199 protein-coding genes, 5 tRNA genes and 1 riboswitch (2 of these 205 cut by a window edge) are annotated in these 227,555 nt (G+C 71.9%); of the genes, 58 read left to right on the top strand and 146 right to left on the bottom strand.

What is annotated here, in order from left to right; translation table 11 throughout:
- Positions 1-1,607: the 3' portion of an AAA family ATPase gene (locus ACIRS4_RS17240; protein WP_404196160.1), read on the top strand. Its footprint begins 1,363 nt before the window's first position; only the last 1,607 of its 2,970 coding nucleotides appear in the window; the start codon falls outside the window, past its left edge; it ends in the stop codon at positions 1,605-1,607.
- Positions 1,608-1,755: 148 nt separating this feature from the next.
- Here ACIRS4_RS17240 and ACIRS4_RS17235 read toward each other — a convergent pair whose 3' ends face one another.
- From ACIRS4_RS17235 to rimP, 9 genes are all read right to left on the bottom strand, one after another.
- A complete protein-coding gene (locus tag ACIRS4_RS17235; RefSeq protein ID WP_404196077.1) occupies positions 1,756-2,703 on the bottom strand; it encodes a bifunctional riboflavin kinase/FAD synthetase in 948 nt (315 codons plus the stop codon).
- A gap of 92 nt (positions 2,704-2,795) precedes the next feature.
- On the bottom strand, positions 2,796-5,816 hold the full coding sequence (locus tag ACIRS4_RS17230; protein ID WP_404196074.1) for a trypsin-like peptidase domain-containing protein: 3,021 nt from the start codon (positions 5,814-5,816) through the stop codon (positions 2,796-2,798).
- Between the two features lie 280 nt (positions 5,817-6,096).
- The gene (gene truB / locus ACIRS4_RS17225; protein ID WP_404196071.1) at positions 6,097-7,002 is read right to left on the bottom strand and encodes a tRNA pseudouridine(55) synthase TruB; all 906 of its coding nucleotides are present in this window, start codon (positions 7,000-7,002) and stop codon (positions 6,097-6,099) included.
- Complete coding sequence (rbfA, locus tag ACIRS4_RS17220) at positions 6,999-7,448, bottom strand: 30S ribosome-binding factor RbfA (protein WP_403814178.1); 450 nt, start codon at positions 7,446-7,448, stop codon at positions 6,999-7,001. Before rbfA ends, truB begins: the two co-directional genes overlap by 4 nt.
- 53 nt (positions 7,449-7,501) lie before the next feature.
- Complete coding sequence (locus ACIRS4_RS17215; protein WP_404196068.1) at positions 7,502-7,795, bottom strand: DUF503 domain-containing protein; 294 nt, start codon at positions 7,793-7,795, stop codon at positions 7,502-7,504.
- Between the two features lie 207 nt (positions 7,796-8,002).
- Entirely contained in the window at positions 8,003-11,086 is a 3,084-nt protein-coding gene (gene infB, locus ACIRS4_RS17210; protein WP_404196065.1) for a translation initiation factor IF-2, read from the bottom strand.
- A 148-nt stretch (positions 11,087-11,234) separates the two neighbouring features.
- On the bottom strand, positions 11,235-11,531 hold the full coding sequence (locus ACIRS4_RS17205) for a YlxR family protein (RefSeq protein WP_404196062.1): 297 nt from the start codon (positions 11,529-11,531) through the stop codon (positions 11,235-11,237).
- Between the two features lie 102 nt (positions 11,532-11,633).
- Positions 11,634-12,620 (bottom strand): transcription termination factor NusA, encoded by a 987-nt coding sequence (nusA, locus tag ACIRS4_RS17200; RefSeq protein WP_130444844.1) that lies wholly within the window; start codon positions 12,618-12,620, stop codon positions 11,634-11,636.
- 2 nt (positions 12,621-12,622) lie between these two features.
- Positions 12,623-13,150 carry a ribosome maturation factor RimP gene (gene rimP / locus ACIRS4_RS17195; RefSeq protein ID WP_404196060.1) on the bottom strand — a complete coding sequence of 176 codons (528 nt, stop codon included), beginning with the start codon at positions 13,148-13,150 and terminating at the stop codon, positions 12,623-12,625.
- Between the two features lie 205 nt (positions 13,151-13,355).
- Here rimP and ACIRS4_RS17190 point away from each other — a divergent pair, with 205 nt between their 5' ends.
- The 3 genes from ACIRS4_RS17190 to ACIRS4_RS17180 all read left to right on the top strand — a co-directional run bounded on the left by ACIRS4_RS17190 (position 13,356) and on the right by ACIRS4_RS17180 (position 15,551).
- Entirely contained in the window at positions 13,356-14,000 is a 645-nt protein-coding gene (locus ACIRS4_RS17190; RefSeq protein ID WP_404196058.1) for a hypothetical protein, read from the top strand.
- Positions 13,997-14,512: a ferritin-like domain-containing protein gene (locus ACIRS4_RS17185; protein ID WP_404196055.1), complete on the top strand. Its 516-nt coding sequence runs from the start codon at positions 13,997-13,999 to the stop codon at positions 14,510-14,512. Before ACIRS4_RS17190 ends, ACIRS4_RS17185 begins: the two co-directional genes overlap by 4 nt.
- A gap of 142 nt (positions 14,513-14,654) precedes the next feature.
- Positions 14,655-15,551 (top strand): aminoglycoside phosphotransferase family protein, encoded by an 897-nt coding sequence (locus tag ACIRS4_RS17180; RefSeq protein WP_404196053.1) that lies wholly within the window; start codon positions 14,655-14,657, stop codon positions 15,549-15,551.
- Positions 15,552-15,646: 95 nt separating this feature from the next.
- Here ACIRS4_RS17180 and ACIRS4_RS17175 read toward each other — a convergent pair whose 3' ends face one another.
- The 3 genes from ACIRS4_RS17175 to ACIRS4_RS17165 form a co-directional block, all read right to left on the bottom strand.
- Entirely contained in the window at positions 15,647-17,350 is a 1,704-nt protein-coding gene (locus ACIRS4_RS17175; RefSeq protein WP_404196050.1) for a proline--tRNA ligase, read from the bottom strand.
- 74 nt (positions 17,351-17,424) lie between these two features.
- The gene (locus ACIRS4_RS17170; protein ID WP_404196047.1) at positions 17,425-17,958 is read right to left on the bottom strand and encodes a GNAT family N-acetyltransferase; all 534 of its coding nucleotides are present in this window, start codon (positions 17,956-17,958) and stop codon (positions 17,425-17,427) included.
- 116 nt (positions 17,959-18,074) lie between these two features.
- Positions 18,075-18,923, bottom strand: a complete 849-nt coding sequence (locus ACIRS4_RS17165; RefSeq protein ID WP_404196044.1) for a GNAT family N-acetyltransferase — start codon at positions 18,921-18,923, stop codon at positions 18,075-18,077.
- A 147-nt stretch (positions 18,924-19,070) separates the two neighbouring features.
- On the opposite strand from ACIRS4_RS17165, the gene ACIRS4_RS17160 reads away from it, so the two are divergent.
- The gene (locus ACIRS4_RS17160; protein ID WP_404196041.1) at positions 19,071-19,808 is read left to right on the top strand and encodes a GNAT family N-acetyltransferase; all 738 of its coding nucleotides are present in this window, start codon (positions 19,071-19,073) and stop codon (positions 19,806-19,808) included.
- 149 nt (positions 19,809-19,957) lie between these two features.
- On the opposite strand, the gene ispG is transcribed toward ACIRS4_RS17160, so the two are convergent.
- The 4 genes from ispG to ACIRS4_RS17140 all read right to left on the bottom strand — a co-directional run bounded on the left by ispG (position 19,958) and on the right by ACIRS4_RS17140 (position 26,067).
- On the bottom strand, positions 19,958-21,115 hold the full coding sequence (ispG, locus tag ACIRS4_RS17155; protein WP_404196038.1) for a flavodoxin-dependent (E)-4-hydroxy-3-methylbut-2-enyl-diphosphate synthase: 1,158 nt from the start codon (positions 21,113-21,115) through the stop codon (positions 19,958-19,960).
- A gap of 210 nt (positions 21,116-21,325) precedes the next feature.
- Positions 21,326-22,618 (bottom strand): M50 family metallopeptidase, encoded by a 1,293-nt coding sequence (locus tag ACIRS4_RS17150; RefSeq protein ID WP_404196158.1) that lies wholly within the window; start codon positions 22,616-22,618, stop codon positions 21,326-21,328.
- Positions 22,619-22,664: 46 nt separating this feature from the next.
- A complete protein-coding gene (gene dxr / locus ACIRS4_RS17145) occupies positions 22,665-24,026 on the bottom strand; it encodes a 1-deoxy-D-xylulose-5-phosphate reductoisomerase (RefSeq protein WP_404196035.1) in 1,362 nt (453 codons plus the stop codon).
- 94 nt (positions 24,027-24,120) lie between these two features.
- Complete coding sequence (locus tag ACIRS4_RS17140) at positions 24,121-26,067, bottom strand: acyl-CoA dehydrogenase family protein (RefSeq protein WP_404196033.1); 1,947 nt, start codon at positions 26,065-26,067, stop codon at positions 24,121-24,123.
- A gap of 400 nt (positions 26,068-26,467) precedes the next feature.
- On the opposite strand from ACIRS4_RS17140, the gene ACIRS4_RS17135 reads away from it, so the two are divergent.
- Both ACIRS4_RS17135 and ACIRS4_RS17130 read left to right on the top strand, forming a co-directional pair.
- Entirely contained in the window at positions 26,468-27,481 is a 1,014-nt protein-coding gene (locus ACIRS4_RS17135) for a LacI family DNA-binding transcriptional regulator (protein WP_404196030.1), read from the top strand.
- A 168-nt stretch (positions 27,482-27,649) separates the two neighbouring features.
- Positions 27,650-29,692 (top strand): TIM-barrel domain-containing protein, encoded by a 2,043-nt coding sequence (locus ACIRS4_RS17130; RefSeq protein WP_404196027.1) that lies wholly within the window; start codon positions 27,650-27,652, stop codon positions 29,690-29,692.
- Positions 29,693-29,756: 64 nt separating this feature from the next.
- Here the strand turns inward: ACIRS4_RS17130 and ACIRS4_RS17125 are convergent, their stop codons facing one another.
- The 5 genes from ACIRS4_RS17125 to ACIRS4_RS17105 all read right to left on the bottom strand — a co-directional run bounded on the left by ACIRS4_RS17125 (position 29,757) and on the right by ACIRS4_RS17105 (position 36,485).
- Positions 29,757-30,470, bottom strand: a complete 714-nt coding sequence (locus ACIRS4_RS17125) for a hypothetical protein (RefSeq protein ID WP_404196025.1) — start codon at positions 30,468-30,470, stop codon at positions 29,757-29,759.
- A 135-nt stretch (positions 30,471-30,605) separates the two neighbouring features.
- Complete coding sequence (locus ACIRS4_RS17120) at positions 30,606-32,588, bottom strand: beta-galactosidase (protein ID WP_404196023.1); 1,983 nt, start codon at positions 32,586-32,588, stop codon at positions 30,606-30,608.
- A gap of 175 nt (positions 32,589-32,763) precedes the next feature.
- The gene (locus ACIRS4_RS17115) at positions 32,764-33,714 is read right to left on the bottom strand and encodes a carbohydrate ABC transporter permease (RefSeq protein ID WP_404196020.1); all 951 of its coding nucleotides are present in this window, start codon (positions 33,712-33,714) and stop codon (positions 32,764-32,766) included.
- Between the two features lie 5 nt (positions 33,715-33,719).
- Positions 33,720-34,754 carry an ABC transporter permease gene (locus ACIRS4_RS17110; RefSeq protein ID WP_404196017.1) on the bottom strand — a complete coding sequence of 345 codons (1,035 nt, stop codon included), beginning with the start codon at positions 34,752-34,754 and terminating at the stop codon, positions 33,720-33,722.
- Positions 34,755-34,781: 27 nt separating this feature from the next.
- Entirely contained in the window at positions 34,782-36,485 is a 1,704-nt protein-coding gene (locus ACIRS4_RS17105) for an extracellular solute-binding protein (RefSeq protein WP_404196014.1), read from the bottom strand.
- A gap of 384 nt (positions 36,486-36,869) precedes the next feature.
- Here ACIRS4_RS17105 and ACIRS4_RS17100 point away from each other — a divergent pair, with 384 nt between their 5' ends.
- Complete coding sequence (locus ACIRS4_RS17100) at positions 36,870-39,743, top strand: glycoside hydrolase family 3 C-terminal domain-containing protein (protein WP_404196011.1); 2,874 nt, start codon at positions 36,870-36,872, stop codon at positions 39,741-39,743.
- A gap of 112 nt (positions 39,744-39,855) precedes the next feature.
- Here ACIRS4_RS17100 and ACIRS4_RS17095 read toward each other — a convergent pair whose 3' ends face one another.
- From ACIRS4_RS17095 to gabT, 3 genes are all read right to left on the bottom strand, one after another.
- Positions 39,856-41,301, bottom strand: a complete 1,446-nt coding sequence (locus ACIRS4_RS17095) for an aldehyde dehydrogenase family protein (RefSeq protein WP_404196008.1) — start codon at positions 41,299-41,301, stop codon at positions 39,856-39,858.
- Between the two features lie 196 nt (positions 41,302-41,497).
- Positions 41,498-42,190 carry a phosphatase PAP2 family protein gene (locus ACIRS4_RS17090; RefSeq protein WP_404196006.1) on the bottom strand — a complete coding sequence of 231 codons (693 nt, stop codon included), beginning with the start codon at positions 42,188-42,190 and terminating at the stop codon, positions 41,498-41,500.
- Positions 42,191-42,672: 482 nt separating this feature from the next.
- Positions 42,673-44,007: a 4-aminobutyrate--2-oxoglutarate transaminase gene (gabT, locus tag ACIRS4_RS17085; protein ID WP_404196003.1), complete on the bottom strand. Its 1,335-nt coding sequence runs from the start codon at positions 44,005-44,007 to the stop codon at positions 42,673-42,675.
- A gap of 357 nt (positions 44,008-44,364) precedes the next feature.
- Between gabT and ACIRS4_RS17080 the strand changes: the two genes are divergently transcribed.
- Together ACIRS4_RS17080 and ACIRS4_RS17075 are read left to right on the top strand one after the other, a co-directional pair.
- On the top strand, positions 44,365-46,815 hold the full coding sequence (locus ACIRS4_RS17080) for an ATP/GTP-binding protein (protein ID WP_404196000.1): 2,451 nt from the start codon (positions 44,365-44,367) through the stop codon (positions 46,813-46,815).
- A 119-nt stretch (positions 46,816-46,934) separates the two neighbouring features.
- Complete coding sequence (locus ACIRS4_RS17075; protein ID WP_404195998.1) at positions 46,935-48,587, top strand: PucR family transcriptional regulator; 1,653 nt, start codon at positions 46,935-46,937, stop codon at positions 48,585-48,587.
- Between the two features lie 40 nt (positions 48,588-48,627).
- Here ACIRS4_RS17075 and ACIRS4_RS17070 read toward each other — a convergent pair whose 3' ends face one another.
- The 7 genes from ACIRS4_RS17070 to ACIRS4_RS17040 all read right to left on the bottom strand — a co-directional run bounded on the left by ACIRS4_RS17070 (position 48,628) and on the right by ACIRS4_RS17040 (position 56,458).
- A complete protein-coding gene (locus ACIRS4_RS17070) occupies positions 48,628-49,071 on the bottom strand; it encodes a hypothetical protein (protein ID WP_404195996.1) in 444 nt (147 codons plus the stop codon).
- Between the two features lie 150 nt (positions 49,072-49,221).
- Positions 49,222-50,667 (bottom strand): NAD(P)/FAD-dependent oxidoreductase, encoded by a 1,446-nt coding sequence (locus tag ACIRS4_RS17065; protein ID WP_404195993.1) that lies wholly within the window; start codon positions 50,665-50,667, stop codon positions 49,222-49,224.
- 35 nt (positions 50,668-50,702) lie between these two features.
- A complete protein-coding gene (locus ACIRS4_RS17060) occupies positions 50,703-51,503 on the bottom strand; it encodes an ABC transporter permease (RefSeq protein ID WP_404195990.1) in 801 nt (266 codons plus the stop codon).
- A complete protein-coding gene (locus tag ACIRS4_RS17055) occupies positions 51,503-52,432 on the bottom strand; it encodes an ABC transporter permease (protein ID WP_404195987.1) in 930 nt (309 codons plus the stop codon). The genes ACIRS4_RS17060 and ACIRS4_RS17055 overlap by 1 nt, the downstream gene beginning before the upstream one ends.
- A complete protein-coding gene (locus ACIRS4_RS17050; RefSeq protein ID WP_404195985.1) occupies positions 52,432-53,580 on the bottom strand; it encodes an ABC transporter ATP-binding protein in 1,149 nt (382 codons plus the stop codon). The genes ACIRS4_RS17055 and ACIRS4_RS17050 overlap by 1 nt, the downstream gene beginning before the upstream one ends.
- 5 nt (positions 53,581-53,585) lie before the next feature.
- Entirely contained in the window at positions 53,586-54,833 is a 1,248-nt protein-coding gene (locus tag ACIRS4_RS17045; RefSeq protein ID WP_404195982.1) for a spermidine/putrescine ABC transporter substrate-binding protein, read from the bottom strand.
- Positions 54,834-54,910: 77 nt separating this feature from the next.
- Positions 54,911-56,458 (bottom strand): gamma-aminobutyraldehyde dehydrogenase, encoded by a 1,548-nt coding sequence (locus ACIRS4_RS17040; RefSeq protein WP_404195980.1) that lies wholly within the window; start codon positions 56,456-56,458, stop codon positions 54,911-54,913.
- A gap of 211 nt (positions 56,459-56,669) precedes the next feature.
- Here ACIRS4_RS17040 and ACIRS4_RS17035 point away from each other — a divergent pair, with 211 nt between their 5' ends.
- Positions 56,670-57,224: an NADAR family protein gene (locus ACIRS4_RS17035; RefSeq protein WP_404195977.1), complete on the top strand. Its 555-nt coding sequence runs from the start codon at positions 56,670-56,672 to the stop codon at positions 57,222-57,224.
- 75 nt (positions 57,225-57,299) lie between these two features.
- On the opposite strand, the gene ACIRS4_RS17030 is transcribed toward ACIRS4_RS17035, so the two are convergent.
- Positions 57,300-58,481 (bottom strand): DUF4190 domain-containing protein, encoded by a 1,182-nt coding sequence (locus ACIRS4_RS17030; RefSeq protein WP_404195974.1) that lies wholly within the window; start codon positions 58,479-58,481, stop codon positions 57,300-57,302.
- Between the two features lie 118 nt (positions 58,482-58,599).
- Between ACIRS4_RS17030 and ACIRS4_RS17025 the strand changes: the two genes are divergently transcribed.
- Together ACIRS4_RS17025 and ACIRS4_RS17020 are read left to right on the top strand one after the other, a co-directional pair.
- Positions 58,600-59,778 carry an adenosine deaminase gene (locus ACIRS4_RS17025; RefSeq protein ID WP_404196155.1) on the top strand — a complete coding sequence of 393 codons (1,179 nt, stop codon included), beginning with the start codon at positions 58,600-58,602 and terminating at the stop codon, positions 59,776-59,778.
- Between the two features lie 37 nt (positions 59,779-59,815).
- Positions 59,816-60,502 carry a glycerophosphodiester phosphodiesterase gene (locus tag ACIRS4_RS17020; protein WP_404195971.1) on the top strand — a complete coding sequence of 229 codons (687 nt, stop codon included), beginning with the start codon at positions 59,816-59,818 and terminating at the stop codon, positions 60,500-60,502.
- Positions 60,503-60,523: 21 nt separating this feature from the next.
- On the opposite strand, the gene ACIRS4_RS17015 is transcribed toward ACIRS4_RS17020, so the two are convergent.
- The 5 genes from ACIRS4_RS17015 to ACIRS4_RS16995 all read right to left on the bottom strand — a co-directional run bounded on the left by ACIRS4_RS17015 (position 60,524) and on the right by ACIRS4_RS16995 (position 63,254).
- Positions 60,524-61,045, bottom strand: coding sequence for a hypothetical protein (locus tag ACIRS4_RS17015; protein ID WP_404195968.1), 522 nt, complete (start codon positions 61,043-61,045; stop codon positions 60,524-60,526).
- Between the two features lie 110 nt (positions 61,046-61,155).
- The gene (locus tag ACIRS4_RS17010) at positions 61,156-61,704 is read right to left on the bottom strand and encodes a hypothetical protein (protein ID WP_404195966.1); all 549 of its coding nucleotides are present in this window, start codon (positions 61,702-61,704) and stop codon (positions 61,156-61,158) included.
- The gene (locus tag ACIRS4_RS17005) at positions 61,688-62,179 is read right to left on the bottom strand and encodes an RNA polymerase sigma factor (protein ID WP_130444748.1); all 492 of its coding nucleotides are present in this window, start codon (positions 62,177-62,179) and stop codon (positions 61,688-61,690) included. Before ACIRS4_RS17005 ends, ACIRS4_RS17010 begins: the two co-directional genes overlap by 17 nt.
- A complete protein-coding gene (locus ACIRS4_RS17000) occupies positions 62,176-62,907 on the bottom strand; it encodes a class F sortase (protein ID WP_404195963.1) in 732 nt (243 codons plus the stop codon). The genes ACIRS4_RS17005 and ACIRS4_RS17000 overlap by 4 nt, the downstream gene beginning before the upstream one ends.
- On the bottom strand, positions 62,904-63,254 hold the full coding sequence (locus ACIRS4_RS16995; RefSeq protein WP_404195960.1) for a sortase-dependent protein: 351 nt from the start codon (positions 63,252-63,254) through the stop codon (positions 62,904-62,906). Before ACIRS4_RS16995 ends, ACIRS4_RS17000 begins: the two co-directional genes overlap by 4 nt.
- A 219-nt stretch (positions 63,255-63,473) precedes the next feature.
- Here ACIRS4_RS16995 and ACIRS4_RS16990 point away from each other — a divergent pair, with 219 nt between their 5' ends.
- On the top strand, positions 63,474-64,127 hold the full coding sequence (locus ACIRS4_RS16990) for a YceI family protein (RefSeq protein ID WP_404195959.1): 654 nt from the start codon (positions 63,474-63,476) through the stop codon (positions 64,125-64,127).
- Between the two features lie 121 nt (positions 64,128-64,248).
- Here ACIRS4_RS16990 and ACIRS4_RS16985 read toward each other — a convergent pair whose 3' ends face one another.
- Entirely contained in the window at positions 64,249-65,688 is a 1,440-nt protein-coding gene (locus ACIRS4_RS16985; RefSeq protein ID WP_404195957.1) for a gamma-aminobutyraldehyde dehydrogenase, read from the bottom strand.
- 166 nt (positions 65,689-65,854) lie between these two features.
- Here ACIRS4_RS16985 and ACIRS4_RS16980 point away from each other — a divergent pair, with 166 nt between their 5' ends.
- From ACIRS4_RS16980 to ACIRS4_RS16955, 6 genes are all read left to right on the top strand, one after another.
- The gene (locus ACIRS4_RS16980; RefSeq protein ID WP_403814062.1) at positions 65,855-66,370 is read left to right on the top strand and encodes an Lrp/AsnC family transcriptional regulator; all 516 of its coding nucleotides are present in this window, start codon (positions 65,855-65,857) and stop codon (positions 66,368-66,370) included.
- A 19-nt stretch (positions 66,371-66,389) separates the two neighbouring features.
- Complete coding sequence (locus ACIRS4_RS16975) at positions 66,390-67,754, top strand: aspartate aminotransferase family protein (protein ID WP_404195953.1); 1,365 nt, start codon at positions 66,390-66,392, stop codon at positions 67,752-67,754.
- Positions 67,755-67,955: 201 nt separating this feature from the next.
- Positions 67,956-68,696, top strand: coding sequence for an ABC transporter ATP-binding protein (locus ACIRS4_RS16970; RefSeq protein ID WP_404195950.1), 741 nt, complete (start codon positions 67,956-67,958; stop codon positions 68,694-68,696).
- Positions 68,678-70,177 (top strand): hypothetical protein, encoded by a 1,500-nt coding sequence (locus ACIRS4_RS16965; protein ID WP_404195947.1) that lies wholly within the window; start codon positions 68,678-68,680, stop codon positions 70,175-70,177. Before ACIRS4_RS16970 ends, ACIRS4_RS16965 begins: the two co-directional genes overlap by 19 nt.
- Positions 70,178-70,346: 169 nt before the next feature.
- The gene (locus ACIRS4_RS16960) at positions 70,347-70,766 is read left to right on the top strand and encodes a VOC family protein (protein ID WP_404195944.1); all 420 of its coding nucleotides are present in this window, start codon (positions 70,347-70,349) and stop codon (positions 70,764-70,766) included.
- Positions 70,767-71,070: 304 nt separating this feature from the next.
- A complete protein-coding gene (locus ACIRS4_RS16955; RefSeq protein WP_404195942.1) occupies positions 71,071-71,853 on the top strand; it encodes an LAETG motif-containing sortase-dependent surface protein in 783 nt (260 codons plus the stop codon).
- A gap of 74 nt (positions 71,854-71,927) precedes the next feature.
- On the opposite strand, the gene ACIRS4_RS16950 is transcribed toward ACIRS4_RS16955, so the two are convergent.
- The 4 genes from ACIRS4_RS16950 to rlmN all read right to left on the bottom strand — a co-directional run bounded on the left by ACIRS4_RS16950 (position 71,928) and on the right by rlmN (position 77,013).
- Positions 71,928-72,947 (bottom strand): ABC transporter ATP-binding protein, encoded by a 1,020-nt coding sequence (locus ACIRS4_RS16950; protein ID WP_404195939.1) that lies wholly within the window; start codon positions 72,945-72,947, stop codon positions 71,928-71,930.
- Positions 72,947-74,548, bottom strand: a complete 1,602-nt coding sequence (locus tag ACIRS4_RS16945) for an ABC transporter permease (RefSeq protein ID WP_404195936.1) — start codon at positions 74,546-74,548, stop codon at positions 72,947-72,949. Before ACIRS4_RS16945 ends, ACIRS4_RS16950 begins: the two co-directional genes overlap by 1 nt.
- A 44-nt stretch (positions 74,549-74,592) precedes the next feature.
- Positions 74,593-75,693 (bottom strand): thiamine ABC transporter substrate binding subunit, encoded by a 1,101-nt coding sequence (locus tag ACIRS4_RS16940; RefSeq protein WP_404195933.1) that lies wholly within the window; start codon positions 75,691-75,693, stop codon positions 74,593-74,595.
- 80 nt (positions 75,694-75,773) lie between these two features.
- A riboswitch (TPP riboswitch) is annotated at positions 75,774-75,879 on the bottom strand.
- A 27-nt stretch (positions 75,880-75,906) separates the two neighbouring features.
- Positions 75,907-77,013 carry a 23S rRNA (adenine(2503)-C(2))-methyltransferase RlmN gene (gene rlmN, locus ACIRS4_RS16935; protein WP_404195930.1) on the bottom strand — a complete coding sequence of 369 codons (1,107 nt, stop codon included), beginning with the start codon at positions 77,011-77,013 and terminating at the stop codon, positions 75,907-75,909.
- Between the two features lie 358 nt (positions 77,014-77,371).
- Between rlmN and ACIRS4_RS16930 the strand changes: the two genes are divergently transcribed.
- Positions 77,372-78,181 (top strand): hypothetical protein, encoded by an 810-nt coding sequence (locus ACIRS4_RS16930; RefSeq protein ID WP_404195927.1) that lies wholly within the window; start codon positions 77,372-77,374, stop codon positions 78,179-78,181.
- Positions 78,182-78,473: 292 nt separating this feature from the next.
- Here ACIRS4_RS16930 and ACIRS4_RS16925 read toward each other — a convergent pair whose 3' ends face one another.
- Positions 78,474-78,854, bottom strand: a complete 381-nt coding sequence (locus tag ACIRS4_RS16925; protein ID WP_404195924.1) for a hypothetical protein — start codon at positions 78,852-78,854, stop codon at positions 78,474-78,476.
- A gap of 134 nt (positions 78,855-78,988) precedes the next feature.
- Between ACIRS4_RS16925 and ACIRS4_RS16920 the strand changes: the two genes are divergently transcribed.
- Together ACIRS4_RS16920 and ACIRS4_RS16915 are read left to right on the top strand one after the other, a co-directional pair.
- The gene (locus tag ACIRS4_RS16920; protein ID WP_404195921.1) at positions 78,989-79,243 is read left to right on the top strand and encodes a hypothetical protein; all 255 of its coding nucleotides are present in this window, start codon (positions 78,989-78,991) and stop codon (positions 79,241-79,243) included.
- Positions 79,240-79,368: a hypothetical protein gene (locus tag ACIRS4_RS16915; RefSeq protein ID WP_404195918.1), complete on the top strand. Its 129-nt coding sequence runs from the start codon at positions 79,240-79,242 to the stop codon at positions 79,366-79,368. The genes ACIRS4_RS16920 and ACIRS4_RS16915 overlap by 4 nt, the downstream gene beginning before the upstream one ends.
- Before the next feature lie 153 nt (positions 79,369-79,521).
- Here ACIRS4_RS16915 and ACIRS4_RS16910 read toward each other — a convergent pair whose 3' ends face one another.
- The 5 genes from ACIRS4_RS16910 to rpsB all read right to left on the bottom strand — a co-directional run bounded on the left by ACIRS4_RS16910 (position 79,522) and on the right by rpsB (position 84,408).
- The gene (locus tag ACIRS4_RS16910) at positions 79,522-80,775 is read right to left on the bottom strand and encodes a phosphatidate cytidylyltransferase (protein ID WP_404195916.1); all 1,254 of its coding nucleotides are present in this window, start codon (positions 80,773-80,775) and stop codon (positions 79,522-79,524) included.
- Positions 80,775-81,332, bottom strand: coding sequence for a ribosome recycling factor (gene frr / locus ACIRS4_RS16905; protein WP_404195913.1), 558 nt, complete (start codon positions 81,330-81,332; stop codon positions 80,775-80,777). Before frr ends, ACIRS4_RS16910 begins: the two co-directional genes overlap by 1 nt.
- A 172-nt stretch (positions 81,333-81,504) precedes the next feature.
- Entirely contained in the window at positions 81,505-82,263 is a 759-nt protein-coding gene (gene pyrH / locus ACIRS4_RS16900) for a UMP kinase (protein ID WP_404195910.1), read from the bottom strand.
- 188 nt (positions 82,264-82,451) lie between these two features.
- A complete protein-coding gene (tsf, locus tag ACIRS4_RS16895) occupies positions 82,452-83,288 on the bottom strand; it encodes a translation elongation factor Ts (RefSeq protein ID WP_404195907.1) in 837 nt (278 codons plus the stop codon).
- A 157-nt stretch (positions 83,289-83,445) separates the two neighbouring features.
- A complete protein-coding gene (gene rpsB / locus ACIRS4_RS16890; protein WP_404195904.1) occupies positions 83,446-84,408 on the bottom strand; it encodes a 30S ribosomal protein S2 in 963 nt (320 codons plus the stop codon).
- A gap of 271 nt (positions 84,409-84,679) precedes the next feature.
- On the opposite strand from rpsB, the gene ACIRS4_RS16885 reads away from it, so the two are divergent.
- Positions 84,680-85,297: a murein hydrolase activator EnvC family protein gene (locus ACIRS4_RS16885; protein WP_404195901.1), complete on the top strand. Its 618-nt coding sequence runs from the start codon at positions 84,680-84,682 to the stop codon at positions 85,295-85,297.
- Positions 85,298-85,418: 121 nt separating this feature from the next.
- On the opposite strand, the gene ACIRS4_RS16880 is transcribed toward ACIRS4_RS16885, so the two are convergent.
- The 17 genes from ACIRS4_RS16880 to ACIRS4_RS16800 form a co-directional block, all read right to left on the bottom strand.
- Positions 85,419-85,973, bottom strand: a complete 555-nt coding sequence (locus ACIRS4_RS16880; protein WP_404196153.1) for a TetR/AcrR family transcriptional regulator — start codon at positions 85,971-85,973, stop codon at positions 85,419-85,421.
- A gap of 118 nt (positions 85,974-86,091) precedes the next feature.
- A complete protein-coding gene (gene whiG / locus ACIRS4_RS16875; RefSeq protein WP_130444707.1) occupies positions 86,092-86,934 on the bottom strand; it encodes an RNA polymerase sigma factor WhiG in 843 nt (280 codons plus the stop codon).
- A gap of 304 nt (positions 86,935-87,238) precedes the next feature.
- Positions 87,239-88,501, bottom strand: coding sequence for a DNA-processing protein DprA (gene dprA, locus ACIRS4_RS16870; RefSeq protein WP_404195898.1), 1,263 nt, complete (start codon positions 88,499-88,501; stop codon positions 87,239-87,241).
- Positions 88,498-90,123, bottom strand: coding sequence for a YifB family Mg chelatase-like AAA ATPase (locus ACIRS4_RS16865; RefSeq protein WP_404195895.1), 1,626 nt, complete (start codon positions 90,121-90,123; stop codon positions 88,498-88,500). The genes dprA and ACIRS4_RS16865 overlap by 4 nt, the downstream gene beginning before the upstream one ends.
- Before the next feature lies 1 nt (position 90,124).
- On the bottom strand, positions 90,125-90,568 hold the full coding sequence (locus ACIRS4_RS16860) for a YraN family protein (RefSeq protein WP_404195892.1): 444 nt from the start codon (positions 90,566-90,568) through the stop codon (positions 90,125-90,127).
- Between the two features lie 77 nt (positions 90,569-90,645).
- A complete protein-coding gene (locus tag ACIRS4_RS16855) occupies positions 90,646-90,954 on the bottom strand; it encodes a DUF2469 domain-containing protein (protein WP_003965949.1) in 309 nt (102 codons plus the stop codon).
- 56 nt (positions 90,955-91,010) lie between these two features.
- Positions 91,011-91,565: an NUDIX hydrolase gene (locus ACIRS4_RS16850; RefSeq protein ID WP_404195889.1), complete on the bottom strand. Its 555-nt coding sequence runs from the start codon at positions 91,563-91,565 to the stop codon at positions 91,011-91,013.
- A complete protein-coding gene (gene lepB, locus ACIRS4_RS16845) occupies positions 91,555-92,334 on the bottom strand; it encodes a signal peptidase I (protein ID WP_404195886.1) in 780 nt (259 codons plus the stop codon). The genes ACIRS4_RS16850 and lepB (ACIRS4_RS16845) overlap by 11 nt, the downstream gene beginning before the upstream one ends.
- Positions 92,335-92,460: 126 nt before the next feature.
- Positions 92,461-93,474 (bottom strand): signal peptidase I, encoded by a 1,014-nt coding sequence (lepB, locus tag ACIRS4_RS16840; RefSeq protein ID WP_404195884.1) that lies wholly within the window; start codon positions 93,472-93,474, stop codon positions 92,461-92,463.
- Positions 93,362-94,459 (bottom strand): signal peptidase I, encoded by a 1,098-nt coding sequence (gene lepB, locus ACIRS4_RS16835; RefSeq protein ID WP_404195881.1) that lies wholly within the window; start codon positions 94,457-94,459, stop codon positions 93,362-93,364. The genes lepB (ACIRS4_RS16840) and lepB (ACIRS4_RS16835) overlap by 113 nt, the downstream gene beginning before the upstream one ends.
- Positions 94,452-95,168, bottom strand: a complete 717-nt coding sequence (gene lepB, locus ACIRS4_RS16830) for a signal peptidase I (RefSeq protein ID WP_404195878.1) — start codon at positions 95,166-95,168, stop codon at positions 94,452-94,454. Before lepB (ACIRS4_RS16830) ends, lepB (ACIRS4_RS16835) begins: the two co-directional genes overlap by 8 nt.
- A gap of 45 nt (positions 95,169-95,213) precedes the next feature.
- The gene (gene rplS / locus ACIRS4_RS16825; protein ID WP_030041016.1) at positions 95,214-95,564 is read right to left on the bottom strand and encodes a 50S ribosomal protein L19; all 351 of its coding nucleotides are present in this window, start codon (positions 95,562-95,564) and stop codon (positions 95,214-95,216) included.
- 135 nt (positions 95,565-95,699) lie between these two features.
- Positions 95,700-96,533, bottom strand: a complete 834-nt coding sequence (gene trmD / locus ACIRS4_RS16820; RefSeq protein WP_404195875.1) for a tRNA (guanosine(37)-N1)-methyltransferase TrmD — start codon at positions 96,531-96,533, stop codon at positions 95,700-95,702.
- The gene (rimM, locus tag ACIRS4_RS16815) at positions 96,533-97,075 is read right to left on the bottom strand and encodes a ribosome maturation factor RimM (RefSeq protein ID WP_404195872.1); all 543 of its coding nucleotides are present in this window, start codon (positions 97,073-97,075) and stop codon (positions 96,533-96,535) included. Before rimM ends, trmD begins: the two co-directional genes overlap by 1 nt.
- Before the next feature lie 83 nt (positions 97,076-97,158).
- Positions 97,159-97,398 (bottom strand): RNA-binding protein, encoded by a 240-nt coding sequence (locus ACIRS4_RS16810; protein WP_005479813.1) that lies wholly within the window; start codon positions 97,396-97,398, stop codon positions 97,159-97,161.
- A 5-nt stretch (positions 97,399-97,403) separates the two neighbouring features.
- Complete coding sequence (rpsP, locus tag ACIRS4_RS16805) at positions 97,404-97,826, bottom strand: 30S ribosomal protein S16 (RefSeq protein WP_130444691.1); 423 nt, start codon at positions 97,824-97,826, stop codon at positions 97,404-97,406.
- 294 nt (positions 97,827-98,120) lie between these two features.
- The gene (locus ACIRS4_RS16800; protein WP_404195869.1) at positions 98,121-98,717 is read right to left on the bottom strand and encodes a hypothetical protein; all 597 of its coding nucleotides are present in this window, start codon (positions 98,715-98,717) and stop codon (positions 98,121-98,123) included.
- A gap of 630 nt (positions 98,718-99,347) precedes the next feature.
- Between ACIRS4_RS16800 and ACIRS4_RS16795 the strand changes: the two genes are divergently transcribed.
- Positions 99,348-100,262, top strand: coding sequence for an SAM-dependent methyltransferase (locus ACIRS4_RS16795; RefSeq protein WP_404195866.1), 915 nt, complete (start codon positions 99,348-99,350; stop codon positions 100,260-100,262).
- Between the two features lie 47 nt (positions 100,263-100,309).
- On the opposite strand, the gene ftsH is transcribed toward ACIRS4_RS16795, so the two are convergent.
- From ftsH to ACIRS4_RS16765, 6 genes are all read right to left on the bottom strand, one after another.
- The gene (ftsH, locus tag ACIRS4_RS16790; protein ID WP_404195863.1) at positions 100,310-102,244 is read right to left on the bottom strand and encodes an ATP-dependent zinc metalloprotease FtsH; all 1,935 of its coding nucleotides are present in this window, start codon (positions 102,242-102,244) and stop codon (positions 100,310-100,312) included.
- A 128-nt stretch (positions 102,245-102,372) separates the two neighbouring features.
- Entirely contained in the window at positions 102,373-103,923 is a 1,551-nt protein-coding gene (gene ffh, locus ACIRS4_RS16785; RefSeq protein WP_404195860.1) for a signal recognition particle protein, read from the bottom strand.
- Positions 103,924-104,058: 135 nt separating this feature from the next.
- The gene (locus ACIRS4_RS16780) at positions 104,059-106,515 is read right to left on the bottom strand and encodes a [protein-PII] uridylyltransferase (RefSeq protein ID WP_404195857.1); all 2,457 of its coding nucleotides are present in this window, start codon (positions 106,513-106,515) and stop codon (positions 104,059-104,061) included.
- 26 nt (positions 106,516-106,541) lie between these two features.
- Positions 106,542-106,880, bottom strand: coding sequence for a P-II family nitrogen regulator (locus ACIRS4_RS16775; RefSeq protein ID WP_009190863.1), 339 nt, complete (start codon positions 106,878-106,880; stop codon positions 106,542-106,544).
- Positions 106,877-108,217, bottom strand: a complete 1,341-nt coding sequence (locus ACIRS4_RS16770) for an ammonium transporter (protein ID WP_404195855.1) — start codon at positions 108,215-108,217, stop codon at positions 106,877-106,879. The genes ACIRS4_RS16775 and ACIRS4_RS16770 overlap by 4 nt, the downstream gene beginning before the upstream one ends.
- Before the next feature lie 349 nt (positions 108,218-108,566).
- Positions 108,567-110,057, bottom strand: a complete 1,491-nt coding sequence (locus ACIRS4_RS16765; protein WP_404195852.1) for a hypothetical protein — start codon at positions 110,055-110,057, stop codon at positions 108,567-108,569.
- Between the two features lie 447 nt (positions 110,058-110,504).
- Here ACIRS4_RS16765 and ACIRS4_RS16760 point away from each other — a divergent pair, with 447 nt between their 5' ends.
- Positions 110,505-111,161, top strand: a complete 657-nt coding sequence (locus tag ACIRS4_RS16760; RefSeq protein ID WP_404195849.1) for a bifunctional DNA primase/polymerase — start codon at positions 110,505-110,507, stop codon at positions 111,159-111,161.
- A 196-nt stretch (positions 111,162-111,357) separates the two neighbouring features.
- Here ACIRS4_RS16760 and ftsY read toward each other — a convergent pair whose 3' ends face one another.
- Positions 111,358-112,560 carry a signal recognition particle-docking protein FtsY gene (gene ftsY / locus ACIRS4_RS16755; protein ID WP_404195846.1) on the bottom strand — a complete coding sequence of 401 codons (1,203 nt, stop codon included), beginning with the start codon at positions 112,558-112,560 and terminating at the stop codon, positions 111,358-111,360.
- 134 nt (positions 112,561-112,694) lie between these two features.
- Between ftsY and ACIRS4_RS16750 the strand changes: the two genes are divergently transcribed.
- Positions 112,695-113,666 (top strand): LLM class flavin-dependent oxidoreductase, encoded by a 972-nt coding sequence (locus tag ACIRS4_RS16750; RefSeq protein ID WP_404195843.1) that lies wholly within the window; start codon positions 112,695-112,697, stop codon positions 113,664-113,666.
- 129 nt (positions 113,667-113,795) lie between these two features.
- Here the strand turns inward: ACIRS4_RS16750 and ACIRS4_RS16745 are convergent, their stop codons facing one another.
- From ACIRS4_RS16745 to ACIRS4_RS16730, 4 genes are all read right to left on the bottom strand, one after another.
- The gene (locus ACIRS4_RS16745) at positions 113,796-115,214 is read right to left on the bottom strand and encodes a sugar porter family MFS transporter (RefSeq protein WP_404195841.1); all 1,419 of its coding nucleotides are present in this window, start codon (positions 115,212-115,214) and stop codon (positions 113,796-113,798) included.
- 206 nt (positions 115,215-115,420) lie between these two features.
- A complete protein-coding gene (locus ACIRS4_RS16740; protein WP_404195838.1) occupies positions 115,421-119,164 on the bottom strand; it encodes an AAA family ATPase in 3,744 nt (1,247 codons plus the stop codon).
- A 268-nt stretch (positions 119,165-119,432) separates the two neighbouring features.
- Positions 119,433-119,636 (bottom strand): hypothetical protein, encoded by a 204-nt coding sequence (locus ACIRS4_RS16735; RefSeq protein ID WP_073491170.1) that lies wholly within the window; start codon positions 119,634-119,636, stop codon positions 119,433-119,435.
- A gap of 380 nt (positions 119,637-120,016) precedes the next feature.
- A complete protein-coding gene (locus tag ACIRS4_RS16730; protein ID WP_404195835.1) occupies positions 120,017-120,298 on the bottom strand; it encodes an acylphosphatase in 282 nt (93 codons plus the stop codon).
- Positions 120,299-120,495: 197 nt separating this feature from the next.
- On the opposite strand from ACIRS4_RS16730, the gene ACIRS4_RS16725 reads away from it, so the two are divergent.
- Positions 120,496-121,593, top strand: coding sequence for a CAP domain-containing protein (locus ACIRS4_RS16725; protein WP_404195832.1), 1,098 nt, complete (start codon positions 120,496-120,498; stop codon positions 121,591-121,593).
- 73 nt (positions 121,594-121,666) lie between these two features.
- Positions 121,667-122,056, top strand: a complete 390-nt coding sequence (locus ACIRS4_RS16720) for a winged helix-turn-helix transcriptional regulator (RefSeq protein ID WP_404195829.1) — start codon at positions 121,667-121,669, stop codon at positions 122,054-122,056.
- On the opposite strand, the gene mutM is transcribed toward ACIRS4_RS16720, so the two are convergent.
- The 8 genes from mutM to recG all read right to left on the bottom strand — a co-directional run bounded on the left by mutM (position 122,029) and on the right by recG (position 129,430).
- Positions 122,029-122,889, bottom strand: a complete 861-nt coding sequence (gene mutM, locus ACIRS4_RS16715; RefSeq protein ID WP_404195826.1) for a bifunctional DNA-formamidopyrimidine glycosylase/DNA-(apurinic or apyrimidinic site) lyase — start codon at positions 122,887-122,889, stop codon at positions 122,029-122,031. The genes ACIRS4_RS16720 and mutM overlap by 28 nt on opposite strands.
- A 79-nt stretch (positions 122,890-122,968) precedes the next feature.
- Positions 122,969-123,805 carry a ribonuclease III gene (gene rnc, locus ACIRS4_RS16710; protein WP_404195823.1) on the bottom strand — a complete coding sequence of 279 codons (837 nt, stop codon included), beginning with the start codon at positions 123,803-123,805 and terminating at the stop codon, positions 122,969-122,971.
- A 7-nt stretch (positions 123,806-123,812) separates the two neighbouring features.
- Complete coding sequence (gene rpmF / locus ACIRS4_RS16705) at positions 123,813-123,986, bottom strand: 50S ribosomal protein L32 (RefSeq protein WP_003951102.1); 174 nt, start codon at positions 123,984-123,986, stop codon at positions 123,813-123,815.
- Between the two features lie 2 nt (positions 123,987-123,988).
- The gene (locus ACIRS4_RS16700; protein WP_404195820.1) at positions 123,989-124,642 is read right to left on the bottom strand and encodes a YceD family protein; all 654 of its coding nucleotides are present in this window, start codon (positions 124,640-124,642) and stop codon (positions 123,989-123,991) included.
- Between the two features lie 176 nt (positions 124,643-124,818).
- Positions 124,819-125,928, bottom strand: coding sequence for a cell division initiation protein (locus tag ACIRS4_RS16695; protein ID WP_404195818.1), 1,110 nt, complete (start codon positions 125,926-125,928; stop codon positions 124,819-124,821).
- A gap of 110 nt (positions 125,929-126,038) precedes the next feature.
- Complete coding sequence (gene coaD / locus ACIRS4_RS16690; RefSeq protein ID WP_404196150.1) at positions 126,039-126,518, bottom strand: pantetheine-phosphate adenylyltransferase; 480 nt, start codon at positions 126,516-126,518, stop codon at positions 126,039-126,041.
- A 26-nt stretch (positions 126,519-126,544) separates the two neighbouring features.
- Positions 126,545-127,129, bottom strand: a complete 585-nt coding sequence (gene rsmD, locus ACIRS4_RS16685) for a 16S rRNA (guanine(966)-N(2))-methyltransferase RsmD (RefSeq protein WP_404195815.1) — start codon at positions 127,127-127,129, stop codon at positions 126,545-126,547.
- A gap of 105 nt (positions 127,130-127,234) precedes the next feature.
- Positions 127,235-129,430, bottom strand: coding sequence for an ATP-dependent DNA helicase RecG (gene recG, locus ACIRS4_RS16680; RefSeq protein WP_404195813.1), 2,196 nt, complete (start codon positions 129,428-129,430; stop codon positions 127,235-127,237).
- 166 nt (positions 129,431-129,596) lie between these two features.
- Here recG and ACIRS4_RS16675 point away from each other — a divergent pair, with 166 nt between their 5' ends.
- Together ACIRS4_RS16675 and ACIRS4_RS16670 are read left to right on the top strand one after the other, a co-directional pair.
- Positions 129,597-131,477 (top strand): HSP90 family protein, encoded by a 1,881-nt coding sequence (locus ACIRS4_RS16675; RefSeq protein ID WP_404195810.1) that lies wholly within the window; start codon positions 129,597-129,599, stop codon positions 131,475-131,477.
- Positions 131,477-134,473 (top strand): tetratricopeptide repeat protein, encoded by a 2,997-nt coding sequence (locus ACIRS4_RS16670; RefSeq protein WP_404195807.1) that lies wholly within the window; start codon positions 131,477-131,479, stop codon positions 134,471-134,473. Before ACIRS4_RS16675 ends, ACIRS4_RS16670 begins: the two co-directional genes overlap by 1 nt.
- A 15-nt stretch (positions 134,474-134,488) precedes the next feature.
- On the opposite strand, the gene ACIRS4_RS16665 is transcribed toward ACIRS4_RS16670, so the two are convergent.
- Complete coding sequence (locus ACIRS4_RS16665; protein ID WP_404196147.1) at positions 134,489-136,228, bottom strand: DAK2 domain-containing protein; 1,740 nt, start codon at positions 136,226-136,228, stop codon at positions 134,489-134,491.
- 256 nt (positions 136,229-136,484) lie between these two features.
- Between ACIRS4_RS16665 and rpmB the strand changes: the two genes are divergently transcribed.
- Positions 136,485-136,670 carry a 50S ribosomal protein L28 gene (rpmB, locus tag ACIRS4_RS16660; protein ID WP_003993230.1) on the top strand — a complete coding sequence of 62 codons (186 nt, stop codon included), beginning with the start codon at positions 136,485-136,487 and terminating at the stop codon, positions 136,668-136,670.
- Positions 136,671-136,759: 89 nt separating this feature from the next.
- On the opposite strand, the gene thiD is transcribed toward rpmB, so the two are convergent.
- Both thiD and ACIRS4_RS16650 read right to left on the bottom strand, forming a co-directional pair.
- Entirely contained in the window at positions 136,760-137,569 is an 810-nt protein-coding gene (gene thiD, locus ACIRS4_RS16655) for a bifunctional hydroxymethylpyrimidine kinase/phosphomethylpyrimidine kinase (protein WP_404195805.1), read from the bottom strand.
- The gene (locus ACIRS4_RS16650; RefSeq protein WP_351095874.1) at positions 137,566-138,531 is read right to left on the bottom strand and encodes a thiamine-phosphate kinase; all 966 of its coding nucleotides are present in this window, start codon (positions 138,529-138,531) and stop codon (positions 137,566-137,568) included. Before ACIRS4_RS16650 ends, thiD begins: the two co-directional genes overlap by 4 nt.
- Before the next feature lie 206 nt (positions 138,532-138,737).
- Between ACIRS4_RS16650 and ACIRS4_RS16645 the strand changes: the two genes are divergently transcribed.
- Both ACIRS4_RS16645 and ACIRS4_RS16640 read left to right on the top strand, forming a co-directional pair.
- Complete coding sequence (locus ACIRS4_RS16645) at positions 138,738-138,971, top strand: Lrp/AsnC family transcriptional regulator (protein WP_404195802.1); 234 nt, start codon at positions 138,738-138,740, stop codon at positions 138,969-138,971.
- A 20-nt stretch (positions 138,972-138,991) separates the two neighbouring features.
- The gene (locus tag ACIRS4_RS16640; protein ID WP_404195799.1) at positions 138,992-139,465 is read left to right on the top strand and encodes a DUF3515 domain-containing protein; all 474 of its coding nucleotides are present in this window, start codon (positions 138,992-138,994) and stop codon (positions 139,463-139,465) included.
- 15 nt (positions 139,466-139,480) lie between these two features.
- Here the strand turns inward: ACIRS4_RS16640 and ACIRS4_RS16635 are convergent, their stop codons facing one another.
- The 3 genes from ACIRS4_RS16635 to ACIRS4_RS16625 all read right to left on the bottom strand — a co-directional run bounded on the left by ACIRS4_RS16635 (position 139,481) and on the right by ACIRS4_RS16625 (position 142,610).
- Entirely contained in the window at positions 139,481-140,638 is a 1,158-nt protein-coding gene (locus ACIRS4_RS16635; protein WP_404195796.1) for a D-alanine--D-alanine ligase family protein, read from the bottom strand.
- 80 nt (positions 140,639-140,718) lie between these two features.
- Positions 140,719-141,729 carry an NAD(P)H-dependent glycerol-3-phosphate dehydrogenase gene (locus tag ACIRS4_RS16630; protein WP_404195794.1) on the bottom strand — a complete coding sequence of 337 codons (1,011 nt, stop codon included), beginning with the start codon at positions 141,727-141,729 and terminating at the stop codon, positions 140,719-140,721.
- Positions 141,726-142,610 carry a lysophospholipid acyltransferase family protein gene (locus tag ACIRS4_RS16625; RefSeq protein ID WP_404195791.1) on the bottom strand — a complete coding sequence of 295 codons (885 nt, stop codon included), beginning with the start codon at positions 142,608-142,610 and terminating at the stop codon, positions 141,726-141,728. The genes ACIRS4_RS16630 and ACIRS4_RS16625 overlap by 4 nt, the downstream gene beginning before the upstream one ends.
- A gap of 156 nt (positions 142,611-142,766) precedes the next feature.
- Here ACIRS4_RS16625 and cofC point away from each other — a divergent pair, with 156 nt between their 5' ends.
- Together cofC and ACIRS4_RS16615 are read left to right on the top strand one after the other, a co-directional pair.
- Entirely contained in the window at positions 142,767-143,405 is a 639-nt protein-coding gene (gene cofC / locus ACIRS4_RS16620) for a 2-phospho-L-lactate guanylyltransferase (protein WP_404195788.1), read from the top strand.
- A 9-nt stretch (positions 143,406-143,414) separates the two neighbouring features.
- On the top strand, positions 143,415-143,618 hold the full coding sequence (locus ACIRS4_RS16615) for a hypothetical protein (protein WP_404195785.1): 204 nt from the start codon (positions 143,415-143,417) through the stop codon (positions 143,616-143,618).
- 108 nt (positions 143,619-143,726) lie between these two features.
- Here ACIRS4_RS16615 and ACIRS4_RS16610 read toward each other — a convergent pair whose 3' ends face one another.
- The 4 genes from ACIRS4_RS16610 to leuC form a co-directional block, all read right to left on the bottom strand.
- Positions 143,727-144,383: an HU family DNA-binding protein gene (locus ACIRS4_RS16610; RefSeq protein ID WP_404195782.1), complete on the bottom strand. Its 657-nt coding sequence runs from the start codon at positions 144,381-144,383 to the stop codon at positions 143,727-143,729.
- Positions 144,384-144,520: 137 nt separating this feature from the next.
- Positions 144,521-144,751, bottom strand: a complete 231-nt coding sequence (locus ACIRS4_RS16605; RefSeq protein ID WP_130443196.1) for a hypothetical protein — start codon at positions 144,749-144,751, stop codon at positions 144,521-144,523.
- 282 nt (positions 144,752-145,033) lie between these two features.
- Positions 145,034-145,627: a 3-isopropylmalate dehydratase small subunit gene (gene leuD / locus ACIRS4_RS16600; RefSeq protein ID WP_404195779.1), complete on the bottom strand. Its 594-nt coding sequence runs from the start codon at positions 145,625-145,627 to the stop codon at positions 145,034-145,036.
- 6 nt (positions 145,628-145,633) lie between these two features.
- Positions 145,634-147,064 (bottom strand): 3-isopropylmalate dehydratase large subunit, encoded by a 1,431-nt coding sequence (leuC, locus tag ACIRS4_RS16595; protein WP_130443200.1) that lies wholly within the window; start codon positions 147,062-147,064, stop codon positions 145,634-145,636.
- A 188-nt stretch (positions 147,065-147,252) separates the two neighbouring features.
- Here leuC and ndgR point away from each other — a divergent pair, with 188 nt between their 5' ends.
- Complete coding sequence (ndgR, locus tag ACIRS4_RS16590; RefSeq protein WP_010984119.1) at positions 147,253-147,969, top strand: IclR family transcriptional regulator NdgR; 717 nt, start codon at positions 147,253-147,255, stop codon at positions 147,967-147,969.
- A 170-nt stretch (positions 147,970-148,139) separates the two neighbouring features.
- On the opposite strand, the gene ACIRS4_RS16585 is transcribed toward ndgR, so the two are convergent.
- The 9 genes from ACIRS4_RS16585 to ACIRS4_RS16545 form a co-directional block, all read right to left on the bottom strand.
- A tRNA-Glu gene (locus ACIRS4_RS16585) sits at positions 148,140-148,212 on the bottom strand.
- Positions 148,213-148,256: 44 nt separating this feature from the next.
- Positions 148,257-148,328: transfer RNA gene (locus ACIRS4_RS16580), tRNA-Gln, on the bottom strand.
- 20 nt (positions 148,329-148,348) lie between these two features.
- A tRNA-Glu gene (locus tag ACIRS4_RS16575) sits at positions 148,349-148,421 on the bottom strand.
- A 62-nt stretch (positions 148,422-148,483) separates the two neighbouring features.
- Positions 148,484-148,556: transfer RNA gene (locus ACIRS4_RS16570), tRNA-Glu, on the bottom strand.
- Between the two features lie 42 nt (positions 148,557-148,598).
- Positions 148,599-148,670, bottom strand: a tRNA-Gln gene (locus tag ACIRS4_RS16565).
- Between the two features lie 91 nt (positions 148,671-148,761).
- Positions 148,762-149,493, bottom strand: a complete 732-nt coding sequence (locus ACIRS4_RS16560; protein ID WP_404195775.1) for an HAD family hydrolase — start codon at positions 149,491-149,493, stop codon at positions 148,762-148,764.
- Between the two features lie 74 nt (positions 149,494-149,567).
- On the bottom strand, positions 149,568-151,052 hold the full coding sequence (gltX, locus tag ACIRS4_RS16555; RefSeq protein WP_404195772.1) for a glutamate--tRNA ligase: 1,485 nt from the start codon (positions 151,050-151,052) through the stop codon (positions 149,568-149,570).
- On the bottom strand, positions 151,045-151,830 hold the full coding sequence (locus ACIRS4_RS16550; RefSeq protein WP_404195769.1) for a fumarylacetoacetate hydrolase family protein: 786 nt from the start codon (positions 151,828-151,830) through the stop codon (positions 151,045-151,047). The genes gltX and ACIRS4_RS16550 overlap by 8 nt, the downstream gene beginning before the upstream one ends.
- 135 nt (positions 151,831-151,965) lie before the next feature.
- Complete coding sequence (locus ACIRS4_RS16545) at positions 151,966-152,160, bottom strand: hypothetical protein (RefSeq protein WP_165430469.1); 195 nt, start codon at positions 152,158-152,160, stop codon at positions 151,966-151,968.
- A 601-nt stretch (positions 152,161-152,761) separates the two neighbouring features.
- Between ACIRS4_RS16545 and ACIRS4_RS16540 the strand changes: the two genes are divergently transcribed.
- From ACIRS4_RS16540 to ACIRS4_RS16505, 8 genes are all read left to right on the top strand, one after another.
- Positions 152,762-156,508: a nitrate- and nitrite sensing domain-containing protein gene (locus tag ACIRS4_RS16540; protein ID WP_404195766.1), complete on the top strand. Its 3,747-nt coding sequence runs from the start codon at positions 152,762-152,764 to the stop codon at positions 156,506-156,508.
- A gap of 9 nt (positions 156,509-156,517) precedes the next feature.
- Complete coding sequence (locus ACIRS4_RS16535) at positions 156,518-156,931, top strand: roadblock/LC7 domain-containing protein (RefSeq protein ID WP_130443512.1); 414 nt, start codon at positions 156,518-156,520, stop codon at positions 156,929-156,931.
- A gap of 113 nt (positions 156,932-157,044) precedes the next feature.
- Positions 157,045-157,443 carry a DUF742 domain-containing protein gene (locus tag ACIRS4_RS16530; protein WP_358797525.1) on the top strand — a complete coding sequence of 133 codons (399 nt, stop codon included), beginning with the start codon at positions 157,045-157,047 and terminating at the stop codon, positions 157,441-157,443.
- A complete protein-coding gene (locus ACIRS4_RS16525; RefSeq protein ID WP_030793795.1) occupies positions 157,424-157,999 on the top strand; it encodes an ATP/GTP-binding protein in 576 nt (191 codons plus the stop codon). The genes ACIRS4_RS16530 and ACIRS4_RS16525 overlap by 20 nt, the downstream gene beginning before the upstream one ends.
- A gap of 373 nt (positions 158,000-158,372) precedes the next feature.
- On the top strand, positions 158,373-161,711 hold the full coding sequence (locus ACIRS4_RS16520) for a nitrate- and nitrite sensing domain-containing protein (RefSeq protein ID WP_404195763.1): 3,339 nt from the start codon (positions 158,373-158,375) through the stop codon (positions 161,709-161,711).
- Positions 161,712-161,721: 10 nt separating this feature from the next.
- The gene (locus tag ACIRS4_RS16515) at positions 161,722-162,135 is read left to right on the top strand and encodes a roadblock/LC7 domain-containing protein (protein WP_007384910.1); all 414 of its coding nucleotides are present in this window, start codon (positions 161,722-161,724) and stop codon (positions 162,133-162,135) included.
- A gap of 97 nt (positions 162,136-162,232) precedes the next feature.
- Positions 162,233-162,817, top strand: coding sequence for a DUF742 domain-containing protein (locus ACIRS4_RS16510; RefSeq protein WP_358797523.1), 585 nt, complete (start codon positions 162,233-162,235; stop codon positions 162,815-162,817).
- The gene (locus ACIRS4_RS16505; RefSeq protein ID WP_026248371.1) at positions 162,798-163,379 is read left to right on the top strand and encodes an ATP/GTP-binding protein; all 582 of its coding nucleotides are present in this window, start codon (positions 162,798-162,800) and stop codon (positions 163,377-163,379) included. The genes ACIRS4_RS16510 and ACIRS4_RS16505 overlap by 20 nt, the downstream gene beginning before the upstream one ends.
- Before the next feature lie 142 nt (positions 163,380-163,521).
- Here the strand turns inward: ACIRS4_RS16505 and ACIRS4_RS16500 are convergent, their stop codons facing one another.
- The 6 genes from ACIRS4_RS16500 to ACIRS4_RS16475 all read right to left on the bottom strand — a co-directional run bounded on the left by ACIRS4_RS16500 (position 163,522) and on the right by ACIRS4_RS16475 (position 171,470).
- Positions 163,522-163,716 (bottom strand): acyl-CoA carboxylase subunit epsilon, encoded by a 195-nt coding sequence (locus ACIRS4_RS16500; protein WP_130443216.1) that lies wholly within the window; start codon positions 163,714-163,716, stop codon positions 163,522-163,524.
- A 57-nt stretch (positions 163,717-163,773) separates the two neighbouring features.
- A complete protein-coding gene (locus ACIRS4_RS16495) occupies positions 163,774-165,369 on the bottom strand; it encodes an acyl-CoA carboxylase subunit beta (protein ID WP_404195758.1) in 1,596 nt (531 codons plus the stop codon).
- Between the two features lie 298 nt (positions 165,370-165,667).
- Entirely contained in the window at positions 165,668-167,038 is a 1,371-nt protein-coding gene (locus ACIRS4_RS16490) for a hypothetical protein (RefSeq protein ID WP_404195755.1), read from the bottom strand.
- 28 nt (positions 167,039-167,066) lie between these two features.
- Positions 167,067-168,710, bottom strand: a complete 1,644-nt coding sequence (cimA, locus tag ACIRS4_RS16485) for a citramalate synthase (RefSeq protein ID WP_404195752.1) — start codon at positions 168,708-168,710, stop codon at positions 167,067-167,069.
- Positions 168,711-169,086: 376 nt separating this feature from the next.
- A complete protein-coding gene (locus tag ACIRS4_RS16480) occupies positions 169,087-170,175 on the bottom strand; it encodes a branched-chain amino acid aminotransferase (RefSeq protein WP_404195750.1) in 1,089 nt (362 codons plus the stop codon).
- Positions 170,176-170,426: 251 nt separating this feature from the next.
- Positions 170,427-171,470: a 3-isopropylmalate dehydrogenase gene (locus ACIRS4_RS16475; protein WP_404195748.1), complete on the bottom strand. Its 1,044-nt coding sequence runs from the start codon at positions 171,468-171,470 to the stop codon at positions 170,427-170,429.
- Positions 171,471-171,601: 131 nt separating this feature from the next.
- On the opposite strand from ACIRS4_RS16475, the gene ACIRS4_RS16470 reads away from it, so the two are divergent.
- Positions 171,602-173,161 (top strand): purple acid phosphatase family protein, encoded by a 1,560-nt coding sequence (locus tag ACIRS4_RS16470; RefSeq protein WP_404195745.1) that lies wholly within the window; start codon positions 171,602-171,604, stop codon positions 173,159-173,161.
- A gap of 119 nt (positions 173,162-173,280) precedes the next feature.
- Here ACIRS4_RS16470 and ACIRS4_RS16465 read toward each other — a convergent pair whose 3' ends face one another.
- The 4 genes from ACIRS4_RS16465 to ACIRS4_RS16450 form a co-directional block, all read right to left on the bottom strand.
- Entirely contained in the window at positions 173,281-173,412 is a 132-nt protein-coding gene (locus tag ACIRS4_RS16465) for a hypothetical protein (protein ID WP_404195742.1), read from the bottom strand.
- A 304-nt stretch (positions 173,413-173,716) separates the two neighbouring features.
- A complete protein-coding gene (gene pruA, locus ACIRS4_RS16460) occupies positions 173,717-175,357 on the bottom strand; it encodes an L-glutamate gamma-semialdehyde dehydrogenase (protein WP_404195739.1) in 1,641 nt (546 codons plus the stop codon).
- 50 nt (positions 175,358-175,407) lie between these two features.
- Positions 175,408-175,548 (bottom strand): hypothetical protein, encoded by a 141-nt coding sequence (locus ACIRS4_RS16455; RefSeq protein ID WP_404195736.1) that lies wholly within the window; start codon positions 175,546-175,548, stop codon positions 175,408-175,410.
- Entirely contained in the window at positions 175,541-176,467 is a 927-nt protein-coding gene (locus ACIRS4_RS16450) for a proline dehydrogenase family protein (protein ID WP_404195733.1), read from the bottom strand. The genes ACIRS4_RS16455 and ACIRS4_RS16450 overlap by 8 nt, the downstream gene beginning before the upstream one ends.
- A 162-nt stretch (positions 176,468-176,629) precedes the next feature.
- Here ACIRS4_RS16450 and ACIRS4_RS16445 point away from each other — a divergent pair, with 162 nt between their 5' ends.
- Positions 176,630-177,859, top strand: a complete 1,230-nt coding sequence (locus tag ACIRS4_RS16445; protein WP_404195731.1) for a PucR family transcriptional regulator — start codon at positions 176,630-176,632, stop codon at positions 177,857-177,859.
- A gap of 15 nt (positions 177,860-177,874) precedes the next feature.
- Here the strand turns inward: ACIRS4_RS16445 and ACIRS4_RS16440 are convergent, their stop codons facing one another.
- The 3 genes from ACIRS4_RS16440 to ACIRS4_RS16430 all read right to left on the bottom strand — a co-directional run bounded on the left by ACIRS4_RS16440 (position 177,875) and on the right by ACIRS4_RS16430 (position 184,689).
- A complete protein-coding gene (locus ACIRS4_RS16440; protein WP_404195728.1) occupies positions 177,875-179,344 on the bottom strand; it encodes a hypothetical protein in 1,470 nt (489 codons plus the stop codon).
- Between the two features lie 55 nt (positions 179,345-179,399).
- Complete coding sequence (locus tag ACIRS4_RS16435; RefSeq protein WP_404195725.1) at positions 179,400-183,155, bottom strand: ACP S-malonyltransferase; 3,756 nt, start codon at positions 183,153-183,155, stop codon at positions 179,400-179,402.
- 328 nt (positions 183,156-183,483) lie between these two features.
- Positions 183,484-184,689, bottom strand: coding sequence for an MFS transporter (locus ACIRS4_RS16430; protein ID WP_404195722.1), 1,206 nt, complete (start codon positions 184,687-184,689; stop codon positions 183,484-183,486).
- Positions 184,690-184,885: 196 nt separating this feature from the next.
- On the opposite strand from ACIRS4_RS16430, the gene ACIRS4_RS16425 reads away from it, so the two are divergent.
- A complete protein-coding gene (locus tag ACIRS4_RS16425; RefSeq protein ID WP_404195719.1) occupies positions 184,886-185,260 on the top strand; it encodes an ArsR/SmtB family transcription factor in 375 nt (124 codons plus the stop codon).
- Between the two features lie 80 nt (positions 185,261-185,340).
- Here ACIRS4_RS16425 and ACIRS4_RS16420 read toward each other — a convergent pair whose 3' ends face one another.
- Complete coding sequence (locus ACIRS4_RS16420) at positions 185,341-185,982, bottom strand: ScbR family autoregulator-binding transcription factor (RefSeq protein ID WP_404195716.1); 642 nt, start codon at positions 185,980-185,982, stop codon at positions 185,341-185,343.
- 90 nt (positions 185,983-186,072) lie between these two features.
- Positions 186,073-186,804, bottom strand: coding sequence for a response regulator transcription factor (locus tag ACIRS4_RS16415; protein WP_404195713.1), 732 nt, complete (start codon positions 186,802-186,804; stop codon positions 186,073-186,075).
- Positions 186,805-187,202: 398 nt separating this feature from the next.
- Here ACIRS4_RS16415 and ACIRS4_RS16410 point away from each other — a divergent pair, with 398 nt between their 5' ends.
- The gene (locus ACIRS4_RS16410) at positions 187,203-188,168 is read left to right on the top strand and encodes a ScbA/BarX family gamma-butyrolactone biosynthesis protein (protein WP_404195710.1); all 966 of its coding nucleotides are present in this window, start codon (positions 187,203-187,205) and stop codon (positions 188,166-188,168) included.
- Between the two features lie 51 nt (positions 188,169-188,219).
- Here the strand turns inward: ACIRS4_RS16410 and ACIRS4_RS16405 are convergent, their stop codons facing one another.
- Complete coding sequence (locus ACIRS4_RS16405; protein ID WP_404195708.1) at positions 188,220-188,825, bottom strand: TetR/AcrR family transcriptional regulator; 606 nt, start codon at positions 188,823-188,825, stop codon at positions 188,220-188,222.
- Between the two features lie 111 nt (positions 188,826-188,936).
- Here ACIRS4_RS16405 and ACIRS4_RS16400 point away from each other — a divergent pair, with 111 nt between their 5' ends.
- Entirely contained in the window at positions 188,937-190,442 is a 1,506-nt protein-coding gene (locus ACIRS4_RS16400; protein ID WP_404195705.1) for an MFS transporter, read from the top strand.
- A gap of 66 nt (positions 190,443-190,508) precedes the next feature.
- On the opposite strand, the gene serA is transcribed toward ACIRS4_RS16400, so the two are convergent.
- The 6 genes from serA to ACIRS4_RS16370 form a co-directional block, all read right to left on the bottom strand.
- The gene (gene serA, locus ACIRS4_RS16395) at positions 190,509-192,098 is read right to left on the bottom strand and encodes a phosphoglycerate dehydrogenase (protein WP_404195702.1); all 1,590 of its coding nucleotides are present in this window, start codon (positions 192,096-192,098) and stop codon (positions 190,509-190,511) included.
- 229 nt (positions 192,099-192,327) lie between these two features.
- The gene (gene ilvC, locus ACIRS4_RS16390; protein ID WP_404195699.1) at positions 192,328-193,326 is read right to left on the bottom strand and encodes a ketol-acid reductoisomerase; all 999 of its coding nucleotides are present in this window, start codon (positions 193,324-193,326) and stop codon (positions 192,328-192,330) included.
- Between the two features lie 117 nt (positions 193,327-193,443).
- A complete protein-coding gene (gene ilvN, locus ACIRS4_RS16385) occupies positions 193,444-193,968 on the bottom strand; it encodes an acetolactate synthase small subunit (RefSeq protein WP_130443246.1) in 525 nt (174 codons plus the stop codon).
- 20 nt (positions 193,969-193,988) lie between these two features.
- Positions 193,989-195,836, bottom strand: coding sequence for an acetolactate synthase large subunit (locus ACIRS4_RS16380; protein ID WP_404195696.1), 1,848 nt, complete (start codon positions 195,834-195,836; stop codon positions 193,989-193,991).
- A gap of 233 nt (positions 195,837-196,069) precedes the next feature.
- Positions 196,070-199,081 (bottom strand): putative bifunctional diguanylate cyclase/phosphodiesterase, encoded by a 3,012-nt coding sequence (locus tag ACIRS4_RS16375; protein ID WP_404196145.1) that lies wholly within the window; start codon positions 199,079-199,081, stop codon positions 196,070-196,072.
- Between the two features lie 329 nt (positions 199,082-199,410).
- Complete coding sequence (locus ACIRS4_RS16370; RefSeq protein WP_404195693.1) at positions 199,411-200,388, bottom strand: 2-hydroxyacid dehydrogenase; 978 nt, start codon at positions 200,386-200,388, stop codon at positions 199,411-199,413.
- 76 nt (positions 200,389-200,464) lie between these two features.
- Between ACIRS4_RS16370 and ACIRS4_RS16365 the strand changes: the two genes are divergently transcribed.
- Both ACIRS4_RS16365 and ACIRS4_RS16360 read left to right on the top strand, forming a co-directional pair.
- A complete protein-coding gene (locus ACIRS4_RS16365; protein ID WP_404196143.1) occupies positions 200,465-201,463 on the top strand; it encodes an aldo/keto reductase in 999 nt (332 codons plus the stop codon).
- 351 nt (positions 201,464-201,814) lie between these two features.
- Positions 201,815-203,026 carry a PQQ-dependent sugar dehydrogenase gene (locus ACIRS4_RS16360; protein WP_404195690.1) on the top strand — a complete coding sequence of 404 codons (1,212 nt, stop codon included), beginning with the start codon at positions 201,815-201,817 and terminating at the stop codon, positions 203,024-203,026.
- A 25-nt stretch (positions 203,027-203,051) separates the two neighbouring features.
- On the opposite strand, the gene ACIRS4_RS16355 is transcribed toward ACIRS4_RS16360, so the two are convergent.
- The 11 genes from ACIRS4_RS16355 to ACIRS4_RS16305 form a co-directional block, all read right to left on the bottom strand.
- Entirely contained in the window at positions 203,052-203,246 is a 195-nt protein-coding gene (locus tag ACIRS4_RS16355) for a DUF6191 domain-containing protein (RefSeq protein ID WP_404196140.1), read from the bottom strand.
- Positions 203,247-203,290: 44 nt separating this feature from the next.
- Positions 203,291-206,353: an AAA family ATPase gene (locus ACIRS4_RS16350; RefSeq protein ID WP_404196137.1), complete on the bottom strand. Its 3,063-nt coding sequence runs from the start codon at positions 206,351-206,353 to the stop codon at positions 203,291-203,293.
- An 83-nt stretch (positions 206,354-206,436) separates the two neighbouring features.
- Positions 206,437-206,628 carry a hypothetical protein gene (locus ACIRS4_RS16345; RefSeq protein WP_404195688.1) on the bottom strand — a complete coding sequence of 64 codons (192 nt, stop codon included), beginning with the start codon at positions 206,626-206,628 and terminating at the stop codon, positions 206,437-206,439.
- A gap of 224 nt (positions 206,629-206,852) precedes the next feature.
- On the bottom strand, positions 206,853-207,431 hold the full coding sequence (locus ACIRS4_RS16340; protein WP_404195685.1) for a hypothetical protein: 579 nt from the start codon (positions 207,429-207,431) through the stop codon (positions 206,853-206,855).
- 35 nt (positions 207,432-207,466) lie between these two features.
- Positions 207,467-208,042, bottom strand: coding sequence for a GNAT family N-acetyltransferase (locus ACIRS4_RS16335; RefSeq protein ID WP_404195682.1), 576 nt, complete (start codon positions 208,040-208,042; stop codon positions 207,467-207,469).
- A gap of 139 nt (positions 208,043-208,181) precedes the next feature.
- Positions 208,182-208,508 carry a hypothetical protein gene (locus ACIRS4_RS16330; protein WP_404195679.1) on the bottom strand — a complete coding sequence of 109 codons (327 nt, stop codon included), beginning with the start codon at positions 208,506-208,508 and terminating at the stop codon, positions 208,182-208,184.
- A gap of 126 nt (positions 208,509-208,634) precedes the next feature.
- Complete coding sequence (gatB, locus tag ACIRS4_RS16325; protein WP_404195676.1) at positions 208,635-210,149, bottom strand: Asp-tRNA(Asn)/Glu-tRNA(Gln) amidotransferase subunit GatB; 1,515 nt, start codon at positions 210,147-210,149, stop codon at positions 208,635-208,637.
- Between the two features lie 15 nt (positions 210,150-210,164).
- Entirely contained in the window at positions 210,165-210,404 is a 240-nt protein-coding gene (locus tag ACIRS4_RS16320; protein WP_130443268.1) for a hypothetical protein, read from the bottom strand.
- Positions 210,401-211,894, bottom strand: coding sequence for an Asp-tRNA(Asn)/Glu-tRNA(Gln) amidotransferase subunit GatA (gene gatA / locus ACIRS4_RS16315; RefSeq protein WP_404195673.1), 1,494 nt, complete (start codon positions 211,892-211,894; stop codon positions 210,401-210,403). Before gatA ends, ACIRS4_RS16320 begins: the two co-directional genes overlap by 4 nt.
- A 7-nt stretch (positions 211,895-211,901) precedes the next feature.
- Complete coding sequence (gene gatC / locus ACIRS4_RS16310; protein WP_095936815.1) at positions 211,902-212,198, bottom strand: Asp-tRNA(Asn)/Glu-tRNA(Gln) amidotransferase subunit GatC; 297 nt, start codon at positions 212,196-212,198, stop codon at positions 211,902-211,904.
- Between the two features lie 305 nt (positions 212,199-212,503).
- Positions 212,504-213,082, bottom strand: coding sequence for a TetR/AcrR family transcriptional regulator (locus tag ACIRS4_RS16305; RefSeq protein WP_404195670.1), 579 nt, complete (start codon positions 213,080-213,082; stop codon positions 212,504-212,506).
- 90 nt (positions 213,083-213,172) lie between these two features.
- On the opposite strand from ACIRS4_RS16305, the gene ACIRS4_RS16300 reads away from it, so the two are divergent.
- Both ACIRS4_RS16300 and ACIRS4_RS16295 read left to right on the top strand, forming a co-directional pair.
- Positions 213,173-213,619 (top strand): DUF1772 domain-containing protein, encoded by a 447-nt coding sequence (locus ACIRS4_RS16300; protein ID WP_404195667.1) that lies wholly within the window; start codon positions 213,173-213,175, stop codon positions 213,617-213,619.
- A gap of 61 nt (positions 213,620-213,680) precedes the next feature.
- A complete protein-coding gene (locus ACIRS4_RS16295) occupies positions 213,681-214,106 on the top strand; it encodes a DUF4267 domain-containing protein (protein WP_404195664.1) in 426 nt (141 codons plus the stop codon).
- 23 nt (positions 214,107-214,129) lie between these two features.
- Here ACIRS4_RS16295 and ACIRS4_RS16290 read toward each other — a convergent pair whose 3' ends face one another.
- From ACIRS4_RS16290 to ACIRS4_RS16270, 5 genes are all read right to left on the bottom strand, one after another.
- The gene (locus ACIRS4_RS16290; RefSeq protein ID WP_404195661.1) at positions 214,130-216,370 is read right to left on the bottom strand and encodes a putative bifunctional diguanylate cyclase/phosphodiesterase; all 2,241 of its coding nucleotides are present in this window, start codon (positions 216,368-216,370) and stop codon (positions 214,130-214,132) included.
- Positions 216,371-216,684: 314 nt separating this feature from the next.
- Complete coding sequence (gene ligA / locus ACIRS4_RS16285; protein ID WP_404195659.1) at positions 216,685-218,877, bottom strand: NAD-dependent DNA ligase LigA; 2,193 nt, start codon at positions 218,875-218,877, stop codon at positions 216,685-216,687.
- A gap of 15 nt (positions 218,878-218,892) precedes the next feature.
- Entirely contained in the window at positions 218,893-219,894 is a 1,002-nt protein-coding gene (locus ACIRS4_RS16280) for a methionine synthase (protein ID WP_404195656.1), read from the bottom strand.
- Between the two features lie 45 nt (positions 219,895-219,939).
- On the bottom strand, positions 219,940-220,638 hold the full coding sequence (locus ACIRS4_RS16275) for an SDR family oxidoreductase (protein WP_404195653.1): 699 nt from the start codon (positions 220,636-220,638) through the stop codon (positions 219,940-219,942).
- A gap of 18 nt (positions 220,639-220,656) precedes the next feature.
- Positions 220,657-221,220: a TIGR00730 family Rossman fold protein gene (locus ACIRS4_RS16270; RefSeq protein WP_404195650.1), complete on the bottom strand. Its 564-nt coding sequence runs from the start codon at positions 221,218-221,220 to the stop codon at positions 220,657-220,659.
- Between the two features lie 119 nt (positions 221,221-221,339).
- Here ACIRS4_RS16270 and ACIRS4_RS16265 point away from each other — a divergent pair, with 119 nt between their 5' ends.
- Positions 221,340-222,122: an alpha/beta fold hydrolase gene (locus ACIRS4_RS16265; RefSeq protein WP_404195647.1), complete on the top strand. Its 783-nt coding sequence runs from the start codon at positions 221,340-221,342 to the stop codon at positions 222,120-222,122.
- Between the two features lie 15 nt (positions 222,123-222,137).
- Here ACIRS4_RS16265 and mnmA read toward each other — a convergent pair whose 3' ends face one another.
- The gene (gene mnmA, locus ACIRS4_RS16260) at positions 222,138-223,268 is read right to left on the bottom strand and encodes a tRNA 2-thiouridine(34) synthase MnmA (RefSeq protein ID WP_404195644.1); all 1,131 of its coding nucleotides are present in this window, start codon (positions 223,266-223,268) and stop codon (positions 222,138-222,140) included.
- A 129-nt stretch (positions 223,269-223,397) separates the two neighbouring features.
- Between mnmA and ACIRS4_RS16255 the strand changes: the two genes are divergently transcribed.
- Both ACIRS4_RS16255 and ACIRS4_RS16250 read left to right on the top strand, forming a co-directional pair.
- A complete protein-coding gene (locus tag ACIRS4_RS16255) occupies positions 223,398-224,087 on the top strand; it encodes an N-acetylmuramoyl-L-alanine amidase (protein WP_404195641.1) in 690 nt (229 codons plus the stop codon).
- A 33-nt stretch (positions 224,088-224,120) separates the two neighbouring features.
- Complete coding sequence (locus tag ACIRS4_RS16250; RefSeq protein ID WP_404195639.1) at positions 224,121-224,312, top strand: hypothetical protein; 192 nt, start codon at positions 224,121-224,123, stop codon at positions 224,310-224,312.
- A gap of 95 nt (positions 224,313-224,407) precedes the next feature.
- On the opposite strand, the gene ACIRS4_RS16245 is transcribed toward ACIRS4_RS16250, so the two are convergent.
- From ACIRS4_RS16245 to ACIRS4_RS16235, 3 genes are all read right to left on the bottom strand, one after another.
- Positions 224,408-225,577 carry a cysteine desulfurase family protein gene (locus ACIRS4_RS16245; RefSeq protein WP_404195636.1) on the bottom strand — a complete coding sequence of 390 codons (1,170 nt, stop codon included), beginning with the start codon at positions 225,575-225,577 and terminating at the stop codon, positions 224,408-224,410.
- Positions 225,578-225,813: 236 nt separating this feature from the next.
- Positions 225,814-226,080, bottom strand: a complete 267-nt coding sequence (locus ACIRS4_RS16240; protein WP_404195633.1) for a DUF4190 domain-containing protein — start codon at positions 226,078-226,080, stop codon at positions 225,814-225,816.
- A 21-nt stretch (positions 226,081-226,101) separates the two neighbouring features.
- Positions 226,102-226,269, bottom strand: a complete 168-nt coding sequence (locus ACIRS4_RS16235; protein ID WP_404195631.1) for a hypothetical protein — start codon at positions 226,267-226,269, stop codon at positions 226,102-226,104.
- Between the two features lie 121 nt (positions 226,270-226,390).
- Between ACIRS4_RS16235 and ACIRS4_RS16230 the strand changes: the two genes are divergently transcribed.
- A complete protein-coding gene (locus ACIRS4_RS16230; protein ID WP_404195629.1) occupies positions 226,391-227,068 on the top strand; it encodes a TetR family transcriptional regulator in 678 nt (225 codons plus the stop codon).
- Positions 227,069-227,152: 84 nt separating this feature from the next.
- Here ACIRS4_RS16230 and ACIRS4_RS16225 read toward each other — a convergent pair whose 3' ends face one another.
- Positions 227,153-227,555 carry the 3' portion of a hypothetical protein gene (locus ACIRS4_RS16225; RefSeq protein WP_404195626.1) on the bottom strand. It continues 23 nt past the right edge of the window, so 403 of the gene's 426 nt are visible here — the last part of the coding sequence; the start codon falls outside the window, past its right edge; it ends in the stop codon at positions 227,153-227,155.

The raw sequence follows: 227,555 nt of genomic DNA, 5'->3' as shown, positions 1-227,555 counted from the left end.
CCGGTTACGGCTTCCCCCAGCCCCAGCCGCCCGTGGGCCACCCCCGGCCTCCGCAAGCCCCCCAGGCCCCGGAGACTCCTGACGCCCCCTGGGCTCAGCACGGCCCCCACCAGTCCGATGTGCCTCAGGCGCCCCCCGCGGCCCAGCCTCCGCACCAGCCCGTGGACCCCCGTGCCGGGGCCGCGTGGCCGCAGCCCGTTCAGCACGACCAGCGGCAGATGGTCAACCCCGGTGCCGCGCCGCTGGGTTACACCGCGGCCGTGGAGCTGTCCTCCGATCGGCTGCTCAACAACAAGAAGCAGAAGGCGAAGAGCGGGCGGCCCGCCGCCGCGTCCTCCCGGTTCAGGATCGGGGGCAAGCGCGAAGAGGCCGAGCGGCAGCGGAAGTTGGAGCTGATCCGGACGCCCGTGCTGTCCTGCTACCGCATCGCCGTCATCAGCCTCAAGGGCGGCGTGGGCAAGACCACGACGACCACCGCGCTCGGTTCGACCCTCGCCAGCGAGCGGCAGGACAAGATCCTCGCCATCGACGCCAACCCGGACGCCGGCACGCTCGGCCGCCGGGTGCGGCGCGAGACCGGGGCGACCATCCGTGACCTGGTCCAGGCGATCCCGTACCTCAACTCCTACATGGACATCCGGCGGTTCACCTCCCAGGCCGCCTCCGGCCTGGAGATCATCGCCAACGACGTCGACCCGGCCGTGTCCACCACCTTCAACGACGAGGACTACCGGCGCGCCATCGACGTCCTCGGCAGGCAGTACCCGATCATCCTCACCGACTCGGGCACCGGCCTGCTCTACAGCGCCATGCGCGGGGTGCTGGACCTCGCCGACCAGCTGATCATCATCTCGACGCCGTCCGTCGACGGCGCGAGCAGCGCCAGCACGACGCTGGACTGGCTGTCCGCGCACGGGTACTCCGAACTCGTCTCACGGTCCATCACCGTCATCTCCGGTGTGCGCGAGACCGGCAAGATGATCAAGGTCGAGGACATCGTCGGGCACTTCGAGACCCGCTGCCGCGGTGTCATCGTCGTTCCGTTCGACGAGCATCTCGCCGCCGGCGCGGAAGTCGACCTCGACATGATGCGGCCGAAGGTGCGGGAGTCCTACTTCAACCTCGCGGCGATGGTCGCCGAGGACTTCGTCCGGCATCAGCAGCTTCAGGGCCTGTGGACCAACGACGGCAACCCGCCGCCGGTCGCCGCCCCGCCCATGCCCGGCCAGCAGATCCCGGGTCAGCAGCCCATGCCGGGACAGCCCGCGCCGGGACAGCAGTACCCCGGGCAGCCGATGCCGGGGCAGCCCATGCCTCCCGGCCAGCCGTACCCCCAGCAGCCCCCACAGGCCCAGCAGCCCCCGCAGTACCCCCAGCAGCCCGGCGGCCAGCCGTACCCGCCGCAGCCCGGCCAGCCGTACCCCCCGCAGGAGCCGCAGGCCCATCCCCCGCAGGAGCCGCAGGCCCATCCCCCGCAGGGGCAGCCCCACCCGCAGCAGGGGCAGCCGTATCCGCCGCAGCCGCTGTACGGTCAGCCGCCGGCCGGCCACCCGCAGGGTCCGGACGGGCAGACCCCGCCCCCTCCCCCGCCGCCGCACCAGCAGTGAGTCGTGGCGGGTGAAGCATGAAGGGCGGCCGGTGTCCTGGAACACCGGCCGCCCTTCCTGTACGCGATGTACGCGATGTGCGCGATGTGCGCGATGTGCGCGACGTACGCGACGTACGCGATATGCGCGACGTACGCGCGGTCGACGGCTACCGCGCCGCAGCCACCAGCTCCCGGCAGCGCTGCACGTCCTGCGCCATCTGTTCCAGCAGCCCCTCCAGGGACTCGAACTTCGCCTGGCCGCGGACGAAGGCGAGGAAGTCGACGGCGACGTGCAGCCCGTACAGGTCCAGGCCGACGCGGTCGATCGCGTACGCCTCCACCGTGCGCTCGGTGCCGTCGAACTGCGGGTTGGTGCCCACGGAGATCGCGGCCGGCATCGCCTCGCCGCCCGCGTGCAGCCAGCCGGCGTAGACGCCGTCGGCGGGGATCGCGGTGTGGGGCAGCGTCTCGACGTTGGCCGTGGGGAAGCCCAGCTCACGGCCGCGCTGGGCGCCGCGCACGACCACACCCTCCACACGGTGCGGGCGGCCGAGGATCTCGCCGGCGCCGGTCACGTCCCCCTCGGCGACCAGGCGCCGGGTCAGGGTGGAGGAGAACGGCTCGCCGCCGCCGGCCTCACCGGTCACGTACAGGTCGACGACCTCGACCTCGAAGTCGTAGACCTTGCCCTGCTCGGTCAGGAACTCGACGTCGCCCGCCGCCTTGTGGCCGAAGCGGAAGTTGGGGCCCTCGACGACCGCCTTGGCGTGCAGCTTGTCGACCAACACCTTGACGACGAAGTCGGCGGGCGACAACTTCGAGAACTCCGTGGTGAACGGGAGGATCAGCACCGCGTCCACGCCCAGGTCGGCCATCAGTTCGGCCCGGCGGTGGTGCGGGGCGAGCAGCGGCGGATGGCTGCCCGGGCGGACGACCTCGCTGGGGTGCGGGTCGAAGGTGACGACGACGGAGGGCACGCCCAGTTCACGGGCGCGCTCGACGGCGTGCCGGATGATCAGCTGGTGGCCGCGGTGCACCCCGTCGTACGAACCGATGGTGACGACGCTGCGCCCCCAGTCCTGGGGGATGTCCTCCAAGCCACGCCAGCGCTGCACTGTGACCGCTCCTCGAACCCGTGTCCGTGTCGTACATCGGTTGCTTCGTACGTGTGTTCGTCGACCGCTTACGCAGCGACCCGTACGCAGCTCTAAGAGTGCCATGCCGGGTGGCCCCGGCCCGCATCGGCATGGGTGCTGTGACTCGGCCCACGCAGGGAGGGGGCGTCACACGGGGACACGACGGACGCCGGGCCGTTCTCCAGGGCGGCGCGGGCGGTGACACGGCGGGACAGCGCGGGCGCGCCGGCGTCGGCGAGGACGTGCAGCAGCACGAGCGCGCCCTCGTGCGGGGCGGGCACCCCGTCGGGACGAACCACGGTTTCCCCGTGCGGGGCGGGCGCGGGATCGGCGGGGCGGGTCAGCAGCGCGTGGGCGGTGTGGCGCAGCAGTTCGCGGTCGGCGGCGGTGCGGGCGTGAGGCGCGACGCGCAGGGCGTACGCAGTGGCGGCGACGCGCCGGACCGGCCGTTCGTCGTGGGCCCAGCGGTGCACGGCCCGGCACAGGGCGGACGGTTCCTCCTCGGCCAGGACGGCGAGGAGCTCGTCGGCGCGGGCGTGGGCGCGGGCGGCGAGGAGCTCGACGAGGTCGTCCGGCGCCGCGTGCCGGTGGGTGTGCAGCAGCGCCTGCGCCGCCGTCGCCACGGTGGCGTGCGGCGTCGCGGGCAGCGGGCGCTCGTCGTCGAACCAGAGGGCGAGCTGCGGCTGTACGGCGAGTGGGTCGTCGTTGAGGAGGCGGGCGACGGCGTCGAGGTAGCGGGGCGCGTCGACGGCGTGCGGGGCGGCGTCGGCGACGACCAGCCGGCGCAGGAGGTCGAGACGGGCGTCGACGGGGAGCGCGAGCGTGGCCCAGAAGTCGGGGGCGAACTCGCTCGGCGGCTCAGCCCGACCCCACGGTTCCGCGCCCCCCGCCGGCTGCCCTGCGGGCCGCCCCCGCCACCGCGCCACGAGGTCGGCCAGCGGGCGCAGGACAGCGAGGTACGGCGTGGCGTCGGGGACGCCGCGCAGGGTCTCGCCCAGCAGGCGCGCGGCCCACCAGGCGTCGGGGCCGGCCCGCAGCGCGGCCGTCAACTCCCCGAGTGTGTCGGAGAGTCGGCGCGGTCCGTGATGGCGGGCGAGGAGCAGCAGGGCCTGGACGACGGGGCCGATGCGGTGGTGCGGGACGGGCAGCGGGCGGGTGTCGGCCAGGGAGCCGCGGCGGCCCCGTGCGCGTACGAGGACGTTCAGGGCCTCGTCGAGGTCGAGATGAGCGCCCTGGATCCAGTCGGCGAGTTCCTCGTGGGCGAAGCGGTAGCCGGCGCCCGCGGGGACGAAGACGCCCTCGGCCAGGACGGCGGACGCCCAGCCGGTGCCGCCGCCGAGCCGGGCGGGCGCGGGTCCCCAGGGGAACACCGCCTCGAACGCGGCGCGGTCCAGCGCTCCCTGGCCCGGTCCGAGGCTGCGCCGGGCGGCCTCGTGGACCTGTCCGGCCACCTTCGCCGCGAGCAGTCGTACGGCGGTACCGCGCACGCCGTTCTCGGCGGCCAGGCGCACCGCGACGCGCAGGCACATCAGGTCCAGGTGGGCGGCGAGGACGGCGTCGCGGTCCACGGGGACGCCGGGGGCCTCGGGCAGGGCGGCGCGGACCTCGGCGTAGAGGCGCAGTGTGAGGGGGTGGCGGGCGTCGGCGTGGGTGAGCTCGGCGTCCGGGACGCCGTAGCGGGCGCGGGCCTCCCGCGCCTCGGCCGGGGTGAGATCGCCGAGGAGGACGCACGGGGGCAGCGCCGGGGCCGGACGGCCGTGCAGCAGCTCGGCGGGGTACCGGGCCCCTGCCTCCTCCCAGTACTCGGCGCGGCACGCCACCACGAGCCGCGCACCGGTCTCCCGCAGCCACCCGGCCGTTCCGTCGGTCCACTCGCGCAGGCGGCCCGCCGGAGCGGGGGGCATCTCCTCGGGTCCGTCGAGGAGCAGCAGCAGGGGGCGGCCGGCGCTCCGGGCGAGTCGGGCGAGTCGCTCCGGGGTGAGTTCGCCGGGGTCGCCCTGGACCGGCCGGGACGCGGTCACGATACGGGCCGCGCGGGTCAGCGCCCGCCGGGCCGCGTCCGCGATCGAGACGTCCTCCTCCCTGAGGTCGGCGCCGCGCAGCCACAGGGTGGGCGCGGGCCGAGGGTCCCGGGCGCGGCGGGCGGCGAGCGACGCGAGTTCGGTCGTACGGCCGCTGCCCGGCGCTCCGACGAGGGCGAGCACGGCCGCCGGACCCTCGGCGAAGTCGGCGAACTCCCTCGCGATCACCGGGCGTTCGACCGGTGGGACCGCGGTGAGGAAGTCGGAGCCGACCGAGGTGGCCGTGAGCTCCAGCAGCGCCGCGGGGTTGAGGTCGGCGCCGTAGGCAGGGACCGTCGCCGCGTTGCGGGCGAGCAGGTCGGCGAGGGGACCGTCGGAGGGGGCCGGGCGCAACGGGACGGCGAAGCCGGCCTCGCGGTGGCCGGTGCTGAGGGCGGTGCTCAGGACGGCGACGACGGCGCCGGTCGCGGCGTCGAGCACCGGGCCGCCGGCGGCGCCGCCGCCGCGTCGCAGCGCGTCCCGGCCGGCCGTGCCGATCGCCAACTCCAGTGCGCCGTGGAGGAGATGGGACCCGTGGGTGGAGGTCGCGGGGACCGCGGCCAGCACGCGTGCCTCACGCCAGCAGCCGGCGGTCAGCCGGACGTAGGCGCCCGCCTCGACGTGGTCGCGGACGGTGAGCGGCAACGGCTCGCCGTCGAGCCCTTCGGTGCGTACGAGTGCCAGGCCGAGCTCCGGCAGCGCGGTCACCGCGTCGGCGTTCACCGCGTGGCCGCGCCCGTCGGCGTCCTCCACCACGAGAGGCCCCGGGCCGTCGACGACCTCGTGGCCGGTGAGCACCGTGCCGTGATGGTCGGCGAGGAACCCGACGCCGCGCGGGCGGCCCAGGGGGTCGCGGAAGCGGACGAGCGAGCGGTCGGGGGGAAGGAAGGGGTGGTCGCCGGGACGGGAGGCGCCACCGCAACCCCCGGTGCCGTCCGGGCTCGGAGTCTCGTCCGGGCGCGGAGTCTCGTCGGGGCACGGAGTCTCGTCAGGGCGCGGAGTCTCGTCAGGGCGCGGGCGTCGTTCGTTCATCGTCGTACCCCTGCGCCCGTCCGCTTCCGCTGCCGTCTGCCGTCCGCATAGCTCTGCCGCTCTGCAGCCCGAACGGTAGGCCCGGAAAGATCGGCAGGACCAGCGCACATGGCGAACGCGCCCCCTTGCGCTCCCCGGCTTGACTCCGAGCGCCTGCCGGACGGGTGAATGAACGCACCCCGTCGGACACAGCCTAGGGATGGGGGAACCGAGGGGGACCGTGGAGCGGCGGCACAGCAGGCCCCGTGTGCCGCCGCTCCACGGGCGGTCCGGCCGGAGGTCAGCCGAGGACGGCCAAGCTCTTGGCCTTGCCCTTCTGTTCCTCCACCAGCGCGAGGAAACGGCCCTCGGGGTCGAAGACGGCCACGGCTCCGACGCCGGCGTACTCCTCGGGCATCTCCAGCCGGACGCCGTTCATGAGCAGCCGGGCCCGGCGTGCGTCGACGTCCCAGCGGGGGAACGCGGCCGCGGCGGCCTGGGCGATCGGCATCACGGTCAGCTCCTCCTGGAGCTGCTCGAGGGTGCGCGCGGAGTCCAGGGCGTAGGGGCCGACGCGGGTGCGGCGCAGCGCGGTGAGGTGGCCGCCGACGCCGAGGCCGGCGCCCAGGTCGCGGGCGAGGGCGCGGATGTAGGTGCCGGAGGAGCAGACCACCGAGACGACCAGGTCCATGACGGGGGTGCCGTCCTCGGCGACGGCCTCTCGGACGTCGTAGACCGTGAAGGTCGAGACGGTCACCGGGCGGGCGGGGATCTCGAACTCCTCGCCCTCACGGGCCCGCTTGTACGAGCGCACGCCGTCGATCTTGATGGCGCTGACCTTGGACGGGACCTGCATGATGTCGCCGGTCAGCTCGGCGACGCCGGCGTCGATCGCGTCCCGGGTGACATGGGAGGCGTCGGTGGCGGAGATGATCTCCCCCTCGGCGTCGTCCGTCACGGTGTTCTGGCCCAGCCGGACGGTCCCCAGGTACTCCTTCTCGGTGAGGGCGAGGTGCCCGAGGAGTTTGGTCGCCTTCTCCACGCCGAGGACGAGGACGCCCGTCGCCATCGGGTCGAGCGTGCCGGCGTGGCCGACGCGGCGGGTCTTGGCGATCCCCCGCATCTTGGCCACGACGTCGTGCGAAGTGAAGCCCGACGGCTTGTCGACGATGACGAGGCCGTCGGGCGCGGTGTGCTTCCGGTTCATTCGGCGGCGTCGTCCGTCTCGTCCTCATCGGGCTTGCGGTACGGGTCGGCGCCGGCGGCGTACGCGGCGCCCGCGGACGCCTCACGCACCTTCTCGTCGGACTGGCGCGCCTTGTCGAGGAGGTCCTCGATGGTGCGCGCGTTGTCCGGCAGGGCGTCGGCGACGAAGGCGAGCGTCGGCGTGAACTTCACGCCGGCGGCGCGGCCCACCTCGGAGCGCAGGATGCCCTTGGCGCTCTCCAGACCGGCGGCCGCGGCCTGCCGCTCCTCGTCGTCCCCGTACACGGTGTAGAAGACGGTCGCCTCCCTGAGGTCACCCGTGACGCGGGTGTCCGTGATGGTGACGTGGGAACCGAGCCGCGGGTCCTTGATCCCGCGCTGCAGCTTCTGCGCCACCACCTCTCGGATGAGGTCCGCCAGCCTCTTGGCGCGCGCGTTGTCGGCCACTGGTCCGTCTCCCGTTCTTGTTCTTCTGCTTGCGTTGTGTGGTCGGTGTCCGGTCAGTCGTCTTCCCCGTGGATGCGGCGTCTGACCGACAGCAGCTCCACTTCGGGACGGCCGGCGACCAGCCGTTCGCAACGGTCCAGTACGTCGGTCAGGTGCTCCGCGTCACCGGACACCATGGCCAGGCCGATGACGGCCCGGCGGTGCAGGTCCTGGTGGTCCACCTCGGCCGCGCTCACCGCGTACTTGCGCTGGAGCTCGGCGACGATCGGGCGGACGACGGAGCGCTTCTCCTTCAGCGACCGGACGTCGCCGAGGAGCAGGTCGAAGGACAGTGTCCCCACGTACATGTGTACAGCCGGTTCACCCGCCGGCGCGGGATAGATGGCCCTGCCCTCCATGGAGCAGGGGCATCAAGAACGGTACCGCGTACCCGCCGGCGGCTCGACAGAGTTTCCGGCGGGGCCGCCCGGGGGCGTGGGCCGCGGTACTGCCCGTAACGGGCCGCTGGCCGACGGGACCGTGGTCCCGTCGGCCAGCAGCTTGCGCCGTGGGTGTCACACCCGCGGCTTCTCCCGCATCTCGTACGTCGCGATGACGTCGTCGACCTTGATGTCGTTGAAGTTGCCGAGGTTGATACCGCCCTCGAACCCTTCGCGGATCTCGGTGACATCGTCCTTGAAGCGACGCAGGCCCTCGATGTTGAGGTTCTCCGCGACGACCTTGCCGTCGCGGATGAGGCGCGCCTTGGTGTTGCGCTTGACCTCGCCCGAGCGGATGAGGACACCGGCGATGTTGCCGAGCTTGGACGACTTGAAGACCTCGCGGATCTCCGCCGTACCGAGCTCGTGCTCCTCGTACTCCGGCTTCAGCATGCCCTTCAGGGCCGCCTCGATCTCCTCGATCGCCTGGTAGATGACCGAGTAGTACCGGACGTCCACGCCCTCGCGCTCGGCCATCTGCTGCGCACGGCCGGCCGCGCGCACGTTGAAGCCGATCACGATGGCGTCCGAGCCCATCGCCAGGTCGATGTCGGACTCCGTGACCGCACCGACGCCGCGGTGCAGGACGCGGATGTCGACCTCTTCGCCGACGTCCAGCTGGAGCAGGGACGACTCGAGCGCCTCGACGGATCCGGAAGCGTCACCCTTGATGATCAGGTTCAGCTGCTGGACCTCGCCGGCCTTCAGCGCGGCGTCCAGGTTCTCCAGGGAGAACCTGCGCGTGCGCTTGGCGAAGGCCGCGTTGCGCTCGCGGGCCGCGCGCTTCTCGGCGATCTGGCGGGCGGTGCGGTCCTCGTCGACGACGAGGAAGTTGTCGCCCGCACCCGGGACGTTGGTCAGGCCGAGGACCTGGACCGGCGTCGACGGGCCGGCCTCGGCGACGTTGTTGCCGTTGTCGTCGAGCATGGCGCGCACTCGGCCGTAGGCGTCGCCCACGACCATCGTGTCGCCGACCCGCAGGGTGCCTCGCTGGACGAGGACCGTCGCCACGGCGCCGCGGCCGCGGTCGAGACGGGACTCGATGGAGATGCCCTGCGCGTCCTGGTTCGGGTTGGCCCGCAGGTCGAGCGAGGCGTCCGCGGTGAGGACCACGGCCTCCAGCAGCGAGTCGATGTGCAGACCCTGCTTGGCGGAGATGTCGACGAACATGGTGTCGCCGCCGTACTCCTCGGCCACCAGGCCGTACTCGGTCAGCTGACCGCGCACCTTGGTCGGGTCGGCGCCCTCGACGTCGATCTTGTTGACCGCGACGACGATCGGGACGTCGGCCGCCTTGGCGTGGTTGAGCGCCTCGACCGTCTGCGGCATGACGCCGTCGTTGGCCGCGACGACCAGGATCGCGATGTCCGTCGACCGGGCACCACGGGCACGCATGGCGGTGAACGCCTCGTGACCCGGGGTGTCGATGAAGGTGATCGCGCGGTCCTCGTCGTTGACCTGGGTCGAGACCTGGTAGGCACCGATGTGCTGGGTGATGCCGCCGGCCTCGCCCGCGATGACGTTCGTCTTGCGGATGGCGTCGAGGAGCCGGGTCTTGCCGTGGTCGACGTGACCCATGACGGTGACGACCGGCGGGCGGACCATCAGGTCCTCCTCGTCGCCCTCGTCCTCGCCGAACTCGATGTCGAAGGACTCGAGCAGCTCGCGGTCCTCCTCCTCGGGGCTGACGATCTGAACCTCGTAGTTCATCTCGCCCGCGAGGAGCTGCAGCGTCTCGTCGGAGACGGACTGCGTGGCCGTGACCATCTCGCCGAGGTTCATCATCACCGCGACGAGCGACGCCGGGTTGGCGTTGATCTTCTCGGCGAAGTCGGTGAGCGACGCACCGCGCGACAGGCGAATGGTCTCGCCGTTGCCGCGAGGCAGCATCACGCCGCCGACCGACGGGGCCTGCATGGCCTCGTACTCCTGGCGCCTCTGCCGCTTCGACTTGCGACCGCGACGCGCGGGACCGCCGGGACGGCCGAAGGCGCCCTGCGTGCCACCACGGCCACCGGGACCGCCGGGACGACCACCGAAGCCGGGACGACCGCCGCCGCCACCGCCCGGACCGCCGGGACGGCCGGCGAAGCCGCCGCCACCGCCGCCGGGACCGCCGGGACGACCGGCGAAGCCGCCGCCACCGCCGCCGGGACGACCGGCGAAGCCGCCGCCGCCACCGGGACGACCGCCGCCGCCGCCGGGACGACCGCCGCCGCCGGGACCACGGCCGCCGGGGCCGCCGCCGGGACGCGGGCCGGCAGCGGGACGCTGCGGCATCATGCCCGGGTTGGGACGCGGGCCGCCGGGACGCGGACCGCCCGCGCCGCCCTGCGGACGCGGCATGCCGGACGGGGACGGACGGGAACCGCCGGGAGCCTGCGGACGCGGACCGCCGCCCTGGGCGCCGGGTGCCTGCGGACGGGGGCCGGCGCCGGGAGCGCCGCCGGGACGCGGACCGCCGGGGCCGCCCTGCGGACGGGGCGACTGCGGACGGGCCATACCGGCGTTGCCGCCGGAGGTGAAGGGGTTGTTGCCCGGACGGGGACCGGCCGGACGGGCGCCCGGACGCGGCGAGCCGCCACCGGGACGCTGACCCTGCGCGGCCGGGCGCTGGCCCTGACCGCCGCCCTGCTGACCCTGACCGGGCGCGGGACGGCCGCCGGGCTTGGGCGCACCGGGGCGCGGGCCCTGGGAGGCCGGCTTCGGGGCGGCCGGGGGCGCCGGCGGAGCGGTGAACTCCGGGGCGGCCGGGGCCGGACGCGGCGCGGGCCGCGGGCCCGGACGCGGGCCGGGGGCCGTCGGCGCGGGGCCCGACGGGGCGGACGGGGCCGACGAGGCAGCCGGGGCGGCCGGGGCCGCGGGCGGCTGAGCCGTCGGGGGCTTGGGGGCGGCCGGCCGCGGTGCGGCCGGGCCCGGACGGGCCGCCTGCGCCGGGGAGGGCGCCGCGGGCCTGGGGGCGGCCTTGCGCGGGGCGGGCTTGGCGGACTTGCCGCTGCCGCCGCCCTGGAAGGCGTCAGTCAGTTTGCGTACCACGGGCGCTTCGATGGTCGAAGACGCCGAACGGACGAATTCACCGAGTTCTTGGAGCTTGGCCATGACGACCTTGCTCTCCACGCCGAACTCCTTGGCGAGTTCGTATACCCGGACCTTAGCCACTTCGCTCCTTTTAGGTCCGGGTTGCGGCCGGACCGTCGCTACTTCATGGGCGTACTCATCGCGTGCTCATCGAGTGCTCATCGCAATCTCGACCTACTTCCAACTCGCGGGGTACCTGGGCCGCGCGGGGGTTCCACGCAACGCTTCCTTACGGTGTTGCCTGATCGGCAACTGTCGTCTGCTCGACGTACCGGCGCAACGCCTTTGTGTCGAGCGCTCCTGGGGCACGCAACGCCCTCGTGAACGCCCGGCGGCGTACCGCCTGGTCGAGACAGACCAAGGCGGGATGCACGTACGCACCCCGGCCGGGCAGCGTACCGCGATGATCGGGGACGCAGGCGTCCTCGACCGCCACGATGCGCAGCAGCTCCGTCTTGGCCGTGCGTTCCCGACACCCCACACAGGTGCGTTCAGGGCATGATCGGTCGTGCGTCCGGCCAGACACAGTTAAGTCTACCTCCCCGCGGCGCCCTCACCCCTTTGGGGCAGGATTCGAACAGTTGCCGCGCGTATAACTGACGTGATCTGAGCGTGCCGAGGCCTGGATCTATTCCCCGGCCTGCTCGGTGTCGGGCCGGATGTCGATCCGCCAGCCGGTCAGCCGGGCGGCGAGCCGGGCGTTCTGCCCTTCCTTGCCGATCGCCAGCGAGAGCTGGTAGTCCGGCACCGTCACGCGCGCGGAGCGGGCCGCCATGTCGACGACCTCCACCTTGGACACCCGGGCGGGTGACAGCGCGTTCGCCACCATCTCGGCCGGGTCGTCCGACCAGTCGACGATGTCGATCTTCTCGCCGTTCAGCTCGCCCATGACATTGCGCACACGTCCGCCCATGGGGCCGATGCAGGCGCCCTTGGCGTTCAGACCCGAACGGGTGGAACGGACCGCGATCTTCGTACGGTGACCGGCCTCACGTGCGATGGCGGCGATCTCGACGGACCCGTCGGCGATCTCCGGCACCTCCAGCGCGAACAGTTTCTTCACCAGGTTGGGGTGCGTCCGCGAGAGCGTCACGGACGGGCCACGCACGCCCTTGGCCACCCGGACGACGTACGACCGCAGGCGCATGCCGTGCTGGTAGGTCTCGCCGGGGACCTGCTCCTGCACCGGCAGGATGGCCTCCAGCTTGCCGATGTCCACGAGCACGTTCTTCGGATCGCGGCCCTGCTGGACCACACCGGTGACGATGTCGCCCTCACGGCCGGCGTATTCGCCGAGCGTCGCGTCGTCCTCGGCGTCGCGCAGGCGCTGCAGGATCACCTGCTTGGCCGTGGTGGCGGCGATACGGCCGAAGCCGGACGGCGTGTCGTCGAACTCGCGGGGCTCCTGCCCCTCCTCGAGGTCGTCGGGGTCCTCCTTCGCCCACACGGTCACGTGACCGGTCTGCCGGTCGAGCTCCACGCGCGCGTGACGGCGGCTTCCCTCGGTGCGGTGGTAGGCGATGAGGAGGGCCGACTCGATCGCTTCGACCAGCAGGTCGAAGGAGATCTCCTTCTCCCGGACCAAGCCCCGCAGGGCGCTCATGTCGATGTCCACGGCTACGCCTCCTCCTCTTCCTTCATGTCCTTCGCGTCCTGCGCGTCTTGCTTGTCCTTGCGGTTGAACTCGACCTGCACGCGCGCCTTGTCGATGTCCGTGAACGCGATCCGGCGGGCGGTGGCCTTGCGGCCCTTGACTCCGGGAACCTCGACGTCGACGCCTTCGTCGTCCACGGTGAGGACGCGGGCGACGAGTTCGCCGTCCTCGCGCAGCTGGAACTTCACCAGGCGGTCGGTGGCACGCACGTAGTGGCGGTGCTCGGTGAGGGAGCGTTCCGCGCCGGGGGTGCCGACCTCGAGGGTGTACTCGCCTTCGCCCATCGCGTCGGTCTCGTCGAGCTTCGCCGAGAGCGCGCGGCTCACATCGGCGATCCGGTCCAGGTCCGCTCCGGTGTCGGAGTCGACGACGACGCGCAGCACCCGCTTGCGTCCGACGGAGTCCACGGCGATCTCTTCGAGGTCCAGGCCCTGGGAGGTGACGAGGGGTTCCAGCAGTTCTCGCAGCCTCTCGCTCTGGGTGGTGCTCATCCGGGTGACTCCTCGGCCGCGTGTGCTGTTGTGGGATGGGTCGCGTGTCTGATCAAAGGGTATCGGGTCGCGGGGGGTGTTGCCGTCCACCGGGCGGTGCCGGTGACCGCCGGGGGCCGGGGGCGCGGGTACGGTGATCACGGGTGTGCCGCGCGTGAGCGGGCCCTGATCGGTGTTCCCTTCGAGTTCCCCGAGGACGTCTGCCGTGCCGTTCCCTCCGCCGCCGCGCGCCCTGTCCGGGCCGCGCAGAAGAGCCCTGCTGGCCACCGCCGCCGGGACCGCCCTGCTGATGAGCTGCTCGGGGCCCGGGGACTCCGGTGAGGAGGGCCCGGGCGGCAGTCCTTCGGCGGCGGAGCGGGCACGCGCGCGTGCGGCCCGGGACAGCGCGGCGCTGGCGGCGCGGTACGACGCCGTCCTCGCCGCTCATCCGAGGCTGGCGGCGCGGCTGACGCCGCTTCGGGCGGAGGTGGTGCGGCACACGGAGGCGTTCGGGGGCGCCGCGACGGCGTCCGGTGCGCCGGGAACGAGCGGGGCGACGGGGGCTCCGGGACCGACGCCTTCGAAGCCGACGGTCTCCGGGGCGGCGTCTTCCGGGGCGGCTTCGGCCTCCCCTTCGGGGGCATCCGCTTCCGGGGCGGCTGCCGGCGGCCGTTCCGCACCGCCCGCCTCCCCGGCCGTTCCGGCGAACGAGAAGGACGCCCTCGCCGCTCTGGCCGCCGCCGAACGGACGCTGGCCGACGACAGGGTCGCGGCCCTGGCGGGCCTGCCGGGCGAACTGGCCCGGCTGCTGGCCTCGGTGGCGGCGGCCGGCGCGGCGCACGCCTATCTGCTGACGGAGGGGACCCGATGAGCGGCACACAGGGCACGAAGGGCGCCGCCGAGGGCTCCGAGATGACGGCCCTGCAGGCGGCGCTGGCCGCCGAGCACGCGGCGGTGTACGGGTACGGGGTCGTCGGCGGGCGGATCGGCGAGCCGCGGCGCGCGGAGGCCCGTGCGGCGTACGACGCGCACCGGGCGCGCCGGGACGCACTGATGCGTCAGGTCCGCGACCTCGGCGGTGTGCCGGTGGCGGCGAGCGCGGCGTACGCGCTGCCGTTCGCGGTGGCGGACTCCGCGTCGGCGGTGCGGCTCGCCGCCGAGCTGGAGGAGCGGGTGGCCGGGGTCTACTCGGACCTGGTGCGGGCGGCCGGGGGCGCACGGCGCCGTGAGGCGGCCGGGGTGCTGCGGGAGGCGGCGGTCCGGGCGGTGCGCTGGCGCGGCGGGAGCGTAGCCTTCCCTGGTCTGGCGGAGCGGGCCGGCTCGGCCCCGGATCCGGCCGCCACCGGTGCCGGAGCCTCGGCCACACCGGCGCCGACGGGATGAAGGCGGACGCCCGCCGGGCCGCGAGAGCCGGGCGGAACGGACCGGCGACCACGCATCGCTGAGCATCGAGTACCACTGAGCACGCACGAAGCACGAAGCACCACCGGATCCAGCAGCACGACCACGAAGGGACGGCTCGCGCATGGCTTTCGAACCGCCGCCGCGTCTGGTCAGGGCGCTCGGTGAGACGGCGCCGGACGGCGACGAGTGGCTGGCGGCGCTGCCCGAAGCGGCCCGACAGGCCGCCGCTCTACGCGAGTTGACCGTCGAGCGGGTACAGGTGCCGGGCGGGCGCAGCAGCCTCGTGGTGCTGGTGCGGTACGCGGACGGCACGCCGGCGGTGCTGAAGCTGGCCCCGCCCCGGTTCCGGCCGGAGGCCGAGCGGGCCGCGCTCGCGCACTGGGGCGGGCTGGGCGCCGTACAGCTGAAGGAGGGGCCCGTCGGCGAAGGGGTGCTGGTGCTGGAGCGGCTGCATCCCGATGTGTCGGTGCGGTCGCTGCCGGAGGCGAAGGCGCTGCTGGAGGCGGCGGGAACGCTCAGACGGCTGTGGGTGGAGCCGCCGGGCGGGGAGTCGTTCGAGACCGTCGCCGAGCGGACCGGGCGGCAGGCGGAGGCGATGCGGAACACCGCCGCCGGCTCCGAGGCGGGCGCGCTGGTGGACGCGGCGCTCGCGGCGCGTGCGGAGTTGCTGGCCGCGCCGCCCGAACACCGGCTGCTGCACGGGACGTTCCGGCAGAGCAAGGTGCTGGCGGGTGAGCGTATGCCGTGGCTGGCCGTGGGGCCCGATCCGGTGGTGGGCGAGTGTGCCTTCGACCTGGCCCGGCTGGTGCGGGACCGGGTGGAGGATCTGATCGCCTCGTCGTCCGGGGCGTCGATCACGCGCCGGCGGGTGCGCAAGCTGGCGGACTCGCTGGAACTGGACCAGGAGCGGGTGCGGGGCTGGACCCTGTTCCGGGCGGTCGAGTCCGGTGTGCGCGCCCTGAGGGTGGGGCGGCCCAGGGACGCCGAACTGCTGCTGGAGTTCGCCGGCTGGCTTTAGGGCGTGTTGCGAGCCCGGCCGGAGCCGTCCCCTCCGAGTCGGCGGGCCGACGTGCTGTCGGGCGACGCGGAGGGAACGGCTTCGGCGAGGTGTGCTCAGGCGGTGAGGCGGGCGATCGCCTCGTCGACCGTGAGCTCCTCGCGCTCACCGGTACGGCGGTCCTTCAGCTCCAGGACGCCTTCGGCGGAGCGACGGCCCGCGACGAGGATCTTCGGTACGCCGATCAGCTCGGAGTCGGTGAACTTCACGCCCGGGGAGACGCCGGCCCGGTCGTCGACCAGGACGCGCAGGCCCGCCGCCCGCAGCTTCTCCGAGACGTCCAGGGCCAGTTCGGTCTGGAGCGCCTTGCCCGCGGCGACGACGTGCACGTCGGCCGGGGCGACCTCGGCGGGCCAGCACAGCCCCTTGTCGTCGGCGCTCTGCTCGGCGAGGGCGGCGACCGCGCGGGAGACGCCGATGCCGTAGGAGCCCATCGTGACGCGGACCGGCTTGCCGTTCTGGCCGAGGACGTCGAGCTTGAGCGCGTCGGCGTACTTGCGGCCCAGCTGGAAGATGTGGCCGATCTCGATGGCGCGGTCCAGCTTCAGTCCGGTGCCGCACTTCGGGCAGGGGTCGCCCTCCTGGACGACGACGACGTCGACGTAGGCGTCGACCTCGAAGTCACGGCCCGCGACGACGTTCTTCGCGTGCGTGTGCTCCTTGTTGGCGCCGGTGATCCAGGCGGTGCCGGGGGCCACGCGCGGGTCGGCGATGTAGGTGACCTTCTCGCCCAGGCCCTGCGGGCCGACGTAGCCGCGGACCAGGTCGGGGCGGCCCACGAAGTCCTCGGCGGTGACCAACTCGACGGCGGCCGGGGCGAAGTGGGCCTCGACCTTGTCCATGTCGACCTCGCGGTCACCGGGCACGCCGACGGCGACGATCTCGCCGTTCACCTTGACGAGGAGGTTCTTCAGGGTGGCGGAGGCCGGGACGCCGAGCGAGGCGGCGAGGGTCTCGATGGTCGGGGTGTCCGGGGTGGGGATCTCCTCGGCGGCGGGCACGCCGGCCGCGTCCACCGGGCTCAACTCGTACGTGATCGCTTCGGTGTTGGCCGCGAAGTCGCAGTTGGGGCAGTCGGCGAAGGTGTCCTCGCCGGCGCCGGCCGGGGCGAGGAACTCCTCCGACTTCGAGCCGCCCATCGCGCCCGCGGTCGCCGCGCAGATGCGGTAGTCGAGGCCGAGGCGCTCGAACACCTTCTGGTAGGCCTGGCGGTGCAGGGCGTAGGACTTGGCGAGGCCCTCGTCCTCCAGGTCGAAGGAGTAGGAGTCCTTCATCTGGAACTCACGGCCGCGCAGGATGCCGGCGCGGGGGCGGGCCTCGTCACGGAACTTGGTCTGGATCTGGTAGAGGATGACCGGCAGGTCCTTGTAGGAGGTCGCCTGGTCCTTCACGATCAGCGTGAAGATCTCCTCGTGGGTCGGGCCGAGGAGGTAGTCGCCGCCCTTGCGGTCGTTGAGGCGGAACAGCTCGGGGCCGTACTCGTCCCAGCGGCCGGTCGTCTCGTAGGGCTCCTTCGGCAGCAGCGCCGGGAGCAGCACCTCCTGGGCGCCGATCGCGTCCATCTCCTCACGGACGATGCGCTCGACGTTGGCGAGGACCTTCTTGCCCAGGGGCAGCCAGCTCCAGATGCCGGCGGCGGTGCGGCGGACGTAGCCGGCGCGGACGAGGAGCTTGTGGCTGAGGACCTCGGCGTCCGCGGGGTCGTCGCGCAAGGTCTTCGCCATCAACTGGGACATGCGCTGGACCGGTGCGTTCGCCATGGTTGTCGTACTCCTGCCGAGGTGAAGGTGATGGCAAGGAGGTTAGCCGGGAGCTGGGGGTGGCCGGAAATCCGTTATCGGCGGAGGAGGGGCAGCGGGGCGCCCATCACCGCGTACGGGCGGGGGGCGCTGGGGAAGAGGACACGGCGGGCGAGGTCCTGGTAGCCGAGGGAGCGGTACAGGGCCCTGGCGGGGCTCTCGGTGTCGATCGCGGAGAGGATCGAGCGGGGTTGGGCTGCCTCGTCGGTGATGGCGGTGATCAGGGCGCGGCCCGCGCCGCGGTTCTGGTGGGCGGGGTGGACGTGCAGCTCCGTGATGACGAAGGAGTCGTCGAGCCAGACGTCGTTGCCCAGGGCGCGCAGGTAGGGCTCCACGACGGTGGACCACCAGTGGGCTCGGTCGTTGGGCATGCCGTAGACGAAGCCGGCCAGGCGGCCGTCGGCGGTGGTGGCGCCGAGAGCGCGGGCGCCGGGGTACGTCATGTGGCGCAGCACGATCTGCCGGCGGACGGCCACCTCGTCGGGGCCGAGTCCGAAGGCGGCGGCTTGGACTTTCAGGGCCTCGTCCACGTGTGCGGAGAGATCCAGGGGGCCGATGACGAGGTCCATGCGGGGAGACTACAGGGGGGTTTGGGGCGTGCGGGCCGGTGGATGCGCTCCCGGCCTGCGGTGTGGGAACGTCTCCTCGGAGACAGGAACGTCATTTCCGAACACGAGCGTCTTTTTCAGAACAGGACGCTCATGAACGCGCCCACTTCTTGGAATCCGACCCTCTTGTACGTGCGCCGCGCGGCGGTGTTGAAGTCGTTGACGTAGAGGCTGACGACCGGGGCCACGTCGGCGAGGGCGTAGCGCAGGACCGCGGCCATGCCGGGCACGGCCAGGCCCCTCCCCCGGTACTCGGGGGCCACCCACACGCCCTGGATCTGGCAGGCCTCGGGGGTCGCCGCGCCGATCTCCGCCTTGAAGGCGACCCGGCCGTGCTCGTCGAGTCGGGCGAAGGAGCGGCCGGCGCCGACGAGTTCGGCGACCCTGGCCTGGTAGAGGAGGCCGCCGTCGCCGGCCATAGGGGAGACGCCGACCTCCTCGGTGAACATCGCCACGCAGGCCGGCATGATCGTTTCCATCTCGTCCTTGCGGATGCGGCGGACGTAGGGATCCGGGGCGATGTCGGCGGGCATGCGGTCGGTGACCATGAGGGGCTGGTGGGCGCGGATCTCGCGGGCCGGGCCCCAGCTCGGCTCCAGCAGCCGCCACAGCTGGGCGGTGGCGTCGGAGGGGCCGACGATGGAGGAGCAGCGGCGGCCGGCCCTTCTCGCCCGGTCGGCGAAAGCGCGTACCGCGCGCGGGGTGGCGCAGATCGGGACGAGGTTGGCGCCCGCGTAGCACAGGGACGTCAGCATGCCGTCCTCGTACCAGCCCCACATCTCGCCGCCCAGTCGCCAGGGGTCGAGGCCGGCGACCTGGACACGGGAGGTCACGAAGGCGTTGGTGACCGGCTCGCGGTCGAGGACGGCCAGAGCGGCGTCCAGGTCGCTCGGTTCGAGGACCCGGGAGGTGGTCTGCGTCAACAAGTGCGGGGCCTCACACTGGGGTCTGCCTGATCCCCGCACTGTACCTGCCGAGAATGTGCCGCGCCGCCCCGTCCCGAAGCCGCTGCGGGCTCGGCCGGTCTCCGTGACGCGCCGGGGCGTGGTCGTCGCCCGTGCCAGGATCACTTCATGATCTTGACGACCGAGCGGGCCGACGCCCGTGAGTGGCCGCGGGAGCCGCTCGCGGAGCTGTTCAGCGAGGGCTTTCCCCCGTTCATCACCGCCGACCGGCTGGTGAAGGAGTACATAGGCCGGGTCCGCGAGTGGTTCGCGGACCTGGATCTGATGCTGGTGGACGAGGACGGGGCGCCGGTCGCGGCGGGGTGGGGGGTGCCGGTCCGCTGGGACGGGCAGGTCGACGCGCTGCCCACGGGGTACACCGACGCGCTGGCCCGGGCCGTCGAGGGCCGTGAGGGCGGCGTGGAGCCGGACACGCTGGTGATCTGCGGGGCGGTGGTCACGCCGGCGCTGCAGGGGCGGGGGCTTGCGGGCCGGATGCTGTCGGCGCTGCGGGAGACGGGGCGGGCGGCGGGGCTCGGCCGGGTGGTCGCGCCGGTGCGGCCCACGACGAAGGCGCGCTACCCCGTGACGCCGATCGACGCCTTCATGCGGTGGCGCCGCCCGGACGGCACCGCACTGGACCCGTGGATCCGCACGCACGAGCGGCTGGGCGCGCGGATCCTGGCGGCGGCGCCGGCCTCGCAGACGATGACCGGCACGGTCGCGGAGTGGGAGCGGTGGACCGGGCTGGCCCTGCCGGAGTCCGGGGAATACGTCATCCCGGACGGGCTGAGCGTCCTGCGGGTGGACGTGGAGTCGGACACGGGCGTGTACGAGGAGCCCAACGTGTGGATGAGACACCTCTGACCGGACGGACGGAGGTTTCTTGGGCGCGGCCTTGCCCACCCCAAGGTTTCCTGGACGCGGCCGGGCCGGCCCGGGGTTTCCTGGACGCGGCCGGGCCGGCCCGGATGCAGTCCGGGTCGGCTCGTGGTTCAGCGGTGGTCAGGCCGGGCTCAGCCCGCGACGGACACCGACGGCTCGCCCGAGGCGATGCCGTCCGACTCCATCTGCTCGGCCAGCTTCATGGCTTCCTCGATGAGGGTCTCCACGATCTTGGACTCGGGGACGGTCTTGATGACCTCGCCCTTGACGAAGATCTGGCCCTTGCCGTTGCCGGAGGCGACGCCGAGGTCGGCCTCACGGGCCTCGCCGGGGCCGTTGACGACGCAGCCCATGACGGCGACGCGCAGCGGGACGTCCATGCCGGTCAGGCCTGCGGTGACCTCTTCGGCCAGCTTGTAGACGTCGACCTGGGCGCGGCCGCAGGACGGGCAGGAGACGATCTCCAGGCCGCGCTGCTTGAGGTTGAGGGACTCCAGGATCTGGTTGCCGACCTTGACCTCCTCCACCGGGGGCGCGGAGAGGGAGACGCGGATGGTGTCTCCGATGCCCTGGGACAGCAGCGCGCCGAAGGCGACCGCGGACTTGATGGTGCCCTGGAAGGCGGGTCCGGCCTCGGTGACGCCGAGGTGGAGGGGGTAGTCGCAGGCGGCGGCGAGCTGACGGTAGGCCTCGATCATCACGACCGGGTCGTTGTGCTTGACCGAGATCTTGATGTCGCGGAAGTCGTGCTCCTCGAAGAGGGAGGCCTCCCACAGGGCGGACTCGACGAGCGCCTCCGGGGTGGCCTTGCCGTACTTCTGGAGCAGCCGGCGGTCCAGCGAGCCCGCGTTGACGCCGATGCGGATCGGCGTGCCGTGGTCCTTCGCCGCCTTGGCGATCTCCCTGACCTTGTCGTCGAACTGCTTGATGTTGCCGGGGTTGACCCGGACGGCCGCGCAGCCGGCCTCGATGGCGGCGAACACGTACTTCGGCTGGAAGTGGATGTCGGCGATCACCGGGATCTGCGACTTGCGGGCGATGGTCGCGAGGGCGTCGGCGTCGTCCTGGGTCGGGCAGGCGACGCGGACGATCTGGCAGCCGGACGCGGTCAGCTCGGCGATCTGCTGGAGCGTGGCCCCGATGTCGGACGTGCGGGTCGTGGTCATCGACTGCACGGACACGGGAGCGTCCCCGCCGACCGCCACGGAGCCGACCTGGATCTGCCGGCTCTTCCGGCGCTCGGCAACCCTGGTCGGAACGGACGGCATGCCGAGAGAAATCGCAGTCATCTGCTGTGCAACCCCAAGTCGTGGATCAAGGCCCAGGTCCCGTCAGCGGCGGGCGCCAGGCTTCGAGATTACGGCACGGGGCCGGAGCCGGGCACATCCCGCCGGTAAACCACCCGATGGGACCGGCGCGCACGCCCGGCCCCGCCGGGATCGCGCCAGGACGGCGAACGGCCGGACACCGAGGCGCCCGGCCGTCGTGAACCGAGGCGGTCAGGAGATCTTGATCGGGTTCACCACGTCGGCGATGAGGACGAGGATGGTGAAGCAGATGAAGATCCCCGCCACCACGTAGGCCACCGGCATCAGCTTCGCCACGTCGAAGGGGCCCGGGTCCGGGCGCTTGAGGACCTTGGCGACGGTGCGGCGCAGGGACTCCCACAGGGCGCCGGCGATGTGGCCGCCGTCCAGCGGGAGCAGCGGGAGCATGTTGAACAGGAACAGGGAGAGGTTGAAACCGGCCAGGAGCATCACGAACATGGCGAGCTGCTGGGAGGCCGGGATGTCGAGGGTGGCGATCTCGCCGCCGACCCGGGCCGCGCCGACGACGCCCATCGGGGAGTCCGGTTCGCGGGGTCCGTCGCCGAAGGCGGCGTTCCACAGGGCGGGGATCTTGGAGGGCAGGGCGGCGAGGGAGTCGACGGCGTCGCCGACCCGGTCGCTCATCCAGACCACGGAGTCGCCGAAGTCCTGCTTGACGACGCCGGTGGCGGCGCTGAAGCCGAGGAAGCCCGCCTTGACGTACTCGCCCTGGACGTAGGCGCCGCCGGCGTCCTTCTTCGCGACCTGGTTGGTGGCGATCGTCGCCCGCAGGGTCACTTCCTTGCCGTCGCGGTCGACGACGATGGGCACCTGTCGGCCCGCGCTGTCGCGGATGAGGTCGGACAGGGTGTCCCAGTCCTCGGTGCGCCGGCCGTCGAAGGAGACGATCTTGTCGCCTTTGACCATGCCGGCGGCGGCCGCGGGGGAGGCCGGGTCGGACGGCTTGCAGGTGTCGCGGTTCTGGCTCTGCGCGATGACGCAGGGGGAGACGGAGGCGACGGTGGTGGTCTGCTGCTGGATGCCGAAGCCCATCAGCACGATGAGGAACAGGACGAACGCGAGGACGAGGTTCATGAAGGGCCCGGCGAACATGACCACGACGCGTTTCCACGGCTTGCGCGTGTAGAACATGCGGGTCTCGTCGCCGGGCTGGAGCTCCTCGTACGCGGCGGAGCGGGCGTCCTCGATCATGCCGCGCCAGGGGGAGGTGGAGCGGGCGGTGATCCGGCCGTCCTCGCCGGGCGGGAACATGCCGATCATGCGGATGTAGCCGCCGAACGGGATCGCCTTGACGCCGTACTCGGTCTCGCCCTTGTTCCGCGACCAGACGGTGGGGCCGAAGCCGACCATGTACTGGGGCACGCGGATGCCGAAGAGCTTCGCCGTGGACAGGTGGCCCAGCTCGTGCCAGGCGATGGAGACGAGCAGGCCGACCGCGAAGACCACTATGCCGAGGATGAACATCAGGGTCGTCATGCGCGGGCCTCCGCCAGGATGAACGTCAAGGTCGTCATGCGCGGGCCTCCGCCGCCGTCTGTGCCGTCAGTTCCCGGGCCCGGGTCCGCGCCCAGGCCTCCGCTTCGAGGACGTCCGGCACGGTGAGTGAAGTTCCCGTGACCGGCGTGCCGTGCTCCTCGACCACCCGGGTCACGGTGTCCATGATGCCGTTGAAGGGCAGAGCGCCCCGGCGGAACGCCTCGACGCACTCCTCGTTGGCGGCGTTGAACACCGCCGGCGCCGTCCCGCCGAGTTCGCCCACGTGCCGGGCGAGGTTCACCGAGGGGAAGGCCTCGTTGTCGAGCGGGAGGAACTCCCAGGTCGACGCCTTGCTCCAGTCGAAGGCGGGCGCCGCGTCGGGCACGCGCTCGGGCCAGCCGATGCCGATGGCGATGGGCCCGCGCATGTCGGGGGGCGTCGCCTGCGCCAGTGTGGATCCGTCCGTGAACTCAACCATCGAGTGGACATACGACTGGGGATGCACGACCACCTCAATGCGGTCGAAGGGAATGTCGTAGAGGAGGTGTGCCTCGATCACCTCCAGGCCCTTGTTGACGAGGGTGGCGGAGTTGATCGTGATCACGGGGCCCATGGCCCAGGTGGGGTGGGCGAGGGCGTCCTCGACGCTGACGTGCGCCAGTTGTTCCCGGGTGCGGCCGCGGAAGGGGCCGCCGGAGGCGGTGACGACCAGTTTGCGGACGTCCGCGCGCGTGCCGGCGGCGAGGGCCTGGAAGAGGGCCGCGTGCTCGGAGTCCACGGGGATGATCTGGCCGGGTGCGGCGAGCGCCTTCACCAGGGGGCCGCCGACGATGAGCGATTCCTTGTTGGCGAGCGCGAGGGTGCGGCCCGCCCGGAGGGCGGCGAGGGTGGGCGCGAGTCCGATGGAGCCCGTGATGCCGTTGAGGACGGTGTGGCAGTGCGCGGCGTCGGAGGCGGCGAGCTGGGTGGCGGCGTCCGGTCCGGCGAGGATCTCGGGGAGCGGCTCTTTGCCGCCGTACTCGGCGGTGAGCGCCTCGCGCAGGGCCGGTACGACGTCCTCGCGGGCGACGGCGACGGTCCGTACCCGCAGCCGGTGGGCCTGCTCGGCGAGGAGGGCGACCCGGCCGCCGTTGGCGGACAGGCCGGTCACGCGGAAGCGGTCCGGGTTGCGCAGCACGAGGTCGACGGCCTGGGTGCCGATCGATCCGGTGGCGCCGAGGATCACCACGTCCTTGGGTCCGTCGCCGGTGACGGGGTCGTGGACGAGGTGCGGGTCGGCCAGGGCGCGGATCGCGGCACCGCCGGAGTCAGGTCCCGGCGTGGTGGGGGCGGCGTGGCGTCGCGGGGCGGCCGGGGTTTCCGGCCCGCGCCCTGAGGGGGCTGGACTGTCGCTCATCCCCCCATTGTCTCCGTAACGGGGGCGGGCGTGGACAGGGCGTCCCCTCGTGATCCTTCTGCCGAGGGGACGCCCTGGTGGAGGGTGTGCGGTGTCACCTGATCGGACGGTGCACGTTCTCCCGGCGGCTGGGGCCGGGGGTGGCGTCGGCGATCCAGGGGCCGTCGCCGGAGGGGTCGACGACGCCCTCCTCGAGCCATTCGTAGGCCCCGCCGAGGACGCCTTCGACGACCTTGCGGTCGACGTCGTCGGTGTTGGACCACAGGCGCGTGAACAGTTCCTCCACGCGGACGCGGGACTGGCGGCAGAAGGCGTCGGCGAGCTGGTAGGCCTCGCGGCCGTGCTCGCCCCGGCCGCGCAGCAGTTCGGCGCGCACGCAGGCCGCGCTCATCGCGAACAGCTCCGCGCCGATGTCGACGACGCGGCCGAGGAAGCCCTGCTTGGTCTCCATGCGGCCCTGCCAGCGGGACATGGCGTAGAAGGTGGAGCGGGCCAGTTTGCGGGAGTGGCGTTCGACGTACCGCAGATGCGGGGAGAGGTCGACCTCGTGCTTGAACTCGGCGTAGGAGTTGGGGAGTTGGCCAGGGCCCGTGACGAGCTTGGGCAGCCACCTGGCGTAGAAGGCGCCGGCGTTGGCACCTGCTTTCGCCTTGTCCTGGAGGGACTTGTCGGGGTCGATGAGGTCGCCGGCGACGGAGAGGTGGGCGTCGACGGCCTCGCGGGCGATCAGCAGGTGCATGATCTCCGTGGAGCCCTCGAAGATGCGGTTGATGCGCAGATCGCGCAGCAACTGCTCGGCAGGTACGGCGCGTTCGCCGCGGGCGGCGAGGGACTCGGCGGTCTCGAAGCCGCGTCCGCCGCGGATCTGGACGAGTTCGTCGGCCATCAGACAGGCCATCTCGGAGCCGTAGAGCTTGGCGAGGGCGGCTTCGATGCGGATGTCGTTGCGGTCCTCGTCGGCCATCTGGCTCGCCAGGTCGACGACGGCTTCGAGCGCGAAGGTGGTGGCCGCGATGAAGCTGATCTTGGAGCCGACCGCTTCGTGCCGGGCGACGGGCTTGCCCCACTGCTCGCGGACGCCGGACCATTCGCGGGCGATCTTCAGGCACCACTTGCCGGCGCCGACGCACATGGCGGGCAGGGAGAGCCGGCCGGTGTTGAGGGTGGTGAGGGCGATCTTGAGGCCGGCGCCCTCGGGGCCGATGCGGTTGGCGGCGGGGACGCGGACCCGGTGGAACCGGGTGACGCCGTTCTCCAGGCCGCGCAGGCCCATGAAGGCGTTGCGGTGCTCGACGGTGACGCCCTCGGAGTCCGCCTCGACGACGAAGGCGGTGATGCCGCCCTTGTGGCCCTCGGACTTCGGCACCCGGGCCATGACGACCAGGAGGTCGGCGACGACGCCGTTGGTGGTCCACAGTTTGACCCCGTCGAGGACGTAGTCGTCGCCGTCGGGGACGGCGGTGGTGGCCAGGCGGGCGGGGTCGGAGCCGACGTCGGGTTCGGTCAGCAGGAAGGCCGAGATGTCGGTGCGGGCGCAGCGGGGCAGATAGGTGTCCTTCTGCTCCTGGGTGCCGAAGAGCTTCAGCGGCTGCGGTACGCCGATGGACTGGTGGGCGGACAGGAGGGCGCCGAGCGCGGGGCTCGCGGTGCCGACCACGGCGAGGGCCTTGTTGTAGTAGACCTGGGTGAGGCCGAGGCCGCCGTACTTGGGGTCGATCTTCATGCCGAGGGCGCCGAGCTCCTTGAGACCGTTGACGGTCTCGTCGGGGATGCGCGCCTCGCGTTCGATGCGGGCCGAGTCGATCCGCGTCTCGCAGAAGTCGCGGAGCTTGGCGAGGAAGGCCTCGCCGCGGCGGGCGTCCTCGCCGGCGGGCAGGGGGTGGGGGTGGATCAGGTCGAGCCGGAAGCGGCCCAGGAACAGTTCCTTGGCGAAGCTCGGCTTGCGCCAGTCCTGCTCCCGGGCGGCCTCCGCCACCTGGCGTGCCTCACGTTCGGTGACGGTGGGGCGGGGTCGGGAGGAGGAGGTGGGTGGTGCGGACATGAGGCTCACCTCGCCGCGAATCGGGATCTTGGACCTATTCGGTTACTGACGGGTCCTACCCGATCGTATGTACCGGATCCTCAGTCGCCCCACCACCCCTGCTGCGGCGGTCGGGCCGGGGGAAGGCCGGTTCCGCCGCGGGCGCTCCCGGGTTCCGCCCGTGTCGGGACGGGGGCGGCACCCCGGCCGCGTCCTTGCGCCGAAGGAGTGGCACGGTGGGGTGCGCGGCCCCGCCGCCCGCTTCCGGCATGAACAGCCCGAGACCGTCCGGAAGGCGCTGTCGAAGCGCTTCGACGCCCTATGGACACCCACCCTTGCTAGGGCTACTGTCGAACCACCCTCGCCCGCCCCTGTTCGCAATGCGCACTGTCGAAGCGCTTCACACATCTTGGAGAGCTGGATGGTCACCCTCGCCGAGGTCGCCCAGCACGCCGGAGTCTCGGCCAGCACGGTGAGCTATGTCCTCAGCGGCAAGCGGTCCATCTCCGCGACCACCCGGCAGCGGGTCGAGCAGAGCATCCGCGAGCTCGGCTACCACCCGAACGCGGGCGCCCGCGCCCTGGCCAGCAGCAGGTCGAACATCATCGCGCTGATGGTCCCGCTGCGCACCGACATGTACGTGCCGGTGATGATGGAGATCGCCATCGCGGTCGCCACCACCGCCCGCACGCACGGCTACGACGTCCTGCTGCTCACCGGCGAGGAGGGCCCCGACGCCGTCCGCCGGGTCACCGGCAGCGGCCTCGCCGACGCGATGATCCTCATGGACGTGCAACTGGACGACGAGCGGCTGCCGTTGCTGCGGGGGACGGATCAGCCGGCGGTGCTGATCGGGCTGCCCGCCGACACCGCCGGGCTGACCTGCGTCGACCTCGACTTCACGGCCACCGGCGCACTGTGCGTGGAGCACCTGGCCAAGCTCGGGCACCGGGACGTCGCCGTCATCGGCGAGGCCCCCGCCGTGTACGAGCGGCACACCGGGTTCGCCGAACGCACCCTCGACGGACTCCGCTCCCGTGCCCGGGAGTTGGGGGTGCGGCTGCTGCACCGCCCGTGCGAGGGCGGGTACGGCGCCATGGCCGCGACGCTCGCCCGGATCCTCGACGAGCGGCCGGGCACCACCGGTTTCGTCGTGCAGAACGAGTCGGCGGTCGAGCCCCTGCTCGCGCTGCTGCGCCAGCAGGGGCGGGCCGTGCCGGAGGACGTGTCGGTGCTGGCGATCTGCCCCGAACAGGTCGCCGTGCAGGCATCGGTGCGGCTGACGTCGGTCGCCATCCCCGCGCAGGAGATGGGCCGGCACGCCGTGGAACGTCTCGTCGCCAAGCTCGACGGCCGGGGCGAGAGCGAAGTGGTCCTGCTGGAACCCGAGTTGACCGTCCGGGCGAGCACGGGACCGGCGCCCGCCTCCCCCTGAACCACCGCGCCCGCCTCCCCTGAGCCACCGCGCCCGCCTCCCTTGAACCACCGCGCCCGCCTCCCCTGAGCCACCGCGCCCGCCCGCACCTCCCCCCTCTCCGCTCCCCCGCCGCGACGCCCCGCCCTCCACACGTCTGCACTCCTCCAGGAGCACAGGAGCCCCCTCGTGAATCAGCCTGCCGAAAACCAGCCCCAGGTCAGCCTCGCGCAGTCCTCGCCCACCGTCGGCACGTTCCGTGAGCGGGACGGCGCTCTGGAGTGGAGCGGGCGCCAGGAGACGCTGCGCGTCGAGCCGTGGGGGCCGGACGCGGTCCGGGTCCGGGCCCGCCTGGGCGGTCCCGTCCTCGACGCGCTGCCCGGCGCGCTGCTCGCCCAGGCGCCGCCGACCCCGTCCACCGTGAAGATCGAGGAGGGCCGGGGACGGCTGACGGTCGGCGCGCTGACCGTCGAAGTGGACGCGGAGGGCCTGGTCCGCTTCCTGCGGACCGAGGACGGCGCCGAGGTGCTGTCCGAGGCCCGTGCCCACTTCTGGTGGCCCGGCCCCCGCCTCTACACGGCCGTCGGCAACGGACACCACCGGCTGGAGCAGCGTTTCGCCGCCTACGACGACGAGAAGCTGTACGGCCTGGGGCAGCACCAGCACGGGCGGCTGGACCAGAAGGGGCTGGTGCTGGACCTGGTGCAGCGCAACGCCGAGGTCGGCATCCCCGTGCTCACCTCCAGCCGCGGTTACACGCTGCTGTGGAACAACCCGGCGATCGGCCGGGTGGAGCTGGCCGGCAACGGCACCCGCTGGGTGGCGGACTCGGCACGGCAGATCGACTACTGGATCACCGCGGGCGCACCGGCCGACGCACAGCGCCGCTACAGCGCGGTGACCGGCCGCACCCCGATGCTGCCGGAGTGGGCGGCCGGCTTCTGGCAGTGCAAGCTGCGCTACCGCACGCAGGACGAACTCCTCGCGGTGGCGCGGGAGTACAAGCGGCGGGGGCTGCCGCTGTCCGCCATCGTCTGCGACTTCTTCCACTGGACCCATCTGGGCGAGTGGAAGTTCGACCCGGCGCAGTGGCCGGACCCGGCCGCGATGGTCGCCGAACTGGACGAGCTGGGCGTGAAGCTGGTGGTGAGCGTCTGGCCGTCGGTGTCGCCGCTGAGCGAGAACCACGCGGTGATGGAGCAGCGCGGCCACTTCATCGGCACCCAGTACGGTCCGATGGCGCACGCCGACTGGCCGGACAAGGGGGTCGCCTCGACGGTCCAGGTGGCCTTCTACGACGCCACCAACCCCGAGGCCCGTGAGTTCGTGTGGTCGCGCATCCGGGACAACTACCTTCTCCCGTACGGGATCGACGCCTTCTGGCTGGACGCCTGCGAGCCGGAGCTCAAGCCCGGCTTCCCGGAGAACCTGCGCTACTGGGCGGGTCCGGGCCTGGAGGTCGGCAACATGTACCCGGCGGAGAACGCCCGTACGTTCCACGAGGGGCTGCGCGCCGGCGGCAAGGAGGAGATCGTCACGCTCAACCGTTCGGCGTGGGCGGGCAGCCAGCGCTACGGGGCGGCCCTGTGGTCGGGCGACATCGGCACCGACTTCGCCACCCTGCGCCGTCAGATCGCGGCCGGTCTCAACACGGCGCTGTCGGGCATCCCTTGGTGGAACACGGACATCGGCGGCTTCCACGGCGGCGACCCGGACGACCCGGCGTACCGCGAGGTGATGGTCCGCTGGTTCCAGTTCGGCGCGCTGTCCCCGCTGATGCGGCTGCACGGCTTCCGCGACCCGGGCATGCCGCTGGGGCCGGAGATGACCGGCGGCCCCAACGAGGTGTGGTCCTACGGGGAGGAGGCCGGCGCGATCCTGGAGCGGTACCTGCGGTTGCGCGAGCGCCTCAAGCCGTACGTCCTGAAGGTCATGCGCGAGGCCCACGAGGAGGGGCTGCCGCCGATGCGGCCGCTGTTCCTGGAGTTCCCGCGGGACGAGCTCGCCTGGCAGGTCTGTGACGCCTACCTGTTCGGTGCGGAGCTGCTGGTCGCCCCGGTGCTGGAGCCGGGTGCGACCACCTGGACGACGTATCTCCCGGCCGGTGCCCGGTGGACGGACGCGTGGACGGGTGAGATGTACGAGGGCGGCCGGGCCGTGACGGTCGACGCCCCGCTGGACCGGATCCCGCTGTTCCTGCGGGACGGGGCGCGGCTGCCCGTGGCGGAGTAGCCGCGCACAGGAGGGTGCGGCCGGTCCCGTAGGGGAGGGACCGGCCGCACCGTCGTGGCGTGGGTCAGCCGCCGCTGACGGTCAGGTTGTTGGCGGTGAAGTTCAGGCCGCCGGCGGAGGAGGTGATCTCGAAGCCGAACTGGACGTCGCCGATGGTCTCGTCGCCGAACCAGTGCTTGGTGTCCTTGATCCACTTGACGATCGGCAGGATGTTGACCGTGCCGGAGGTCGAGTTGGAGGTGCGGATGAAGGAGAAGACCTCGTTGGAGCCGTTGTCGCCCTTGTAGACGGTCCAGGTGTGGCCGCCGAGGGTGACGGTTCCCTGCGAGGAGCCCAGCGGGCCGACGGGGCCGGTCTTGTTGACCCAGAGCATGATCTCGTAGTCGTGGTCGGTGTCCCAGATGTCGTACGACGTGTTGTACGCGCCGGACGACGGGACGGTGACGTTGTAGTTGCTGGTGAACGAGGAGAGCGCGCTGATCCGCTTGTTGATCACCTTCTTGGAGTCGGGGTAGGACTTGATGCCGCCGGTGTTGGGGTGGTTGGCCCAGACGCCCCAGTTGGTGCCGGAGTTGGCCCAGACGCACTGGCTGCCGAAGCCGGAGCCCCAGATGTTGTTGTAGAGCGTGTAGCCGTTCAGGCTGGTGGTGCCCCAGCGGTCGCAGGAGTTCCAGACGGCGGCGGACGCGGGGGCGGAGGCGAGGGCGACGGTCGCGCCGAGGGCCAGCGCCGGGGCCAGTACGGCCGTGGTGAGCTTGCGCGGTGCGCTCAGTGCCATGGTGTCCCTTTCCATGGGTGGGGGGATTCGCGGGGGGATGTCACCACGCCTTCGTGTGAAGGACGTGGTCTTCTCCGGCGACCAGGTGGAGCACAGGTGTGCCGGAGGAAGCGTGCCGTGGCCGGGGCCGCCGGGTCATGGCGTCAGCACGGCGACGTCATAGCGGCCGAGGGTGATCTCGCCGGTCACGCCGGCGCCGGTCAGGAGGTCTCGGTGCGTGCCCGGCACCGCGACCGTCACGGTGTCCCGCCCGTGGTTGAGCAGGAAGAGGAGGTCGCCTCGGCGGACGGCCTCGACCTGGTCCGGCAGTTCACCGAGGACGGGGCCCGCGCCCGCGTCCGCCGCGATCCGGGCGAGCAGGTCGCGCAGGGGGTCCGGCTCCGGGAGCGTGGAGACGTACCAGGCGCGGCCCCTACGGAGCACGGCGGGCATGCCGTCGAGGTCGCCGCCCCGGTAGCGGGTGTGGGTCTCGGCGTCGTCGCCCGGCTCGATCTCCTCCGACCACAGCGTGCCGCTGAAGCCGTCGCACTCGATGTGCTCCCCCGCCTGGAGCGGCCACCACTCGTGCAGGACGCGGATGCCGAACAGCTCGCGCAGCCGGGCGTCCATGCCGCCGGGCCGCACCCGGTCGTCGTGGTCGGCGACGCCGGTGAAGAAGCCGCTGACCAGGGTGCCGCCGTCGCGCACATGGGCGAGGAGGTTGTCGATCGCGGTGTCGGTGAGGGCGTACAGCTGGGGGACGACGACCAGCTTGTAAGGGGTGAGGTCGTGCTCGGGGTGGGCGAAGTCGGCGGTGAGGTGGGCTCGCCAGAGGGCACGGTGCCAGGCGGTGAGGACGTCGGGGTAGTCGACCTCGGTGGAGGGGCGGCCGTCCTGGGCGCCGGCCCACCAGGAGTGCCAGTCGTGCAGCACGGCCACGTCGGCGGCGACATGACGGCCCGTCACCATAGGGCCGAGCCGGGCGAGGTCGCGGCCGATCTGCTTGACCTCCTCGAAGGTGCGGCCCCGCTCGCCCGCGTGGCTGAGCATCCCGGAGTGGAACTTCTCAGCGCCCTGCCGGGACTGCCGCCACTGGAAGTAGCAGACGGCGTCCGCGCCCCGGGCCACGGCCTGGAGCGACCAGAGGCGGTTCATGCCCCGGGGCTTGGGGTGGTTCACACCACGCCAGTTGACCGGACCGGCCGCCTGCTCCATCAGCATCCAGGGGCCGCGGGCCTGGGAGCGGGTGAGGTCCTGGACGAGGGCGCCGGCTTGCGCGCCGTGGGGGTCGCGGGGGTCGGGGTAGAGGTCGACGGAGACGACGTCCTCCTCCTCGGCCCAGCGCCAGGCGTCCTGCCCGGACCACAGCGGCATGAAGTTGGTGGTGACCGGGATGTGCGGGCTGTGCCGGGCGACGATGTCGCGTTCGGCGACGTAGCACTCCAGGAGCGCGTCGGAGGTGAAGCGCCGGAAGTCCAGCAACTGGGCGGGGTTGCGCAGGTAGTGGGCGCGGCGGGCGGGCAGGATGCCGTCCCAGGTGTCGTAGGCCTGCCCCCAGAAGGCGGTGCCCCAGGCCTCGTTGAGGGCGTCGAGGGTGCCGTACCGCTCGCGCAGCCAGCGGCGGAAGGCGGCGGCCGCCTCGTCGCCGTGGTCGTAGGTGCAGTACTCGTTGTTGATGTGCCACAGGGTGAGGGCGGGGTGGCGGCCGTAGCGGGCGGCCAGGTCCTCGGTGACGGCGGCGGCGTGCCGGCGGTAGGCGGCGCTGGAGTGGGAGAAGTGCTGCCGGCCGCCCCACCATTCGATCGCGCCGTGCTCGTCGCGGGGCAGGCTCTCCGGGTGGAGGCGGCCCAGCCACGGCGGGGGCGAGGAGGTGGGGGTGGCGAGGACGACGCCGACGCCGTTGTCGTGCATCAGATCCATCAGGGTGTCCAGCCAGCCGAACTCCCGTGCTCCTGGCCGGGGTTCGATCCGGGACCAGGAGAAGACGCCGAGGGTGACTGAGTTGACGCCGGCGTCGCGCATCAGACGGACGTCGTCGTGCCAGGTCTCCTCGGGCCATTGCTCGGGGTTGTAGTCGCCGCCGAAGAGGAGGCGGCCCCGGGTGGCGTCGGCGAGGCCGGGCCGGTGGCCGGCGGCCATCAGAGGGGCTCCCCGTACGGGATGCCCCGACCGCCGTCGGCGGGGTGGAGTGTGCGGCGGGTGGCGTGCATGGGGGCACCTCGGGGGTGGGAGGGGGTGGGCGTGTGGGCCGTTTGCGGCCCACCGGGACGACGGGCGCGCCCTGTCGGCGTGCCGCCGGGGCGGCGGGCGCCCGTCACCCCTTCACTGCGCCGGTCAGCATGCCCTTCTTGAAGTGCTTCTGGACGAACGGCGACAGCACGGCCACCGGCAGCAGCGCCATCACCATGACGGCCATCTGCACGGCGAGTCCCGACAGCTGGCCGGTCCTGATGGCCTGCCCGAGCCCGACCGGCGCCTCCTGCTTCTGCACCAGCTGGATCATGACGTTCTGGAGCGGCATCATGTCCTGTTCGTTCAGGTACAGCGAGGCGTTGAACCACGCGCTCCAGTACCCGACCGCGTAGAACAGCGTGATCACCGCGATGACCGCGCGCGAGAGCGGCATCACGATCCGCAGGAGGATGCGGAAGTCGCCGGCCCCGTCGATGCGCGCGCTGTCGATCAGTTCGGGCGATATGCCCATGAAGAACCCGCGCAGCACGAGGATGTTGAAGACGCTCACCGCGCTGGGCAGGATCAGCGCGAGGTAGGTGTCGGTCAGTCCCAGGGTCTGCACCAGCAGGTAGGTGGGGATGAGTCCGGCGCTGAAGAACATGGTCGCCAGCAGGATCATCAGCAGCCAGCGGTGCCCGAGCGAGCCGCTGCGGGAGAGTCCGTACGCGCACAGCACGGACACCGTCATGGAGAACAGCGTGCCGACGAGGGTGACGAGGACGCTGATGACCGCCGCGCGGGTGACCTGCCCGCCGCCGAGCAGTTCCTCATAGGCGATGAAGGTGATGCCCTTGGGCACCATCACCAGTCCGCCGGCCTCGTCGATGGTCTTGCGCGAGGACAGGCTGGTGACGACGACGATCCACAGCGGAAAGACGATCGCCAGGCAGGCCAGCGCGAGGGCGATGCTCTTGCCGGCCAGGCCCGCCCTGGAGGGCGGCTCCTCCCAGCCGGGCCGGGGCGGGGCCTGCCACCAGCGCGGCGCTTTCCGCGGTTCCGGATCGCCGTCCGGCCGTGGCTCCCAGGTCACGGTGGTCACTTCTTGTACACCCCCTGCTCGCCCATGAGATGGGCCACCTTGTTCGCGGCGAGGACCAGCCCGAGGCTGACGACGCCCTTGATCAGGCCGGCGGCGGCCGCGTAGCTGAAGTCCTGGTTGCGCACGCCGTTCCACCACACAAAGGTGTCGAGGACCTCCGCGGCCCCTGGTCCGACGGCCTCGCGTTGCAGCAGGATCTGTTCGAAGCCGACCGTCAGGGCGTCGCCGACGCGCAGGACGAGCAGCAGGGCGATCACCGGGCGCAGCGCGGGCAGGGTGACGTGCCACATGCGGCGCCAGCGGCCCGCGCCGTCCATGGCCGCGGCCTCGTAGAGGTCGGGGCTGACGGAGGCCAGCGCGGCCAGGAAGACGATGATCCCCCAGCCGGCGTCCTTCCACACGCTCTCGGCGGTGATGAGCAGGGCGAAGGTGTCCGGGTCGGCCATGATGTTGAGGCCGTCGTGCCCGTTCTCCCGCAGGAGCTGGGAGAGGATGCCGGCTCCGCCGAACAGCTGCTGGAAGACGGCGATGACCAGCACCCAGGAGAAGAAGTGCGGAAGGTAGAGCACGGCCTGGGCGACCGCCCGCACCCTCGGCCTGACCACGCTGTTGATGAGCAGCGCGAGGAGGATCGGGATCGGGAAGAACAGCACGAGCTGGATGACGAACAGCACCAGTGTGTTCTCGACCGCGTTCCAGAAGGCGGAGTCCTCGAAGATCCGCTGGAAGTTGTCCAGGCCCACCCAGGGGCTGTTGAAGATGGAGACGACGCCGTTGTCGCTGATGTAGGGGTCGTACTCCTGGAAGGCGACCACGTTGCCGAGGATGGGCACGTAGTTGAAGAGCAGGACCAGGGCGACCGCCGGCAGGGTCATCAGGAGCAGGACGCGGTCGCGTCTGAACCTGAGGCGCAGGCTCGTTCCTGAGGCGGGCGCCCTGCGTCCGGGACCGGTGGCGCCGCCGGACGCCACCGGGGTCTTCTCCGTCTCGTCGGCCTCGGCCCTGCTCCGAGGCACCGTGCTGTGGGACACAGCCGTTCTCCTTGCCTCGCCGCCGGGTCAGCTCGCCGCCGAACCGTTCTCGTCGAGCAGCTTCTTGTACCAGTCGCGGAGTTGGTCGCCGCCCTTGCTCTTCCAGTCGGCGACGAACTGCTGCATGTCGCTGACCTTCTTGCGGCCGCGGACGATGTCGTCCTCCAACTGCTCCACGTCGTTGGTGAGGTTGGTGAAGCGCGTGGGCTCGGTGACCTGCATGCCGTAGAAGGCGGACTTCTTGGTGAAGGCGCCCATCCGCTGCTGCCATTCGACCTGGCCCTTGGCGACGGCCGGGAAGTCGGGGTGGGCGATGGTCGCGGCGGGGGCGGAGATGAAGGTGTAGGAGTTGGCGACCTCGTTGTTGCCCTTGTCGTTCTTGACGGGCACGCCGTCCTTCACGCTGTAGTGGGTGCCCTCGACGCCGTAGTTGGTGAGCATGTACTCCTTGGTGCCGTACGGGGCGGCGGTCACGTCGGCGAGGGCCAGCGCGTCGCGGACGACGGCCTCGGAGGCCTTCTTGTTGACGAAGGCGAACATGTTGGCCGGGTTGGTGGCCCACAGGGTGGGCTGCCCGCCGTCGTGGCCGAAGAGGTCCATGCCCCAGATCTTGAAGCCGGGGTTCTGGGCGGCCTGGCTGGCGGTCTGGACGTACCAGTTGGAGATGTCGTTGTTCCAGATCAGGAACTCGCCGGCGGCGAACTTGGGGGCCGGGTCGGTGGCCTGGCTCTTGCCCAGCTCGAAGTCGGGGTGGACGACCTTGGCGGCGAACAGCTTGCGGGTCCACTCCAGCGCCTCGAGGAAGGCCTCCGTCTCGATGCGGTTGACCAGCTTGCCGTCGACCATGTCCCAGCCGAGGGGCTTCTCGCCGCCGGACAGCACGCCGAAGATGTTGAACGCCGTCCACTTCATGTCGCCGCAGGCCCACCGCTTGGCCCTGGCGTTGGTGACCTCCTTGCACAGCGCCAGGAACTCGTCTGCGGACTTGGGGACCTGGTAGCCCTCCTTGTCGAAGACGTCCTGGCGGTAGCAGGGCACGATGTTCGGGACGTACGAGGCGGGGATCGGCAGGCCCATCAGCTTGCCGCCGAAGATGGAGCGCTGCCAGGCCTCCGTCGGGATCGCCGCCAGGTTGGGGAACTCCTTGACCGCGTCCCCGGAGAGATGGGGGCCGAGGTCGGCGAACTTGCCGATGATGGCGCTCGGTATCTTGCCGCCCATGTTCCAGCCGGGGATGACCACCACGTCGGGGACGTCACTGGAGGCGAGGACCGCGCCGAGCTTCTGGTCGTAGGTGTTGCCGTCCTGGTTGCGCCACTGGACGTCCACGCCGGCCAGGTCGTTCATCGCCTTGTAGTAGGCGTTGTCGCCCTTGGGCGGCGAACCCCAGAACGGGGCCATGACGGTGACCTTGCCGCCCTTGCCGAGCTTCGCCGGCACGGAGGACTTCAGGCCCGCGAGGTCGAGCTTGCCGGTGAAGCCGACCGCGGAGCCGTTCTTGGAGGCGATGTCGGGGGTGACGATGTTGCCGGCGACGAACGTCGGCAGGATCTTCTTGGCTTTCTTCCCCGAGGTGGTGCCGTCGCGCGAGCCGCCGTCCGAGCCGCCGCAGGCGGCGAGCAACGGCATTCCTCCCGCCACCGCTGCGGTGGCGACCGCCGTGGAGGCGAGGAAGCTTCTCCGGCTGGGCCCGGAAGGACCTGTGGAGGGGGAAGCGGCGTTCGGCGTCATTGCGTCAACCCTTCATGGCGCACCAGGACACCCGGCGGTGGCCGTCGGCTGCGGTGTCTCGAGTGGATCTGGCTGAGCTGAAGCGCATCCCGACTCCCGGTCTTCCCAGGGCTGGGCGCACCCGATGGCGGCTCCGACCGTTCACAGGATTGTCGAAGCGCTTCGATGTTGCTGCGAGGTTAGGTGAAGGGCAGGGGGTGCACAAGAGTCGTTCCCAAGATTCCTCGGCACCTTCCCGCTTCCTCCCGCGCGCATATTCGGCTTGAAATCACGCCCTGTTGTCGGACTTGTTGCGGTGGGGTCCCTTGACACCCACCCCTGAGGCGAATGAGCATCGAAGCGCTTCGAAAGCGTTCTTCCGCTCCATCGCCGAGGGATCCCCACGTGACCGCACCCATGCCGCCCACGCCGCCTTTCCGTGATCCGCAGCTGCCGTTCACCAAGCGCGTCGACGACCTGCTGGCGCGGCTGACCCTGGATGAGAAGATCTCCTTCCTGCACCAGTTCGTCCCGGCCGTCGAACGCCTGGGGATCGCCGCGTTCCGCACCGGCCAGGAGGCGCTGCACGGGGTGGCCTGGATGGGCCCGGCGACGGTGTTCCCGCAGGCGGTGGGGCTCGGCGCGACCTGGAACCCGGACCTGGTGCGCCGGGTCGGCGAGGCGGTGTCCCGGGAGGTCCGCGCGATGCGCGCCCGTGACGAGCGGGTCGGTCTGAACGTCTGGTCGCCCACGGTCAACCTGCTGCGCCACCCCCTGTGGGGCCGCAACGAGGAGGGCTACTCCGAGGACCCGAAGCTGACCTCCGCCATCGCGACCGCCTACACCCATGGGTTGCGCGGCGAGCATCCGACGTACTGGCGCACCGCGCCGGTCCTCAAGCACTGGCTGGCCCACAACAACGAGACCGGCCGCGACGTCACGTCCTCCTCGGTCCGGCCGCGCGTGCTGCACGAGTACGATCTGCGCGCCTTCCGCGAGACGGTCGAGGCGGGTGCGGTCGCCGGGGTGATGCCGGCGTACAACCTGGTCAACGGGCGTCCCAACCATGTCTCGCCGTATCTGCGGGAGCAGTTGCGCACCTGGACCGAGCAGGACCTGATGGTGTGCTCGGACGCGGGCGCACCCTCCAACCTGGTCGACTCCGAGCACTACTTCGACACGCACGAGGAGGCGACGGCGGCCTCGCTCACCGCGGGCGTGGACAGCTTCACCGACCACGGCACGGACGGCTCGAAGATCACCGCCCGGGTGCGGGGCGCGCTGGAGCGGGGCCTGCTGACCGAGGCCGACGTCGACACGGCGGTCCGCCGTCAGCTCTCCGTCCGTTTCCGCCTCGGCGAGTTCGACCCGCACTACGACCCGCACGCGGGCACCGGCGAGTTCGACACCCCGGCCCACCGCGCACTCGCCCAGGAGGCCGCCGAGCAGGCGGTGGTCCTGCTGCGCAACGACGGTGTCCTGCCGCTCGCCGCCGACACCCGGATCGCGGTGGTCGGCCCGCTCGCCGACGAGTGCAAGCTCGACTGGTACAGCGGCGCGCTGATCCACCGCTCGACACCCCTGGAGGGGCTGTACGAGCGGTTCGGGGCGGAGCGCGTGGCCTTCGCGGAGGGCGTGGACCGCGTCCTGCTGAAGACGTCCGCGGGCACGTTCCTGCACGTCCCGGCCGCCCCTGAGGCAGCCGACGAGGCGCGCGGCGCGCAGGGCGCCCTCGACCCGGCGCTGCTCGCGGGCCGCATCGACCTCCCCCCGCTCACCGCCGGCGCCGACGGCACCGAGCTGGCGCTCGCCGACTGGGGCGACGGGGTCCTCACCCTGCGCGCTCCCGACGGCCGTTACCTGTCGGTCGCCGAGGACGGCTTCCTGCGGGCCTCCGCCGACCAGCCCGGCGGCTGGGTGGTGCAGGAGACGTTCCGCCTGGAGGCGGCACCGGGCGCCGGGACCGACGGACATGGCAACGGACACCTCCTCAGGCACATCGGAACGGGTCGCCACGTCAGTGTCACCGCCGAGGGCGTGAAGGTTGCCGAGGACGAGCCCGAGGTGTTCGAGCTGGTCGTCGTCGAACACGGCGAGGACGCGGTGGCCCGGGTGGCCGCCGAGGCGGACGTCGTCGTGGTGGTGGCGGGCAACGATCCGCACATCAACGGCCGGGAGACCGAGGACCGCACCACCCTGCGGCTGCCCGCGCAGCAGGAACGGCTCCTGACGGCGGCCCGGTCCGGTGACGCGCGCGTGGTGCTGGCGCTGGTGTCGGCCTACCCCTACGCGGTCGACCCGGGGCCGCTGTCCGGGGTGCTGTGGACCGCGCACGGCGGCCAGGCCGGGGGAACGGCGCTGGCGCGGGTGCTGGCCGGCGACGTCTCCCCCGCGGGCCGCCTGCCGCAGACCTGGTACGCCGCCGACGCGGACCTTCCCGACCTGCTCGACTACGACGTGATCGGCGGCCGGCAGACGTACCTGTACTTCGAGGGCAGGCCGCTGTTCCCGTTCGGGCACGGTCTGTCGTACGCGTCGTTCGCATACGCCGATCTGGTGGTGCGCGTCGGCGGCGAAGGCGGCCGCGGCCCGGTGCGGGTGTCCTTCACGGTCGCCAACACCGGGGACGTGTCCGCCGACGAGGTCGCGCAGCTCTACACGCGGGCGGTGGACCCGTCGGTGACCCGGCCGCGCCGTGAGCTGCTGGCCCACCGCCGTCTGACGCTCGCGCCGGGCGAGAGGGCCGAGGTGTCCTTCGAGGTCCCGCTGTCCGCCTTCGCTTTCTGGGACGTGGCACGGGGCGGGTGGCGGCTGGAGCCGGGGCCGTACGACCTGCTGGTGGGCTCATCCAGCGAGGACGTGCGGCTGCGGACGACGGTGACGCTCGACGGGGAGCCGGCCGCCCCGCGCCCGGTGCTCCGCGACGGGCTCGCGGCCGTGGACTTCGACGAGCAGGGCGGGACCGAGATCGTCGACCGGACCAAGGTCTCGGGCGACGCGGTGACGCCCGCCGCCGGCGGCGCGGGCGAACTGCTCTACCGGGCTTGCGACTTCGGGGCGGGGGCGGCCCGCGTGAGCGTGGCGGCGGCCGGCTCGGGCACGGTGGAGCTGACCGTGGACGGCGGCCCGGTCCTCGCCGCGCTGACCCTCGGGACACCGACGGCGGGAGCGTACGACTACGTCACCCTGGACGCCCCGTTCACCGCGGCGGGTGTGCGGGATCTGCGGCTGAGGCTGCGCGGCCCTTTGCGGCTCGCGCGTGTCGGCTTCTCCGGTTGAGGGTCCGGAGGGGGCCGGCGCAGAGAAGGGGCCCGGCACCGGAAGGCCCCGGACGCGGACAGCGTCCGGAAGGCCTCGGTGCCGGGCCCCTTCGAAAAGGGCTCGCGTCCGCTCAGAGCGCGAGGCCGGTGAGGACCAGCACCCGCTCGTAGGTGTAGTCGTCCATCGCGAACTTCACGCCCTCGCGGCCCACGCCCGACTGCTTGGCGCCGCCGTAGGGCATCTGGTCGGCGCGGTAGGAGGGCACGTCGCCGATGACGACGCCGCCGACCTCGAGCGCGCGGTGGGCGCGGAAGGCGACCTGGAGGTCGTGGGTGAACACGCCTGCCTGGAGGCCGTACTTGGAGTCGTTGACGGCCGCGAAGGCCTCGTCCTCGCCGTCCGTCCTGCGCACGGTGAGGACCGGTCCGAAGACCTCCTCGCAGGCGATCGTGACGTCGGCGGGCACGTCGGTGAGGACGGTCGGCGCGTAGGTGGCGCCGTCGCGCTTGCCGCCGGTGAGCAGGGTCGCGCCCGCGGCGACGGCCTCGTCCACCCAGGTCTCGACGCGCTTGGCCGCGTCCTCGCTGACCAGCGGGCCGACGTCGGTCGCGTCGTCGGACGGGTCGCCGGTGCCCTGGGCCTCGACGGCGGCGACGATGCGCGGCAGCAGCCGGTCGTACACGGCGGCGTCGGCGATCACGCGCTGCACGGAGATGCAGGACTGGCCGCCCTGGTAGTTGGAGAAGGTGGCGATGCGGGTGGCCGCCCAGTCCAGGTCCGCGTCGCTGGACCAGTCGCCGAGGACGACGGCCGCGCCGTTGCCGCCGAGCTCAAGGGTGCAGTGCTTGCGCCGCACCGAGTCCATGATGGCGTAGCCGACCTTCTCGGAGCCGGTGAAGGAGATGACCGGCAGCCGCTCGTCCTGGACGAGGGCGGGCATCTTGTCGTTGGCGACCGGGAGGATCGACCAGGAGCCTGCGGGCAGGTCGGTCTCGGCGAGCAGGTCGCCGAGGATCAGGCCGGAGAGCGGGGTGGCCGGGGCCGGCTTGAGGATGATCGGCGCGCCGGCGGCGATGGCCGGGGCGACCTTGTGCGCGCACAGGTTCAGCGGGAAGTTGAACGGCGCGATGCCGAGGACGACGCCCTTGGGGAAGCGGCGGGTCAGCGCCAGGCGCCCCTGTCCGCCGGCGTCGGTGTCCAGACGCTGCGCCTCTCCGCCGTTGAACCGGCGGGCCTCCTCGGCGGCGAACCGGAACACGGAGACGGCCCGGCCGACCTCGCCGCGGGCCCACTTGACGGGCTTGCCGTTCTCGGCGGAGATCAGCTGGGCGATCTCCTCGGTGCGCTCGGCGAGCCGCTTGCTGACGTGGTCCAGGGCGGCGGCGCGGACGTGGGCGGGGGTGGCGGCGAACTCGTCCCGCACGGCGTACGCGGCGGCCACGGCCTCCTCGACCTGGGCGTCCGTCGGCACGCTGACCTTGCCGACGAGACGGCCGTCCCACGGGGAGCTGACGTCGAAGCTGTCCTCGCCGGTGACCTGGCGGCCGGCGAGCCAGAAGGCGTGGGTGGAAGTCATGTGTCGGTCCGGCCCTTCCGTTCGGGGGTGTGCTGGGTTTCCGGGTCCACCGTAGGGCGGCGGGGGCCCGTGAGCGCTTGTCCGAGTCGTACGGGTGCGGGGTGCGGGTGCGCCGGTTTGGCGGGGTCGGCCGGGGCGGGGGCGGGGCGGTGGGCTGTGGGTACCGGCGTACGGCGGGCGGGGCGGCCGCGCCGGGCTATCTCATGGTCCGCCTCAGGAAGAGCCGCAACGCCCCCAGCAGCGCCACGCACAGGCACCAGCTGGCGACGACGTCCAGCGGCCAGTGGTATCCGTGCCGGACGAGCCCGAAGGACACGGCCAGCACGAGGACGAAGGCGAGGGCGGCCGCGGCGCGCCGGGCGGCCGCGGTGACCAGCCAGGGCAGCAGCAGGAGGACGGCGGCCCCGTAGGCCACGCCGGCGGTCGCCGTGTGCCCGGAGGGGTAGTAGCCGATGGCGGGCGGCACGACGGGTGTGCCGGGCCGGGCCGTCCACTCCTTCAGCGGTACGACGATCAGCGCCACCAGCGTCAGCAGGACGAACGCGGTGACCGGCGGCAGCCACCAGCGGCGCCGGCCGGCCGCGTTGCCCCGGCGGACGGCGTACAGGGCGGCCAGCAGCAGGGCCGGCACGGCGACCTCCACGTTCCCCAGGCCGGACAGCAGGTCGGAGGCGCGGTCGGGGTGGACGAGGGCGTGGCTGAGGCGTCCGTCCAGCCGCAGCAGCGGGCCGTCCACGGCGACCTGCCAGGTGATGAGGACGAAGAGGAGGGCGGGCAGGCCCAGCAGGAACGTGAACTCAAGGCCCGGCCGGCGGGCTCGTGGAGCCCGGTCGGGGATCGCCGGCGGCGCGGGCGCGTCCTCGGCTCGCTGGTGGGGGCGGGTCGGCATGCGCCCAGCTTGTCAGGTGCGGCCGGTCGCGCGGGGCGAACGTGCGGCAAGTCGGGCAAGTGGGGCAGGCGCGTGCCGACGTGGAACCGCGCTCGGGAAGAAAGAAGACCCCGGGCCGTGAGGTCCGGGGTCCGCGTCGCGTGGTCGGCGCGTCAGAAGGAGGTCGGCCACCCCGGAACAGGGGGGGGTGGTTCCGGGGTGGCCGTCCGGACCGGAACGCCGGCCGCCCCGGGGGGTTTGGGGCGGGCGACCGTCCGATCGGTGAGGAGATCCGAAGCGCTGGGCCCCGGTTGTGTGCGCGAAGCACGACCAGGTCGAAGCTGGGGAGGCCCCGGCCTGGGCGCCCGCAGTCCCCTGCGGGCGGGGTGTATCTCTCATCTGCCTAGAACCTACGGCAGTCGATCCCGCGGCGACAGACGGATTTCCGTCCCGCCATCCACCCCGCACACGTTCTTCACACTCTGCCCCCGGCGCCTGACTCGTCAGACGCGGGCGAAGGCCTGCTCGATGATGTCGAGTCCCTCGTTGAGCAGGTCGTCGCCGATGACCAGCGGGGGCAGGAAGCGCAGCACGTTGCCGTAGGTGCCGCAGGTCAGGACGAGCAGGCCCTCCTGGTGGCAGGCCTTGGCGAGCGCCGCGGTCGCCTCCGGGTTCGGCTCCTTGGTCGCGCGGTCCTTGACCAGCTCGATCGCGATCATCGCGCCACGGCCGCGGACGTCGCCGATGACGTCGAACTTGTCCTGCATGGCGGTGAGGCGCGCCTTCATGGTCGCCTCGATGCTCTTCGCCCGCGCGTTGAGGTCGAGCTCCTTCATCGTCTCGATGGAGCCGAGCGCGCCGGCGCAGGCGACCGGGTTGCCGCCGTAGGTGCCGCCGAGGCCGCCCGCGTGCGCGGCGTCCATGATCTCGGCACGGCCGGTGACGGCGGCGAGCGGCAGACCGCCCGCGATGCCCTTGGCGGTGGTGATCAGGTCGGGGACGATGCCCTCGTCCTCGCAGGCGAACCACTGGCCGGTGCGGCAGAAGCCGGACTGGATCTCGTCGGCCACGAACACGATGCCGTTGTCGGCGGCGAACTGGCGGATCGCGGGCAGGAAGCCCCGGGCCGGCTCGATGAAGCCGCCCTCGCCGAGCACCGGCTCGATGATGATCGCGGCCACGTTGTCCGGGCCGACCTGCTTGGTGATCTGGTCGATGGCCTGCGCGGCGGCCTCGGGGCCCGCGTTCTCCGGGCCGGTCGGCCAGCGGTAGCCGTAGGCGACCGGGACGCGGTAGACCTCGGGCGCGAACGGGCCGAAGCCGTGCTTGTACGGCATGTTCTTCGCCGTCAGCGCCATGGTGAGGTTGGTGCGGCCGTGGTAACCGTGGTCGAAGACGACGACCGCCTGGCGCTTGGTGTAGGCGCGGGCGATCTTGACGGCGTTCTCGACGGCCTCGGCGCCGGAGTTGAACAGCGCGGACTTCTTGGCGTGGTCACCGGGGGTGAGCTCGGCGAGGGCCTCGGCGACCTCCACGTAGCCCTCGTAGGGGGTGACCATGAAACAGGTGTGGGTGAAGTCGGCGAGCTGGGCGCTCGCACGGCGCACGACGGCCTCGGCGGAGGCGCCGACGGAGGTCACGGCGATGCCGGAGCCGAAGTCGATGAGGCGGTTGCCGTCGACGTCCTCGATGATGCCGCCGCCCGCGCGCGCGGTGAACACCGGCAGCACGGAACCCACGCCCTGCGCGACCACGGCGGTGCGGCGGGCCTGCAGCTCCTGCGACTTCGGGCCGGGGATGGCGGTGACGACGCGGCGCTCCTGCGGAAGTGCGGTCATGGGGGCTCCCTGATGATCTTGCGACCCGGGATTCCGGGTGTGCGGCGGTTCCGGTTGTTCCGTGATTCCCGGTGTTCGGCGGTTCCGGGTGTTCCGTGATTCCGGGTGTTCCGTGATTCCGGGTGTTCCGGGTGTGGTGAGGACGCTCGGACTTCGTTTCTCGCAGGTTAGGGCGGTTCGGAAAGGGTGGGCATGCTCCATGTGGGCGTTGTCGGCGGGGCGGGTTGTCCGCCGTGGACATAGCGGGCCCGGCGGCACTCGGACCGGGCCCGGCCGTGTGAGCGGTGGACTCCTTCGGACGGGGCGTTAGATTGACTCGCTGACGGTGGACGGAGCGGCTGGTCAGGGGGCGCGGCGATGAACAGCGACGGGACGCGGGACGCACGGGACACACACGCGGCCCCTGTGCCACGCCCTGCGGGGCCGACGCCGCCGGCCCCGTCCCAGGTACCCCCGGCGCCTCCACGGACACCGCCCCGGCCGACGCGGGCTCCGGGCACGTCCGAGCAGACCGCGAAGCCTGCGCAGCCCCCCTCCTCCGCCGTGGCCGCCTGGCTGGACGAGGCGCGGCCCGAGACACGGCCCGGCATCTGGCGTCTCGGGTACCGGCCGCCGAAGGAGGCGCGGGCGGCGGAGCGCCTGGCTCCCGTGACGGTCGTCGGGATGCTGATCCCTCTGGTGGTCGCGCTGGTGCTGTGGTCGCTGTGGCGGCGCGGCGGCCTCCCCTACCAGTTCGCCCCGCTGCGCCTGTTCACCCCGGACGACTGGTGGTGGGGCGGCACCATCGCCTCGCCCAAGACCACGGACGGCGCGGAGGCCCGGGTGGTCTACGACGGCGTCTTCTTCGCCGTCCTCCTCTACGCGATGGGCCGGCTGGGCGGCTGGGCCGAGGCCGTGCGCCACTTCGTCGGCCGTCGGCCACAGCCCTCGCGGGCGCTGCTCGCCCTGCTCGGGGCGCTGGTCGCGCTCAGCTTCGTGTTCCCGGACGCCTTCCCGGGGGTCGGCTGGGATCCCCTGCCGGTGGTCGCCCCGCTGTTCTCGCTCGTCGTCCTGATCTCCGGCGGCTACGAGCTGTTCGCCTCCCCCCTGTTCACCGACTCGCTGTACGCGGTGATCACCGTGCTGGTGGCGTGGCCGTTCGCGGTGCTCGGCGGCTGGCTGCCGTATCTGAGGGAACGGCTCGCCGCCCGGCGCGCCGCCGCCGATCCCGCCGCGCCGGCCCCCGTGGAGCTGCCGCGCGCGCAGTGGCCGCGGCTGCGGGACGCCGGGCAGTACGAGGCGGCGGAGGTGCTGACCGCCGAGGTGGCCGCCGGGCGGATGAACGACGTGGACTGCGCGCGCCTCACCCGCGCGTGGGAGTCGGGTTCCGGCGACTTCCGGGACACCGTGCTGCGTGAGGGCGGCGCCGCGTGGACACACCCCTCCGGCTCCCGCGACCTGCCCCGGCGGGCCGCCCGGCACGACGTGCTGGCCGCTCAGGTGCGCATCGGGCGCTGGGTGGCCGGTGAGCGCGCGCCGCTGCCGTACCACGAGGCGGGCGCGGCGCTCGGCCCGGACGTGCTGGGCACCTCGCTGCTGGCCGTGGGGCCGTCGGGGTCCGGCAAGACGCGCACGCTCGTCGAGCCCGTGACGGAGACGCTGGCGCTGCAGGCGCTGACCGGGGGATGCGCCTTCGTGGCGGTGTCCTCCCCGGGGAGCCCGCTCGGCTCGGACTCCGCGTTCGACGTGATCGTCCGGATCGGCGACCGGTCGTCCGTGCACGACCTGGACCCGTACGCCGAGTCGGAGGACCCGGACGAGGCGGCCGGGGTGCTCGCCGAGGCGCTCGTGGGCGACCTCGACGCCGTCGGCGGCCAGGCCGCGGCCACGGCGCTCGCCCAGTTGCTCGGCCCCTACCGGTCGGCGTACGGCCGCTTCCCGGCGCTGCCGGTGCTGCGCGAGCTGCTGGAGGGCGAGCCGGCGGCGCTGTCCGCGCTGCGGGAGGCCGTGGCCGCGGACGAGGTGATGCGCCGCGAAGTGGAGGCGCGGGTGCGTCAGACGGGCACCCCGGGTGACCCGGGCCGTGCCCTGGCCGACCGGCTGGCGCTGCTGAACCGTCCGGCGTTCGCGGGCTTTTTCGGGGGCGGTGAGCGGGCCGCCGCGGTCGAGGACCGCGCGGCGGGAGGCGAACGGCGGGCGTTCTCGCTGCGCGCGCTCGCCCACCACCCGCTGCGGGTCCGGATCGACCTGCCCGAGCGGGGGCACGAGGAGGCCGGACGGCTGATCACCCGGCTCGTGCTGGCCCAGTTCCACTCGGTCGTGCGGGAAGGGCGGCGCGCGCACTTCGTGTGTCTGGTGCTGGACGACGCGACGGGCGCGGTCACCACGGACTCGGTGCGCCGCATCCAGCGGCTGCGCTCGCAGAACGCGGGCGTGCTGCTCGCCCTGCGCAGCGTCGCCGACGTCCCCGAGACGCTGCACGGCCCGCTGTACGCGGCCGTCGGCTGCCGGATGGCGTTCTCCGGGATCACCACCTGGGACGGCGGCCGGTTCGCGCAGAGCTGGGGCACCGAGTGGGTGGAGACGAAGGAGGTCGCCCAGCACACGGTCTTCGCCGACCAGCCGATGACCCGCGCGCTGCACGCCCTGCGCAAGCTGGTGACCGGCCGGGCGGTGACCACGGACGCGGTGACCGTGCGCCAGGTGGAGCGGGAGCGGTGGTCGGCGTCGCAGCTGGCGCACGAGGTGCCGCCGGGGCACGCGGTGCTGTCGCTGACCAGCGTCAAGGGTGAGCACGCGCCGCCGCTGCTGCTGGACCTGAGGGGCTGAACGCGACACCGATACCCCTACAGTGAGGCAGAATCGGCACAGGCTCTTCATACGAAGCGGCCAATGGATCATCTGCCCGGTCGCCCCTGCCGACCTGAGGCCCGAGACCTGAAGGCCCCATGCCTCCCACGCTTGCCTCACTCGTCCACCACTCGGCGCTGAAACTGACCGTGCGGGCGGGCGGGGACCGTCTCGACGTGCCGGTGCGCTGGGCGCACGTCAGCGAGCTCGCCGATCCCGTGCCGTACATGGAGGGCGGGGAACTGCTGCTGATCACCGCGCTGAAGCTGGACGCGGAGGACCCGCAGGCCATGCGGCGCTATGTGCGGCGGCTGGCCGGGGCCGGCGTGGTGGGGCTGGGCTTCGCCGTCGGGGTCGCCTACGACGAGATTCCGAAGGCGCTGGTGGAGGCCGCGGAGGAGGAGTGCCTGCCGTTGCTGGAGGTGCCGCGCCGCACACCGTTCCTCGCGATCAGCAAAGCGGTGTCGGCGGCGATAGCGGCCGATCAGTACCGGGCGGTGACGGCCGGGTTCGCTGCCCAGCGGGAGCTGACGAAGCAGGCCCTGGCGGCCGGTCCGCAGGGGCTGCTCTCCGCGCTCGCCGCACAGGTCGACGGCTGGGCCGCGCTGTACGACGCGTCGGGCTCGGTCGTCGCGGCGGCGCCCGAGTGGGCGGGGCGGCGCGCCGGTCGGCTCACGGCGGAGGTGGAGCGGCTGCGGGAGCGCCCGACACCGGCGTCGGCGGTGGTGGGCGGACCCGGTGGCTCCGCGCCCGCACAGGGCGGGGCCGGCGGCAAGGACGCCAAGCCCGCAGACGCCCCCGAGAACGCCGACCGCGTCGAGTTGCACTCCCTCGGCGCGGGCCGCCGCCCGCGCGCGACGCTGGCGGTGGGGACGGCTGCGGCGCTCGGCACGGCGGAGCGGTACGCCGTGCACTCGGCGATCGCCCTGCTCACGCTCACCACGGAGCGCTCCCGCTCGCTGCAGGCGGCGGAGCAGCGGCTCGGCGCGGCGGTGCTGCGCATGCTGCTGGCGGGCGAACCGGATCACGCGCGGGCCGTCGCCGGGGACCTGTACGGCGAGCTGCTGGACGCGCCGTTCAGGGTCCTCGTGGCCGAGCCGGCCTCCGCCGCCAAGCCGGCGGGGGATCCGCTCGCCGCCCTCGCCGGTCTCGTCGACGTGGCGGAGTCGGCGGCGGCCCGGTCGGGTGAGGCGGTGCTGGTGGTGCCCGAGGGCGGCCGGCTGGTGGCGCTGGCCGCGGACGGCGGGGCGGCGGTGGCGGCCTGCACGCGGTACGCGGCGGCGCGGGAGGGCAAGCGGGCCGGCGGCAGCGGGGACGGCGACGAGGACGCGATGGTCGTCGGCCTGTCCGCGCCGGCCGGTCCGATCGCGGCGGCGGCCGCCTACAAGCAGGCCGAGCAGGCGCTGTCGGTGGCCCGCCGCCGGGGCCGCGTCCTCGTGGAGCACGAGCAGCTGGCGGCGGGCTCGGTGCTGCCCCTGCTCGCGGACGACGCGGTGAAGGCCTTCGCGGACGGCCTGCTGCGCGCCCTGCGCGAACACGACGCCACCGGCCGCGGCGACCTGGTCGCCTCGCTGCGCGCCTGGCTCTCCCGTCACGGCCAGTGGGACGCGGCCGCGGCCGACCTGGGCGTCCACCGCCACACCCTGCGCTACCGCATGCGCCGGGTGGAGGAGATCCTCGGCCGCTCCCTGGACGATCCGGACGCCCGGATGGAGCTCTGGCTGGCCCTGAAGGCGACGTCCGCGGAGTAGCCGTACGCCTGACTCACACCGGCGGCCCGGGTCGACCGGGTTAGCCGCCGGCCCGGCCCGCCGCCGCCTCGTGCATGGCGAGTTCCAGGAGGGCCGCGTCGGTGAGGGTGCCCGTGCCGTCCGGCGGGATCAGCCAGCGCACGCCGGCCGTGGACCGGTCGGGGTGGGGGACGACGATCCAGGTGCCGGCGCCGGCCGAGCGGACGCCGGTGCCGATCCAGCGGGCGGCGGTGCCGGGCGGCACGAAGAAGCCCATGCGGTCGTCGCCGAAGTCGACCAGCACGGGGCCGGGCCGGTCGAGGATGCGGGTGAGGACGTCGAGCGTGGGATAGCCGAGGCCGCCCGGCAGGATCAGGACGTCCCAGGCCCTGCCGGCCGGCAGCAGGGCGACCCCGTGGGGGCTGCGTTCCCATTCCCGGTGGCAGGCCCGCGGATCCGGCGCCACCGATGCGAGCCACTGAGCCGCCGTCTTCGAACCGGCCATGAGCGGACCCCCCTCTTCCTCGTGTTCTCGTGTCCCTCGTCGATGCGAGGTCGACGCGGGCGCGTCAGAAGGAGGAGAGGGGGGTCCCCGGCGGGCATTACGCGAGTTCAGCTCACCCGTTCGGGTGAAACGCGGGGTGCGGTGCCCACGTCAGCTGTCGAAGCCGAGACCGAGCCGGTCCATCGTCCGCAGCCACAGGTTGCGCCGCCCCTCCCGGGCGTCCGCGCGGGCCAGCGACCACTTGGTGAGGGCGATGCCGGTCCAGGCGAACGGCTCGGGCGGGAAGGGCAGCGGCTTCTTGCGGACCATCTCCAGCGAGGTGCGTTCGGTGCGCTCCCCCGCCAGCAGGTCGAGCATCACCTCCGCGCCGAACCGGGTCGCCCCGACGCCCAGCCCGGTGTACCCGGCGGCGTAAGCGACCTTCCCCCGGTGCGCGGCGCCGAAGAACGCCGAGAAGCGCGAGCAGGTGTCGATCGCGCCGCCCCACGCGTGCGTGAAGCGGACGCCCTCCAGCTGCGGGAAGCAGGTGAAGAAGTGCCCGGCCAGCTTGGCGTAGGTCTCGGGCCGGTCGTCGTACTCGGCGCGGACCTGCCCGCCGTAGGGGTAGACCGCGTCGTAGCCGCCCCACAGGATCCGGTTGTCGGCGGACAGCCGGAAGTAGTGGAACTGGTTGGCCGAGTCGCCGAGGCCCTGCCGGTTCTTCCAGCCGACGGACGCCAGTTGCTCGGCCGTCAGCGGCTCGGTCATCAGCGCGTAGTCGTAGACCGGCACGGTGTACGACCGGACCCGCCGGACCAGGCTGGGGAAGATGTTCGTCCCCAGCGCGACCTGCCGGGCGCGGATGCTCCCGTACGGGGTGCTCACGGCCATTCCCGCGCCGTACGGCTTCAGCGTCAGCGCGGGCGTGTGCTCGTGGATGCGGACGCCGAGCCGCAGGCAGGCCCGTTTCAGCCCCCAGGCGAGTTTCGCCGGGTGCAGCATGGCCACGCCCCGCCGGTCGTACAGCCCGGCCTGGAAGGTGGGTGAGGCCACCTGCTCGCGCACCGCGTCTGCGTCGAGGAACTCGACGTCCTCGGCGAGGCCCCGGCGCTCGATCTCGGTGTACCGGTCGCGCAGCTCCCGGGCCTGGTAGGGCTCGGTGGCGACGTCGATCTCGCCGGTGCGCTCGAAGTCGCAGTCGATGCCGTACCGGGCGACCGCCGCCTCGATCTCGTCGAGGTTGCGCGCCCCCAGCTTCTGGAGGACGCGGATCTCCCGCGGCCAGCGGGCCAGACCGTTGGCGAGCCCGTGGGTGAGGGAGGCCGCGCAGAAGCCCCCGTTGCGGCCCGAGGCGGCCCAGCCCACCTCGCGGGCCTCCAGCAGCACCACGTCCCGCCGGGGATCGCGCTCCTTGGCGATCAGCGCGGTCCACAGCCCGCTGTAGCCGCCGCCGACGACCAGCAGATCGCAGGTCCCGGGTCCGGTGAGGGCGGCCTCGGGCCGGGGCTTTCCGGGGTCCTCCAGCCAGTACGACACCGGCCGCGCTTCGGAAAGGGAAGCGGCCCAGTCCTTTTCTCTGCCGAATTCTCTGCCACTGCTCATGGCGCTCGTGGCCATGATTTCAACTCCCTACGGAGGATCTCACGGAAAGGCTATGCCTTCTGCCGGTTGCGGCGGTTTCCGACGACCATGGAGGTCAGGACGAGCAGCACGGCGACGAGGAACATGGCCGTGCCGATGACGTTGATCTGGACGGGCGTTCCACGCTGGGCCGAACCCCAGACGAACATCGGGAAGGTGACGGTCGAGCCCGCGTTGAAATTGGTGATGATGAAATCGTCGAAGGAGAGCGCGAAGGCGAGCATCGCGCCCGCGGCGATTCCCGGGGCCGCGATCGGCAGGGTGACCCGGACGAAGGTCTGCACCGGGCCGGCGTACAGGTCCTGGGCGGCCTGCTCCAGCCTCGGGTCCATCGACATGACGCGCGCCTTGACGGCCGTCACGACGAAACTGAGGCAGAACATGATGTGCGCGATGAGGATCGTCCAGAACCCGAGCTGCGCGCCCATGTTGAGGAACAGGGTGAGCAGCGAGGCCGCCATGACGACCTCGGGCATCGCCATGGGCAGGAAGATCAGCGAGTTGACGGCGCCGCGCGCGCGGAAGCGGTAGCGGACAAGGGCGAAGGCGATCATCGCGCCGAGGATCGTGGCGCCGAGGGTCGCCCAGAGGGCGATCTGGAGGCTGATCGCGAGCGAGCCGCACATTCCGGCGACGCCGCACGGGTCTTTCCAGGCGTCCGTGGAGAACTGCTGCCACTCGTAGTTGAAACGTCCCTTCGGTTTGTTGAAGGAGAACACCGTGACGATCACGTTGGGCAGCAGGAGATAGGAGAGTGTCAGAAGTCCCGCGATGACGACGAGATTCCTTCTCAGCCAGTTGACGAAGGGCATCAGACCAGATCCTCCGTCCCGGACCTGCGGATGTAGAAAGTGATGATGAAAAGGATCGCGGCCATGAGGATGAAGGAGAGCGCGGCCGCCGTCGGATAGTCGAGCACCCGCAGGAACTGCGTCTGGATGACGTTTCCGATCATGCGGGTGTCGGTGGAGCCGAGCAGTTCGGCGTTGACGTAGTCGCCGGACGCCGGGATGAAGGTGAGCAGCGTGCCGGAGACCACGCCGGGCATCGACAGCGGGAAGGTGACCTTGCGGAAGGTGGTGACGGGCTTGGCGTACAGGTCGCCGGCCGCCTCGTGCAGCCGTCCGTCGATGCGCTCCAGCGAGGTGTAGAGCGGAAGGATCATGAACGGCAGGAAGTTGTACGTCAGACCGCACACCACGGCCATGGGCGTGGCCAGCACCCGGTCGCCGGAGGTCCAGCCGAGCCAGGCGGTGACGTCGAGGACGTGCAGCGCGTCCAGTGCGCCGACCACCGGTCCGCTGTCGGCGAGGATCGTCTTCCAGGCGAGGGTGCGGATCAGGAAGCTGGTGAAGAACGGGGCGATCACCAGGATCATGATCAGGTTCCGCCAGCGTCCGGCGCGGAAGGCGATCAGGTAGGCGAGCGGATAGCCGAGGATCAGGCACAGCACGGTCGCGGAGCCCGCGTAGAGGATCGAGCGCAGGAACTGCGGCCAGTACGCGCTCAGCGCGTCCCAGTAGGTCGCGAAGTGCCAGGTGACCTTGTAGCCCTCCTCCAGGGAGCCCGTCTGCACGGACGTGGAGGCCTGGTAGATCATCGGCAGGGCGAAGAAGACGACCAGCCAGAGCAGTCCGGGCAGCAGCAGCAGGTACGGCGTCCAGCGGCCGCGTCTGCGCGGTGGCCTCTCCTTCGGTGTGGGCGGGGAGAGAGGCGGGGGCGCCTCGGTGAGCGTGGTCATCAGGCGGCCGCCTCCTCGTCGAGGCCGGCGTCGATGGCCTGGGCGGCGTCCAGGCCGAAGGTGTGGGCGGGGCTCCAGTGCAGGACGACCTCGGCGCCGGGGGCCAGCCGGGTGTCGCGGTCGACGTTCTGGACGTAGACCTCGAACTCGGGGCAGACGGCGCTGTCGACGACGTACTGGGTGGAGACGCCGATGAAGCTGGTGGCGGCGATCGTGCCGGTGACGCGGTTACGGCCGACGGGGATCTCGCCGGCGTCGTCGGCATGGGTGAGGGAGATCTTCTCCGGGCGTACGCCGACCAGCACCCTGCCGCCGGCCTCGGTGGGCGCGGTGCAGCGGGCCTCGGGCAGCAGCAGTTTGCCGCCGCCCGCCTTGAGGACGATGTCGCCGCCGCCGCGGGAGTCGACCTCGGCCTCGATCAGGTTGGAGGTGCCGAGGAAGTTGGCGACGAACGTGGTCCTGGGGTTCTCGTAGAGGTCGGCGGGCGAGCCGAGCTGTTCGACTCGGCCCGCGTTCATCACGGCGACCGTGTCGGCCATCGTCATGGCCTCCTCCTGGTCGTGCGTGACGTGCACGAAGGTGATGCCGACCTCGGTCTGGATGCGCTTGAGCTCCAGCTGCATCTGGCGGCGCAGCTTGAGGTCGAGGGCGCCGAGGGGCTCGTCGAGGAGGAGCACCCTGGGGTGGTTGATCAGGGCGCGGGCGACGGCGACGCGCTGCTGCTGGCCGCCGGAGAGCTGATGCGGTTTCTTGCGGGCCTGCTCACCGAGCTGGACGAGTTCCAGCATGTCCTCGACCTGCTTCTTCACGCTCTTGACGCCGCGCCGGCGCAGTCCGAAGGCGACGTTCTCGAAGATGTCGAGGTGCGGGAAGAGGGCGTAGGACTGGAAGACCGTGTTCACCGGCCGCTTGTACGGCGGCAGGGACGTGACGTCCTGGTCGCCGAGGTGCACGGTTCCGGTGGAGGGTTCCTCCAGGCCGGCGATCATGCGCAGGGTGGTGGTCTTGCCGCAGCCGGAGGCGCCGAGCAGGGCGAAGAACGAGCCCTGCGGGACGGTCAGGTCGAGCGGATGGACGGCGGTGAAGGAGCCGTAGGTCTTGCTGATGCCCGAGAGGCGGACGTCGCCGCCGCTGTCAGTCGTCTTCATCGTCGTCACGCCCCAGTGAGCTTCGCGAACTGTGCTTCGTAGGCCGTCTCCTCCGTCGCGCTCAGGGAGCGGAAGGAGTGGGACTTCGCCTGCATGGCCTTGTCGGGGATGATCAGCGGATTCTTCGCCGCTGCCGGGTCGATCTTGGCGAGTTCGGACTGCGCGCCGTCGACGGGGCACACGTAGTTGATGTAGGCGGCGAGCTCGGCGGCCGGCCGCGGCTCGTAGTAGTAGTCCATGAGCCGCTCGGCGTTCGACTTGTGACGGGCCTTGTTGGGGATCAGCATGTTGTCGCTGGACGTCATGTAGCCGCTGTCGGGGATGACGAAGTCGACGTCGGGGCTGTCCGCCTTGAGCTGGACGACGTCTCCGGCCCAGGCGATGCAGGCCGCGAAGTCCCCGCTGGTGATGTCCGAGGTGTAGTCGTTGCCGGTGAAGCGGCGGATCTGCCCGCTGTCGACGGCCTTCTGCAGACGGGCGATGGCGGCGGCGTAGTCGTCGTCGCTGAACTTCGCCGGGTCCTTGCCCATGTCCAGCAGGGTCATGCCCATGGTGTCGCGCATCTCGGTGAGGAAGCCGACGCGGCCCTTGAGCCGGGGGTTGTCGAGCATGTCGGAGACCGACGTCACCTCGATGCCGTCGAGGGCCTTCTTGTTGTAGGCGATGACGGTCGAGATCCCCTGCCAGGGGTAGGAGTACGCCCGTCCGGGATCCCAGTCGGGGCTGCGGAACTGGCTCGACAGGTTGGCGTAGGCGTGCGGCAGCAGGGAGGCGTCGAGCTTTTGCACCCAGCCCAGGCGGATGAGGCGGGCGGCGAGCCAGTCGGTGAGGACGATGAGGTCGCGGCCGGTGTCCTGGCCTGCGGCGAGCTGCGGCTTGATCTTGCCGAAGAACTCGTTGTTGTCGTTGATGTCCTCGGTGTACTTGACCGAGATGCCGGTCCGCCGGGTGAACGCCTCCAGCGTGGGGTGGTGCTTTCCCGACGCGTCGACGTCCATGTACTCGGTCCAGTTGGAGAAGTTGACGGTCTTCTCCTGGGCCGAGTGGTCCTCGGCGGAGGTGCCGCCCGCGGTCTGGCCGGCCGCGGGGATCCCGCAGGCGCTCAGGGCCCCCAGGCCGCCCAGCGTCAGGGCGCCGCCGGCGGAGGCGCGCAGCAGCGACCGGCGGGTCAGGGCCGCCCTGCCGTTGCTGAGACTGCGCCGCACGGCGGCCGCCTGGGGCGGGGTCAGGCGTTCTGGCTCGTACTGCTCCATGCGCGTGGTGCCCTTTCGGAAGAGGTCGGCCTGGTCGGCGGCCGGTGTGACGCCACCCGGCGGCAGCCCGAAGCGGGCTACGGCCGGTCCCCGAAGACGGTGCGGTGCCAGTCCTTGCGGGCCACCGCGGTGTTGTCGAACATGACGTGCTTGAGCTGGGTGTACTCCTCGAACGAGTAGGCGGACATGTCCTTGCCGAAGCCGGACGCCTTGTGTCCGCCGTGCGGCATCTCACTGATGATCGGGATGTGGTCGTTGATCCAGACGCAGCCGGCCTGGATCTCGCGTGTCGCCCGGTTCGCCCGGTAGACGTCCCGGCTCCACGCGGAGGCGGCGAGCCCGTACGGGGTGTCGTTGGCCAGCCGGATGCCCTCGTCGTCGGCGTCGAAGGGCAGGACGACCAGGACCGGCCCGAAGATCTCGGACTGCACGACCTCGCTGTCCTGGGCGGCGTCCGCTATCAGGGTGGGCGGGTAGTACGCGCCGGCCTTGAGCTCCCCCTCCGGGGCCTCGCCGCCGGTCACCACGCGCGCGTAGGCGCGGGCCCGGTCGACGAAGGCGGCGACGCGGTCGCGCTGGGCGTGCGAGATCAGCGGGCCGAGGTCGGTTCCGGGGGCGAACGGGTCGCCGAGCCGGACGGTCTCCATCAGGGCGGCGGTCCGCTCGACGAACGCCTCGTAGAGGGGCCGCTGCACATACGCGCGCGTGGCGGCCGTGCAGTCCTGGCCGGTGTTGATCAGGGCCCCCGCCACGGCGCCGTGGGCCGCGGCCTCCGGGTCGGCGTCGTCGAAGACGACGAAGGGCGCCTTGCCGCCGAGCTCGAGGTGGAGGCGTTTGACGGTGGCGGTGGCGATCTCGGCGACGCGCTTGCCGACGGCGGTGGAGCCGGTGAAGGACGTCATGGCCACGTCGGGGTGGCCGACGAGGTGTTCGCCCGCCTCTCTGCCGGCGCCGGTCACGATGTTGACGACGCCGTCGGGGATGCCGGCGAGCGTCGCGGCCTCGGCGAAGAGGAGCGAGGTGAGCGGGGTGAGCTCGGCGGGCTTGAGCACGACGGTGTTGCCCGCGGCGATCGCCGGGAGGATCTTCCACGCGGCCATCTGGAGCGGGTAGTTCCAGGGCGCGATCGAGCCGACGACGCCGATCGGCTCGCGCCGCACGTACGAGGTGTGGTCCCCGGAGTACTCCCCGGCCGACTGCCCCTGGAGGTGCCGGGCGGCGCCCGCGAAGAAGGCCGTGTTGTCGATGGTGCCCGGGACGTCGAACTCCCGGGTGAGCTTCAGCGGCTTGCCGCACTGGAGGGACTCTGCACGGGCGAAGTCCTCGGCCCGGTCGGCGAGGACGGCGGCGAGGCGGTGCAGGGCGTCCGAGCGCTCGCCGGGCGTGGCGCCGGCCCAGCCGGGGAAGGCGGCGCGGGCGGCCGCGACGGCCGCGTCCACGTCGGCCGCGCCGGCGAGTTCATAGGTGAGGACCTCGTCGCCGGTGGCCGGGTCGACCACGGTGTGCGTGCGGCCGGACGTGCCGTGCCTCAGGCGGCCCGCGATGTGCTGGGCGCCCTGCGCGAAGCGGTCCCGTGCGGGGAACCGGTCGGATCGGTCCGGGGTGGCGGTGCCCGGTTTCTGCATGTCGCTCTCCTCCGCCTTCGCCCCACTTTACGCGGGGGCCGGTGGCGTAGCTCCAGCTCGATTTGACTGCCGATCCTGGCAGAGCGATGGCCACTCAACAAGTGATTCCGTTGTTGCCTTTTGATTACGCGACGGAATCTGTCGACCAGGTGTCGAGCGGGTGCGAAAAAGGGCGGACGAAGTGTCAGTGGCGCGTGGCAAGGTGGCGTGCATGGAGAGGATCGATTCTCGGGACGCCCTGGTCAGGGCGGTCCGTTCGGGGGCGAGGGTCAGGTACCTGCACTTCTGGGGGCACCGGCCGCAGCCCGACGGCCGGGTGGGCGCGAGCTGTCTGAGCCAGTGGTGGCCGTCCCCGTTCGAGGTGGACGGCGTCGCCTACGCGACCGCCGAGCACTGGATGATGGCCGGCAAGGCGCGGCTGTTCGGCGACGCCGAGGCCGAGCGGCGTGCGCTGGCCGCCGTGCACCCCGCCGAGGCGAAGAAGGCGGGGCGGCTGGTGAAAGGCTTCGACGAGGCGACCTGGGAGCGGGAGCGGCTGCGGATCGTGGTCGAGGGCAGCGTCCACAAGTTCGCCGCCCGTCCCGAGTTGCGGCGGTTCCTGCTGAACACGGGTGACCGGGTGCTGGTCGAGGCGAGCCCCGTGGACCGGGTCTGGGGCATCGGCCTCTCGGCCCGGGACGAGGGCGCGTGGGACCCACAGCGGTGGAAGGGCCCGAACCTGCTGGGGTTCGCGCTGATGGAGGCGCGGGAGCGCCTGCGCTCCTAGGGCCTGTCTGACGCGCGCCGCAGGGGGAGCCGGCGGGATCGCCCTGAGTCGCTTCGGCTCCCCTGCGGCCCTTCCTCAGGGGCGGACCTGCCCGACGATGAACAGGACGAGCACCACGGCCGCCAGGACGAATCCGGTGAGCCCGCAGATGATGCCGGCGAGGGCCTGACCTGCGTTGTTCGCCTCGCCCCGCTTGGCCTTCGAGCGTCCGATCAGCCCGAAGACGACAGCGAGGGGGCCGATGAGGAGGGGTGCCGGCCACAGGCAGATCCCCACGGCGGCCACGATGCCCAGGACCATCGCGGCGAGGCCCATCCCATTGCTCGGCGGCCGCATCCCGTTCCAGCCGTAGTAGGCCGGCAGGCCGCCGCCGTACCCGGCCGGGGAACCGTGGTGACCGTACCCGGCCGGCGCGCCCTGGTGGCCGTAGCCGCCGGGGTAGCCGTACGGCATCGGCCCGGGCCCGCCCGGCGCGATCGGCGGCGGCGGAACGGCGCCGCCGGCCGGAGGTGCGAAGGGGTCGATCCCCGGCGGCGGCCCCCCGGCCAGGGTGGCGGGGTCGGGCGGCGGAAACGCGGCGAAGAGCGCGCTCGCGGGCGGGGTGGACGTCGGCGCGTGCGTCGGCACGGGCCGGTACGCGGGCGGGCCGAAGGGGTCGGCCCAGGGCGGCGGGCCTGCCTGCGCGGGGTTCCCCTCGGCGCCGGGCAGCGAGGCGACCGTCGGCTGCTGGTGGACGGACGGGGGGACTTGGTCCCGGGGAGCGAAGGGCTGCGGTTCCTCCGCCGGGGATTCTTCCGCCCGCCGGTCCTCCGCCTGCGGAACGGTGTGCGGTGAGGGCGCGGCCGGCGCCTCGGGGGACGAGACCGGCTCCTCGGGGAAGACGACGGTGGTGTCGGTGCCGCGTTCGGAACCCACGGCGGGTTCGGGCCAGGGCCCTGACGACGGAGCGGCGGAAGAAGCGGACGAACTGCCCTCGGTCACGGGCTTCGCGTCCGCCACGGGCCGCGCGTCGCCGTCCGCCGCTGTCAGGGCTCCCCCGTCCGGCTTGGTCAGCGGCACCCTGGGCGTGGGCTCCGCGTCCTGCGGGCCGGTGTGCCCGTCGGACGGCTCCTCGGCGAGCGCGTACTGCGGCCCCTCCGCCCCCTCCGGTACGGAGCCGGGCGCGGCCCATGGACTGTGGACGGCGTCGTCGGCAGCGTCAGGCCGCGAAGCTGCGGCCTCCCCCTGCCCTGCCGGCGTCGGTGCGTCGTCGGACATACGCGGGACCCCCCTTTGTCGTGCGTTCCGCAATGCTAAGGCCCGAGATAGGCGGCGAGGGGGGCGGTCCGAGGCCCGCCCCCGCCACCCACCCCACCCCCGTCCCGGCCCGCCGCACCTGCGCCTACGATGGCCCCGACCCACCGATCAGCCGATCACCGCGCTCCCGCCGAGCCCCCGGGCCGCTCGGAGCGCCGCTCCTGGGGAGGACCCCTTGACCGACAGCCGCGACGTCCCCGCCGGACCCCTCACCCCCGCCGACCCCAGCGCCGGCGTCCACGCCTTCATCGCGGGGCTGCCGAAGGCCGAACTGCACGTCCACCACGTCGGCTCCGCCTCCCCGCGGATCGTCTCCGAGCTGGCCGCTCGCCACCCCGACTCCAAGGTGCCCACCGACCCCGAGGCGCTGGTCGACTACTTCACCTTCACGGACTTCGCGCACTTCATCGAGGTGTACCTCTCCGTCGTCGACCTCATCCGCACCCCGGAGGACGTCCGGCTGCTGACCTACGAGGTGGCCCGGGACCTGGCCCGTCAGCAGGTGCGGTACGCCGAGCTGACCATCACCCCCTTCTCCTCCACCCGCCGCGGCATCGACGAAGTCGCCTTCATGGACGCGATCGAGGACGCCCGCAAGGCCGCCGAGGCCGAGTTCGGGACCGTGCTGCGCTGGTGCTTCGACATCCCCGGCGAGGCCCGTCTGGAGGCGGCCGAGGAGACCACCCGGCTCGCCACGGACGACCGGGTGCGCCCCGAGGGCCTGGTCTCCTTCGGGCTCGGCGGACCGGAGATCGGCGTGCCGCGCCCGCAGTTCAAGCCGTACTTCGACCGGGCGATCGCCGCCGGCCTGCACTCGGTGCCGCACGCGGGCGAGACGACCGGCCCTCAGACCGTCTGGGACGCCCTCACCCACCTGCGCGCCGAGCGCATCGGGCACGGCACCAGCTCCGCGCGGGACGAGAAGCTCCTCGCCCACCTCGCCGAGCACCGGATCGCCCTGGAGGTCTGCCCCACCTCCAACATCGCCACCCGCGCGGTCCGCACCCTCGACGAGCACCCGATCAGGCGGTTCGTCGAGGCCGGCGTCCTGGTCACGGTCAACTCCGACGACCCGCCCATGTTCGGCACCGACCTCAACGCCGAGTACGCGGTCGCCGCCCGCCTCCTCGACCTGGACGAGCGGGGCCTGGCCGAGCTGGCGAAGAACGCCGTCGAGGCGTCGTTCCTGGACGGCCCCGGCAAGGCCCGCCTCGCCGCCGAGATCGACGCCTACACCGCGGGGTGGTCCGCCCCCTGAGAACGGCCCGCGCCGCCGCCCCACCACAATGGGGGCCATGCAGACCGTGACTGCCGTGGCCCATCGCGGCGACCCGTACCGCTTCCGTGAGAACACGCTCGACTCACTGCGTTCCGCGCTCGACCGGGGCGCGGACGCCGTGGAGATCGACGTACGGCTCACCAGGGACGGCGTGCCCGTTCTCCTGCACGACGAGACGCTGAAGCGGCTGTGGCGGCACGAGCGGCCGCTGCGGTCGCTGTCGGCAGCGGAGGTGCGCGGTCTGACGGCGGGCGGGGTGCCGACCCTGACGGAGGCACTGGCCGCGACCGAGGGCGTCCGGGTGATGCTGGACCTGCCGGGGACGAGGGACGCACGGTCGGCGCGCCGGATCGTGGACGCCGTCCGCGAGGCGGGCGCGGCCGACCGCGTCTACTACTGCGCCGACGCCGCCGCGATGCTCGCGGTGCGCGCCGCCGACCCGTCGGCCGAGATCGCCCTGACCCACACCAGCCGCGCCCCCGTCCGCCCCTCGGTGCTGGCGGCGATAGCGCCGCGCTGGCTCAACTACCGCTTCTCCCTGGTCGACCGCGACCTCGCCGACCGTGTGCGCCGGGACGGGCAGCTGCTGTCGGTGTGGACCCCGGACACCCGACGCTCGATGCGCCGGCTGCTGGACCTGGGCGTCGACTCCATCACGACGAACCGCGTCGACGTGCTGTGCGCCCTGCGCAAGGACGGCTGACGGGCGCCGACGCCACCGTGCTCAGGCGGCCGCCGCGGCCCAGGCGTTCGGGGTGAGGGCCGCCAGCCGCTTGATCCTCTCGCGCACGACGTACAGCGGGATCACTCCCAGCACGCCGAACGCCATGTCGAGCACGCTCCACCAGAAGGGGATACCCCGGATCGGCCCGCAGACCAGGGCGAGCGGGATGACGCCGACGCAGGCGATCATGCCGAACTCGACGACCCACACATTGCGAACGGGGTCGCGGTAGGGGCCGTAGAACGCGACCGCGATGACCAGGTGCGCGAAGGCCAGCCAGTCGGTGCCGTAGAGGACGAAGGGATGGTCGGCGTCGACGGCGTCGAGCCCCTGCCGGACGCGTTCGATCCAGTCCATGAGAGCGGGCAGGTGCTCCGGCACGGACAGGGACCTCAACAGCTCCTCGGTCCAGCGCAGTTCGTGCACCAGCGGGAAGGCCGTGGCACCGCTGAGCACCAGGCACACGACGAAGAAGACAAGCCAGGCGCGGATGCCCTTCAACAGGGCGGCTCTGTCGCTCATGAGCGCAGCATACGCCCGAGTTGAACATGTTCAAAAGTTGTCCGCGTTCCCCAGCGTTCCCCCGCGTTCCCCCGCGTTCCCCCGCGTTCACCCGCACCGCACGTCGCCGCTCAGCCGCGTCCGCCGCTCGCTCCCCTCGTCACTCGCCCGTCCGCCGCCGTGCTCGGCTCGGCCGACGGGGCGATCGTCGCCCGGGATCCCTCCGCAGACGGAGACAGACGGGTCGAGTCGGGGGCCGGCGCCCCGGTGGCGGTGCGGCGATCGGGGCTGGGGGTCGGGGCCCCCTCGGTAGGTCCCGACCCGGTCGTGGACGCCCCGGACGGGGTGGGACTCGCGGACGGGACGGTTCTCGCGGGCGGTGCGGGTGTGCCGGTGACGGGGCTGCTCACGGGTGGCGGGGCGAGCGGCACAGCGGGCTGCGCGGGGGCCTCGGACGCCGAAAGGCGCAGAGGCAGCACGACGGCGGCCGCGAGGGCGCAGGTCACGCCGACCCCGGCCGCCGCGCGCAGCAGCCGGCGGCGGGCCGCGCCCCGGCGGATGTCCTCGTATCGGCCGGGCGGCGGGGCGAGATGAGCGGCGGCGGGCCGCATGATGACGGCGAGAGGGTCGTCACCGGCGCCGTGCGGGCCGTCGTCGAAGTCGTCAGCGGGTGTGATCAAGGCTTCTCCTCAGGTGGGCGCGGAGCAGTTCTCGGGCCGCGTGGAGGTCGGCCTTGACGGTTCCTTCCTTGCGCCCGGTCAGCGCGGACACCTCACTGATGGGCATGTCAGCGTAGTAGTGCAGCAGGATCGGCACGCGCAGCCGGTCCGGCAGGGACTGCACGAGCATCCGCACCGAGGGGTCCGCCGGTTCGACCGAAGCGCTGACCGCGGCCTCGGCGGTGACCCGGCGTACGGCCCGGCGTTCCCGTTCGACCTTGCGCCAGTGGTCGCGGACCAGGTTGGCCGCGGTGACGTAGAGGAAGCCCTGCGGTTCCGCCACCGCCGTCCAGCGGGCCCAGAGCCGGGTGAACGCCTCCGAGGCCATCTCGTGCGCCGTCCCGTCGTCGTCGACGAGACGGCGGCACCAGCCGGCGAGGCGGGGGTAGAGGGCGGCGAACAGCTCGGCCGCCTCCTTCTCGCGGGATCGTTTCACCGTGCTCCTGGTTCTCCTGACGAGACCGCCGTCGAGCCGGTCGTGGAGCCCGACACCGCCGAGCCGCGCGCCGGGTCCGCCGCCGAGCCCTGCGCCGTCCGCGCCGGGACCAGCGCCGCGAAGACGATCACGTTGTCGCGGTACTCCTGGCCGTCGCGCGGTCCGCCGCACGTGATGAGGCGCAACTCGGGCCGGTCCACGTCGCCGTAGACCTCCTGCGTCGGGAAGTCGGCTTTGGCGACCGTGCGGACGGCGGTGACGGTGAACTCGGCCGTCGTGCCGTTCTCCAGGCGCGCCTCGATCCGGTCGCCGCCGCGCAGCCGGTCGAGGCGGCGGAAGACGCCGTTCCCGAACGCGCCGACGGTGACATGGCCGAGGATCACCGACGGGCCGGTCTGACCCGGCGTCGGCGAATGGCGGTACCAGCCCGCCCGGTCGTCCGCCTCGATCGGGGGCACCTCGACGCTGCCGTCGGGGGTCAGCCCCAGCGCCATGAGCGGGGTGTCGACCCCGATGGCCGGGATCCGCAGCCCGACCGGCGTCGACCGCGCGAGCGGCCGGGCCGTCGCGGCGGCACCGGCGCGGCCCGCGTTCTGCGGGCCCGCTCCTGACGAGGCGTCGGATCGCAGGTCCGCGGGCGGCCGTTCGGCCGTGCCGGCCCCGCCGCAGCCGGTGAGCAGCACCGCCCCGGCCGCGGCGAGGAAGGCGCGCCTGGAGTACGGGCTCATGCCCCGGTGGTCCGCTGACGACGTACGAAGTACATGCCCGCGCCGCCCGCGAGGAACACGGCGGCGACGCCCGCGCCGATCACACCGGCCTCGCCGGTGGAGTCCTGCGAGGTCGCGACCTCGCCGGTGTCGGCCGCACCCCTCGGGACGACGCCGACCTGGCCCCGGTGGGAGGAGTCGGTGGTGGGCTCCGGTGCGGGCGTGGGCACGGCGCTGGCGTCGGCGACGGGCGCGGTGGGAACAGTCGTCGGGCCCGTCCCGTCGGCGGACGCGGGCACGGCGGTCGCCAGCAGTGCGGCGCCCGCGACGGCCAGGGCGCCGAGACCGGTGCGGTAGGTGAAACGCATGAATCGCTCTCCTTCGTCGGTCCGCGCACACGGCACCCGGGCGAACTCCACGGGCTGTGTGACGGATCGAGCGGAGAGACGAGGCGGCGCCCGAGCGGGTTGTAAAGGGATGGCAAAGTGTGGGATCCGGGCCGATGTTGGGGGGATCGGTGACGACCGTGTGCGCGGATGTTGAAGGAGGCTTGCGGGCGTTTCCGGGGTCCCGTAAGTACGTGAAGCATGAACTTGTTCACCCGTGCTGCGTCCTTGCGCCGCCCGGCTTCCCCCACATCCTCCCAACTCCCCGACGACGACGCGGCGTTCGCCTCCTCCAGGGATCCCGCTCTGGCTGCGCTGACCGGGGAGTGGATGATCGACCCGGCTCACAGCCGTCTCGGTTTCTCCGTGCGCCACGCCATGGTGACGACCGTGCGCGGGGCCTTCACGGAATACCAGAGCCGGCTCTGGTTCGACGGGCGCGATCCGTCCCGCTCGCGGGCGGAGATCGTCCTCTCCACGGCCTCGGTCGATACGGGGGTGGAGCAGCGCGACGCCCATCTCGTCGGCCGCGACTTCCTGGACGCCGCGACCTATCCCCGTATGCGCTTCATCAGCAAGACGGTCCGGCTCATCGACAACGAGGTGTACCGGATGAGCGGCGACCTCACCATCAAGAGCGTCACCCGCCCCGTCGACCTGGAGCTCACCTACATCGGCCGGGTCACCGACCCGTTCGGCTACGAGCGGGTCGGCTTCGACGGCACGACCACCATCAACCGCTCCGACTGGGGCCTGACGTACAACGCGAGACTCGCGGAGGGCGGCGCCATGGTGAGCGAGAAGGTGCGCCTCCAGTTCGACATCGCCGCGATCCGCAACGGCTCCGCCGGCTGAGCACGTCCGTCGCGGCCCGGGCCGCCGCCCGGGCGGACACCTGAGCGCAGACGCGTTCTCGCGGACCGGCCGTCGCAGGACCGGTCCGCGAGGGCGGCGAACACCCCGCCGCTGGAAGGACTCACACGTCCAGCGAGGTCATCACGTGCTTGATCCGCGTGTAGTCGTCGAAGCCGTAGCCCGAAAGGTCCTTGCCGTACCCGGACTTCTTGAAGCCGCCGTGGGGCATCTCGGCGACCAGCGGGATGTGGGTGTTGATCCACACACAGCCGAAGTCGAGCTTCTTGCTCATCCGCATCGCGCGGCCGTGGTCCCTGGTCCACACCGAGGACGCGAGCGCGTACTCGACGCCGTTGGCCCACTCCACCGCCTGGTCCTCGTCGTTGAAGGACTGGACGGTGATGACGGGGCCGAAGACCTCGTTCTGGACGATCTCGTCGTCCTGCCTCAGTCCCGAGACGACGGTCGGGGCGTAGAAGTAGCCCTTCTCGCCGACCTGGTGGCCGCCCGCCTCGACCTTGGCGTGGGCGGGGAGGCGCTCGATGAAGCCGGAGACCTGCTTGAGCTGGTTGGGGTTGTTCAGCGGGCCGAAGAGGACGTCCTCGTCGTCCGGCTGCCCCGTCTTCGTCTCGGCGGCGGCCTTGGCGAGCGCGGCCACGAACTCGTCGTGGATGGCCTCCTGCACGAGGACGCGGGTGGCCGCCGTGCAGTCCTGGCCGGCGTTGAAGAAGCCCGCGACCGAGATGTCCTCGACGGCCTTGGGGATGTCGGTGTCGTCGAAGACCACGACCGGGGCCTTGCCGCCCAGTTCCAGGTGGACCCGCTTGAGGTCCTTGGACGCCGACTCGGCGACGGACATGCCCGCGCGCACGGAACCGGTGATGGAGGCCATCGCCGGGACCGGGTGCTCGACCATCAGACGGCCGGTGTCACGGTCGCCGGTGATGACGTTGAAGACGCCCTTGGGGAGGATGCCGCCGATGATCTCGGCGATCAGGACCGTGGACGCGGGGGTGGTGTCCGACGGCTTCAGCACGACGGTGTTGCCCGCCGCGATCGCCGGGGCGAACTTCCACACCGCCATCATCATCGGGTAGTTCCAGGGGGCGACCTGCGCGCAGACGCCGACCGGCTCCCGGCGCACGATCGAGGTCAGGCCCTCCATGTACTCGCCGGCGCTGCGGCCCTCCAGCATCCGGGCCGCGCCCGCGAAGAAGCGGATCTGGTCCACCATCGGCGGGATCTCCTCGGTGCGGGTCAGCCCGACGGGCTTGCCCGTGTTCTCCACCTCGGCGGCGATCAGGTCCTCGGCGCGCTCCTCGAACGCGTCCGCGATCTTCAGCAGGGCCTTCTGGCGCTCGGCCGGGGTGGTGTCCCGCCAGCCGGGGAACGCCGCCTCGGCGGCCTGCATGGCGGCGTCCACGTCCGCCTGCCCGGACAGCGGCGCGGTCGCGTACGCCTCCCCGGTCGCGGGGTTGACCACCTCGGTGGTCCGTCCGTCGGCGGCATCCCGGAACTCACCGTGGATGTAGTTGCGCAGACGACGCAGCTCGGTGCTCACTGCCGGCCCTCCAGTTCGCGTGTGTCCAATGGCTGAGACACCCACCCTAGTCCGTGCTCCGACGTTTTCAACACCCCCGCTCCTGCCAGAGCTGCGAAATCCGTAGGTCTCACCTTTGTAAACAACGAATTTCATCGCCGCGACCTTGCGAAACCGACGAGAGGTCGTGCACAGTGAGCCCGTGGCCAGTCGAAGCGCAGAGCAGAGGGACTCCCGCGAGTCCAAGAACGGCACCCCCCACCTGGACGCCGTCAGCCTCGCCATCATCGAACAGCTCCAGGAGGACGGCCGCCGGCCGTACGCCGCGATCGGCAAGGCCGTCGGCCTGTCGGAGGCGGCCGTGCGCCAGCGCGTCCAGAAGCTGCTCGACCAGGGCGTGATGCAGATCGTCGCCGTCACGGACCCGCTCACCGTGGGCTTCCGCCGGCAGGCGATGGTCGGCGTCAACGTCGAGGGAGACGTGGAGGAGATCGCGGAGGCGCTGAGCGACATGGCCGAGGTCGAGTACGTGGTGATGACCGCGGGCTCGTTCGACATCCTCGCCGAGATCGTCTGCGAGGACGACGACCACCTGCTGGACGTCATCAACAAACGCATGCGGGCGCTGCCCGGCGTGCGCTCCACCGAGAGCTTCGTCTATCTGAAGCTCAAGAAGCAGACCTACATGTGGGGAACCCGATAACCGTGAGGACCCGATAACCGTGAGCACCAAGGACCTCAGTCGCAGCGCGTACGACCACCTGTGGATGCACTTCACCCGCATGTCGTCGTACGAGAACTCCCCCGTCCCCACCATCGTCCGGGGCGAGGGCACCTACATCTACGACGACAAGGGCAAGCGCTACCTCGACGGTCTCGCGGGCCTGTTCGTGGTCCAGGCCGGTCACGGCCGCACGGAACTGGCGGAGACCGCGTTCAAGCAGGCGCAGGAGCTGGCGTTCTTCCCGGTCTGGTCCTACGCCCACCCCAAGGCCGTGGAGCTGGCGGAGCGCCTCGCCCACCACGCCCCGGGCGACCTGAACAAGGTCTTCTTCACCACCGGCGGCGGCGAGGCGGTGGAGACCGCCTGGAAGCTCGCCAAGCAGTACTTCAAGCTGGTCGGCAAGCCCACCAAGTACAAGGTCATCTCCCGCGCCGTCGCCTACCACGGCACCCCGCAGGGAGCCCTGTCCATCACGGGCCTGCCGGGTCTGAAGGCCCCCTTCGAGCCGCTGGTGCCGGGCGCGCACAAGGTGCCGAACACCAACATCTACCGCGCGCCGATCTTCGGCGACGACCCCGAGGCGTTCGGCCGCTGGGCCGCCGACCAGATCGAGCAGCAGATCCTCTTCGAGGGCCCGGACACGGTCGCCGCGGTCTTCCTGGAGCCGGTGCAGAACGCCGGCGGCTGCTTCCCGCCGCCGCCCGGCTACTTCCAGCGCGTCCGCGAGATCTGCGACCGGCACGACGTGCTGCTCGTCTCCGACGAGGTCATCTGCGCCTTCGGCCGGCTGGGCACCATGTTCGCCTGCGACAAGTTCGACTACGTCCCGGACATGATCACCTGCGCCAAGGGCATGACCTCCGGCTACTCCCCCATAGGGGCGTGCATCATCTCCGACCGCCTGGCCGAGCCGTTCTACAAGGGCGACAACACCTTCCTGCACGGCTACACCTTCGGCGGCCACCCCGTCTCGGCGGCCGTGGGCCTCGCCAACCTCGACCTGTTCGAACGCGAGAACCTCACCCGGCACGTCCTGGACAACGAGGGCGCCTTCCTGTCGACCCTGCAGAAGCTGCACGACCTGCCGATCGTCGGCGACGTCCGCGGCAACGGCTTCTTCTACGGCATCGAACTCGTCAAGGACAAGGCGACCAAGGAGTCCTTCGACGCCGAGGAGACCGAGCGCGTCCTGTACGGCTTCCTGTCCAAGGCCCTCTTCGACAACGGCCTGTACTGCCGCGCCGACGACCGCGGCGACCCGGTCGTGCAGCTCGCCCCGCCGCTGATCTCCGACCAGCAGACGTTCGACGAGATCGAGCAGATCCTGCGCGCGACCCTGACGGAGGCGTGGACGAAGCTGTGATCTTCCGCTGAGGTGATCAACACCGGCCCCGGTGCCCGCCGTTCGAGTGAGAACGGCAGCCCGGGGCCGTGTGCTGTGCGGATGCCCGCCATGACGTCCTTAGCGTGCTCGTGACCGATCGGCCCTCCCTTCGTTCACCCGGACGGGGGAACGGCACGGAACGCGGCACGCAATCACGGACCTGAACCGAGGTGTACGCCCATGGAGGCCCCGCCGGACAACGACGTGCTCTGGGCACGCTCACTGCACTTCACGCACCCTGACGGCTCACCGGCGCTCGGCGGTGTCTCACTGGGCGTGCGGGAGGGCGAGATCCTCGCCGTCGCCGGCCCGCGCGGCAGCGGCAAGACGGCCCTGCTGCACTGCCTGTCGGGCCTCGCGCCCGTCCAGCGCGGCGAGGTCTGGTTCAACAGCGTGCCCGTGCACACCATGGGGCCCGCGGCCCGGGAGCGGCTGCGCCGTGACCGCTTCGGCTGGATCGACCCGGTCCCGGCGCTCGTCCCGGAGCTCAACGTCTGGGAGAACGCGGCCCTCCCGCTGATGCTGCGCGGCACCAGTCGCCGGCGCGCCAAGGCCGCCGCCCTGGAGTGGCTGGAGCGCCTCGACGTCGGCGACCGGGCGCGCTGCCGCCCGCACGAGCTGACCCAGGCGGAACGCCAGCGCGTGTGCATCACCCGCGCCCTCGCCCCCGCCCCGTCGATCCTCTTCGCCGACGAGCCCACCGCACCCCTGCACCGCGCCGACCGCGCCCATGTGCTGCGCACGCTCACCACGGCGGCCCGTTCGCACGGCATCACCGTCGTCCTGGCCACCCACGAGGCGGAGACCGCCGCCCTCGCCGACCGCACGGTGTCCCTGCTGGACGGGCGGCGGGTGAAGACGCTCCACCTCCCGCCCGTCGCCGAGACGGAAGGCCGGGCCGCGTGCTCGCTCTCCGCCTGACCCGCAGCGCCCACCCCGCCGTCCAGCTCCGCCGTCTGATGGTGACGGCGGCCTCGGCGGGCACCGGCTTCCTCCTCCTGTGCGCCCTGGGCCACGCGCTGTCCCACCCGGACACTCCGGGGGTCTCCGCGCTCCGGCTCGCCTGGTGCGCGGTCCCGTTCGCCGCCACGGTCCAGCTCGCCCTGGCGGTGGCCCGCACCGACCCCGGCACCCGGTCCCGCCCGGGGCTGGCCGCGATCGGCCTGGGCCCCGCCCGTCTGATGGCGATCTCGGCCACCACGACCGCCCTCGCCACCGCCGTCGGCTCCCTCCTCGCCCTGCTGGTCTTCCTCCACCTCCGCGGCGACCTCACCGGCCTCCCCTTCGACGGCGCCGCGGCCCCCTCCCTCGCGGCGGGCACCCCGCTCCCCCTCCCGGCGACCCTCACCCTGCTCGCCCTCCTCCCCGTCACGGCCTCCACGGCGACGGCGCTGTCCCTGCGCCCGCGCGACCCGGCCGGCACGACTTTCGCCGGAGCCGAGGACGGCACCGGCACCGCCACGGACCGCGCGTCCGGCGGCGCCCTCGCGGCGCTCCTGGACGCGGGCACCACCCGCCACCTCGCGGAAGCCGGCGAGCCGGAAACCGCCGAGCCCGCGGTCGGTCGTGCCGGGGAGGGAGGGGCGGGCGCGGGCGGCACCCGGCACGCGCCGGCCGACGACCACCCGTCCACCGGCATCCCCCCGCTCGTGCTGGAGCGACGGCGTGCGGACACCGGCGCGCACGGCCTCCCCCCGGCCCCCGCCGACGCCGCACCCCCGACAGCGGACTCCGACGCCGACGCCCCGGACGACCTCCCCTCCCCCGCCGCCCCCGACCCCACCAGCCTCCCCTGGGGCGCGGCCCTCCTGGCCACCGGCCTGGCCGTCGAGTCCTACGCCGCCCGCACCACCACCGCCGCCCCCCTGCCCCTGCCAGGCGGCCCCACCAGCCCCGCCGCGGTCCTCGCAGGCTGGGCCCTCACCGTCGTGGGCCTCGCCCTGGCCGGCCCCGGCCTCACCCATCTCTGCGGCCGGCTGCTCCAGGCCGCCCGCCCCGGCGCCCTGCGGCTGCTGGCCGGTAGAGGCCTGATGCAGGAGGCGTCCCGCATCGGCCGCCCCCTGGGCGTCCTGTGCGCCGTCGCCTCCGGCGCCTACTCGATGTCCGCGCTCCACGCGTCCACCACCGCCGCCTCCCCCACCCCGGCGGACCTGGCCTTCGGCGGCCCGCTGGCCACCCTGGGCGCCGTCCTGGTCGGCGGCTGCGCCCTCGCCACGCTTCTGACGGCCGCCGTGGAGGCCCGTCAGGCCCGCGCCGACACCACGGCGGCCCTGCTCCGCCTCGGCGCCCCGAGCACCGCGCTGCGCACCGCCGCCGTCTTCCGCGCCGGCGCCCTCGCCGTCCTGTTCGTCCCGCTCACCCTGATGGTGTCCGCGCTCGCGGCGCTCCCCCTGACCATCTGAGAAAACGTGTGGAACACCTCCCCGGTCCACCGATGAGTTCCGAACGGACCCCCGGTCTACCCACCGGACGCACCGAGCCGCACGCGCTCACCGCAGGACCGCACCGCACGGCCCGGCCCCCGCGCCGAGCCGTCGGACCAAGCCAGGAACGACCGATGGGAGAGCCCCGATGACCGCCCGCGCATACCAGCAGATGATCTTCGTCAACCTGCCCGTGAACGACCTCGACGCCTCGAAGAAGTTCTTCACGGACCTGGGCTACTCCATCAACCCCCAGTTCAGCGACGACAAGGCCGCCTCCGTCGTGATCAGCGAAAACATCATGGCGATGCTGCTCACCAAGCCGTTCTACGCGACCTTCACCGAGAAGGAGATCGCGGACGCCACGAAGACCAGCGAGGTCCTCGTCGCGCTGAGCGCCGAGAGCCGCGAGAAGGTCGACGAACTCGTCGACCGCGCCCTGTCGTCGGGCGGCACCCCCAGCGGGTCCACCCAGGACCACGGTTTCATGTACGGCCGTTCCTTCGACGACCTCGACGGCCACACCTGGGAGGTCGTCTGGATGGACCCGGCCGCCATCCAGGACTGAGCACGAGCGGGCGGCACGGGCGGGTGCGACTCCTCGCACCCGCCCAGCCGTTGGGCGGCTCACGCGGCCATCAGATCGATTTCCTGGACGAGTTCGAGTCCGAGTTCGAGCGGGCGCCGAAGGCGTTGAAACCTCGCGGCGGTTAATGAGCGGGCAAAGCCGGTGGGCGTGAACCCTTCCCGCGTTGACAGATCTTATGGAACGCTTATAGACCAGTGAGTCCCCAGGGGTCGCTGCAGCGACAGCAACGGGGGCGTCACCAGCCCCTCCACCCCCCGCAGTTGTGCATCACGTAAGGACAAACGTGCCCCCATCCCGCCGTACCGCCGCTCGTTCGGTGCGCATGCTCGGTGTCACCGCCGCGTCGGCCGCCTTCGTCCTCGGCGCCTCGGGTTCCGCGCTGGCCGGCGACATAGCGGACTTCTCCGCGTCCGCCGCCTGTGACGGCACGAAGGGCGTCATCACCGTCACCGACAAGGACAAGACGGCGATCCCGGCCGTCGTCACGGTCTTCCTGCAGAACAACAACGCCGACCTCCGCCAGGTCGGCGAACCGCAGACGGTCATCGGCTCGGCCAAGGGCACCACCGTCGTCTTCGCTGAGGAGTGGGAGCCGGGCGCCGAGTACCGGGTCCACATCACGGCCGTCGACGCCGACCTGAACGCCGACATCGAGCCCAACCTCACCACCCCGGCCAAGGGCTGCAAGAGCGACAACCCCAACAAGCCCGACACGCCCGCCAAGCCCGGGAAGCCGACCGCGTCCGGCACGCCCAGCGCCCCGGCCACGACGCCGTCGTCGACCCCGTCCGGCACGGCGTCCGGCGCCGCCACGCCCGGCACGCCGTCCCCGTCGGCGTCGGCGTCGGCGTCGGCCTCGGCGGACGACAGCAGCGCGCCTGCCGACACCGGATCGGGTCCGGCGTCCAGCAACGCCCCGTCCCCCGGCCTCGGCGAATCCAACCTCGCCGAAACCGGCTCCGGCGCCCCCACCGGCGCGATCGTCGGCATCGCGGCCGCCCTCCTCGCCCTCGGCGGAGGAGCCGTCTTCTACGGCATGCGCCGCCGAGGCGCCGACAACCACTGATCTGAAGACCTGTGGCCCGTCCCCCTGGTGGGGACGGGCCACAGGCATGTCGGCCGGATCCGGCTCGCCGCCGCTCAGTCGAGGACGACGGTCTCCTCCGGGTCGAAGCTCACGCCCACCGCGGCGCCGACCTCCGGGGCCAGGCGCAGCGGGCACGCCGCTTCCAGACGGGGGCCGTCGGCCGGCTGGAGGTGGAGCGTGACATGGGTGCCCTTGAAGGTGCGGGCCGTGACCGTGCAGGGCAGACCGTCGTCCGCGTCGGCCAGGAGCACCCCGGCCGGGCGGACCAGGAGCGTGCGGGGCCCCTGCGGGGAACCGGACGGCACCGGCGTCTTGCCCCACGGCGTGTCCGCGACATCGCCGGCGATGTTCGCCTCGACCACGTTGTCGAAACCCAGGAAGCGCGCCACGAAGGCGTCCGCCGGCCGCTGCCACACCTCCAGGGGCGTGCCGGACTGCGCGACCCGCCCGTCTCGCATCACCACCACCCGATCGGCCAGCGCGAACGCCTCACCCTGATCGTGCGTGACCGCGAGCACGGTGGTGCCCAACCGGCCGAACAGCTCGCGCAGTTCGACGACCAGCCGTTCCCGCAGCGAACGGTCGAGCTGGCCCAGCGGCTCGTCCAGCATCAGCAACCGGGGGCGGGGAGCGAGCGCACGGGCCAGCGCCACCCGCTGCTGCTCCCCGCCCGAGAGCGCGGCGACGGCCCGGCGGGCGGCGCCCGGGAGACCGACCAGGTCCAGCAACTCCCGCACTCGCTCGCCCTGTTCATGCCTGGTGTGGCCGTGCATCCGCAGCCCGAAGGCCACGTTGCCGCCCACGTCCCGCTGCGGGAACAGCTGATGATCCTGGAACATCAGGCCCAACTCCCGCTTGTGCGCGGGCACTTTCACCTGGTCCCGCTCGTCGAGCAACACCCGCCCCGCATCGAGCGGCTGGAGCCCGGCCACCGCCCGCAGCAGCGTGGACTTGCCGCTGCCGCTCGGCCCGAGCACGCACACCACCTCGTGTTCGGCGACGCCGAGATCGACGTCGTCGAGCACGGCCCGCCCCCCGAACCGCACGGTCGCGCCTTCGAGCCGCAGCAGCATCAGAACTCCCCGGTCCGGTCGGTGCGCAGCCGCTCCAGCACCAGCAGGGCCACCGCGCACACCAGCATCAGAATCGTCGAAAGTGCCATCGCCTGGCCGTAGTTGAGCTCCCCGGCGCGGCCCAGCAGCCGGGCCACGGCGACCGGCAGCGTCGGGTTGTCGGGCCGGGCGATGAACACCGTCGCCCCGAACTCCCCGAGCGACACCGCGAAGGCGAACCCGGCGGCGACCAGCAACGCCCGCCGCACCAGCGGCAGATCGACCTCCCGCCACACCCGCCACGGCGAGGCCCCCAGCACGGCCGCCGCCTCCCGCAGCCGTACGTCCACCGCCCGCAGCACCGGCAGCATGGTCCGCACGACGAACGGCACGCCGACCAGCGCCTGCGCGAGCGGCACCAGCATCCATGTGCCGCGCAGGTCGAGCGGGGGCTCGTCGAGCGCGATGAGGAAACCGAAGCCGACGGTCACCGCCGAGACGCCCAGCGGCAGCATCAGCAGCGCGTCGAAGCCGCGGACGAGGCGTCCGGCGTCCCGCCGGGTGAGCGCCGCCGCGGCCAGAGCACCGATGAGCACCGCGACGGCGGTCGCGGCGGCGGCGTACTCCAGCGAGTTGCCGACCGCCTCGATCGGCGGGACCAGGAAGACGTTGCCGTCGTCACGGGTCAGCGCCCGGTAGTAGGCGAAGTCCGGCGCGTCCAGCGACCGCTGCACCAGCACGGCGAGCGGCAGCACCAGCAGCACGGCGACGCTCGTCAGCACCCCGCCGAGCAGTGCCCACTGCCCGGCCCCACGGGGCCGCCGCGCCGTCAGCTTCGCGTCCACCAGCCGCAGCGCGCTCTCCCGCCGGCGCACCGTCCAGGCGTGCACGGCGAGGATCGCGCCGACGGCCAGGAACTGCACGATGGTCAGGACGGCGGCCGTGGACAGGTCGAAGATCTCCGAGGTCTGCCGGTAGATCTCCACCTCCAGCGTGGAGAACGCGGGGCCGCCGAGGATCTGGACCACGCCGAAGGAGGTGAAGGTGAACAGGAAGACCATCAACGTGGCGGCGGCCACGGCGGGCCCGAGGGCGGGCAGGGTGACCGTGCGCCAGGCCCGCAGCCGGGAGGCGCCGAGCAGACGCGCGGCCTCCTCCTGACGGGGGTCGAGCTGTGCCCACAGTCCGCCCACGGTCCGTACGACGACCGCGTAGTTGAAGAAGACATGGGCGAGCAGGATCGCCCACACCGTGGTGTCCAGCCGTACGCCCCACAACTCGTCGAGCAGCCCGCCCCTCCCGACGAGCGCCAGGAACGCCGTGCCGACGACGACCGTCGGCAGCACGAACGGGACGGTGACGACGGCCCGCAGTACCTCCTTGCCCGGGAAGGAGAAGCGGGCGAAGACGTACGCCCCCGGCAGCGCCACGAGCAGGGTCAGCGCGGTGGAGGCGAGCGCCTGCCAAAGGGTGAACCACAGGACGTGCCGGATGTCGGACTGCCCGAGCACGTCGAGGAGACGGCCGAAGCGCCATGCGCCGTCGACGTCGAGCCCGCGCGCGACGATCGCGGCCACGGGCCAGGCGAAGAAGACCCCGAAGAACGCGACGGGCAGGGCCATGAGCCCGAGCCGCGCCGCGTTCTGCGAGCGCCTCCTGGCCGGGGCTACTTCAGTACGAGCGAGGTCCACGACTTGACCCACTGGTCGCGGTTCTCGGCGATCTTCGCCGGGTCCATGGTCTCGGGGTCCTTCGCGGCGGGCCCGTACTTCGTGAACTCGGCCGGCACGGCGGCGCCCTTGACCACCGGGTAGACGAACATGTTGAGCGGCATGTCCTGCTGGAACTCCTTCGACAGCAGGAAGTCGATCAGCGCCTTGCCGCCCGCGCTGTTCTTCGCGTTGCTCAGCAGCCCCGCGAACTCGACCTGCCGGAAGCAGGTGCCGGCCGCGACGCCGGTCGGGGCGTCGGCGGGCTTCGGCTGGGCGTAGATCACCTCGGCGGGCGGCGAGGAGGCGTAGGAGACGACGAGCGGCCGGTCGGCGCCGGCCTTCCTGCCGCCGGCCGAACCGGAGAACTCCTCGTTGTAGGCCTGCTCCCAGCCGTCGACGACCTTCACGCCGTTGGCCCGGAGCTTCTTCCAGTAGCCCTCCCAGCCGCCGTCGCCGTACCGCGCGGCGGTGCCCAGCAGGAAGCCGAGGCCGGGCGAGGAGGTGGAGACGTTCTCGGTGACCAGGAGGTTCTTGTAGGCGGGCTTGACCAGGTCGTCGAGGGAGGCGGGCGGGGCCAGGTCGTGGTCGGCGAAGTACTTCTTGTCGTAGTTGACGCAGATGTCGCCGTGGTCGACGGGGGTGACCCGGTGCTTGTCCGCGTCGAGCCGGTACTCGGCGCCCACCTGGTCGAGGCCCTTGGCCTCGTACGACTGGAACAGATCGTTGTCGAGGGCGCGGGAGAGCAGGGTGTTGTCGACGCCGAAGAAGACGTCGCCCTGCGGGTTGTCCTTGGTGAGGATCGCCTTGTTGACGGCCTGCCCGGCGTCGCCGTCCTCCAGGACGCGCACCTTGTAGCCGGACCGCTTCTCGAAGTCGGCGAGCACGTTCTTGGAGACGGACCACGAGCTGTGGCTCACGAGGGTGACGGTCTTGGAGCCGCCGCCGGACCCGGCGTCGCCGCCCGATCCGCCGTCGCCGGACGACGACGACCCGCAAGCGGACAGCGTGACGAGACCGAGGCCCACGGCCGCGGCCACGAACGTCCTGGTGTGCACTGGATTCCTCCTGGGGTTGACCAGGAGAAGACGCGGCCCTGCCCGGGATCCACCAAGGGTGCCCGGGCAGGGCGCAACAGCTCGAGTGATGACCGAACTTCCTACCCAGAATGACCTGGGCGAGGTTCAGAGGGTCTGCGGCCGGTGCCGCACTCTCAGCGCTGTGGCGCTCCCCTGTCGGAATACGAAGGCATGAAGTTGTCCGGGAACAGACTACCGCTCGGTGGCCGCGAGCTGGCCGCAGGCCCCGTCGATCTCCTGGCCCCGGGTGTCCCGGATGGTGACGGGCACGCCGTGCGCCGCGATCGCCTCGACGAACGCCTTCTCGTCCTCCGGTCGGGACGCGGTCCACTTGGACCCGGGCGTCGGGTTCAGGGGGATGAGGTTGACGTGCACGGGCCGGCCCTTGAGCATCCGGCCGAGCCGGTCGCCGCGCCAGGCCTGGTCGTTGATGTCGCGGATCAGCGCGTACTCGATGGACAGGCGCCGCCCGGACCTCTCGGCGTACTCGAACCCGGCGTCGAGCACCTCGCGCACCTTCCACCGCGTGTTCACGGGGACGAGGGTGTCGCGCAGCTCGTCGTCGGGAGCGTGCAGCGAGATGGCGAGGCGGCACTTGAAGCCCTCGTCGGAGAACCGGTGGATGGCCGGCACCAGCCCGACGGTGGACACGGTGATCCCGCGCTGCGACAGCCCGAGCCCGTCGGGGGTGGGGTCGGTGAGCGCGCGGATGGAGCCGACGACCCGCTTGTAGTTGGCGAGCGGCTCGCCCATGCCCATGAAGACGATGTTGGACAGCCGGGCCGGCCCACCGGGGACCTCCCCGTCGCGCAGCGCCCTCATCCCGTCCACGATCTGGTGCACGATCTCGGCGGTGGACAGGTTCCGGTCGAGCCCGGCCTGCCCGGTCGCGCAGAACGGGCAGTTCATCCCGCAGCCGGCCTGCGAGCTGATGCACATGGTCACCCGGTCGGGGTAGCGCATCAGCACCGACTCCACGAGCGTCCCGTCGAACAGCCGCCACAGCGTCTTGCGGGTCGTGCCCTGGTCGGTCGACAGATGCCGTACGACGGTCATCAGCTCGGGAAGCAACGCCTCCCGCAGCTTCTCCCGCGCCCCGGCGGGGATGTCGGTCCACTCCGCCGGCTCGTGCGCGTACCGCGCGAAGTAGTGCTGCGACAGCTGCTTCGCCCGAAACGGCTTCTCACCGATCTCCGCCACCGCCTCCTTCCGCTCGGCGGGCGAGAGATCGGCAAGATGCCGCGGCGGCTTCTTGGCTCCACGGGGGGCGACGAATGTGAGTTCTCCGGGTGCAGGCATAACACGACCAGTGTGGCAGATCATCGCCGGGGCCCCAGGCCAGAGCGGGGTGGGGGTGGTCACCCTCGGGTGCCGACTGTCAGCGTTGGTCGGCTTCGGACGGCCCCGAGACGGCCCAGCAGTCTCAGTCATTACACAGTGCAACTTCGATCAAGAACGAAATAAAAGAGCCGAAAAAGTGTCGCCGTTTGCGCGATTTACCAAAAACTCATCCAGACAGAAGCTCCACTCTAGCAATTGCATACAATCACCCGATCCGCACCTAGGGACATGAGATCATCCCTTCGGTATATCTACACGAAGGGATTGCAGGCAAAGCATGATCGATCTCCCAGCTCTGCCAATCGGACCCAAGCACATGACCATCACGCCAGAAATGGCCGAGGTCTGGTTGACTCACTGCAATCCACAGCACAATCGAGTTCTTTCTGACACCGTGTACGAGCGGTACGCTAAAGCGATGTCGAGTGGAGCATGGAGAACTACTCATCAGGGAATCGCATTCGACAAAAATGGAATGCTACTCGACGGGCAGCATCGACTTATGGGCATCAAAATTTCAGGCGTTTCGATCGAGATGCTCGTCATCCCTAACTGTGAAGCAGAAACATTTGACGTGCTCGACTCAGGGCATCGTCGACAAGCAGCACAGCTCCTCAAGATTCCGCATAGAGTAATCGTGGCCGCAGCGGCCCGAATCATGGGACAAATGTATAGAATGTGGGATCCGGTCACCCTATTCGACGGTTTCTACGATACGAAAGCTGCCACTTCAGACATCCTCCGAGCCGTTGCGGCCTGGCCAGAACTGACTACCCTGGCACCTATTGCTGCCGCAGCATATCGGGCCTCGGGAATCAACCAGCCGACTCACCTAGTCGTGCTGGCTCAAGCAGCACGCACCGAGCATGCAGACAAGATCGAAGATTGGGCCAATGGCCTGATCTCTGGCGCCAATATGGACGCGAAAGACCCTCGCCTCGTGCTCAGAAATCGATTTTTTCGGGATCGCGTACTACTCGGAACGAGCGGCGGACGCCGAGCCTCCTACAACTTGATCGCAAAATCTTGGAATAGCTGGGCACAGGGGAACCTTCTGGGAACTCTCAAAACCCTTGATGGCGAAGGGGTAATTCCTGTGATTGGGACTGAGAAATTCAGGCCGTAAGTGATGGGACTAAGGTCGGCGGAGCGGCTTTGGGCTGGATCTGCTTTGGGGCGAGTGATCATGACCCCGTGAGCTTCCGACGCGTCGGGCGGTCTGTGGACCTGCTCGGTAAAGCCCGACGTTGGGTCATGGGCTTAGAGGCTCGCCCCATTGTGGCTGCCTAAAGCCGTGAAGCCGACCGCCCCAGTCACCGAGGGCTTTCCACCCCTCCGTCCGCAGCCTCAGAGGCGGCGCGACGCCCGCGCCGTACGCGGGCTCTTGACGAAGTCGGGAAAGTCTTACCGCGCTCTGATCACAGAGCGATGTCCGGTCCCGGTAGATGCTTGTTTCGGTCCCAGCTGATGTCGACGCCGACCTCACGGCTGCGCGGTATGGGTGACCGACCGAGTACTTCGACGTACATGATCCGGCTATCCACGACGTCCAAGCACAGCATGCCTCGAGAGGGCGCAAGCGGCACGCACCGATGACCAGGGCCGTATGGCTGCCCCCGCGGATGAGCTGCGGTCTGGAAGCTCTGGCAAAAGTCATCGCCACACCCGCACTCGTCAACCAGACGAAGATCCCACGCGCAGAGGGCTAGCTCGCGTTCTCCTTCGTTTTCCAGGAGAGTGATCAGCTCTGTGACGAGCCCCGGCAAGACGGCGCGGACCAGAGGGTAGTCCTGCTCCATGACCGGAGGGTAGCTGGAGACGGGACAGTCCCTAGGGCCCACGGCAAACATCATCGAGGACCAGAACGTCAAGCATCAGTTGTGATCCTGCACTGGCCTCGGCCCTGCGGCAGCACTTGGAGAGTCACCCGCCCGTGGGCATCAAGCTGCCGTGGGTCAGGCCGGACGGCCCGCTCACCGAGCGAGGCCTGCTCTTCACCAACACAGCCGACGGGATCGTCTGGCGAAGCAACTTCAACGTGCAGGACTGGAAGCCCGCTCTCGCGGCGGCCGGCCTCATCCCGACGCCGGAACCCGGGAAGCCGTACGCCTCCGCCCGGCAGCACACCCTTCGCCACTTGTACGCCTCGGCCTTCCCCTGGACGCGGGCGAGAGCATCAAGGCCGTGAGCGAATACCTCGGCCACGCCGATCCGGCGATGACGCTGCGGGTGTACACCCACCTGATGCCCAGCAGCACCGAGCGGGCGCGCCGGGCCCTGGACGACGTCTTCGGCACGGCCCGGGAGCCCTGACGGCCCAGAGACGGCCCTCTGCTGGCGGCAAAACCGCTGGTAATGGGCCTCTTCATGCCCTCGGGAGATCAGTTCTCGGCTTAAGTACACAGCGCGACGGGCCCCCGTCCGGGAGGACGGGGGCCCGTGCGTCGGCAGGGGGTGCGGGGTCGGTCAGGTGGCGCCTACGAAGATCACCAGGAGGAGCCAGACCACCGGGGCCGTCGGCAGGAGGGAGTCCAGGCGGTCCATGATGCCGCCGTGACCGGGCAGGAGCGTGCCCATGTCCTTGATCCCGAGGTCCCGCTTGATCATGGACTCGCCGAGGTCCCCGAGCGTGGCGCTCACCGCGACCGCGAGGCCCAGCAGCAGGCCCTGCCACCACGTGCCGCCGTCGATCAGGAACTGCATGCACAGCGCGCCCGCGACCATCGCGAACGCCACCGCCCCGAGCAGGCCCTCGCGGGTCTTGCCGGGGCTGATGCGCGGGGCGAGCTTGTGCTTGCCGAAGCGCCAGCCGACGGCGTACGCGCCGGTGTCGCTGACCACCGTCAGCACCAGGAACATCAGCACCCGCTGCGCGCCGTCCTCGGCCGTCAGCATCAGCGAGACGAAGGTGGCGAGGAACGGGACGTAGAACGCCGCGAAGAGACCGGCCGTGACGTCCTTGAGGTAGCCCTCCGGCGGTTCCGTCATCCGCCAGACGAGGATCGCCAGCGCGGTCAGGGCCATGGCCACCCACGCGCCCTCGGCGCCCCGGACGTACCCGGAGACGACCATCGCCGCCCCGCCGAGCGCGAGCGGCACCAGCGGCGCCTTGATCCCCTTGCGCTCCTGAAGCCTGCTGGTCAGCTCCCACAGCCCGACGACGACGGCGATCGCTATGACACCGACGAACACAGCCTTGACGACGAACAGCGACGCGACGATCACCGCGCCGAGCCCGACGCCGACCCCTATGGCCGCGCCCAGGTCACGGCCCGCGCTCTTCTTCTGCGGTGCGGGCGCCGGCTGCGGGGCGTCGGGCATGGGCTCCGGATTCTGCGGCGCCGCCGCAGGGGGCTGCACCGACGGGGTGTCGTCACGGTACGGGCCGCCGCCGCGGCGGTTCGCGTCGCGGAACGACTCGTGAGGGAACGATTCGTTCTGGAACGACTCGTCGCGGAACGCCTGCGGCGTCTCGCGGTGAGGCGTCCCGTCCCGGAACGCGGGACCGCCCGGACGAGCGGCCCCCCGGTCGTCATCCTGGTGTCCGCCGGGAGCGGGTACGTCGGGGACGATGGGCATGGGGCGAGTCTGCTGCGCCTCAGGCGCATCGTAGCCGGGACCCGCCGGGGCGGCCCCCTGGACAGGTCCCTGGTCGTTGGGCCCCCAGTACCCCGCCTGTGAACCGGCGTGCGGCGGAGCGCCCCAGGAAGAGTCGTTCATCAGACCTCGAGCAGCTCCGCTTCCTTGTGCTTGAGGAGCTCGTCCACCTGTGCGACGTACTTCGCGGTGGTGTCGTCGAGCTCCTTCTCCGCACGGCGGCCCTCGTCCTCGCCGACCTCGCCGTCCTTGACGAGCTTGTCGATCGCGTCCTTGGCCTTGCGGCGGACGGAGCGGATGGACACCTTGGCGTCCTCGCCCTTGCCCTTGGCGACCTTGATGTAGTCGCGGCGGCGCTCCTCGGTGAGCTCGGGGAACACCACCCGGATGAGGTTGCCGTCGTTGCTCGGGTTGACGCCCAGGTCGCTGTCGCGGATGGCCTGCTCGATGTTGCGCAGCGCGCTCTTGTCGAACGGGGTCACGACCGCCATGCGCGGCTCCGGCACGGAGAACGAAGCCAGCTGGTTGATCGGCGTCGGCGCGCCGTAGTAGTCGGCCACGATCTTGTTGAACATCGCCGGGTGCGCACGGCCGGTGCGGATCGCGGCGAAGTCCTCCTTGGCGACCACGACGGCCTTCTCCATCTTCTCCTCGGCCTCGAGGAGGGTCTCTTCGATCACCACTTGCTCCTGCGTGTCTTGAGTAGGCCCGGCTGCGGTTCCCTGCGGAGGCGGCGGCCGGCTGCGTCGCGTCTTCTTCCTGCACGGTTCCCGACCGGCAGGACATTGTCCATCCCCCGACCAGGGTCCGTCCCCCGGTCAGGCTTTGTCGTACGAACTGCGGTTCGACCGGTCAGACCCGGTCGCCTTCGTCACCCACAAGCGTGCCGATCTTCTCACCCTTGACGGCTCGCGCGATATTGCCCTCGGCCAGAAGCTCGAAGACGAGGATCGGCAGCTTGTTGTCGCGGCACAGCGTGACCGCCGTGGCGTCGGCGACCTTGAGGTCGCGCGTGATGACCTCGCCGTAGCCGAGGGCGTCGAACCTGACCGCCTCCGGGTTGGTCTTCGGGTCGGAGTCGTAGACGCCGTCCACACCGTTCTTGCCCATCAGCAGCGCCTCGGCGTCGATCTCCAGGGCGCGCTGGGCGGCGGTGGTGTCGGTGGAGAAGTACGGCATGCCCATGCCCGCACCGAAGATGACCACGCGGCCCTTCTCCAGGTGCCGCACGGCGCGCAGCGGGATGTACGGCTCGGCGACCTGGCCCATGGTGATGGCGGTCTGGACCCGGCTGTCGATGCCTTCCTTCTCCAGGAAGTCCTGGAGGGCGAGGCAGTTCATGACGGTGCCGAGCATGCCCATGTAGTCGGAGCGGGCGCGGTCCATACCGCGCTGCTGGAGCTCGGCGCCGCGGAAGAAGTTGCCGCCGCCGATGACGACCGCGATCTCGGCGCCGTCCCGGACGACGGCGGCGATCTCGCGGGCGATCTTGTGCACCACGTCGGGGTCGACGCCCAGGCCGCCGCCGCCGGAGAACGCCTCTCCGGACAGCTTCAGCAGGAACCGGCCGCGTACTTTGCCGTCGTCACTCTTCTGGGCCTTGGTGGTCATGGGAGATCCCGCCTCTTTCACGTGGTGCACATACGAAGAAGGCCATTGCCGGTGGGGTGTCGTTCGCAACCCATGCGCGGCAATGGCCTCCTCGTCAGATCTGCTGTCGTCCGTCACGCGTGCGTGACGGCGTACGCGGACGACTCACGTCGACCCTATAGGGGTCGCGCGTCGATCGCGGTACGGACTCAGATGCCGACCTTGATGCGCGAGAAGCGCTTCAGGGTGACACCGGCCTCGTCCAGGACCTTCTGGACGGACTTCTTGTTGTCGAGCGCGTACGGCTGGCCGAGGACGGTGGCGTCCTTGAAGAAGCCGTTGAGGCGACCCTCGACGATCTTGGCGATCGCGGCCTCGGGCTTGCCCTCGGCGCGGGTGGTCTCCTCGGCGATGCGGCGCTCGGACTCGACGACCTCGGCCGGCACCTCGTCCTTGGACAGGTACTTGGGCGCGAAGGCGGCGATGTGCTGGGCGATGCCCTTGGCGACCTCGGCGTTCGGCTTGTCCAGCTCGACGAGGACACCGATCTGCGGGGGCAGGTCGGGCATCGTGCGGTGCATGTACGCGATGACGAAGCCGTCGGCGAACTGCGCGAAGCGGTCCAGGACGATCTTCTCGCCGAGGTTGGCGTTGGCCTCGTCCACGAACGCCTGGACGGTCTTGCCGGCCTCGATCTCGGAGCCGAGCAGGGCGTCGAGGTCGGCCGGGGACGTCTTGGCGACGTGCTCGGCGATCGCGTTGGCGACGGCCTGGAACTTCTCGCCCTTGGCGACGAAGTCCGTCTCGCACTTCAGCTCGACCAGGACACCGGAGGAGTTGTCGTCGGCGATGATCGAGACCACGGCGCCGTTCTCGGCGGAGCGGCCCTCGCGCTTGGCGACGCCCTTCTGGCCCTTGATGCGGAGCGCCTCGACGGCCTTCTCGACGTTGCCCTCGGCCTCGTCCAGCGCCTTCTTGCAGTCCATCATGCCGGCGCCGGTGAGCTCGCGGAGCTTCTTGACGTCGGCGGCGGTGTAGTTCGCCATGAGTCTGTGAGTCTTTCTCGAAGTCTGGAAGATCGACGATCTGCACGGGCCGGAGCCCGCTTCACGGGAACTCTCCGGCTCTGTGCCGACCTACGGGTGAACGGCGGGGGCGGACTTCATGTCAGCGCCCCCGCCGTCAACCGTGACGCTGTGACGGTCAGGCCTGCTCGGCGTCCGCGGCCGGAGCCTCGGCGGTCTCCGCGGCGGGGGCCTCGGCGGTCTCCGCGGCGGGGGCCTCGGGGGTCTCCGCGGGGGCCTCGGCAGCGGGGGCCTCGGTGGCGGGGGCCTCGGTGGCGGGGGCCTCGGTGGCGGGGGCGGCCTCGGCGGCCGGAGCCTCGTCGGCCTTCTTCTCGCCCTCGAGCAGGTCGCGCTCCCACGCGGCCAGCGGCTCGCCGGCGGCCTTGTCGCCCTTGTCGCCGGTGGCGACGCCGGAACGGGCGATGAGGCCCTCGGCGACGGCGTCGGCGATCACGCGGGTGAGCAGGGTGACGGAGCGGATCGCGTCGTCGTTGCCCGGGATCTTGTAGTCGACCTCGTCGGGGTCGCAGTTGGTGTCGAGGATGGCGACGACCGGGATGTTGAGCTTCCGGGCCTCGCCGACCGCGATGTGCTCCTTCTTGGTGTCCACGATCCAGACGGCGCTGGGCACCTTGGACATCTCGCGGATACCGCCGAGGGTCTTCTCGAGCTTGGCCTTCTCACGCGAGAGGACCAGGAGCTCCTTCTTCGTCAGACCCGACGCGGCGACGTCCTCGAAGTCGATGAGCTCGAGCTCCTTGAGGCGCTGCAGGCGCTTGTAGACGGTCGAGAAGTTGGTGAGCATGCCGCCCAGCCAGCGCTGGTTGACGTAGGGCATGCCGACGCGGGTGGCCTGCTCGGCGATGGCCTCCTGCGCCTGCTTCTTCGTGCCGACGAACATGACCGTGCCGCCGTGGGCGACGGTCTCCTTGACGAACTCGTAGGCGCGGTCGATGTACGACAGCGACTGGAGCAGGTCGATGATGTAGATGCCGTTGCGCTCGGTGAAGATGAAGCGCTTCATCTTCGGGTTCCAGCGACGGGTCTGGTGACCGAAGTGGACGCCGCTCTCCAGCAGCTCCCGCATCGTGACGACGGCCATGGCCGTTCTCCTTGGGTTTCTCGGTTGTGCCGCGGATGCCGGACGGCTCCCGCGCCTGACGCCCGCGACGCGCCGAGCCACGAAGGACCGAGGGGCGCTGACACCGACCGGTGAGGGTCTGATGTTGGGGCGTGCGAAGTCGACCCGGTGACCCGGATCGCCAGAAGAAGTGTACGGGACCGGCGGACCACCGGGTGACGCCGCTGTCCACAACCGGGCGCCGGTCCACAGCCTCGGGCACGGCCGGCGGTTTCCGGCCACGCTGTGCGGCATGAACGCGAAGCGGTGCGGGGGCCTGCTGCTGCTCCTGCCGATCATCATGTCGATGCCTGTGGCCTGGGCGGATCCCTCACCGCCCGGGCCGTCCCCGGGTCCGCCGACATCCCCGTCCACATCCCCGCTCGCGCCTACGGCCGCGCCCACGCCCCCGTCCGGGCCGGTGCCGGCGATCGGCCGCGCCTGGCCGGTGGGGAGGCGCCCACCGGTGCTGCGCGGCTGGGAGCCCCCGGCGACGGTGTACGGGCGCGGCCACCGCGGTGTGGACCTGGCGGCCGCTCCCGGCGCTCCGGTCCGGGCGGTGGCGGCCGGCCGGGTCTCCTTCGCCGGGCGGGTCGCGGGCAGAGGCGTCGTGTCGGTGGAACTGACGGGCACGGACCTGCGCACGACGTACGAGCCGGTGGCGGCGACCGTCCGCGAGGGAGACGAGGTCGCGGCGGGCGATCAGGTGGGCACGGTCCAGCCGAGCGGCTCCCACTGCACGTCCCCGTGCGTCCACTGGGGCCTGCGAAGGAAGGAGGCCTACCTGAACCCTCTGTCGCTGCTTCCGCCGTGGCTGCTGCGCCGAGGTCCGTCCCGTCTGCTGCCGGTCCTGGGCGTGCCGCTGCCGTAGGAGCACCGCCCCGAGCCGCTCAGCGCGGCCGCTCAACGGAGGGCCGCTCGGAAGAGGGCCGCTCGGCAGAGGGCCGCTCAGCCGACCCGCTCGACGCGGCCCGGCCCGCCGGCGCGGCGGCTCAGCCCAGAACCCCCCGCAGCACCATCCCCACCGCGGCCTCGGTCACCCCGTCCGGCTCCTCCGCGCCCAGCTCGATCCTGCGGACCGCCGCGTCCACGACTCCCTGCACCAGCATCGCCGCCAGCCGGGGCTCCGTGTGCCCCATCGCAGCCAGCGCCTCCACGATCATCGCGACGAGCGAACCGTGCGCCGCGCGGATCTTCTCCCGCGCCCCCGCGTCCAGCTCGCTGGCCGAGATGGCCACCACAGCCCGGTGCCGCCGGTCCCCCACCAGCGCCAGCTGCCGCCGCACATACGCCTCGACCTTGGCCGAAGGCTCGTCCACCGCGGCCATCGCCGCCGACACCTCCGCCGCCCACACGGGGAAGTCGACCTCGCACAGCTCCTCGACCACGGCCGCCCGTGACCGGAAGTACTCGTACACGGACGAACGCGCGAGCCCCGTCCGCTCGGCGAGGGCGGGGAAGGTCAGCGCCTCCGTCCCGCCCTCGGACAGCAATGACCGGGCCGCGTCCAGCAGGGCGGCTCGCTGCATCGTCCGGTGCTCGGCCACGGAGGCCGCTCGAATCCTTGGCACGTCACCACTTTACGGACGCCGCCCCTTCGGCGGGAGTGACTCGGCCCGCCCGCCGGCGGGCCGGTCAGCCGTCCGCCGCACGGCCCCGACCGGGTCAACGGCCGAAGCTCGCCAGCTTCGCGCGCAACTGGAGCACGGATTTGGTGTGGATCTGACTGACCCTGCTCTCGGTGACGCCCAGCACGTTCCCGATCTCGGCCAGGGTCAGCCCTTCGTAGTAGTACAGCGTCACGACCGTCTTCTCCCGGTCGGGCAGGGTGTTGATGGCCCGTGCCAGGAATCTGCGCAGCTCCCGGTCCTCGGCCACCTCCACGGGGTTGTCCGCGGCGGTGTCCTCCAGCGTGTCCATGACGCTGAGGCCGTCCCCGCCCTCGCCCCCCACATGCAGCAGCTCCTCCAGTGCGACCACGTTGGCCAGCGACAACTGGCTGAACACCGCGTGCAGCTCGTCCACCGCGATGCCCAGTTCGGCGGCGACCTCGCCCTCCGAGGGCGTGCGGCGCAGCCGCGCCTCCAGCGTCGCGTAGGCCCGCTCGACGTTGCGCGCCTTCTGCCGCACGGACCGCGGGATCCAGTCCAGCGCCCGCAGCTCGTCGATCATCGCGCCCCGGATCCGGGTGATCGCGTACGTCTCGAACTTGATCTCGCGGTCGAGGTCGAACTTCTCGATCGCGTCGATCAGCCCGAACACGCCCGAGGACACGAAGTCCGCCTGCTCCACGTTGGGCGGCAGTCCGACGCTCACCCGCCCGGCCACGTACTTCACCAGCGGTGAGTAGTGCAGGATCAGCTGCTCCCGCAGCCGCTCGTCCCCCGTCGCCTTGTACGAGCGCCACAGCTCGTCGAGCGTCGAGGGAGCGGGCGGTCTCACGCTGCCACCGTCGCGGGCGGCTGGGGGGATCGCCGCCCGGTCGGACCCGGAGGTGTGCTGGGGCATACGTCGCCTTGTGCCGTTTCTGCCGTGGAGATACGTGTGTGATGCGGTGTGACGCCTACTGGTGGGATGTGCTGCCGAGTGCTGCGATGTGATGGCTGTTGGCCGGTCTGTGACGGAATCCTCGTGAGCGTAGCGTGACTGGAGCGTCGCGGTGTGCGAAGGTCGCGCCCGGACCGGTGCGGGGACCGACCTCGGCGGCCGCCGCCCAGGGGCACGCCGTTCGCCCCGGGCGACGCCGGGGACGCGTCAACTGCGCGCGTTCTCAAGGCTGTCGACGTTCGCCCGGACGGCCGAACCCACCCGGTCAACACGGGTGTCCACCCCGTCGGGCGGACACCACCGCCTGGCGTGTCAACTTCCAGTCGTCGCCATGTCGTTCGACGTATCCGAGTGCTCTGAGTTCGTACAGTCGGGCGATCGCGTCGTCCGGCGTGGTGCGCGCCTCCCGGGCGATCTCGCCCACGGCCGCGGCTCGCCGGGAGGGGAGCGCGGCCAGGACGCCGCGGGCGCCCGGCGCCAGCAGGTCGCGCGGAAACGCCGTTTCCCGCCGCTCCGGCGCCAGCTCGCCCATGTCCCCGACCAGCTCGACGACCTCGGCGGCGTCGGTGACCAGCACGGCCTCCTCCCGCAGGAGTGTGTGCACCCCGGCCGACTGGGCGCTGGTGACCGGTCCGGGCACGCCCATCGTGTGCCGGCCCAGCCGTTGCGCCGCCCGCGCGGTGACCAGGGAGCCGCTGCGGTGCGCCGCCTCGACGACCACCGTGCCCCGGGTGAGGGCGGCGATCACCCGGTTGCGCAGGATGAACCGGCTCGGCGTCGGGTGGTCGCCCGGCGGCAGCTCCCCCACCACCAGGCCCTGCCGGGCGATCCGGTCGAGCAACTGCGTATGGCCGCGCGGATAGGGCCGGTCGACTCCGCAGGCCAGGACGGCGACCGTGGCTCCGCCCGCCCCGAGGGCGCCCCGGTGCGCGGCGCCGTCGACGCCGTAAGCGCCGCCGGAGACCACCACCCAGCCGCGTTCGGCGAGGCCCGCGGCGAGGGTGGCCGCCATGTGCGCGCCGTACTCGGTGCAGGCGCGGGCGCCGACGACGGCGACCGAGCGCAGCGCCCATATCCGCAGGCTGGGACCACCCCGCACCCACAGACCGAGCGGCCGGGCGTCCCCGAGGTCGTCCAGCGGGCCGGGCCACTCCGCGTCCCCCGGGCACAGGAACCGCACCCCGGCCCGCCGCGCCGCGGCCAGATCCCGCCGGGGCGCCGCCTCGTCACCCCGCGCCCGCAGCCCGGCCCACCGCCTGGGACTCACCCCGGGCAGCGCGTCCCCGTGGCCGCGCAGCCGCCGGGCCACCTCGGGCGCGCCGTACTCGCGCACCCAGCGCCCTCCGGTCTCGTCGCCCGGCTCGACGACCCTGGCGAGGAACACCCGCGCGAGCCGCTCCCCGTCCGGCTCGTCGCACCCCGCCTCGCCGAACGCCGGCCCGTCCGGGTCCGGCCCGCCTGTCTCCCCGGCACCGGCCGGCTCCTCGGGCCCCGGTCCGCCGCGCCCCCGGCCGTCGACGCCGGTCACGCCATCGCCCCGAGCGCCATGGGCACCCCGCGCGGCACCCCGGTGCGCAGCTGGAGCGCCAGGGCGACGTCCGTCGCGTCGGGCCGGTCGTGCCCGACGAGGTCGGCGACGGTCCAGGCCACCCGCAGGACCCGGTCCAGGCCCCGGGCGGTGAGCACCCCGCGCTCCAGGTTCCGCTCGGCCTCGTCCATCGCCCCGCTCAGCGGGTGCCAGCGGCTGCGCAGCTCACGCCCCGGGACTTCGCTGTTGGTCCGCCACGGGGTGCCGGCCAGCCGGGCCGACGCGCGTTCCCTCGCGGCCCTGACCCGCTCGGCGACCGTCGCGGTCGTCTCGCCGCCGGGGCCGCGGTGGGCCAGTTCGGCCCTGCTCACCGGGTCCACCTCGACGCGCAGGTCGACACGGTCGAGCAGCGGCCCGGAGAGCCTGGCCTGGTAGCGCCGGACCGCCGAGGGCGAGCACTCGCACAGGGTGTCCCGCAGCGAGAAGCGACCGCAGGGACACGGATTCGCCGCGAGCACCATCAGGAAGCGCGCGGGGAACCGCACCACGCCCGCGCTGCGGGCGATCACGACGTGCCCCGCCTCCAGGGGCTGGCGCAGGGCGTCGAGAGCGTGGCTGCTGAACTCGGGGGTCTCGTCCAGGAAGAGCACCCCCCGGTGGGCCATCGACACGGCTCCGGGCCGGGCGATGTGGGGTCCGCCGCCGACGAGCGCCTGCATCGTGGCCGAGTGGTGCGGTGCGCAGTACGGCGGGACGTCGATCAGGGGCTTGCCCGGCGGCAGGAGGCCGGCCACCGAGTGCACCGCCGTGACCTCCAGCGACTCCTCCCGGCACAGCCGGGGCAGCACGGCCGGCAGCCGCTCGGCCAGCATGGTCTTGCCGGCGCCCGGCGGCCCTTCGAGGAACAGGTGGTGTCCCCCGGCGGCGGCGACCTCGACCGCCGTGCGCGCCGAGCGCTGCCCGACGACGTCGGCGAGGTCGTGCCCCTGGTCGTGGGGGGCGGAGCCAATGGTGTGCATACCGGTGGCGGCGCCCGTCCCGGGCATCCGCAGGCCTGCCAGGAGAGGGTCGGGGCGGCCCGCCTCGTCCGGCTCCTCGTCGGGCACGGGCTCGTCCGCGAGCACGGCGATCAGCTGCCGCAGGCTGCGCACGCCGAGCACCGAGACACCGGGCACCAGGGAGGCCTCGGCGGCCGCGCACTCCGGGACGACGACCTGCTCGTACCCGGCGTCCGCCGCCGCCAGCACCGCCGGGAGGATGCCCCGCACGGGACGCACCCGGCCGTCCAGCCCCAGTTCACCGATCATGACGATGTCGGCCAGCACCCGCGGGTCGATCCGCTCGGACGCGCCGAGCACCGCACTGGCGATGGCGAGGTCGAAGCCCGAACCCGCCTTGGGCACGGAGGCCGGGCTGAGGCCGACGGTGAGCTTCTTCTGCGGCCACTCGCCGCCCGAGTTCACCACCGCCGCCCGCACCCGGTCCCGGCTCTCGCTCAAGCTCTTGTCCGGCAGCCCCACCAGCGTGAAGGCCGCGACCCCGGGCTCCAGGTCGGCCTGGACCTCGACCACGACGCCTTCAACGCCCACCAGCGCCACCGAGCACGTACGCGCGAAGCCCATCTCAGGCCACCCCCCGCACGTGCTCGACGACGGCGGCGCCGCGGCGGGGCAGCACCACGCCGACCAGATCGATGCGGACGCCGCCCGGTGGCGCTCCCCCGTGCGCGTGGATCCATCGCTCGGCCAGGCAGCGCAGACGGCGGGCCTTGTCCGGCGTCACCGCCGCCATCGGGTGCTGGAAACCGCCGTCCCTGCGGGTCTTGACCTCGCAGACGACCAGGACGTCGCCGTCCCGCGCGACGATGTCGATCTCGCCGGCCCTGCCACAGCGCCAGTTGCGCCCCAGGATCGCCATCCCGGCCCCGGCCAGCCGTCGGGCGGCCAGCTCCTCGCCGTACCTGCCGAGCGCGCCTCGCGCCAGATCCGTGCTCGTGGACGAGCCGCCGCCCGTGCCGGTGCTCGTGTTCGCGTTCATGTCGGCACCACCTCCGGCGCCCACGTTCACGCGTTCACGGCTCCGTTGAGGATCTTGGTGCGCAACTCAGCGGTTGTGGACAACTCCGTCACCCACACGGGTCGGGCTCATCCGCCCGGCAGCTCCAGGTCGCTCTTGTTCAACTCCTCGATGTTCACGTCCTTGAACGTGAGCACCCGCACCTGCTTCACGAACCGCGCCGGCCGGTACATGTCCCAGACCCAGGCGTCCGCCATCGACACCTCGAAGAACACCTCGCCTTGGACCGAGTGCACCTGCATCTCGTAGTCGTTGGTCAGGTAGAAGCGCCGCTCGGTCTCGATCACGTATTTGAACAGACCGACGACATCGCGGTACTCCCGGTAGAGCTTCAGCTCCATCTCGGTCTCGTACTTCTCGAGGTCCTCGGCGCTCATGGCATGTTCCCCTTCAGCCGTGCGATCCCACCATTGTGCGCCAGTCCCGGGAGCCGCTAGACGATTTCCGTGTCGAGCGTCACCGGGCCGGCCGGGGGACCTTCGTCGAGCAGCCTGCTGAGCAGCTCGGCGAGTCTGGTCGGATACACCGTCTCATGTGCCCGGCTCAGTTCCCGACACGTCCACCAACGCGCTCCCGCGACGCTGCGCCGCTCCAGTTCGGTCAGGGCCGTGGCGCGGGTCGCCGTCACGGTCGTCCGGGCGAGGTAGTACCACTCGTCCTGGTCCCAGCGGCGGCCCGCGAACGGGAAGGAGCACCTCCGCCGCCAGAGCACCGGGCCGAGTTCGACCTCGGTGATGCCCGTCTCCTCGGCGAGTTCCCGCAGAGCGGCCTCTTCACGGGTCTCGTCGCCCTCCACGCCGCCGCCGGGCGTGAACCACCAGTCGTCGGCCGGATCGTCCGGCTCATGGCCGTGCAGCAGCAGGATGCGGTCCTCGGGGTCGAGCAGCACGACCCGGGCCACCTTGCGCAGGCCGCCCGTGTACGTGTCGGCCGCGCCCGGCGGCAGGTCCGTCCCGGCCGGCTCGCCGGGCACCGGCTCAGCCGGCACTCGCGGCCCCCGTGCCCGCCCCGGCCCCGCGTCCGGAGGTCCGCTTGGCGATGGGCCCGTAGGCGCCGCCGCCGAGGACGAGCACCGCGCCGGCGACGATCAGCCAGCCGATCGTGCGCAGCGGGCCGGGCTCGGAGAGGTGGCCGAGCGCCTGGAAGCCCGTGGGGCGCTTCAGCATGCCGTTCATCGGCCAGACGACGGCGTCGACGCGGGCGGTGACGGCGGAGGCGGCCACGGTGCCCTGGGCGGCGTCGGTGAGGTGGGCGGTGGAGTCCAGCGAGCCCTGGCGCTCGTCGCCGAGCAGGAACAGCCGCCCCTCGGGGACCTCCACCTCGGGAATGCTCTTGACCTCGGCGGGGGCGCCCTTGGGCAGATACGGTTCGTCGATCTGCTTGCCGTTGACGGTCAGCTTGCCGTTCGTGCAGCAGGCGACGGTGTCGCCGCCGACCGCGACCACGCGCTTGACGACGGGCGCGTCGGCCCAGTTGGTGTCCTTGAAGACGACGACGTCACCGCGGCGCACCTCGTCGCCGTCCACCACCTGTGCGAGGACCCGGTCGCCGGCGTTGATCGTCGGGACCATCGAACCGGTGGGCACGGTGTAGGGGCGGTAGGTCAGCGCCGCCCAGCCGAATCCGCCCAGGAACAGCACCAGGCCCAGCGCGACGGCCAGTCCGGACAGGCGCTGTCCGGTCCGGCTGCCCACCGGGCCGCTGCTGGTGCCACCGCCGCTGTGCGGGGCCGTACGCGTCGTGCTCTCGCCACCCATGGGTCCGCACCCTACCCGGGGGTACCGAGCCGGGGCAGCCCTTCCCCGTCAGCCGGGGGCGCATCCTTGGGAAAGGGTTTGCCGACGCCCTGGCCTCAGCGGCTCCGCCGGCCGGAGGCCCTGGCCTCAGCGGCTCTGCCCCGAGGTCACGGTCCGCACAGTCCGCTCGCCGGAGGAGTCCGCACGCCGACGGCGCCACAGGACCACGGGGACGACGCCGGCGAGGGCGACGCCCTGCGGGGCGACGGTGAGCGCGGCGGATCCCGCGGCCTGCGGGTTCAGGCCCTGCTGGTCGAAGGTGTCCGGCACGGGCAGCGTGCCCCAGCGGTTGATCGGCCAGGCCTTGACGACGGCGCGGCCGACGACCTGGTCGACGGGGACCATGCCGTGGTTCTTGTCGGACTGGTTGTAGCGGGAGTCCCGCGAGTTCTGCCGGTGGTCGCCCATGACCCAGATGAAGCCCTCAGGAACCTTCACAGAGAACTGGCCGCCCTGGTCGTCCTGGCTGCACGGGGTGTTGCCGGGGTAGACGTACGGCTCGTCGAGGGCCTTGCCGTTGACGGTGAGCGGGCCGGTGCCCTTGCAGGAGACGGTGTCGCCGCCGACGCCGACGACCCGCTTGATCAGGTCCTTCTCCTCCGCCGACGGCATCAGGCCGATCCAGCTGAGGAAGGTCTGCACCGCGTTCGGCTCGGGCGTGGGCTCGCCCGCGAGCCACTTGTCCGGGTCGTGGAAGACGACGACCTCACCGCGCTCGGGCTCGGAGCCGAACCACGGGGTGAGCTTGTCGACGAGGACCCGGTCGCCCTGCTGGAGGGTGTTCTGCATCGAGTCCGAGGGGATCGAGAACGCCTGCACCAGGAACGTCTTGATGAGTAGGGCGAGGACGAGCGCGATGCCGATCAGGATCGGCAGTTCCTTCCAGAAGGAACGCGGCTTCTTCGCCTTGGGCGCGCCGTCACCCGGGCCCGGCTCCGTCGTGGGCGGCTGTCCGCCCCCGGGGCCCTCGCCGCCCGCCACCGGGGCGTCATTCCCGGAGGTCACGGCGCCGTCCGTAGCCTGGTCGGCCGCTTCCACGGGACGTCCGCGGTACTCCTCGCCGTCGTGCCCGGACCGTGCGCCAACCGCCACATCCCCCACGCCAACTCCTAACTCTGTGCCGCTGCCTGCCCCACATACGGCGCAGGCCCACCACTCCCATAACGAGCGGGAGTTCCGCAGGGCTCGGGAGTCGGACCGGTCCGTTCGGATGGTCGGGAGCAACCCTATGCGACGTGCCGGGGGCCGAGGTCGTCGCGAAGCCCGAGTCGGTCACGGAGGAAAAGGTTTGCGGTTCTTTTAGGGAGTTCCAGCGACCGAGGGGCCACGCGATGACCATGGCTCGGCCCAGTACGCCGTCCTCGGAGACGGTGCCGCCGTAGTCGGTGTCCTGGTGGAAGCGGGAGTCGGCGGAGTTGCCGCGGTGGTCGCCCATCACCCAGAGCCGGCCCTGGGGGACGGTGATGTCGAAGGCCATCGTGGAGGGGGCGTCGCCCGGGTAGATGTAGTTTCCCTCGTTCAGGGGAACGCCGTTGACGGTGACCCGTCCGGTGCCGTCGCAGCACTGGACGCGGTCGCCGCCCACGCCGACGACCCGTTTGATGAGGTCCTTCTCGTCGTCGGACGGCAGCAGGCCGATGAAGGTGAGCCCTTCCTTGATCTGCTTGACGACGACGGGGTCCTCCTTCTTCGGGGAGGTCTGCTCGTCCTGCAGCCAGCCGCCGGGGTCCTTGAAGACGACGACGTCCCCGCGCTGCGGCTTGGACCCGAACCACGGGGTGAACTTGTCCACCAGGACGCGGTCCCCGATCTGGATCGTCTGCTCCATCGAACCGGAGGGGATCACGAAGGCCTGCACGAGGAACGTCTTGAGCACCAGGGCGATGAGCACGGCGACGCCGACGAGCAGCGGGATCTCCCGGACGGCGCTCCGCCTTCGCTTGCGCTTGACCTTGCGCTGGAGCTTGCGCCGTTCCGTGCGCGAGCGTCCGCCGCCGCCGGGGGTGGAGGTGCGCCGTGCGCCGGTGGGCAGGAGGTTGTCCGCGGCGCTGACGGGCACGCCACGCGGCTTTCCGCGGTTACCCATCGGCGCCCTCCCCGGCCGGCACGCGCGCGTAGGCGCTCGGGCGATGCAGTCGGGCCTGGTGGGCGTAGGGCCAGACGACCCAGTCGGCGCGGCCGATCACCTCGCCGACGGGGATCATGCCGCCGCCCGGTGACCCCAGGTGATCGCGGGAGTCGCTGGAGGCGCTGCGGTGGTCGCCGAGGACGAACAGGGCGCCTTCGGGCACGACGACGTCGAAGGGCACCGTGGAGGGGCTGTCGCCCGGGTACAGGAACGTCGACTCGTCGACCGGCCGGCCGTTCACCTGGATCCTCCCGTCCTTGTCACAGCAGACCACGTGGTCTCTTCCCACACCCACAACGCGTTTGATGTAGTCCGCGTGCCCGAAGTACCCGGTGCCGTCGAACACGACGACGTCGCCGCGCCGCGGCTCGGCACCGAAACGGTACGCCAACTTATTTACGAGAACCCGGTCCCCGATCCTCAATCCGGTTTCCATGGATCGGCTGGGAATCTGGAAGGGCTGAGCCACGAAACTGTTCAAGAACAGCGAAAACAGCAGACAGGCGAGGAGGGTGAGGCTGATCCACCCGCCGGGGACCCATTCCTTGACGCGCCCCGCCAACGCGGAACGCGACCGTCCCTCCGGCTCCGCCGCGTCCGAGGGGTGCTCGGAAGGGGCGGGTGCGGAGGAGCGGTCGCGCTCCGTGTGCTGTGCTTCGGTGTCCATCGAGGCCAGATGTTATCCGGCCGGGCCGTGGACCCCGGAGGGCGCTCAGTTGTCGCGCTTCTCCTTGATCTTCGCGGCCTTGCCGCGCAGCTCGCGCAGGTAGTACAGCTTGGCGCGGCGCACGTCACCGCGGGTCACGAGCTCGATCTTCTCGACGATCGGGGTGTGCACCGGGAAGGTGCGCTCGACGCCGACGGAGAACGAGACCTTGCGGACCGTGAAGGTCTCGCGGACACCGGCGCCCTGACGGCGGATGACGACGCCCTTGAACTGCTGCACACGAGAGCGGTTGCCCTCGATGACGCGGACGTGGACGTTGACGGTGTCACCCGGGCGGAAGGCCGGGACGTCGCTGCGCAGCGACGCGGAGTCGACGGAGTCGAGCAGGTGAGACATTTCGTCTGCTTTCTTCGCTGATGCCACAGGTCATCAACGGAACTAGAGGTTCTGGGTCGAGTGGCCGCGCGCGTCGGGGCGGGCGTCGTGTCCCCCTGTGGCAGGGGCGCACGCCGGACTGCGCACAACAGCGGCCTATTGTTCCACGCCGCCGGTCCTGCGCCAAAATCGGCCGTAGGGCTCGCCCTCCAAGTCCGGGGACCAGCCCAGGATGGAGAGCATCTCGCGGTCCTTCTTGTCGAAGGCCCGGGGGTCGGCGCGCTCGATCAGGTCCGGCCGGTTGGCCGTCGTACGGGTGAGGGCCTCGTCGCGGCGCCAGCGGGCGATCTTGCCGTGGTGGCCGCTGAGCAGCACCTCGGGGATGTCCCGGCCGCGCCAGGCGGGGGGCTTGGTGTAGACGGGCCCTTCCAGGAGGTCGGCCATGGCTCCGGGGGCGAAGGAGTCGTCGCGGTGGGACTCGGCGTTGCCGAGGACGCCGGGCAGGAGGCGGGCCACCGCCTCGGTGACGACGAGCACGGCCGCCTCGCCGCCGGCGAGGACGTAGTCGCCGATGGAGACCTCGTGGACCGGTATGCGGGTGGCGTACTCGTCGACGACGCGGCGGTCGATGCCCTCGTAGCGGGCCGGCGTGAAGATCAGCCAGGGGCGTTCGGAGAGCTCGCCGGCGAGCTTCTGGGTGAAGGGGCGGCCGCTGGGAGTGGGGACGACGAGCGCGGGGGCGTGAGCGCCGCTCTCGTAGCCGTCGGCCAGGACGGAGTCGAGGGCGTCGCCCCAGGGCTCGGTCTTCATCACCATGCCGGGGCCGCCGCCGTAGGGGGTGTCGTCGACGGTGTTGTGGCGGTCGTACGTCCACTGCCGCAGGTCGTGGACGTGGACGTCCAGCTGTCCACGCGCGCGCGCCTTGCCGACGAGGGAGACGTTCAGCGGTTCGAGGTACTCGGGGAAGATCGTGACGACGTCGAGGCGCATCAGGACTCGTCCCGGGAGGAGGCGATCTCGGCGCGGTCGTCGATCAGTCCGGGCGGCGGGGCGATGACGGCCCGCTGCTCCTCGAGGTCGATCTCGGTGACGATCTCCTCGACGAACGGGATCATCACCTCGCTGCCGTCGGGCCGCTCCACGATGAAGAGGTCCTGGGAGGGCAGGTGGGAGATCTCGGTGATCCGGCCGACCTCCTCGCCGTCCTCGGTCACCACGTCGAGGTCGATGAGCTGGTGGTCGTAGTACTCGTCCTCGTCCTCGGGGAGCTGCCCGGGGTCGATCTCGGCGATCAGGAGGGTGTTGCGCAGGGCCTCGGCGGCGGTGCGGTCGGCGACGCCCTCGAAGCGCAGGAGGAGGCGGCCGCTGTGCACCCGGCCGGTCTCGATCGTGAGCGGACCCACGGAGGCGGGGTCCGTGAACAGTACGGCGCCGGGGCCGAGCCGCTGTTCCGGCTCGTCGGTGCGGACCTCCACGGTGACCTCGCCCTTGATGCCGTGGGCGCGGCCGATCCGTGCGACTACGAGCTGCACTTGCGAAGATCTCCTGTCGTGACGACTGCGGGCCGGGGACGGCCCAGTGGCCCTCCCCGGCCCGAGCCGGTGCTGCTGATGCGTCAGCGGACGTGGTCCACGTCGACGAGGTCGACGCGGACGCCGCGGCCGCCGATGGCGCCCACGACGGTGCGCAAGGCGCGTGCGGTGCGGCCGTTGCGGCCGATCACCTTGCCGAGGTCGTCGGGGTGGACCCGGACCTCCAGCACACGCCCGCGACGCAGGTCGCGCGAGGCGACCTGCACATCGTCAGGGTTGTCGACGATGCCCTTCACGAGGTGCTCAAGCGCCTCTTCGAGCATGCTGCTCAGGCCTCGGTCGACTCGGAGGACTCGGCGGCGGCCTCGTCCTTCTTCTCGGCCTTCTTCTTCTGGGTGATCGCCTCACCCTTGCCCGTGTCGTCGCCACCGAGGGCCTCGAACGACGGACGCGCCTTCTTCGGCTCGGCGGTCAGCAGCGGAGCCGGGGCGGGCTCGCCCTTGAACTTCTGCCAGTCGCCGGTCTTCTTCAGGATGGCGAGGACGGGCTCGGTCGGCTGCGCGCCGACACCCAGCCAGTACGCCACGCGGTCCGCGTCGACCTCGATGACCGACGGGTTGTACGTCGGGTGGTACTTGCCGATCTCCTCGATCGCACGGCCGTCACGGCGGGTGCGGGAGTCGGCGACGACGATGCGGTAGTGAGGCGAACGGATCTTGCCCAGACGCTTCAGCTTGATCTTGACTGCCACGGGAGTGGGTTCTCCTGGATTTGACGTGGTTGGGCACGGCGAGAATGCCGCGTGGGGTTGCGGTACCCGAGTGCCCGACGGACGCGTCAGCCGGAGGAGAGAGGGGTCCTGTGCGGCTGTCGAGTACAGCTAGCCATTGTGCCACACCCCGCGGGTCGCTTTCGGGCGGGGGCTCGGGCCCCCGGGCTGCATGGCTGATTCCGCCCCCGCGCCGGTTTCGGGCGGTGCGGGGGCGGTGTCGCGGTGGGCGAGTCGTCCGGGGACCGGCAGCCACGAGATGCCGGTGCCTCCCGGTTACGCCGCGCCCATGATTTCCGGGATGCGGAACGGCTTGCCGCAGCCGCCGCAGACGATCGGGGCCTGGGCCAGGACCGACGGCACGACGCGGACGTTGCGGCCGCAGTCGCAGACCGCCTTGACGCGCACACCGCCGCCGGAGGAGCCGTGCCGGGCGGCCGGGCCGCGGAAGGCGCGGGTGGTGTCGGCGGTGGTGGCCGCCAGGTGCGCCTTGAGGGCCCGCTGGAGGCGCTCGATGGTCGGCCGGTAGCGCCGCTTGGCCTCGGGGTTGAGCGTGACCAGCGAGAAGCCGCTGCTGGGGTGCGGCTCCTCGGGGTGGTCCAGGCCCAGCTCCTCGGCGATCGCGAGGAATCGGCGGTTGTGGTAGCGGCCGGCCCGGGAGGTGTCACGGACGCCGCGCGATGCGGCGATCCCGTGGACCGCCTCGTGCAGCAGCCGCTCGAAGGAGAGCTCGTGACCGCAGGCGGACGACGACTCCCCGATCAGGGACTCTGGCGCGGCAAGGTCCGGCAGCTCGGGGTGGTACCGCTGAATGTCGGCCCACGCCTGTGCCAGCTCTGCGGCGAGAACAGGTGGTGTCTGTGTCGTGCTCACGTAATGACAACGAGCGTGGGTGCCGCTGTGTTCCTATTCCGGGCCATCCCAAATAATTTGCACGTACCCGTCAGTTGCCTCTGATGCGTCCTGACGAGGGCGGGTGCGCTGATCTGCGGAGAAGCCTCGCAGGCCGTATCAAGGTGGTACGTAGTCCGCGATACGCCCCGGCGCGTAGACGATGTCCGCGCTCCGTTCGCGCGCCGGTCGACTCGACTCCCCGGGGCCGCAAGAGGCGTTCCGGCCGCTCCCCCGCCGTGGCGCGACGCCCCGGTCGGCGTACCCGGCGAGGGCGACGTTACCGGGCCCCGCCCCGCACTCCGGCACCGCCCCGCCCCCGTGGCCGGACGCCGTCCGGTCAGCGTGTTCCCGGCGGCCCCCACCTCATGCCCGCCGGCCAGGGCGGCCCGGCGCGCGGCCGGGTGCCTTCGCCATGGCGCGATGGTACGGGCCCGGGTTACCGGAAAGTGAAATCCGGCCACACCCGCGCACGGACGGCAAGCCGGGCCCCGCGACCCCTGGACGCGGAACCGAGTGCGGAGTTACCTGGCATACGGAGAGTGCAAGGCCCCCTTGAGGGGCCACCTGAACGATCAGCGGCAGACTCTCGGCGGATTGGGGCGCTTTTCCATGACACCTACGCTCGTGCGCCAGCACCGGCCTCAAGCGGGGCCGGCGCCCCGCGCGGACCTGGCCGCACGCGCGCGTGACTGGTCCGAGATCCAGGAGCGGATGCTGGTTCCGCTCCACGAGGCCGTCTACGAGCGGCTGGACGTGGGGCCGGGCACGCGGCTGCTGGCCCTGGGCTGCGGCTCCGGGCTGGCCCTGCTGACGGCCGCCTCCGCGGGCGCCCGCGTCACGGGCGTCGAGTCGTCCTTCCCGGAGCGGCTGGCCCTCGCCCGACGGCGGCTGGCCCCGCGGACCTGGGACGCACACGCGCGGGACGCCGTCCGCCTCGTCGACGGCACGCTGCGGGACCTCGGGGACGGCACGCGCGTGGACGCCGGCGAGGACCCCGCCCACGGCTCACCGGACCCGGCCGGCGCGCGGACGACTCCGTACGACATCGTGACCGCCTTCGAGCCCATCGGCTGCCTCGCCGGCGACTCCGAGGGGCTCGGCGAGCTGCTCGCTGACGCCGCTCCGCTCGCCCGGCGCGGCGCACCCGTCGTGCTCGTCGGCTGGGGTCCGCCGGAGCGCTGCGCCACGTCCACGGTGCTGCGGGTGGCCACCAAACTGACCGAACCGCTGCGGTCCACGGGCAGTTGGCGTCCCGCCCTGCGGGACGACCTGGAGGAGGTCGCCCAGCGCGCCGGGCTGAAGCCGGACGGATCCGGGCGCGTGGCCTGCCCGTTCGGCTACGCGAGCGTGGACAGCGCCCTCAAGGGCCTGCTGTCGACAGGCCTGTTCGACGCGGCGATCTCGGCGACGGACCAGGCGCAGGTCGACAAGGAGATCACCGAGGCGCTGCACCCGTACCGGCGGGCGGACGGCACGGTGTGGATGCCGAACGTCTTCCGGTATCTGATCGCGCGGACGCCCTGAAGGGTGCCGTCGGCGGGCTCACGGGCCCGTGAGGCCCAAGGCCGGGCTCACGCCTCGCCCTTCGTCAGCCGGGTGATCCCCGCGATGCGGTAGGCGTCCGCCTCCTCCAGCGTCTCGTGCTCCAGCAGTGCCTCGGCCAGCGCGTCCAACTGCCTTCGGTGGTCGCGGAGTTTGCGGATGGCCTCCTCGTAGCAGTCCTCCACGACGCGCCGCATCTCGTCGTCGATCACATCGAGGGTGCGCGGCGCGGCGGCGAGCCCGTAGGCCTGCTGGGCGTCGCTGGGGAGGGCGGAGAGGCGGCCCACACGCTCGCTCATGCCCCACCGGGCGACCATGCCCCGCGCGATGTTCGTGACCTGTTCGAGGTCGTTCTCCGCTCCCGTCGTGACCACCCCGTAGATCACCTGCTCGGCCGCCATCCCGCCCAGGGCGCCGATGATGCGGCCGCGCAGGTACTCCTCGGAGAGCGCGTACCGCTCCACCTCGGGGGTCGACATCGTCACCCCGAGCGCCCGGCCGCGCGGCACGATGGTGACCTTGCGGACGGGGTCGGCGCCGGGCTGGAGCATGCCGAGAAGCGCGTGCCCGCTCTCGTGGTAGGCGGTCCTGCGGCGGTCCTCCTCGGGCATGACGAGCGTGCGCTCGGCTCCCAGCTGCACCTTCTCCAGCGCCTCCGACAGATCCGCCGAGGTCACCCGGTCCTGCTTGCGCTTGACCGCGAGCAGAGCGGCCTCGTTGGCGAGATTGGCCAGATCCGCGCCCGTCATGCCCGGGGTCGTGCGCGCCACCTGGGCGAGGTCCACGTCGCCGGCGAGCGGGATCCCCCGGGTGTGGATGCGCAGGATCGACTCCCGCCCGCCGCGGTCCGGCGGGGAGACGCTGACCACCCGGTCGAAGCGGCCGGGCCGGGTCAGGGCCGGGTCCAGGATGTCCGCGCGGTTGGTCGCGGCGATGACGATGACGCCCTCCGAGCCGGAGAAGCCGTCCATCTCGGTGAGGATCTGGTTCAGGGTCTGCTCGCGCTCGTCGTGGCCGCTCACCGAGGCGCCCCCGCCGCGCACCCGCCCGATGGTGTCGATCTCGTCGATGAAGATGATCGACGGCGCCACCTTGCGCGCCTCGGCGAACAGCTCGCGCACCCGGGACGCGCCGACGCCGACGATCATCTCGATGAACTCCGAGGCGGAGGCCGAGAAGAAGGGCACCCCGGCCTCACCGGCCACCGCCCGCGCCAGCAGGGTCTTGCCGGTGCCGGGCGATCCCGCCAGCAGCACGCCGCGCGGCATCTTGGCGCCCATCCTGCGGTAGGCGTCCGGGTGTTCCAGGAAGTCGACCACGTCGTCGAGTTCGCCCTTGACCTCGTCGATGCCGGCCACGTCGGCGAAGGTGGTGCGCTGGGTGCCGGCGCGCAGTTCGACCGGCTTGGGCGGGGTCTTGCGCCCGAGGACGCCTCCCGCACCGCCCAGTCCGCCGCCGAAACGCCGGGCGACGAAGATCCACACGGCGACCAGGACCACGATCGGCACCAGCGAGATCAGCAGGTTGGACAGCAGACCGCGCTGCTGCACCACCGGCCGCGCGGTCACCGTGACGTCCCGCCGGTCCAGGTTCTGCCAGAGGTCGTCGTCGGCGAAGGCCGGCCGCTGGGTACGGAACCGGGTGTACTGGCCGCCGCCGTCGGGATCGTCCCGGGCCTTCTTGAGCTGGCCCTCGATCGCGTCGCCCTTGGAGTAGATCTTGTCGACGTTGCCCTCGTCGACCTGCTTGCTGAACTCCGTGTAGGCGATCGTGGGCTCGTCGCCCCGGTCGAGGTAGTTGAGCCCGATGTAGGCCAGCAGGAAGACGATCACGGCGGTGACGGCCAGGCCCCACCAGCGCCCGCGCATCCTGCGGCCGCCGGACCTCGCCGGCGGCTCGTCCGGAGTGCCCTCGGAGCGCCACGGCTGGTCAGGGGTCCGGCGCGGCGGCGCGGCATCGCTCATATCTGGACGTTACGGCACACAGCGGACGGCGGCACGCGCTGAGGGCGCCCTCCCGTGCGGAAGGACGCCCTCTGCGTCGTGAGTTCCTCGCGGTGTCACGCACGCCCGACGTGCGACACCGACGGACTTCAGCCCATGAACTTCTTGAACTCGTCCGGCAACTCGAAGTCCTGGCCGCCCTGCTGGCCCGGCAGGCCGAAGGCGCCGCCCTGCGCGCCGGCCGCCCTGCGCGCCGCGTCCTCCTGCTCCTGCTGCTTGCGCTTCATGGGGTTGCCGGAGCGCTGCTTGCCCTTGGCCTTCTTCGGCTGCTTCTTGGTGCGGCCGGGGCCGCCGCCCATGCCCGGCATCCCCGGCATCCCGGGCATGCCGCCGCCCTGGGCCATGCGGGACATCATCTTGCGGGCCTCGAAGAACCGCTCGACCAGACCCTTCACCGCGCTGACGTCGACACCGGAGCCCTTGGCGATCCGGGCGCGGCGGGAGCCGTTGATGATCGTGGGGTCCTGGCGCTCGGCGGGGGTCATCGACTTGATGATCGCCGCCGTGCGGTCCACGTCCCGCTCGTCGAGGTTGTTGATCTGGTCCTTGATCTGCCCCATGCCCGGGAGCATGCCGAGGAGCTTGGAGATCGACCCCATCTTCCTGACCTGCTCCATCTGGGCCAGGAAGTCGTCGAGCGTGAACTCCTGACCCTTCTTGGACGCCAGCTTGGAGGCCATCTTGGCGGCCTCTTCCTGGCTGAAGGTCTTCTCCGCCTGCTCGATCAGGGTGAGCAGGTCACCCATGTCGAGGATGCGGGACGCCATCCGGTCCGGGTGGAACTGGTCGAAGTCGTCGAGCTTCTCACCGTTCGACGCGAACATGATCGGCTTGCCGGTGATCTGCCGGATCGACAGGGCGGCGCCGCCGCGGGCGTCGCCGTCGAGCTTGGAGAGCACCACGCCGTCGAAGCCGACGCCGTCGCGGAACGCCTCGGCGGTGTTGACGGCGTCCTGACCGATCATGGCGTCGACGACGAAGAGGATCTCGTCGGGGCTGACCGCGTCGCGGATGTCGGCGGCCTGCTGCATCATCTCGGCGTCGATGCCGAGGCGTCCGGCGGTGTCCACGATCACGATGTCGTGCACCCGGGACTTCGCGAAGTCGATGGAGTCCTTGGCGACCTGGACCGGGTCGCCGACGCCGTTGCCCGGCTGCGGGGCGTAGACGGCGACACCGGCGCGCTCGGCGACGACGCTCAGCTGGTTGACGGCGTTGGGGCGCTGGAGGTCGCAGGCGACCAGCAGCGGCGAATGGCCCTGCTCCTTCAGCCAGCGGCCCAGCTTGCCCGCGAGGGTGGTCTTACCGGCGCCCTGGAGACCGGCCAGCATGATGACGGTGGGGGGCTGCTTGGCGAAGCGCAGCCGCCGGGTCTCGCCGCCGAGGATCGTGATCAACTCGTCGTTGACGATCTTGAGGACCTGCTGGCCGGGGTTGAGGGCCTTGGAGACCTCGACCCCCAGACAGCGCTCCTTGACGTTCTTGATGAACGTCCGCACGACGGGCAGGGCCACGTCCGCTTCGAGGAGCGCGATGCGGATCTCGCGCGCGGTGGCGTCGATGTCCGCCTCGCTCAAGCGCCCCTTGCCGCGGAGATTCTTGAATGTCGCGCTGAGGCGGTCGGAGAGGGTATCGAACACGGCGACGTCGGTCCTCGGTGTCGGGGGCAGTGTGAGCGTCTTCCAGAGTATCGGGCCGCGCAAGCGAATCGTCCCCGCCCGCCGCGTCCGGCGGACGGGGACGGCCTGCTGACGCGGTCCGGCCAGGGCGTGCGGTCACGCCCTGAGCGTCTCCTCCAGTTTCCGTGCGACGGCCGTGGCCTCGCCGGGCGGCAGGGGCGCGCCCGTGTCGTCCGTGACGTAGAAGGCGTCGACGGCGTTGGCGCCGAGCGTGCTCACGTGCATGCTCCGCACCCGTACCGCCGCGTCCTCGAGCGCCCGTCCGATCCGCAGCAGCAGTCCCGGGGCGTCCTGGGCGCGGACCTCGATGACCGTGGCGTGGCGGGAGGCCGCGGGGGCGACCGTCACGCGCGCGGGGGGCGCGACCGTGCCCCGGCGCCTGGGGTAGGCGGCGTCCCGCTCGGCGAGCCGGCCCGCGATGTCCAGGGAGCCGTCCAGCGCGCGGACCAGGTCGGCGCGCAGCCGGGCCGCCTGGGGCAGCGAGCCGTACTCGGCGGCGACCCGCCAGTTGAGCAGCAGGACGGTGCCGTCCACGCCGGAGGGCAGGTCGTGGGCGCGCAGTTCGGCGGTGCGCACGGTCAGCCGGTGCATGGCGAGGACGCCGGCGACCGCCGGGAGCACGCGGGGCTGGTCGGGTACGGCGACGATGAGCTCCACGCCGAGCGGTTCGGGGTCGCCGGAGGCCTGTCCGGCCGCCGGGTCGGCGGGCGGTTCTGTCTGGGCGCGCAGCGAGAGGACCGGACTGCCGGTGGCGGCCGCCTCGATGGCGAGGCGCTCCTGCTCGGCGGTGGGCGCGGCGGCGGCCGGCTCCTCGGGTTCGTCCCCGGCGAGGACGGCGGCGACGCGTTTGACCAGGTCGGCGACGAGCGAGCCGCGCCAGGAGGACCAGGCGGCCGGGCCGGTGGCGAGGGCGTCGGCCTCGGTCAGGGCGTGCAGCAGTTCGAGTGTGCCGGGTGAGCCGACGGCTTCGGCGACCGAGTGGACGGTGGCCGGGTCCTCCAGGTCGCGCCGGGTGGCCGTCTCGACGAGCAGCAGGTGGTGGCGGACGAGGGTGGCGAGGACGGCGGCGTCCCCGTGGTCGAAGCCGATGCGGACGGCGACGTCCCTGGCGATGGTCTCGCCGGCCACGGAGTGGTCGCCGGGCCAGCCCTTGCCGATGTCGTGCAGCAGCGCGGCCACCAGGAGGAGGTCGGGCCGGCTGACGCGGCGGGTGAACTCGGATGCGCGTACGGCGGTCTCGATGAGGTGCCGGTCGACGGTCCACAGGTGCACGGCGTTGCGCTGCGGCCGGCAGCGCACCCGCTCCCAGTCGGGCAGCAGCCGGGTGATCAGGCCGGCGGCCTCCAGTGCCTCCCAGACGTCGACGGTGGGGCGGCCGGAGCCGAGCAGGGTGACCAGTTGCTCGCGTGCCTCGGCGGGCCAGGGCGTGGGCAGGGGACGCACGGTGGCGGCGAGGCGGCGTACGGCGTGGAGGGAGAGCGGGAGGCCGGCCTGGGCGGCGGCGGCAGCGGCGCGCAGCGGGAGCACGGGGTCGCGTTCGGGGCGTGCGGCGCGGGCGAGCACCACCTCGCCGTCCTGTTCGACGACGCCTTCGGCGAGCGGGGAGCGTTCGGCGACGGGCTTGCCGCCGCCCAACATGGCGCGCAGCCTGGGCCGCACGGCGCGCGACCGGAGCACGCGCCCCACTTCGCGCCAGGTGACGTCGCTGGCGTACGAGATGACGCGGGCGGCCTCGTAGACCTGGCGCAGGAGGGTGTCGGCGTCCAGGAGGCCCAGTTCGGCGGCGACCTGGTCCTGTTCCTGGAGGGAGAGGCGGTCGGTGGCGCGGCCGGTGGTCAGGTGGAGGGCGTCGCGGACGTCGAGGAGCCTGCGGCGGGCGTCGTCGAGGCCCTCGCGGGGCGCGTCGGCTAGCCAGGACGCGGCGACGGCGCGCAGGGCGGTGGCGTCCCTGAGGCCGCCGCGGGCCTCCTTCAGGTCCGGCTCCAGGAGGTACTGGAGTTCGCCCTGGCGGTCGGCGCGCTCGGCGCAGAGCTCCTGGAGCTGGGGCAGGCGTTTGGGCGCCTGGTTGCGCCAGTCGGCGAGGGCCGTGGTGCGCAGTGCGGCCGTCAGCGCCGGATCGCCGGCGAGGTGGCGGGCGTCCAGGAGGCCGAGGTGGACCTTCAGATCCTCGCCGGCGGTCTTGCGGGCCTCGGCGGGGCTGCGCACCGAGTGGTCGAGGGCGAGGCCGAGGTCCCACACGGGGTACCAGAGACGGTCGGCGAGTCCGGCGATCTCCGCGGGGTCGCCGCCCTCGTGCAGCAGGAGGAGGTCGAGGTCGCTGCGCGGGGACAGTTCGCCCCGGCCGTAACCGCCGACGGCGACCAGGGAGACGCCCTCGGTCGTGCCGGCGGCCGCGGTGAACAGTCCCGCGAGCCAGTCGTCGGTCAGTTCGGACAGGGCCTTACGGCGCGGCGGCCCGGACCGCGTCTCCTCGGTGAGGAGGCGCAGCCGGGCCGCCGCGTAGCCGCTGGGTCCCGAGTCCTCTGCTTCTTTCCGCACGTCCGTACTCGTCACCCAGGGGCTCCTGTTCTGTGCTGCCGTCAGAGCGCGTCCGGGCCGCGCTCGCCGGTGCGGACCCGTACGGCCGTCTCGACCGGGAGGGACCAGACCTTGCCGTCGCCGATCTTGCCGGTGCGGGCCGCCTTGACCACGACGTCGATCAACTGCTCGGCGTCGTCGTCCTCGGCCAGCACCTCGATGCGGATCTTGGGGACCAGGTCCACCGTGTACTCGGCGCCGCGGTAGACCTCGGTGTGGCCCCGCTGACGACCGTAGCCGCTGGCCTCGGTGACCGTCAGACCGTGCACGCCGAAGGCCTGGAGGGCTTCCTTGATCTCGTCGAGGCGGTGGGGCTTGACGACGGCGGTGATGAGCTTCATGCGTCCACCTTCTTGGCGGTGTCGGGCACGGGGGCCGGGAGGGCGGTCGAGCGGGCGGCGCCGCCGCCGGCTCCGCTGAAGTCGTATGCGGTCTCCGCGTGCTCGGCCTGGTCGATGCCGGCGACCTCGTCGTCCTCGGGGACCCGCATGCCGATGGTCTTGTCCAGGAGGAAGGCGAGGATCGCGGAGGCGATCAGGGAGTAGGCGAGGACGGCGAAGACGCCGGCGCACTGCTTCCAGAACTGGTCGAGGCCGCCGCCGTAGAAGAGGCCCTTGACGTCGGACTGGCCCTTGCCGCTGGCGAAGAAGCCGATCAGCAGGGAGCCGAGGACACCGCCGACCAGGTGGACGCCGACGACGTCGAGGGAGTCGTCGTAGCCGAACTTGTACTTCAGGCCGACGGCCATGGCGCACAGGACGCCGGCGATGGCGCCGACGGCGATCGCGCCGAGCGGGGAGACCGCGCCGCCCGCGGGGGTGATGGCGACCAGGCCGGCGACCGCGCCGGAGGCGGCGCCGAGGGTGGTGAACGCGCCGTGGCGGATCTTCTCGTAGATCAGCCAGGCCAGCATGGCGGCTGCGGTGGCGACCTGGGTGTTGACGAACATCAGCGCGCCCACACCGTCGTCGTTGCCGAGCCAGGAGCCGGCGTTGAAGCCGAACCAGCCGAACCACAGCAGACCGGCGCCGAGCATGACCAGCGGGAGGCTGTGCGGGCGCATCGGGTCCTTCTTGAAGCCGACGCGCTTGCCGATGACCAGAATCACGCCGAGAGCCGCGGCGCCGGCGTTGATGTGGACGGCCGTGCCGCCGGCGAAGTCGATGACGCCGAGCTCGAAGGCCCAGCCGCCGGCGCCCCAGACCCAGTGCGCGACGGGGAAGTACACGACCGTGGCCCACAGGGCGACGAACAGCGCCCAGGCGGAGAACTTGACGCGGTCGGCGAGGGCGCCGCTGATCAGGGCCGGGGTGATGACGGCGAACATCAGCTGGAAGACGAGGAAGACGAAGACCGGGATGGTGTAGCCGTCCCACAGCTCGGTCAGGCCGATGTTGCTGAGGCCGACCCAGTCCGAGTTCCAGCCGATGAGGCTGCCGGAGTCGGTGCCGAAGGCGAGGGAGAAGCCGTACAGCACCCACAGGATCGTGACGATCCCGAGGCTGATGAAGCTCATCATCAGCATGTTCAGGGTGCTCTTGACGCGGACCATGCCTCCGTAGAAGAAGGCCAGGCCCGGCGTCATGAGCATTACCAGGGCGGAACAGATGAGCATGAAGCCTGTGTTCGCGGACGACAGCGTGGGTGCGTCCGCCGCAAGCGTGATGGCTGATGCCATCGGCGTCTCCTCGTCGTAGGTACGGCCCCGTGCGGGCGAAGCCTGAGCGGAATGAGGGGTGGGCCGCTTATGGGCCACGAGATTGACGCAGCGCGGTTTCGGTGGAGGCCCCTCGTTGTTTCGCCGCCGTGACGAAGGCACTGTGCGTGTTACGCGTCGATGAACTCGCTGATGTCGCCCGAGCCGATCGTTATCGTGGCGCAACCTTCACCCGGACGACGCCGGGGGTCGCCGGGGGAGGAAGAGGACCGGCCGCGGTCGGCCTTCCGATGACCTGGCATGGGGGAGCCGAGTCGGGCGGTTCGGGAAGGCCGGCCGCGGCCGGGGTTCATGGCGGTCGCGTCGGCGGTCAGACCGCTTCGGCGGCCTCCGGCAGCTCGACGGCGAGCCGGTCGGTGAGGTCGACGACCTCGGTGAGGTCCCCGAAGTCGCGGACCGCGCAGTCCACGGTCTTTCGGATACGGGTGTTCACCCGCTCGGAGCGGACCTTCTTGGCCTCCTTCATGGCCTGCGCGGCCAGCACCGCGCTCTGTCCGGGCTCGCGGCGCAGCAGATGGACGGTGGCCATGCCGATGAGGTTCAGCACATAGGACCGCTGGTGGTCGTCGTCCTTGGCGAAGAGGTCGACGGCCCGCTGCATCAGGGGTTCGGCGAGTGAGGCGTAGGTGGGGCTGCGGCCGGCGACGTAGGCCAGGTCGCGGTAGGAGTGGGAGTTCTCGCCGTGCAGTTCGGCCTCGGAGAAGAAGCGGATCCAGTCGGGGTCGGGCTCGTCCCACTCGCCGGCGTCGGCGAAGGTGTCCTCGGCCATCCGGACCGCCCGTTTGCACCGGCCGGGCTGGCCCATGTTGGCGTAGGCGCGGGCCTCCATCGCATACAGCATGGACTGGGTGCGCGGGCCGGCGCAGTCCCGGCTGCCGTACTGGGCGAGGTGGATCAGCTCCAGGGCGTCCTCGGGCCGCCCCAGGTGGATCATCTGGCGGCTCATGCTGGACAGGATGTAGGAGCCGAGCGGCCGGTCGCCGGCCTCCTTGGCTGCGTGCAGGGCGAGGACGAAGTACTTCTGCGCGGTGGGCTGGAGTCCGACGTCGTAGCTCATCCAGCCGGCCAGCTCGGCCAGTTCGGCGGCGACCTTGAAGAGCCTGCGGGCGGTGGCCTCGGGCTGGGGCTCCTGGAGGAGGTCCGTCACCTCGTGCAGCTGTCCGACGACGGCCTTGCGGCGCAGTCCGCCGCCGCACTGGGCGTCCCACTGCCGGAACATCACCGTGGTGGACTCCAGCAGGTCCAGTTCGGGCCGGGAGAGCCGGCCGCGCGCGCGGCTGGTCGGGAGGGGCGCCTCGTCCGGCGGGACGGGCGGCGAGGGGACGAGCCAGCGCTGCATGGGCTCGATGAGGGTCGGGCCCGCGGACAGGGCCAGCGATGTTCCGAGGAAGCCGCGCCGCGCCAGCATCAGGTCGCTGCGCGAGAACTCGCTGAGGAGGGCCACTGTCTGCGGGCCCGTCCAGGGCAGGTCGACACCGGTGGCGGCGGGCGCCTGCCGCGCGGTGCGCAGACCGAGGTCCTCGACGGAGACGACGCAGCCGAACCGCTCGGTGAACAGCTCGGAGAGGATCTTGGGGATGGGTTCGCGGGGGTTCTCGCCGTCCAGCCAGCGGCGCACGCGCGAGGTGTCCGTGGAGATGTGGTTGGCGCCCAGCTGGCGGGCCCGGCGGTTGACCTGGCGGGCCAGTTCGCCCTTGGACCAGCCGCTGCGCACGAACCAGGACGTGAGCAGCTCGTTGGCGCGCTTGTCGGTGGGCGCAGCGCTCCCAGCGCTCGTCCCCCTACCGCTGTTGCCGCTCACTGGAACGCCCCCATCCCTGAGACCACTTGTCGCTTCGCTGCGCCAAGCCCTATCAGAATGCCGGTGAACGGGGTCCGCCGTCCGGCGGTTCTCACCCTTCGAACGGTTGGCCGACTTGCCCCCGGCATACCCACAGAGGCATGTGCCCCTGGGTCTCGCACACTCAAAGTAATCCCACGATCACGCGCCGACCACGGCGGTTCCAGAAACGCCACCATTCGCCACCCCTTCGAATGAACTCACGGTGGCGCGTTGGCGATTCACTTGACATAGGACGGCCAGAGGTGGGCGGAACGGTGCACTCAGGGGCGCGCGCGGTAGTGCGCACCACCCTGAGCGCTTCCGGACGCCGCCTGAAAACGGCTGGGCCGGGAAGGCGAACGCACACAGAGTCACGGCGTGCGTCCGCTGCGTAACCACCGCTGCGCCGGACCCGTTGGAGGGGGCATGGGCTTCACGATCGGCGGCATTCGCGAGATCCGCTCCGGCGCGCGCAGGCGCGGTCGCTCGTCCGAGTGCACCGCCGTCGCGGAGTTCACCGGACTGTGGGGCTGGGACGTCGTGCCGGGGGCGCGCGCCGCCGGCGGTCTGTGCTCGTGCGGCCGCCCCGAATGCCACGCGCCGGGCGCGCATCCCCTTCCCCTCGCGCCCCGCGTCCCGGCCGGCGCCACCCTCGACGACGTCACACGCGCGTGGGCGGAGTATCCGGGCGCCTCGGTGATGCTGCCCGTCGGGGAGGCCTTCGACGTGGTCGAGGTGGCCGAGCCGGCCGGACGGCACGCCCTGGTCCGCCTCGAACGCATGGGCCTCCCCCTCGGCCCGGTGACCGCCACCCCCGAGGCCCGCGCCCAGTTCCTGGTCGCTCCCGGGGCCGCCGCCGAGCTGCCCCGTCTGCTGTACCGCATGGGCTGGGACGCGCCGGACTCCCTGGACCTGCGCGGCCTCGGCCCGGGTGCGCACATCACGGCGCCGCCCTCCGACCGAGCCGGCCTCGGCCCCGTGCGCTGGCTGCGCCCGCCCGCGCTGGACTCGGCGACCCGGCCGCCCGAGGCCCGGCTGCTGCTCGGCACCCTGGCGTACGTGGCACACCGCTCCCGCGCGTAGGGCCCCGGCGCACACGACGGGCCCCCGCTCCTGCCGCCGGTGCTCCCGGCGCTCCTCACGCCGGCGCCCCCGACGCCGGTGCCCCCTGCGCTCCTCACGCCGGCTCTCCCGGCACGGGCACTCCCCCGGCCGAACACGGCGAAGCGCCCGCTCCCACTGGATCGGGGGCGGGCGCTTCCTCGCGGAGTGGGTGGGGTCAGTCCCCGATGAGCGCGTCGACGAACGCCTCCGGTTCGAACGGCGCCAGGTCGTCCGCGCCCTCGCCGAGCCCGATCAGCTTGACCGGCACGCCCAGCTCGCGCTGGACCGCGACCACGATGCCGCCCTTGGCCGTGCCGTCGAGCTTGGTCAGCACGATGCCGGTGATGTCGACGACCTCGGCGAAGACCCGCGCCTGGACGAGGCCGTTCTGACCGGTGGTGGCGTCGAGGACCAGGAGCACCTCGTCGAGCGGGGCGTGCTTCTCGACGACGCGCTTGACCTTGCCGAGCTCGTCCATGAGCCCGGTCTTGGTGTGCAGCCGCCCGGCGGTGTCGATGAGGACGACGTCGACCCCCATCTCCTTGCCCTCCTTGACCGCGTCGAAGGCGACCGAGGCGGGATCGCCCGCCTCCGGCCCGCGCACGGTGTGGGCGCCGACGCGCTCGCCCCAGGTCTGGAGCTGGTCGGCGGCGGCGGCCCGGAAGGTGTCGGCGGCGCCCAGGACGACCGTACGGCCGTCCGCGACGAGCACGCGCGCGAGCTTGCCGGTGGTGGTGGTCTTGCCGGTGCCGTTGACGCCGACGACCATCACGATGCCGGGCTTGCGGTCCTCGGGCTCGGTCTTCACGGTGCGGTCGACCTCGGTGCCGACCAGCTTGAGCAGCTCGTCGCGCAGCAGGCCGCGCAGCTCCTCGGGAGTGCGGGTGCCGAGCACCTTGACCCGCTCGCGCAGCCGCTCGACGAGTTCCTGGGTGGGCTGCACGCCGACGTCGGCGGTGAGCAGCGTGTCCTCGATCTCCTCCCAGGTGTCCTCGTCGAGGTGCTCGCGCGAGAGCAGCGTGAGCAGCCCCTTGCCGAGGGCGGTCTGGGAGCGGGACAGACGGGCGCGGAGGCGGACGAGCCGCCCCTCGGTGGGCTCCGGGATCTCGATCGCGGGAGCCTCGACGACGGGAGGCTCCTCGACGGCGGTGGGAGCGCCGCCGCCCGGGAGGTCCACCTCCTCGATGGTGCGGCGCGGTTCGTCGCGCGGCGTCTCGGCCTCGTCGCCGACGTGCGGCTCGGCCGGAGGCGCCGTGATGTCGGGCGCGGCGGGGGGCGGCGGGGGCAGCGGCTTCTTGCGCCGGCTGCCGACGACCAGCCCGCCGAGCGCGCCGAGCACGACCACGGCGATGACTACAGCAAGGATGACGATGTCCATAACGCGTCCAGTATGCGCGACCCCTCGCCGCCGGGTCGGCCGCCGACGCGTCCGAACGCGGCGCCGCCCGCCTCTGGTTACCTGACGGATCGTCAGCTAGCGTCCTGCCCTCCACGACCGAAGGGGGCCCTGCCATGCCCGTGACCGTCGTCCGTTTCAACCTCGTCGCTCCCGGCGCCCGCCCCGCCGAGCTCGGCGCGCGCTACCGGGCGGCCCTGGAGATGGCCTCGTACGCCGACGAGCACGGGATCACCACGGTCCAGACCGAGGAGCACCACGGTGTCGAGAACAACTGGCTGCCGTCTCCGTTCGTCTTCGCGGGCGCGGTCCTCGGGGCGACCCGGCGGCTCGCGGTCACGGTGTCCGCGGTGATCGGCCCGTTGCACGACCCGCTGCGGCTGGCGGAGGACATCGCGGTGCTGGATCTGCTGAGCGGCGGCCGGCTGGTCACGGTGGCCGGGATCGGGTACCGGCCCGAGGAGTACGCGCGGGCCGGGGTGGAGTGGGCGCGGCGCGGGCGGCTCCAGGACGAGGTGCTGCGGACGCTGCTGCAGGCGTGGACCGGCGAGGAGTTCGCGTACCGGGGCCGTACGGTACGGGTCACCCCGCGCCCCGCTTCCGAGCCGCACCCCCTGCTGCTGGTGGGGGGTTCCTCGCGGGCCGCCGCCCGCCGGGCCGCCCGGCTCGGGCTGCCGTTCTTCCCCAGCGCGTATCTGCCGGAGCTGGAGGCGTACTACAAGGAACGGCTGGCGGAGTACGGCACGCAGGGCTGGGTGATGATGCCGGGGGCGCAGACCCCGCTGCTGCACATCTCCGAGGACCCGGACCGGGTGTGGGCGCAGTACGGCGAGCACTTCCTGCACGAGGCCCGCACCTACGCCTCCTGGCAGTCGGCGGACATCCGCTCGGCGGTGCGCTCGCGGGCCACGTCGGTGGAGGAGCTGCGCGCGGAGGGCGTCTACCGCGTCCTGACCCCGGAGCAGTGCGCGGCGGAGGGGCTGGACAACCTCGTCCTCCATCCACTGGTCGGCGGGATGCCCCTGGAGGAGGGCTGGCGGAGCCTGCGCCTGTTCGCCGAGCGCGCCCTTCCGGCCCTGGACGGCTGACCCGGGCCGTGGTCCGGTGACGCGCCCCGTCGTGCGATACCGCCGCCCCCGTCCGGCTGTGGGCCGGGCGGGGGCGGCGGTGGGTGGGGAGGAGGGCGGCGGGGTGGTGGCCCTGCTCCCCGGGTCGGGTCAGCCCATCTCTTCCAGGGACTTGCCCTTCGTCTCGTTGACGTACTTGAGGACGAAGGGGATGGAGAGGGCGGCGAAGGCCGCGTAGATCACGTAGGTGAGGGACAGGTTCCAGTCGGCCAGGGACGGGAAGCTCGCCGTGATGGCCCAGTTGGCGATCCACTGCGCGGAGGCGGCGACGCCGAGGGCGGCGGCGCGGATCCGGTTGGGGAACATCTCGCCGAGGAAGACCCAGACGACGACACCCCAGGACAGGGCGAAGAAGAGGACGAACACGTGGGCGGCGATCAGGGCGATCCAGCCCTGCGTGGCCGGGAGCTTGCCGTCGACCAGGTCGTAGGAGAAGGCCCAGGCCTCCAGCGCGAGGCCGATCACCATGCCGACGGATCCGACGAGGGCGAGCGGCTTACGGCCGACGCGGTCCACGAAGATCATGGCGATCACGGTGCCGACGATGTTGATGATCGACGTCGTGAAGGAGTAGAAGAACGAGTCCGCCGGGTCGACGCCGACCGACTGCCACAGCGTCGAGGAGTAGTAGAACGCGACGTTGATGCCGACGAACTGCTGGAAGACCGACAGGCCGATGCCGATCCAGACGATCGGCTTGAAGAAGAAGGAGCCGCCGAGCAGGTCCCGGAAGCTGGACTTGTGCTCGCTCTTCATGGCGTGCTCGATCTCGGCGATCCGGGCGTCGAAGTCGACGTCCTTGCCCTCGACCTCCTCAAGGATCTCGCGGGCGCGCTCACGTCGGCCGACGGAGATGAGGAAGCGCGGCGACTCGGGGATGGCGAAGGAGAGCAGCCCGTACAGGACGGCCGGGACGACCATGACGCCGAGCATGACCTGCCAGGCCTCCAGGCCCATCAGCTTCCCGCGCTGGTCGCCGTCGGCGGCGTTCAGCAGACCCCAGTTGACCAGCTGGGACACGGCGATGCCGACGACGATCGCGGCCTGCTGGAAGGAGCCGAGGCGGCCGCGGTAGGCGGGCGGGGCGACCTCGGCGATGTAGGCCGGGCCGATGACGGAGGCCATGCCGATGGCGAAGCCGCCGATGACGCGCCAGAAGGCGAGGTCCCACAGGGAGAAGGGCAGTGCCGAGCCGACGGCGCTCACGGTGAACAGCGCGGCGGCGATCTGCATGCAGCGGATGCGGCCGATGCGGTCGGCTATCCGGCCCGCGGTCGCGGCGCCGATGGCGCAGCCGATCAGGGCGACGGCGATGACCTGGGCCAGGGCGGCGGAGCCGATGTCGTAACGGCCACGGATGGCTTCGACCGCGCCGTTGATCACGGAGCTGTCGTAGCCGAAGAGGAAGCCGCCCATGGCGGCCGCCGCGGCGATGAAGATGACGTGCCCGAGATGATCGGGGTGAGCCGTTGAGGCTCCTGACTTGGGTGCCTGCGCTGTGCTGGTCACGTTCAACTCCTCGGGCCACCGGCAACGCTGCCGGTGTGGGGTCAGCCCTTCGAGGTAGGCGGTACCTGAAGGTAAAAACAACGTTGCCGAGACTATGCCTTCAAGTTTCGAAGTCAAGGCCCGTACACGTGTGAGAAAAGAGGCACACGTGAAGAGCATGTGTTCAACACTTGAAAGTGAGGTTCGGGGGTAACCGGGGCCCGCAGCTAGCGGAGCCGCTGGGAGATCACCTTCGACACGCCGTCGCCCTGCATCGAGACGCCGTAGAGCGCGTCGGCGACCTCCATCGTGCGCTTCTGGTGCGTGATCACGATCAGCTGCGAGGACTCCTGGAGCTCCTGCATGATGCGGATCAGCCGCTGCAGGTTGGTGTCGTCCAGCGCCGCCTCGACCTCGTCCATGACGTAGAACGGGCTCGGCCGGGCCTTGAAGATCGACACCAGCATGGCGACGGCCGTCAGCGACCGCTCCCCGCCGGACAGCAGCGACAGCCGCTTGACCTTCTTGCCCGGCGGCCGCGCCTCCACATCCACTCCCGTGGTGAGCATGTCGTCGGGGTCGGTCAGGATCAGCCGCCCCTCGCCACCGGGGAACAGCCGGCTGAACACGCCCTCGAACTCGCGGGCGGTGTCGCGGAACGCCTCGGTGAAGACCTGTTCGACCCGTTCGTCGACCTCCTTCACCACCTGGAGCAGGTCGGCACGGGTCTTCTTCAGGTCCTCCAGCTGCTCGCTGAGGAACTGGTGACGCTCCTCCAGCGCGGCGAACTCCTCCAGGGCCAGCGGGTTCACCTTTCCGAGCTGCTGGTACGCCCGTTCCGCGGCCTTCAGCCGCCTCTCCTGCTCCGCCCGGGCGAACGGCCGGGGCCGGTTGCGCGGGTGCTCGGGGTCCTCCGGCAGCTGCTCGCCGTCGGCGGGGGGCGAGGGCGGCACCAGTTGGTCCGGCCCGTACTCGGACACCAGCCCTGCCGGTTCGACACCGAACTCCTCCAGCGCCTTGTTCTCCAGCTGCTCGATCCGCAGCCTCTTCTCCGCTCCTAGTACCTCGCCTCGGTGGACTGAATCCGTCAACTTGTCGAGTTCCGCCTTGAGATCACGTCCGGCGGTGCGGGCGGCGGCCAGTTCCCGCTCGCTGTGCGCCTTGGCGGACTCCGCAGCGACCCGCTCTCCGTCCGCCCGGCGCACCGACACCTCGACGTGCGCGAGCAGTTGGCGGGCGCCGGAGGCGACGGCCTCCGCGACGGCGGCCTCGTGCCGCAGCCGCGCCCGCCGCTGCTCGGCACGCGCGCGTGCCTCCCTCTCGGCTCGGGCCGCCCGGTCCAGTGAATCGGCCCGCCCGGCCAGCCCCTTGACCCGCTCCTCATGCGTACGGACCTGGAGCCGCGCCTCCATCTCGGTCTGCCGGGCGTTGGCCCCGTCGGCGGCGAGCCGGTCCCGCACGTGGGTGTCCGGCTCCTCCTCCCCCGGCATCTCCTCGGCCACGGCCAGCCGCTCGGCCAGCTCCTCGGCCTCCTCCACGGCCCGGTCCAGCGACTCCTGGGCCCGGGCGGCCGCAGCGGCGGACCGCTCGGCCTCCCCCGCCGCGCCCCGCGCCTGTCCCGCGAGCCGCCCGAGCTGCTGGGCCACGCCCGACTTCTCCCGCTCGGCGGCCCGCCGCCGCTCCCCCGCCTCCTCGACGAGGGCCGCACACGCCTCGCGCCGTTCACCGGCCGCGGTTTGCGCCTCGGTCAACTCCTCGCACCGCACCGCCAGTTCCTCCAGCTCGGCGGCGGCCTCGTCCACGGAGGCCTGCACCTCCAGCAGACTGGGCGCGCCCGCCGACCCGCCGTGCGCGAAGTGCGCCCCCAGGAGGTCGCCTTCGGCGGTGACGGCGGTGAGGTCCGGCCGCGCGTACACCAACTCCTCGGCGTCCTCCAGCGTCTCCACGACGACGATCCCCCGCAGGAGCCGCCGCACGGCGGGCAGAAGTTCGAGGGGAGCCTTGACCAGGCCTGCGGCGAAGGGGGGAGCGCCGGGGTCCGGCCGCGCGGGGGCCGCTGCCGCGGGGTGTCCGGCGGCCCGGCTCACGGGAGCGGTCGGAGCCGACGCCGCTTCGAAGACGGCGTCCGGGGGGACTCCGGGTCCGCGGTCGACACCGGTGGAGTGCTCCCCGTCCGTGCCCAGGGTCGGCGCGGGCGGCGACGCCGTGTGTGCGGACGCGCCGGTGACGGGGGCGGTGGCCGGTTCCTCCGGTGCTCCCGTCAGGAGCAGGGCCGCTCGGCCCGCGTCCTGTTTACGCAGGAGGCGGATGGCGTCGGCCGCAGCGGACGGGGTGGTGACGGCGAGGGCGTCCGCGGCGGCGCCGAGGGCCGCGGCGAGGGGGACCTCGTGGCCGGGGGTGACGGTGAGGAGTTCCGGGGCGGGGCCGAGCAGCCCGCCGAGGCGGTCCTTCGCCGCCAGCAGCGCGCCCGTCCCGTCCTTGCGGCGCAGGCCCAGCGCCAGGGCCTCGTGGCGGGCCCGGGTCGCGGCCCGCTCGCGCTCGGCGGCGGTGGCCGCCTCGCGGGCGCCGGTCAGCGCGGCCTCCGCCTCGGCGAGCCGCCGCTTGGCCTCCTCGTGCCGCTCGGCGAGTTCGGCGTCGTCGGCGTCGAGGCCGTCGACCTCGGCCTTCAGCGCCTCGTACTCCTCCTCGGCGGCGACGGCCCGTTCCCGGGCCTCGTCCCGGGCGGCGGCCAGGCGGTCGATCTCGGCCTGGGCGGAGGCGGCGCGCGAGCGGGCCGCGTTGACCTGGCCGTGCAGCCGGGCGAGGCCCTCGCGGCGGTCGGCGATCGCACGGGCGGCGTCCTTCAGCCGCCGTTCCTCCACGGCGAGCTCGCGCTCCAGGTCGGCGCGGTGGGCGACGGTGTCGTCGAGCGCCCGCTGAGCCGCCTCCAGTGCGGCTTCCAGCTCGGCCTCCTGCTCGCGCACCCGGGCGGCCTCACGCTCCAGGTCCTCGGGGTCGCGGCCACGCCGTTCCTCGGGGGGCGCGGAGGTGGCGCTCTTCACGCGCGCGTCGGCGAGCGAGATCGTGCCGCGGACACGCTCGGCGAGCTGGGAGAGTTCGTACCAGGTCTGCTGGGCTCGCTGAAGGCGTGGCGTGAGCCGGCGCACCTGGTCCTCCAGGAGTGCCTCGCGCTGAAGCGCCCTCCTCAGCTCCTGCTCGGCGCCGTCCTTGCGTTCCTTCAGCGCGGCCTCGTCGGCGACCTCGGCCCGGAGTGCCTCCTCCAGCCGCACCAGGTCGTCGGCGAGCAGGCGCAGCCGGGCGTCGCGCAGGTCGGCCTGGATCACGGCGGCCCGGCGGGCGACGGCGGCCTGCCGGCCCAGCGGCTTGAGCTGGCGGCGCAGTTCGTCGGTCAGGTCCTGCACGCGCGCGAGGTTGGCCTGCATCGCGTCCAGTTTCCTGAGCGCCTTCTCCTTGCGCTTGCGGTGCTTGAGGACGCCCGCCGCCTCCTCGATGAAGGCGCGGCGGCCCATGGGATCGGCGTGCAGGACGGAGTCGAGCTGGCCCTGGCCGACGATGACGTGCATCTCCCGGCCGATGCCGGAGTCGGACAGCAGGTCCTGGATGTCGAGGAGGCGGCAGGTGTCGCCGTTGATCTGGTACTCGCTGCCGCCGTTGCGGAACATGATCCGCGTGATGGTGACCTCGGCGTACTCGATGGGCAGGGCGCCGTCGGAGTTGTCGATGGTCAGGGACACCTCGGCGCGGCCCAGCGGCGGGCGGCCGGTGGTGCCGGCGAAGATGACGTCCTCCATCTTGCCGCCGCGCAGCGACTTGGCGCCCTGCTCGCCCATGACCCAGCTGAGCGCGTCCACGACGTTGGACTTGCCCGAGCCGTTCGGCCCTACGACGCACGTGATGCCCGGCTCGAACCGGAGCGTGGTCGCCGAGGCGAACGACTTGAACCCCCGCAGGGTCAGGGCCTTGAGGTGCACGGCGCTGGACTCTACCTTCCCGACATGTCCCACTCCGTGAACCCGCGGTTTCACCCTTGAACGCGCAGGGCAGACCCTTCGTTGAAGAGTGTGAAGGATGCGCGAGGGCCGACAGGCGGGTCGGGACGCTTGGGGCGAGCCGGGGGATCGGGGGAAGAAAGAAGGGACGCCGAAGCGTCCCTTGCTACTTCTGACAACTTTAGCGGTCCGACGCGATGGGAATATGCCTCCCCGTCGCTGCGCCTGCTGTCGTGGAGCGGTGCAGCGATCAGGTGAGCGCAGGCTCCGCCTGGTGTGCGTCGATGCTCTCCATGAACCTGTCGTGAGAAGCGGCAGCCGTCAGAGCGTCGTTCTCGGCCTGGATTCGTCCGAGCTCGTTTTCCAGGTCCTGGACGCGCTGCTGGAGCCGTCGCATCTCGGCGAGGAGTCGCGGGTCGGAGCCGCCGACGTAACCGAGAAGCGCCTTTGCCATGATGGATGGTCCTCCACACTGAGTGACCGACCGAAGCGGTGGTGGGTCGTGAGGGATTCGCACCCGCGGTGTTGACCGGATCTTGTTCGTGCTGCCGTTCATCCATGCCAAACAGCTAGGTGCGCGGGGTGCTTTCAGCGTCTCACCAAAAAGTTTGACGGTCAACACGATCACGCCCCGTATCGGCGGGCATCCGTGGGGCGCGCGGCCGGAAACGGCGGCGCTGCGACTCCCGCGGGCCCTCAGGGCGTGGCGATCATCTTTGCGTGCGGAGCCTTCCACGGCAAGCGGTTCTTGGCAACCACCTGCTTCTTTTCGCTTCAGGCGGCTGCGGGCCGACCTTCCCCGCGCGGCCGCGTCCCGCCGGAGCGCGTCTTCGGTCAGCGGATGGCGAAGCCGTCGTAGCCGCCGCGGGGTGTGTCCCATATCTCTGTGACTCCGTCCACGCGCCCGGGCGTGTCGTCACTCAGAAGCCACTCCAGCAACCCCTGACAGGCCTCACGAGTGCCCTCGCCGACGACCTGGACCCGCCCGTCGGCCAAATTGAGAGCAAAGCCACTCAGGCCGCCGATCTCCAGCGCCTTGGCCCGCGTGAACCAGCGGAAACCCACACCCTGGACGTGTCCGCGCACCCAGGCCACCATCCGTACATCCTCGCTCATGGATGCCATCTAACCGGGCGAAGTCCCTCGGAACGCTTCCGCCCCCGGCGCCGTGCGGTACCGTCCCCACCCAATGAATCTCATATGAAACTCACTCGATCGAGTGAGTCAGGTTGACCGTATGGAGTCAGTGACGTCATGCGCCGCCCGGCGCGGGTCGACCGAGGGACACCGTTCGGATTGAGGAAGGCCAGGACATGGGACGCCACCGACGCGCCGCCGCCGGCCGTGGCGCGCAGGACCGTCACGCCGATGCCCCCACCATGGGCATCGCGCCGTACCTGAACCCGGAGGCGTACGCCGACTCGGCCGCCAGGAGCCACGACTACCTGTACGCGACGGACGACGAGCACGCCCGGTCCGCCGACGACACCGCGGTCCTCACAGCGGACGGCTTCAGCCCCAGCGGTTCCGGGTCGAGCGGTCCGGGCCGGGGCGGGACGGGCCGGCGCCGCAAGCGCAAGGCCGTGACACCGGTCAAGACGGGCCTGCTCGGGGTGTCCGCGGCCGTCGCCCTCGGCACGGTCGCGGTGGCGTCCGGCGTCGTGCCCGGCCTCGACGGCTACAAGCTGGGCGGGGGCGGTGGCCCCTCGGACAGAGTGACGGCCGCCGAGCCGCCGGCCAACTCCGCCTCGGAGTTCGGCGGCACGTCCGGCTCCGCCGACCCCGGCGCCGAGCGCGGCCAGTCGTCGACCAGCCGGGACGCGGGCCGGACCGGCGCGCCGTCGGCCTCGGCTTCGGCCCCCGCCTCGACGCCTGCCTCGCCCAGCCCGTCGGCCTCGACGACGTCGCCGAGCGCGTCGCCCACCACCGAGAAGCCGACGGCCACGCCGCCGAAGAAGTCGCGCAAGGCGGCTCCGTCGAAGACGGCGTCGAAGTCGCCCGGCCGCAGCAGCGCCGCGGTCGCGGTGTCCTCGGAGGCCCAGGCCGCGGCGGAGGTGCTGAAGCTCGTCAACGAGGAGCGCTCGAAGGTCGGCTGCAGTCCCGTCGCCGCGAACAGCTCCCTGACCTCCCTCGCGCAGGCCTTCAGCGTGGACATGGCCGCCCGGAACTTCTTCGACCACACCGACCCGAGCGGCGCGAGCCCCTGGGACCGGGCCGCGAAGGCCGGCATCACCGACCTCGGCGGCGAGAACATAGCCCGCGGCCAGGCCGACGCGGCGGCGGTCATGCAGGCCTGGATGAACAGCCCCGGACACCGCGCCAACATCCTGAACTGCGACTTCAAGACCCTGGGCGTCGGCGTCCACTTCGGCTCGGGCGGCCCCTGGTGGACGCAGGACTTCGGCTACTAGGAGCACCGGCAGGGCGCTAACCGATGGTTAGCGCAACCTGTCGGTCAGCGCTGCGTTCGCGTACCCTGAAGGAATGGACGCCATCCCGGAGCAGGAGCTCCCCTACGACGTGTTCGCCAAGGCCTGCCCCTCGCGGGGCACGCTGGAGCACGTCACGGGCCGCTGGGGCGCGCTCACGCTGGGGGCCCTGCACGAGGGCTCCCTCAGGTTCAACGCGCTGCGCCGCCGCGTGGACGGCGTGAGCGAGAAGATGCTGTCCCAGACCCTGCACGCGCTGGAGCGCGACGGCCTGGTGCACCGCGAGGCCCAGCCGACCAACCCGCCCCGCGTCGACTACGAGCTGACCCCCCTCGGCCATGACGTCGCCGAACGGCTCCTGGGCCTGATCCACCTGGTGGAAGGGCGGATGGACGACGTCCTCGCGGCCCGCACGCGCTACGACGAGACGCGCGGCGGCCGCTGACACTTCGGGCAGTAGTAGCTGGACCGGTTCATCCAGGGCCGTCGGCGCATCGGCGTGCCGCACCGCTTGCACGGCAGGCCCTCGCGGCCGTAGGCGTCCAGCGACCGGTCGAAGTAGCCGGACTCACCGTTGACGTTGACGTACAGGCTGTCGAAGCTGGTGCCGCCGACGGCCAGGGCCGCGTTCATCACGTCCCGGACGTGGCCGAGGAGCTCGGCGGTGCGGGGACGGGTGAGGGACGCGGTCGGCCGCTCGTAGTGGAGACGGGAGCGCCACAGGGCCTCGTCCGCGTAGATGTTGCCGACGCCGCTGATCAGGGTCTGGTCGAGCAGGGCCCGCTTGATCGTGGTCCGCTTGCGCCGGAGCGCCTGATGGAAGGCCGCGTCGTCGAACAGCGGGTCGAGGGGGTCGCGGGCGATGTGCGCGATGACGTCGGGCAGACCGTCGGCGGCGGTGTCGTGCAGGGACAGGCCGCCGAAGGTGCGCTGGTCGACGAAGCGCAGTTCGGTGGCCAGGGCGTCGGCGAAGCGGACGCGGATGCGCAGGTGCTTCTCGTCGGGCGACCCCTGCGGCTGCACCAGCAGCTGTCCGCTCATCCCGAGGTGCGCGAGGATCGCCTGGTCGGTGTCCTCCAGCGGGAGCCACAGATACTTGCCGCGCCGGCTGGGGACGCCGACGCGGTGGCCCTTGAGCCGGTGCGCGAAGTCGTCGGCCCCGGCCGCGTGCCGGCGTACGGCGCGCGGATGCAGCACCTCGACCGCGGCGACGGTCCGGTGGGCGACCCACCGCTCCAGGCCGCGCCGGACGACCTCGACCTCGGGCAACTCGGGCATGACGACCCCCGTGGGACTGGTGGACGAACCGAGCGCCCGCCCCCTTGCCGGGGGCGGGCGCTCGTCGGGGCGGAGTGGGTCAGGCGGAGGCGGACTCGGTGTCCGCGCTGCCGTCGACCACCGGAACGGCCTGGACGGTCTTGGCCGCCGCGGCTCGTTCGTCCGCCGCGGCCCGGATGGACCGCCAGGCGGACTCGGCGGCCTGCTGCTCCGCCTCCTTCTTGCTGCGGCCGGTGCCGGTGCCGTACGAGACGCCTCCGACGCGGGCGGCAGCAGTGAAGGTCTTCTCGTGGTCGGGGCCGGTCTCCGTGACCAGGTACTCGGGGACGCCGAGGCCTTCGGTCGCGGTGAGCTCCTGGAGGGACGTCTTCCAGTCCAGGCCGGCTCCGAGGTTCGAGGACTTCTCGATCAGCGGGTCGAACAGGCGGTGCACCAGTTCGGAGGCCGCGTCGAGGCCCTGGTCGAGATAGACCGCGCCGATCACCGCTTCCAGGGTGTCGGCGAGGATGGACGCCTTGTCCCGGCCGCCCGTGCCCTCTTCACCACGGCCCAGCCGGATGAAGGAGCCCAGGTCGAGGCCGCGACCGACCTCCGCCAGCGCACGCGAGTTGACCACCGCGGCCCGCAGTTTGGCCAGCTGGCCTTCGGGCAGGTCGGGGTGGATGCGGTACAGCGTGTCCGTGACGACGAGGCCGAGCACGGAGTCCCCGAGGAACTCCAGCCGCTCGTTCGTCGGCAGACCGCCGTTCTCGTACGCGTAGGAGCGGTGGGTCAGCGCGCGCACCAGAAGGGCGGACTCGACGTGGTAGCCGAGCCGCCCTTCCAGAAGCGTGTGGGACGAGGCCGTGGTGTCCGCCGAACCACCCCCGCGCTGGCGGGGACCAGTCGTCTTGGCGTCAGACATGAAGCCTCTCACCAGCCGCTCAGACCTCGAGGACCTGGCGCTTGTTGTAGGTGCCGCAAGACGGGCACGCGATGTGCTGCTGCTTGGGCTCGTGGCAGCGCTCGCACGCAACCAGGGTGGGGACCGCAGCCTTCCACTGCGACCGGCGGTGGCGCGTGTTGCTGCGCGACATCTTCCGCTTCGGAACAGCCACGGCTACTTCTCCTGCTTCTCGGCGGCGCGCGCTGAATCGGGCGCTTCGCCGCTCATCTCGTCCTTCTCGCCGTCTTCGAGTGAACCGGCGAGTCCCTGCAAAGCCGCCCAACGGATGTCGACGGCGTCATGGTGGTGGTCCGGGGCGTCCGCCAGCCGGGCTCCGCACTCGGAGCACAGGCCGGGGCAGTCGTCCTGGCACACCGGCTGCATGGGCAGTGCGAGCACCACCGCGTCGCGCAGCACGGGCTCGAGGTCGAACAGGCCGTCCTCGAGGAAGAGCATGTCCTCGTCGTCCTCGGCGTCGTCGGCCGGTTCCGTCTTCACACGGCCCCGGTCGTCGGCGTCAGGGTACGAGAACATCTCCTGGAAGTCCGCTTCGAGCTCCAGCTCGACCGGCTCCAGACACCTTACGCACTCCCCCTCGGCAGCCGCACGGGCGGTGCCCGTGACGAGCACCCCTTCCATGACGGATTCGAGGCGGAGCTCCAGCTCCACCGGGGCGCCTTCCGGCACTCCGATGACCCCCTGGATCCCGAGGTCCTTGGGGGCGTCGATCTCGCGGGTCAGGCGCTGCTGCGCGCCAGGACGCCGCCCCAGCTCGTGCGTGTCGAACACGAGAGGGTTGCGGTGGTCGAGGCGGGCGTTGGAAGCCATTCCTGCTTTCGATCTTTCCGAGGTCTGGGGGTCGCCGCCCTCCGGTTTCCGGGCAGCGGTGATCGCGAACGGCACGCAGTCAGTGACGCGCACACGCGACCGAAGAGCCAGGATACTGGACCTTGCGCTCATGGCCCAATCGGGTGCTCACGGCCGCCCGCGGTTGCCCGCCACCGTCACAGGCCGCGGCCCTGCTCGTAGGCGCGCAGCTGCTCGGCGCTGATCATGCCGGTGTCGAAGAGGCTGGTCTCGTCGAGGGCGTACGCCTGGCGGTCCTGCCCGGACTGCTGGTGCTGGGGCTGCGACTGCCGCTCCTGCTCCGGGGGCGGGCCCTGGTGGTGGGCCGCCTGGTTCGGGTCGTAGGGCGCCTGGTGGGCGTCGTAGCCGTGGTAGGCGTACGGGTCGGCCTGCTGCTGGTAGCCGTAGGGGTCCTGCCCGCCGGTGTAGGCCGTCTGCTGCTGGTAGCCGCCGTAGGCGTCCTGCTGCGGCGCATAGTCGTACGCCGGCTGGGGCTCGGCGTGGTCGTAGCGCGGCTGCTGCGCGGGCTGCTCGGCCGGGGTGTCCCGCGCCGCGAGGGCGGCGAGGTCGGCGAGGTAGTCGGCGTCGGAGGAGTGCTGGAAGGTCGTGGTGTCGTCGGCGAGGAGGCCGAGGTCGTCGGAGGCGATCCGGCCGTGCAGCTTCTGCCGGCCGCGGCCGACGGCCTCCAGGGTCTTGGCCAGGACCGCCTCGAAGGCGCCCAGTTTGACGTCCACGTAGGCGTCGGCGTCGCGGCGCAGGGTCTCCGGGTCGTGGCTGCGCTCGGGGGCGTCGTCGTCCTCGAAGCCGTTCTCGTCGGTGCCCGGTCCGGTGCCGAGGAGCTTCTCCCGGCCGCGGCCGACGGAGCCGAGGGTCTTGGTGAGGACGACCTCGAAGTTGGCGAGCTTGGAGTCGACGTAGTCGTCGGCCTCCGCGCGGATCTCCTCGGCCTCCTGGCGGGCCTCGGCGAGGATGCGGTCGGCCTCGGCCTGGGAGCGGCGGGCGACCTCGGTGCCGGAGACCAGCGAGCCGCGTTCGGCGTGCGCGGTCTCGATGATCCGGTCGGCCTCCTGGCGGGCCTGCTCGACCATCTGCTCACGGCCGCCGATGAGCTCCTGGGCCTGGGCGAGGGAGTCGGGCAGGGCCGCGCGCACCTCTTCCAGCAGGGCGAGCAGGTCCGCGCGGTTGACCACGCACGAGGCCGACATCGGCATCGACCGGGCACTGGAGACCGCCGTGACGATCTCGTCGAGCTTCTTCTGCACGTCCACCGGTTGCTCGCCACTCTCTACAGCTGTGAAGGAGACGGACGGGACGACTGTACGGCCAGGGGGCGGCCGCCGGACACCGGGTGAGGGGCCGTCAGCGGCTCCGACGGCCTTCAGCCCTGGCGCAGGCGCTCGGTGAGCACCTCGTAGACGAGCGGCGGGACCAGGTGGGAGATGTCGCCGCCCCAGGTCGCGACCTCCTTGACCAGAGAGGACGACAGGAAGCTGTAGGCGGGGTTGGTGGGCACGAAGAGGGTCTCGACGCCGGAGAGGCCGATGTTCATCTGGGCCATCTGCAGCTCGTAGTCGAAGTCGCTGACCGCGCGCAGGCCCTTGACGATGGCCGGGATCTCGCGCTGCTTGCAGAAGTCGACGAGGAGGCCGTGGAAGGCCTCGACCCTGACGTTGGCGTACTCGGCGGTGACCCGGCGGATCAGGTCGATCCGCTCGTCGATCTCGAACAGGCCCTTCTTGGACTTGTTGATCATCACCGCGACGTAGACCTCGTCGTACAGACGGGAGGCACGGGAGATGATGTCGAGATGTCCGTTGGTGATCGGGTCGAACGACCCGGGACAGACGGCGCGGCGCACTTGTGATCCCTCGCTCTCCGGTCCGGTCATCGTGCGTCTTCGCACGTAGAGGCGGCGCGACCGTACCAAAACGTTCCCTCGCCGTAGCGGCGGGAGCGGAGCGCGTCGAAGCCGCCCGGCCACCCGAATTCCCCGCCTCTGGTGCTGCGCTCCACGGTGACCAGCGCTTCGGCGGCGAGCCAGCCCCCCGAGCGGAGTGTGAGCAGGATCTCGCGGAGATCGTCGTCGGTGACCGCGTAGGGCGGGTCGAGGAAGACGAGGTCGTACGGGGCCGCCGGCGCCGTCTGGATCACCTGGTGGGCCTTGCCCGCCCTCACCTCGGCGCCGGGGAGCGCGAGGTTTCTCACGTTCTCGCGGATGACTCGGGCGGCGCGGGCGTCTGCCTCGACCAGGAGGGTGTGGCTCGCGCCGCGCGAGAGGGCTTCGAGACCGACGGCGCCTGATCCGGCGTAGAGGTCGAGGACCCGTTCGCCCTCCAAGGGGCCGCCCAGGAGGGACTGCCAGGTGGAGAAGAGACCTTCGCGCGCGCGGTCGGAGGTGGGGCGGGTGCCGGTCCCTGGCGGGACGGCCAGGCGACGTCCGCCGGCTGCGCCGGCGATCACGCGGGTCATCTTCGGTCCTTGGTCGTGAGCTGCTTCAGGTTCATTGTGGCTGGTCGCGCCCCCGCGGCGGTAGCCGCGCATGCGATGCGGGCCCGCACCCCCGGGAATTCTCCCTCACCCCTTCTCCAGGTACTGCTCCCGTTCGTCGTCCAGCAGCGCGTCCAGGGCGGTCCGCAGACCGGGCAGGCCCGTCAGCTCCGGGTCCGCCGCCACCAGCGCCACCGCCTCCTCCCTCGCCTGCGCGATGACCTCCTCGTCCTCGATGACCGCGAGGACGCGCAGCGAGGTGCGCGCCCCGGACTGGGCCTGGCCGAGGACGTCGCCCTCGCGGCGCTGTTCGAGGTCGATGCGGGAGAGCTCGAAGCCGTCGAGGGTGGCGGCGACAGCGCCCAGGCGCTGGCGGGCGGCGCTCGCCTCGGGCATCTCGGTGACCAGCAGACACAGGCCGGGGGCCGAGCCTCGGCCGACCCGGCCGCGCAGCTGGTGCAGCTGGGAGACGCCGAAACGGTCGGCGTCCATGATCACCATGGCGGTGGCGTTCGGGACGTTGACGCCGACCTCGATGACGGTGGTGGCGACGAGGACGTCGGTGTCGCCGGCGGCGAAGCGGCGCATGACGGCGTCCTTGTCGTCAGGGGGCATACGGCCGTGCAGCACCTCGATGCGCAGGCCGGTGAGCGGTCCCTCAGCGAGCTGGTCGGCGACGTCCAGGACGGCGAGGGGCGGGCGCTTGTCCGCGTCGTCCTGCGCCGGCTTCTTCTTCGGCTCCTCCTCGTCGTCGCCGATGCGCGGGCAGACGACGTACGCCTGATGGCCGTTGCCCACCTCCTCGCGGACCCGTTCCCAGGCGCGGGCGAGGAAGTGGGGCTTGTCGGCGGCCGGGACGACATGGCTGGCGATGGGCGAGCGGCCGGCCGGGAGCTGGTCCAGGACGGAGGTCTCCAGGTCGCCGAAGACGGTCATGGCGACCGTGCGCGGGATGGGCGTGGCGGTCATGACGAGGAGGTGCGGGGGCTGTTTGCCCTTGCCGCGCAAGGCGTCGCGCTGTTCGACGCCGAAGCGGTGCTGTTCGTCGACCACGACCAGAGCGAGGTCGTGGAACTGGACCTTGTCCTCGATGAGCGCGTGGGTGCCGATGACGATGCCGGCCTCGCCGGTGACCAGGTCGAGCAGCGCCTGCCGGCGGGCGGCCGTTCCCATGGACCCGGTGAGCAGCACGACCTTGGTGGCCTGTTCGGCCCCGCCGAGCATCCCGCCCTCGGCCAGCTCGCCCATCATCTCGACGACGGAGCGGTGGTGCTGCTGGGCGAGCACTTCGGTGGGCGCGAGCATCGCGGCCTGTCCGCCCGCGTCGACGACGGCGAGCATGGCGCGCAGGGCCACCAGCGTCTTCCCGGAGCCCACCTCGCCCTGGAGCAGCCGGTGCATCGGGTGGTCGGTCGCCAGGTCGTCGAAGATCTCGCGGGAGACCTTGCGCTGGCCGTCGGTGAGGGTGAAGGGGAGGCGGGCGTCGAAGGCGGTCAGCATGCCGTCGGGGCTCGGCCGGCGGGGGACGGCGGGCAGTTGCGCGTCGGCGTGCCGGCGGCGGGCCAGGGCGACCTGGAGGACGAAGGCCTCGTCCCACTTCAGGCGGGCGCGGGCGTCGTCGATGTCGGCCTTGGTGTGCGGGCGGTGGATCTTGAGGAGGGCCTCGGGGAGGGAGACCAGCCCGCGGCCTTCGCGCAGCGAGCCGGGCAGGGGGTCGACGGCTTCCTGGGCGCTGGGCAGCACCGTCTGGATCGCCTTGCCGATCTTCCAGGACTCCAGTTTGGCGGTGGCCGGGTAGATCGGGATCAGGGCGCCCGCCCAGGTCTCCACCGACTCCCCGGTGTCGCCGCGGAGCAGTTCGTAGGCCGGGTGGGCCAGTTGGAGGCGACGGTTGAACAGGGAGACCTTGCCCGCGAACATCGCGCGTGTGCCCGGCAGGAGATCCTTGTGGGGCTTGTGGACGCCGTTGCCGAAGAAGACCAGCTGGAGGCGGCCGCTGCCGTCGGTGATGGTGACTTCGAGACGCTGCCCCTTGCCGCGGGGGGCCTTGGCGGAGGCGAAGCTGTGCAGCCGGGCGTCGGCGACCTGCGCGACCACCGTGACGTGCTCGTCCATGGGGAGGTCGGCGAGGTGGGTGAGCTGGCCGCGCTCCTCGTACCGGCGGGGGTAGTGGTGCAGGAGGTCGCCGACCGTGTGCAGGCCGAGGTGCTCGGCCATCACCTTCGCGGTCGGTGGGCCGAGCACCTTCTTCAGCGGTTCTTCGAGTGCGGGCACGAGATCCATTGCACACCACGGCACTGACATTGCCGTAGACGTGTCCTGAAACCCCTGGTCAGACGGCTCGTTCGGGCTCTAGGATGACGCGCTCCGGCCATCTCACCGCGGTCACCGCCCCACCGGGACCGCCCGACCCCGCGCCGTCGACGCCCCCATCCGCGGCGCTTGAGCGATGGACTCCCAGACGTCACAGTCATCCCAGGCATCCCCGTCACCTCACACGTTCCAGGTCGACCTGCGTGGTCTGGTGGACCTGCTGTCCCATCATCTCTACTCCAGTCCCAGGGTCTATCTGCGCGAGCTGCTGCAGAACGCCGTGGACGCCATCACCGCCCGGCGGGCCGAGGAGCCCGACGCCCCGGCGCGGGTGCGGCTGTTCGCGTCGGGCGGGACGCTGCGGGTGGAGGACTCCGGCGTCGGGCTCACCGAGGCCGACGTGCACGACCTGCTGGCCACCATCGGGCGCAGCTCCAAGCGCGCGGAGGGGCTGCAGGAGGCCCGCTCCGACTTCCTCGGGCAGTTCGGCATCGGGCTGCTGGCCTGTTTCGTGGTGGCCGAGCGGATCCGGGTGGTCAGCCGCAGCGCCCGTACGCCCGGCGCGCCGCCGGTGGAGTGGACGGCCCGCGACGACGGTTCGTACACGGTACGGACGCTGCCCGACGAGGAGCGCCCGGAGCCCGGCACCACGGTGCACCTGACGGCGCGGGCCGGGGCGGCGGAGTGGCTCGCCGAGCAGCGGGTGCTGCGCCTGGCGCGGGACTTCGGCTCGCTGCTGCCCTACGACGTCCGGGTCGGCGAGGAGGCGGTCACCGATCTGCCGGCGCCCTGGGACCGGCCGTACGCCTCCCCCGCCCAGCGGCGGGTTGCGCTGGCCCGGCACTGCCATGAGCTGTTCGGTTTCACGCCGCTGGACTCGATCGAGCTGAACGTGCCGCTCGCCGGGATCCGCGGGGTGGCGTACGTGCTGCCGGCGGCGGTCAGTCCGGCGCAGCGGGCGGGTCACCGGGTGCACCTGAAGGGCATGTTGCTGACCGAGCGGGCCGACCAGCTGTTGCCCGACTGGGCGTTCTTCGTGCGCTGTGTGCTGGACACGGACAGTCTGCGGCCGACGGCCTCGCGTGAGGCGCTGTACGAGGACGAGACGCTGGCGGCCGTGCGCGAGGCGCTGGGCGAGCGGATCCGGGCGTGGCTGACGGGTCTGGCCGCCGGTGATCCGGAGCGCCTCGCCGCGTTCCTGGCCGTGCACCACCTGGGGGTGAAGTCCCTCGCGCGACACGACGGCGAGATGCTGCGCACGATGCTGCCGTGGCTGCCCTTCGAGACGTCCGACGGGCGGCTGTCGCTGGAGGAGTTCGCGCAGCGGCACCCCGTCGTGCACTTCACGCGGACGGTCGAGGAGTACCGGCAGGTCGCGCCGATCGCGTCAGCGCAGGGCGTCGGTGTGGTCAACGGCGGTTACACGTACGACGCCGAGCTGGTCGAGGCGCTGCCGTCGGTGCGGCCGGGCACGGTCGTCGCCGAGCTGGACGCGGACACCGTGACCGCGCATCTGGACGCGGTGGAGCCGGCGGTGGAGCTGGCCCTGTCGGGCTTCCTGGCGGCGGCGCGGGCGAAGCTCGACCCGCTGGGCTGTGACGTCGTCCTACGGGCGTTCCACCCGCTGTCCGTGCCCGCGCTGCATCTGGACGACCGCTCAGCGCGGCACGAGCAGGCGCGTGCGGAGGCCGAGGAGCGGGCCGACGACCTGTGGGCGGGGATCCTGGGTTCGCTGCGGGGCAGCGCGCCGCGCGCGCGGCTGGTGCTGAACCATCTCAACCCGCTGGTCCGGCGCATCAGTTCGCTGCGGGACGCGGAGCTGATCGGGACGGCGACGGAGTCGCTGTACGGGCAGGCGCTGCTGATGGCGCAGCGGCCGCTGCGGCCGGCGGACTCCGCGTTGCTGAACCGGGCGTTCATCGGGCTCCTGGAGTGGGCCACGCACGGGGAGTCCGCGCGCGACTCCCAAGGGGACTCGGCACAAGGGGACTCGGCACAGGGGGAGGGCGGTCGCTGATGACCGAGATCGCGGACTTCGAGGCGCTGCGCCGGGCGATGGCGGAGAACGCCGGGCAGCCGGAGGGGCCGGCGCGCAACGCGCGCGCGGAGCAACTGCTCGTCGCGGCCGAGCGGTTGAACATCCCACTCGCCGTGATCGAGGCGCTCGGGCACCAGCTGAAGGTCTACAACTACAGCTCCGAGAAGGGAAAGATGTTCGTCCCGTTCGCGCGGCTGCTGCGCATGTGGGACGAACGGCCCGGTGACTTCGACGAGTACGAGACGCACTCGCTGCACTGGGTCTTCAAGTGGGTGACGTCCGGCATGCTCGACCAACCGCATGTGCCGCTGGCGTCGGTGGAGAAGTGGCTGGGCGAGATGGAGCACCGCTACCGGCTCGCCGGGCACTCCGAACGGGCTGTGCGCAGCGCCGAGTTCAGTGTGGCCGCGCACGTCGGGGACGTGCCGCGGGCGGAGCGGGCGTTCGCCGCCTGGCTGGCCGCGGACCGGGACAGCATGGCCGACTGCCACGCGTGCGAACTGCACGGGCAGGGATGGTGGCAGGCCGAGCGGGGCCGCGACGCGGAGGCCCTCGACCTGTGGGCGCCGGTCCTGGAGGGCGCGTACACGTGCGCGCACGAACCGCACACCGTGCTGGCCTCGTCGCTGGTGCCGCTGCTGCGGCTGGACCGGCCGGAGGAGGCGCGCGCCCACCATCTGCGGGGTTTCCGGCTGGTGCGGGCGATGGAGAGCATGCGGGGCGCGTACGCGGACCATGTGGAGTTCTGCGCGCTGACCGGGAACGAGGCGCGGGGCCTGGAGCTGCTCGCGGAGCGGCCGGCGTACTTCACCGACGACGGCCATCCGCGCAGCAGGCTGGAGTTCCTGAGCGTGGTGGCGCTGCTGATGGAGCGGCTGTCGGTGCGGGGTCTGGGCGGCCGGCCGGTGCCCGGCCCGGCGGGGCGGGCGTGGACGGCGGACGAGCTGGCGGCCTACGCGCGCGAGGAGGCGCTGGCGCTGGCCGCGCGCTTCGACGAGCGCAACGGCACCTCGTACGTGAGTGAGCGGGCCCGCGCGCGTATGGCGCAGGAACCGCTGGTGGAGCGCCTGCCGTTGGGCGTGCGGACGGCCCGCGCGGCGACGTCGGCCGCACCGCCGCCCGCGTCCTGGGAGCCGCGGTCGGCCGCGGGCCGGCAGGCCGTCGAGGCGGACCTTCCCACGCTGCTGACCGAGGCCCGGCGGCTGTCGGACGCCCTCCAGCCGCACGCCATGGAGGCGTGGGCCGCGGTGGCACGGGCCGCCGAGGGCGTCGCGCTGGACGCGCGGGACCGCGCGGAGATCGCCGACCACGAGGCGATGGCGCTCGGCCCGGAGGGCGCTCAGAAGTTCGAGGGGGCCGCCGAGCTGTACGCGGAGGCCGGCGACCCCGGGGAGGCCTTGGCGGCACGCACGCGTGCGGCGTACGTCCGTGCGCTCGCCGGGGACGTCGACGCGGCCCTCGCGGCCGTCGCCGAACCCTACGACCTGGTCCTCGCGCTGTACGCCGACGGCGGCACCCAGATGCCGCAGGCGGCGGGCGTGCTCATGGGCCGCGCCCGCATCCTGATGCGCCGCGTCCAGGCGGTCGGGGAATCGGACGCGGCGGAGCCCGCGGAGACGACGCGGACCGCGGCGGTCCTGGCGGAGGCCGAGGCGGCCGTGCGGGAGTTGCTCGCGCTCGTCGACGGGCGGGCCGGGGACGATGTACGGCTCGCCGCGCGGGTCGCCGAGGGGCACGCGATGCTCGCGGAACTGGCCGCGCGCTCGGGGGACGCGCAGGCGGGCGCGGAGCTCTTCGCGCGGGCGGCGGCGGAGTTCACCGAGGCGGGCCTGCCCTGGTTCGCCGTGGAGTACGAGGCCCGGCTCGCCGGTCTGGCGCACCACTTGGGCGACCTGGTGGAGGCGGAGCGGGCGCTGCGGGCGGCGCTGGAGCACGGCGGCGCGTTCCTGGAGCCGGTGGGGCGGGCACAGCTCGGCCTCCAGCTCGCCGAGGTGGTCGGCGGCCGGGGAGAGCCGGGGGAGGCCGCGGAGCACGCCTTGGAGGCCGCGCACTGGGCCGACGAGGCCGGCGAGGGCCCGACCCTCGGGGCGTGGGCGCGGCACCAGCTGGGCGGGTTCCTGGTCCGGCAGGGCCGGTGGGCCGAGGCGGCGGAGGTGCTGGAGTCGGCGCTTGCGGACCTGAGCCCCGAGACGCACGGCGACGGCGCGGTCGTCCAGACGCAGTGGTGGCTCGGGGACTGTCTGAGCGAGCTCGGCGAGCACCGGGCGAGCGCCGAACGCCGGCTGCAGGCGGCCGAGATCGCCCGGCACTGGCCCGAGCAGCACGACCACGCCACGCTCGCGCACCTGGCCGGCGAGTCCCTCGGTCAGGCGGGGCTCCCCGAGGAGGCGGACCGGGCGTACGCGCGCGCGGGCGAGCTGTGGCGATCCCTGGGCAACGTCCACGGGCTGATCCGGTCCCTGCGCGCCCGGGCGTGGCTGGCGCTGCGCGCCGAGCCCGGTGTCGACGCGGCCCGTGAGCTGATGACGAGGGCCGTCGAGGAGTGCGCGGACGCGCTGGAGGCGCTGGACGCGGCGGACGCAACGGAGGCAGACGAGGCGCGTCTGCGGCTCGTCCTCGAACTCGGCCACACGCACCGTCAGTTCGGCGATCTGCTGGCCCGCTCGGCCTCCGAGGACGCCGACGACGAGTCCATCCGGGACGCGTGGGAGGACGCCCTGTCGCAGACGGCCCGGGCGGTCGCCGTGTTCGTCCCCCTGGGGGAGGACGCCCGGCACGCCCGCACCGCTGCCGAACTGGCCGCCGGCTGGCTGGAGACCGACCTCGGCCGCCCCGGACAGGCGGCGGCACGCGCGCGTGCGGTGCTGGCGGCCTACGCCGACGACGACCCCGACGCCGGGGACGGCGAGACGGTGCGCGCGCGACGGGCCGAAGCCGAGCAGTTGATCCAGGTCACGACGGAGCAGACCGGCTGAACGCCCGGCAGGGGGTCACTCGACGCCGATCAGCAGCAGTGCCCCCTGCCGTCCGCCCCGGTAGACCACCGTGTCGACGGCGAGGTACGCCTCCCTCACCCGTGCCTGGAGGCGCTCGGCGACGCCCTCGGGCGCCTCGTCGCCGAGCACCAGGGTGACCAGTTCCCCGCCCGCCGACAGCATGCGGTCAAGGACGGTCTCGGCGGTGGCGGTAACGTCGGCGCCGATGACGGCCACGTCGCCGTCGAGGAGCCCGAGCACGTCGCCTGCCTGGCAGATGCCGGCCATGGTCCACGACTGGCGTTCGGCGACCGTGACCTCGGCGTAGCGGGTGGCGCCGGCCGCCGAGGTCATGGAGACGACGTCCTCGTCGAAGCGGCGCTCCGGCTGGTGGACGGCGAGCGCGGCGATCCCCTGCACCGCGGAGCGGGTGGGGATGAGGGCGACCCGGATGCCCTCCGTGCGGGCCTGCTCGGCCGCCGCGGCGGCGGTGTGACGCAGGTCGGCGTCGTTGGGCAGCAGCACGACCTCGCGCGCGTGGGCCCGTCGCACGGCCTCGACGAGCTCGCCGCTGGCGGGCGGCTCCCCCGGGCGCGCGAGGACGGTCGTCGCGCCCGCCTCCGCGTACAGCCCGGCCAGGCCCTCGCCCGGCACGACGGCGACGACCGCCCGCTCGACGCGCTCACGGGGCGGACGCTCACCTCCGCGCGCGTGCACGTCGTCGAGGCCGAAGTGCGTGATGCGGATGCGGTACGGGCGGCCGGCCTCGACGCCCGCCTCGACGGCCGCGCCGGCGTCGTCCGCGTGCACATGGACGTTCCACAGCCCGTCGCCGCCGACGACGACGAGGGAGTCGCCGAGGGCGTCGAGCCGGCGGCGGAGCCGGTCCACTGCGGTGTCCTCGGCCTCCAGCAGGTAGATCACCTCGAAGGCGGGGCCGCCGTTCTCGGGGCCGTCCCCGCAGACCTCGGCGTCGAGGGGGTCCGCAGCGGCCGGAGAGCCCGAGGTGTCCAACATGTCCGGGGAGTTCACGGTCCGGAAGACGCCCGCGGGGGCCGTCGGCGACTCCCCGGTGAGCGTCTCCACCAGTGCCGCGAGCACCGCCACCAGGCCCCGCCCGCCCGCGTCGACCACCCCCGCGCGCTCCAGGACGGCCAGCTGGCCCGGGGTCGCGGCGAGCGCCGCGCACGCGCCCCGGTAGGCCGCGCGGGCCACCGCCCCGCAGTCGCCCTCGGCCGCACCCGCCGCGTCGGCCGCGCCCGCGGCGACCGACAGGACGGTGCCCTCGACGGGGTGGGCCACGGCCAGGCGGGCGGAGTCGGACGCGTGCCGCAGCGCGAGGCGCAGCCCCTCGGCGTCCGTGTGAGGCCGCTCACTCTCGGCGGCGAGCACCTGGGCCATGCCGCGCAGCAGCTGCGCCAGGATCGTCCCGGAGTTCCCGCGCGCGCCTATGAGCGCGCCGTGCGCCATCGCGCGCACCGCGTCCGCGAACGAGGGAGCTTCCTCACCGCCCCCGGGGGCCGGCATCGCCGCGGGCACCCGCCCGACGGCCTCGTGCCCCGCGAACACGGCCTCCACGGCGGTCACCGCGGACTCGACGGTCAGATAGAGGTTGGTGCCGGTGTCCCCGTCCGCGACCGGATAGACGTTGATCGCGTCGATCTCCTCACGCGCGCGTCCCAGCGCGCCCAGCGCCAGGCCGCACCAGGTGCGGACCGCGAGAGCATCGAGGAATGTCTGCGGCACCTGCGGCACCTGGGCCTCCTTGAGCTGCTGGACTGGCACGCAGCGTAGACCTTGGAGGGGTGTCCGCCGGAAGCGGGCCGGGGCGGAGCCCCTGAGCAGCCATGGTAGTTTCGTTGTACTGGCGCAGTCGTTGTATGCTGCTCCGGTTGCCCGATCCGTATCGGGCCATCCCCTGGCACCGCCACTCAGATCTCTGATCCCATAGATCCTGATCCCGGCATGCCGGGATCAACCGTAAGTGCATCTGAAGTCTTTGGAGTGACCCGTGGCTGCCAACTGCGACGTCTGCGGCAAGGGGCCGGGCTTCGGCAACAACATCTCGCACTCGCACCGCCGTACGTCCCGTCGCTGGAACCCGAACATCCAGCGCGTGCGTACCGTGGTCGGCGGGACGCCGAAGCGCGTGAACGCTTGCACCTCGTGCATCAAGGCCGGCAAGGTCTCGCGCTGACGCTCAGCTGAGCGCGCGGCCACTGCCGGTTCGCTGCATCAAGCCGGTCCACCCTGGGTGGACCGGCTTCTTGCTGTACCCGGATCCGGTCAGGACGGCGGTCGGTCGCCCCGGGTGAGGTTCCAGCCGTGGTCCACCGGCCCGATGCCCCCGCCCAGCGCGAACCCGGCGGCGATCGCCCCGGTGACGTACTCCTTGGCCGCCGTCACCGCCTCCGGCACCGGCCTGCCCTTGGCGAGCTGCGCCGCGATCGCCGAGGCGAGGGTGCATCCCGTGCCGTGGGTGTGCCGGTTGTCGTGCCGGGGCGCGCGCAGCCAGTGCTCGGCCACGCCGTCGGTGAGCAGGTCCACGGCAGGGCCGGCCAGATGCCCGCCCTTGATCAGCGCCCACCGCGGCCCGTACGCCAGCACGGCGTGGGCCGCCTCCCGCAGGTCCGCCTCCGACGCGACGCGCACGCCGGTCAGTTGGGCCACCTCGTCGAGGTTCGGCGTGGCGACGGTCGCCGTCGGCAGCAACATCGTGCGGACGGAGTCCAGCGCCGACGCCGCCAGCAGCGGATCGCCGTGCTTGGAGACGCCGACCGGGTCGACGACCACCGGAGCGTCCGTGCCGGCGAGCAACTCGGCGACGGTCTCGACGAGTTCGGCTGAGGCGAGCATCCCCGTCTTCACGGCCTGGACGCCGATGTCGTCCACGACGCTGCGGTACTGGGCGCGCACCGCCTCCACCGGCAACTCCCAGGCGCCCTGCACGCCGAGGGAGTTCTGGGCGGTGACGGCGGTGAGCACGCTCATGCCGTGCACGCCCAGCGCGAGCATCGTCTTCAGGTCGGCCTGAACTCCCGCCCCGCCGCCGGAGTCGGAGCCGGCGACCGTCAGCACCCGGGGCGGCGCGCTCATGACTCCATGTCCCCGAAGTGGTCCCAGCCGCCCTTGCTCGTCCAGGGCGCGCCGTCGACCGTCACCTGGGGCAGCGCGGACGGGTTGAGGACCTCGCCGATCACCTTCCAGCGGGCCGGCAGCTTCACGTCGGGCGGGAAGGTCGCCACGATGGCGTGGTCCTCTCCCCCGGTCAGCACCCACTGCATGGGGTCGACGCCGACGGCCTGGCCGATGTCGTTCATCTGCGAGGGGATGTCGATCGCGCCGGACCGGATGTCGATGCGGACCTTGCTGGACTCCGCGATGTGCCCGAGGTCGGCGATCAGCCCGTCGCTCACGTCGCACATCGCGGTCGCGCCCAGTCCGGCTGCCGCCGGGCCCGCGTGGTACGGCGGCTCGGGACGACGGTGCGCCTCGACGAAGGCGCGGGGCGAACGGAAGCCGCGGGAGAGGATCGCGTAGCCGGCGGCCGACCAGCCCAGCCAGCCGGTCACCGCGACCAGGTCGCCGGGCTGCGCGCCGGCCCGGGTGACGGGCTCCTGGTTGCGCAGATCGCCGAGCGCGGTGATCGACACCATGATCGTGTCGCCGCGCACGACGTCCCCGCCGACCACGGAGGCGCCGGCGACCTGGCACTCGTCGCGCAGGCCGTCCATCAGCTCGGTGGGCCAGGTGACCGGCAGTTCGGCGGGCACGACCAGGCCGAGCAGCAGCGCCGTCGGGACGGCGCCCATCGCGGCGATGTCGGCGAGGTTCTGCGCGGCCGCCTTGCGGCCCACGTCGTAGGCGGTGGACCAGTCCCGGCGGAAGTGCCGTCCCTCCAGCAGGATGTCCGTGCTGGCCACGACCCGCCGGTCGGGGGCGGCGACCACGGCGGCGTCGTCGCCGGGGCCCACCCGGACCGCCGCGGAGGTCGTGAGACGGGAGGTGAGCTCCCTGATGAGCCCGAACTCACCGAGCTCACCAACAGTGCCCTTCATTGACCTTTCGCCCCTTCTGATGCTGTCCTTGCCCGGTCGCGCGTCACCAGTGTCCTCGATACGGTCGAGGTGACCGTCAACTTCTGTCCTGCCCCCACCCCGGCGCGCGAGTCGCGCTCCCCGCAGGTCTCCCCGTGGCGAGCTGCGACGCGATACCGTGGCGTTCCTTTTCCCCACATGATCCTCGTGGCCGCTCTGGAGGTTCCGTGGTACAGGCGTACATCCTGATCCAGACGGAAGTCGGTAAAGCGTCGACCGTCGCCGAGTCGATCGGCAAGATCCCCGGCGTCATCCAGGCCGAGGACGTCACGGGTCCCTACGACGTGATCGTGCGGGCCCAGGCCGACACCGTCGACGACCTCGGCCGCATGGTGGTCGCCAAGGTCCAGCAGGTGGACGGGATCACGCGAACCCTGACCTGCCCGGTCGTGCATCTGTAGCCCCCGTCTACGCTTGGCCGGTGAATCTTTTCCGTCGCCGGCTCAGTGGCCTGCCCGTCCTCGCTCTGCTCTGCGCGGCCGCGGGCTGCTCCTCGGCAGACGACAGCGCCTCGGTCGCGGTTCCCAGCCCTTCCGCGAAGGTCGTGGAACTGTGCCGGAATCTCGACAGGGCGCTGCCGTCGAAGGTGGACGGACGTGACCGCCGGGATCCCGGACCCGCCTCTGCGCTGACCGCGGGTTGGGGGGACCCGGCGATCATACTGCGCTGCGGTGTCGAGCGGCCCGCCGAGATGAGCGATACGAACGCCGACTCCGGGGAGGTGGACGGCGTGGCCTGGCTGATGCAGAAGCAGGGGGACGGCGGGTACCGGTGCACCACCGCTCTGCGGCTGGCGTACGTCGAGGTCTCGGTGCCCTCCGGGGACGGGGCGGCGGCGCTGGTGGACCTCGCGCCGGCCGTCAAGAAGGCGATCCCCGAAGGGATCGCCGGCTGACTCGGGCGGCGACGGTCAGCGCAGTCCCGTCGAGCGGCGCAGCGCCGCCTGGATGAGCCGCTCGACCAGCTCGGGGTAGCCGACGCCGCTCGCCTGCCACATCTGCGGGTACATGGAGATCGGCGTGAAGCCGGGCATGGTGTTGATCTCGTTGATCACGAACTCGCCGTCCTCGGTGAGGAAGAAGTCCGCGCGCACGAGCCCCTCGCAGGAGGCGGCCTCGTAGGCGTCCACCGCGAGCCGCCGCACCTCGGCGGTCTCCTCCTCCGTCAGGGGCGCGGGCACGATCCCCGGCGTGGAGTCGATGTACTTGGCCTCGAAGTCGTAGTACGCGTGCGCGTCCGGCGGCGGGATCTCGGCCGGGACGGAGGCACGCGGGCCGTCCTCGAACTCCAGCACCCCGCACTCGATCTCCCGGCCCCGCAGCGCCGCCTCGACGAGGATCTTCGGGTCGTGGCTCTGCGCCTCGGCGATCGCCTCGTCCAGCCCGGCGAGGTCGTCGACCTTGGTGATGCCGATGGAGGAGCCCGCGCGCGCGGGCTTCACGAAGAGCGGCCAGCCGTGCTCGCCGGCGAAGTCGACGATCTTCTTGCGGGCGGCGGACTCGTCCTGCTGCCATTCCCGGGGGCGGATCACCACGTACGGGCCGACCTTGAGCCCGAAGGAGGTGAACACCCGCTTCATGTACTCCTTGTCCTGGCCGACGGCCGAGGCGAGCACGCCCGAGCCGACGTAGGGGACCCCGGAGAGCTCCAGCAGCCCCTGAAGGGTGCCGTCCTCGCCGTAGGGGCCGTGGAGCACCGGGAAGACGACGTCGACCTCGCCGAGCGCCTTGGGCACCGATCCGGGCTCGCTGTAGACGACTTCGCGGTTGGCCGGGTCGACGGGGAGGATCACGCCGCCCTCGGCCGACTCGGCGAGCTCCTCCACGCTGGGCGTACGGCGGTCGGTGATCGCCATCCGTTCGGGCGCGTCCGCGGTGAGCGCCCAGCGGCCGTCCCGGGTGATGCCGATCGGCAGGACCTCGTACGCGCCGCGGTCGATGGCCTTGAGGACGGCGCCGGCGGTGACCACGGAGATCCCGTGTTCGGAGCTGCGCCCGCCGAACACTACGGCCACGCGCGGCTTACGGGCGGGCTGGCCGGGGCTCTGGGGGAGGTTCTCGGTGCTCATATCGGGTTGAGGGTACCCGGTGGTAGTGCCCGGAGACAGCGTCGACTCTCAGGGGTCGCCCAGCGTCTCACCGGGGTCGCTCAGCGTCGTTCGGGCTTCGCGCTGCGCGACATCAGCTCCTTGAGCGCGACCACGGGAGGCTTCCCCTCGTGCACGATGTCGACGACCGTCTCGGTGATGGGCATGTCGACGCCGTGCCGGCGGGCCAGATCCGCCACCGACTCGCAGGACTTGACGCCCTCGGCGGTCTGCCGGGTGACGGCGATGGTCTCCTTCAGGGTCATGCCCCTGCCGAGGTTGGTGCCGAAGGTGTGGTTGCGCGACAGCGGCGAGGAGCAGGTCGCCACCAGGTCGCCGAGACCGGCGAGTCCGGAGAAGGTGAGCGGGTCGGCGCCCATCGCCAGACCGAGGCGGGTGGTCTCGGCGAGGCCGCGGGTGATCAGGGAGCCCTTGGCGTTGTCGCCGAGGCCCATGCCGTCCGCGATGCCGACGGCGAGCCCGATGACGTTCTTCACCGCGCCGCCGAGTTCGCAGCCGACGACGTCGGTGTTGGTGTACGGGCGGAAGTACGGGGTGTGGCAGGCGGCCTGGAGCCGCTGAGCGACGGGCTCGTCGACGCAGGCGACCACGGCCGCCGCCGGCATCCGGGAGGCGATCTCCTTGGCGAGGTTGGGTCCGGTGACCACGGCGACGCGTTCGGGGGCCACCTTGGCGACGTCCTCGATCACCTCGCTCATCCGCATGGTCGTGCCGAGCTCGACGCCCTTCATCAGCGAGACGAGGACGGTGTGCGGGGCGAGCAGCGGGCGCCATTCGGCGAGGTTGGCGCGCAGGGTCTGCGAGGGGATGGCGAGGACGGTGAAGTCGGCGTCCTGCGCGGCCTCGGCCGCGTCGGCGGTGGCGCGCAGGTTGGCGGGGAGTTCGACGCCGGGCAGGTAGTCCGGGTTGGTCCGCGTGGAGTTGACCGCGTCGGCGAGCTCGGCGCGGCGCGCCCACAGCGTCACCTCGCAGCCCGCGTCGGCGAGGACCCGCCCGAAGGCGGTGCCCCAGGATCCGGTGCCGAACACGGCCGCCTTGACGGGCTTGCTCACGTGCCGTTCTCCCCTTCTCGGACGGTCGGCCGACCGGTCTGCGTCGGTGCGGGCGTCTGCGTCCGCGTCTTCATCTGTGCCGGTGCCGGTGCCGGTGCCGACACCGGCGTCTGCGGCAGGGGCGTCGCCGCCGGCGGCGGCGTCTGCTCCTCCTGGGTGCGGCGGCGCTGCTCGATCCGCTCCCGGCGCGGGTCGTAGGGCGTGGCGGGCGCCTTCTCGCCGCGGATCTCCTCCAGCTGGCGGGTGACGGCGGCCATGATGACCTCCGTCGCCTCCTTCAGCAGCTCGGGAGTCATCTCCTGGCCGTAGAACCGCGCCAGGTCCACGGGCGGGCCCGCGAGGACGTGGTGGGTCTTGCGGGGAAGGAGGTTGGGCTTCTTGGCGTAGGGCGGCAGCAGTTCGTTGGCGCCCCACTGCGCGACGGGGATCACCGGGCACCTGGTCTGCAGGGCCACCCGCGCGGCGCCGGTCTTGCCGGTCATCGGCCAGCCGTCCGGGTCGCGGGTGAGGGTGCCCTCGGGGTAGAAGGCGACGCACTCGCCGCGCTCCACCGCGTCGATCGCGGCGCGGAAGGCGCTGAGGGCGTCGGTGCTCTCGCGGTAGACGGGGATCTGCCCGGTGCCGCGCATCGCGGCGCCGACGAACCCCTTCTTGAACAGCCCGCTCTTCGCCAGGAATCGCGGCACTCGTCCGGTGTTGTACTGGTAGTGCGCATAGGCGAAGGGATCGGCGTGCGAATTGTGGTTCACCGCCGTGATGAATCCGCCCTCGGCCGGAATGTGCTCCGTTCCGCGCCAGTCCCGCTTGATCAGCACCACCAAGGGCGGTTTGCACAGGACCGCAGCGAAGCGGTACCAGAACCCGATTCTGCGGCGGGGCACGCGGACACCTTCCTCTAGGACTTCCCTACGGCGCCTGGGGGCCGCACAAGTGTCGCCCCAGGCCGCCTCTCTGTCGAGAACACCGTACGCCCCGACCGAGGCCGCGCCGGAGGGGCCGGGTGACAATGGCGGCGACGAGAGAGGGACGGTACACCGGTGCAGTGGAACTTGGTCATACCTGTGAAGCCTCTGGCGCTGGCCAAGAGCAGGCTCGCGGACACCGCGGCCGGCGAACTGCGCCCCGGACTCGCCCTCGCCTTCGCCCAGGACACGGTGACGGCCGCGCTGGCCTGCCCGGCGGTGCGGGATGTGGCAGTCGTCACGGACGACGCCCTGGCCGGGCGTGAACTGGCGGCGCTGGGCGCCCGCGTCGTCCCCGGCGAGCCGCGCACCGGTCTGAACGGCGCGCTGGAGCACGGGGCGGCCTTCGTGCGGGCCGCACGTCCCCGAAGCGCGCTCGCGGCGCTGAACGCCGATCTGCCGGCTCTGCGTCCACTGGAATTGGCGCGGGTACTGGACGCGGCCGCGGAATTCCCGCGCGCTTTTCTCCCGGATGCCGCGGCAATCGGCACGACCCTTCTCGCCGTCGGTCCGGACGGTGAATTGCTTCCCGCATTCGGTCCGGATTCACGGGACCGCCACCGTGTTTCGGGGGCGGTGGAACTCCGGCTCGACGCCGTGGATTCCGTCCGGCAGGACGTGGACACCGGCGAGGACCTGCGGGCCGCCCTGGCCCTGGGCGTGGGCCCCCGCACGGCCGCGGCGGCCGCGCGGCTGCTGATTCCCGGGCAGTAGGCTGCCGCCATGCAGGCCACCGCGTACACGTACGACCCCGGCAGCCGCAGCGGACAGGTGCTGCTGGACGACGGCACTCCGGTTCCCTTCGACGCGTCGGCGTTCGACGCGGGCGGGCTGAGGCTGCTGCGGCCCGGTCAGCGGGTGCGGATCGAGACCGAGGGCGAGGGGGACGCGCGGCGGATCACGCTCGTGACCCTGCAGACGTTCTGACCGACGCCTCGGGAACGTCAGGGGCGCGGGCTCCGCGGGGCGTCCGGACACGCCGCGGGCCGGGCTCCGAGAGGGAGTCCGGCCCGGCGTGTGAGTGCCCCTGAACCCTTACGCCTGGCGGGCGGCAGTGGTCTTCTTGGCGGTGGTCTTGCGCGCGGTCGACTTCTTGGCGGGGGCCTTGGTGGCGGTCGCCTTCTTCGCCGGGGCCTTCTTCGCCGTCGTCTTCTTCGCGGTGGCGGTCTTCGCGGCGCTGGTCTTCTTCGCGGCAGCGGCCGTCTTGCCCGTCGTCTTCTTCGCGGTCGTCTTCTTGGCGGCGGCCGAGGTCTTCTTCGCGGCGGCCGTCGTCTTCTTCGCGGTGGTGGTCTTCTTGGCGGCGGCCTTGGTGGTGGCCTTCTTCGCGGCGGCCTTCTTGACCGTCGCCGTGGCGCCGCCGCTCAGGCTGCCCTTGGGGGCCTTCTTGACGGCGACCTCGCCGCCGCGCGGGAGCTTCTTCGAGCCGCTCACCAGGTCCTTGAAGCCCTGACCGGCGCGGAAGCGCGGCACGGACGTCTTCTTGACCCGAACCCGCTCGCCCGTCTGGGGGTTGCGGGCGTAACGCGCCGGACGGTCGACCTTCTCGAACGAACCGAAGCCGGTGACCGAGACCCGGTCCCCGGCGACGGTCGCGCGGACGATGGCGTCCAGGACCGCGTCGACCGCGTCGGCGGCCTGCTGGCGGCCGCCCAACTTGTCGGCAATCGCTTCTACGAGCTGCGCCTTGTTCACGTCTTCCCCTTCGGAGACCTCGCCAGAACGAAAGTGTTCAAGCTTTTTCGCACGTTAGGCAGATATATACCGCAAATCAAACACGAAACGGGCTAATCACCCTTGTGCCGCAACGAACTCGGCTGCTCCGGAGGCGATCAGCGCTCCTCTTCAGGCATGCGTCCCTGATCGAGGTCCGCCATGAACCGCTCCAGCCGCCTTGTCGCGTCGGCGAGATCGTGCTTGGCCGCGGCCGTAATGACCAGCAGCTTCCGGGCCAGCGCCATCCGTACGCCCTCCGGGACTTGCAGTGCGCGCACTCGTGAGTGCGCTTCCTTGAGTTGGTTCGCGACCGCCGTATAGAGCTGGAGTTGGCCGTCGTGTTCCATGCACAGATTGTGCCATCTGGGGCGAGTTGTCGCCCGCCCAGGGGGCAACTGCCGCCTCGGACAGCCGTCCGGGCGCCTGCGGAGATCGCGTCCACACACCTCGCGTACCCCGGCAACCACCTGCTTAACGTGGGAAGTTGGGAGGAACCGCGAAGACTCGCCGAGGCCGGCGAGGACGAAAACGGCCGTACCCCCGATCGGAGTGATCGGGGGTACGGAAGGGTTTCGAGGTGGCCGGATCTCGCCCCTGCCCGCCGGGCGGTCCGGGACCGGCCGCGCGGATCAGACCTTGAGCGTCCGCGGCTTGTACGACGGGCGCTTGGCCTCGTAGGCCGCGATGTCGGCCTCGTTGCGCAGGGTGATGGAGATGTCGTCCAGCCCGTTCAGCAGCCGCCAGCGGGAGTTCTCGTCCAGCTCGAAGGAGGCGGTGATGCCCTCGGCGCGCACCTCACGCGCCTCGAGGTCCACAGTGACCTCAGCGGTCGCGTCCTTCTCCGTGAGCTCCCACAGCGCGTCCACGGTCTTCTGCTCCAGAACCACCGTGAGCAGGCCGTTCTTCAGCGAGTTGCCGCGGAAGATGTCGGCGAAGCGGGAGGAGATCACGGCCTTGAAGCCGTAGTTCTGCAGCGCCCACACGGCGTGCTCGCGGGAGGAGCCGGTGCCGAAGTCGGGGCCGGCGACCAGCACGGTCGCGCCCTGCCGCTCGGGGCGGTTGAGGACGAACGACTCGTCCTTGCGCCAGGCCTCGAACAGCCCGTCCTCGAACCCGTCCCGGGTCACCTTCTTGAGCCAGTGAGCGGGGATGATCTGGTCGGTGTCGACGTTGGAGCGGCGCAGCGGGACGGCCCGGCCGGTGTGCTTGGTGAATGCTTCCATGACTGATCAGACTCCAGCGGGCGTGACGGGGGCGTCGTCGGACAGGTCGGCCGGGGAGGCCAGGTGGCCCAGGACCGCGGTGGCCGCGGCGACCTGCGGCGACACCAGATGCGTACGACCGCCCTTGCCCTGCCGGCCCTCGAAGTTGCGGTTGGAGGTGGACGCGGAGCGCTCACCCGGGGCCAGCTGGTCGGGGTTCATGCCGAGGCACATCGAGCAGCCCGCGTGCCGCCATTCGGCGCCGGCGTCCTTGAAGACGACGTCCAGGCCCTCGGAGACGGCCTGCAGACCCACGCGAGCGGAGCCCGGGACGACCAGCATCCGTACGCCGTCGGCGACTTTGCGGCCCCGGACGATGTCGGCGGCGGCCCGCAGGTCCTCGATACGGCCGTTGGTGCAGGAACCTACGAAGACGGTGTCCACACTGATCGAGCGCAGCGGCTGTCCGGCCTCCAACCCCATGTATTCCAGGGCCTTTTCGGCGGCGAAGCGCTCCGAAGCGTCTTCGTACGAAGCGGGGTCGGGGACGTCCGCCGAAAGCGGCGCGCCCTGGCCCGGGTTGGTGCCCCAGGTGACGAACGGCGACAGTTCGGAGGCCTTGATGACGACCTCGGCGTCGAACTCGGCGTCGTCGTCGGTCTTCAGGGTCTTCCAGTACGCGACGGCCGCGTCCCAGTCCTCGCCCTTGGGCGCGTGCGGACGGCCTTCGAGGTACGCGAAGGTCGTCTCGTCGGGGGCGATCATGCCGGCCCGGGCGCCGGCCTCGATCGACATGTTGCAGATGGTCATCCGGGCCTCCATCGAGAGCTTCTCGATGGCGGAGCCGCGATACTCCAGGACGTAGCCCTGGCCGCCGCCGGTGCCGATGCGGGCGATGATCGCCAGGATCAGGTCCTTGGCGGTGACGCCGTCGGGCAGTTCGCCGTCGACCGTGATGGCCATGGTCTTGGGGCGGGTCATCGGCAGCGTCTGGGTGGCCAGCACATGCTCGACCTGCGAGGTGCCGATGCCGAAGGCCAGTCCGCCGAACGCGCCGTGCGTGGAGGTGTGGGAGTCGCCGCAGACGACGGTCATGCCCGGCTGCGTCAGCCCCAGCTGCGGACCGACGACGTGGACGACGCCCTGCTCGACGTCGCCGAGCGGGTGCAGCCGGACGCCGAACTCGGCGCAGTTCTTGCGCAGGGTCTCCAGCTGGGCGCGCGAGACCGGGTCGGCGATGGGCTTGTCGATGTCGAGGGTCGGGGTGTTGTGGTCCTCGGTCGCGATGGTGAGGTCGAGGCGGCGCACCGGCCGGCCGTTCTGGCGCAGTCCGTCGAAGGCCTGCGGGCTGGTCACCTCGTGCAGCAGGTGCAGATCGATGAAGAGGAGGTCGGGCTCGCCCTCGGCGCGCCGGACGACGTGGTCGTCCCAGACCTTCTCCGCGAGTGTCCTACCCATCGCTTTCCCTCCGGCCGGCGGAAGTCGCCCGGCCCAACTAGAGATCTTGTGGAGACGGCGCCCTGTCCCGGTCCCCCGGGCGCCCGCCGCCGGGCCCGTTGGTCTGCGGGCCGCTGTAGGTCCAAGGGTTGCGCGTCTCACGGAAAATTGAACTTGCGTTTCACAGAGTGAGACGGGAATATCGTTTCATGGACAACAGTAGCGGCGTCGGCGTTCTGGACAAGGCAGCCCTTGTCCTGAGCGCTCTGGAGTCCGGTCCGGCCACCCTCGCGGGCTTGGTCGCGGCGACCGGACTGGCACGACCCACGGCCCACCGGCTGGCCGTGGCACTGGAACACCACCGCATGGTGGCGCGCGACATGCAGGGCCGGTTCATCCTCGGCCCGCGGCTGGCCGAACTGGCCGCCGCGGCGGGCGAGGACCGCCTGCTCGCGACCGCCGGCCCGGTGCTCACCCACCTGCGCGACGTGACGGGCGAGAGCGCGCAGCTCTACCGCCGCCAGGGCGACATGCGCATCTGCGTGGCCGCGGCGGAGCGCCTGTCCGGCCTTCGGGACACGGTCCCGGTCGGCTCGACGCTCACGATGAAGGCGGGCTCCTCGGCTCAGATCCTGATGGCCTGGGAGGAGCCCGAGCGCCTCCACCGCGGCCTGCAGGGCGCGCGTTTCACGGCGACGGCCCTGTCGGGCGTGCGGCGGCGCGGCTGGGCCCAGTCGATCGGCGAGCGCGAGCCGGGCGTGGCGTCCGTCTCCGCACCCGTGCGCGGCCCCTCCAACCGGGTCGTGGCCGCCGTCTCGGTCTCCGGGCCCATCGAGCGTCTGACCCGCCACCCGGGGCGGATGCACGCCCAGGCCGTCATCGACGCGGCGGGCCGCCTCTCGGAGGCGCTGCGCCGTACGGGCTGACCGGAAGCCGGGGACCATGTTCCTCCGGGGCCGCCTCAACGCCGCGGCGGGCCACGGAGGAACGATCACATGACACGCGCGGGGCGGCGACGCCCCGCGAACGACGGCCGCGTCCGTCGCACGACGAAAACGGCTCCCCACCTCAGCCGAGGTGGGGAGCCGTCGTCTTGTACCCCCGACCGGATTCGAACCGGCGCTACCGCCTTGAGAGGGCGGCGTGCTAGGCCGCTACACAACGGGGGCGAGGATCTTGCAAGCGTTCAACACTGCACCGCTGCAGATCCGAGCTGGTCTACCAGGACTCGAACCTAGACTAACTGAACCAGAATCAGTCGTGCTGCCAATTACACCATAGACCAATGTGGTTTAGACCAGTTTGTACCCCCGACCGGATTCGAACCGGCGCTACCGCCTTGAGAGGGCGGCGTGCTAGGCCGCTACACAACGGGGGCCCTAGCGATCCTGCGTCAAAGATGGCGGGAGCTACCCTGACCAACCTCGCGGGAAGGATCTGTACCCCCGACCGGATTCGAACCGGCGCTACTGCCTTGAGAGGGCAGCGTGCTAGGCCGCTACACAACGGGGGCTTCGTGGAGCAGGTCTCCACAGGTGCAGATGAGCTCTGCGAGCTGGCCTACCTGGACTCGAACCAAGACTAACTGAACCAGAATCAGTCGTGCTGCCAATTACACCATAGGCCACTGGAACGCCGATCCCGGAAGGGATCTTGTTCTAGTTCGCTCCCCCGGGTTCCGGCCTTTCGGCCCGCTCCCCGGCGGCGCAGAAGGAACATTACCCGAAGGTGGACTGCGCTCCAAAACGGGTATCCGCGCCGAGGAGCGCGGGGAGTTCGGACAGGCTGGCGATCCGGTGCCGTCCGGAGGGGAGTTCGACGGTGGCCGTGCCGCCGTAGCGGTCGATCCACACGGAGAGCAGGCCCGCGTCGGCGGAGCCCTGGCCGTCGATCTCCGGGTGGTCGCCGACGTACGCCACCTCGTGCGGGGGCAGCCGCAGCGCCTCGCAGGCCGCGAGGAAGGCGGCTGCCTGCGGTTTCGCGACGCCGAGTTCGGCGGCGCACAGGATCGCCTCGAAGCGGTCGTGCACGCCGAGGACGCGCAGCTTGCGGTCCTGGACGTGGATGCTGGAGTTGGAGAGCACCGCGTGGCGGTGGCTGGTGGCGAGGGCGTCCAGGACGGGCAGCACGTCAGGGAAGAGCGCCCAGACCGCCTCGTAGTGATCCATGTAACGCCGGAACCAGGCGTCGGCCTCCGCGTCGGTCATCTCCCGGTCCAGGAAGACCCGGACGCGGTCGCGGCGCTGTCCCTCGAAGGTGACCTCGCCCGCCTCGAAGCGCCGCCACTGCTGGTCGGTGACCTCCCGCCACCGGACGACGGCGGCCTCAGGGGTGTCGTACGCGACCAGGAGTCCCTCGACGTCCAGATGCCTGCGCATGCCCTCCCGGTCGGCGCTCGTGTAGTCGAAGAGGGTGTCGTCGACGTCCCAGACAACCGCGCGAATCGTCATGACGTCGACGGTAGCGCGTGCGGGAGGGGCGGCGCCCGGGCTCTTTCCGGACACCGCCCCTCCCGTGGTGCGCGTTACGCCGCCAGCTTGGCCAGGGCCGCGTCGATGCGGGTCAGGGTCTTGTCCTTGCCGAGGATCTCCAGGGACTCGAAGAGGGGCAGGCCGACCGTGCGGCCGGTGACGGCGACGCGGACGGGGGCCTGGGCCTTGCCGAGCTTGAGCCCGTGGGCCTCGCCGGCCGCGAGGACGGCTTCCTTGAGGGACTCGGCGGACGTCCAGTCGGCCGACTCCAGCTTCTCGCGGGCCGTGCGCAGCAGGGCGTCGCTGCCCTCCTTCATCGCCTTGGTCCAGCTCGCCTCGTCGAAGACCGGCTCGGGGAGGAAGAGGAAGTCGACGTTGTCGGTGATCTCGGAGAGGACCCTCAGCCGGGTCTGGGCGTGCGGGGCGACCGCGTGCCACTTGCCCTCGTCGAAGTCCTCCGGAGCCCAGGGCGCGAACGGGGCCTTCAGCCACGGGGCGCAGCGCTCGGTGAAGTCCTTCACGTCGAGCAGCCGGATGTGGTCGCCGTTGATCGCCTCGCACTTCTTCAGGTCGAAGCGGGCCGGGTTGGGGTTGACGTCCGTGACGTCGAAGGCCGCGACCATCTCGTCCGTGGAGAAGACGTCCTGGTCGGCGGAGAGCGACCAGCCCAGCAGGGAGAGGTAGTTGAGCAGCCCCTCGGGGAGGAAGCCGCGCTCCCGGTAGAGGTTCAGGCTCGACTGCGGGTCGCGCTTGGAGAGCTTCTTGTTGCCCTCGCCCATCACGTACGGCAGGTGCCCGAAGGCCGGGACGTCCTTGGCGACGCCCAGTTCCATCAGCGCCTTGTAGAGGGCGATCTGGCGCGGGGTGGAGGAGAGCAGGTCCTCGCCGCGCAGGACGTGGGTGATCTCCATCAGGGCGTCGTCGACCGGGTTGACGAGCGTGTAGAGCGGGGCGCCGTTGGCACGGACGATGCCGTAGTCCGTGACGTTCTCCGGAGTGAAGGTCAGCTCGCCGCGGACCAGGTCGGTGAAGGTGATCGTCTCGTCGGGCATCCGGAAGCGGACGATAGGGGCGCGCCCCTGGGCCTCGTACTCCGCGACCTGCGCGGCGGTCAGCTCGCGGCAGTGGCCGTCGTAGCCGGAGGGCTTGCCGGCGGCGCGGGCGGCCTCGCGGCGGGTGTCCAGCTCCTCCTGGGAGCAGTAGCAGCGGTAGGCGTGGCCGGCGTCGAGGAGCTTGGCGGCGACGTCCTTGTAGAGGTCCATGCGCTGCGACTGGCGGTACGGCGCGTGCGGGCCGCCGACCTCGGGGCCCTCGTCCCAGTCGAAGCCCAGCCAGCGCATCGAGTCGAGCAGCTGCTCGTAGGACTCCTCGGAGTCGCGGGCGGCGTCGGTGTCCTCGATGCGGAAGACCAGCGTGCCCTGGTGGTGCTTGGCGAACGCCCAGTTGAACAGGGCGGTGCGGACCAGGCCCACATGGGGGTTACCGGTGGGCGAGGGACAGAAACGGACGCGTACGGGGGAGCCGGGTGCGCTAGCCACGCTTGACAACCTTGTTGGTGAGAGTGCCGATGCCTTCGATGGTGACGGCGACCTCGTCGCCGACGTTGAGGGGGCCGACCCCTGCCGGGGTGCCCGTGAGGATCACGTCGCCGGGGAGCAGCGTCATGGCCTCGGTGATGTTGACGATCAGATCCTCGATGGGGTGGATCATCTCGCTGGTGCGGCCGAGCTGCCGCTGCCGGCCGTTGACCGTGAGCTGGACGGTGAGGTCGGAGGCGGCCTTCAGGTCCAGGTCCGTCTCCACCCACGGGCCGAGCGGGCAGGAGCTGTCGAAGCCCTTGGCCCTGGCCCACTGCTTCTCGCGCCGCTGGACGTCACGCGCGGTGACGTCGTTGGCGCAGGTGTAGCCCAGGATCACGTCGGCGACGCGTTCGCGCGGGACCTCGCGGCACATGCGGCCGATGACGACCGCGAGCTCGGCCTCGTGGTGCAGTTCCTCGGAGAAGGGCGGGTACTGGATGCTGTCGCCGGGACCGATCACCGAGGTCGACGGCTTGAAGAAGGCGAACGGGGCGTCGGGGACGTCGTGGCCCAGTTCGCGCGCGTGCTCGGCGTAGTTGCGGCCGAAGGCCACGACCTTGTTGGGCAGCACGGGCGGGAGCAGCCGGACCTTGCTCATCGGCACCCTGGTGCCGGAGAGCTCGTGTTCCGCGAACGGGATGCCCTTGATGATGTTCAGGACGAGCTCGTCCGGCTTGTCGCCTTCGACCGCGCCGAAGGCGACGTTCCCGTCGATGGAGAACCTGGCGATGCGCACGGCTTGGTTGGCCCCTTGCTGAGCTGGCGGGAGTCTGACGGTCCAGGCTAACGCGGAAGGGCGCCCCCGACCGGAGACGCCCTTGACATCCGTGGGCGGCCGGCCCCCTTGAGCATCCGGCGGCCGGCGCGCGTACTACTCCGCGGAGGCGGCGAGTGCCGCGACGGGTACCTCGTTGAGGATGGTGCGCTTGGGGTTGGCGGTCTGGGCCGGGAGATCGACGGCGTGCTCCCTCTGTTCGAGGAGCCGCAGCTCGTCGGCGTCCTTGAGGTGCGCCAGCGTCGTACGCTGCGGGTTGGCGATCTTGTGGAACATCGCGGTCGTCTTCACTGTTCTACGTAGCCCTGTTCTCTTCGGGCGCCGGGAGGGCCGTCGGCGGACCTCCGCACCGGCGCGGCTTGTCGGATTTGCCATATCTGTAAAGGCTCAGGCTATGCACGCCATTCCCGGGGAAGGCGTGAAGGTCTCATGATCTGCATGTGAGTTTGCTCACGAATCCCTACCCAAATCGGTCAAATCAGGCCCACCCTCGGGCATGAGGAAACGGATATCTCCGCATAGAACCACCCATTCCGCTCCTGATCATGGCGACTGGGACACGTCCCTGACCCCAGACCTTCGCCCGCCTTTGTCCGCATTGCGAGAGAACACTTTCTACATGCGGTAATGCGCCCCTCACGGACTGTCACTCATGTCACAGCCCGGCCAACAAGCCTTGTTGGAGATCCGGCACTGTGCTGGAATCTCACGGACCGCCGCTGGAACTGGCCGGCGCGCAGGGCGCACAGCAGCGCCGAGCGGCGGCGAGAAGGGGGAGCCAGCGCCGGTCCATCACGACCGTTAGAGGGGTCGCATTCAGGGCACCCCTCAACACGCCGACACCGTCCTTCCGTTCACGCGGGGGGCGCCTGGTCCAGAGGTTGCGACGCTAGTGCAGGGACGTTTCAAGAGGGATGGCAGCGCTTCGGCGGAGCCGGAGCCGCACGGCGGGACTGGCCCCACGGCCGGCAGCTCCTCGCCCCAGCACGCCCAGAACCCGGGCCAGGCTTCCGGAGACGGCGGCGGGCGCTCCGGCACGTCCGCGTCCGCGGCCGCGCTCCCCCAGAATCCGACGGTGAAGCCCTCGGCCGCCTCCCCCGGCGCCGGCTCCCGTGTCGCTCTGCGCAACTGGCGCATCTCCACCCGACTGGTCGCGCTGCTGACCCTGCCCGTGGTCGCGGCCACGACGCTGGGCACGCTGCGCATCAACCAGTCGATGGACGACATCCAGCAGCTCGACAACATGCGGCTGCTCACCGACATGACCAAGCAGGCCACCGAGCTGGCCAGCCGCCTCCAGGAGGAGCGCGACAAGTCCGCCGGCCCCCTCGCCCACGGCGCGAAGGAGACCGACGCGACGGTCAAGGGCGTCCGGGAGAAGACGGACCAGTCGCTGGCCGCGTTCAGCGACGCCTCCGAGGAGATCGACGCCGCCAGCTCGGACAACAACCTCCAGGGCGTCCGCGACAGCCTCGTGGGTCTGCTCGGCGACCTCGGCAACATCGCCAAGGTCCGCAAGTCGGCCTACGCGGAGCAGAAGAACTCCACCCAGACGGTGGAGGCCTACCACCGCCTCATCACCTCGCTGCTCGACCTGTCGCAGGACATGGCGCAGGCCACCAGCAACCCGGAGATGATCCAGCGCACCCGCGCGCTGGCCGCCTTCTCCTCCGCCAAGGAGTACGCCTCCGTCCAGCGGGCCGTCCTGTCGGCCGCCCTGCCGGCGAGCAACACCCAGCTCGGCAAGCTCTCCGAGAACGACCGCCAGTACGGCGACGCCGCGCTGCAGAACCAGGACTCCGAGCTCGCGAGCTTCCGCAGCATCTACGGCGACGACGGCGCCGAGGACCTGCTGGAGCCCGTCGAGCAGGGCAGCCCCACCATCGAGGACGCGGACACCTACGCCACCCGGGCCCTCGGCTCGGCCACGGGTCTGCAGTCGCTGGACAAGCGGTCGTACCAGGACTGGTTCGACGCCAGCACGACCAAGATCCAGCAGATGAAGAACATCGAGACCACGCTGCTGGAGCAGATGGAGCAGAAGGCCCGCGAGCTGCGCTCCGAGTCGGAGCAGGAGGCGATCGTCTCCGGTGCGCTGATCCTGCTCGTGCTCGGTGTCTCGCTGGTCGGCGCGTTCGTCGTCGCCCGGTCCATGATCCGCTCGCTGCGCCGCCTCCAGGAGACCGCCACCAAGGTCGCCCAGGACCGGCTGCCCGAGCTGGTCAAGCAGCTGTCCGAGTCCGACCCGCAGGACGTCGACACCTCCGTCGAGTCGGTCGGTGTGCACTCCAAGGACGAGATCGGCAAGGTGGCCGCGGCCTTCGACGACGTGCACCGCGAGGCCGTCCGCCTCGCCGCCGAGCAGGCCCTGCTGCGGGGCAACGTCAACGCGATGTTCACCAACCTCTCGCGCCGCTCCCAGGGCCTCATCCAGCGTCAGCTCTCGCTCATCTCCGAACTGGAGTCCCGCGAGGCCGACCCGGACCAGCTGTCCTCGCTGTTCAAGCTCGACCACCTCGCGACCCGTATGCGCCGTAACGGTGAGAACCTCCTCGTCCTCGCGGGTGAGGAGCCCGGCCGGCGCTGGACCCGCCCGGTCCCGCTGGTCGACGTGCTGCGCGCCGCCGCGTCCGAGGTGGAGCAGTACGAGCGCATCGAACTGGCCTCCGTGCCGACCACCGAGGTCGCCGGCCGGGTCGTCAACGACCTCGTGCACCTCCTCGCCGAGCTGCTCGAGAACGCCACCTCGTTCTCCTCGCCGCAGACCAAGGTCAAGGTCACCGGTCACGCGCTGCCCGACGGCCGGGTGCTGATCGAGATCCACGACACCGGCATCGGCCTCTCCCCCGAGGACCTCGCCGCGATCAACGAGCGGCTCGCCTCGCCGCCCACCGTGGACGTCTCCGTCTCCCGCCGCATGGGCCTGTTCGTGGTCGGCCGGCTGTCGCAGCGGCACGGCATCCGCATCCAGCTGCGCCCGTCCGACTCCGGTGGCACGACCGCGCTGGTCATGCTGCCCGTCGACGTCGCCCAGGGCGGCAAGAAGCCGCAGCCCAAGCCCGGTCAGGGCGGCGCGTCCGGCGGTCCCGCCGCCGCGCAGGCCGCCGCGGGCGCCGCGGCTGCCCGCCGTCAGGGCGGTCAGCAGAGCGGTCAGCAGGCCGGCGCGCTCGGCGGTGGCGGCGCTTTCGGCGGCGGCAACGGCGGCCGGCTGCCCGCCGGTCAGGGCCCCCGGGCCGCGCTGCCCGGACGGGACGGCGGCGGCCGTCCGAACAACGCCCCGCGCGGACCGCAGTCCCCCGGCTCCCCCCAGCAGGGCCGCCCCGCCCCGGCGGGCGCCGGCTTCGGCGGGCAGGCCCCGGGCGCCCCGCAGGGTCTCCAGGCGGCCGGTACCGGTGCTCCCTCCCAGGGTCAGGACCTGTTCGGCGGCGGGCGTCCGCCGTCCGCTCAGCGCCCCCAGGACAACCGGTCCGAGCAGGGCGGCCGCGGCCGTCAGCCGCAGCTGCCGCCGCGCGGCGGCCCGCGCGCCGAACTGCCTGGCGGCGCCCAGCCGCCGCGCGGGAACGTCGGTACCAACTGGGCCGACGACACCTCCTACCCGCCGTCCGCACGCACCCCGCTGGACGCCCCGCGCGGCCACGAGGAGCCGGACGCCGCCCAGACCGCGCAGATGCCGCGCGTCAACGACCGCCAGGGCCCCGGCTCCACCGCCGAGATACCGGCGATCCCCCGCGTCGAGGAGCGCCAGGGCACGACCGGCCCCGCCGACTTCATGCGTCCGGCCGGCGGCCAGGGCACGGGCCAGTACCCGGCGGTCAACGGCAGCCAGGGCACGGGTCAGTTCCCGGCTCCCGGCGCGGGCGGCCAGCAGGACGGTTTCGTCCGCTCGGACGTCTTCGGCGCCACGGGCGGCCAGAACACCCCGGCGGACCAGAACCGGTTCGCCGCTCCGCAGGCGTACGACAACGGCTCCACCGGCCAGTTCGCCGCACCGGGCTACGACAGCGCCGCCACCGGGCAGCCCTCGCTGCCCGCCCGTCAGGACCCCGCGTCCACGGGCCAGTACCAGCGGCCCCACCACGACACCGCGGGCAACGGCTACGGCTCCCCACAGCAGCAGCCCGCCCCGCAGCGTCCCGCCGCCCGCCCCGAGCCGGAGGCCCTGCCCCCGGCCGCGGGTCCCGGCGACGGCCGTACCCCGCTCTACGACACCCTGGAGACCAACTGGTTCCACGGCGCCCAGGGCGAGGACGGCAACGGCACGGCGCCGGCGCCGCAGCGGCAGCAGCCGCCGCAGCAGCAGGCTCCCGCCGCACCCCAGCGTCCCGCGGCCACGGGCGCCACGACCTCCTCGTGGCGCACCTCGCCGAACGACGAACTCGTCCGTCAGGCCGAGCGCGTCCGGCAGCCGGCCGCGGGCGGCGTCACCACCTCCGGCCTGCCGCGCCGGGTGCCCCGGGCGAACCTCGTCCCGGGCACGGCTCAGCAGCAACAGCACCAAACCGGTCCGCAGGTCTCGCGCGCGCCTGACGACGTACGCGGACGGCTGACCAATCTTCGTCGGGGCATCGCACAGGGTCGTCAGGCCGGCAACGGCTCGACCGGCAGTTTCCCCAGCCCCACTCACCAGCAGGAGCGTTAGTTGAGCCAGATGAGCCAGGCGGCCCAGAATCTGAACTGGTTGATCACCAACTTCGTGGACAACACCCCCGGGGTGTCCCACACCGTCGTCGTGTCCGCCGACGGGCTCCTGCTCGCGATGTCCGAGGGCTTCCCGCGCGACCGTGCCGACCAGCTGGCGGCCGTCGCGTCCGGGCTCACCTCGCTGACCGCGGGCGCCTCGAGGATCTTCGAGGGCGGCCGGGTGTCCCAGACGGTCGTCGAGATGGAGCGGGGATTCCTCTTCCTCATGTCCGTCTCGGACGGCTCGTCCCTCGCCGTGCTCGCACACCCGGAGTGCGACATCGGCCTCGTCGGCTACGAGATGGCGCTCCTCGTCGACCGCGCGGGCGCGGTCCTGACGCCCGACCTGCGCGCCGAACTCCAAGGCAGTCTGCTCCACTGACCGTCCCCGGTACCACCCCCCTCACGAAATCACCGTCCGGCCGACACCTTCCCCCCACCGGCCTCGACGGACGGCACGACTGACCGAGACATGCTGTCCCGCCCGGAGGATTCATGACCCCGCCCACCGCCTCTCATGACCCGTACGCGGAGCCGTACGGGGATGAAGGCGACCAGCCGCTGGTGCGTCCTTACGCGATGACCGGCGGCCGGACCCGGCCGCGCTACCAGCTCGCCATCGAGGCGCTGATCAGCACCACGGCCGACCCGGCAGCGCTCATGGGGCTGCTCCCCGAGCACCAGCGCATCTGCCACCTCACCCGTGAGGTGAAGTCGGTCGCGGAGGTCTCGGCGCTCCTGGCCATGCCGCTGGGCGTGGCGCGGATCCTCGTCGCGGACCTCGCCGAGGCCGGCCTGGTGGCCATCCACCAGCCGGGCGGCGACGAGAACAACGGCGGCGCACCTGACGTGACGCTGCTCGAAAGGGTGCTCAGTGGACTTCGCAAGCTCTGACGGGGGCCGGGCCACCACCTCCGCGAAGATCGTGGTGGCGGGCGGCTTCGGCGTGGGCAAGACCACGTTCGTGGGCGCCGTCTCGGAGATCAACCCGCTGCGCACGGAAGCCGTGATGACGTCCGCGAGCGCGGGCATCGACGACCTCACCCACACCGGGGACAAGACCACCACCACGGTGGCCATGGACTTCGGCCGCATCACGCTCGACCAGGACCTGATCCTCTACCTGTTCGGCACCCCCGGCCAGGACCGGTTCTGGTTCATGTGGGACGACCTGGTGCGCGGCGCGATCGGCGCGGTGGTGCTGGTGGACACCCGCCGGCTGGCGGACTGCTTCCCGGCGGTGGACTACTTCGAGAACAGCGGCCTGCCGTTCGTCGTCGCCCTCAACGGCTTCGACGGGCAGCAGCCGTACCAGCCGGAGGAGGTGCGCGAGGCGCTGCAGATCGGGCCGGACACCCCGATCATCACCACCGACGCACGCCACCGGTCGGACGCCAAGAGCGCTCTGATCACCCTGGTGGAACACGCGTTGATGGCGCGTCTGCGGTAGCACTCCCGGCGCTGCCGTACGGCAGTCGTCGTAGGCGGATCGGAGCCGGCTGTGGCCTTTGACACGGTCGGCTCCGGTGTTCATAACGTTTCGGCAGAGGAATCGGGTGGTACGGCCACGCTTCGCGGTCGTCCGGTCTCACTGTGCTCGCACGAGCCCCGTCATTTGGCGGGGCTCGTGCTGTTTGACCGTTTTATCTAGGGCTTACATCACAATGATTCGTGCCCTACCGGTGTTTGGAGGAGCGCAGGGCGACGTGCTGGAATGCCTGAACTGCCCAATAGTCAATGACGTACTCATGGTCGATGGCTGACCGGGCTCTGAGACACTGCGGCACGACGAAGGTGCCGACCGCCGAGAGGTTGTTGGTCGAGTGAGGCGAAGCAAGAAAAGTCCCGAGCCGGCGGCGCGGGGCAACTTCACCCCGCCGCCGCGCGGAGCGGCGACCGCCCCTGTGCCCGGCTCGGAGCCGACGGCCGCACCCGCCAAGAGCGGTGGTCGTCTCTCCCCGCGCAACTGGCGCGTGCCGACCCGGCTGAACGCCATCCTGCTCATACCCGTGCTGGTCGGGCTTGTCATGGGCGGCTTCCAGGTGAAGACGTCGATCGACACCTGGCAGGAGGCGCTCGACGCGGAGAAGACCGCCAAGATCGTGGCCGCCTCGGGTGAGTACGCCGAGGCCCTCCTCAACGAGCGGGACGTGTCGGCCGAGCCGCTCCTGCAGAACAAGAAGGACAGCGAGGTCGTCAAGAACGCCCGCGCCGTCACCGACGAGAAGGCCAGGGCCTTCCACGCCGAAGTCGTCGACATGCCGGACAAGCCGGGCCTGCAGCGCCGGCTGAAGCTGGTCGAGGAAGCCGAGCCGCAGCTCGCCAAGGTGCGCGCGGCCGCCTACACAGCGAAGACCGACCCGGTGCAGACCGAAGAGGGCTACGTCGCCGTCGAGCACCTGCTGATGGAGTTCTCCAACGAACTCGGTCTGGGCACCGGCAACATCACCGCTTACGGCCGCACGGTCTACGCCATCGCCCTGGCCAAGGGCGCCGAGTCGCTCCAGCGCTCGATCGGCATGCACCTGCTGGTGCGGCCGAGCCCCGAGGAGAAGACCTTCACCCGGCAGGTCACCGCGTTCACGTCGTACGCGTACCTGGAGCAGATCGCGCTCCAGGAGTACGTGTCCGGCGGCACCACGGCCGATGCCAACCGGCTGCAGCAGGTTCTGCAGCAGAAGCAGGCCGAGGGCCAGCAGTTGGCGGCCGACGCCAAGGCCAAGGCGGAGGCCGCGGGGCAGAACTACGTCCCCGCGCCTCCCATGAAGGACATGATCGGGGCCATCGGCAGTGGCCAGAAGCCCTCCGACCTCGCCGACAAGGGCATCACCGCCCAGGCGTGGATGGGGGCCGCCACGCTGAAGTTCCAGGCCTACAGCCAGGTCGAGAAGGAACTCATCGACCGCGCGGTGAGCGACGCCGGGAACATCGCCTCCGACGCCCGCCGTGACGCCATCATCAACGGCAGCATCGTCATCGTCGCCCTGCTCGCCGCCTTCATCATCGCCAGTCTCATGGCGCGGCAGATGAGCCAGTCGATGCGCCAGCTGCGCAACGCCGCCTTCGGGGTCGCCGAGCAGCGGCTGCCGATGCTGGTCGACCAGCTCTCCCGCACCGACCCCGGGCGCGTCGACACCAGGGTCGCCCCGATCCCGATCACCACCACCGACGAGATCGGCGAAGTCGCCCGCGCCTTCGACCAGGTCCACCGTGAGGCCGTCCGGCTCGCCGCCGAACAGGCCCTGCTGCGGGGCAACATCAACGCGATCTTCACCAACCTGTCGCGCCGCAACCAGTCCCTGATCGAGGGCCAGCTGACCCTGATCACCGACCTGGAGAACAACGAGGCCGACCCGGACCAGCTGGAGAACCTCTTCCGTCTGGACCACCTGGCGACCCGTATGCGGCGCAACGGCGAGAACCTCCTCGTCCTCGCCGGCGAGGAGCCCGGCCGCCGCTGGGACCAGCCGGTCCCGCTGGTCGACGTGCTGCGCGCCGCCTCCTCCGAGGTGGAGCAGTACGAGCGCATCGAGCTGTCCGGCGTCCCGGAGGCCGAGATCCACGGCCGTGCCGTGACCGACCTCGTGCACCTGCTCGCCGAGCTGCTGGAGAACGCGACGACGTTCTCCTCCCCGCAGACCAAGGTCCGCGTCACCGCGACCCGTCTGCCCGACGGCCGTGTGATGATCGAGATCCACGACAAGGGCATCGGCCTGACCGCCGAGGACTTCGCGGACATCAACCACAAGCTGGCCAACCCGCCGACCGTCGACGCCGCGATATCCCAGCGCATGGGCCTGTTCGTGGTCGGCCGGCTGTCCGACCGGCACGGCATCCGGGTCCAGCTGCGTCCCTCGGGCGAGCAGGCCGGCACCACCTCGCTGGTCATGCTGCCGGACGCGATCACTCACGGCGGCGGCGGCGAGCAGCCCGCCGAGCGCGACGAGTTCACCGTCTCGCAGATCATCCCGGAGCAGAACTTCGGCGCCGAGGACTTCAACAACGGCCTGCCGATGCGCACCGCCGCCGAACTCGGCTTCGACGACAACGCCTACCCCGAGGTCCCCGACGACCTGCGCGATCTGGACCCCGTGGGTCGTTCGCTGATGCGCGAGGAGCGCCGGGCGGCCCTGGAGTCCCAGCCGCACGAAGAGCAGCAGCAGCCGCAGTCGCAGTCGCAGCGTGCCCCCGAGTCGCCCGCCTACGGCGAGAACTTCGGCCGGCCGCAGCAGCAGTCCTACGACGCCCCCCAGAACGGCTTCGCCGGTGCGCAGGGCGGCTACGACGCCGGCGCCAACGGAGCCACGGGGTACGCTGAGCAGCCCTCGGCCTACGACCAGCAGACGCCGTACGGCGAGCAGCAGCTCCCGGCGTACGAGGACCCGTACCTCACGTCGAACGGTCAGGCGCCCCAGGGCGACACCTTCTCGGCGGGCGACGGCTTCTCCGCCGGCGGCGGTGCGCCGCACAACGGCGGCTACGCGCAGAACAGCGGCTACCCGGACCCCGCGTACGCGGAGCCGGCCCAGGACGAGCGTTCCGCGGGCCGTGCGGATGCCGCAGACGGCTACGGGTCCTACGAAGAGCCGTCCTACCAGGACGACTGGCCGCAGCAGAGCGGTTACCGCAACGGCTACCCGGACCAGTACGCTCCGGAAGCGGAATCCGCGCAGGTCGCTGACGCAGGTGAGCAGGACCGCGTAGGCTTCGACCGTCCGGGTCCGGCCGCCTCCTCCGCTCACACGATGACCGACGCCGGGCTGCCCCGCCGCGGACCCACCGCGGCGGCGAGCGGTTCGAACGGCTCACGCCCCGTGAACCAGGAAGCGCCGGCCACCACTTCGGAGGGCAACGGCGGGGGCGGCGACGACAGCTGGCGTTCGGCGAACGACGCGCGCTGGCAGCAGGCCGCCTCGCTCCGGAAGCCCAAGGCGGGCGGGGTCACCTCCTCCGGTCTGCCGCGACGGGTACCCAAGGCCAATCTGGTCGAGGGCACCGCCGAGAGCACCCCTCAGGGAGGCCCCCAGGTCTCCCGCGCCCCGGAGGACGTCCGAGGCAGGCTCAGCAACCTGCGTCGCGGCGTCCAGCGCGGACGCAACGCAGGCAGTGAAACGAACGGCCAGGGCTTCGGTCCTGACAGCACCTACAACCAGGAGCGTTAGTGTGAGCCCGATGAGCCAGGCGGCACAGAACCTGAACTGGTTGATCACCAACTTCGTGGACAACACCCCGGGGGTGTCCCACACGGTGGTGGTCTCCGCCGACGGACTCCTTCTGGCGATGTCCGAAGGCTTCCCCCGCGACCGCGCCGACCAGCTCGCGGCCGTCGCATCCGGTCTGACGTCCCTGACGGCAGGCGCCTCGCGGATCTTCGAGGGCGGCGCTGTGAACCAGACGGTTGTGGAGATGGAGCGGGGATTCCTCTTCATCATGTCCGTATCCGACGGTTCCTCGCTCGCGGTTCTCGCGCACCCGGAGGCGGACATCGGCCTCATCGGGTACGAGATGGCCCTCCTGGTGGACCGTGCCGGTTCGGTCCTGACGCCCGACCTTCGTGCGGAGCTCCAAGGGAGCCTTCTCAACTAACAGACGGACGGTGCGTTTTGGCGTCCCGAGGCCGTAGGGTCTTGGGACGCGGCTTCCACATGAACGGGTGCCAGGCACAGTCGGAGGAGGAGAGAAAGTGGCAACACCCCCAGGCGGTTCACATTCGGGCAACTGGTCTTACGGCCCTGCCCAGGGTCAAGGCGACGGTTCCCAGAACCCGAACCGTTACAACTTCCCCTCCGCCCCGAGCCAGCAGCGGCCGTACACGCCCCAGGGTCCGCAGGGTCCCGGGCCGTCCCCGTACGACCAGCCGCACTCGCCTCGCATCCAGCCCGTGCAGCCGCAGCGCCGTCCCGAGCCGGCGCCCGCCGGGGCGTCGAACAATCCCCTGGTGCGCCCGTACGCCATGACCGGCGGCCGGACGCGCCCGCGCTACCAGCTCGCCATCGAGGCGCTGGTGCACACCACTGCGCAGCCGCACCAGATGCAGGGCCAGCTGCCCGAGCATCAGCGGATCTGCAATCTGTGCCGTGAGATCAAGTCGGTGGCCGAGATCTCGGCCCTCCTGACCATCCCTCTCGGCGTGGCCAGGATCCTCGTCGCCGACTTGGCGGAGGCGGGACTGGTCGCCATCCATCAGCCCGGCGGCGACGAGAGCGCCGGCGGCCAGCCAGACGTGACACTGCTCGAAAGGGTGCTCAGTGGACTTCGCAAGCTCTAGCGGCGGTCCTTCCCGCTCCACCACCTCAGCGAAGATCGTGGTGGCGGGTGGCTTCGGCGTGGGCAAGACCACGTTCGTCGGGGCCGTCTCGGAGATCAACCCGCTGCGTACCGAGGCCGTCATGACGTCTGCTTCGGCAGGCATCGACGACCTCACCCACACCGGAGACAAGACCACCACGACGGTGGCGATGGACTTCGGCCGTATCACCCTGGACCAGGACCTGATCCTGTACCTCTTCGGTACGCCCGGCCAGGACCGCTTCTGGTTCATGTGGGACGACCTGGTACGCGGCGCCATCGGCGCGATCGTGCTCGTGGACACCCGCCGTCTCGCCGACTGCTTCCCCGCGGTCGACTACTTCGAGAACTCGGGTCTGCCGTTCGTGATCGCCCTCAACGGCTTCGACGGCAATCAGCCGTACAACCCGGACGAGGTGCGCGAGGCGCTGCAGATCGGTCCGGACACGCCGATCATCACGACGGACGCGCGGCACCGCGCCGACGCCAAGTCCGCGCTGATCACTCTCGTGGAGCACGCGTTGATGGCTCGCCTCCGGTAGGACGACTCCTCCCGCCGCCGCGGCGCGCAGCCACGGCGGCGGGTACCGGCGGCGCCGATCCGGCCGCCCCGCCCGCACGAAGAAGGGCCCCTCCTCGACGGAGGGGCCCTTCTCGGCGTACAGGCGGCTGAAGCGCCGCAGGCTACCGCCAGCTGTGGGGGGCGCGGAAGCCGTTCTCGCGTTCCAGGCGGCGCCAGCCGGCCCGGGGGCGGCCGCGGTGGGTCGGGGTGGGCTCGGAGGTCCGGGCGGCGGCGCGGGCCAGGAGGATCGCCGTGATGGCGGCGACTTCCTCGGGCTCGGCGTGGCCCTTCTCGACGCGGATGTCAGGCGGGTTCATGAAAGTGAGTCTCCGTGGAAGAGGTTTCCGCTGTGGTGTCGCGGAGCGTCCGCTGGGTTACTGCGGGGGGTTGCCGTGCTTGCGCGAGGGCAGGTCGGCGTGCTTGGACTGGAGCATCGCCAGCGACCGGATGAGCACCTCGCGGGTCTCGGCGGGGTCGACGACGTCGTCGACGAGGCCGCGCTCGGCCGCGTAGTACGGGTGCATCAGCTCGGACTTGTACTCCTTGACCATGCGGGCCCGCATGGCCTCGGGGTCCTCGGCGTCGGCGATCTGACGGCGGAAGATGACGTTGGCGGCGCCCTCGGCTCCCATGACCGCGATCTCGTTGGTGGGCCAGGCGAAGGTGAGGTCGGCGCCGATGGACTGGCTGTCCATCACGATGTAGGCGCCTCCGTACGCCTTGCGCAGGATCAGGGAGATCCGGGGCACGGTCGCGTTGCAGTAGGCGTAGAGCAGCTTCGCGCCGTGGCGGATGATTCCACCGTGCTCCTGGTCGACGCCGGGCAGGAAGCCGGGTACGTCCAGAAGAGTGATGATCGGAATGTTGAAGGCGTCGCACATCTGTACGAAACGGGCCGCCTTCTCGCTGGCCTCGATGTCGAGGACACCGGCGAGGGTCTGCGGCTGGTTGGCGACGATGCCGACGACCTGGCCGTCGAATCGGGCCAGCGCGCAGATGATGTTGCGCGCCCAGCGCTCGTGGACCTCCAGGTACTCGCCGTCGTCGACGAGCTCCTCGATGACCTTGGCCATGTCGTACGGGCGGTTGCCGTCCGCCGGGACCAGGTCGAGCAGGGCCTCGCCGCGCCGCTCGGCGGGGTCGGGGCACTCGACGCGGGGCGGGTTCTCGCGGTTGTTCTGCGGGAGGAGCGAGAGGAGGTAGCGGACCTCCGCGATGCAGGTCTCCTCGTCGTCGTACGCGAAGTGGCAGACGCCGGAGGTCTCCGCGTGGACGTCGGCGCCGCCGAGGCCGTTCTGCGTGATCTCCTCGCCGGTGACCGCCTTGACGACGTCCGGGCCGGTGATGAACATCTGCGAGGTGTCGCGGACCATGAACACGAAGTCCGTGAGGGCGGGGCTGTAGGCCGCGCCGCCCGCGCACGGGCCGAGCATCACGCTGATCTGCGGGATGACGCCGGAGGCCTTGGTGTTGCGCTGGAAGATGCCGCCGTAGCCGGCGAGCGCGGAGACGCCCTCCTGGATACGGGCGCCGGCGCCGTCGTTGAGGGAGACCAGGGGCGCGCCGGCCGCGATGGCCATGTCCATGATCTTGTGGATCTTCGTGGCGTGCGCCTCGCCCAGCGCGCCGCCGAAGATGCGGAAGTCATGGGCGTAGACGAAGACCGTGCGGCCCTCGACCGTGCCCCAGCCGGTGATGACGCCGTCGGTGTACGGCTTCTTCGCCTCCAGGCCGAACCCGGTCGCCCGGTGCCGGCGCAGCTGCTCGACCTCCTGGAAGGAGCCCGGGTCCAGGAGCAGTTCGATGCGCTCCCGGGCGGTCAGCTTGCCCTTGGCGTGCTGCGCCGCCGTCGCCTTCTCGCCCGGCCCGGCCAGGGCCTGCGCACGGATCTCGTGCAGCTCGGCCACGCGCCCGCGCGCGTCCGTGGGCTCGGCGGTCGGCTCACCCGTCGTCTCTTCCAAAACGGTCATGTAGCGACCTTACGAAGAGCACCAAGGAAAGGGAGACGTCGACTCCGTACAGTCTCCGACCCGTTTTCCTGGTGCCCCTGAACAGAACCGGGGCGGCTTGCAGGCGTTCGGACTGCTCAGAGGGCCGGGCGGTTGTAGAGGTCGCACAAAGCCGGACCGTGAGACTCCCTTCACACCCACCGGCGCGTCGGCTGACCCGTCGGAGTGACCGCGCCGGGCCGGGGGGCATGGCCGGGGAGTGTACGCGGCCGGATCGGCTCCCCTGTGCGGCGGGGCGGACGGGGAGCGGCCACCGGTCTCAGAAGCCTCCGCCGAAGTCCCCGCCGCCCCCGAAGTCTCCGCCGCCGCCGAAGTCTCCGCCGCCGAAGCCGCCGAAGTCGCCGGGGTCGAAGTCCGCGCCGGAGACGTCGCCGCCTTCGTAGCCGCCGCCGAAGTCGCCGTACCCGGCGCCGTAGTCGGCCGCGTAGGAGGGGGTGGCCATCATGCTGCCGAGCAGGGTGCCGACCAGCAGGCCGGGCAGGATGCCGCCGCCGAAGTAGCCGCCCGCCCAGGGACCGTAGGCCGGGCCTGCCTCCCAGTAGGGGCGGCGGCCCCAGTCGGTGTCGACCTCGCGGATCACCGGGTCGCGGCCGTCGGCCAGCCGGGTGCCGTCCGCCGCGCAGACCGGGACCTCGCGCGGGGCCCCACCCGGCGGCGTCCAGGTCGCGTCGGCGACCGAGGGGCCGTGCCGCGGGTCGAAGAAGCAGGGCGGGCGGCGCTCGGGCAGCGGCCGGCCGGAGCGGCGGGCGGCGAGGACGGCCAGGGAGAACCGGCCGTCCTCCAGAGCCTCGGTGACGGCCCGCACGTCCTCCGGTGCGGTCGCCGACGCCATGGCCCCCTTGGCCCGGTCGTAGGCGTCGAGGGCGCTGCCGTAGTCGGCGCGCATCGCGTCGTCGGCGTCCGGGACGCCCGGCTGGAAGTCGAGACGGTCGAGCTCCTCGCCGAAGGCGGTGATGTCCTCGTCGACGACGACCCTCAGCCGGTCGAGGGCGGCCCGCCGCTCCTGCGCGTGACGCTTGCGGTTGCGCCGGACGAGGGAGTACGCGCCCGCGCCGCCCGCCAGCAGGACCGCGCCCGCGGTGATCAGCGCGGTGGTGGAGACCGCGCCGCCCCCGGAGGAGGGGCTCCAGCTCGCGGGGGCCGAGCCGCCCATGTTGGCCAGCGCGCGACCGGTGAAGTCGTCCAGCTGGTCGCGGGCGCCGGTCACGTCACGGACGCTCATGACGAGGTTGCGCACGGCGGTGTTCGGCAGCACCGAGGAGTCGGCGCGGGCGTCGAAGCGATCGCCGAGACGAACGGCGTACAGGCCGGTCACGCCGGTGGCGGTGCGCAGGTCGGTGAAGAGGTTCGCGGTCGGGTAGCCGGCCGGCAGGACCGCGACGAACACCGGCTTTCCGGCGTCCTCGATCTTCTTCTGCAGCGCGTGCGCGTCGGCCGGGGAGAGCTGGTCGGAGGCCTCCGGGTCGACGTACACCGGGCTCGCGCGGAGCGCCTCGGCGATCGTCGACACGCTGGTGACGGTGGGGGCGGCGGACGTGCGCGGGGCGCCCGCCGCCAGGAGGGCCAGGGCGGCGAGCGCCAGCGCGATCAGCAGTCCGGCGAAGCCTCGGGTCGATCGTGCGACCTTCATACTTCGACGCTACCCGAACCGCATCCAATTAGGACATACGAACGATGTCCCCGTCGGTGGCGGGCTCCGCCGGCTCGACCCCCGCCCGCAACAGGCCGTACGTGTACGCGTCCTCCAGCGCCTGCCAGGAAGCGGCGATGACGTTCTCGGCGACGCCCACGGTGGACCACTCCCCCGTCCCGTCCGAGGTGGAGATCAGGACGCGGGTCGTGGACTGGGTGCCGTGGACGCCTTCCAGGATGCGCACCTTGTAGTCGACGAGGTCGAGCTGGGCGAGCTGGGGGTAGATCTTCTCCAGGCCCACCCGCAGCGAGCGGTCGAGCGCGTTGACCGGGCCGTTGCCCTCCGCGGTGGCGACGATGCGCTCGCCCTTGGCCCACAGCTTGACCGTGGCCTCGTTGGCGTGGGTGCCGTCGGGGCGGTCCTCGACGATGGCGCGCCAGGACTCGACGGCGAAGTACTTCAGCGGCCGGCCCTCGATCTCGGCGCGCAGCAGGAGCTCGAAGGAGGCGTCGGCCGCCTCGTAGGTGTAGCCCTGGAGTTCGCGTTCCTTGACCCGCTCGACCACTCGGCCGACGAGTTCCCGGTCGTCGCCGAGGTCGACGCCGAGTTCCTTGCCCTTGAGCTCGATCGAGGCGCGGCCCGCCATGTCGGAGACCAGCATCCGCATGGTGTTGCCGACCAGTTCGGGGTCGATGTGCTGGTACAGATCCGGGTCGACCTTGATCGCGGAGGCGTGCAGGCCGGCCTTGTGGGCGAACGCGGAGACGCCCACGTACGGCTGATGCGTGGAGGGCGTGAGGTTGACGACCTCGGCGATGGCGTGCGAGATGCGGGTCGTCTCGCGCAGCCGGCCCTCGGGCAGCACCTTCTTGCCGTACTTCAGCTCCAGCGCGGCGACGACGGGGAAGAGGTTGGCGTTGCCGACCCGTTCGCCGTACCCGTTCGCCGTGCACTGGACATGGGTCGCGCCCGCGTCCACCGCGGCGAGCGTGTTGGCCACCGCGCAGCCGGTGTCGTCCTGGGCGTGGATGCCGAGGCGGGCGCCGGTGTCGGCGAGGACGGTGGAGACGACGGCCTGGATCTGCGCGGGGAGCATGCCGCCGTTGGTGTCGCACAGGATGACGACGTCGGCGCCGGCCTCGGAGGCCGTCCGCACGACCGCCTTGGCGTACGTCGCGTTGGCGCGGTAGCCGTCGAAGAAGTGCTCGCAGTCGACGAAGACCCGGCGGCCCTGCTCGCGGAGGAAGGAGACGGTGTCGCGGACCATCTCCAGGTTCTCCTCGAGCGTGGTGCGCAGGGCGAGTTCCACATGGCGGTCGTGAGACTTGGCGACCAGGGTGATGACCTCGGCGCCCGAATCCAGGAGCGCCTTGACCTGCGGGTCCTCGGACGCCTTGCCCCCGGCGCGGCGGGTCGCGCCGAAGGCGACGAGCCGGGCGCTGCGGAAGTCGATCTCCTGCCGGGCACGGGCGAAGAATTCGGTGTCACGCGGGTTGGCGCCGGGCCAGCCGCCCTCGATGAAGCCGACGCCGAAGTCGTCCAGGTGCCGTGCGATCGCGAGCTTGTCGGCGACGGTGAGGTTGATGCCCTCGCGCTGGGCGCCGTCGCGCAGGGTGGTGTCGAAGACGTGGAACGAGTCGTCGAGCTCGCTGGTTGCCGTCTCGGTCATGGTCTCAAGGCTCCTGTTGTGGATCTTCGGTCTTACCGGAATGACCGGCTCCACCGTCCCCCCAGGGGGTCCCTCGCACCTCGCTCCCGGCTGAAGGTGGGCCGGGAAAGCGAAAGACCTCTCGCGGGTGCGAGAGGTCTGCGCGCGGGTCGAGGACGACGATGGCCACCCGTACCTGGTCGTACGTGGCGGTCACTGCGGACCGGCGCGCCTGCTGCCAATAATCGTGGCGAACGAGAGCACGGGGGAAGTCTGGCACAAGCCTCCCCCGCGCTCACCGAGCGTCTCAGGATGCGGTCGTCCGACGGACAGCTGCCGGACAGCGCGCTCCCGGCGGCACCGGATCAGGTCCCCGGGAGCGCCGTCCGGCGAGCGACTAGCCCAGTTCGTGCATCCAGCCGTGCTTGTCCTCGGCCGTTCCGCGCTGGATGTCGAGCAGCGCGGAGCGCAGCTTCATGGTGACCTCGCCGGGGCGTCCGTCGGACTGCTTCCACTCGACGCCGGTGCGCTTGACGGTGCCGACGGGGGTGATGACCGCGGCCGTGCCGCAGGCGAAGACCTCGGTCAGCTCGCCGCTCTCGGAGTCGCGCTGCCACTGCTCGACGGAGACGCGGCCCTCCTCGGCCCGGTAGCCGAGGTCGCGGGCGACGGACAGCAGGCTGTCGCGGGTGACGCCTTCGAGGATGGAGCCGGTCAGGGACGGCGTGACGATCCGGTCGCCGTAGACGAAGTAGAGGTTCATGCCGCCGAGCTCCTCCACCCAGGTGCGCTCGACCGCGTCGAGGTAGCAGACCTGGGCGCAGCCGTGGGCCGCCGCCTCGGCCTGGGCGAGCAGGGAGGCGGCGTAGTTGCCGCCCGTCTTGGCGTCGCCCATGCCGCCGGGGACGGCCCGGACGTAGTCCTCGGAGACCCAGATGGAGACGGGCTCGACGCCGCCCGGGAAGTAGGCGCCGGCCGGGGAGGCGATGACGATGAAGAGGTACTCGTTGGCGGGCTTGACGCCCAGGCCGACCTCGGTGGCGATCATGAAGGGGCGCAGGTAGAGGGAGTCCTCGCCGCCGTGCGCGGGCACCCAGTCCTTGTCCTGGGCCACCAGTGCGTCGCACGCCGCGACGAAGGTCTCGACCGGCAGCTCGGGCATGGCGAGGCGGCGGGCGGAGCGCTGGAAGCGCTTGGCGTTCTGGTCGGGGCGGAAGGTGGCGACCGAGCCGTCGGGGCGGCGGTAGGCCTTGAGGCCCTCGAAGATCTCCTGGGCGTAGTGCAGGACGTTGGTGGCCGGGTCGAGGGGGATCGGCGCGTACGGAACGAGCTGGCCGTCGTGCCAGCCGCGGCCCTCGGTCCACTTGATCGTCACCATGTGGTCGGTGAAGTGGCGGCCGAAGCCGGGGTTCGCCAGAACCGCCTCGCGCTCGGCGGCGGCGAGCGGGTGCGCGGAGGGCTTGAGCTCGATCGTGGGCGTCGTCATGAGTGGGTGTCCTTCACCGGTTGTAGTGACGGGCCGCGCTCACGCCCCGCACGGCCGGTGGCCAGTGCTAGGACGTCCGAGCATTCCCTCATTCCGCGGCTCCGCGTTCGATTGTCTCAAGCGGGGTGCCACGGAAGAAAACGGCGTGAATGCGGCCCGGGGATGATGGTGTCACCCGGCGGCGGACATGCGGAAGCCGCCGGGGCGCGGAGGCGACCCGGCGGCTGCGTGCAAGCTGCGTGCGGCCCGGGTCAGCCGGCTACGCGCACGGCGAGCGCGTCGCCGATCTCGGAGGTGGAGCGGGCGGGCTTGCCGGTGCGCTCGGCGAGGTCGGCCGAGACGGCGTCCTCGATGCGGCCGGCCTCGGCGTCGTAGCCGAGGTGGCGCAGGAGGAGCGCGACGGACAGGACCGTGGCGGTGGGGTCGGCCTTGCCCTGGCCTGCGATGTCCGGTGCGGAGCCGTGGACCGGCTCGAACATGGACGGGAACTCGCCGGACGGGTTGATGTTCCCGGAGGCGGCCACGCCGATGCCGCCGGAGACGGCCGCGGCGAGGTCGGTGATGATGTCGCCGAAGAGGTTGTCGGTGACGATGACGTCGAAGCGCTCGGGCTGGGTGACCAGGTAGATGGTCGCCGCGTCGACGTGCATGTACTCGGTGGTGACCTCGGGGAACTCCTCGGCGACCTTGTTGAAGACGTTCGTCCACAGATGGCCGGCGAAGGTCAGCACGTTGTTCTTGTGGATCAGTGCGAGCTTCTTGCGCGGACGGGCCTGCGCGCGGGCGAAGGCGTCGCGGACCACGCGCTCGACTCCGAAGGCCGTGTTGACGGACACCTCGGTGGCGACCTCGTGCTCGGTGCCCTTGCGGATCGTGCCGCCGTTGCCGGTGTAGGGGCCCTCGGTGCCCTCGCGGACGACGACGAAGTCGATCTGCGGCTCTCCGGCGAGCGGCGTGGCGACGCCCGGGAGCAGCTTCGACGGACGCAGGTTGACGTGGTGGTCGAAGGCGAAGCGGAGCTTGAGCAGGAAGCCGCGCTCCAGGACGCCGGAGGGGACGCTCGGGTCGCCGATCGCGCCGAGCAGGATCACGTCGTGCCGCTTGAGGGCGTCGAGGTCGGCGTCGGTGAGGGTCTCACCGGTGGCGTGGTAGCGCTGGGCGCCGAAGTCGTACTCCTGGGTCTCCAGCTTCACATCCTGCGGGAGGACGGCGGAGAGGACCTTGAGGCCTTCGGCCACGACTTCCTGGCCGATGCCGTCACCGGGGATCACTGCGAGATCGATGCTGCGAGACATGCGGGCACCCTACTCCTCGTCCCATGGGATGACACGGATCGTCCGGCATGCGGACAGTCGGTGTGCGTGACCCGGGCCCGGATTCCCTCGTTCGCCGGACGGCTGTCGGGGCGTACGGGGAGGGTGGGGCCATGGAGACACCGGACGTCGGCATTCCGCCCCGGCTCGCGGAGCGGATGAGCATGGCGGAGCAGTACGAGTACCTGTGGAGCGCACACCGGCGGGCGAGGCCGTCGCGCCGCCGGGCGCTGGCGGGCGCCGGGGCCGTGGCGGGCGGGCTGCTCACCGGATGCTCGCCGGCCGCGCCCGCGCCGCGGCCGGGGGCCGGGGAGGTCGCGGGCGGCGCCGTGGTCCCCTTCGGCCGCCATCTCTCCTTCGGCGCCGATCCGCGCACCCGGATGCGGGTCTCCTGGCAGGTGCCGGCGGCGGTGCGCCGCCCGTTCGTACGCCTCGGCGCCCGCCCCGACGCGCTGGGCGCGAAGGCCGAGGCCGAGGTGCGCCCGCTGTACACGCCCGGAGTTCAGGGGGTGCGCCCGGCCGTGGAGCAGTACTACGTGCACGCGGCCCTGGACGATCTGCTGCCGGGCACGACGTACTACTACGGCGTCGGCCACGACGGTTTCGACCCGGCCGCCCCGGAGCACCGCGCCTCGATCGCCTCCTTCCGTACGGCGCCGGCCCGACCGGAGCGGTTCGTCTTCACCGCCTTCGGCGACCAGGGCGTCGGCCGGGGCCCTGCCGCGGTCAACCGGCTGCTGGCCCGGGAGCGGCCCGCGTTCCATCTGCACGCCGGCGACATCTGCTACGCGGACGGCGCCGGGCAGGGTGCGAGGTCGGACGGCTACGACCCCTTGGTGTGGGACGCGTTCTGGCGGCAGAGCGAGCCGGTGGCCCGCTCGACGCCGTGGCTGGCGACCACCGGCAACCACGACATGGAGGCCTGGTACTCACCCGACGGCTACGGCGGCCTCCTCGCCCGCTTCTCCCTCCCCGACAGCGGCTTCGCCCCGCGCACGACGCCGGGCGCGTACTCCTTCGTCTACGGCAACGTGGGCGTGGTGGCGCTGGACGCGAACGACGTGTCGTACGAGATCCCCGCGAACCTGGGGCGGACGGGAGGCCGGCAGACGGCCTGGTTGCGGCGGACGCTGCGCGCGCTGCGGGCGGCGGACGAGGTGGACTTCGTCGTCGTCTTCTTCCACCACTGCGTCCACTCCACCTCGACGCACGCCTCCGACGGCGGGGTGCGCGACGCGTGGCTGCCGCTGTTCGAGGAGCACCGGGTGGACCTGGTGATCAACGGTCACAACCATGTGTACGAACGGACGGACGCCGTGAGGGACGGCGGCGTGGGCCGGCCTGTGCCGGTCGGCGGCTCGGCCGATCCCGCGCGGGACGGGACCGTGTACGTGACGGCGGGCGGCGGCGGCCGGGCGCTGTACGGGTTCCAGGCGGGCGTGGCGGAGAGCTACGAGGGGCACGTCACCCGCCACCGGGAGATCGACAGCTTCCGGTGGACCCGGTCCGGGGAACGGGCGGCGGAGACGGTGCAGTGGTCGCGGGTGCGCTACCGCGGCTTCTCGTTCCTCGTGGTGGAGGCGGTCGCGGGTGCGTCGCCGCGGCTGACGGTGTCGGCGCGCGCCGCGGACGGCGCGCGGATCGACCGGTTCGAGGTGCGGCGCGGAGTCTAGTGCCGCAGGCACCAGGTCCCGTTCGGGCTCCGCGCCGCACCTCGACGGGCGCGGCTCCCGGGGTGCGGCTCCCGGCGGGCGGCTCCCGGTTCAGGAGGGCCGGACGGGCGAAGGGATCGTCAGTGGCCCGTCTCGCCGCCGTTGTCGCGGCGGTCGAGGGCGCGCTGGAGGGCGGCGGTGGCGTTCTTGCGGTCGGACTCGCTCGTGCGGGAGACGCGGCGGACTCGGCGGCGGACGGTCGTCTCGGCCATGGGGAATCGACTCCTTCTCACAGGACAGGGAGCACGGAAGGGGGTACGAGACGCCGGATGGGCGGGGAGCGCCGGCCGCAGGGGTTGCCTGCACGGGGCCTGGCTCACGACCGCCATTCGCTGGATCGAGCGAGACGTTCGGCTCCTACAAAGCTAAGCGAGGAGCGCGCGCCTGTCTCCACAATTACTCGGACTTCCTACTATCTGAGACGGCGAGCCGCGGACCGCCCGGAAACAGCCCCCGCACACGCCGACGGGCCGGCCCGGGGACGCCTTTCCCCGGGCCGGCCCGTCCGACGGGACGTCAGCCCATGTGCGGGTAGGTGTAGTCGGTCGGCGCGACCAGCGTCTCCTTGATGGCGCGGGTCAGGGTCCAGCGCGTCAGGTTCTGCGGGGCGCCGGCCTTGTCGTTGGTGCCGGAGGCGCGGCCGCCGCCGAAGGGCTGCTGGCCGACGACGGCGCCGGTGGACTTGTCGTTGATGTAGAAGTTGCCGGCCGCGTAGCGCAGCTTCTCCATCGTGTGCGCGGCGGCGGCGCGGTCGCCGGAGATGACCGAGCCGGTCAGGGCGTAGTCGGAGGCCGACTCCATCTGGGTCAGCATCTCGTCGTACTTCTCGGGCGAGCTGTCGTCGTACACGTGCACGGCGAGGATCGGGCCGAAGTACTCGGTGGTGAACACCTCGTTGTCCGGGTCGGTGCACTCGATGACGGTCGGGCGGACGAACCAGCCGACCGAGTCGTCGTAGCTGCCGCCGGCGACGATCCGGCAGGACGGGTCGTCCTGGGCGCGGTCGATGGCGGCCTTGTTCTTGGCGAAGGCGCGCTCGTCGATGACGGCGCCGACGAAGTGCGAGAGGTCGGTGACGTCGCCCATGGCGATGTGGTCGACCTCGGCGGCGAACTCCTCACGGAAGCCGTCGTTCCAGATGGATGCCGGGATGTAGGCGCGGGAGGTCGCCGAGCACTTCTGGCCCTGGTACTCGAACGCGCCGCGGGTCAGCGCGGTCTTCAGGACGGCGCGGTCGGCGCTCGGGTGGGCGACGACGAAGTCCTTGCCGCCGGTCTCGCCGACCAGTCGCGGGTAGGAGCGGTACTTCTCGATGTTGGCGCCGACCGTCTTCCACAGGTACTGGAACGTCTTGGTCGAGCCCGTGAAGTGGATGCCGGCGAGGTCGCGGTGGTTGAGGGCGACCTCGGAGACCTCGATGCCGTCGCCGGTGACGAGGTTGATGACGCCCTTGGGCAGGCCCGCCTCCTCCAGCAGCCGCATCAGCAGCACGGCGGCGTGGGTCTGCGTCGGGGACGGCTTCCACACGACGACGTTGCCCATGAGCGCCGGGGCGGTGGGCAGGTTGCCCGCGATGGCCGTGAAGTTGAACGGCGTGATCGCGTAGACGAAGCCCTCCAGCGGGCGGTGGTCCAGACGGTTCCACACGCCCGGAGAGTTGGCCGGGGGCTGCTCGGCCAGGATCTGGCGGGCGTAGTGGACGTTGAAGCGCCAGAAGTCGACGAGTTCGCAGGGGGTGTCGATCTCGGCCTGCTGGGCGGTCTTGGACTGGCCGAGCATGGTGGAGGCGGCGAGGGTCTCGCGCCAGGGGCCGGCCAGCAGCTCGGCGGCGCGCAGGATGATCGCGGCGCGGTCGTCGAAGGACATCGCGCGCCAGGCGGGCGCGGCGGCGAGGGCCGCGTCGACGGCGTCCTGCGCGTCCTGCCTGGTCGCGTTGCGGTAGGTGCCGAGGACGGCCTTGTGGTTGTGCGGCTGCACCACCTGGAAGGCGTCGCCGCCGCCCATCCGCTTCTCGCCGCCGATGGTGCACGGCAGGTCGACCGGGTTCTCGGCCAGCTCCTTGAGCTTGACCTCCAGCCGGGCCCGCTCGGGCGAGCCGGGGGCGTAGCCGTTCACCGGCTCGTTGACGGGGGTGGGGACCTGGGTCACAGCGTCCATGGGTTCCGTAACTCCTTACTGAGCGGTGTTGCGAGCGGGGTGGTGCGGGGTCAGCCCTTGGTGACCATGCTGCGGGCGAAGAAGCACAGGTTCGCCGGCTTCTCCGCGAGGCGGCGCATGCCGTGCCTTCCCGGGGGACGACCCCCGGACCCCCAGCAGAGGCTGCGGCACAGCCTCGTCGGGTCAGCCATGGCTGATCATGCTCCGCGCGAAGAAACGCAGGTTCGCCGGCTTCTCCGCGAGGCGGCGCATGAAGTAGCCGTACCAGTCGGTGCCGTAGGCGGTGTAAACCCGCATGCGGTGGCCCTCGGCGGCGAGCCGGAGGTGTTCCTCGCCCCGGATGCCGTACAGCATCTGGAACTCGTACTCGTCGAGCTTGCGGCCGGCGCACCGGGCCAGTTCCTGGGCGATGGAGATCAGGCGCGGGTCGTGCGACCCGATCATCGGGTACCCCTCGCCCTCCATCAGCGTGCGCAGCACGCGGACGTACGCCTTGTCGATCTCGTGCTTGTCCTGGTGGGCGACCTCGGCGGGCTCCTTGTACGCGCCCTTCACCAGACGGACGCGGCTGCCGCTGCCGGCGAGGCGGCGGGCGTCGGCCTCGGTGCGGAAGAGGTAGGCCTGGATGACGCAGCCGGTCTGCGGGAAGTCCTTCCGCAGCTCCTCGTGGATGGCGAACATCGAGTCGAGGGTGGTGTGGTCCTCGGCGTCGAGGGTGACGGTGGTGCCGATGGCGGCGGCGGCCTCGACGACCGGGCGGACGTTGGCGAGCGCCAGCTCGTGGCCGCCGGGGAGCGCCTGGCCGAACATCGACAGCTTCACGGACGTCTCGACGCGCTCGCCGAGCTCCAGCGCGGCCAGCCTGCCGATCAGCTCCAGGTAGGCGTCCCGGGCCGCGGCGGCCTGCTCGGGCGTGGTGATGTCCTCGCCGACGACGTCCATCGTCAGCTCCAGGCCGCGGGCGGTGAGCTCCTCGATGATCGGGAGCACGTCGTCAACGGTCTCGCCCGGGATGAAGCGGTCGACGACCTGCTTGGTCACCGGGGCGGCCGAGATCAGGCGACGCATCCGGTCGCTGCGCGACGCGGCGAGAATCACGGGACCCAGCACGGGGCACCTCCACATACCAACCCACACGAGGCCGTTCCCGACGATCCGGGACGGCACGGAGAACCACCGTGAAACCTAAGGATCCCTCCGATCGTCGGCCATCGACAGCTGTCACGCATCCGTGCCGCAGATCTCAGACAGATGTATGAAGGGTTTCCCGGGATGCGGGAGAATGGCGTGGTGAGCGGGGACTTCCGGGAATTCAGAGGCGACTACCAGGAACTGGTCGACGAGCTGTCGGAGCTGCTGGGCGCGCCGGCGACGCTGGAGAACCGCGACTTCGAGCTGATCGCCTTCGGCGCGTACGACAGCGACGACGAGCTCGACGCCGCCGCCCTGGATCCGGTGCGCACCCGCTCGATCCTGACCCGGCGCTCCACGGCTGCGGTCCGGGCGTGGTTCGAGGGGTTCGGCATCACCCGGGCGGCCGGCCCGGTCCGTATCCCGCCCACCCCGGAGGCCGGCGTCCACCGGGGCCGGGTGTGTCTCCCGGTGCGGCACCGGGGCGTCGTCCTCGGTTACGTCTGGCTGCTGGAGGGCGATCCCGGCCCCTCGGACGACCAGCTGGCCGCCGCGATGCGGGTGACCGCCCGGATCGGCGCGCTGCTCGCCGACGAGGCCCGGCACGGCGCGGGTCTCACCCGCGAGCTGCGGGCGGTGCTGACCGCCGAGCGGGGCTGGGAGCGGGACATGGCGGTGGCCGAGCTGCGCACCGCGCTCGGCTCGCGCGCGGACGGCCCGCACACGGTGGTGTGCGTGGCCCCCTGGCCGTCCGCCGACCCCGCCGAGGCCCCCTCCCTGCGCACGCTCGCCGGCGCGGAGGCCCTGTGCACAGTTCCGTGGGGTACGGCGGAGCAGTGCCTCGCGGTCCTGGTCCGCCTCCGCTCGGCGTCCGCGTCGACGCCGGCGACCGTGGTCGCGGGGCGGTTGCTGGAGCGGGCGACCGGCGGGGACGCGGGTGCGGCGAAGGCGGCCGGGGCACGTGTGGCAGCCGGCGTCGCCGACGGGCGGGCGGGCCTCGCGGAGCTGGGCACGGCGTGGCGGGAGGCCTCGGCGTCGGCGCGGGCGGTGCTCGCCGAGCCGCGGCTGGGGCCGGTCGCGGAGTGGGCGGCCGTCGGGCCGTACCGTCTGCTGACCGCGCTGCCCCCGGAGGCCGTCCACGACCGGGCCGTCCAGGTCCTGCTGACCCCCGCGCACCGCGAGCTGGCCCACACCGCCGAGACGTATCTGGACTGCGCGGGCCAGGCCGGCCGCACGGCGGCGGAGCTGGGCGTCCACCGCCAGACGTTGTACTACAGGCTGTCCCGGGTCGAGCAGCTGACCGGCCTCGACCTCGACGACGGCGAGGACCGGCTGCTGCTGCACATGGCGCTCAAGGCGCGCCGGCTGTGAGACCCGGGCGGGGCCTCAGGCGCCGCGGAACGCGAAGTCCGCGAACAGCGGCGTCTCACCCCGCCGCGGTCCGCGCTGGCGCAGGGCGTAGCTGACGAGGGCGTGGTTCAGCATGTACAGCCGGTGCTCCTCGCGGCCGCCGTCGGAGAGCCGGTCGACGACCCAGGCGACGGGCGTGGACCCGCCGTAGGCGTCCCGGGGTTCGAAGAGCAGGTGCGCGGCGCCCACCTCGCCGAGCACGTTCAGCGTGTAGGCGAACGGATAGGGCCTGTTGACGCGGTCGTCGTCCGTCCTGTCCAGGTCGGGGAAGCAGTCGGCCAGCCGTTCCAGCGTCCGGGGGCCGATCAGGTCCATGCGGCCGGTGACCATGGCGGTCTGGATGATGTACGCGTACGCGATGCCGTTGAGGAAGTAGTTCGCCCCGGGATCGATGTGCGCCCACTGGCCGACGACGTCCTCGACGAGGGCGTCCAGGTGCGGCGCCCGCTCGTCGAGCCGGCCGAGGTTGTGCAGGGCCATGAGGTGGTAGAGGCCCATATGGGTGCGTTCGACGGGGGTGATGCGGCCCATCAGCTCCTCGGCCTCGGCGAGCCGGTCGCGGCCGTGGGACAGATAGTGCTCCGCCCGGCCGCTCAGGGCGACGGCGTTGAGCATCGTGAGCAGCGGGTAGACGCGGGAGAAGCTCTTCGACATGGGCTGGGGGAACGCCGGGGGCAGGTTCAGCTCGTCGGCGTGGTCCAGGTGGTCGAGGACCTCCTCGACGAAGTCGCGGCCCTCGCCGTTGACGTACCGCCCGTGTCCGAGCAGGAAGAGGACCGACAGCAGCATGGAGCCGCCGCGTCCGCGGAAGAACGGCGCGGGGATCTTCTCCAGCAGGCCCAGCGCCTCCCGGACGCGGTTGCGCTCGTTGGTCACCAGCCTTTCCCGCAGGCCGAGCTGGCCGAGCGCGAGGAAGACGGCGGAGCAGGCGGACAGCTTCTCGTAGTGGCCGTGACGGCCGGCGTTCTCGTCCTTGATCCGGTCGGGTTCGATGGTGTCGACGAGAGCGAGGATCTCCGCGGGGAAGTCCCGGCCGGCGCCGACGAGCAGGGTCCGGTCCAGTCCCAGTTTGGCGACGGCGTCCATGAGGATGCAGCCGGCCATGACCGCGAAGTACGGGTTCTTTTCAGCGCGGACGGCGTCCAGGACCGGGGCGAGGCGTCGTTCGAGCTCGGTGCGGCTCAGGTCCCGGCCGGGGCGGGTGACGTCCAGGACCAGGTCGGCCAGGAGCCGGGAGAACCGGGTGTAGGGGTCGTCGACCCCCTTGGCGGCGAGCAGGGAGAAGGTGTGCCGGATCCGGGCGGCGGCCTCGGGGTCGTAGGGGGTCGGGTACTGGCCGAGACCGGTGCCGCGCACCATGCGGCTCCAGGGGGTGGCGATCACTCGGGTCTCGTGGGACAGGCCGTGCAGGCCGTCCACCGGGACCCTGAACAGGGCGGTGGTCATCGTGGGGACCCTTCTGCGGGGTGTCAGGTGGCGGGGTGATGCCAGGGACGGGCTCTCAGGCGTCCAGGTGGGGCAGCCGCGGCACGGCGAGGCCGAGGAACTCGGTCCTGGTCCCCTCCAGCATCTGGAGGGCCCAGTTGAGCCACTTGACGCCCTCGCAGTAGATGGCGACCGGACGGCGCTGTGTCTGGTAGGTGTCCACGAGGGTGCCGTCCAGTTCCTTCTGGAAGTGGAAGGGCGGCATGGCCGTGAAGTGCTGGCCCATCATGAACACGAACCGGACGAGCCAGAAGGGGTCGTCGCGCAGGTAGGGCGAGTCGGGGTCGTCGAGGCCGAGGGCGGCCGTCATGACCGGCGCGAAGTGGTCCTCCATGCCCTGGGGGTCCTGGGGGTCGACGGCGCCGCCGCCGGCCACGACGTCCCGCACCCGATAGGCCCGCTGGTAGGGGTTGCCCTCCAGGAAGGCGATGTCGACGCGGGGCGTCCTGCCCTCGCCGACGTCGACGTTCAGGGTGAACTGCTCGAAGTGGATCTCGTCGTAGTGGCCGATGGAGTTGTGCCAGGGCTTGTTGTCGTACATGGCGTCGTCGCGGGTGTCCTTGCCGTCGCTGCGGAAGCCGATGGCCCGCGGGTCGAGGAACCTGATCCCCAGCGAGGCGGGGGTGATGGCCGCCAGCGCCGCGTCGACCTCGCCCCGGGTGGCGCCGGCCTCGATCAGCCGCTGGGCGTGCCGCAGCGGTTCGGTGTGGGTGATCTTGATGTTCTCGGTGTTGGTGTCGCCCATGACGAGCGAGTGGTAGGCCGGTTCGAGGACGTCGGCGTAGGCGGGGTTCTGCCGGAACCGGCGCAGCAGGGCCGAGGAGTTGAGGTAGGGGACGCCGTCGACGACGATCCGTTCGGTGTCGAGGAGGTGTGCGCCGAAGGTGCGCGGCGCCGTGCGCCGGCACAGCGCGAGGCGGTCCTCGATCTTGCGGAAGTAGGAGATGTCCAGCGTGCCGCCCGGCGCGGGGGCCCGGCCCACGCTGTGCACGTCCTCGTTCAGGACGCGGATGATCTGCTCGTAGAGCCGGGCCACCACGGCGGGTGGCGGGGTGTGCTTCTCGACGTACCGGCTGACCTCGTCCCCCGCGATGTAGCTCATCTCGTAGATGACCTCGCGGTCGACGGCGCGCTCGCCGCGCCGCGGACCGGACGGTACGGGCACCTCACGTTCCAGGACGGAGTGGACCTCGGGGAAGTAGTCGCGCACCGGCGCGGGCAGGGCCTGGAGGTACTCGGCCTGCTTGCGGGCCTTCGCGAACGGCGGCAGCATCACGCCGTCGCCGTCCGGGTTCCACCGCGCGGTCGTGAGCGCCTCGCTGAGGATCTTCCGGACGGTGATGTGCTCCTCGCCGGTCTTGCGTACGAAGACGGTCAGGGACTCGCTGCCGCCCTGGCCGAAGCTGACGAGCGACTCGTCGATGTCGATGTAGGCGTGGATGGTGCTGGTCAGGACGCGGCGGCTGCGGGCGTTGGCGAGGACGCGGCCGTTCTCCTCCGTCAGGGCGAGGACGCGGGAGTACTCGAACGCGTCGAGCGCGGGGTTGAGGCGCTTCTTCCAGGCCTCGGCCGGCTGCACGACGGGCACGACGTGCGTGGCGTACGGTCCGGTGTCGACGTCGGTCGTCTCCAGCCGTGAGCCCAGGGCGATGATCTGGCAGTTGCCGTTCAGGTGGATGCGGCGCACCGGGGCGTCCAGGGCGCCGTCCCGGAGCACGGCGCGGGTGGCGTCCTCCAGGTCCTTGCGGGACTGGATCGGCACACCCTCGGGTGAGACCAGGGGGATGCGGGCCTCGGCGATGCCGGTGAGGACCCGTTCGGCGTCGTGCGCCGAGTGCCCCGCGCTCAGAGTGACGGCGTCGGCGAGGGAGAGCGCGCCGGAGACGGCCAGGGCGGTCAGCCAGCCCGGGACGTCGCTGCCCTCGAGGTAGTGGTCGCTCTGCGCCAACAGGGCGGGCCGGTGCTGGGCGAGGGTGTGGAACAGCAGGTACTGGTGGACGACGCGGTCACCGGCCGGGGTCAGGGCCTCGCCGTCCTGCAGGATGTGGAGCAGCCGGTCGTGGATCTCGCGGGCGGTCGGCTGGGTGTCCAGCAGCAGCCGGGTCAGGCGGGCGGGCTCCGCGTCGCCGGGCTCCCCCGGGTCGGCCGGTGCGCCGAAGTGGAAGACGACGACCTCGGGGCGGCTGGTGTGGAGCGTCCTGGTCCGGACGCCGCCGGTCGGGTCGAGCACGCTGAGCTCCACGTAGGCCTTGCCCAGCAGTGCGGAGTCCCCGGCGGTGATCCTCTTCTTCAGCCGTGCCCGGGTGACCAGCTCCCCCCGCTCGACGTCGATGTGCTCGCGGTGGTCGCGGGTGTGCTGGAAGATCTCCAGGAACCGGTAGAAGGAGGGCGCCCCCTCCCGGTCGGGGCGCAGCATCTCCGCGGTGATGACCCGCCCCAGGGTGCGGGAGAGGTAGTCGTCGCTGAAGTCGTCCTCGGCGGCGAGGCGGAACAGCTCCCGCAGCAGGTGGTGGTCCGCGTCCGTCAGCGGCTCCCCCGTGCTGTACAAGGTCTCCAGACGGGGCATCAGGGAGCCCACGAGGTTCACGGCGCGCAGGAGCACGGCGGTGTCCTGGTGGCTGCCGGTGTAGGCCATGGCGGGGGCGGCGACGCCGTTGTCCTTCAGCAGCCGGAGCGACTTCGCGCCCAGTCCGAGTTCCAGGACGATGTCGGCGTCGAGGCCGCCCAGCGTTTCGCAGGTGTCCTGGGACGCCATGACCTGGTCCGTCATGGCCAGGACGCCCTCGCGGACGGCGGACGCGGTGGTCAGCAGGGACATGTCGTGGTTGGACACCACGGGGACGCGGGGGTCGTGGAAACGGATCCGGTGGGTGCCGAGGAAGCGTTCCAGGGCCTCGCGGGCGGGCCGCATCCGCGCCGAGTGCGCGAGGAACACGGTCGGTTCCTTCAGGTCCCGGGCGGTCGCACCGGGGACGCCGGCGAGGAACCTGTCGAATGCGGCTCTGGCGCCGGCGCGGACGTACAGGTTGGCCTGGGTCGGCGCGTACGTCTTGTGCAGTTCGACGTCGGTGAGGGGGAACGCCTCGCGCAGGGCGTCCAGGAGCGACCCCAGGCCGTCCGGGGTGCGCGTCCTCAGCCCGACCACGTGGTGCGGTTCGGTCACCAGGGGTGTGCGCCGGACGGATGTGTCCAGGTAGGAGGCGATGCCCCGGGCGAAGGCCTCGTCGGTGCTGCGGGCGCCGGCGGCCTGGAGCATCAGCGGGGTGAAGGCCTGGGCGATCTTCACTCCGTCGGTGACGGAGAGGGCGCCGCCGGCCACCGCGGCCGTCAGGACGCCGAAGCTCTCGCCGGTGTAGGCGACGAAGCTGACCGGGGTGCCGTTCCTGGCGATGCGGTCGCGGAGATAGGCGTCCAGCGCCAGGCTGTGCACGAGCAGGGCCGCCCCGATGAAGCCCTGCCGCTCCATCTTGCCCTCCGGCAGGCGCTCCGGGTCCAGGGTGAGGAGGTCGGGACGCCCGGGGAAGCCGAGGGCGCGGGCGGCGTCGCGGTAGACGCCGGTGACCTCGGGGACGCCGGAGTCGAGCAGGAGCCGGCCGAGGTCCCGGTAGAAGGCCCGGCTGCCCAGACCGGGGAAGAAACCGGCCAGGCGTATGCGGTCCTCGGTGCTGAGGACGTCCTCGAGGGGGGCGGGGCGCGTGAGTGACGCCGCCTCGGCGTGGGCGGGAGACGGGGCGTGGGCGGGAGACGGGGCTTCGGAAAGAGAGCGGGACACAGGCTTCGCCTCTCGGTTTCTCTGGGCGGTTACGTCGCGCTCGCCGTTGGGCGCGGAGAATTCGTATTCCGAATACGAGGGAATTCTTTCCGCCCACCCTCACCCGTTTCAACGCACACCGGTACAGGGTTCTCCAGGTCTCCGCAGGGCCGTGCAAGGAAATGTCAAAATATGTCAAAGATGCTGGTCAGGGCCATACCCAAGAGGGCAGCGATAAAGCACGGAAAACCGGTGCCGAGAATCCTGTGATTCTCGGCACCGGTTTTCCGTGCTTTATCGCCGGTATCGCTGTCCGGCCCTGGTGACGCCGCTTGCAGGGCGGTGCTCTTTACCGGGCGCCCGCCTCGACCGCTTCCACTCGCGACGCGGCACTCGCGGCCGAGGTCCGCGGGGCGGTGGATCCACCGAGGGAGCCCGCCGCGACGACGACGAGTCCGGCGAGGGCGAGCCCGGCGCCGACCCACAGCGGGGAGACGAAGCCGTACCCGGCGGCGAGGGCCAGTCCGCCGAGCCAGGCGCCGAGCGCGTTGCCCACGTTGAAGGCGGCGATATTGGCCCCGGACGCCATGGTGGGCGCGTCGTCCGCGTACTTCATGGTGCGCACCTGCAGACCCGGCGCCGAGGCGAGCCCGATGGTGCCCATCAGCAGCAGCGAGACGAGAGTGGCGATCTTGCTCTCGGCGGTCAGGGCGAACACACCCATGACGACGGCGAGGACGGCCATGATGCCGATGAGCGCGGCGTTGAGAGAGCGGTCCGCGGCCTTGCCCCCGACGAAGTTGCCGATGAAGGTGCCGGCGCCGAACAGCACGAGCAGCCACGGCACGGTGCCGGTGGCGAACCCGCTGACCTCGGTGAGGGTGAAGGCGATGTAGGTGTAGCCGCCGATGACGCCGCCGAAGGCCAGGACGCTGAGCGCGATGGAGACCCACACCTGGCCCCGCCGGAAGACGGCGAGTTCGGCACGCAGGTTCGTCTGAGCGGACGACGTCGTCGCGGGCACCAGGGCCTGGATGCCGGCCAGGGCGACGACGCCGATGACCGTGATGGCCCAGAAGGTGGAGCGCCAGCCGAGCTGCTGGCCGAGGAAGGTGCCGAGCGGCACACCGAGCACGTTGGCCGCGGTGAGGCCGCCGAACATGAGCGCGATGGCACCGCCCTTCTTGTTCTCCGCCACCATGTCGGAGGCGACGACGGCGCCGACGCTGAAGAAGGCCCCGTGGCACAGAGCCGCGACGATCCGGCCGACCATCAGCAGCTCGTAGGTGGGAGCGACCGCGGAGATCAGGTTGCCGGCGATGAACAGCGTCATCAGGCCCACCAGGACCTTCTTGCGGTCGAAGCGGCTGATGGCCGCGGTCAGCCCGAGGGCGCCGACGGCGACGCTGAGCGCGTAGCCGGAGACCAGGTAGCCGGCGACCGCCTCGGACACGTTGAAGTCGTCTGCCACCTCGGGCAGCAGTCCTACGATCCCGAACTCGGTGAGGCCGATTCCGAAGCCCCCGAGTGCCAGGGCGATGAGCCCGATAGGCATGTGAAAAACCTTCCGTTGCAGCGGCGTGCGGTCCCGGACCGCGCCTGTGCCTGTGGGACGCTGACGCATCGAAGTATCGCAGAACATCGATGCGTTGTGTCAAGTGGCCTTACGTGACCGGCGACTTACGCGTGCGTAACGCATCGATTATTATCGATGCATCCATAGTCGAATCCGCGCCAGCACCGGAAGGCCCATGACGACTCACGACACGCCTGCGGCGGGCGACGTCTCGCCGCTGCTCGAACCCCTCAAGGCGCTCGCCAACCCCGTGCGGCTGCAAGTGCTCCAGTGGCTGCGCGAGCCGGAGGAGCACTTCCCCGTCGATCCCGCCGTCACCGACCCGCGCGCGGTCGGTGTCTGCGTCAGCCACATCCAGGCCAAGACGGGACTCGCGCAGTCCACCGTCTCCGCCTACATGGCCGTACTCGAACGCGCCGGCCTGGTGCGCTCCACGCGCGTCGGGAAGTGGACCCACTACCGACGCGACGAGGAGCGCATCACCCGGCTCGTCGAGGAACTCCGCCTCGGGATCGGCGACCTGAACCCGGCGGAGCTCCTTCACTCCTGAATCCGCTCCCCTGACGGCGGCACACGGACCCGGGTCACCACCGTGACCCGGGTCCGTCCGCTGCCCCGGACCCGGTCCGCTCAGGACTCCTGAGCCGTGTGATCCTCGCCCGCCGCCCCGGGCAGGGCGCTCGTACGCAGACGGGGCAGCATGCCCGGGGCGGCGAGCCCCGGCAGCACGAGCCGCCACAGCGCCGCGATCCGGGCGGGCAGGTCCCGCCGGTTGCTGTAGGCCTGCGACATGACCTGCAGACCGGTGAACGCGCCGACCACGGTCGAGGCGACCTCCGCCAGATCGGCCCCCGGCAGCAGCTCCCCCTGCTTCTCGGCCTGCCGCAGCAGATCCTCGATCACCGTGATCGACTGGTTGTAGGGCGTCTGCGCCGAGGTCGCGAAGGACGACTGCTCGACGGCCAGTCGCACGCTGGCCCGCAACACCGCGTCCGTCTGGAGCCGTTGGGAGAACTGCAGGGTCAGATCGATGACCGCCTGGAGCTTCACCGGCTGGTCCGGGACCAGCAGCGCCTCGCTCTGCGCCTCCACCAGCGCGGTCGCGATCGCTTCCTTCGACGGGAAGTGGTGGTACAGCGCGCCTCGGGTCAGGCCGGCTCGGGCGAGAATCTCGTTCGTGCTCGCCGCGTCGTAACCGCGCTCGCCGAACACGTCCGCGGCGGCCTCCAGGATCGAGCGTCTCGACCTGATACCTCGCTCCTGCTGGGCCATCACGGGGTCCTCGCTCCTCCTCGGAAACATACCAACTTGTCTGCATTGTATTCGCCCGCGCCTGGTCCTCGCGTCCCCCGTGCCGCACGCTCAGCCCCTGCCCAGCCGAAAACCGACCCCCCGGACCGTGACGATCCACTGGCTCGAACCGAGCTTGCTGCGCAGACTGCTGACATGGGTGTCGATGGTGCGTCCCCGCCGGGACCACTCGTCGTCCCACACCTCGCTCAGCAACTGGCGGCGCGAAACCGTGGTGCCGGGCTGCGAGGCCAGCAGATACAGCAGGTCGAACTCCTTCGGCGTGAGGTCGACCCGCCGCCCCTCCAGCAGGAGTTCGCGCGCCTCGGCGTCGATCCGCAGCGCTCCGTGGGTGATGACCGGCGCCGCCTGCCGGGGGCGGGCCCGGCGCATCACCGCCTCCATCCGGGCCAGCAACTCCCTCAGTCCATAGGGTTTGACGACATAGTCGTCGCACCCGGCCTGGAGTCCGAGCACCCGGTCGAGTTCGGCGCCGCGGGTCGTCACGGTGATGATCGGGACGTCACCGGTGGCGCGCATCCGGCGGCACACCTCCAGTCCGTCCAGGTCCGGCAGGTCCAGATCGAGGAGGACCAGGTCCGCCCCGCGGTGATCCCGCAAGGCCGCGGCGGCGGTGACCACACCGGTCGCCCGGTAGCCGTGCCGGCGCAGCTCCTGCACCAGGTCCTCGGCGGTCGACGCGTCACTCTCCACGACGAGAACCCTCAGCGCCCACCCCCCGTCCGGCCTCGTGTCCGCTGCTCCGATGCCCGGTCTGGCTGAATCCAGGACCTGCCGACTCATTCCGCACCCTCCCCGAGGCACGCCACATCGAACTGCTGAGCGTTGACCTCACGGGAAGTTACCAGGCAAGTCTGTTGGTTTGTCAACGCGGTCCCGACGGGCCTGTCGCACGGGGAAGCCGACAGTCGACCCTTCGAACAGGCAGGGAAGCTCCGCGCACACAAGCCTTTTCGCCTGGTTTCGCCGGACATAGAGAGCCCTTTCACCCAAGGCGCGCCTGGCGGGGCGCAAAAGATCAGGTGCGCGAAACCGACAAGGCGTCTGTTCGTTGATCAGATTTTTACTTTGAAACAGGCAGACCTGTCTGTATGTTGATGAGGCACGCGTTCCATCAGTGACGGGGGGTCCGGACGCGCGTCCTGGCCGACCCCTGTCCCCCCGACAGACAGGAGTTGCCGATGCTGAGCACAGCCGAAGCCCCCCTCGCCCACCGGGCTCCGGCGGGGAGCCCGCTACTGACCACCACCGTCCCGCGCGGGTACGTGCACCGGGCTTCCGTGGCGGAGGTGTTCCTCACCGACTGGAAGCCCGAGCGGATCGATCCCTCGGACCCGGCCGGCTCGTTCGACTCCTTCCTGGTGCAGGCCCAATGGCCGCGCAGCCACGCGCTGTTCGCCCCCGTCGCGGGCCATCAGGACCCGCTGCTGCTGGTGGAGTCGATCCGGCAGACCGGGAGCCTGCTGTCCCACGCCGAGTACGGGGTGCCCTTCGGCCACCAGTTCCTGATGTGGGACATGTCCTTCACCGCCGCCCCCTCGGCGTTCGAGGCCGGCTCCGCACCCACCGACGTCGAACTGCGCACGGTGTGCCGGGACATCGCCCGCCGGGGCGACACCATCGCGGGCATGCGCTACGAGGTCTGCGTCCGGCGCGACGGACTGGTGGTGGCGACCGGCGGCGCGAGGTTCAGCTGCACCAGCCCCGCCGCCCACAGACGGCTGCGCGAGGGGCGCCCGACCACGACCGACCGCGCCCTTCCGCCGCCGATCGCCCCGGCCGCCGTGGGACACGCCAACCCCCGGGACGTGGTGCTGGCCGCCCCGGCGGCTCCCCACGAGGCCCGCTGGGAGCTGCGGGTCGACGCCGGCCACCCCGTCTTCTTCGACCACCCCGTGGACCACGTCCCCGGCATGGTGCTGATCGAGGCCGCGCGCCAGGCCGGCCGCGCCGCGACCCGCCAGCCGCGCGCCCTTCTGCTCGGCCTGCGGAGCGAGTTCACGCGCTACGCCGAACTCGACGCCCCGTGCTGGATAGAGGCGCAGGTCGACGACCCCGACGCCGAGGACCTGCGCGTGCGGGTGCGCGGGGTCCAGCGGGGCGAGACGGTGTTCACCGCCGACCTGCTGCTGCGTCCGACCGTCTGACGCCTCGCGCACCGCCCACGACGTGAGACGCCGCCCCCTCGGCGCGCCGTTTCAGAACCCTGCGGCGCCTTCGGCCGCCCGCACCCCGGCGACCGCCTGACGCATCCCCTCGGTGAGCCGGCCGGCGTCGGGGGCGGTCGCCGGGTCGAAGTTCCACTGGGCGATGAGGCCCGTCATCAGGGTCACGCAGAAAGCGCCGAGGGTGTCCGCGGTCTCGTCGGAGACGTCCTCCTCGCGTCCGCCCATGAGCAGCGGCACGAGACCGCGCCCCGCCTCCCGCTGGGCCCGCGCCAGATGGTCGCGCACCTCGGGCATCTGGTCGCCCATGACCAGGGCCTCCATGCCCAGCCGCCAGATCGAGCCGGGCTCCCGCATGGTGCCGATGACGTTCGACCAGAGCGCCTCGAAACGCTCCAGCGAGCCCGGCTCGCCGGGAAGGCTTCCCTCGCCGCCGCCGCCCTCGAAGGCCGGGCCCATCTCCTCCACCAGCGTCACGTAGGCCTGCGCGAGCAGCGCGTCCTTCGAGCCGTAGTGGTAGCCGATCGAGGCCAGATTGGTCCCCGACTCCTTGACGATGTCGCGCGCCGTGGTCCGCGCGAACCCCTTGCGCACCAGGCAGCGCTTGGCGCCTTCGAGCAGATCCTCACGGTGTCCCATGCGGACCAGCGTACCGCCCGGTCCATACGCCCGTCCTAGACGGAGGTTTTACACGGGCGTTTTATACAAGCGTCCTAGACACTTGTTTAATACGGCCGTACAGTCCTCGGCATGACGAACCCGACGCACACCTCGGCGGGCCCCCGTGCGGGGCGCCGCGAATGGACCGCCCTCGGCGTCCTGATGCTTCCGCTGCTCCTGGTCTCGATGGACGTCTCGGTCCTCTACTTCGCCGTCCCGGCCATCAGCGCCGACCTGGAGCCGAGCGGCGCCCAGCAACTGTGGATCTTCGACGTGTACGGGTTCGTCCTGGCCGGCCTGCTCATGACCATGGGCTCGCTGGGCGACCGGTTCGGCCGCCGCCGGCTGCTGCTGGTCGGCGCGGCCGCCTTCGGCGCCGCCTCCCTGGTGGCGGCATACGCCGACAGCGCCGAGACTCTCATCGCCGCCCGTGCGGTCCTCGGCATCGGCGGCGCCACGCTGATGCCGTCGACGATGGCCCTGGTGCGCACGATGTTCACCGACCCCGTCCAGCGCGCCAAGGCGATCGGCCTGTGGTCGGGCGTGATGACGGCGGGGGTCGCGCTCGGCTCCGTGATGAGCGGGTTGCTGGTCGAGTACTTCTGGTGGGGCTCGGTCTTCCTGGTCAATCTGCCCGCGATGGTCCTGCTCCTGGTCCTCGGCCCGGTGCTGCTGCCGGAGTCCCGCGACCCCGCCCCCGGCCGCTTCGACCTGCCGAGCGTCCCGCTGTCGATGGCCGCCGTGCTGCCCGTGATCTACGGCCTGAAGGAGATCGCCGTCGAGGGCCCGCACGCCGAGTACATCGTCTCGATCACCGTGGGCCTGCTCTTCGCGGCCCTCTTCGTCCACCGCCAGCGCACGGCGGAATCACCGATGATCTCCCCCGCGCTGTTCCGCGGCCCCGGTTTCGCGCCCGCCGTCGTCCTCAACCTCGTCGCCTCGTTCGGCATGATGGGATCGGCGTACTTCACCACGCAGTACCTGCAGTCGGTCCTCGGCAAGAGCGCGCTGGAGGCGGCCCTGTGGGCGCTGCTGCCCTCGGTGCCGATCGGCGTGACCGCCCCGCTGGCCACCTCCCTGGTCCAGAAGGGGGTCAACCGGGCCTACGTCGTCACGGCGGGCTTCGCGATCGCCGCGGCCGGCTACGCCCTGCTGACGCTCGCCGGCACCGCCTCGATGTGGCTCGTGCTGGTCGCCTGCGGGGTCCTCGCCTCCGGGATGGTCGTGGTCGTCTCCCAGATGACGGACCTGGCGCTGGGGGCCGCCCCCGCCGAGCGGGCCGGCTCGGCCTCCTCCCTGCTGGAGACCGGCGCCGAGTTCGGCGGCGCCCTCGGGATGGCCGTCCTCGGCTCCATAGGCACCGCCGTCTACCGCCACGACGTCCCGGCCTCGGCGCCGGCCGCGGCCCGGGAGACCCTGGGCGGGGCGCTCGCGATCGCCGACCGCCTTCCGGGGCGCGCGGGAGACGCCCTGGCGACGGCCGCGCGGGAGGCGTTCACCAGCGGGATGCAGGGTGCGGCGGTCGCGGCGGCGGTGCTGCTGGCGGGATCGGCGGTGGCGGCCTCCATGACGCTGCGGAGCATTCGCGTGAAGTGACGTGGAACGGACGAGCGCCGGGCGGGCTGACCGATGTCAGCCCGCCCGGCGCTCATGTGCACCGCTTCAGACGAGGTTCACGGAACGCGCGGACGTCGCGCCGATCTCCTCCGCCACCTCGGCCAGCACGGCCGCGGTGACCGTGTCGTCCACGGTCAGGACGGCCAGCGCCTCGCCGCCCACCGTGGCGCGGGCGACCTGCATGCCGGCGATGTTGATGCCCGCCTCGCCGAGGATGCGGCCGACGGTGCCGACGACACCGGGACGGTCCTCGTAGCGCAGGACGACCATGTGGTCGGCGAGCGCGAGGTCCACGTCGTACTCGCCGACGGCGACGATCTTCTGGAGATGCTTGGGGCCGGCCAGCGTGCCGGAGACCGACACCTCCTCGCCGCTGCCGAGCGTGCCGCGCACGGTGACGACGTTGCGGTGGTCGGCCGACTCCGAGCTGGTCGTCAGCCGCACCTCGACACCGCGTTCCTGAGCGAACAGCGGGGCGTTGACGTAGGACACCGTCTCGTCGACGACGTCCTCGAAGACGCCCTTGAGGGCGGACAGCTCCAGCACCTTCACGTCGTGCTGGGTGATCTCGCCGTACACCTCGACGTCGAGGCGGACCGCGACCTCGCCCGCGAGCGCGGTGAAGATGCGGCCGAGGCGCTCGGCGAGCGGCAGACCCGGCTTGACGTCCTCGGCGATGACGCCGCCCTGGACGTTCACCGCGTCCGGCACGAGCTCGCCGGCGAGGGCGAGGCGCACGGACTTGGCGACGGCGATGCCGGCCTTCTCCTGGGCCTCGTCGGTGGAGGCGCCCAGGTGCGGCGTGGCGACGACCTGGTCGAACTCGAACAGCGGCGAGTCGGTGCAGGGCTCCTTGGCGTACACGTCGAGGCCGGCGCCGGCGACCCGGCCCTCCTTGAGCGCCGAGTACAGCGCCTCCTCGTCGACGATGCCGCCGCGCGCGGCGTTGACGACGCGCACGCCCGGCTTGACCTTGCGCAGCGCCTCGTCGCCGATGAGGCCGACCGTCTCGGGCGTCTTCGGCAGGTGGACGGTGATGAAGTCGGAGACCTCGAGCAGCTCGTCCAGCGTCAGCACCTTGACGCCCATCTGCGCGGCCCGCGCGGGCTGTACGTAGGGGTCGTAGGCGACGACCTTCATGCCGAACGCGGACATCCGCTGGGCGACGAGCGCGCCGATGCGGCCGAGACCGACGACGCCGAGGGTCTTCTCGGCGAGCTCCACGCCCGTGTACTTGCTGCGCTTCCACTCGGCGTTCTTCAGCGCGGCGTTGGCCTGCGGGATGTTGCGGGCGGTGGCGAGGATCAGACCGCAGGCCAGCTCGGCGGCGGTCACGATGTTGGAGGTGGGGGCGTTGACGACCATCACGCCGGCCTTGGTGGCGGCGGAGACGTCGACGTTGTCCAGGCCGACGCCCGCGCGGGCGACGACCTTCAACTTGCGCGCGGCGGCGATCGCCTCGGCGTCGACCTTGGTGGCCGAGCGGATCAGGATCGCGTCGACGTCGGCGATGGCCGGGAGCAGCTCTGCCCGGTCCGCTCCGTTGCAGTGCCGGATCTCGAAGTCCGGCCCGAGTGCGTCGACAGTGGCGGGCGACAGCTCTTCAGCGATGAGTACGACGGGTTTCGAGCTCACGTGAGTCCTCACAAGTCCAAGGCGTGCGGACGGCCGTCCCGACGGCCGCATGCGGTGGAGGGTGGCTTGCCGCGGAAGACGCACGACGCTGTGGGCCTGACGCGTGTTGTTCAGCAGTCTAGTGGCGTGACCGGAGGTGTCTCACGCCCCTGCGAAAGGATCACCCGTCCGTGGCAGGACGGTATGGCCAAGGGGGCCGGAGCAGTCGCTCCGGCCCCTCGGTGGAAGCTTACGCCTCCTCGTCGACCCAGCTCATCAGCTTGCGCAGCTGCTTGCCGGTGGTCTCCAGCAGGTGCTCGGAGTCCTGGTTCTTGTACTCGTCGTACTTCTTGAGGCCGCCGTGGTACTCGTCCATCCAGTTCTGGGCGAACGTGCCGTCCTGGATCTCGGCGAGGACCTGCTTCATCTCCGCCTTGGTGGCGTCGGTGATGATGCGCGGGCCGGTGACGTAGTCGCCCCACTCGGCGGTCTCGGAGACGCTCCAGCGCATCTTCTCCAGGCCGCCCTCGTACATGAGGTCCACGATCAGCTTCAGCTCGTGCAGGCACTCGAAGTAGGCGATCTCCGGCTGGTAGCCGGCCTCGACCAGGGTCTCGAAGCCCGCCTTGACCAGGGCCGAGGTGCCACCGCAGAGCACGGCCTGCTCACCGAACAGGTCGGTCTCGGTCTCCTCGGTGAAGGTCGTCTTGATGACGCCGGCGCGGGTGCCGCCGATCGCCTTGGCGTAGGACAGGGCCAGGTCGAAGGCGTTGCCCGTGGCGTCCTGCTCGACGGCGGCGATCGCGGGGACGCCGCGGCCTTCCTCGTACTGGCGGCGCACCAGGTGGCCCGGGCCCTTGGGAGCGACCAGGGCGACGTCCACGCCGGCCGGGGGCTTGATGAAGCCGAAGCGGACGTTGAAGCCGTGGGCGAAGAACAGCGCGTCGCCGTCCTCCAGGTTCGGGGCGATGGACGCCTCGTAGACCTGGGCCTGGATCGGGTCCGGGATGAGGATCATGATGACGTCGGCCTCGGCGGCGGCCTCGGCGGGGGTCACCACGCGCAGGCCCTGCTCCTCGGCCTTCGCCTTGGACTTGGAGCCCTCGTGCAGACCGACCCGCACGTCGACACCGGAGTCACGGAGCGACAGGGCGTGGGCGTGGCCCTGGCTGCCGTAGCCGATGACCGCGACCTTGCGGCCCTGGATGATGGACAGGTCGGCGTCAGCGTCGTAGAACAGCTCGGCCACTTGGATTCTCTCCTTGAATGCAGATGATGCGTCCCACCGTATGACGGCGGGCGGAAGGGAAGTCTCGGGGTCTCGGTATACGGGCGGCCGATGTCACCCGGCCGCCCGTATCGGTCGTCAGGCCGACCGGTCGAGTGCGCGCAGCGACCGGTCGGTGATCGACCGGGCGCCCCGTCCGATCGCGATCGTGCCGGACTGGACCAGTTCCTTGATGCCGTACGGTTCCAGCATCTTGAGCATGGCGGACAGCTTGTCGCTGCTGCCGGTGGCCTCGATGGTCACGGCCTCCGGGGAGACGTCCACGGTCTTGGCGCGGAAGAGCTGGACGATCTCGACGATCTGGGAACGCGTCTCGTTGTCGGCGCGCACCTTCACCAGAACGAGTTCACGCTGAACCGCCTGCGAGGGGTCCAGCTCGACGATCTTCAGCACGTTGACGAGCTTGTTGAGCTGCTTGGTCACCTGCTCGAGCGGCAGGTCGTCGACGCTCACCACGATGGTGATGCGGGAGATGTCGGGATGCTCGGTGACGCCGACCGCGAGCGAGTCGATGTTGAAGCCGCGGCGGGAGAACAGGGCGGCGATCCGGGCGAGGATGCCCGGGGTGTTCTCCACCAGGACGGAGAGCGTGTGCTTGGACATGTCTCTTGGGTCTTCCTCGCTCAGTCGTCTTCGTTGTCGCCGAAGTCGGGGCGGACGTCCCGGGCGGCCATGATCTCGTCGTTGGAGGTGCCGGCGGCGACCATCGGCCACACCATCGCGTCCTCGTGGACGATGAAGTCGACGACGACCGGGCGGTCGTTGACCGAGTTCGCCTCCTCGATGACCTTGTCGAGGTCGTCCGGGGACTCGCAGCGGATCGCGTAGCAGCCCATCGCCTCCGACAGCTTCACGAAGTCGGGGACGCGGGTGCCGCGGGCCTCCGGGTTCACGTCGCCCGGGCCGGAGTGCAGCACCGTGTTGGAGTAGCGCTGGTTGTAGAACAGGGTCTGCCACTGGCGGACCATGCCGAGCGCGCCGTTGTTGATGACCGCGACCTTGATCGGGATGCCGTTCAGGGCGCAGGTGGTGAGTTCCTGGTTGGTCATCTGGAAGCAGCCGTCGCCGTCGATCGCCCAGACGGTCTTCGACGGGGCGCCGGCCTTGGCGCCCATCGCGGCCGGAACCGCGTAGCCCATCGTCCCGGCGCCGCCGGAGTTCAGCCAGGTGGCCGGCTTGTCGTACTGGATGAAGTGGGCGGCCCACATCTGGTGCTGGCCGACGCCGGCCGCGAAGACCGTGCCCTCCGGGGCGAGTTGACCGATGCGCTCGATGACCTGCTGCGGGGACAGCGAGCCGTCCGCGGGCTGGTCGTAGCCGAGCGGGTAGGTCTCGCGCCAGCGGGACAGGTCCTTCCACCAAGCGCTGTAGTCGCCCCGCTGGCCCTCGCTGTGCTCCTTCTGCACCGCCTGGATGAGGTCGGCGATGACCTCGCGCGCGTCCCCGACGATCGGCACGTCGGCTTCGCGGTTCTTGCCGATCTCCGCCGGGTCGATGTCCGCGTGGACGATCTTGGCGAACGGGGCGAAGCTGTCGAGCTTGCCGGTGACCCGGTCGTCGAAGCGGGCGCCCAGGGCGATGATCAGGTCGGCCTTCTGCAGACCGGTGACGGCGGCCACCGAACCGTGCATGCCGGGCATGCCCAGGTGCTGCGGGTGGCTGTCGGGGAACGCCCCCAGCGCCATCAGCGTGGTGGTGACGGGCGCGCCGGTCAGCTCCGCGAGGACCTTCAGCTCGGCGGTGGCGCCGGACTTGAGGACCCCGCCGCCGACGTAGAGGATCGGCCGCTTGGCGGCGGTGATCAGCTTGGCGGCCTCGCGGATCTGCTTGGCGTGCGGCTTGGTGACGGGCCGGTAGCCGGGCAGATCCATGGTGGGCGGCCAGGAGAAGGTCGTCCGCGCCTGGAGGGCGTCCTTGGCGATGTCGACCAGAACGGGGCCCGGGCGGCCGGTGGAGGCGATGTGGAAGGCCTGCGCGATGACCCGCGGGATGTCCTCGGCCTTGGTGACCAGGAAGTTGTGCTTGGTGATCGGCATGGTGATGCCGACGATGTCCGCCTCCTGGAAGGCGTCGGTGCCGATGGCCTTGGAGGCGACCTGGCCGGTGATCGCGACCAGCGGCACGGAGTCCATGTGGGCGTCCGCGATGGGGGTCACCAGGTTGGTGGCGCCGGGGCCGGAGGTGGCCATGCAGACGCCGACCTTGCCGGTGGCCTGCGCGTAGCCGGTGGCCGCGTGGCCGGCGCCCTGCTCGTGACGGACCAGGACGTGGCGCACCCGGGTCGAGTCCATCAGCGGGTCGTAGGCGGGGAGGATCGCACCGCCGGGAATGCCGAATACCGTGTCGGCGCCGACCTCCTCGAGGGAGCGGATGAGGGACTGCGCGCCCGTCACGTTCTCGACGGAAGCGGAGTGTCCTCCGGATCGGGGCCGGGGCTGCGGGTGACTGGCCCCGGTGGCCTGCTCGGTCATCGGCATTCTCTTCTCGATGCTGAGGGTTTTTGCGTTGTTTGTACGGAGTGCGAATGCTGCCTGTGCAACAAAAAACCCCTCGTGCCAAAAGGCAAGCGAGGGGAGCGCGCCGGGTGGGGTCGCTGGGAGTTCCGGGTCCGTCCGGAACGTCACCAACTTCAGCCGACGCGCTTTCCAAGTACGAGAATTCGGGTGCGCATGGCACTGACCCTCCCCCCGGCGCGCACCGACTGTCAAGTGGGTGGGACATGGGTCTCATTATGTGAGCGTAAGGGCGTCCCGCCCAGGACGGCGGCGATGCCGCTGGTGTACGTCGCCGTCCCGCCGCCCGCGAACGCGGGTTCGACGGGTCCGTGCGGCACCGGGTAGTCGCCGCGACCGAGGGCCCGGCGCAGCCGGTACTCGTCGAGCGGCCCGGAGAACGCCATCCCCTGCCCGTGCGTACAGCCCATCGCACGCAGGGCGACGACCTGTTCGGGAAGGTCCACTCCCTCGGCCACGGACTGGAGCCCGAGGTCGCCCGCGATCCGCAGCAGCCCGCTGGTGATCTTGTGCAGCCGGGCGGACTCGACGACGCCCTCCACCAGCCCGCGGTCCAGCTTGAGCACGTCGACGGGCAGCCGGCGCAGGGCCGTTATGGCCACGCAGCCGCCGAAGCCATCCAGCGCGATCCGCACGCCGAGCCGGCGCAGGGCGCCCAGCCGGCGCTCCAGGTCGTCCAGCGGCACCCGGGAGTCGATGTCGGACAGCTCTATCACCAGTGATCCGGGCGGCAGCCCGTGCCGGGTCAGCAGGGCCTCGACGGAGCCCAGCGGCATCGAGCGGTCCAGCAGGCGACGGGCGCCCACCCGCACGACCACCGGCAGATTCAGCCCGTCGGCCGCCCGGTCGGCGGCCTGGGCGACGGCCTCCTCCAGCGTCCAGCGGCCCAGTTCGGCGGTCTTGTCGCTGTCGTCGGCGTCCTGCGAGACCCGCAGGAACTCCGCGGGGGTGAACAGCACGCCTTGGGAGGACCGCCAGCGCGCCTGGGCGGCGACCGACGCGATCCGGCCGTCCTCCAGCCGCACCACCGGCTGGTGCAGCAGGGCGAACTCGCCGTCGTGCAGGGCGGCCCGCAGCCGCGTGGCCAGCTCCGCCTTGCGGACGACGTCCTGCTGCATCTGCGGCTTGTACAGCTCGACCCGGCCCTTGCCGCCCGCCTTGGCCCGGTACATCGCGAGGTCGGCGTTGCGCAGCAGTTCGCCGGCGCCGAGCCCGGTCTCGGCGAAGGCGACGCCGATGGAGGCGGCCACCCTGACCTCGCTGCCGTCGATGAGGTACGGCTGCGACAGCGTGACTCTCAGCCGGTCGGCGAGGTCCACGATGTGACCCTCGCGCGCGGAGCGGTCGCGGGTGCCGTCCCCGACGATGAGCGCCGCGAACTCGTCCCCGCCGAGCCGGGAGGCGGTGTCGCCCTGGCGGACGGAGTCCTGGAGCCTGCGGGCGGCCTGGACGAGCAGCTCGTCCCCCGCCTGGTGGCCGATGGTGTCGTTGACGGCCTTGAAGCCGTCGAGGTCGATGAAGAGGACGGCGGTGTTGCGCAGGGCGATGCCCCGGTCGGAGCTGCGGCGGCCGGAGAGCGCCTGCCGCACGCGCCGGGTGAACAGCGCCCGGTTGGGCAGGTCGGTGAGCGGGTCGTGCTCGGCGTTGTGCTGGAGCTGCGCCTGCAGGCGCACCCGTTCGGTGACGTCCCTGCTGTTGAAGATCAGGCCGCCCTGATGGCGGTTGACGGTCGACTCGACGTTGAGCCAGCCTCCGTCGCCGGAGCGGAAGCGGCACTCGATACGGGTCGTGGGTTCGTCCTGCGGGCTGGCGGCGAGGAAGCGGCGCACCTCGTGCACCACGCAGCCCAGGTCCTCCGGGTGGATGAGGTGGGCCAGTTCGGTGCCGACCAGATCCTCCGCGGACCGTCCGTAGACGCCGGCGGCGGCCGGGGAGACGTAGCGCAGGATGCCGCTGGGCGCGGCGATCATGATGACGTCGCTGGAGCCCTGCACCAGGGAGCGGAAGTAGTTCTCCTTCTGGGCCAGCTCCTGGGTGAGGGTGATGTTGTCGAGCAGCATGATGCCCTGGCGCACCACGAGGGCCAGCACGACGGCGCCGCCGGTCAGGAGGACCACGCGGTCGACGCTGCGGCCGTTGAGGACGTTGTAGAGGATGCCCAGGGTGCACACGGCGGCCGCGAGGTAGGGCGTGAGGGCGGCGAGGGAGCCGGTGATGGGACGGGTGCCGGGGTAGCGGGCCTGCTCGCCCGGCGACTGCGGCCGGGGGGCGCGCCGCGGGGGCGCGGCGACGACCGTGCGCCGGCCGGGCAGGTGCTCGTGCACCACCCGTGTGTGCCCGTCCTCGCCGCGGCGGTGCTGCCGCTCCGCGGCCCAGGGGGCGTAGGCGAGCAGCAGCGAGCCCGCGAACCAGCCCGCGTCGAGGAGTTGGCCCGAGCGGTAGGAGTGGTGCAGCAGCGGCGAGGTGAACAGGGCGTCGCACATGACGGTCAGCGCGAGGGCGCCGACGGCGGTGTTGACCGCCGTGCGGTTGACCGGCGAGCGCCGGAAGTGGAGCACCAGCACCATGCTGACGAGGGCGATGTCGAGCAGCGGGTAGGCCAGGGACAGCGCGGCGTGCGCCACGCTGGGCCCGTCGAGCCGCGCCGCCTGGGCGAGCGCGAGGCTCCAGGAGAGGGTGAGCAGCGAGCCGGCGATCAGCCAGGCGTCGAGCGCGAGGCAGACCCAGCCGGCCTTGGTGACGGGGCGGGCGGCCAGCACCAGCAGGCCCACGATCGCGGGCGGCGCGAAGCACAGGAAGAACAGGTCGGCGAAGCTGGGGCTGGGCACGGGCCGGTTCAGCACGACCTCGTACCAGCCCCAGATCAGGTTGCCGAGGGCGGCCATCGTCGAGGAGAGCCCGAACAGCAGCCAGGCGGGCCGGAAGCGGACGCGGCGGTTGCGCGCGTAGAGGAAGCAGGACACCGCCGCCGTCCCGGCCGCGGCGGCGAGGCCGAAGTCGCCCATGACCAGGGCGGTCCGGTCGGATCCCCAGCCGCACGCGGAGCCGACGGCGTATCCCGCGCACACCAGGGCCAGCACCAGTTGACGGACCGCTCCCGGTTTGTGACCGCAGGACGGCGGCTCGGACGGCGACGCACCCGGCGCCGGGTGCGCGCGCGGCGCTCCGTCGAGGAGGGGGGTGGAGGTCGGCGGCGAACTCACCGTGGCCTCCCGGTCGGTGCCCGGTGACCGGCGGGGCCGCCGCGTCGTCGGCGCGTGGCCGCGTGGCAGGGCCGTCGGCGGCCGCTCCACCGCGTCGGATCGTTCGTCCATTGGCCGTGCATCGCCCGTCGCCCCCCTCACAGTCTGGAATGTGCGTCCCCGGCGCCGAACGGTGCACGGCGCAGCCCCTGTCCGGACGATACACCAGTCTCGTCACTCAGGGACATAGTTCCTCTACGCTCAGTGACGACCAGCGGCGACGTGCGCACGTACCGCGCCCGCGGGACTGCGGAGGGTGCCCGAACCGGAGCGCCCGTGTGCCGCGGCCGTCACGTCTCGTCCGTGGCGCCCGTCGTGAGGATCACGTTGCGCAGCGGCTCCTGGTTCACGAATCGTCCCAACTGGTCCGCCAACAGCCTTTTGGCGCGCGGCAGGAACGCGGACGTGGGGCCGCCGACGTGCGGGCTGATCAGGACGCCCGGCGACCGCCACAGCGGGTGGCCCGGGGGCAGCGGCTCGGGGTCGGTGACGTCCAGGGCGGCGCTGAGCCGGCCGCTCTCCACCTCGGCGAGCAGGGCCTTGGTGTCGACGACCGCGCCACGGGCCACGTTGACGAGGAGGGCGCCGTCCTTCATACGGGCGAGGAAGTCTCCGTCCACCAGGCCGCGGGTGGTGTCGTTGAGGGGCGTCGAGAGGATGACGACGTCCGCTTCGGGGAGGAGGGCGGGCAGATCGGTGAAGGGGTGCACCGGGCCGCGCTCCGTGGTGCGCGCGGAGCGCGCGACGCGCGCCACCCGCGCCACCTCGAAGGGCGCGAGCCGGTCCTCGATCGCCTCGCCGATGGCCCCGTAGCCGACGACGAGGACGTTCTTGTCGGCGAGCGCCGGATGGAACTCGCTGCGCCACACGCCCTGTTCCTGCGCGCGCACGAACTGCGGGATCCCGCGCAGGGAGGCCAGGGTCAGGGTGAGGGCGAGCTCCGCGGTGCTGGCCTCGTGCACCCCGCGCGCGTTGCACAGCCGCACCCCCGGCACGAGGTCGGACAGCCGCGCGGTGATGTCGTCGACGCCCGCGGTGAGGGTCTGCACGACCTGGAGGCGGCGCATCTCGCGCAGGGGCCGCACCTTGACCGGCTGACGCTTCATGTACGGCACCACGTACAGGACGCAGTCCGCGGGATCGCCGGGGAACTCCTGGTCGCCGGCGTCGCCGCCGTCCCAGAAGAGGTAGCGGGGGCCCTCGGGGAGGCCGTCGACCTCGTCGGGCGGGATGGGCAGCCAGACGTCGCGGGGTGTGTCCGTAGTCATGGTCAGGAGGCTATGTGAGGCACGCGCGCGTGCAGAGGTTAGGTTGGTGGACCAGGACAGGGAGGGTCACGAGCAGGTGGAGCGCAGGACGATCGGCGCGGCGGCGCTCGCGGTGGGGGCCGTCGGACTCGGGTGCATGCCGATGAGCTGGGCTTACAGCGGGTCGCGGCAGCGGGGCGACGAGTCGCTGAGGGCATTGCACCGGGCACTGGATCTGGGCGCCTCCCTTCTGGACACGGCCGACATGTACGGCCCCTTCACCAACGAGCTGTTGGTGGGGCGGGTGTTGAAGGAGCGGCGCGCGGACGCGTTCGTGTCGACGAAGGTCGGGCTGCTGGTCGGCGAGCAGCACATCGTGGCCAACGGCCGTCCCGGGTACGTGAGAAGAGCCTGTGACGCCTCGCTGCGGCGGCTGCAGACGGACGTCATCGACCTCTACCAGTTGCACCGCGCCGACCCCGAGGTTCCCGTGGAGGAGACCTGGGGCGCGATGGCGGAGCTCGTACAGGCGGGCAAGGTACGGGCGTTGGGGTTGTGCGCGGTGGGCGCGCGGGGCGGCCGGCGGTCGGGCGGGCGGCTCTACGACGCGACGATCCGGCAGTTGCGGCGGGTGCAGCAGGTCTTCCCGGTGAGCGCGGTGGAGGCGGAGCTTTCGGTGTGGTCGCCGGAGGCGCTGGACGCCCTGCTGCCGTGGTGCGAGGCGCGCGGGGTGGGCTTCCTCGCGGCGATGCCGCTGGGCAACGGCTTCCTCACCGGGACGCTGACCCCGGGGCAGGGCTTCGAGCCGGACGACATGCGGGCCCGGCATCCCCGGTTCACCGCCGAGATGATGGCCGCGAACCAGCCGATCGTCGCCGGCCTGCGGCGGGTGGCCGCGCGGCACGGCGAGTCGGTGACGGCGGCGCAGGTGGCGCTGGCGTGGGTGCTGGCCCAGGGCCGGAACGTGATCCCGGTGCCGGGGACCAAGCAGGAGCGCTGGGTCACGCAGAACACCGCGGCGTGCGGGCTGCGGCTGGCCGCACGCGATCTGGCCGAGGTGTCCGCGCTGCCGGCGGCGCGGGTGTCGTGGGAGTGAGGGACGCTCCGCTGGTGGTGCCGGGAAGCCTGTGCTGCCGCACCGGGACCGACATGACCAGGTCGGCGCCTGCACTCTGGCGCGGCGCCGTGGTGGCTGGTCGCGCAGTTCCCCGCGCCCCTTTCCCGGACTGCCCCACCGGGGCCGAATCGCCCCGGTCGACGCCTGGCTTCGTGCGCGACACCGTCGTGCCTCGTCGCGCAGTTCCCCGCGCCCCTGCCCCGGACTGCCCCACCGGGGCCGAATCGCCCCGGTCGACGCCTGGCTTCGTGCGCGGTCGCCCGCGCTCCTTCCCTGGGCATGCCTGCGTCGGGTTTCGGTGATCGGGAACTCGGGCGGGGCGAGAGGTGTATGACAGGGAGAAGGTGCTGTGACCGTCGTGCCGAAGGGACCAAGATCGTGCAGCGTCGAGCAGTGACGGCCGTGGCGGCCGCGAGTGCGCTCCTGTTGGCGGCCGGCTGCTCCTCCGACGGCGGAGGGGCGCCCGGCGGTGCCGCGAGGCCGTCCGCCGCGCCCACGTCCGCGGCGTCCTCACCCGCGCAGTCCCCCGCCGAAGCGGCCCCGCCCGCGAAGGGCACCGTCACGGTGGTGCGCACGGTGGCCGAGGGGCTGAACAGCCCCTGGGGCCTCGCCCCGCTCCCCGAGGGCGGTCTGCTGGTCGCCTCCCGCGACGAGGGGACGATCACCCGGGTCGACGAGGCGACGGGGAAGAAGACCCTGCTGGGCGAGGTGCCGGGGGTCTCGGCGGCCGGCGAGGGCGGTCTGCTCGGCCTCGCCCTCTCCCCCGACTACGCGGCGGACCACATGGTCTACGCGTACTTCACCTCCGCCTCGGACAACCGCGTCGTCCGCATGCTGTACGACGCCCGGCGGCCCGCCGGCGAGCAGTTGGGCGCGCCCGACACGGTGTTCAAGGGCATACCCAAGGGCATGATCCACAACGGCGGCCGGATCGCCTTCGGCCCGGACCGGATGCTCTACGCGGGCACGGGCGAGACCGGCGACGTGGGGCTGGCCCAGAACAAGGAGTCCCTGGGCGGCAAGATCCTCCGGCTGACCCCGGACGGAGAGCCGGCGCCCGGCAACCCGTTCCCGGACTCCCCCGTGTACTCGTACGGGCACCGCAATGTGCAGGGCCTCGCCTGGGACTCGAAGCAGCGCCTGTTCGCTGCGGAGTTCGGCCAGAAGACATGGGACGAGCTGAACGCGATCACGCCGGGCGGCGACTACGGCTGGCCCGAGGTCGAGGGGAGGTCGGACGACCCGGCGTACCGCAACCCCCTCGCCCAGTGGAGCACCGACGAGGCCTCCCCCAGCGGCATCGCCTACGCCAAGGGCTCGATCTGGATGGCGGGCCTGCGCGGGAAGCGGCTGTGGCGCGTCCCGCTGAAGGGCACGCAGGCGTCGGCGGACCCCCAGGCCTTCCTGGAGGGCGAGTACGGCCGGCTGCGCACGGTGGTCGCGGCCGGCGGCGACAAGCTCTGGGTCACCACCAGCAACACGGACGGCCGGGGCGCGCCCAAGGAGGGCGACGACCGAATACTGGAGCTCCGGGTGAGCTGAAGCGCCCCGAGGGGCACCGCGCCGCTCACGCGCCCGCCTCCGGCTCCCCCTCGCCCCGGTCCGTCGGTGGCGCCGGCGGACGGACGACGACTTTCCCGGAGGACAGGTCTATCGGCCCGCGCCCGGGGTCGGTGTCGCCGACGTCCTCCCGGGTCAGCTCCAGGCGTTTCTGCTCGTCGCGGGTGTGCTTGCGGCCGGGCGCGAACAGCTCCTCGAACATGTTGAACACAGCGCCTCCACAGCCGGGTCCTGCCAGCGTACGCCTCAGCCCGCCGCTGGCGTCTCGGCCGGGAAGAGGCCCAGCCGGTGCGCCGTCGCCGCCGCCTCGCCGCGACCGGAGACGCCGAGCTTGGCCAGGATGTTGGAGACGTGGACGCTCGCCGTCTTGGGGGAGATGAACAGCTCCTGCGCGATCTGCCGATTGGTGCGGCCGGCGGAGACCAGGCGCAGGACGTCGCGTTCGCGGTCGGTGAGGCCGAGGGCGCGGACGGGGTCGTCCGGTGCGCCGGCCGGTTGCGCGGCCGGGGCGAGGCGGGCGCGCTGGGCGAGCCGGGCGACCGCGTCGGCGAGCGGGCGGGCGCCGAGGTGGCCGGCCACGGCGTGGGCGAGGCGGAGCAGTTCGCCGGCCCGCTCGCGTTCGTCGTCGCCGCCTGCGGCCAGGAGCGCCTCGGCCTGGCGGTACCGGGTGCGGGCGAGGTCGTAGGGGCGCTCCAGCGCCTCGAAGGCGGTGACCGTCTCGCACCAGTCCTCGGGGCGGGCGCAGCCCTCGGCGCGCAGGAGTTCCACGGACAGCCAGTGTGCGTGGGCCTGCCAGACGGGGACGATCGCGGCGAGCTGCTTGGCGGCCTCGCGGATGCGGTCGAGGACCGCGGCGCGGCCCTCCTCGGCGGCGGGGCGGGTACGGGCGTCGCCCTCGACGGCGGCGGCGGTGATCAGCAGGGGCCAGGCATAGCGCTGGGCGCCGGGCGGGAGGTCCCCGTCGAGAACGCGGATGAGGTGGTCGCGAGCGTCCAGGAGGCGGCCGTCGGCCGCCGCGAGCGAGATGGCGAGGCGGGCCAGGGGTATCTCGTGGTGGGGCGAGTGGTCCTGAGCGCCGAAATATCCTCGGGCCGCCTCCAGTTGGCGTCCCGCCTCGGTGAGGTCGCCTCGGCAGAGGGCGAGTTCGGCGGACAGGGCGGCATGGAAGCCCCGCACGGCGACGCCGAGGCCGACGCTTCCGGCGACGGCGCAGGCGTGTCCGGCCTCGTCCCAACGCCCCAAGGAGATGAGGGACTCCGCCCGGTTGGCCTGGATCCAGGCCTCGTTCTCGGCCAGTTGGCGGTGCCGTGCGAAGGCCACTCCCTCCTCGATGATCGGCAGGGCCTCGTGGGAGCGGCCGACGGCCTCCAGCTCGTTGGGCAGGTTGACGTAGGCGTTGAGGGCCACGGAGGGGACGTCCTCGGCGAGCGCGCGCTCCTTGACCTCGTACAGCTCGGTGAGGCCGGCCTCGACGTCGCCGGCGTCGACCATGAGGACGCCGAGGATCTGGCGGGCGTTGAGCTCGACCTCGCGGGCGCCGACCATCCGGGCGTACTCCACGGCGTGCTCGCCCGCCGAGTAGGCGTCGGGTCCCGGGGCGTGCAGCAGCGACCAGTTGGCCATGTGGGTGAGCACCTCGGCGTGCACCTCGCTGGGCGGCAGGCCGCGTATCAGGTCCTGGGCGGTGGCCAGTTCCTCGCGTCCGCTGCCCCGGCCGAGGAAGCGGACAAGCCGGGAGCGCTGCACCCAGAACCAGGCGGCGCGCAGCGGGTCGTCGGCGTCCTCCAGGAGGCGCAGCGCCCGTTTGGTGATCTTCAGTGCCCGCTCGCGCTCCCCGCAGAGGCGTCCCGCGACGGCGGCCTCGGCCAGGAGGTCGAGGTAGCCCAGCGGCTCGGTGGCGGAGTCGCAGTCGCGGGACGGGGGGACCTCGATGTAGTCGGCGGGACGCAGCCGGGCGCGGACCTCCTCGGGCACGGTCTCCCACAGTTCCATCGCCCGCTCCAGCAGCCGCATTTGCTCGCTGTAGGCGTGGCGGGAGCGGGCGGCGACGGAGGCGTCGAGGACGGCGGGCAGGGCCTGGGCCGGGTCGTGGGCGTGGTACCAGTAGCTGGCCAGCCGCATGACGCGCTCGTCGGCGGGGACGAGTGTGGGGTCGGCCTGGAGGGCTTCGGCGTAGCGGCGGTTGAGGCGGGAGCGTTCGCCGGGCAGCAGGTCGTCGCTGACGGCCTCGCGGACGAGGGAGTGGCGGAAACGGTAGCCGTCCCCGGCGGGTGTGGCGAGCAGGAGGTTGGCGCCGACGGCGTCCCGCAGCGCCTGGATGAGGTCGTCCTCGGTGAGCCGGGCGACGGCGGCGAGCAGTCGGTGCTCGACGGTGGAGCCGCCCTCGGCCACGATCCGGGCGACGCTCTGGGCGCTCTCGGACAGCGCCTCGACGCGGACGAGCAGCAGGTCGCGCAGGGAGTCCGTGAGTCCGGTGCGGCAGCCCTCGTGGGCGGCGACGGCGAGTTCCTCGACGAAGAAGGCGTTGCCGTCGGAGCGTTCGAAGATGTCGTCGATCTGGGCCGGGTCGGGTTCCTGGGCGAGGATTCCGGCGACCTGCCGGCCGACCTCCTCGCGGGTCAGGCGGGCGAGTTCGAGGCGGCGGACGGTGCGCAGCCGGTCGAGTTCGGCGAGCAGGGGGCGCAGCGGGTGGCGGCGGTGGATGTCGTCGGAGCGGTAGGTGACGAGGACGACGAGGCGTCCGGTGCGCAGGGTGCGCAGGAGGTAGGCGAGGAGGTGGCGGGTGGAGGCGTCGGCCCAGTGCAGGTCTTCCAGGGCGACGACGACGGTGCGGTCGGCGGCGACGCGTTCCAGGAGGCGGGCGGTGAGTTCGAAGAGGCGGGCCATGCCCTCCTCGTCGTGCCGGCCGGCCGCCGCCTCGCCCAACTCGGGGAGCAGGCGGGCGAGTTCCTCTTCCTGGCCGGCCGCTGCGGCGGCCAGTTCCTCGGGCAGCGCGCGGCGCAGGGCGCGCAGGGCGGTGGAGAACGGCGCGAAGGGCAGTCCGTCCGCGCCGATCTCGACGCAGCCGCCGAGGGCGACGACGGCGGCGGGGCGCCGGTCGCCGGCGCGTCGGGCCGGGGCGGCCGTGGCGGCCGCGCGGGCGAACTCCTCGACGAGCCGGGTCTTGCCCACCCCGGCCTCGCCGCCGATCAGCAGTGCCTGTGGTTCTCCCGCGGCGGCGCGGGAGAGGGCGTCGTCCAGGACGCCCAACTCCTCGGCCCGGCCCACGAAGACGGGACTGACCCACCTGGTATCCACGGGGGCGAGCATCGCACAGCGGCGTGGGGCCGCCCCAGTGGTTATCGTCACGGCGGTGCTCGTCGCCGCGACGGCCAGGGACGCGGGGCCGGCGCTCACGCGGTCCGGGTGGACCGCAGTCGGCGGGGACGGCCGTCGACGGGCGCGCCGCTGTCGGAGCAGGCGCGTTCGGCGGCCTCGCGGCGGGCGGCCCGGCGGCCGCGGACGGCCTCGCGGGCGAGCCGCTCGTTGTCGGCCTGCCGGATCAGCTCGGCGGCCCGGACCTGCTGGTGCGTGTACTCGAACACGGTGTCCCCCTGGGATGTCGGTCGTCGGGACTGCTGTCGCGGCGCCGTCCGCCGCGATGCCTCCACCTTCTTGGACCAGGGGGGTCCCTCACATCGGGAGGGTTCCGCATCTTCGGGCCGCGCGAGGGGCCCCGGACACGCGTAAGGGGCCTCAGAGCGGCCGTAAGGTGCTTACGGCCGGGCCTGAGGCCCCTTAGTGTCGCCGGGTGAGCCGGGTGTGGCGCTCAGCTCGCGGACGGCAGTCCGAACAGGATGCCTGTGTACTTCAGGACGGCCAGCAGCAGGCCGATCACGCCGACCGCGACGCCCGCCCAGGCGACCGACTTGATCCACGGGGCCTGAGGCCTGCCGGGCGCGCCGAACGCGGGCCGGGCGAGCACGACGAAGCCGGTGACGAGCGCGGCCAGCGCGAACACGCCGGCCCACAGGGCGGTGGCCTGCCAGGCGTCGCCGTAGACGGCCTGGATCTGCTGGGCCACGCCGGCGCGCGAGGAGGTCTCCAGCTGCCCGATGAGGGTCTGTCGGGCGGCGGCCACGGTACCGAGCCAGCCGCCGTTCAGGGACGCCAGGCCGAGCACGACGGACACGACCGCGCCGGCGCCCTGGCCGACCCCGGAGGGTCCGGTCGCCTGGGCGTGGCCCGTCTGTCCGGTCGGTTCGCCGTCGATGTCGTGGGCGTCGGCGCCGGTCGGCGCGTTCTCGGCGAGCTCCGCCGTCGTCTCGCGGCCCGGGCCGTCGGTCTTCTTCTCGGCGGCTTCGGCGCCCGTCGTGACGCCGGTCTCGTCTTCAGTCTTGGTTGCCATGTCCCGCACCGTACGGACGCTGTCTGAGAGGTTTCTTAACGTCCGCTGTGAGCGCCACGCGCGCGTGCGGCGCGCCATTCGGGGGCCAGCACGGACCAGGTCTCGATGTCGTGCCGCACCCCGTGATGGGGGTAGGCCTCACGCCGTACGCCGTCCCGGGTCATCCCGAGCCGGCGGGCCACGTTCAGGCTGGGCTCGTTCCCTGCGGAGGCGATCCACTCGACGCGGTGGACGCCGCGCTGCTCGACGGCGAAGTCGATCAGCACCCGCATGGCGCGGGTGACCAGTCCGCGCCCGGTGCCCGCGGGCTCCAGCCAGCAGCCCACCTCGCAGTTGCCCTGCTCGGCGTCGAAGTGCAGCAACATCACCCCGCCGACGAGCCGGCCGTCCAGCCACAGGCCGTGCAGGGAGGCGGTGTCCGCGGCGCGCATGTCGGCGTACCGCTGGAGCAGCTCGCGGGCGGTGTCCACGTCGGTGGCCTTCGAGCCGAAGGGGACGAACCGGTTGATGAACTCCCGGCCGCGTTCCAGGTGCGCGAGGAACTCCTCGGCGTGCCAGGGCTCCAGGGGACGCAGTTCCGCTCCGTCGTCACCCAGCGATATCGCGTACATCCGGCTGCCGCTCCTTCCACAAGCCCGTTCCCGACCTCGCCGAGCCTCTCACGAGCGACGCGGGCCGAGTGCCGGTTCGACGCCGAGGCGAGGCAGGCGCCGGCCGAGTCCGGGGGGCCCTCGTGGCCGGGCTGCGGCGTCAGTCGGACTGGTCGCCGACGGCCATGATCATCACTCCGGCGATCAGCAGCCACAGTGCGCGCCGGGTGCGGCCGCGGGAGCCGAGGAGGGCGGCGAGCGCGCAGACGGCGGCGCCGAGGGCGTAGGCGGCGGGGACGAGCGCGGGGGCGGGTCCGGTCAGCCGCAGAAGCGACGCGGCGAGGCCCGCCAGAGTGAGCAGGGCGCCGGTGCCGGTCGCCGTCCAACGGGCGCGCCGGGCGTCCTCGACGCCGTACTCCTCGTCCTCGTCGACGGCCGTACCGCCCTGGACGTCGCGCTGGCTGCCGGAGTCGGGTCGTGCACTCATGCCGCGCGAGCGTAGCGCCTTCGCCGACGGGGCAGGTCAGGGGGGTTGCCGAAGCCGGGGCATGCGAAGGGGGACGCGCCGGGTCGGTGCGTCCCCCTTCGGCGACCGGGTGGGCCGGTGGCCGGGTCAGGCGTCGGTGACGCCGAGCTGCTGCAGGATCAGCTCCTTGACCCGGGCCGCGTCGGCCTGGCCCCGGGTGGCCTTCATGACCGCGCCGACCAGCGCGCCGGCCGCGGCCACCTTGCCGCCGCGGATCTTGTCCGCGATGCCTGGGTTTCCGGCGATGGCCTCCTCGACGGCGGCGGTGAGCGCGCCCTCGTCGGAGACGACCTTCAGACCGCGCTTGTCGACGACCTCGTCCGGCGTGCCCTCGCCCGCGAGGACGCCCTCGATGACCTGACGGGCCAGCTTGTCGTTCAGGTCGCCCTTCGCGACGAGCTCGGTGACCCGGGCGACCTGCGCCGGAGTGATCGCCAGCTCGTCGAGCGCCTTGCCCGACTCGTTGGCGCTGCGAGCGAGTTCGCCCATCCACCACTTGCGGGCGGAGGCCGCGTCGGCGCCGGCGTCGATCGTGGCGACGATCAGGTCCAGAGCACCGGCGTTCGTGATCGACTGCATGTCGGTGGCGGAGATCCCCCACTCGGCGAGCAGCCGGTTGCGGCGGGCCAGCGGCAGCTCGGGCAGCGCGGAGCGGATCTCCTCGACCCACACGCGGGAGGGGGCGACGGGAACGAGGTCGGGCTCCGGGAAGTACCGGTAGTCCTCGGCCTCCTCCTTCACCCGGCCCGAGGTCGTCGACCCGGTGTCCTCGTGGAAGTGGCGGGTCTCCTGGATGATCGAGCCGCCGGAGGAGAGCACGGCCGCGTGCCGCTGGATCTCGAAGCGCGCCGCACGCTCCACCGACCGGAGCGAGTTGACGTTCTTCGTCTCCGAACGGGTGCCGAACTTCTCGGTGCCGTTCGGGCGCAGCGACAGGTTCACGTCGCAGCGCATCTGGCCCATCTCCATCCGGGCCTCGGAGACGCCGAGCGCGCGGATGACCTCGCGCAGCTCACGCACGTACGCCCGCGCGACCTCGGGAGCGCGCTCGCCCGCGCCCTCGATCGGCTTGGTGACGATCTCGATGAGCGGGATGCCGGCGCGGTTGTAGTCCAGCAGCGAGTGCGAGGCGCCGTGGATGCGGCCGGTGGCGCCGCCCACGTGGGTCGACTTGCCGGTGTCCTCCTCCATGTGGGCGCGTTCGATCTCCACGCGGAAGGTCTCGCCGTCCTCCAGCTGGACGTCGAGGTAGCCGTTGAAGGCGATCGGCTCGTCGTACTGGGAGGTCTGGAAGTTCTTCGGCATGTCCGGATAGAAGTAGTTCTTCCGGGCGAAGCGGCACCACTCGGCGATCTCGCAGTTCAGCGCGAGGCCGATCTTGATCGCGGACTCGACGCCGGTCGCGTTGACGACCGGGAGCGCGCCGGGCAGGCCGAGGCAGACCGGGCAGGTCTGGGTGTTCGGGGCGGCGCCGAGCGAGGTCGAGCAGCCGCAGAACATCTTGGTCCTGGTGCCGAGTTCGACATGGACCTCGAGGCCCATGACGGGGTCGTACGACGCCAGCGCGTCCTCGTACGACACCAGGTCGGTCGTGGTGGTCACGGTGAACTTTCCCTCTCAGCCCAGCAGGACGTCGTCGTCGCCCAGCCGCTTCAGCTCGCGGTACAGGACGGCGAGGCCGGTGACGATGGCGGCGGCGGACACGGTGGCGTCGATCACGACCAGGAGGTCGTTCTCGGCGCGGGCCTTCCGGAGCCGCTTGGCGACGCCGAGCGCGCCGAACGCGGTGCCGGCCATGGACAGGTACAGACCGGACTTGGACTTGTTGAAGCTCTTGGCCTTGGTCAGTGCGCTCACAGCGACGGAGCCTCCTCGAGAAGCGGGTGCCCCCACCTTTCCACGAAGGCGGCCTCGACGGCGGCGCCGACCTTGTACAGCCGGTCGTCCTTCAGGGCCGGGGCGATGATCTGCAGGCCGACGGGGAGGTTGTCCTCCGGGGCGAGGCCGCAGGGCAGCGACATGGCCGCGTTGCCCGCCAGGTTGGTGGGGATGGTGCACAGGTCGGCGAGGTACATCGCCATCGGGTCGTCGGCACGCTCGCCGATCGCGAAGGCGGTGGTCGGGGTCGTCGGGGAGACGATCACGTCGACCTGCTCGAAGGCCTTCTCGAAGTCGCGGGTGATGAGCGTGCGGACCTTCTGCGCGGAGCCGTAGTAGGCGTCGTAGTAGCCCGAGCTCAGCGCGTACGTGCCGAGCATGATGCGGCGCTTGACCTCGGGGCCGAAGCCCGCCTCACGGGTGAGGGAGGTGACCTCCTCGGCGGAGTGCCCGCCGTCGTCGCCGGTGCGCAGGCCGTAGCGCAGGCCGTCGAAGCGGGCGAGGTTGCTGGAGCACTCGCTGGGCGCGATCAGGTAGTACGCGGAGAGCGCGAGGTCGAAGGACGGGCAGTCCAGCTCGACGATCTCGGCGCCGAGCTCCTTCAGCAGCGCGACGGACTCGTCGAACCGCTGGATGACGCCGGCCTGGTAGCCCTCGCCGCGGAACTGCTTGACCACGCCGACGCGCATGCCGGCGACGCTGCCGTTGCGGGCGGCCTCGACGACCGGCGGGACGGGGGCGTCGATCGACGTGGAGTCGAGCGGGTCGTGTCCGGCGATGACCTCGTGCAGCAGCGCCGCGTCCAGGACCGTACGGGCGCAGGGGCCGCCCTGGTCGAGGGAGCTGGAGAAGGCGACCATGCCGTAGCGGGACACCGCGCCGTACGTCGGCTTCACGCCGACCGTGCCGGTGACGGAGGCGGGCTGGCGGATGGAGCCGCCGGTGTCGGTGCCGATGGCGAGCGGGGCCTCGAAGGAGGCGAGCGCGGCGGACGAGCCGCCGCCGGAGCCGCCGGGGATCTTGGTGAGGTCCCAGGGGTTGCCGGTCGGGCCGTAGGCGCTGTTCTCCGTGCTCGACCCCATGGCGAACTCGTCCATGTTGGTCTTGCCGAGGATGACGACGTCGGCGGCCTTCAGCCGTCGGGTGAGCGTCGCGTCGTACGGCGGGATCCAGCCTTCGAGGATCTTCGAGCCGACGGTCGTCGGGATGCCCTCGGTGGTGAAGATGTCCTTGAGCGCGAGGGGGACGCCGGCCAGCGGGCCGAGCTTCTCGCCGCGCTCCCGCTTCTCGTCGACGGCGCGGGCCTGCGCGAGGGCGCCCTCGCGGTCGACGTGCAGGAAGGCGTGCACCTTCTCGTCGACGGCGTCGATCCGGGCCAGGTGGGCCTCGGTGACCTGGACGGCGGTGAGTTCGCCGGAGGCGATCTTCGCGGCGATCTCGGCCGCGGTGAGCTTGATGATGTCCGTCATGGCGTTGTTAGTCCTCCCCCAGGATCTGCGGCACCTTGAAACGCTGCTGCTCCTGGGCCGGGGCGCCGGAGAGCGCCTGCTCGGGGGTGAGCGACGGACGGACCTCGTCCACGCGCATGACGTTCGTCAGCGGGAGCGGGTGCGAGGTCGGCGGTACGTCTTGGTCGGCGACCTCGCTGACGCGGGCCACCGCGCCGATGATGTCGTCCAGCTGTCCCGCGAAGTGATCGAGCTCTTCGGGCTTCAGCTCCAGACGCGCCAGCCGGGCGAGGTGGGCGACCTCCTCGCGCGTGATGCCAGGCATGCAGCGTTCCTCTGGGGTGAGTGCGTGTGGTGTGGGGCCAATCCTAGGGTGCGGCGGCGCGTGACCGTGAAACCGTTTCGCACGGGTGCCTCGCTCAGAGCGAAGTGCGTCCCGCCGGGACGCCGTGGCCGGAGCGTCGACAGCTTGTCGAGCAGCGCTGGAACACGGAGCCGATTCAGACGCTTTGAGAGCGGCCCGGTGATCCACGCGCCCGGGGACCGGCGCTCTGCGGCTGCGCCGTGCGCGCCGCAGGCAAGGCGGCGGCGGAGTGCGGGCCCCGGCTGCGCGCCCGCCGGAATGGTGTGTCAGCCCCTGGCGAGCCGGTCCACCAACAGCTCCACCCTCGACTCGGTGTCCTCCCGTGGCAGCCGTCCCGACCGGGTCAGGGTCGCCACCCCGTGCAGGGACGCCCAGAACACCTCGGTGAACAATCCCGGGGCGACACCGTCGCCGGCGACCTCGCCGAGGCTCTCCAGCAGCGCGGCGAAAGCGTCCTTGAGGGGTTCCGGAGTGTCCTCCTGCGCGTACGCCAGACCGCCGTCGAGCTGGAAGATGGCGTCGTAGACCGCCGGGTTGCATGCGGCGAAGTCGAGATAGGCGTGGGCGAGGGCGGCGACCCGCTCTCGCGGGCCGTCCGCGGCGGCGGTCGCGGTCCGCACCGCCGCGGCCATCTCGGTGGCGCCCTGGAGGGCCACGGCGCCGATGATCTCGCGTTTGCCGCGGAAGTGGCTGTAGAGGACGGGCTGACTGTATTCGATGCGCTCGGCGAGCCGGCGGGTGGTGACCGCGTCCCAGCCCTGCCGTTCGGCCAGTTCGCGGGCCGTCGCCACGATGAGGCGCTCGCGCTCCGCCCGTTCGCGTTCCTTGCGTTCCTGTACCGACATGATTCGATCCTAGCACCGCTAGACAATCGAGCGGCGGCTGCACTAGCGTTGCAACGTCATCTAGCGGCACTAGATTCCAGGAGGATCATCATGTTCACTGCACTTGAGGTCGTCACCACCGTGGTCGTCGGCGTGATGGTGGGGGTGGAGTTCTCCGTCGCCTTCGTCATGAACCGGATATTCAACGCCCTCCCGGAGGACAGCGACCAACTCGGCCGCTCCCACGGAGGCCGGATGCTCGGCGCCGTGATGCCGTTCTGGTACATCGGCTCGCTCGTCCTGGTCGCGGTCTGGGCCGTCACCGGGTGGGGCCACGACGGCGCCGGCCTCGTCGTCACCGCCGGCTCGCTGCTGATCGTCAGCGTGATCATGTCGATTCTGCTGCTCGTCCCGATCAACGACCAGGGCAAGACGTGGACCCCCGAGAACCGGCCCGAGGACTGGAAGGAGCAGATGAACCGCTGGGACCGCTTCCACTACGTCCGCGTCGCCGTCATCATCGCCGCCTTCGCCTTCCTGGTCGCCGCCCTCGCCTGAGCCACGAGCTCACCCGCCCGGTCGTCAGCCGCAGCTCACGAAGACCGCAAGGAGAAGAACAATGTTGCTGAAGAAGACCAACACCGTCATGGCCGCCGCGTTCATCCTCTTCATCCTCTGGTTCGGTACGGAGTTCATCCTGAGCCCGGAGACGACGGCGCCGAGCTTCGGACTGCCGAGCTGGCCGTCCGGCGACGGCGGCGGCTTCCTGATCACCAAGGGGATCCGCGATGTCGTGTTAGCCCTGGTCCTGGGCACCCTGCTGGTGACAGGCCACCGCCGGGCGCTGGGCCGGGTGCTGCTGGTGGAGGCCCTCGCCGCCTACGGCGACATGACCACCGTGCTGGCCCACCACGGCTCCGTGGCCACCGCGCTCGGCGTCCACGGCCTGACCGCGACGCTGATGGTGGTCAACGGTCTGCTGATGATGCGCGAGACCCGCAAGGTCGCGGCCGCTCCGGCGACGCCCGTCCCGCAGCCCGCCTGATCTGCGCCTGAGACGGTGGGAGGTCACTCGGCCGCGGGGAGCGCCGCTCGGGGGCGTTGCCAGCCTCGGGAACCCCGGGCCAGGAGCCAGGCCGTCGCCTCCTGCGGGGGCATCGCCGCCGCGACCAGCCAGCCCTGTACGGCGTCGCAGCCGAGGTCGCGCAACCGCTCCCATGTCTCGTCGTCCTCGACGCCCTCCGCGACGACGAGCAGGCCCAGCGAATGAGCGAGGTCGACCGTGCAGCGGACGATCTCCGCGTCCTGCGTGTCGACGGCCAGCCGGGCCACGAACGAGCGGTCGATCTTGAGCTCGCTGACCGGCAGCCGGCGCAGATGGACCAGCGAGGAGTACCCGGTGCCGAAGTCATCCAGCGACATCTTCACGCCGTGCGCGGTCAGCCCGTTGAGGGTGTCGGCGGCGCGCTGCGGATCCTCCAGCAGCACATGCTCGGTGATCTCGAGCTGGAGCGAACCCGCGGGCACCCCGTGCCGGGCCAGCCGCGCCGCGACGGAGCCGGCGAAGCCGGGGGTGTGCACGTCGCGCGGGGAGACGTTGACCGCGACCGGCACGTCCAGCCCCTGGGAGCGCCACTCGGCGACCTGCCCGAGCGCGGTCTCCAGCACGTACTCGGTGAGGTGCGGCATCAGTCCGGAGGACTCCGCGATCGCTATGAACTCGTCCGGCGGCACCTTCCCCCGCTCCGGGTGCACCCACCGCACCAGCGCCTCCAGGCCCGCGACCTGCCCGTCGAAGCGGACCTTGGGCTGGTAGTGCAGCTGCACCTCGTGCGCGTCGAGCGCGCGCCGCAGATCGCCCAGCAGGCCCAGGCGGTCGGGGGTGTTGGAGTCCCGCTTGGACTCGTAGACCTCGACGCCCGTACGGTCCCGCTTGGCCTGGTACATCGCCACGTCCGCCCGCCGCAGCAGCCCCTCCGAGTCGAGGGCGTGGTCGGGGAAGACGGCGACGCCGGCGCTGGCCTCCAGCACGAGGGTGAGCCCGTCGAGATCGAGGGGGGAGCTGAGGGCGGCGACGAGTCCGCGGGCGACCCGGGTCGCGGAGGTCGTGGAGTCGGCGACGGGCAGTAAGACGGCGAACTCGTCCCCGCCGAGCCGGGCGACCTCCGCCCCCCGGGGCAGCGCGAGCCGCAGCCGGTCGGCGATCTGGAGGAGCAGCCGGTCCCCGGCCAGATGACCGAGGGTGTCGTTCACCGAGCGGAATCGGTCCAGGTCGATCAGCATCAGCGCGGCCCGGGCGCCGATCCGTTCGGCGTCGTCCAGCGCGGTCCAGATGCGTTCCCCGAGCCACTGGCGGTTGGGCAGCCCGGTCAGCGGGTCGCGCAACTGCTCCTCGGCCCGCGCGCGGGCCATCCACAGGGTGGAGTCGAGGGCGATGAGCGGGATGGCGAACAGCGGCAGCAGGACCGGCTTCGCCATGGCCACCACGCACACCAGCGGGGCTATCCCGAGCAGCGCGACCGCCACCAGTCCCTGCCGGACCAGGGCCGTGCGGGCGACGGTGGGCAGACCGCCGGTGCGCGGCGCGTTCAGGTACCAGAGCAGGACGCGGGTGACCGAGAGATAGGCGACGGCGACCAGCGCCACCTGGGGCGCGGTGTACGGCGTCCAGGTGTCGGGGGCCCAGGGGCGCTCGACGGACGGAACCCGCCCGCAGGCCGCCAGCAGCAGCGCGGCGCAGCCGATGCCGAGAATGTCGACCGCGCCGTGCAGCACGCCCTGGCGCCAGCGGTGGCGCCGGGCCACGCCGACGAGGACGACGACGGTGAGGCTGACCAGTCCGGCGGGCAGCCAGCCGTAGAGGAGCAGGACGGCGAGGGTGAGGGCGGCGCCGGATCCGGTGCCGCCCCACCAGCGGGCCCGGCCGAGCATGACCAGATGGCCTACGACGACGCCGGTCAGCACGGCCAGCGACCAGCCGGCGGCGCCGGACGGGAAGAGGGCGTGGTGGCCGGTGAAGGCACCGTAGAAGCCCGCGCCGAGGGCGAGCGCGGCCGCCGAGACGATCACCATGGGCAGTACCGGCCAGGGCGGCCGGTGCTCGGCCCCGCCGCCGGGCAGTCCGGGCACGGACCCGGCCGGCGGTGCGGCGGAGGCGCAGGAGGCCATGGAGCCGTGCGGTGTCCCGGTGCGTGCCTGCGCGCCCTGCGGCGGCGCTGACCACGCCACCCACCGGCTGCCCCACCAGACGCCGGCGACCCGGCGCCGGCGCAGCCCTGAGTCGGGGGCGGCGCTCTCGGTCGGTTCCATTCGCGTCCCTCTCACAGCCGGCGGTGCCCACGCCCCGCGGCCCGCCGCCCGGCGATCCCGGGCGGCGCCGCGTCGGAAAGCCCTTCGCCCCGGTCCCGGCGGCCCCGTCAGGGCTCCGGGTCTTCACGGGGATGCGCCGACCGCAGCGGGGCACGGCAGGCGCACACCTCAACAGTAGGCCGCGGTCGGCTTCCTCGGGCAGCCGTCGTCGACGGTTGCCCGAATGCGCCCCGGCCACCCGTATGCATCTGGTATGCGCCGATCGAGTGGCCTTCAACCGCTCCTGGAACCGGCTCTTCGAGCGGCCTCGCGTGCTACCCCTCGGCCGGGAGGGCCGCCTCTGCGGCCGCTTCGGGCCCCTGTTCGAGCAGGACCGTGAACCCTTCCTCGTTCAGGACGGGCACCTTGAGCTGCATCGCCTTGTCGTACTTCGATCCGGGGCTGTCACCCACCACGACGAACGACGTCTTCTTCGACACCGATCCGGTCACCTTCGCGCCACGGCTCTGCAGGGCGTCCTTCGCGCCGTCCCGGGTGAAGTGCTCCAGGGTGCCGGTGACGACGACGGTGAGGCCCTCCAGGGGACGCGGCCCCTCGTCCTCGCCGGAGCTCTCCTCCTCCATGCGCACCCCGGCGGCTTTCCACTTGCGCAGGATCTCCTGGTGCCAGTCCTCGGCGAACCACTCCTTGAGGGAGGCGGCGATGATGGGGCCGACGCCCTCGGTGTTCGCGAGTTCCTCCTCGCTCGCGGCCTGGATGCGGTCGATGGAGCGGAACTCCCGCGCGAGCGCCTCCGCGGCGACCGGTCCCACGTGCCGGATCGACAGACCGGTCAGGACGCGCGCCAGCGGGCGCTCCTTGGCGGCCGCGATGTTCTCCAGCATCGCGACGGCGTTCTTCCTCGGCTCGCCCTGCTGGTTGGCGAAGACGGTGGCGATCTTCTCCTCGCCGGTCTTCGGGTCGCGCTTGGGCAGACCGCTGTCCTGGTCCAGGACGTACGCCCTGATCGGCAGCAGCCGCTCGATGGTGAGATCGAACAGGTCGCCCTCGTCGACCAGCGGCGGCTCGCTCGGCTCCAGCGGCTTGGTGAGGGCGGCCGCGGAGACATAGCCGAAGTGCTCGATGTCCAGGGCCTTGCGGCCGGCCAGGTAGTACAGCCGCTCGCGCAACTGGGCCGGGCAGGTACGGGCGTTGGGACAGCGCAGGTCGACGTCGCCCTCCTTCATGGGCCGCAGCGCCGTACCGCACTCGGGGCACTCGGACGGCATCACGAACTCCCGCTCGGTGCCGTCGCGCAGGTCAGCCACCGGGCCGAGGATCTCCGGGATGACGTCACCGGCCTTGCGCAGGACGACGGTGTCGCCGATGAGGACGCCCTTGGCCTTGACGACGTCCTGGTTGTGCAGCGTCGCGAACTCGACCTCCGAACCGGCCACCGTCACGGGCTCGACCTGGGCGTACGGCGTCACCCGGCCCGTACGGCCCACGCCCACACGGATGTTGACGAGCTTGGTGTTGACCTCCTCCGGCGCGTACTTGTACGCGATCGCCCAGCGCGGCGCGCGGGAGGTGGAGCCCAGCCGGCCCTGGAGGGGGATCTCGTCGAGCTTGACGACGACCCCGTCGATCTCGTGCGCCACCGAGTGGCGGTGCTCGCCGTAGTACGCGATGAACTCCCGTACGCCGTCGAGTCCGTCGACCACCTTGTTGTGGGGCGAGGTGGGCAGGCCCCAGGACTTCAGGAGGTCGTAGGCCTCGGAGAGGCGGGTGAGCCCTTCGTAGCCCTCCAGGGCGCCGATGCCGTGCACGACCATGTGCAGGGGGCGGGTGGCGGTGACGCGCGGGTCCTTCTGGCGCAGCGAACCGGCCGCCGCGTTGCGCGGGTTGGCGAAGGGCTTGTCGCCGGCCGCGACGAGGCGGGCGTTGAGCTCCTCGAACTTCTCCATCGGGAAGTAGACCTCGCCGCGGATCTCCACGAGCGTGGGCACGCCGTCCCCGGAGAGCCGCTCCGGGATCTCCGCGATGGTGCGCACGTTGGGCGTGATGTCCTCGCCGGTGCGGCCGTCGCCGCGGGTCGCCGCGCGTGTGAGCCGGCCGTTCTCGTAGGTGAGGTTGACGGCCAGGCCGTCGACCTTCAGCTCGCACAGGAAGTGGTACACGGAGGCGCCCACGTCCTTGTGGACGCGCTCCGCCCAGGCGGCCAGCTCCAGATCGTCGAAGGCGTTGTCCAGGGAGAGCATCCGCTCGCGGTGCTGGACCGCCGTGAACTCCGTGGCGTACGCGCCCGCGACCTTCTGGGTCGGCGAGTCGGGCGTGCGCAGCTCCGGATACCGCTCCTCCAGCGCCTCCAGGGTGCGCAGGAGCCGGTCGAACTCCGCGTCGCTGATGACGGGAGCGTCCTTCACGTAGTAGCGGAAGCGGTGCTCCTCGATCTGCTCGGCGAGCTGCGCGTGCTGCTCCCGTGCCTCGCTGGGCACCGCCGTCTCCGCTTGCCTTTCGCCGGCCACCGTGTCGTCCTCCCGTTACTCTGGGTTGTCCGCGAGTGATCTCGCCGCCCGGGCGCAATGGGCGAGCGCCTGTCGCGCGTACCCCGGGGAAGCCCCCGCGAGGCCGCACGTCGGCGTGACCGTGACCGTTTCCGCGAGCAGCCCCGGTCGCAGGCCCAGCCTGCGCCACAACGTCCTGACACCCATGACGCTACCGGCAGGGTCTGACAATGCCGTGTCCGTGCCGGGCACGACACCGGCGAACAGCCGGGTACCCGCTTCCACCGCCTCGCCGATCGCGTCGTCGTCACGCTCGGTGAGAAGGGAGAAGTCGAAGGAGACCGCCGCGGCACCGGCCCGGCGCAGCAGCGCGAACGGCACGTCCGGCGCGCACGAGTGGACCACGACGGGGCCCTCGGCGTGCACTCCGACGACGTCCCGCAGGGTCGCCGCGACGATCTGCCGGTCCACGGCCCGGTGGGTGCGGTAGCCGCTGGCGGTCCGCACGTGGCCGCGCAGGACGGCGGTGAGGGAGGGCTCGTCGAGCTGGAGGACGAGCTCGGCGCCGGGGACGCGGCGCCGTACCTCCGCGAGGTGCAGGCGCAGCCCCTCCGCGAGGGAGGCGGACAGGTCGCGTACGGCGCCGGGGTCGGACAGGGCGGCCTCGCCGTTGCGCAGCTCCAGCCCGGCGGCGAGCGTCCAGGGGCCGACGGCCTGGACCTTCAGGGGGCCCTGGTGGTCCTGTGTGAACTCCTCCAACGCGTCGAGGTCCTCCCCCAGCCACGACCTGGCCCGTCTGGTGTCCCGGCCCGGGTGGTCGCCGATGCGCCAGCCACTGGGCTCCACGCGCGCGTAGAGCTCCACGAGGAGGCCTGCGGTACGGCCGATCATGTCGGCGCCGGGGCCTCTGGCGGGGAGTTCGGCGAGGAAGGGGAAGTCCTCGAAGGAGCCGGTGGCTGTCTTCGCGGCCTCTCTGGCGTCGCCGCCGGGCAGGGACCCGACGCCCGTGGCGGAGCCGAAACTGAAAGTTGCGTTCACGCGAGAAGCCTACGGAGTCCCTGGATCGGCTCGCCCTGCTCCCCGTCAGCGACCCGGCCGTACCGTCAGGTCGTTGATCTCCGCGTCCCTCGGCAGGTCGATCGCCATGAGGATGGTCGACGCCACCGACTCGGGGTCGATCCACCGGTCGGGGTCGTACTCCTTGCCCTCCTGCCGGTGCACCTTGGCCTGCATCGGGCTGGCCGTTCGCCCGGGGTAGACCGACGTGACGCGGACGCCGCCCGCGTGCTCCTCGTGACGCAGGGAGTCCGCGAGGGCCTTCAGGCCGTGCTTGGAGGCGGCATAGGCGGACCAGTCGGCATGGGCGTTCAGCCCCGCGCCGGAGTTAACGAACACCACATGACCGCGAGCCGTCCGCAACTGCGGGAGGAAGTGCCGCGTCAGCTCCGCCGGCGCGACGAGGTTGACGTTGAGCTGATGACGCCAGGACTTGGGAGTCAGCTCCCCCACCGGTCCGAGATCGACGACGCCCGCGATGTGCAGCAGGCTGTCCACACGCTCCGGCAGCGTCTGGTGCGAGAAGGCCCAGGACAGCCGGTCGGGGTCGGCGAGGTCGCCGACGAGCGTCCGCGCCCCGGGGAACCGGCCCGCCAGCTCCTTCGCCCGTCCCGCGTCACGCGCGTGCAGCACGAGTTCGTCGCCGCGCTCGTGGAGACGGCGGGCGACGGCCGCGCCGATGCCGGAACCGGCCCCGGTGATCACATGAGTAGCCATGCCCGCCATGCTCGCATCACCGTGGGCTCACTCGACGCCCTGGCCCGCCCCGGCAGCCGCCGACGTCACGGCCTCCAGGTGGGCCAGCGCCCCCGCCGGTTCCTGCGCGAAGAACATCAGGTCGCTCAGCGGACGGGGCAGGAAACCCTCGGCCTCCATGCGCCGGAACTGCTGCTCGAGCCCGTCGTAGAAGCCGGCGGTGTTCAGCAGGACCACCGGCATGTCGGTGTGGCCGTGCTTCTTCAGCTCGAGGATCTCGGTGGCCTCGTCCAGCGTCCCGGTCCCGCCCACCATGATCACCACCGCGTCGGCCTTCTCCAGCAGCAGCCGCTTGCGCTCGGCCAGGTCCCGCGCGACGACCATCTCGTCGGCCCCGGACCGCGCCGTGGCCACGAGGAAGCCCACCGACACCCCGCACAGCCGTCCGCCCGCCTCCTGGACCCCGTCGGCGACCACCTTCATCAGCCCGACGTCGGAGCCGCCCCATACGAGCGTGTGCCCGCCCGTGCCGAGCAGACGCGCGAATTCGCGCGCGGGGCGGGTGTAGCGGTCGTCGAGGTCGGCGGCGGAGAGGAAGACGCAGATACGCATGCCGCCACCGTACGCGGGCGCCGGATCGCGGCGGGCGGCGTCCCCGAGCGCCTGTTCTTCGGGGAACCCGAGGTGTCGCAGAGCGCTCGCCGCCGTGTCGTGCGGCAGTGTGCACAGGCATGGACGAGAAGACCTTTTCGCGCGACGGCACCGAACTCGCGTACACGCGCGCGGGGCAGGGTCCCGCGGTCATCCTGGTCAGCGGGGCGATGTCGACGGGCGGCACGGTGGCGCCGCTGGCCGGGCTCCTCGCCCAGCGCTTCACCGCCCTGTGGTACGACCGCCGGGGGCGCGGTGAGAGCGGTGACACGGCGCCGTACACGGTGGAACGCGAGGTGGAGGACCTGGCCGCGCTGATCGACGCGGCGGGCGGCGAGGCGGCGCTGTACGGCGTCTCCTCGGGCGGAGCGCTGGCCCTCCGGGCGGCGGCGAGCGGACTGCCGGTGACCCGGGTGGCGGTGTACGAGACGCCGTACGCGGACTTCTCCGAGCACGGCGCGCAGGAGCGTGCCGCCTACACCGCGCGGTTGACCGAGGCGCTGGCGGCGGACCGCCGGGGTGACGCGGTGGAGGCCTTCCTGCGGCTGACGGGTCTGGCCGAGGCGGTGATCGAGGGCGCTCGCCAGTCGCCGATGTGGGCGGCGATGGAGGCGATCGCCCCGACCCTCGCCTACGACGACGCCGTGATGGGAGACGGGCTGCTGCCCCGGGAACTGCTGGCCGGGGTCGGCGTGCCGGTGCTGGCCGTGGCGGGCTCGGAGAGCCCGCTGTGGCTGCGCCGGGCCGTCGAGGCGGTCGCGCGGGGGGTTCCCCGGGGCGCGCACCGGATGCTGGAGGGCCAGACGCACATGGTGGACCCGAACGTTCTGGCGCCGGTCCTCACGGAGTTCCTCACGCCCTGAGGGAGCCTCGGGGCGTCACACCGCCGCCGTCGTCGCGCGCGTGGTCGACGCGATCGTCGCCGAGCCCACCACGCGCGTGCCGTCGTACAGGACGATCGCCTGGCCGGGGGCCACGCCGCGGACCGGCTCGGTGAAGGCGACGTTCAGCATGCCGTCGACGAGTTCGGCGCTCACCTCGGTCTCGCCGCCGTGGGCGCGCAGCTGGGCGGTGTAGACGCCGGGGCCGTCGGGGGCCGTGCCGCACCAGCGGGGCTTGATCGCCGTCAGGCCCGTGACGTCGAGGGCGTCGGCGGGGCCGACGGTCACCGTGTTGTTCACCGGCGAGATGTCCAGGACGTAGCGCGGCTTGCCGTCGGCGGCCGGGGTGCCGATCCTGAGCCCCTTACGCTGGCCGATGGTGAAGCCGTACGCGCCCTCGTGCGTGCCGAGCTTGTTGCCGGCCTCGTCGACGATGTCGCCCTCGGCCCTGCCCAGGCGGCGGGCGAGGAAGCCCTGGGTGTCGCCGTCGGCGATGAAGCAGATGTCGTGCGAGTCGGGCTTCTTGGCGACGGCGAGGCCGCGCCGCTCGGCCTCGGCGCGGATCTCGTCCTTGGTGGTCAGGGTGTCGCCGAGGGGGAACAGCGCGTGGGCGAGCTGCTGGTCGTCGAGGACGCCCAGGACGTAGGACTGGTCCTTGGCCATGTCGGAGGCGCGGTGCAGTTCGCGGGTGCCGTCCTCGTGGACGACGACCTTGGCGTAGTGGCCGGTGCACACGGCGTCGAAGCCCAGCGCGAGCGCCTTGTCGAGGAGCGCGGCGAACTTGATCTTCTCGTTGCAGCGCAGGCAGGGATTGGGGGTGCGGCCGGCCTCGTACTCGGCGACGAAGTCCTCGACGACGTCCTCGCGGAAGCGGTCGGCGAGGTCCCAGACGTAGAACGGGATGCCGATGACGTCGGCGGCGCGGCGGGCGTCGCGGGAGTCCTCGATGGTGCAACAGCCCCGCGCGCCCGTGCGGAACGACTGCGGGTTGGCGGAGAGCGCGAGGTGGACGCCGGTCACGTCGTGGCCGGCTTCCGCGGCGCGGGCGGCGGCGACGGCGGAGTCGACCCCGCCCGACATGGCGGCGAGTACGCGGAGGGGGCGGGGGCGCTGCGAGGTCTCAGTCATAACCCTTCCAGGGTACGGGTCGCCGGGAACCGGAGCCCGTGCGTATCCGTTGGACGTGTTCGAGGGCCCGGTGCGGATGGGGGCCCGCGGGCCGGGCACGGCGGCCCGGTCGGGTGCGTCGAGGTGCGGATGAGGGATTCAGAGGGGCAGGGCGGGCGTATGGGGGCGAGCGGGAAGGACGGCGACCGGCGGCTCGGGCGGCGGGCCCTGCTGGTGGGCGGGCTGGCGGCGGCGGCCGGTTCGGCGGCGCTGGCGCGCGACGAGCTGGCCCGGCTGTGGTGGCGGGCGCCAGGGGTGGAGAAGCCCCGGGTGGAGGGGGCGGTCGACTTCCACGGCGCGCGGTGGGTGGCGGCGTCGGAGGCGAACTACCGCCATGCCGACCGGCCGGACGACTACGGCATCGACATGGTGGTCGTCCATGTCACGCAGGGGGACTTCGCGAGCGCGGTGAAGGTCTTCCAGGACCCGTCCCACAAGGCGGCCGCCCACTACATCGTCCGTCAGGACGGCCGTGTCACGCAGATGATCCGCGAGCTGGACGTGGCGTACCACGCGGGCAACCGGTCGTACAACGAGCGGAGCATCGGCATCGAGCACGAGGGGTTCGTGGACCGGCCGCGGGACTTCACGGACGCGATGTACGCGGCGTCGGCGCGGCTGACGGCGGGGATCTGCCGGCGTTACGGCATCCCCGTGGACCGCGAGCACATCGTCGGGCACGTGGAGGTGCCGGGGACGGACCACACCGATCCCGGCGAGCACTGGGACTGGGACCGGTATCTGAGACTCGTCCGGGAGGCGCAGACCGCGGCGGCGTGAGGCGTGGTCCGGCGGCAAAGAGAGAATGAGGTCATGGCGAGATGCAATAAGTGCGGTGCGGAGAAGCGCCGTTGGCCCCGTCCCTGTTCCCGCTGCCGTGCTCGGCCGGACCGGGGGGACGCGGCCGCGGACGTTGCCGAGCTGGCCGTGGAGACGGGACTGCTCGGATGGATCGGGCGAGGAGTCATGGCGGTCGTACGGCTGGTACTGCGCGCGGTCGGCTGACCGGACCCATGCGGACCGAACCGGCCAGGGACCGGGTCGGTCCGCCGCGGGACCATGTCCGACTGATCCGAACGGGACCGGCTAAGGGCTGTCCCTTAGGTCAGTCCGGCCGCGCGGGCGCGTTCCACGGCGGGGCCGATGGCCTCGGCGACCGCTTCGACGTCGGCCTCGGTGGAGGTGTGGCCGAGGGAGAAGCGGAGGGTGCCGCGGGCCAGGTCGGGATCGGTGCCGGTGGCGAGGAGGACGTGGCTGGGCTGGGCGACGCCGGCGGTGCAGGCGGAGCCGGTGGAGCACTCGATGCCCTGGGCGTCCAGGAGCAGCAGCAGGGAGTCGCCCTCGCAGCCGGGGAAGGTGAAGTGGGCGTTGGCGGGGAGCCTGCCCTCGGGTGCGGGGTCGCCGCCGAGGATCGCGTCCGGGACGGCCGTGCGGACGGCGTCGATCAGCGAGTCGCGCAGGGCGCCGATCTCGCGGGCGAACCACTCGCGCTGCTCGGCGGCGAGGCGGCCGGCGACGGCGAAGGAAGCGACGGCGGGGACGTCGAGGGTGCCGGAGCGGACGTGCCGTTCCTGACCGCCGCCGTGCAGCACGGGTACGGGGGTGTACTCACGGCCGAGCAGGAGCGCGCCGATGCCGTAGGGGCCGCCGATCTTGTGGCCGGACACGGTCATCGCGGCGAGGCCGGAAGCGGCGAAGTCGACGGGCACCTGACCGAAGGCCTGGACGGCGTCGGCGTGCAGGGGGACGTCGAACTCGGCGGCGACGTCGGCGAGTTCGCGGACCGGCATGAGGGTGCCGATCTCGTTGTTCGCCCACATGACGGTGGCGAGGGCGACGCCGGCGGGGTCGCGGGCGATCGCTTCGCGGAGGGCGTCGGGGTGGACCCTGCCGTGGGCGTCGACGGGGAGGTACTCGACGGTGGCGCCCTCGTGCTCGCCCAGCCAGTGCACGGCGTCGAGGACCGCGTGGTGCTCCACGGGGCTGGCGAGGACGCGGGTGCGGGCGGGGGCGGCGTCCCGGCGGGCCCAGTACAGGCCCTTGACGGCGAGGTTGTCGGCCTCGGTGCCGCCGGAGGTGAGGACGACCTCGCTGGGGCGGGCGCCCAACGACTCCGCGAGGGTCTCGCGGGATTCCTCGACCGTGCGGCGGGCCTGACGGCCGGACGCGTGCAGGGAGGAGGCGTTGCCGGTGACGCCCAGGTGGGCAGTCAGTGCCTCTGCCGCCTCCGGGAGCATGGGAGTGGTCGCGGCGTGGTCGAGGTAAGCCATGGTGAGGCGATTCTACGGGGCGGCGTTCGGGTGCCTCGCGCCAAGGTGGGCCGGCGTCGCGGCCGGCTCGTGCGCCTTGCCTGAGCTGCGCTTCCTCGCGCAGGCGTCCGGCGCCGCCGACTCTGCCACGCGGTTTCCTCGCGGGCGTACCCGGAGCGGCTGCCCACGGCGGTGGGGGCGGGCCGTCTCGGCGGGGTGGCCTCCGCGCGAGTGCGCGGGGCGGGCGTCGGCCCGGGTCAGAAGTTCCAGGAGACGGTCGCGTCGGCCTCCATGAAGGCGATCAGGACGATCAGGTCGGCGACGCCCAGGGAGAGGCCGAGCCAGGCTCGGCCCCGGCGCTTGGTGCCGCGCCAGAGGGCCACGGACGCCAGGACGATCGCGACGGGCCCGAGGAACACGTTCAGGACGAGGAGGCCGACGAGGCCCAGGACGAAGGACGCGACGGCCATGCCGTCGGTGTCGCGGACGCCCGTGCGGCGGGAGGCCGGTGCGGTGAGCTGCATGGTCGTTCTGCTCCTTCCGGATCAGTGGGACGAGGTGTGGTGGCGGCGGCCGTGGCGCTCGCGGAGCGCGAAGACGCCGAGCCAGGCGGCGATCACGGCGGCCGCGGCGAGCGAGAAGCCGAGCGGCGCGTGGGCGACGGTGCCCAGGACGACGCCGAGCAGCAGCAGTGCGGCGACGAGGAACAGCATGGGAACGGATCCCCCTTCGTGAAGTTTCGGTGAACAGTTGTGGTTACACTTGTTCACTGACTTTCGAGTCTACCGTGCTTCGCGACTTGCATTTCCAGAGAACAGTTGTTAACTGGATGATATGAGTCACACTCTCGGCATCCGTCAGGCCCAGAAACAGAAGACCCGGCAGGCGCTCCTCGACGCGGCGCTGGGCCTGCTGGAGGAGCAGAGCCTGAGCAGTCTGGGCCTGCGCGAGGTCACCCGCGCCGTCGGCGTCGCCCCGACCGCCTTCTACCGGCACTTCCGCTCGACCGCGGACCTCGGCGTGGCCCTGGTCGAGGAGGCCCTGGGCAGCCTGCACCCGATGATCCGGACCACCGTGACCACCGCCCAGTCCAGCGACGAACGCATCACCCGCGCCGTCGAGTTGATCGCCCGTCACGTTCACGCGTACCCCGCTCACGTCCGTTTCATCGCCCGCGAGCGGCACGGCGGGGTGCAGCCGGTACGGGAGGCGATCCGGGACCAACTCGGCCGATTCGCCGAGGAGGTGAGGATCGAACTGGCCAAGGACCCGGAGTCGCAGGGCTGGAGCGACGACGACCTGCTGATGCTCTCCCACCTCTACGTCGACCAGATGCTCGTCACCGCCTCGCTGTTCCTGGAGGCCCAGGAGAAGGAACTCCACCTCGGCGCGGACGGCGAGGCGGACCGAGACGTCCGGGCGGAACGGGAGACCGCCCAGGAGTACGTCACCCGGCTCGCCACCCGCCAGATGCGGCTCATCAGCATCGGCCGCCATCACTGGCTGGGCTGAACCGGCCCGCGCAGACGGACGGGCGGCGCACTCACCCCGAGTGCGCCGCCCGTTCGCCCGTGCCGCACAGGAGCACGCTGAACGTCAGCCCTGCTGCTGCGCCTGCCCCTGCTGCTGCCCCTCGGGACCACCGCAGCCGCCACCCTGACCGCCACCGGGGCCACCCTGGCCGCCGCCCTGCCCGCCACCGGGTCCACCGCCCTGCCCGCCACCGGGTCCGCCGCTCGGCACACCCGAAGGCATGCCCGACGGGGCGCCGGACGGGATCGAGCCGGGCGCGCCCGACGCGGCGGCCCCCGACGGAGCACCGGAGGGCGCCCCGGACGGCACTCCCGACGGCGCCCCGCCGGGCATCCCGGACGGGGCCTGACACCCCTGCTGCCCGGCGGAGCCGCTGCCGGAGGTGGACGAGGAGGAGTCGCCCGAGCCGCAGGCCACCAGGACGAGGGGCGAGAGCGCCAGCAGTGCCACCGCGGGGGCGAGACGG

It is taken from the genome of Streptomyces sp. NPDC101166, from assembly GCF_044768125.1.
GTDB lineage: Bacteria > Actinomycetota > Actinomycetes > Streptomycetales > Streptomycetaceae > Streptomyces.
This window is presented reverse-complemented; position numbering and strand designations above follow the sequence as displayed.

What these genes read in the sequence shown, in the direction of transcription:
- ACIRS4_RS17230 (WP_404196074.1), bottom strand. Translation starts at nt 5,816, where the DNA reads ATGAACGAACGACGCCCGCGCCCTGACGAGACTCCGCGCCCTGACGAG.
- truB (WP_404196071.1), bottom strand. Translation starts at nt 7,002, where the DNA reads ATGAACCGGAAGCACACCGCGCCCGACGGCCTCGTCATCGTCGACAAG.
- ACIRS4_RS17215 (WP_404196068.1), bottom strand. Translation starts at nt 7,795, where the DNA reads ATGTACGTGGGGACACTGTCCTTCGACCTGCTCCTCGGCGACGTCCGG.
- rimP (WP_404196060.1), bottom strand. Translation starts at nt 13,150, where the DNA reads ATGAGCACCACCCAGAGCGAGAGGCTGCGAGAACTGCTGGAACCCCTC.
- ACIRS4_RS17185 (WP_404196055.1), top strand. Translation starts at nt 13,997, where the DNA reads ATGAGCGGCACACAGGGCACGAAGGGCGCCGCCGAGGGCTCCGAGATG.
- ACIRS4_RS17180 (WP_404196053.1), top strand. Translation starts at nt 14,655, where the DNA reads ATGGCTTTCGAACCGCCGCCGCGTCTGGTCAGGGCGCTCGGTGAGACG.
- ACIRS4_RS17175 (WP_404196050.1), bottom strand. Translation starts at nt 17,350, where the DNA reads ATGGCGAACGCACCGGTCCAGCGCATGTCCCAGTTGATGGCGAAGACC.
- ACIRS4_RS17170 (WP_404196047.1), bottom strand. Translation starts at nt 17,958, where the DNA reads ATGGACCTCGTCATCGGCCCCCTGGATCTCTCCGCACACGTGGACGAG.
- ACIRS4_RS17160 (WP_404196041.1), top strand. Translation starts at nt 19,071, where the DNA reads ATGATCTTGACGACCGAGCGGGCCGACGCCCGTGAGTGGCCGCGGGAG.
- ispG (WP_404196038.1), bottom strand. Translation starts at nt 21,115, where the DNA reads ATGACTGCGATTTCTCTCGGCATGCCGTCCGTTCCGACCAGGGTTGCC.
- ACIRS4_RS17150 (WP_404196158.1), bottom strand. Translation starts at nt 22,618, where the DNA reads ATGTTCATCCTCGGCATAGTGGTCTTCGCGGTCGGCCTGCTCGTCTCC.
- dxr (WP_404196035.1), bottom strand. Translation starts at nt 24,026, where the DNA reads ATGAGCGACAGTCCAGCCCCCTCAGGGCGCGGGCCGGAAACCCCGGCC.
- ACIRS4_RS17140 (WP_404196033.1), bottom strand. Translation starts at nt 26,067, where the DNA reads ATGTCCGCACCACCCACCTCCTCCTCCCGACCCCGCCCCACCGTCACC.
- ACIRS4_RS17135 (WP_404196030.1), top strand. Translation starts at nt 26,468, where the DNA reads ATGGTCACCCTCGCCGAGGTCGCCCAGCACGCCGGAGTCTCGGCCAGC.
- ACIRS4_RS17125 (WP_404196025.1), bottom strand. Translation starts at nt 30,470, where the DNA reads ATGGCACTGAGCGCACCGCGCAAGCTCACCACGGCCGTACTGGCCCCG.
- ACIRS4_RS17120 (WP_404196023.1), bottom strand. Translation starts at nt 32,588, where the DNA reads ATGGCCGCCGGCCACCGGCCCGGCCTCGCCGACGCCACCCGGGGCCGC.
- ACIRS4_RS17105 (WP_404196014.1), bottom strand. Translation starts at nt 36,485, where the DNA reads ATGACGCCGAACGCCGCTTCCCCCTCCACAGGTCCTTCCGGGCCCAGC.
- ACIRS4_RS17095 (WP_404196008.1), bottom strand. Translation starts at nt 41,301, where the DNA reads ATGACTTCCACCCACGCCTTCTGGCTCGCCGGCCGCCAGGTCACCGGC.
- ACIRS4_RS17090 (WP_404196006.1), bottom strand. Translation starts at nt 42,190, where the DNA reads ATGCCGACCCGCCCCCACCAGCGAGCCGAGGACGCGCCCGCGCCGCCG.
- gabT (WP_404196003.1), bottom strand. Translation starts at nt 44,007, where the DNA reads ATGACCGCACTTCCGCAGGAGCGCCGCGTCGTCACCGCCATCCCCGGC.
- ACIRS4_RS17080 (WP_404196000.1), top strand. Translation starts at nt 44,365, where the DNA reads ATGAACAGCGACGGGACGCGGGACGCACGGGACACACACGCGGCCCCT.
- ACIRS4_RS17075 (WP_404195998.1), top strand. Translation starts at nt 46,935, where the DNA reads ATGCCTCCCACGCTTGCCTCACTCGTCCACCACTCGGCGCTGAAACTG.
- ACIRS4_RS17070 (WP_404195996.1), bottom strand. Translation starts at nt 49,071, where the DNA reads ATGGCCGGTTCGAAGACGGCGGCTCAGTGGCTCGCATCGGTGGCGCCG.
- ACIRS4_RS17065 (WP_404195993.1), bottom strand. Translation starts at nt 50,667, where the DNA reads ATGGCCACGAGCGCCATGAGCAGTGGCAGAGAATTCGGCAGAGAAAAG.
- ACIRS4_RS17060 (WP_404195990.1), bottom strand. Translation starts at nt 51,503, where the DNA reads ATGCCCTTCGTCAACTGGCTGAGAAGGAATCTCGTCGTCATCGCGGGA.
- ACIRS4_RS17055 (WP_404195987.1), bottom strand. Translation starts at nt 52,432, where the DNA reads ATGACCACGCTCACCGAGGCGCCCCCGCCTCTCTCCCCGCCCACACCG.
- ACIRS4_RS17050 (WP_404195985.1), bottom strand. Translation starts at nt 53,580, where the DNA reads ATGAAGACGACTGACAGCGGCGGCGACGTCCGCCTCTCGGGCATCAGC.
- ACIRS4_RS17045 (WP_404195982.1), bottom strand. Translation starts at nt 54,833, where the DNA reads ATGGAGCAGTACGAGCCAGAACGCCTGACCCCGCCCCAGGCGGCCGCC.
- ACIRS4_RS17040 (WP_404195980.1), bottom strand. Translation starts at nt 56,458, where the DNA reads ATGCAGAAACCGGGCACCGCCACCCCGGACCGATCCGACCGGTTCCCC.
- ACIRS4_RS17035 (WP_404195977.1), top strand. Translation starts at nt 56,670, where the DNA reads ATGGAGAGGATCGATTCTCGGGACGCCCTGGTCAGGGCGGTCCGTTCG.
- ACIRS4_RS17030 (WP_404195974.1), bottom strand. Translation starts at nt 58,481, where the DNA reads ATGTCCGACGACGCACCGACGCCGGCAGGGCAGGGGGAGGCCGCAGCT.
- ACIRS4_RS17020 (WP_404195971.1), top strand. Translation starts at nt 59,816, where the DNA reads ATGCAGACCGTGACTGCCGTGGCCCATCGCGGCGACCCGTACCGCTTC.
- ACIRS4_RS17015 (WP_404195968.1), bottom strand. Translation starts at nt 61,045, where the DNA reads ATGAGCGACAGAGCCGCCCTGTTGAAGGGCATCCGCGCCTGGCTTGTC.
- ACIRS4_RS17000 (WP_404195963.1), bottom strand. Translation starts at nt 62,907, where the DNA reads ATGAGCCCGTACTCCAGGCGCGCCTTCCTCGCCGCGGCCGGGGCGGTG.
- ACIRS4_RS16995 (WP_404195960.1), bottom strand. Translation starts at nt 63,254, where the DNA reads ATGCGTTTCACCTACCGCACCGGTCTCGGCGCCCTGGCCGTCGCGGGC.
- ACIRS4_RS16990 (WP_404195959.1), top strand. Translation starts at nt 63,474, where the DNA reads ATGAACTTGTTCACCCGTGCTGCGTCCTTGCGCCGCCCGGCTTCCCCC.
- ACIRS4_RS16970 (WP_404195950.1), top strand. Translation starts at nt 67,956, where the DNA reads ATGGAGGCCCCGCCGGACAACGACGTGCTCTGGGCACGCTCACTGCAC.
- ACIRS4_RS16960 (WP_404195944.1), top strand. Translation starts at nt 70,347, where the DNA reads ATGACCGCCCGCGCATACCAGCAGATGATCTTCGTCAACCTGCCCGTG.
- ACIRS4_RS16950 (WP_404195939.1), bottom strand. Translation starts at nt 72,947, where the DNA reads ATGCTGCTGCGGCTCGAAGGCGCGACCGTGCGGTTCGGGGGGCGGGCC.
- ACIRS4_RS16945 (WP_404195936.1), bottom strand. Translation starts at nt 74,548, where the DNA reads ATGGCCCTGCCCGTCGCGTTCTTCGGGGTCTTCTTCGCCTGGCCCGTG.
- rlmN (WP_404195930.1), bottom strand. Translation starts at nt 77,013, where the DNA reads ATGCCTGCACCCGGAGAACTCACATTCGTCGCCCCCCGTGGAGCCAAG.
- ACIRS4_RS16930 (WP_404195927.1), top strand. Translation starts at nt 77,372, where the DNA reads ATGACCATCACGCCAGAAATGGCCGAGGTCTGGTTGACTCACTGCAAT.
- ACIRS4_RS16925 (WP_404195924.1), bottom strand. Translation starts at nt 78,854, where the DNA reads ATGGAGCAGGACTACCCTCTGGTCCGCGCCGTCTTGCCGGGGCTCGTC.
- ACIRS4_RS16910 (WP_404195916.1), bottom strand. Translation starts at nt 80,775, where the DNA reads ATGAACGACTCTTCCTGGGGCGCTCCGCCGCACGCCGGTTCACAGGCG.
- pyrH (WP_404195910.1), bottom strand. Translation starts at nt 82,263, where the DNA reads ATGACCACCAAGGCCCAGAAGAGTGACGACGGCAAAGTACGCGGCCGG.
- tsf (WP_404195907.1), bottom strand. Translation starts at nt 83,288, where the DNA reads ATGGCGAACTACACCGCCGCCGACGTCAAGAAGCTCCGCGAGCTCACC.
- rpsB (WP_404195904.1), bottom strand. Translation starts at nt 84,408, where the DNA reads ATGGCCGTCGTCACGATGCGGGAGCTGCTGGAGAGCGGCGTCCACTTC.
- ACIRS4_RS16885 (WP_404195901.1), top strand. Translation starts at nt 84,680, where the DNA reads ATGAACGCGAAGCGGTGCGGGGGCCTGCTGCTGCTCCTGCCGATCATC.
- whiG (WP_130444707.1), bottom strand. Translation starts at nt 86,934, where the DNA reads ATGCCCCAGCACACCTCCGGGTCCGACCGGGCGGCGATCCCCCCAGCC.
- ACIRS4_RS16865 (WP_404195895.1), bottom strand. Translation starts at nt 90,123, where the DNA reads ATGGGCTTCGCGCGTACGTGCTCGGTGGCGCTGGTGGGCGTTGAAGGC.
- ACIRS4_RS16855 (WP_003965949.1), bottom strand. Translation starts at nt 90,954, where the DNA reads ATGAGCGCCGAGGACCTCGAGAAGTACGAGACCGAGATGGAGCTGAAG.
- lepB (WP_404195886.1), bottom strand. Translation starts at nt 92,334, where the DNA reads ATGGGTGGCGAGAGCACGACGCGTACGGCCCCGCACAGCGGCGGTGGC.
- lepB (WP_404195881.1), bottom strand. Translation starts at nt 94,459, where the DNA reads ATGGGTAACCGCGGAAAGCCGCGTGGCGTGCCCGTCAGCGCCGCGGAC.
- lepB (WP_404195878.1), bottom strand. Translation starts at nt 95,168, where the DNA reads ATGGACACCGAAGCACAGCACACGGAGCGCGACCGCTCCTCCGCACCC.
- rplS (WP_030041016.1), bottom strand. Translation starts at nt 95,564, where the DNA reads ATGTCTCACCTGCTCGACTCCGTCGACTCCGCGTCGCTGCGCAGCGAC.
- trmD (WP_404195875.1), bottom strand. Translation starts at nt 96,533, where the DNA reads ATGCGCCTCGACGTCGTCACGATCTTCCCCGAGTACCTCGAACCGCTG.
- ACIRS4_RS16810 (WP_005479813.1), bottom strand. Translation starts at nt 97,398, where the DNA reads ATGCTCGAAGAGGCGCTTGAGCACCTCGTGAAGGGCATCGTCGACAAC.
- ACIRS4_RS16795 (WP_404195866.1), top strand. Translation starts at nt 99,348, where the DNA reads ATGACACCTACGCTCGTGCGCCAGCACCGGCCTCAAGCGGGGCCGGCG.
- ftsH (WP_404195863.1), bottom strand. Translation starts at nt 102,244, where the DNA reads ATGAGCGATGCCGCGCCGCCGCGCCGGACCCCTGACCAGCCGTGGCGC.
- ACIRS4_RS16775 (WP_009190863.1), bottom strand. Translation starts at nt 106,880, where the DNA reads ATGAAGCTCATCACCGCCGTCGTCAAGCCCCACCGCCTCGACGAGATC.
- ACIRS4_RS16770 (WP_404195855.1), bottom strand. Translation starts at nt 108,217, where the DNA reads ATGGCATCAGCCATCACGCTTGCGGCGGACGCACCCACGCTGTCGTCC.
- ACIRS4_RS16760 (WP_404195849.1), top strand. Translation starts at nt 110,505, where the DNA reads ATGGGCTTCACGATCGGCGGCATTCGCGAGATCCGCTCCGGCGCGCGC.
- ftsY (WP_404195846.1), bottom strand. Translation starts at nt 112,560, where the DNA reads ATGGACATCGTCATCCTTGCTGTAGTCATCGCCGTGGTCGTGCTCGGC.
- ACIRS4_RS16750 (WP_404195843.1), top strand. Translation starts at nt 112,695, where the DNA reads ATGCCCGTGACCGTCGTCCGTTTCAACCTCGTCGCTCCCGGCGCCCGC.
- ACIRS4_RS16735 (WP_073491170.1), bottom strand. Translation starts at nt 119,636, where the DNA reads ATGGCAAAGGCGCTTCTCGGTTACGTCGGCGGCTCCGACCCGCGACTC.
- ACIRS4_RS16730 (WP_404195835.1), bottom strand. Translation starts at nt 120,298, where the DNA reads ATGAGCGAGGATGTACGGATGGTGGCCTGGGTGCGCGGACACGTCCAG.
- ACIRS4_RS16725 (WP_404195832.1), top strand. Translation starts at nt 120,496, where the DNA reads ATGGGACGCCACCGACGCGCCGCCGCCGGCCGTGGCGCGCAGGACCGT.
- ACIRS4_RS16720 (WP_404195829.1), top strand. Translation starts at nt 121,667, where the DNA reads ATGGACGCCATCCCGGAGCAGGAGCTCCCCTACGACGTGTTCGCCAAG.
- mutM (WP_404195826.1), bottom strand. Translation starts at nt 122,889, where the DNA reads ATGCCCGAGTTGCCCGAGGTCGAGGTCGTCCGGCGCGGCCTGGAGCGG.
- ACIRS4_RS16700 (WP_404195820.1), bottom strand. Translation starts at nt 124,642, where the DNA reads ATGGCTTCCAACGCCCGCCTCGACCACCGCAACCCTCTCGTGTTCGAC.
- rsmD (WP_404195815.1), bottom strand. Translation starts at nt 127,129, where the DNA reads ATGACCCGCGTGATCGCCGGCGCAGCCGGCGGACGTCGCCTGGCCGTC.
- recG (WP_404195813.1), bottom strand. Translation starts at nt 129,430, where the DNA reads ATGGATCTCGTGCCCGCACTCGAAGAACCGCTGAAGAAGGTGCTCGGC.
- ACIRS4_RS16675 (WP_404195810.1), top strand. Translation starts at nt 129,597, where the DNA reads ATGGACTCCCAGACGTCACAGTCATCCCAGGCATCCCCGTCACCTCAC.
- ACIRS4_RS16670 (WP_404195807.1), top strand. Translation starts at nt 131,477, where the DNA reads ATGACCGAGATCGCGGACTTCGAGGCGCTGCGCCGGGCGATGGCGGAG.
- thiD (WP_404195805.1), bottom strand. Translation starts at nt 137,569, where the DNA reads ATGAGCGCGCCGCCCCGGGTGCTGACGGTCGCCGGCTCCGACTCCGGC.
- ACIRS4_RS16650 (WP_351095874.1), bottom strand. Translation starts at nt 138,531, where the DNA reads ATGAAGGGCACTGTTGGTGAGCTCGGTGAGTTCGGGCTCATCAGGGAG.
- ACIRS4_RS16635 (WP_404195796.1), bottom strand. Translation starts at nt 140,638, where the DNA reads ATGAGCACCGAGAACCTCCCCCAGAGCCCCGGCCAGCCCGCCCGTAAG.
- ACIRS4_RS16615 (WP_404195785.1), top strand. Translation starts at nt 143,415, where the DNA reads ATGCAGGCCACCGCGTACACGTACGACCCCGGCAGCCGCAGCGGACAG.
- ACIRS4_RS16605 (WP_130443196.1), bottom strand. Translation starts at nt 144,751, where the DNA reads ATGGAACACGACGGCCAACTCCAGCTCTATACGGCGGTCGCGAACCAA.
- leuD (WP_404195779.1), bottom strand. Translation starts at nt 145,627, where the DNA reads ATGGAAGCATTCACCAAGCACACCGGCCGGGCCGTCCCGCTGCGCCGC.
- leuC (WP_130443200.1), bottom strand. Translation starts at nt 147,064, where the DNA reads ATGGGTAGGACACTCGCGGAGAAGGTCTGGGACGACCACGTCGTCCGG.
- ndgR (WP_010984119.1), top strand. Translation starts at nt 147,253, where the DNA reads ATGGACAACAGTAGCGGCGTCGGCGTTCTGGACAAGGCAGCCCTTGTC.
- ACIRS4_RS16560 (WP_404195775.1), bottom strand. Translation starts at nt 149,493, where the DNA reads ATGACGATTCGCGCGGTTGTCTGGGACGTCGACGACACCCTCTTCGAC.
- ACIRS4_RS16535 (WP_130443512.1), top strand. Translation starts at nt 156,518, where the DNA reads ATGAGCCAGGCGGCCCAGAATCTGAACTGGTTGATCACCAACTTCGTG.
- ACIRS4_RS16530 (WP_358797525.1), top strand. Translation starts at nt 157,045, where the DNA reads ATGACCCCGCCCACCGCCTCTCATGACCCGTACGCGGAGCCGTACGGG.
- ACIRS4_RS16515 (WP_007384910.1), top strand. Translation starts at nt 161,722, where the DNA reads ATGAGCCAGGCGGCACAGAACCTGAACTGGTTGATCACCAACTTCGTG.
- ACIRS4_RS16500 (WP_130443216.1), bottom strand. Translation starts at nt 163,716, where the DNA reads ATGAACCCGCCTGACATCCGCGTCGAGAAGGGCCACGCCGAGCCCGAG.
- ACIRS4_RS16495 (WP_404195758.1), bottom strand. Translation starts at nt 165,369, where the DNA reads ATGACCGTTTTGGAAGAGACGACGGGTGAGCCGACCGCCGAGCCCACG.
- ACIRS4_RS16490 (WP_404195755.1), bottom strand. Translation starts at nt 167,038, where the DNA reads ATGAAGGTCGCACGATCGACCCGAGGCTTCGCCGGACTGCTGATCGCG.
- cimA (WP_404195752.1), bottom strand. Translation starts at nt 168,710, where the DNA reads ATGACCGAGACGGCAACCAGCGAGCTCGACGACTCGTTCCACGTCTTC.
- ACIRS4_RS16480 (WP_404195750.1), bottom strand. Translation starts at nt 170,175, where the DNA reads ATGACGACGCCCACGATCGAGCTCAAGCCCTCCGCGCACCCGCTCGCC.
- ACIRS4_RS16475 (WP_404195748.1), bottom strand. Translation starts at nt 171,470, where the DNA reads ATGTCTCGCAGCATCGATCTCGCAGTGATCCCCGGTGACGGCATCGGC.
- ACIRS4_RS16470 (WP_404195745.1), top strand. Translation starts at nt 171,602, where the DNA reads ATGGAGACACCGGACGTCGGCATTCCGCCCCGGCTCGCGGAGCGGATG.
- ACIRS4_RS16465 (WP_404195742.1), bottom strand. Translation starts at nt 173,412, where the DNA reads ATGGCCGAGACGACCGTCCGCCGCCGAGTCCGCCGCGTCTCCCGCACG.
- pruA (WP_404195739.1), bottom strand. Translation starts at nt 175,357, where the DNA reads ATGGACGCTGTGACCCAGGTCCCCACCCCCGTCAACGAGCCGGTGAAC.
- ACIRS4_RS16455 (WP_404195736.1), bottom strand. Translation starts at nt 175,548, where the DNA reads ATGGCTGACCCGACGAGGCTGTGCCGCAGCCTCTGCTGGGGGTCCGGG.
- ACIRS4_RS16445 (WP_404195731.1), top strand. Translation starts at nt 176,630, where the DNA reads ATGCGGGAGAATGGCGTGGTGAGCGGGGACTTCCGGGAATTCAGAGGC.
- ACIRS4_RS16440 (WP_404195728.1), bottom strand. Translation starts at nt 179,344, where the DNA reads ATGACCACCGCCCTGTTCAGGGTCCCGGTGGACGGCCTGCACGGCCTG.
- ACIRS4_RS16430 (WP_404195722.1), bottom strand. Translation starts at nt 184,689, where the DNA reads ATGCCTATCGGGCTCATCGCCCTGGCACTCGGGGGCTTCGGAATCGGC.
- ACIRS4_RS16425 (WP_404195719.1), top strand. Translation starts at nt 184,886, where the DNA reads ATGACGACTCACGACACGCCTGCGGCGGGCGACGTCTCGCCGCTGCTC.
- ACIRS4_RS16420 (WP_404195716.1), bottom strand. Translation starts at nt 185,982, where the DNA reads ATGGCCCAGCAGGAGCGAGGTATCAGGTCGAGACGCTCGATCCTGGAG.
- ACIRS4_RS16415 (WP_404195713.1), bottom strand. Translation starts at nt 186,804, where the DNA reads ATGAGTCGGCAGGTCCTGGATTCAGCCAGACCGGGCATCGGAGCAGCG.
- ACIRS4_RS16410 (WP_404195710.1), top strand. Translation starts at nt 187,203, where the DNA reads ATGCTGAGCACAGCCGAAGCCCCCCTCGCCCACCGGGCTCCGGCGGGG.
- ACIRS4_RS16405 (WP_404195708.1), bottom strand. Translation starts at nt 188,825, where the DNA reads ATGGGACACCGTGAGGATCTGCTCGAAGGCGCCAAGCGCTGCCTGGTG.
- ACIRS4_RS16400 (WP_404195705.1), top strand. Translation starts at nt 188,937, where the DNA reads ATGACGAACCCGACGCACACCTCGGCGGGCCCCCGTGCGGGGCGCCGC.
- ilvN (WP_130443246.1), bottom strand. Translation starts at nt 193,968, where the DNA reads ATGTCCAAGCACACGCTCTCCGTCCTGGTGGAGAACACCCCGGGCATC.
- ACIRS4_RS16380 (WP_404195696.1), bottom strand. Translation starts at nt 195,836, where the DNA reads ATGACCGAGCAGGCCACCGGGGCCAGTCACCCGCAGCCCCGGCCCCGA.
- ACIRS4_RS16370 (WP_404195693.1), bottom strand. Translation starts at nt 200,388, where the DNA reads ATGACTACGGACACACCCCGCGACGTCTGGCTGCCCATCCCGCCCGAC.
- ACIRS4_RS16360 (WP_404195690.1), top strand. Translation starts at nt 201,815, where the DNA reads ATGACAGGGAGAAGGTGCTGTGACCGTCGTGCCGAAGGGACCAAGATC.
- ACIRS4_RS16355 (WP_404196140.1), bottom strand. Translation starts at nt 203,246, where the DNA reads ATGTTCGAGGAGCTGTTCGCGCCCGGCCGCAAGCACACCCGCGACGAG.
- ACIRS4_RS16350 (WP_404196137.1), bottom strand. Translation starts at nt 206,353, where the DNA reads ATGCTCGCCCCCGTGGATACCAGGTGGGTCAGTCCCGTCTTCGTGGGC.
- ACIRS4_RS16340 (WP_404195685.1), bottom strand. Translation starts at nt 207,431, where the DNA reads ATGGCAACCAAGACTGAAGACGAGACCGGCGTCACGACGGGCGCCGAA.
- ACIRS4_RS16335 (WP_404195682.1), bottom strand. Translation starts at nt 208,042, where the DNA reads ATGTACGCGATATCGCTGGGTGACGACGGAGCGGAACTGCGTCCCCTG.
- ACIRS4_RS16330 (WP_404195679.1), bottom strand. Translation starts at nt 208,508, where the DNA reads ATGAGTGCACGACCCGACTCCGGCAGCCAGCGCGACGTCCAGGGCGGT.
- gatA (WP_404195673.1), bottom strand. Translation starts at nt 211,894, where the DNA reads ATGACGGACATCATCAAGCTCACCGCGGCCGAGATCGCCGCGAAGATC.
- gatC (WP_095936815.1), bottom strand. Translation starts at nt 212,198, where the DNA reads ATGCCTGGCATCACGCGCGAGGAGGTCGCCCACCTCGCCCGGCTGGCG.
- ACIRS4_RS16305 (WP_404195670.1), bottom strand. Translation starts at nt 213,082, where the DNA reads ATGTCGGTACAGGAACGCAAGGAACGCGAACGGGCGGAGCGCGAGCGC.
- ACIRS4_RS16300 (WP_404195667.1), top strand. Translation starts at nt 213,173, where the DNA reads ATGTTCACTGCACTTGAGGTCGTCACCACCGTGGTCGTCGGCGTGATG.
- ACIRS4_RS16295 (WP_404195664.1), top strand. Translation starts at nt 213,681, where the DNA reads ATGTTGCTGAAGAAGACCAACACCGTCATGGCCGCCGCGTTCATCCTC.
- ACIRS4_RS16290 (WP_404195661.1), bottom strand. Translation starts at nt 216,370, where the DNA reads ATGGAACCGACCGAGAGCGCCGCCCCCGACTCAGGGCTGCGCCGGCGC.
- ACIRS4_RS16275 (WP_404195653.1), bottom strand. Translation starts at nt 220,638, where the DNA reads ATGGCGGGCATGGCTACTCATGTGATCACCGGGGCCGGTTCCGGCATC.
- ACIRS4_RS16270 (WP_404195650.1), bottom strand. Translation starts at nt 221,220, where the DNA reads ATGCGTATCTGCGTCTTCCTCTCCGCCGCCGACCTCGACGACCGCTAC.
- ACIRS4_RS16265 (WP_404195647.1), top strand. Translation starts at nt 221,340, where the DNA reads ATGGACGAGAAGACCTTTTCGCGCGACGGCACCGAACTCGCGTACACG.
- mnmA (WP_404195644.1), bottom strand. Translation starts at nt 223,268, where the DNA reads ATGACTGAGACCTCGCAGCGCCCCCGCCCCCTCCGCGTACTCGCCGCC.
- ACIRS4_RS16255 (WP_404195641.1), top strand. Translation starts at nt 223,398, where the DNA reads ATGAGGGATTCAGAGGGGCAGGGCGGGCGTATGGGGGCGAGCGGGAAG.
- ACIRS4_RS16250 (WP_404195639.1), top strand. Translation starts at nt 224,121, where the DNA reads ATGGCGAGATGCAATAAGTGCGGTGCGGAGAAGCGCCGTTGGCCCCGT.
- ACIRS4_RS16245 (WP_404195636.1), bottom strand. Translation starts at nt 225,577, where the DNA reads ATGGCTTACCTCGACCACGCCGCGACCACTCCCATGCTCCCGGAGGCG.
- ACIRS4_RS16240 (WP_404195633.1), bottom strand. Translation starts at nt 226,080, where the DNA reads ATGCAGCTCACCGCACCGGCCTCCCGCCGCACGGGCGTCCGCGACACC.
- ACIRS4_RS16235 (WP_404195631.1), bottom strand. Translation starts at nt 226,269, where the DNA reads ATGCTGTTCCTCGTCGCCGCACTGCTGCTGCTCGGCGTCGTCCTGGGC.
- ACIRS4_RS16230 (WP_404195629.1), top strand. Translation starts at nt 226,391, where the DNA reads ATGAGTCACACTCTCGGCATCCGTCAGGCCCAGAAACAGAAGACCCGG.